The sequence below is a fragment of the Cellulomonas avistercoris genome, from assembly GCF_014836445.1.
Lineage (GTDB): Bacteria > Actinomycetota > Actinomycetes > Actinomycetales > Cellulomonadaceae > Cellulomonas > Cellulomonas avistercoris.
The window spans coordinates 1-215,921 of sequence record NZ_JACSQV010000004.1; the positions used below are offsets into that span (position 1 = coordinate 1).

The window sequence follows — 215,921 nt, forward strand, 5'->3', positions numbered from 1 at the left end:
CGCCGGGGGGGGGGGGGGCGCGCGGCCCGGGACGTCACACGACCGCTGCCGGGAACCTCTCCCACGCGCGGTGCAGCGCGAGCTGCGCGAGCAGGGTCTCGGCGATGGTCGTCGCGTCGTCGGCGACGAGCACGCCCGGCGCCTGCGGGTCCACGCCCGACGCGTCCAGGACGCCGGCGGCTGACGGCACGGCGGCGACCGACTTGGCGTGCCGGTACGCCTGCTGGACCAGCAGGACGACCCGCGGGTCGACGGCCCCGCCCGGGCCGCCGGCCTTGGCGTCGAAGGACGGCTGCGCGTCCGGCGCCGGGGCCGCGGCACCCAGCAGGACGAGCGCGTCGAACTCCGGCGACGCGGCCGTCAGCCAGGTGCGCTGCGCGACGACGTCGGGACGCGCCGGGTCGAGCGGACCACCGTGCGGCGCCACCACCAGCGGCAGCACCCCCGCGGCGTCGAGCGCGTCCCGGACCGCGGTGAGGACGCCGAGGTCGGTCGTCGGGTCCGCGACGAGCCCCACCACGCGACCGTCGACGGGCCACTGCTTGCCGACCTGCGACAGCGTCGGGCTGGGCTGGACGTCGGGGACCTGCACGGTCGGCTCGGGTGCCGGCAGGCCCAGGCCTGCGGCGACGGTCGCGCACAGCCCGGCGTCGATGTTGGCCAGCGCCAGCAGCTGCCGCTCCTTGACCGCCTGCTCGAAGCACTTGCCGAGCTCGAACGTGTACGCCCGCGCGGTGTGCGCCTGCTCGACCGGCGTCAGGCTGCGCCAGAACATGCGCACCTGGCTGTAGTGGTCGTCGTAGGAGGCGGGCTTCGCGCGCTCCTTGACGCCCTCGGCCACCTTGGCCGGCACGTCGATGAACGCGAGGTCGGCGCCCGCGTGGAACGGGCACCCGCCGTCCAGCGAGTTCGGCTTGTACGGCGCGACGCCGATGTGGTCGGCGGTCTGGTGCATGCCGTCGCGCAGCATGTCGTTGACCGGGGCGTGCGGGCGGTTGATGGGCAGCTGCTCGAAGTTGGGCCCGCCGAGCCGGCTGAGCTGGGTGTCGAGGTACGAGAACAGACGGCCCTGCAGCAGCGGGTCGTCGGTGACGTCGATGCCGCGCACGAGGTGCCCGACGTGGAACGCGACCTGCTCGGTCTCGGCGAAGTAGTTGCGCGGGTTGGCGTCGAGCGTCAGCAGCCCGATCGGCTGCACGGGCGCGAGCTCCTCGGGGACCAGCTTGGTCGGGTCGAGCAGGTCGATGCCCTCGAACACCTGCTCCTCGGTGTCGGGGAACACCTGGACGCCGAGCTCCCACTGCGGGTACGCGCCGTGCTCGATGGCCAGCGCCAGGTCGCGGCGGTGGAAGTCCGGGTCGGTGCCCGCGGTGAGCTGCGCCTCCTCCCACGTCTGGGAGTGCACGCCGAGCTTCGGCTTCCAGTGGAACTTCACCAGCGACGTCGACCCGTCGTCCGCGACGAGCCGGAACGTGTGGACCCCGAAGCCCTCCATCGTGCGGTACGAGCGCGGGATGCCGCGGTCGGACATGTTCCACATGGTGTGGTGCTGCGCCTCGGTGTGCAGCGACACGAAGTCCCAGAACGTGTCGTGCGCCGACTGCGCCTGCGGGATCTCGATGTCCGGGTGCGGCTTCACGGCGTGGATGACGTCGGGGAACTTGATCGCGTCCTGGATGAAGAACACCGGGATGTTGTTGCCGACCAGGTCGAACGTGCCCTCGGACGTGTAGAACTTCGTCGCGAACCCGCGGGTGTCGCGCACGGTGTCCGCCGAGCCGCGTGAGCCGACGACCGTCGAGAACCGGACGAACACCGGCGTCGTGACGTCGGGCTGCAGGAACTGGGCGCACGTCAGCCTCGCGGCCGTCCCGTAGGACTCGAAGCGCCCGTGGGCGGCCGCGCCGCGCGCGTGCACGACGCGCTCGGGGATCCGCTCGTGGTCGAAGTGCGTGATCTTCTCGCGCAGGTGGTGGTCCTGCAGCAGCGTGGGGCCGCGGCGGCCGGCCTTGAGCGAGTGGTCGGTGTCGCGCAGCGGGGCACCGCTGGCGGTGGTGAGGAAGGCGCCCTCCTGCGAGCGGGTCGCGGGGTCGCCGCCCCACGGCCGGCCGGTGGGCGAGACCGCGGCGGGACCGTCGCTCGCGTCCTTGGGGGGTAGGGGCTCGCGCGGTTCGGTGGGCTCCGCCAGGGGTGCGGGTGCGGAGCCCGGGGCGCCGGGCTGGACGGGGTTGTCGGTCACGAGGACGCTCCTGCTGCTCGGGTTCGTCGGCCGCCCGGTGGGACGGCTCGTGCCCGGTCCACTATCGGCGGGACCGGCCGTGTCCGCATCCGCGACCGCGTCCGCGTCCGCGACGGACGTTCGTCCCATGTCTCGTCGCAAGTTTCGAGCCTGACGGCGGCCAACGGTTGCCACGTCGGGCAGCTCGTGGACGAGTTCGCAGCAGCCGTCACCCGTCCATCTGCGAGAACGTCATCCGCGCGGGTGTCAAATCGATTCGATCTACGCTCGAAAGTTGCGATGCCCGCTTTGTCCATTGACGTCCGTCCTGGTGAGGGAGGACCTTTCCTCACCGGTGGAAACCGGACCGTCCACACGAAGGAGAGGGATCGATGACGACCCCACACCAGAGGCACCGCCGCGGGCGTCTCGCCGCCGCAGGCGGCCTCACCGCCGCCGCCGTGATCATCGCGCTCGCGGTGCCCGCCCAGGCCGCCGGCAGCACGCTGCAGGCCGCCGCCGCCGAGACCAACCGGTACTTCGGTACCGCGATGGCCGGCCACTACCTCAACAACTCCGGCACGATGACCATCGTCAACCGTGAGTTCAACATGATCACGGCCGAGAACGAGATGAAGATGGACGCGACGGAGCCGTCGCAGAACCAGTTCAACTTCTCGTCCGGCGACCAGATCGTGAACTGGGCACGTTCCAACGGCAAGCAGGTCCGTGGGCACGCCCTCGCATGGCACTCGCAGCAGCCGGGCTGGATGCAGAACATGTCCGGCACCACCCTGCGCAACGCGATGCTCAACCACGTGACCAGGGTGGCGACCTACTACAAGGGCAAGATCCACAGCTGGGACGTCGTCAACGAGGCCTACGCCGACGGCAGCTCCGGCGGACGTCGCGACTCCAACCTGCAGCGCACCGGCAACGACTGGATCGAGGCCGCGTTCCGCGCCGCCCGCGCCGCCGACCCGAACGCCAAGCTCTGCTACAACGACTACAACACCGACAACTGGTCCCACGCCAAGACGCAGGGCGTCTACAACATGGTCAAGGACTTCAAGGCCCGCGGCGTCCCGATCGACTGCGTCGGCTTCCAGGCGCACTTCAACTCGGGCAACCCGGTCCCGTCGAACTACCACACCACGCTCGGCAACTTCGCCGCCCTCGGCGTCGACGTGCAGATCACCGAGCTCGACATCGAGGGCTCCGGCTCGGGCCAGGCCCAGCAGTTCCAGGGCATCGTCCAGGCCTGCCTCTCGGTCGCCCGCTGCACCGGCATCACGGTGTGGGGCGTCAAGGACAGCGACTCGTGGCGCGCCTCGGGCACGCCGCTGCTGTTCGACGGCTCGGGCAACAAGAAGGCCGCGTACACGTCCACGCTCAACGCGCTGAACGCGGGCGGCGTCCGTGCCACCCCGGGCGGCACCACGACGCAGCCGACGCAGCAGCCGACCTCGCAGCCGACCTCGCAGCCGACGGCCAACCCGACGACGCCCCCGCCCACCAGCGGTGGCACCTGCACGGCGACGTACTCCGAGGGCGAGAAGTGGAGCGACCGCTTCAACGGGGTCGTGACGATCCGCGCCAACGGCAACATCAACAGCTGGACGGCGACGGTCACCACCCGCAGCCCCCAGCGCATCACCGCCACCTGGAGCGGCACCCCGACCTGGCCCTCGGCCAACGTCATGGTGATGCGGCCGAGCGGCAGCGGTGCGCTGGCCAACGGCCAGACCGCCGCGTTCGGCTTCACCGTCCAGCACGGTGGCACCTGGACGTGGCCGACGGTGAGCTGCTCGGCCTCCTGACCGGCTGAGCACGGCTCGACCTACGCAGCGGGCACGGTCCCCTCGGACCGTGCCCGCTGTCACGTCCGGACACCCGCTGGGCGGACTCGGGCGCGTGGCAGGAGACGTAGGCTCGTGAACGTGGCCACCTTCTCCTCCGTAGCGCGTCAGCACGTCCTCCAGGCGATCGAGGAGTACGACCGCCGCGGCGGTGACGACTTCCTCGCGGTGTACGGGTTCGTGCCGCAGGCCGAGTGGACCGTGCAGCACGAGGGCCGCGACTACGACCTGCCGGCCGTCGTCGGGGTCGCCCACCGCTTCGCGACGGGACGCCTCGCGACACCCGACGACCTCAACGGCAGCCTGTCGAGCGCCGCGGCGATCCTGCGCAAGCGCGGCTTCGACGTGACCCAGCCCGGCGGCGGCCCCGTGGCGGCGCCCGTGCGTGCGGCCCGCGCGCCGCAGCGTCGCGCGCCCGCGGCCAAGCCGCGCCGGTCGTCGGCCGAGCCCGAGCGCGTCGCCCCCGTGTGCCCCACCTGCCACATGACGCTCGCCGGCACGGGCAACTGCGACTACTGCGCCTGAGGCGCGACGCCCCGACGCGTCAGCGCGTCGTCCCCCGGACGACGAGCCGCACGGGCATGACCAGGTGCTCCGCCGAGAACTCCTCGCCGGACATGCGGCGGTCCAGCAGCCGCAGCGACTCGGCGACGACGAGGTCCATGCGCGGGTCGACGGTCGTGAGGCCCGGCACGAGGTGCTCGCTGACGTCCAGGTCGTCGAACCCGACCACCTGGACGTGCTCCGGGACGCGCAGGCCGCAGTCGTGCAGGCCCGCCATGACGCCGATCGCGACCTGGTCGGTCACGGCGAAGACGCCGTCGATGTCCAGGCCGTCGGCGAGCGCCGTCCGGATCATCTCGCGGCTCTCCGCCATGGCGAAGTGCGCGGGCGGCAGCACGAGCCGGTCGTCGGCGACGAGGCCGGCGGCGGTGTGCGCGGCGCGCCACCCGGCGGTGCGCACGCCGACCATCCCCGTGTGCGTGGGGTCGACCGTGCCGCCGACGATCGCGATGCGGCGCGCGCCCCGCTCGATGAGGTGCGCGGTGGCGAGCTGCGCGCCCTCGAAGTTGCCGAGCTGGACGTGGTCGCGCCCGGTGGGCATGGGCTCCTCGCCGAGCAGCACGAGCGGCATGTCGCCGTTGAGGCGGGCGACCTCGGAGTCCTTGAGGCCGACGACGGACAGCAGCACGCCGTCGTACATCTGCAGCCGCGCCTGCGAGAGCGCACTGAGCTCGCCCTCGCGGCTGGCGCCCGTCTGCTCGACCACGAGGTGCCGGCCGCCGGGCCGCAGCGCGTCGGTGACCGCGGCGGCGAGCTCGGCGAAGTAGGGGTGGTCGACCCGCGGGATGGACAGCGCGATCGTGCCGCTGCGTCCGGCCCGGAGGCTGCGCGCGGTGAGGTTGACCTGGTAGCCCAGCTCGTCGACCGCCGCGAGCACGCGCTGGCGCGTGGCCTCGCTGACGCGCGGCCGGCCGTTGACGACGTTCGAGACCGTCATGACCGAGACGCCCGAGGCCTTCGCGACGTCCTTGAGTGTGGGCATGTCGCTACCCTACGGACGCGGACCCCCCTGCGGCGCGGGTTCGTGCTTGACATTCGAGAATCCGTGCCCGAAGGTCAGGGTGCGCCGCATGTAACGATAAACATGCCCTCGACGACGAGGGTATGGGCCCTTCGTGACCACGGCGCCCCGCCTGCGGGAGCGTCAACGCCGACGCCCGGCACCGATCACCGAAGGGACCCCCGTGTCTTCCCTGACTGCTGTCATCGACCTCGACCTGCCCGGGCCGACGATCAGCCGCCACGTGTACGGCCACTTCGCCGAGCACCTCGGCCGCTGCATCTACGGCGGCTTCTGGGTCGGCGAGGACTCCGAGGTCCCGAACGTCCGCGGCATCCGCACCGACGTGGTGGAGGCCCTGCGGGGCCTCAGGATCCCGAACCTGCGCTGGCCCGGCGGCTGCTTCGCCGACGACTACCACTGGCGCGACGGGATCGGGCCGCGCGACCAGCGACCCCGCATGGTCAACTCGCACTGGGGCGACGTCGTCGAGGACAACTCGTTCGGCACGCACGAGTTCATGGACCTGTGCGAGATGCTCGGCGCCGAGCCGTACGTCAACGGCAACGTCGGCTCCGGCACGGTCCGGGAGATGAGCGAGTGGGTCGAGTACCTCACGCGCGCCGACGACTCGCCCATGGCCGCGCTGCGCCGTGCCAACGGCCGCGACGAGCCGTGGAAGGTCCCGTTCTTCGGCATCGGCAACGAGCCGTGGGGCTGCGGCGGCAACATGACGGCGGAGCACTACGCCGACCTGGCCCGCCAGTACGCGACGTACGTGCGCAACCACGGCGGCAACACCGTCTACAAGATCGCCGCCGGCGCCAACGCGGAGGACTACGCGTGGACCGAGGCCCTCATGAAGGTCTCGCAGAAGCTCGGCTGCGGGTGCGACCCGCGCGGCTTCTTCCAGGGCATCTCGCTGCACTACTACACGATGTCCGGCGACTGGAGCGTCAAGGGCCACGCGACGGCGTTCGACACCGACGACTGGTACGTCACGATGCGCCGCGCCCACAAGATGGAGGAGCTCGTCCGTGGGCACGCCAACGTCATGGACGCCTACGACCCCGAGCACCGCATCGGCCTCGTCGTCGACGAGTGGGGCACGTGGTGGGACGTCGAGGAGGGGACCAACCCCGGCTTCCTGTACCAGCAGAACACCCTGCGCGACGCGCTGGTCGCGAGCACGCACTTCGACACGTTCCACCGGTACGCGCACCGCATCTCGATGGCGAACATCGCGCAGACCGTCAACGTGCTGCAGGCGATGATCCTCACGGACCCCGACTCGGGTGCGCTCGTCCTGACGCCGACCTACCACGTGTTCGAGATGAACACCGGCCACCACGACGCGTCGTCGCTCGCGGTCCACGTCAAGGGCGAGGTCCCGACGCGTGAGGTCGAGGGCAAGGCCGTGCCGATGCTGTCGATGTCCGCGTCGACCAAGGACGGCACGGCGCTGGTGTCGCTGTCGAACCTCGACGCCGACGCCCCGACGTCCGTCGTGCTCGACCTGCGCGGCGCGGCCGTGACCGGGTTCGACGCCCGCGTGCTGACGGCACCGACCATCCAGACGCACAACAGCCCCGACCATCCGGACGCGGTCGCGCCGGTCGCGCACGGCGGCGTCCGCCGGCACGCGCTCGGCCTCGAGGTCGACCTGCCCGCGCGGTCGTACACCACCGTCCGTCTGGAGCTGGGTCTGTGAGCGCCGCCGACGCGACGGGCACGCTGGCCGTCCACCGCTTGGGGAACCCCGACGCCCCGACGGTCGTCCTGCTCCACGGCGTGACCGACTCCGGGACCACGTGGCCCGACCTCCTCGCGCACTGGGGCGACCGGTACGACGTCCTCGCACCCGACCTGCGGGGGCACGGCTCGTCCCCGCGCTTCACGCCCGAGCAGCTGCCGCAGGCGCCCGAGGTCATGCTGGCCGACGTCGTCGCGCTGCTCGACGCCCAGCCGGGGCCCGTCGCCCTCGTGGGGCACTCGCTCGGCGGGCTGATCGCGCTGCGCGCGGCGCTCGCGCGCCCGGAGCGCGTCCGGGCGCTGGTGGTCGAGGACCCGGCCAGGCCGACCGGCGCACGCACGCCCGACCCCGACTTCTCGGCGATGCTGCTCGGTCACACGCACGTGGTCATCGCGGACCGCGACGCCGAGATCGCGCGCATGCGCCGCGAGACGCCCTGGAGCGAGACCGAGATCCAGGCGTGGGCGGCCACCCGCGCGGACGTCGACCAGGAGTACCTGCGGCTCGGGCTCTTCCTGGGTGACGCGGCCTGGGAGGAGGCGTTCGGTGCCCTGCAGGTGCCGACGCTGCTCGTCCTGCCCGAGGACGCGCCGATGGCACCGCGGCCCGACGGGTTCGACAACCCGCTGGTGCGCACGGTCGTGGTCCCGGGGGCGGGGCACTGCGTGCGCCGCGACCAGCCCGACGCCTACCACGCGGCGGTCGACGCGTTCCTCGAGGAGCACGCGGCCGGCTGACGGCGGGGTGTCGGTGCCGTCTGGCAGCATCGCCGGATGAGCACCGACACCCTGCACCTCGGCGTGCGGGTCGCGCGCCCCGCGGCGGACGTCTACGCGTTCGCGTCCGTGCCGGCCAACCTGCCGCGCTGGGCGCCCGGCCTGGGGACGCAGGTCGAGGAGGCCGACGGGCAGTGGTTCGTCGTGACGCCGCAGGGCCGCGCCCGCGTGACGTTCGCGCCGCGCAACGACCTCGGGGTCCTGGACCACGAGGTCGTGACACCGTCGGGGCTGGTCGTGCACGTGCCGATGCGCGTCGTCGCCGACGGCCCGGACGCGTGCGACGTCGTCTTCACGCTGCGCCGCGCGCCCGGCATGACGGACGCCGAGCTCGCGCGCGACGAGGCCCTGGTGCGCGCCGACCTCGCGCGGCTGCGTGACGTCCTGGAGGACGCGCGCTGACGTCGTGACGCGCGGCGCCCGGCCCGCGGCACCGGTACCGTCGGCTGCCGTGGACGTCGAACCCCAGCAGGCCACCGCCGCCGACGCGCCCGCGATCCACGCGCTGCGCCGCTCGCTCGAGGACTGGATGGCCGCGCGCGGCATCGACCAGTGGCCCGCCGGGTCCGTGCCGGCCGGGCGCATCGCGGCGCAGGTGGCCGACGGTCAGTGGTGGGTGGTCCGCGACGACGCGGGGCTGCTCGGCAGCGTCCGCGTCATCGGCACGGACCCCGAGTACTGGGGCGACGACGACGCGCCCGCGCTGTACGTGCACGGGCTGATGGTCGACCGCCGGGCGTCGGGCACCGGGCTCGGGCGGGCGCTCGTCGAGTGGGCGGGGGAGCGGGCGCGCGCGGCGGGTGCGACGTGGCTGCGGCTCGACCACCGCGCGTCGAACCCGCACCTGGACGACGTGTACCGGGCGTGGGGCTTCGAGCCGGTCGGCGTCACCGACCGCCCGGGGTTCGAGGTGGTGCTGATGCAGCGCGCGGTGGGTCAGGAGCCGTAGCGGGCGGGGTTCGGGACATCAGGTGTCCCGTAGGCCGCCCACGAGCCGCGTCGGTCGGTGAACCTTTTCGTCCTGCCTGTCGTCTTGATGGTGAAGGGCTCCGGACGGGGCGTGGCAGGGGGTGGGAGGAGTGGGAGCGATGAGTCGGAACGCCAAGGTGTGGGCAGGGGTCGGTGCGGTCGCCGTGGTGCTCGCGGTGGTGGCGGTGGTCGTCGGACCAGGCCTGTACGCCGACTGGGGCAACAGCCGGGCCGACGCGGCACCGACGCTCGAGGCGAGCGCGGCCGCGGACCCGGTGGAGGCGACCGACGGCACGTGGACCGTCAGCGACGGGTCCTTCGCCGGCTACCGCCTCGAGGAGGTCCTGCGCGGGCAGGACGTGACGGTCACCGGACGCACCGAGCAGGTCACGGGCACCGTCACCGTCGAGGGCGGCAGCCTCACGGCCGGCGAGATCGAGGTCGACATGGCGAGCATCGCGACCGACCAGCCGCCGCGCGACACGTATTTCCGCGACCAGGCCGTCCAGGTGCGCGACTTCCCGACGGCGACGTTCACGCTCACCGAGCCCGCCGACCTGGGAGACGGTGCGAGCGACGTGCAGCTGACCGGTGACCTGACGATCCGCGACGTGACCCAGCAGGTCACCGTCGACGCGCAGGTCGCAGCCTCGGGTGACACCGTGCAGGTGGTGGGCTCGGTGCCGGTGACGTTCGCGGACTTCGGCATCGAGGCGCCCTCGCTCGGGTTCGTCACCGTCGAGGACACCGGAGCCGTCGAGTTCGACCTGCGGCTGACGGCGTCCTGAGGGCGCGAGGTCCGGGCACGGTCCGACGGCGGAGGTGGCGACGTGACGGGTGAGGTCGACGGTGGTGCCGACGCGCTGCTGCACGCCACGCACGCCGCGCACGCCGCGGCGCTGCACCGTTACGTGGCACGCCTCACCGACCCCGCCCGCGCGCCCGACGTCGTGCAGGAGACCCTGCTGCGGGCGTGGCGGCACCCCGAGGTGCTGACGCGACCCGAGCCGTCGGTGCGGGCCTGGCTGTTCACGGTCGCGCGCAACCTCGTCGTCGACGACGCGCGCAGCGCCCACCGCCGCCACGAGACGCCGTCCGACGCCCCGCCCGAGACGGACGCCGGTGACACGACGCAGGCCGTGCTCGACCGCTGGCTGGTCGCCGACGCGCTCGACGCGCTGTCGCCCGACCACCGCGCGGTCGTCGTCGGCGCCTACTACGGCGGGCGCTCGGTCGCCGAGCTCGCCGCCGAGCACGGCATCCCGCCCGGGACCGTGAAGTCGCGGCTGCACTACGCGCTGCGCGCGCTGCGCCTGGCGCTGCAGGAGAGGGGAGTGACGTCATGAGCACCGACCCGTACCGCGACTGGGACGCCGCGTACGTGCTGGGCGCGCTCGCACCGGCCGAGCGGCGCGAGTTCGAGGAGCACCTGGCCGGGTGCGACGCGTGCCGGGCGGCGGTCGGCGAGCTCGCGGGGATGCCGGCGCTGCTGAGCATGGTGCCGCAGGCGGGTGCGCCGGACGCGCCCGTGGCCGACGTCGTCCCGCTGGCGCGCGTCGCCGAGGCGGCGCGGCAGCGGCGCGGCCGGGGCCGGCTCGCGCTCGCGGGCGCCGCGGCCGCGCTCGTCGTCCTCGCCGGTGCGACGGGTGCGGCGGTGACGGCCGCCACGGCGTCACGCCCGACGGCGGCCGCCTCCAGCCCGGCGGCGGTCGCGGCCGGGGCGCGCACGGTCGCCCTCGCGCCGGTCGGCGGGTCGGGGGTCAGCGCCGACCTCACGCTCGCGCCCGCCCGGTGGGGCACGCGACTCGACTGGACGTGCGCGTACGAGGCGGCCGAGCTGCCCGAGGGCGTGTACGAGCTGGTGCTCGTCGGCCCGGACGGGCAGCGGTCGGTGGTCGCGACGTGGACGAGCACGGGCGAGCGGACCGCGGCCGGCCTGGGGGCGTCGTCGGCGCTGCCGGTGGACGGGATCGCGCGCGTCGAGCTGGGCGTGGTGGGGCTGGACAGTCCGCTGGCGGTCGGCGAGGTGACGGACGCGTAGCCCGGCGGCGTCCTGCGGTCAGTACCGCCAGTGCTGCATGTCGCCCTGGTAGGTCGTGTGGATCCGGGGTGACAGGAGGGTCGACGGCTCGGCGTCGCGCGGTGGCAGGTCGCCCGGCAGCCGCGTCGTGGCGCCCAGCGACGTCGCGTCGTGGAACCGCAGGCCGTCGGGCAGGGGCGTGCGCGTGAGCAGCGACGACCCGTCTCCCGGCAGGCTGAGCGCGAAGCCCCACTCACCGAACGACGGGACGTTGACGCTCAGCGGCACGACCGTGCGTCCCGGGCCGCCCGCCTCGAGCGTCGCGACGACCTGCCAGAACGCGTGCGGCGTGAAGAAGGTCGACGTCGCCTGGGTCGCCAGCACGCCCCCGGGCCGCAGGTGGGCGGCGACCGCCGCGTAGAACTCGACCGAGTACAACTTGGCCACGCGCTCGTTCGACGGGTCCACCAGGTCGACGAGCACGGCGTCGAAGGTCGCGTCGGTCCCGCGCATCCAGCCGAACGCGTCGGCGTTGACCACGGTGACGCGCGGGTCGTCCAGCGACCCCTCGTTGAGGTCGCGGACCAGCCGGTTGTCGCGCGCGAGGTCCGTGACCGCGGGGTCGAGGTCCACCACGACGACCTCCTGCACCGACGGGTAGCGCAGCACCTCGCGCGCGAGCAGCCCGTCACCCCCGCCGAGGACCGCCACCGACGCCGGTGCCGCGACCGACGTCAGCGTCGCGTGCGCGAGGGTCTCGTGGTACCTCGCCTCGTCGGCCGACGAGAACTGCAGCTGGTCGTCGAGGTAGAGCCGCACGTCGCCCTGGTAGTCCGTCACGACGAGCTTCTGGTACCGGGACGTGGTCGCGGCGACCACCGGGTCCTCGTAGAGCCGCGTGCTCAGCGCCGCCTCGACACCCGACGACACCGCGAACACCGCGACCAGCGCGACCAGCGCCGACGACGTCGACCACGTCCACCGCGGGTGGTGGCCCATGCGGGCGAGCATGAACAGCGCGACGCCCACGTTGAGGACCGCGACGGCGAGCGCGGTGCGGACCAGGCCGAGGGTCGGCAGCAGCACGAACGGGAACAGCAGGGACGCCAGCAGCGCCCCGAGGTAGTCCAGCGCCAGCACCTTCGACAGCAGCCCGACCGACGAGTCGCGGCCGTGCTCCTTGAGCAGGGCCACCAGCAGCGGGATCTCGACGCCGATCCCGACGCCGATCGCCAGCGCGAGCAGGACGAACACCGGCCAGTACAGCGACGTCGACCCGTAGGCCCAGAAGAGCACGAGCACCGACGACCCGCCGACCAGGCCGAGCACCAGCTCGTTGCGGACGAACGCGATGCCCGACGGCCCCGGCAGCTGCGGCGCCAGGAGCGAGCCGAGCCCCATGCCGAACAGCGTGACGCCGGTGGCCACCGAGAACGCGACGACCGAGTCGCCGACCAGGTAGGACGCCGCCGTGCCGAGGATGAGCTCGTAGACGATGCCGCCGACCGCGACGAGCAGCGCGGCGGCGAAGACCGTGGGCCGGTCCATCGTCCGCCCGCTCACCGGCGGCGGCGGGTCCGTCACCGGTGCCCGCTCCTCGAGGTCCACGCGCGTCCCGTCAGGAGCCGATGACGCCCGCGATGATGATGCCGATCGCCACCGCGACGCCCGCGATGAGGATGCCGAACGCGACGTTGTGCTCCTCGACCAGCTCGCGGTGCAGGTTCAGCCGGAAGACCTTGTTCACCACCACGATGGTCACGAGCAGCAGGACGATGCCGAGGACCGAGTAGAGGACGGTCGAGAGCAGATCGGTGATCACGCGTGGTTCTCCTTCGTCGTGGTGCGCCAGGGGTGTGCGGACGTGCTCACTTGCCCACGCCGCCGCTGCCGAACACGGACCGCCGCACGCAGTCCTGCTCGGTCGTGGTGCTGCCGTCGGCGGCGACCACGGTGCGCGGCGTGCAGGTCTCGGTCGTGGGGCCGCACGCCCCCGCGAGCCCGAGGACGGCCGTCACGAGCACGGCGGCCACCAGCGCCCCCGCGCCGCGGCGGGGTGCGACGCGGCGGCCGAAGTGGGCCTTCTGACCGGCGGCGTCCAGCACGGTGCCCAGGTAGACGTCGAGCACCCGGTCGTCGAACCGCTCGACCGAGAGCACCACGCCGTCGCCCTTCAGCTCGGCGTACGCGACCTCCTGGCCCAGCTGCAGGTCGTAGGTGAAGCCGCCCGCGAGGTGCCGGATCGTCCCAGCGCCGACCTCGCCGACGACGAGCCGGTGCTGCTGCCCGCCGAACGTCACGGCGACCTGTTGGCCCTCGCGCAGGTGCCGCGGGTCCAGGTCCTCGTGGACCTCCACGGGGCGGTACAGCGTCACCTGGTGGGTGTAGTGGTCGTACTCGACCCAGAAGTCCGTGTTCTCGTACCCGAGGAGCTCCCACTCCTCCCAGTAGTACGTCGTGCGGTCCTCGGGGTCCCACTCGCCGTACACGACGACGCCGTGCGGCAGGGAACGCCACGGCGGCCGGCCGACGAGGTGCTTGCCGAGCCGCATCCGCGCCCGGGGCCGGGTCATGCGTCGTCCATCATGCGGCCCACGACGTCGCCGCCCAGCGCGTCGGCGAGCGCGGCGCGCGTGCGCTCGACGAACCCGTCGGGCGGGCGGCGGCACGTCGTCAGGGTCACGTAGGCGGTCGCGTGCTCGGGCCACGTGTGGACCGCGACGTGGGACTCCGCGAGCAGGATCGCCAGGCTCAGGCCCTGCGGCGTGAAGCGGTGGAGGGCCTCGGCGCCCACGGGGTGGAGCCCCGCGTCGGCGACGAGGTCGAGCAGCGCGGTGCGGACGACGTCGGCGTCGTCGAGGGTCGCGGGACGTGCCGCGGCGACGTCGAACACGTACACGTGGTTGCGGTGCACGCGGCGTCGCGCCTCCCCCTCGTCGTGCGCCGTGGCGCCGTGCGGACAGGGGCGTCAAGGTACCCGAGGCCGCGGGAGCGTGGGGGCTCCCGGCGTGTCGCCGGCCAGGCTGCACACCCTGGGGTGCGGTGGTGCGTCAGGTCGCGAGGGTGCGCGTGGGCACCGGGGTCTCCTCGACGCCGTCGGCGGCCCGCCGGACGCGGAAGGCCTGCGCTCCCGGGGCCTCCGTGACGGCCTCGACCAGGACGCCGTCGCGCCACAGCAGCGCGACGCCGTCGTCGGCCGCGTAGCCGCCGGGCAGCTCGCCGGACGCCACCCACCGCAGGTACGAGTCCCGCCGCCCCGGCTCCGAACGGTAGTGCGGGCACGCCGAGCCCGGCAGCAGGCCGAGCCCGTCGCGCAGCGGTGCGTAGGGGCCGAACGAGTCGGTGCTCGACGCCTCGTACCAGCAGTTCATGCCCGCCGAGATGCCCGCCAGCACCGTGCCGCCGCGCGCGGCCTGCGCCAGCAGCTCCGGCAGGCCGTGCAGGCGCCAGACCGCCAGCAGGTTCGCGGTGGACCCGCCGCCGACGTAGACGACGTCCTGCTCGAGCACGCGCTCGAGGCCGTCCAGCGGGATCGCCTCCTGCGGGCCGTTGCCGAACAGGGCGAGCACCGACGTGCGCGCGCGGCCCTCGAACGCGTCGAGGAACCGCTCGACGTACGACGCGGCGTCCCCGCTCGCGGTCCCGACGAAGCACACGCGCGGGGTGTCCGCGCCGGTCAGCTCGAGGACGAGCTCGTCGAGCGCGCCGGCGCCGGCGACCTCCGGCATCGAGAACCCGCCGCCGCCCATCGTCACGATCGTCCCCCTGCGCGCCACCATGTCTCCGGACCGTAGGGCAGGCGGCGGGGTCGCGTCGCGCGCATTCGCCCCGGCGGTGGTGCGGGACCGGGTACCGTGGGCCGGTCGCGGGGCCCCTGTCCCGCCGCCACCGGCTCAGCCGCGCGTGATCCCGCGGCGGCCGCCCCGCGCGGGTCCACGTCCGGTGGGCGCCGCCCGCACCTCGGAGGATCGATGACGTACGAGCTCGCGCTGTTCGACCTGGACGACACCCTCGCCCCGTCGAAGAGCAAGGTCCACCCCGAGATCGTCGACATGATCGTCGCGCTCACGCGCGTCGCGCAGGTCGGCATCATCTCCGGCGGCCGGTTCGAGCAGTTCGACGCCCAGCTCCTCTCGTCGATCGACGACACCGCGGCCCTGTCGCGGCTGCACGTCCTGCCCACGTGCGGGACCCGCTACCTGGTGCACGACGGCGCCGCGTGGTCCGAGGTCTACAGCGAGCCGCTGACCGACGACGAGTCGGCGCGTGCCGCCGCCGCCGTCGAGAAGTCGGCGCGCGAGCTCGGGCTGTGGGAGGAGAGCACCTGGGGCGACCGCATCGAGCTGCGCGGCAGCCAGGTGACGTTCTCCGCGCTCGGCCAGGAGGCCCCCGTCGACGCGAAGGCCGCCTGGGACCCCGACGGCGCCAAGAAGGAGCGGCTGCGCGCGGCCGTCGCCGAGCAGCTCCCGGACCTCGAGGTCCGCTCCGGCGGCTCGACGTCGGTCGACATCACGCGCAAGGGCATCGACAAGGCGTACGGCGTCAACCGCCTGCTCGCGCGCCTGGGCCTGACGCCCGAGCAGGCCGTGTTCTTCGGCGACCGCCTCGACGAGGGCGGCAACGACTACCCGGTCATCTCGACGGGCGTGCCCTGCGTCGCGGTCGCCGGCTGGGAGGACACGCCCGCCAAGGTCCGCGCGGCCCTCCCGGAGGCATTCGCCTGATCCGTCGCACAGCGTGAGGGGTTGCCGTCGTCCTGCGGCGGCAACCCCTCACGCTCTGCCTGCTGTCAGGCGGGGCCGGTGGTCGTCGGCTCGACCCAGCGCGGGGTTCCGCGGCGGCGCACGGCGTAGCGGTCCGCGACGTGCTCGAGCAGCGCGGCGGGCAGCCGGGAGCCGGCGGCCGTGACGAGGTGCGCGACGTCCACGGGGACGTCGCGGTACTCGTACTCGGCCCAGGCCCCTGCCGAGATGGACGTGAGACGGACCGTCAGGATGCCGGACGCGGCGTCGTGGCGGGCGGTGCGGGGTCGAAGGGCGGGGGGCGTGCGGAGCATTCCTTCACCATGAGCCGTCCGACGCCCTCGTCAGTGGTCAGGAGGTCCCACCCGCGGGCCGGATCGTGTGAGCCGGGGACCCGTCACCCGGCCGAGCAGGGGACGCTGGTGCTCGCGGGGGGCGGGGTGCCGGTCGCGAGGAACCCGTAGACGGTTGTCCCACCGGCCGGCAGGGACCCGTTCCACGACGCGTTCCCGAGCGTGACGGTCGAGCCCGACGTCGTCGCGACCACCGACCACGCCTGCGTGAGCGAGCCGCCGGGCGGGAGGGTGACGACCGTGCTCCAGCGGGAGATCGCCGCCGTCCCGGCCGTGACCTCGACCGCCGCCTGGTAGCCGCCGGGCCACGTGCCCCCGATGGTCAGGACCGCACGGCAGCCGCTCGGTGCCGGCGGCGTCGTGGACGTCGGTGACGGGGTCGGCGTGGGCGAGGGTGTGGGTGTGGGGCTGACGCTCGGGGTGGGCGACGCGGTGGGCGTGGGCGATGCGGTCGGGGTGGCTGACGCGGTGGGCGTCGGCGATGCGGTGGGCGTGGGCCCCTGGCCGAGGTCGAGCGTCCCGAGGAAGTCCGTGAGCTGCGCGGCGATCACGCGGTGGTCCGCGGCCGACGGGTGCCAGTCGCAGCCGCCGTAGTCGAGGCCCTCGTTGCCGTAGTACCAGTAGCGCACCCGGTCGTCGCCCGCGGCGTTGCGCTCGGCGACGACGCGCTGCGCCAGGTCCGGCAGGTCGGTGCCCGTGTGCACGTACGTGCCCGTGACCACGAGGTACGCGTCGTCGCCGTAGCGGTCGCGGAGCGTGTCGAGGAACCCGTGGTACGCCTCGACCCACGCCTCGCGCAGGGACGCCGTGGTCCACGGCTCGCCGCTGCCCACGGCCGTCGAGAAGTCGTTGATGCCCAGGCCGATGACGACGGCGTCGGGGTCCCACCCGGGCGCCGGGTCGCCGGTGGTCGACGCGTCCATGGGCAGCGCCCGGTCGTAGTGCGTCCGGAAGCTCGTGCCCGCGTCGCTGCCGCCGTAGTTGCGCACCATGCCGCGGCCCGAGAACGCGTTGACCTGGTAGTCCGCGCCCAGCGCGCGGGCCGCCAGCGCACCGAAGCTCAGGTCGGTGTTGGTGGTGCGGGTCAGCTGCGTCGACGTGCACTCGCGGGAGGTCGACGTGTTGCCGTACCCGACCGTGTAGGAGTCGCCGATCAGCTCGAGCTGCAGGTCGCGCGGCTCCGGCGCCGACAGGATCGTGCTGCCGGCCGCGGGCACGAAGCCGCCGAACGAGCCGACGGCCCAGGGCGCCTCGGACCTCTTGACGACCCGGACGGTGTGCTCGCCCGCGGCCAGCCCGTCGACCACGTGCGTCACCCGGCCCGGTGCGACGAGCGTGCGCACCGTGCGGCCGTCGATCGCCACGTCGTAGTCGTTCGTCGCGTCGTCGAGGACGATCCCGACGGCCGTCCCGCGGAACCGGCCCTCGAAGTAGACGCCGGGCCAGGCGTGCTGCCACGTGCCACCCGACTCGACCACGCGGCCCGCGGTGTGGACCGTGCCGTCGAGGTCGGCCGCGGACGCCGAGGCGGCCGGCAGCAGGGCGACGCACGCGGCGAGCGCGGTGAGGGCGACGGTGGCACGCAGGGGGCGCACGTGGGGTCCGTTTCGACGTGTGGAGGTCGGCGCCGGCGGCGACGGAACTCCTTGCTACCTCACCCGCTCGGCGGTCGCACGGGCCGAAGCGATTCGCCCCGGTCATCGTTCCGTTCACTCTCCCGGGGGAACCTCATGGTTTTCGCACAGGTTTCTGTCAGAACCGTCATCACGCCCATATCCCACCCGCTACGTTTTGGCCACCGGGCGCTGCGGCCCGCGCGCGACCAGGGGGCACAACGTGGGTGGCAGACGTCTTCAGCATGCGTCGATGCAGGTCATCGGCCGACGGACCATCGTGGGCGTGGTGGCGACCGCGCTGCTCGTCACCCTCGGACTGGTGGCTCCGACACCGGAGGCACGGGCCGACGACGGCCGTCCGAGCGTCGAGGAGCTGCGTGACCGCGCCGAACGGCTCGCACCCGAACGTGACGACGCCACGAAGGCGCTGAAGACCCGCAACGTGCCCGCCGCGCTCAAGCCGGTGCTCGGCTCGATGCTCCTGTCGCGGGCGACGTCGCCCGCGTTCCCGCAGGCGTGGTCGGGCGTCGAGGCCGTCGCTCCCGAGGGTGCCGACACCGCCGAGCGGTCGGGCGACAGCGCCGGTTCGCCCGTCGTGCGCCTCGGCCGCGCGGACGGCCAGGACGCCGCCGCGGCTCCCGCGCAGGTCCCGGTCGAGGTGCTGAGCCGCAGCGCCGCCGAGGACGCCGGCGTCGACGGGTTGCTGCTGCGCCTGGGCGCCGCCCCGACGGCCGACGCGGCCGAGGTGACCGGTGCCTCCCTGCCGAGCGGCGAGGCCGCCACCACCCGGGGCGGGGTCGTGCGCGCGTCCTTCGCGTCGGTCACCGAGCCCCCGCCGGGTGGGAGCGCGTCCCCGTCGACGTCCGCCACGCCGTCCGCGCAGCCGACCACGACCTCGGCACCGACGATCCCGGCCGCCACGCCCGACGCGACCGCCGCGGCGACGCCCGCGCCGACGGTCACGCCGGACGCGACGCCTGCGCCGCCGACCGAGACCCCCGCGGCCCCGGCAGCCGAGGCCCCGCTCGAGGTCGAGGTCGACTACGCGGCGTTCGCGCAGGCCTACGGCGGCGCCTGGGCGTCGCGCCTGCGGCTCGTCACCCTGCCCGACTGCGCCCTGACCACCCCCGACCGTGCCGAGTGCCGTGAGCAGACGCCGCTGGAGTCTCGCAACGACACCACCGCGCGCACGGTCACCGCGGTCGTGCCGACCGCCGCCGGCGTCATGGCGCTGTCCGCGGGCGCGGGCGGCAGCGCGGGCTCGTTCGGCGCGACGCCCCTGGCGCCGTCGTCGTCCTGGCAGGTCTCGGGCCAGACGGGCACGTTCAGCTGGTCGTACCCGCTGCGCGTCCCGCCGGCCGTCGGCGGCCCGGAGCCGGACCTGTCGCTCTCGTACTCCTCCAGCGCGGTGGACGGCAAGGTCGCCTCCACCAACAACCAGTCGTCGTGGATCGGCGAGGGCTGGGACATGGCGACCGGGTTCGTCGAGCGCAAGTACGTCGCCTGCTCGCAGGACCGCGAGGGCGCCGCCAACAACGCGAACCGCGTGACGGGCGACCTGTGCTGGCAGTCGGACAACGCGACCCTCGCGCTCTCGGGTCACTCGAGCGAGCTCGTCAAGGACGCCGCGACGGGCGTGTGGCGGCTCAAGGAGGACGACGGCACGCGCGTCGAGCGCCTCACGGGCGGCTTCAACGACGACAACGACAAGGAGTACTGGAAGGTCACGACGACCGACGGCACGCAGTACTTCTTCGGGCGCGGGCAGCGCTCGGCGACCGACACCACCCCGACGAACTCGGCGTGGTCGGTCCCGGTCTACGGCAACCACCCCGGCGACCCCTGCTACGCGGCGACGTTCGCGGCGTCCGCGTGCCAGCAGACGTGGCGCTGGAACCTCGAGTACATCGTCGACACGTCGGGCAACTCCCTGACGACGACGTACGCGAAGGAGACCAACAACTACGCACGCAACCTCGGCGAGGGCGTCTCGTCGTACGTCCGCGGCGGGTACCCGACGTCGATCGAGTACGGCCAGCGGGCCGGCACCGAGGCGTCCACGCCGGCTCCCCAGCGCGTCGACTTCACGGTCGCCGAGCGGTGCCTGCCGACCTCGGGCGTCACGTGCGCCGAGTCCGTGCTCAGCGCGTCGACGGCCTCCTCGTGGCCGGACGTCCCGGCCGACCTCATCTGCACCTCCACGACGTCGTGCCCGTCGGTCACGTCGCCGTCCTTCTTCACGCGCAAGCGGCTGACGGGCGTCACCACCAAGGTGCGCACGGGCTCGACGTACCAGTCGGTCGACGTGTGGACGCTCGCGCACGCGTTCCCCGACCCCGGCGACTCGACGGACAAGGCGCTGTGGCTCGACCGGATCGGCCACCAGGGCGTCGTCGGCACCGCGATCACGCTGCCGGACGTGCGCTTCTACGGCACGCAGATGGCCAACCGCGTCGACACCCTCGGTGACGCCGGACCGCCGATGAACCGGTACCGCATCAACGCGATCGACAGCGAGACGGGTTCGCGCGTCTCGGTGAACTACACGCCGCGCGACTGCACGACCTCGAGCCTGCCGGCGTCGCCGGAGTCCAACACGCGCCGGTGCTTCCCCGTGCGCTGGCAGCCCGTCGGTACCGGTGGGCCGATCGTCGAGTACTTCCACAAGTACCTCGTCGCCTCGATCGTCGAGAACCCGAACGACGACGGCAGCCTGTCGATCCAGACGGCGTACACGTACCACGGTGACGCCGCCTGGCGGTTCGACGACAACCCGCTGGTCCCGGTCGCGGAGCGGACGTGGAACGAGTTCCGCGGGTACGCCACGGTCGACGTGGTGACCGGTGCGCCGACGGGCCAGCGCTCGATGGCCCGCACGCGCTACTTCCGCGGCATGCACGGCGACAAGCTCGCGTCGGGCGGCACGCGCAGCGTGCTGATCGACGGCATCCCCGACGACGACCGGCTCAACGGGTTCGTCCGCGAGGAGGTCACGTACGACGGCGTCGGCGGCGCGGAGATCACCGGCACGCTGAACACCCCGTGGGTGTCGGCGCCGACGGCGACCGGCGCCGACGGCCTGAAGGCGACGTTCATCGGCATCGGTGCGGTCGAGGAGCGCACGGCGGCCCCCGCGCTCCCCGGCGGCAGGCGCACGACCCGCATCGCGACCACCTACGACGGCACCTACGGGCTGCCGACGCAGGTCGACGACCAGGGCGACGTCGCCCGTGCCGACGACGACCGCTGCACGCGCATCGAGTACGTCCGCAACACGGCCGCGTACATCGTGGCGACGTCGCTGCGCACCGAGGTCGTGTCCGTGGGCTGCGGCGCGACGCCCGCGCGTCCCGCCGACGTCATCAGCGACTCGCGCGCGGCGTACGACGGCCAGGCCGTCGGGGTCGCCCCCACGCGCGGTCTGCTGACGTCGTCGCAGAGCCTGTCGGGCTGGAACGGCTCGACGCCGACCTACCAGACGACCTCCACGGTCACGCACGACGTGCACGGCCGGGCGATCACCTCGACCGACGCGCTGGGCCGCACGTCGACCACGTCGTACACGCCGGCCACGGGCGGGCCCGTCACGGGCACGTCGCAGACGACGCCCGACCCGGACGGATCGGGCCCGAAGGCGGCCATGACGACGTCGACCGTCGTCCACCCCGCCTGGGGCACGCCCACCCAGCAGACCGACCCGAACGGCAAGGTCACCACGGCGACCGTCGACGCGCTCGGCCGCACCACGGCCGTCTGGCTGCCGGGGCGTCCGCAGGCGTCGACGACCGCGAGCATGACGTTCGCGTACACGGTGTCCGCGACCGGTCCCAACACGGTGACCACCAAGTCCCTGACGGCCCGCGGCGGCTACCAGGCGACCGTCGAGCTGTACGACGGCATGCTGCGCCCGCGCCAGACGCAGTCGGTGTCGGCCGCGCGCGGCACGCCCGGGCGCATCGTCACCGACACGGCGTACGACAGCCGCGGGCTCGTGGCGTACGAGAACGGCCCCTGGTTCACCAGCGGCACGCCGAGCTCGACCCTGGTGCGCTCGACGGTCGCCGTCCCGTCACGCACCCGGTACCTGTACGACGGCGCCGGGCGCACGACGGCCGAGATCTTCGACGTCGGCGAGCAGGAGCGCTGGCGCACGACGACGACGTACGAGGGCGACCGCGTCAGCGTCGACCCGCCGGCGGGCACGGTGCCGGAGACGTCGATCACCGACGCGCGCGGACAGCTCGTCGAGCTGCGCCAGTACACCGGGTCGGGACCGGCCGGTGCATACACCGCCGCGACGTTCGAGTACGACCGGGCCGGGCGACGCACGGCGGTCCAGGACGCCGCGGGCAACCGCTGGACGTACACGTACGACGTGCGCGGCCGGCAGATCGCGACGACGGACCCCGACAAGGGTGCGTCGAGCACGACGTACGACGTGGCGGACCAGGTCGTCTCGACCACCGACGCGCGCGGCGTGACGTCCGTGGTGGTCCGTGACCTGCTGGGACGTCCGGTCGAGCAGCGGCTCGGGTCCGCGACCGGCACGGTGCAGGCATCGTGGGTGTACGACACGCTCGCGAAGGGCCAGCTGACGTCGTCGACGCGGCACGTGTCCGGTGCGGCGTACACCACGGCCGTCACCGGCTACGACGACTCCTACCAGCCGCTCGGCCAGCAGGTCGCGATCCCGTCCGTTGAGGGCGCCGTCGCCGGCACCTACACGACGTCGTACGAGTACGCGGTCGACGGGCAGGTCAAGGGCGTCACGCTGCCCGCCGCGGGCGGGCTGGCGGCCGAGAGGGTCGAGACGTTCTTCGACGCGCTGTCGGTGCCCGAGTGGATGGGCGGCAGCGGCGACCACGGCACGTACGTGTCCGGCACGCTCTACGACGTCTACGGCGAGCTGCTGCGGTACTCCGTCGGCAACACGTTCGTCGACTTCGTCAACTACTCCTACGAGACGGGCACGCGACGACTCGCCAAGACGTGGACGCAGCGTGAGGGCGTCGACGGCTACGACCAGGACATCACCTACTCGTACGACGACGCGGGCAACCCGACGTCGGTCGTCGACCGGCCCACCGGCAAGCCCGTCGACGCGCAGTGCTACGGCTACGACGGCCTGCAGCGGCTGAACCGGGCGTGGACGCCCGCGAACGCGAGCTGCACCGCCGCGCCGAGCATCGCCGGGCTGGGCGGCCCCGCGCCGTACTGGCACGAGTACGGGTTCGACACCGTCGGCAACCGCACCAGCGAGGTGCAGAACACCGCCGTCGGCACGACGACCTACGCGTACACGTACCCGGCCCCCGGCCAGCCGCGCCCGCACGGCGTCACCAAGGTGACGGCGACGGGCCCGACGGGCACGACGACCAGCAGCTACGGCTACGACGCCGCGGGCAACACCACCACCCGCAACCGTGCCGGCAAGGCGTCGCAGACGCTGACCTGGGACGCCGACGGCCGGCTGTCGACGGTCACCGAGTCGGGCGTGAACTCTGCCGGGTCGTACGTCTACACACCCGAGGGCGACCGGCTGATCCGGCGCCAGGGCGGCGTCACCACCGTGTACCTGCCCGGCGGGCAGGAGCTCAACCTCACGGTCGCGACCGGCGTGGTGAAGGCGGTCCGCTACTACGCCTTCGGCGGCAACACGGTCGCCGTGCGCACCGGGCCGGACTACAAGGACGTCACGAGCCTCGTCAACGACCCGCACCAGACCGCGGGCCTGTCGATCGCGAACGAGACGCACGTCGTCACCGCCCGGCGCATGGACCCGTACGGCAACCCGCGCGGCGGAGCGGCGCCCACGTGGCCCGGTGACCACGGCTTCCTCAACAAGCCCACCGACACCACGGCGCTCACGCAGGTCGGGGCGCGGTACTACGACGCCGCGATCGGCCGGTTCATCTCGGTCGACCCCGTGATGGACCTGGGCAAGCCGCAGCAGTGGGCCGCGTACACGTACGCGGACAACAACCCGATGACCTTCTGGGACCCCACCGGCATGCTGTCGTGGGGCTCGGCGTGGAAGGCGATCAAGAAGGGCGCCGGCAAGGTCGGCGGGTTCGTCAAGAAGTACCAGGGCGAGATCGTCGGGTTCGCGGTCGGGTCGATCGTGACTGCCGGATGCCTCGTGGCGACCGGTGGTGCCGGCAGCATCGGCTGCATGGCGCTGGGCGGCGCCGCCGGCTCCGCGGCGACCAACCTGTGGAAGTCGAAGGTCCAGAAGACCCAGAAGTTCTCGTGGGGATCGCTGGCGCGGGACACGGCGATCGGTGGTCTCACCGCTGCCGCGGGTGGGGTGGCCGGGCGCCTGGTGATGAAGATCCCGGGCGTGCAGCGGGCGGCGACGGCTGCGGGCAATGCTCTGCGGGGAGCCACCAGGCGACCTACCACCGCGGTGTCCAACCGTGCGTCGAACGTGACGCAGTCCGGGGCGAAGCCGAACGCGGCGCCGCCCGCGGCGAAGCCAAATACGAACGCCGGGTCGAAAGCCGAGCCGCAAGCAGGCAAGGCCGATGCACCGAGCTGCTCGATCAACAGCTTCACGGCCGGGACGCTCGTCCTGATGGCCGACGGCAGCAAGAAGGCGATCAAGGACGTCAAGGTCGGCGACCTCGTGGTGGCCACCGACCCGGCGACCGGCCTGACGGCTCACCGGCCGGTGCTCAACCTGATCCGGCACTCGGGCGAGCACACGATGGTGAAGCTCACGCTGGCCGACGGTACGACGCTCCACGCGACTGCCCGGCACCCGTTCTGGGACGCTGCGAAGCGCAAGTTCGTCGATGCGATCGACCTGAAGCTGGGTCGCAAGGTCCTCGCTGCCGGCGTCGCGATGTCGATCGTCTCGTCGAGCGCCTACGCCGCGGACCTGACGGCGTACAACTTCGAGGTCGACGACCTTCACACGTACTACGTCGGCGATACGCCGGTGCTGGTGCACAACTGCGGTGCTACCCCGGAAAGCGCTGCAGATGCCGCCTTGGCGTCTGGACGCACGACGGGCGCGGCTGCTGAGCTTCGCGTCGGGGACAACGTGTTCATCGACATCTCGGCTGGAACCCGGAGAGCGCTGAATGATTCCGTCCAGGAGGCCCTCGACGCGGTGCCCTTGAAGCAGCGGGCCCCCTGGCATGGTGCCTGCGCTGAGATGGGATGCCTGAGTCAGGCGCTGGACGCAGGCGTTAACCCCGCTGGCGGCGCGAGTCGTGCGGTGGCGATCGGAACGTCACGCCCGGGCCACGGATTGCCGAAGCCAGCCTGCTCGAGTTGCAGAGCCGTACTGGATCGTTTCGGGGTGACATATTGAACGCGGAGAACTATTTGAACAGCGCTGCGCAAATTTCGGCGCAGCAAGGACTGAGCTCGTGGAATGCGCTGATGCGAGTTCTCACGAATCGGCTGGAGGCGATCGAGTTGCCACGAGATCTTCAGCCCGTACTGGAATCAGCGACAGGACACTGGGAAGGGCGTCCATGCGATCTCCTGGGATTAAAGGGTGTGGTCTGGGAGTATCTCAAAGGTATCGAGGCGAAAGACCCGTCGCCTTCAGCCGACTGGGCCGGGGCGCGTGCATTGCTCTGTGTGCTTGAGCCAGACGGGGACGAAGAGACAATGTCGATGACCGCGGAGTGGTTCGCTGATATGGAATCCGTTATAAGTGCGAGGGAATAGCGCGAGCAGTGGTTCGCGTCCGCGGCTCGAATTGCTTTCTATCCCGGTGCAAGTTGGCACGGCACGGCACGGCAATCGGCAGTCGGTTGACGCCGGATGTCTCGGGTCGTCTGCCGAGGCCCGGTGAACGGCGGTAATCCAACAACTCCTGGTGCAACCGGCCACGAGCAACAAGTACAAGAACGGGCGGGTGCGGGCGTTGTGATCGGACGACGAGCAGTAATCGGGTTGCGGACGGCCGCGGTTGCGTTGGTGCTGGCGCTGATGCCCGCGGGACTGGCTCCGGCCGCCGTGGCAGTGGCTCCGGCCGGGGCGACCTCTCCTTCTTCGCTGGCGCCGACGTGCAACGGTGAGGCAGGGGACGAGTCCGCGTCCGCAGCGCTGGCCGCAGCCTGCGACCGTGAGGTCGAGGTCCTCGACGCGCGCAGCGAGTGGGCGTCGACGTTCGCGTTGCCGGACGGGTCGATGCGCCTCGACACGTCGATCGCGGCGGTGCGTACGGACGTGAGCGGGGAGTGGGAGCCGGTCGACTCCTCGGTCGTCGAGGGGGACGGTGGCCTGGTGGTCGCCTCGGCCGTGACGCCCATGACGTTCTCGGACGGGTCCGACGGTGCGCCGCTGGCGCGGATCGAGCGGGATGGGCACGAGGTCGTCTTCGACGCCCCGTTCGACCTGCCGGCCCCGAGCGTGGACGGCTCGCAGGTCACGTACGCCCAGGTCCTGCCCGGTGTCGACCTGGTGGTGACGGTCAACGAGGACGCGACGGGTTTCTCCGAGGTCCTGCGCGTCGAGTCGCCGGAGGCGGCGGCGCACCCGGCGCTGGCAGAGCTCACCTTCGACGTCGAGACGTCGGACGGGATCGAGCTACAGCCCACCGACGGAGCCTTCGTCGCGGCCGATGCGTCTGGCGAGGCCGTCTTCACCAGCCCCGTCCCCACCATGTGGGACTCCAGGGTCGCCATGCCGGGCTGGTCGGGCGTCGGTGCGGCCCCCATGTCCGACGTCGACCCGACCGTGGCGCCCGCGCCCGGGGCCGTCGTCGCACCGATGGCGACCGCCGTGGCAGCCGACACGGTGACCGTCACCCCCGATGCCGACCTCCTGGCCGACCCGGCGACGGCGTGGCCCGTCTTCCTCGACCCGGGCATGAGCGGCTCGCTGAACCAGCGCACCGCAGTGCGCACCGTCGTCGGGACCGCCTACAACTTCGCGGGCGACGAGGGCGTCGGCCTGTGCGACCGCGGCGCCACCACGACGTGCTCGCACACGTTCCGCAGCCGCGTGCTGTGGCAGTTCGCCAGCCTGCAGGGGCTGGGCAACCTCGAGCCGTCCGACGTGCAGAGCGCCGTGTTCGCCGTCACCGGCACCCACTCGTACTCGTGCACCCCGATGCCCGTGACGCTGCACGCCGTCGCCGACTTCGACGCGGGCACCGTCTACCCGGGCGGGGCGTACTGGAAGGCGCTGCAGACCCAGACCATCACGCACCGCGCCGGGTGCGGTGCGGGCAAGGAACCCCGCCGCATCGAGTTCGACGCGACCCAGCAGGCGCGTGACGTGGCCGCGGCGAACACCGGTGTCGCGTCGTTCGGCATGGCTGCCGACGAGGGCTCGATGGCGTCCTGGAAGCGCTACGGCTGGGACGCGAGCTTCTCGGTCACCTACAACCGGCCCCCGGCCGCGCCCGCCAACGCGCGCACGACCGCCCCGGACTCGGCGTGCGTCGTCGGTAACGGCCGGCCGCACGTCCGCTCGACGCAGCCCACACTGCGGGCCGTCCTGGGCGACCCGGACGGTGGCAACGTCCAGGCCCACATCGACATCGTGGACCTCGGCAACGGCGCGCACGTCTGGGACCCGGCGCTCTTCGCGGCGCAGGGCTCCGGTGCCGAGCACGCGCTGCAGGTGCCGGCCAACCTCCTCGTCGACGGGCGCAGCTACCGCTGGAACATCCAGGCGTTCGACGGCCAGGTGGGAGGACCGTGGGTCTCCTGCGAGTTCACCGTCGACCTGACGGCGCCCGTGATGCCCGTCGTCACGCCGGTGACGGGCACCGGCCTGGCCGTCTACGCCGAGGGGCCGACCCTGGCCGGGGGTGTCGGGCACGAGGGGCGGTTCACGTTCGGCAACGGCGGCTCGACGGACGTCGAGTACTACCGGTACACGTTCCTGGGGCAGCAGCAGCGAACCGTGCCCGTCGGGTCCGTCGTGCAGTTCGTGCCCACGGAGGTCGGTAGCCAGACCCTCACCGTCGAGTCGATCGACCGCGCGGGCTGGGTCAGCCCCGCACGCGTGTACCGCTTCACGGTCACGTTCCCCGCGCTGAGCGACGCCTGGCACCTCGACGAGACGAGCGGGACCACCGCCGCCAACGTCAACGGCTCGAACCGCGTCCTGACGTTGTCGTCCGGGACGAGCAACAACGTCGACGGTCTCGGTGCGACGAACTTCGGTCGCCCTGCGGACCGTGCCCTGCAGTTCGACGCCGTGTCCGACGTGGCGCGCACGACGCAGCCGGTGGTGCGGACCGACGGCTCGTACTCGGTCATGGCGACGGTCCGTCTGGACGACGTCGCCGGCACGTACGTCGCGGTCAGCCAGTCGGGCACGCAGACCAGCGGGTTCGCGCTGGGTCACCGCGCCGATCCCGCCTGCCCGGAGGGCACCGGCGGCCACTGCTGGGCGTTCTGGACCACCGGGACCGACTCCGCGTCGGCGACCCCGGTCGTCGTGCGCTCCGACGTGCCCGCGCGTGCCGGGCAGTGGGTGCAGCTGACGGGCATCCGCAACGCCGGCACCGGTCAGCTCGACCTCGCGGTCTGCGCCTACGGGGCGCCTGGAGAGCTCATGACGCCCCAGCCGGTCCTCGCCGGTGTGCTGACCGCACCGACGGGCTGGGCGGCCGGAGGCGCCTTCCAGGTCGGGCGCGGCGGCACGACCGCCGCACCGCAGCACGGGTGGAAGGGTGCGGTGAACCAGGTCCGGACCTACACCGGCCCGCTGACGATCCTCAAGCTGCGCCAGTCCTGCGGCAACGTCGGCACGGTGCTCGCCCCGACGCTCGACGCGCCGCCGGCGTCCGAGCCGGCACCGCCGCCGCCCGCTCCGCTCCCGTCGGTGCAGCCTGGGCAGCCCGGGTTCGAGGCCGCGTACGTGGCGTCGCTGTACCGCGACGTCCTCGGCCGTGAGGCCGGGTACTCGGAGCTGGTCGTGTGGACGTCCGAGTTCAAGAAGGGCGCGTCCCTGCAGGCTGTCGCCCAGGGCATCGCCACGTCGCCCGAGTGGCACCAGAGGTTCGTGGAGCAGCAGTACCAGCTGTTCCTCGGCCGCTCCGCGGACCCGACCGGGATGTCGACCTGGCTGACCGCCTTCTCGCAGGGCAAGGACACGTTCGCGGTCGAGCACGGCATCGTCGCCTCCGCCGAGTACTTCGCCCGCGCGGGGTCGAACGACACGGGCCTCGTCCGGGCGCTCTACCGCGACCTGCTGGGCCGTGAGGCGGGCGCCAGCGAGATCGCCTACTGGCTGGGTCACATCCAGACGTACGGCCGGGGAGCCCTGATCAGGGAGCTCGTGTACACCGACGAGCACGTCAACCGGGTGATCGACCAGCGCTACCGCGAGGTCCTGGGCCGGGGCGTCGACGCCGCCGGCCTCAGCACGTCGGCCGGCGCCCTGCGGAGCGGAGGCACCGTGCAGCAGCTCATCGTGCGGCTGGCCGCGAGCGGCGAGTACCAGAACGGACGGGTGAGGGCGCTGTGAACGGACGACGAGCGGTGACAGGGCTACGGACGGCGGCGGTCGCGTCGGCGATGGCCCTGGTGGCCACCGGGCTGGCACCGGCCGCGTGGTCGGCTGGGACCAGGCCGTCGGCGCCGGCGGGGCCGACTTGCTCCGACGAGGTGGCCGACGAGGGCGCGGCCGTCGCGGTGGCCGTCGAGTGCGATCGGGAGGTCGAGGTCCTCGACGCGCGCAGCGAGTGGGCCACCACGTTCGCGCTGCCGGACGGGTCGATGCGGCTGGACACGTCGATCGCGGCGGTGCGCACGGACGTGAGCGGGGAGTGGGCGCCGGTCGACGCGTCGGTGGTCGAGGGTGAGGGCGGCCTGCAGGTCGCGTCGGCCGTCACGCCGATGACGTTCTCCGACGGGTCGGACGGTGCGCCGCTGGCGCGGATCGAGCGTGACGGGCACGAGGTGGTGTTCGACGCCCCGTTCGACCTGCCCGCCCCGAGCGTGGACGGCTCGCAGGTCACCTACGCCGAGGTCCTGCCGGGCGTCGACCTGGTCGTCACGGTCAACGAGGACGCGACCGGCTTCTCCGAGGTCCTGCGCGTCGAGTCGCCCGAGGCGGCCGCGAACCCGGCTCTGGCGGAGCTGACGTTCGACGTCGAGACGTCCGACGGCATCGACCTGAAGGCGACCGACGGCGGCTTCGTCGCGGCCGACGAGACCGGCGAGCCGGTCTTCACCAGCCCGGTACCGACCATGTGGGACTCGTCCACCGCGGCGCCGGGCTGGACGGGGGCCGCTGCCGCGCCCGACGCCGACGCCGACGCGACGGTCGCGCCCGCGCCGGGAGCGGCCGTCGCGGAGATGGCGAGCACGGTCGCCCCCGAGAGCGTCACCATCACCCCGGACGCCGATCTGCTCAGGGACGCCGGCACGCAGTGGCCCGTCTTCATCGACCCGGGCATCTCGGGACGGCTCCACCACTACACGGCCGTGCGCACCGTCATCGGCAGCGCCTTCAACTACGCGGGTGACGAGGGCGTGGGTCTGTGCGACCGCGGCGCGACGACGACCTGCTCGCACACCTTCCGCTCGCGCGTGCTGTGGATGTTCGCCGATCTGCAGACCGTCGGGAACCTCGAGCCGGGTGACGTCCAGAGCGCCGTGTTCGCCGCCACGGGGACCCACTCGTACTCGTGCACCCCGATGCCCGTGACGCTGCACGCCGTCGCCGACTTCGACGCAGGCACCGTCTACCCGGGCGGTGGCTATTGGAAGGCGCTGCAGACGCAGACCATCACGCACCGCGCGGGGTGCGGTGCGGGCAAGGAGCCGCGTCGTATCGAGTTCGACGCGACCCAGCAGGCACGCGACGTGGCCGCGGCCAACACCGGTGTCGCGTCCTTCGGGATGGCCGCCGACGAGAGCTCCATGGCCTCGTGGAAGCGCTACGCCTGGGACGCGTCCTTCTCCGTCACGTACAACCGTGCGCCGAGCGCACCGGCGAACGCACGGACCACCGCACCGGACACCGGGTGCGTCGTCGGCACCGGGCGCCCCTACATCCGCTACCTCCGCCCCGCGCTGCGGGCCGTCCTCAGCGACCCGGACGGCGGCAACGTCCAGGCGCACATCGACGTCGTCGACCTCGGCACCGGGGCGAAGGTCTGGGACCCGGCCCACTTCGCCGCGCAGGGCTCGGGCGTCGAGCACGCGCTGCAGATCCCGGAGAACGTCCTCAAGGACGGGCGCAGCTACCGGTGGAGCATCCAGGCGTGGGACGGGCAGCAGTTCGGCCCGTCGGCGTCGTGCGAGTTCACGGTCGACCTGACCGCACCGGTGACGCCCGTCGTCACGCCGGTGACGGGGAACAACCTGGCCGTCTACTCGGAGGGCCCGGTCCTGGCCGGCGGGGTCGGCCACGAGGGTCGCTTCACGTTCGCCGACGGCGGCTCGACGGACGTCCAGTACTACCGGTACACGTTCCTCGGTCAGCCGCAGCGGACGGTTCCCGTCGGCTCGACGGTGCCCTTCGTCCCCACCGAGGTCGGTAGCCAGACCCTCACCGTCGAGTCCATCGACCGCGCCGGCTGGGTCAGCCCCGCACGTCTGTACCGCTTCACCGTCAACTTCCCGGCGCTGAGCGACGCCTGGCACCTCGACGAGACGGGCGGCACCACCGCCGCCAACGTGAACGGCTCGACCCGCGTCCTGACACGGTCGAGCGGCACGACCGACGTCGACGGGCTCGGTGCCACGCACTTCGGGCGCACCGCGGACCGCGCGCTGCAGTTCGACGCCGCGTCCGACGCGGCGGTCTCGTCGCAGCCGGTCGTGCGGACCGACGGCTCGTACTCGGTGATGGCAACCGTCCGGCTCGACGACGTGGCCGGCACGTACGTCGCGGTCAGCCAGTCCGGGGCGCAGACCAGCGGGTTCGCGCTGGGTCACCGCGCCGATCCCGAGTGCCCCGAGGGCACCGACGGCCACTGCTGGGCGTTCTGGGCCACCGGGACGGACTCCGCGTCGGCGACGCCCGTCGTCGTGCGCTCCGACGTGCCCGCGCGCGCCGGGCAGTGGGTCCAGCTCACGGGCATCCGCAACGCCGGCACCGGCGAGCTCGACCTCGCGGTCTGTGCGTACGGGGAGCCCGAGGAGCTCATGACGCCCCAGCCGGTCCTCGCCGGGGCGGTGGCCGCACCGACGGGCTGGGCGGCCGGCGGCGCCTTCCAGGTGGGACGCGGCGGCACGACCGCCGCACCGCAGCAGGGGTGGAAGGGTGCGGTGAACCAGGTCCGCACCTACACCGGCCCGCTGACGATCCTCAAGCTGCGCCAGTCGTGCGGCAACGTCGGCACGGTGCTCGCGCCGACCCTCGACGCGCTCCCGGCGTCCGAGCCGCCGCCGCCGGCCCCGGCGCCGCTGCCGCCCGTGAAGCCCGGTCAGCCCGGGTTCAACGCGGCGTACGTGGCGTCGCTCTACCGCGACGTCCTGGGCCGTGAGGCCGAGTACCGCGAGCTCGTGCACTGGGCGTCGAAGATCGACCGCGGCGCGACGCTGTCGGACGTCGCCAACGGCATCGTCGGCTCGGCCGAGTGGCGCCGCACGTTCGTCACGCAGCAGTACGACCTGTTCCTCAGGCGCACGCCCGACGGCGGCGGCCTGAACGCGTGGCTGACCTGGTTCGACCAGGGCAAGGACACCTTCGCGATCGAGCACGGCTTCGTTAGCTCGGCCGAGTACTTCCGGCGCGTCGGCTCGAACGACACCGACCTGACCAAGGCGTTGTACCGCGACCTGCTGGGACGTGAGGCCACGGCGTCCGAGGTCGGCTTCTGGAAGGGACGGATCGCCACGCACGGACGTGCCGCGCTGCTCCAGGAGGTCGTCTACTCCCACGAGCACGTGAACCGCGTGGTCGACCAGCGGTACCAGCAGATGCTGGGTCGGCCGGTCGACGCCGCCGGCCTCAGCATGTCCGCCGACTCCCTGTGGCACGGCGGCACGGTCCAGCAGCTCCTCGTCCGGCTGGCCCTCAGCAACGAGTACAAGAACGGACGTGTGCGAGCGCTGTGAACCGACGACGAGTGGTGACCGGGCTGCGGACGGCGGCCGTCGCGTCGGCGCTGGCGCTGGTGGCGGCCGGGCTGGCCCCGGCCGCCTGGGCCGATGCGCCGGCAGTGCCCGCGTCCCCGGCGCCTGCGACCTGCACCGACGAGGTGGCCGACGAGACCGCGGCCGCGGCGCTCGCCGCGCAGTGCGACCGTGAGGTCGAGGTGCTCGACGCACGCAGCGAGTGGGCGACGACGTACGCGCTGCCGGACGGCACGATGCGCCTCGACACGTCGATCGCGGCCGTGCGCACGGACGCGTCGGGCGAGTGGGAGCCCGTCGACGCGTCCGTCGTCGAGGGCGACGGCGGCCTGGTGGTCGCCTCGGCGGTCACGCCGATGGTGTTCTCCGACGGGTCCGCCGGCCAGCCGCTGGCCCGGATCGAGCGCGACGGCCACGAGCTGACGTTCGACGCACCGTTCGACCTGCCCGAGCCCACCGTCGACGGTGCGCAGGTGACGTACGCCGAGGTCCTGCCCGGTGTCGACCTGGTGCTCACGGTCAACGAGGACGCCACGGGCTTCTCGGAGGTGCTGCGTGTCGAGTCACCCGAGGCGGCCGCGCACCCGGCGCTGGCGGAGCTGACGTTCGACGTCGAGACGTCCGACGGGATCGCGCTGCAGCCCACCGACGGGGCGTTCGTCGCCGCCGACGGGTCGGGTGCGCCGGTGTTCACCAGCCCGGTCCCGACCATGTGGGACTCCAGCACGGTCGCGTCCGTCCCGGGCTGGGGCGGCGGGCCCGACCGGGGCGTCGGCCCGACCGCCGACGAGGTCGACCCGACGGTCGCGCCCGCGCCCGGCGCCGAGGTCGCCGCCATGGTCAGCGAGGTCGACGACGACACGGTGACCATCACCCCGGACGCCGAGCTCGTCGCCGACCCCGCCACCGAGTGGCCCGTCTTCATCGACCCCGGCATCTCCGGGTCGCTGCACCACTACACGGCCGTGCGCACCGCCTTCGGCAGCGCCTATAACTTCGCCGGCGACGAGGGTGTCGGCCTGTGCGACCGCGGCGCGACGAGCACGTGCCCGCAGACGTTCCGCAGCCGCATCCTGTGGCAGTTCGAGGGCCTGCAGGCGCTGGGCAACCTCGAGCCCGGTGACGTGCTCGGCGCCGTCTTCGCCGCGACGGGCACGCACTCGTACTCGTGCACCCCGATGCCCGTGACGTTGTACGCGGTCGCCAACTTCGACCAGAGCACCGTCTACCCCGGCGGCGGGTACTGGCAGCCGTTGCAGACCCACAACATCACGCACCGGGCGGGGTGCGGCGCCGGCAAGGAGCCGCGTCGCATCGAGTTCGACGCGACGTGGCAGGCGCAGGCCGTCGCGTCGGCGAACACCGGCAACGCCTCCTTCGGCATGGCCGCCGACGAGGGCTCGATGATGTCCTGGAAGCGGTACGCCTGGGACGCGTCGTTCTCCGTCACGTACAACCGGCCGCCCGCCGCCGCCCAGAACGCGCGCACGACCGCGCCGTACACGGCGTGCCGCACCGGCGCCGCCCGCCCCGCGCTGCGCAGCGTGACCCCGGTGCTGCGCGCCGTCCTCACGGACCCCGACGGCGGCAACCTGCACGGCCAGTTCGTCGTCGACGACATCGCGACGGGCGCGCGGGTGTGGGGCTCCGGCTGGCTGCCCGCCCAGGGCACCGGCTCGGAGCAGGCCACGGCCGTGCCGTCCGGCGTCCTCGCCGGTGGGCGCGTGTACCGGTGGAGCGTCCTCGGTGGTGACGGCATCACGACCGGCCCCGCCGTCGCGTGCGAGTTCGTGACGGACCTCGCCCCGCCCGTGATCCCGACGGTGACGCCCGTGGCCGACATGCCGGCGGTCTACGCCGAGGACGCGACGCGCGGCGGCATCGGCATCGAGGGTCGGTTCACGCTCGACCCGGGGACGTCCACGGACGTCGCGGCCTTCCGGTACGAGGTCTCCGGCCAGCAGATCCGCACCGTCCCCGCGACCTACCGGACGATCGCCGTCGTGCCCACCACCATCGGCTCGCACACGCTGAAGGTCGAGTCCATCGACAAGGCCGGGTGGGCGAGCCCCGCCCGGGTCTACCGGTTCACGGTCGCGTCCGCGGGCGTGAGCGACGCGTGGGCGTTCGACGAGGAGTCGGGCTCGACCGCCGCGAACCACACGGCCGCGAACCGCCCGCTCACGCTCACCGGTGCCGTGAGCCGCGTCGACGGCCCGCGTGCCGGTGACCGCGCCCTCCAGCTCGCCGGCGGCGCGGCGACGTCCACGACGCCGATCGTGCGCACCGACGGCAGCTACACCGTGATGGCCACGGTCCGGCTGGATCGCGTCGACCGGACCGCGACCGCGGTGAGCCAGGACGGCACGACCGTGAGCGGCTTCGAGCTCGGCCTGCGCGCGGAGGGCGACTGCCCCGAAGGCGTCGGTGACAGCTGCTGGGCTTTCAGCACGCCCGCGTCCGACACGTCGTCGGCCACGGTGGCCGTCGCGGCGTCCGACAAGCCGGCGGTGGCCGGTGAGTGGGTCATGCTCATCGCCGTCCGGGACGTCACGGCCGGCACGCTGCAGCTCGCGGTGTGCTCGCTGGGTGACCGCGAGGCGCCCTTCAGCGAGCCGCCGACGGTGAGCAGTGCCGCGTCCGTGGGGACCCCCGCCACGCTGGGTGCGTTCCGCGTCGGGCACGGCAGGGCCGGCGGCGTACCCGCGCGCCACTGGCCCGGTGCGGTCGCGCAGGTCCGCACCTACACCGGCGTGGTCTCCGTCGAGCGGCTGCGCCTCACGTGCAGCAACCCGACCGCGATCGTCCCGGAGCTCAGCCCGGTGCCCACGCCGCCACCCGCCCCGAGCCCGCTGCCCTCGCCCCCGGCGTACTACCCCGGTTACGCGGGCTCGGTCCACGTCATGCGCGGCGCCGCCTGGTACGTCAACGGGCCCGGCGACCCGTCCGACGCGACCGCCGTCTTCGGCTTCGGCATCGGCACGGACACGCCCGTCGTCGGCGACTGGAACGGTGACGGCGTCGACACCGTCGGCATCTTCCGCGGCTCCGAGTGGAGCCTCAACGACGGCAACGACGGCAGCGCCCCCGAGCGGGTGTTCAACTACGGCGTCGCCAGCGACCGACCCGTCGTCGGCGACTGGAACGGTGACGGCGTCGACACCGTCGGCATCTTCCGGGGCGGGGTCTGGAACCTCAACGACCAGAACGACGGATCGGCGCCGGAGCGGGTCTTCACGTACGGCAACACCGGCGACATCCCGGTGTTCGGCGACTGGAACGGCGACGGCGTCGACACCGTCGGCGTCTTCCGCGGCGGCTGGTGGTACCTCAACGACCAGAACGACTCGTCCGCCCCGGAGCACGTGTTCGGCTACGGCAACGCCGACGACGTGCCCGTGGCGGGGGACTGGAACCGTGACGGCATCGACACCGTGGGCGTCTTCCGGCAGGGGTCCTGGCACCTCAACGACGAGAACGACGGCTCTGCGCCCGAGTACGCCTTCCTGTTCGGCGCTCCGGGGGACATCCCGGCGCGCGGCTCCGGCCTGCGGCGATGACGCCGCGCCCACCCCACCGACCGTCCCGGACCGGGCGAACCGCACGAGGAGACGAGACGACTGTGACGAGCAACGGGGGGCGCACGCGCGCCGCATGGGCCCTGGCGACGGCGGCGGCACTGGCCCTGGCGGGTGCCGCACCCGTCGCGCAGGCGGCCGGACCTCGACCCGCGCCGCCCGCCGCCGCCCCGGCGTGTGCCGACAGCGCACCGGAGGTCGACGCGGCGGGCGCGCTCGCCGCGCGGTGCGACCGCGAGGTGGAGGTCCTGGACGAGCGCAGCGAGTGGGCCACGACCTTCGCGCTGCCGGACGGGTCGATGCGCCTGGACACGTCGATCGCGGCGGTGCGGACCGACGTGAGCGGGGAGTGGGAGCCGGTCGACGCCTCGGTCGTCGAGGGCGACGGCGGCCTGCAGGTCGCGTCGGCCGTGACGCCGATGACGTTCTCCGACGGTTCGGACGGTGCACCGCTGGCGCGCATCGAGCGCGACGGGCACGAGGTCGTCTTCGACGCGCCGTTCGACCTGCCCGCCCCGAGCGTCGACGGCTCGCAGGTCACGTACGACGAGGTCCTGCCCGGGGTCGACCTGGTCGTCACGGTCAACGAGGACGCGACCGGCTTCTCCGAGGTGCTGCGCGTCGAGTCGCCCGAGGCGGCCGCCCACCCGGCGCTGGCCGAGCTGACGTTCGACGTCGAGACCTCCGAGGGCATCGACCTGGAGCAGACGGACGGTGGCTTCGTGGCCGCCGACGAGTCCGGCGAGCCCCTGTTCACCAGCCCTCTCCCCACCATGTGGGACTCGGGCACCGGGCGTCCCGCGCCGTCGTCGTGGCTGGGGGGCCCGGCCCTCGCGGCGAGCGCGACCTCGGACGCCCCGGACCCCGCCGTCGCACCGGCCGCCGGCGCCGACGTCGTCGCGATGGACGCGCAGGTCGCGCCCGACGCCGTGACCATCACGCCGGACGCCGACCTCCTGGCCGACCCCGCCACGCAGTGGCCCGTGTTCATCGACCCGGGCATGTCCGGGTCGCTCAACCAGCGCACCGCGGTGCGCACCGTCGTCGGGACCGCCTACAACTTCGCGGGCGACGAGGGCGTCGGCCTGTGCGACCGCGGCGCCACCACGACGTGCTCGCACACGTTCCGCAGCCGCGTGCTGTGGCAGTTCGCCGGGCTGCAGGCCCTGGGCAACCTCGAGCCGTCCGACGTCCAGAGCGCCGTCTTCGCCGTCACCGGGACGCACTCGTACTCCTGCACGCCGATGCCGGTCACGCTCTACGCCGTCTCCGACTTCGACGCGGGCACCGTCTACCCGGGTGGTGGCTACTGGCAGCCGATCCAGACGCACAACATCACGCACCGCGCGGGCTGCGGTGCGGGCAAGGAGCCGCGGCGCATCGAGTTCGACGCCACGTGGCAGGCGCAGGCCGTCGCCACGGCGAACAGCGGCCTCGCGTCGTTCGGCATCGCCGCTGACGAGGGCTCGATGATGTCCTGGAAGCGTTACGCCTGGGACGCCACCTTCTCGGTCAGCTACAACCGGCCGCCGTCGGCACCCGTGAACGCGCGCACGACCGCACCGGACTCGGCCTGCGTCAGCGGCGCCTTCCGGCCGGCGATCCGCAGCTTCACCCCGGTGCTGCGCGCCGTCCTGCACGACCCCGACGGCGGCAACGTGCACCCCCGGTTCGTCATCGACGACGTCGCGTCGGGCAGCCCGGTCTGGGATACAGGGTGGATGGCCGCCCAGGGTTCGGGTGCCGAGCACGCCGTGCAGGCCGGGGGCAACCTGACCGAGGGCCGGGTCTACCGCTGGAGCGTCTCCGGCGGTGACGGCATCGCGGCGAGTCCCTGGGTCTCGTGCGAGTTCACGATCGACCGCACCCCACCGCCGATGCCCGGCGTCGACGCCGTGGCAGGTCTGCAGGCGACGTACACGAAGGACGCGACGTCCGGCGGTATCGGGCAGCCAGGGCTCTTCCGGTTCTCCGCCGCGGGTGCGACCGACGTCGACCACTACCTGTTCTCCCTGAACAGCCAGGCGCTGAACATGTCGGTGCCGGGCGACACGCCGCAAGCAGTGCTGACGCCAACAGCGGTCGGGACCCAAACGTTGTACGCGCAGGCCGTCGACCGTGCCGGCAACGTCAGCCCCACGCAGACATTCCGGTTCACGGTGGCTCCGGCCGCGATCACCGACGCGTGGCAGCTCGACGAGGCGTCGGGGAGTACTGCCGTCAACGTGGTACAGGGTCGCCCGCCGCTGGCGGTGTCGCCCGGCGTGGCGCGCGTGCCCGGGGTGATCCCCTCGCTCGGTGAGGCCGAGGGTGAGCGTGCGCTGCTCTTCGACGGACCGACGGACACCGCGGGGACCACGACCCCCGTGGTGCGGACGGACTCGTTCTCGGTGACGGCCGTGGTGCGAGCGGACCAGGCGGCACGTGCCGCGACTGCCGTCAGCCAGGACGGGTTCCAGGTCAGCGGTTTCGAGCTCGGACTGTCGGCCAGTGGGTGCCCGACCGGGATGCCGTTGTGCTGGGCGTTCTCCATGCGCTCGGCGGACTCCGACACGGCTCCTCGGGCCGTGGCGACGTCGTCGGCGCCCGTGGTCGCGGGCGAGTGGGTCCAGGTGACGGGTACGCGCAACGCGTCGAGCGGGACGCTGCAGGTGACGGTCTGCACGCTGGGGTCGCTCGAGTCGCCCGGTGACCGGTCACCCGAGGAGGGCGCCGTGGTCACGTCGGGCAGCCGGTGGATGGGCGTGCGCGGCTTCCAGCTCGGCCGCGGGCTGGCCGGGGGTGCCGCAGCGAACACGTGGCTGGGTGCTGTCGGTCAGGTCCGCGTCTACGCGGGAATTGTGTCCATCGAGCGGTTGCGCACCTCGTGCGGCCACACCGAGTCGATCCCCACTCCGTCGGGCACGACGCCGGCGGCACTGCCCGCGGCGAAGAACGCCAGCGGCATCGACCTCGACGGCAACGGCAAGGCCGACGCGTTCTGGAACAGCCCGAACGACGGCCGGTGGCGCGTCTCCTTCGACGGCAAGACGTCCTGGACCGCGATCAACGGCGCCGGCGTCCTGCCGAGCAGCTGGTACCGGTTCGGTGACGTGGACGGCGACGGCCGGGACGACGTCATGCTCGCGCCGCCCGACGGCCGGTGGCTCGTCTCCTACGGCGGGACGACGGCGTGGTCGAGCATCGGCCAGGACCCGAACGCCGCCGGCAACGTCAAGCTCGGCGACCTCAACGGCGACGGCAAGGACGACGTGTTCTGGGCCTGGGCGCACGACGGCAACTGGCGCGTGCAGTACGCCGGCACATCGGGGTGGACCATCATCAACAACGGCGGCGGCTTCGGGACGGAGTCGTACCAGCTCGCCGACGTGAACGGGGACGGCAAGGACGACGTCTTCCTCGCCCACCCCGACGGGCGCTGGCTCGTGTCCTACGGCGGGACGAGCCCCTGGGCGAGCCTCGGACAGGACACGAACGCCGCCGGGAACGTCAAGCTCGGTGACCTCAACGGCGACGGCAAGGCCGACGTGTTCTGGGCCTGGGCGCACGACGGCAACTGGCGCGTGCAGTACACCGGCACGTCGGGCTGGAACATCATCAACAACGGCGGCACCCTCGGGACCGAGCGGTTCCAGCTGGCCGACATGAACGGTGACGGCAAGGACGACGTCTTCCTGTCCAACAGCGACGGCAGGTGGCTCGTCTCGTACGGCGGGACCACCGGCTGGGACCGGATCAACAGCGCCAACGAGGCGCCCGGGCAGGTGCTCGTGCGCTGACGCCCGCCCGCGCCGGGCTGCGGCCCTGGCGCAGCCCACGCCCGCCCCCGCACGGTGACGTGCACGACGAAGAGAAGTGATGACCGTGACGATGGACGTGGGACGGGGCGCTGCCCTGTGGGCGGTGCCGCTGGGCATGGTGCTCGTGGTCGGCGGTGCGGTGCCGGTGGCGCAGGCGGTGGGCCCCGGCGCGCCCGCGGCGGCGGAGTCGTGCGCGGACGAGGCGCCGCAGGTCGACGCCGCGTCGGCGCTGGCGGTGCGGTGCGACCGTGACGTCGAGGTCCTCGACGCGCGCAGCGCGTGGACCACGACGTACGCGCTGCCGGACGGCTCGATGCGCCTGGAGACGTCGATCGCCGCGGTGCGCACGGACGTGTCGGGGCAGTGGGAGCCGGTCGACCCCACGGTCGTGCCGGGGGACGGTGGCTACGGGGTGGCCTCCGCGGTCACACCCATGACGTTCTCCGACGGGTCCGACGGCGCACCGCTCGCGCGCATCGAGCGCGACGGGCACGAGGTGGTGTTCGACGCCCCGTTCGACCTGCCCGCTCCGAGCGTGGACGGCTCGCAGCTGACCTACCCGGAGGTCCTGCCGGGCGTCGACCTGGTCGTCACGGTCGACGAGGACGCCACGGGCTTCTCCGAGGTCCTGCGCGTCGAGTCTCCCGAGGCAGCGGCGAACCCGGCGCTGGCCGAGCTGACGTTCGACGTCGAGACGTCCGACGGCATCGAGCTGGCGGCGGCCGACGGCGGTTTCGTCGTGGCGGACGCGTCCGGTGCGCGCGTCTTCACCAGCCCTCTCCCCACCATGTGGGACTCGAGCGAGGCACGGGCCGTTCCGGGCTGGGACGGTCTCCCGGACCCCGGGGTCGGGACCGGCGCGCAGGAGGTCGACCCGACGGTCGCGCCCGCGCCGGGCGCCGAGGTCGTCGTCATGCCGAGCGACGTCGCGCCCGACGCGGTGACGATCACGCCCGACGCCGAGGTCCTCGCGGAGCCGGGCACGCAGTGGCCCGTCTTCATCGACCCGGGCATCAGCGGGACGCTCCACCACCGCATCGCCGTGCGCACCGAGTTCGGCAACCTCTACAACTTCACCGGCGCGGAGGGGGTCGGCCTGTGCGACGTGCGGGTGATCGCCGACTGCGACCGCACCTACCGGGCCCGCGTCCTGTGGCAGTTCGCCGGCCTGCACGACCTGGCGTCGCTCGACGCCCGCGACGTCAAGCGGGCCACCTTCGCCGTGACCGGGACGCACTCCTACTCGTGCACGCCCATGCCGGTAACGCTGCACGCCGTCTCCGACTTCGACCACACGACGGTGTACCCCGGCGGGGCGTACTGGCAGCCCCTCCAGACGCAGACCATCACGCACCGCCCGGGCTGCGGCGCCGGCAAGGAGCCGCGCCGCATCGAGTTCGACGTCACGAGCGCTGCCGCGTCGACGGCCGGGGGCGACCGGACCACGGCCTCCTTCGGGATGGCCGCCGACGAGGGCTCGATGGCGTCCTGGAAGCGGTACGGCGCCGACGCGACCCTCTCGGTCGAGTTCAACCGGCTCCCGGCCCCGCCGGCAGACCTCTCGATGAGCGAGACGGGTGGTGCCTGCGCGACGGGCGACGGGCGGCCCTTCACGCGGACCGTGACGCCGCAGCTCAACGCGCGGGTGTCCGACCCGGACGGTTCGAACGTCCAGTCCTGGTTCGAGCTGCGCGACCTGACCGCGGGCGGCGCTGTGGTGTGGGGACCGGAGATCCTCCCCGCGCAGGGATCCGGCGCGGGGCACCACGTGCGGGTGCCGGGCGGTCGGCTGCAGGAGAATCGGACGTACCGGTGGGAGGTGCGCGGCCTGGACGACTGGTCCGAGCTCGGGCCGCCGACGGCCTGCGAGTTCACCGTGGACCTCACTCCGCCCCGGATGCCGGCCGTCGCCCCGGTGGAAGGCCGCCCCGCCATGTACCGCGAGGACGCGACGTCGGGCGGTGTCGGGCACCCCGGCCTCCTGCAGTTCTCCGACGCGGGCTCCGGCGACGTCGTCGAGTACCGCTACTCGCTGGCGTCCACGGCCCTCGGCAACCGCGCCCCGGCGAGCACCCCGACCGTGCTCGTCCGACCCCGGCAGGTCGGGACGCAGACGCTGTCGGTCGTGGCCGTCGACCGTGCCGGGTGGACGAGCCCGCGCCGCGACTACCGGTTCAGCGTGGCCTTCCCGGGGCTGAGCAACGCGTGGCGCCTGGACGAGACGGGGACGACGGCTGCCGACCTGGCCGGGTCGGCGCCCCTGACGATCACCGGGACGCCGGGGCGCGGCCCCGGCCTGCCGTCGGACCTGGGTGGTGCCGCCAATGACCGGGCGCTGGTGTTCGACTCCGACGACGACGCGGCGACGGCCGCCGGCCCGGTGGTGGCGACGGACCGGACCTTCTCGGTCTCGGCGTTCGTCCGCCTGGACGACGTCACGCGCGACGCGACCGCCGTGAGCCAGGCGGGTCAGGTGGTCCCGGGGTTCGAGCTGGGACACCGGGTCGGTGCGTCGTGCCCCGAGGAGACGGGCGGGCACTGCTGGGCGTTCTCGATGCCCGGCAGCGACACCGCGGGAGAGGCCGCCGTCGTCACGTCGTCGGTGCCCGTCCGCCAGGGCGCGTGGGCGCACCTGACGGCCACGCGCGACCCCGACGGACGGCTCGGCCTCACCGTGTGCGACATCGGCACGGCCGGAGCGCCCGGTGACCAGAACCCCCTGGCCTCGGAGCCCCAGGCCGGCAAGGGTGCCTGGTCCGCGCTCGGTCGGTTCCGCATCGGGTCGGCGCAGGCCGCCGGTGGCACGGTGCGGGCATGGCGCGGCGCCGTCAGCGAGGTGCGCACCTACGTCGGCGTGCTCACCATCGACAAGCTCCGCACGGCGTGCCGCAACCCGGCGTCCCTCTTCCCCCTGCTGGAGCCTGCTGTCGCGCCGCCCGACACGTACGACGAGGGCGACGCCGAGGTGACGACCTTCACGCTGGTGCCGTACAAGATGGCGTACGACTACCACCTGTACCGCGTGAGCTTCGGGGTGCCCCGGCGCATCACGCCCGAGGAGTGGTCGGCCGCCGGGTTGCCGGGCTACCAGATGAAGGCCGTGGACTACGTCAAGTACCCGTGGTCACCGTCCGTCTACGGCGTCACGTCGTGGCCGTCCGGCAGCAAGGTGGAGCTGCTGACGTACGAGCAGTGGACGACGGCAGGCACCCCGGGCGTGCGGGACGTGGCCTGGGTCGACGGGTCGGACATCTACAAGTCCGCGAGCGCGCCGGAGATCTACGTCAAGGACCCGGCGGGCGCCGTGCACCAGCTCACGCCCCAGGAGTGGGCCGCGACGGGGCACCGCCAACCGCGGATCGTCCCGTGACGCCGGCAGACGTGTCCCGGGTGCGCTGACTGCCGGGGGGGGGGGGGGGGCGGGGGGGGGGCCCCCCCCCCCCCCCCCCGACAGCGTCAGCGGCGCAGTCGGACGACGCCCGCGCTGCCGCCGCCGCGCCGCTCCGGCTCGGCGACGGACAGGAACGTGCCGCGGTCGAGCACCTCGATCGCGGTGGCAGCCCCGATCTCCGGGTTGTCGGCGAACACGTGCCCGAGCGCCTCGAGCCCGGTGCGCGGGAAGGCCGGCTCGGCCTGGATCGACGTCCCGTTGCGGGGTGTCGCGCGCGGCGCGGCGACGGCCTCGTCGAGCGGCATCCCGAGGTCGACGCGGTTCACCAGGGTCTGCAGCACGGTCGTGATGATCGTCGAGCCGCCGGGGGAGCCCAGCGCCAGCAGCGGGCGGCCGTCCTGCAGGACGATCGTCGGGGCCATCGAGCTGCGCGGCCGCTTGCCGGGGCCGGGCAGGTTCGGGTCGGCGCCGCCCTGCGAGTCGGTGAGGCTGAAGTCCGTCAGCTCGTTGTTGAGCAGGAACCCGCGGCCGGGGACGACGATCCCGTTGCCCCCGGTCGACTCGATGGTCAGCGTGTACGCGACCACGTTGCCCCAGCGGTCGGCCGTCGTCAGGTGCGTCGTGGACGTGCCCTCGGGGGTCTCGGCGCTCGGCTCACCCCCGGTCCCGCAGGCGTCGTACGTCCCGTCGGGCGACCCCGGCGCCACGGGCTTGGGCAGCGCCGCCGCGGGGTCGATCAGGCACGCGCGCTCGGCGGCGAAGGCGTCGGACAGCAGCTCCGCGAGCGGGACGTCGACGAACGCCGGGTCGCCGACCCACCGGTTGCGGTCCGCGAACGCGAGGGACGCGGCCTCGACGTAGCGGTGCAGCGCCTGCGTCTCGTCGAGGGCGCCGAGGTCCACGGTCTCGAGGATGTTCAGCGCCTCGCCGACCGTCGACCCGCCGGACGACGGCGGCGCCATCCCGTACACGTCGAGCCCGCGGTAGGTCACCTGCGTCGGGTCGCGGTGGACCACCTCGTACGCCGCGAGGTCGGCCGGTTCCAGCAGCCCGGGCCGCACGACGCGCGCGCTTCCGGGCGCCACGGGCGGCGCCTGCACGGTCTCGACGATCTCCTGCGCGAGCGGCCCGCGGTACAGCGCGTCGACGCCGTCGCGCGCGAGCAGCCGGTACGTGCGCGCCAGGTCGGGGTTGCGGAGCACCGACCCCACGCGCGGCGGCGCACCGCGCGGGAGGAAGAGCGCGGCGGTCGACGGGAAGTCGGCGAACCGGTCGGCGTTCTGCGCGGTCTGGTCCGCGAACGTCCGGTCGACGACGAACCCGCGCTCGGCGACCCGCGTCGCACCCGCCAGCGCCTCCCGCAGGCTCAGCGTCCCCCACGTGTCGAGGGCCGCCTGCCACGTCGCGGGCGTCCCGGGCACGCCGACCGACAGCCCGGACGTGACCGCCTCCTCGAACGCGATGGCGGCGCCGTCCTCGACGAACGCGTCCGGGCCCATCGCGGCCGGAGCGGTCTCGCGGCCGTCGACCGTCTGCACGGTCCCGCTCGCCGCGTCGTACACGACGAGGAACCCGCCGCCGCCGATGCCCGCCGAGTACGGCTCGGTCACGCCCAGCGTCGCGGCCGCGGCCACCGCCGCGTCGACCGCGTTGCCGCCCCGGCGCAGCACGTCCAGACCGACGCGGGTCGCGTCCGGGTCGACGGTCGAGACGGCGCCGCCGGTCCCGACCGCGACGGGGACCTTGGCGGGCGGACGCCCGGGGTGCGGCCCGCCCGGGCCGTGGTGCCCGCCGGGCCCGCCGCGTCCGTCGGGCTCGGCACCGTCGCCGACGTCCGGCGCGTCGGGTGGCGCCGCGCTGCCGGGCAGCGCCCCGGCGCTGAGGGCGAGCGCCGCGACGGCGACGACGAGCGGACGGGCGAGCGTGGACGTGCGCATGGCGGCCCCCTGGTGGTGCGACGTCAGGAGTCCGTCCTACCACCGCATGCGCGCGGCGGCACGGGGTCGCGTGCGCCCGTCAGGACACCTTGCCGCGCAGCAGCCGGTGCCAGTACACCTGCGGCTCCACGTACCGGTCGAACAGGTAGAGCGAGCGCCGCGGCCGCACGAGGTCGGGGAACGGGATGGTCGGCTCCTCGTGCTCGTCGCGGTTGTGCTCGGCCAGCAGCAGCTCGTGCCGTGACGTCGTCACCGGGGCGACCGTGTACCCGTCGTAGTGGCGCAGCGTGCCCCCGACGAGCGCCGCGGGGATGTTGTGGGCGACCACCGGGACCTGCTTGCGCAGCGCGCCGCCGGACGGTGACGTGTCGACCGTGGCGACGTCGCCCAGCGCCCACACCCGGGGGTACGTGCGGTGCTGCAGCGTCTGCGGGTCGACGTCGACGAAGCCGTCGGACCCGGCCGACGCGAGCCCGCTCGCGGCCACCCACGCGGGCGCGCGGTGCGGCGGCGCGACGTACAGGGCGTCGTAGGGCAGCGTGTCCGTCCCGTTCGCGGTGAGCAGGTGCAGGGTCCGCGACCCGGGCTCGACCTGCGCGACGGAGGTGCCGGTGCGGACCCGCACGCCGTAGTCGTCGGCCGCGGCGCGCAGCTCGCGGTCGGCGCGCGCGGTGCCGGCCAGGCGCGAGCCCTCGACCAGCAGGTCGATCGTGATCGTGTCGAGCACCCCGGTCGCGCACCAGTGGCCCGCCGCGAGGAACAGCGGCTTGAGCCCGACGGGCGAGCAGGGCACGTGCCGGTCGGAGATCGCGAAGACCGCACGGCCCGACGTGAGCGACGAGAGCATCTCCCACGTCCCGGGGGCGTGCTCCGGCAGGTAGCTCGTTGACGCGTGGGGTGTCGCGACGGCCTCGCGCATGCCCGGCACGGCGTCCCAGTCGACCTCCGAACCGGGGCACAGCACCAGGTCGCCGTACGCGACGCGCTCGCCGCCGGCGAGCTCCACGACCGACGCGGCGGGGTCGACGGCCGTGACCCGGTCGCGGTACCAGTGCACCCCGCGGGGGACGACGTCGGCCTGCGGCCGGGTCAGGTCGTCGAGCGTCGCGGCACCGCCCGCGACGTACGACAGCAGCGGCCGGTACTGGTGGACCTGCTTCGGTTCGACGAGGGCGACGTCCGGGCACCCCCCGCGCAGCAGCTTGGCCGCGAGCGAGATGCCGGCGTTGCCGCCCCCGACGATGACGACGCGATGGCGCGGGACGTTCATGGGCGCACGCTTCCCTGTGGCTGGAGAACCAGGTCCCGCCACGCTAGGTGACCCGCCCGCGGCGCGCGCGTCGAGGAGCGGGGCGGCCGGGCGGGACGGCGGACGCACGGCCAGCGGTCCGCCGCCGCGCGGCCCGGACGGCCTACCGTGGGGACGTGGAGCAGCACGTGACCAGGGTCGTCGCGCACCGGGGGAGCTCGTGGGTCGCGCCGCAGAACACCCTCGCAGCGTTCGAGTCCGCCGCCCGCGCGGGCGCCGACGCGATCGAGCTCGACGTGCAGCTGACCGCCGACGGGCACGTCGTGGTGATCCACGACGACACGCTCGACGCGACGACGTCCGGGTCGGGCCGGCTCGACGGCACGACGCTCGCCGACGTGCGCGCGCTCGACGCGGGCTCGTGGTTCTCGCCGGCCTACGCCGGGCAGCGCGTGCCGCTGCTCGAGGAGGTCGTCGACCTGCTCTTGCGGCACCCGTCCGTCGACCTGCTGTGCGAGGTCAAGGGCGAGTGGACGGCCGAGCAGGCCGCGCGCGTCACCGGTCCGCTGCGGGACGCGGGCCTGGCGTCGCGCGTCGTGGTGCAGAGCTTCTCGCCGGGCACGGTCGCCGCGCTGCGCGAGGCGGACCCGGACCTGCGGCGGGGGCTGCTGCTGGAGGACGTGCCCGGCGACGTGCTCGACGTGTGCGCCGCGCTCGACGTCGTCATGGCCAACCCGCACGGTCTCGCCGTCCTGCAGGACCCGAGCCTGGTGGCGCGGCTGCACGGCGCCGGCCTGCGGGTCGCGGTGTGGACGCTGAACGAGCCGGCGCACTGGGCCGCGGCCGTCGACCTGGGCGTCGACGAGATCATCACCGACCGCCCGGACCACCTGGCGGGCTGGCTCGCCGCGCGCCGATGACCTGGGTGTGAAGCCTTGCTGCCGGAATCCGGCAGCAACGCTTCACACTCCCGTGCGACTCGCCGTCACGACGCCCGGGCGCGGGCCCGGCGGGCCGTCTCGACCATGCCCGCCCCGAGCGTGAGCAACGCGAGTGCCGCCACGAGAGCCGACGGGCCGCTGCCGCCGGTCGTGGCGAGGCGAGCGGCGGTGGTCCCTGGCTCCCCGCCGTCACCGCTCGCCCCCACGCCGCCCGCCGGACCGACGTAGAGGAAGGTTCTCGACTGCGTGCCGCCGGCGTTGGTGAAGGTGATCGTGGCCTCCCCCGGCGCGCACGGTGGTGTCACGAAGGTCCAGATCCCATGGCCGATGAGCAGGCGCGGCGGACCCGTCGGGGTGAGCCGCGTGCCACACATCTCCATGGTTGCGCGCTCGGGGCTGTACCCGTCCATGAAGAAGTCGATGAAGGTGCCGCCCGCCGTCGGGCCGCTCTCCGGGCCCCATCCGATGATGCGCGGCGGTTGGGGTGCCGGTGTCCCCGGGGCGTCCGTCGGGGACGGCTCGTCGGTCGGCACGTCCTCGGTCGGTGTCGGTGCCGGGCTCGTGACGTCGGTGGGGGACGGTGCCTCGGTCGGCACGTCCTCGGCCGCGGCGGCGTCCGGTCCGGCGGCCTGCGTCGGGGATGCGACGTCGGTCGGGACGACGCCGGTCACGTCGGGCTCCGTGGCCGTGCCGTCGAGCGGGGTCGCGACCGGGCCGGCGTCCGGGCCGGGAGCGCTCGGGCTGCCGGTGGGCACTGCCGTGGCGGGCGCGCCGCCCGCGGCCACCACGACACCCGCGACGGCGAGGGTGACGAGCAACCGGAAGTGGGCGTGCGGACGTGGCGACGTCATCCTCGACATGGGACTGCCCCCAGGGCCGGCCAGTGACCTGTGACCGGCATCACGCACGCGAGGATCGTCCCGTTCTTGGCGTTCCACAAAGCCGGCACCGGCTCGCCGTCACGACGCCCGGGCGCGGGCGCGGCTGGCCGTCTCGATCAGGGCCGTGCCGAGCGTGAGCAATGCGAACGCCGCCAGGAGGGCCGACCGGCCGTCGCCGCCTGTCGTGGCGAGCCTGGTGGCGGTGGCGGCGCTCGTGGTCCCGGGCCCCCCGTCAACCCCCGCACCGCTCGCCGCGCCGACGTAGAGGAAGGTCACCGACTCCGTGCCGTCACGGTTGGTGAAGGTGATCGTGGCTTCCCCCGGCGCGCACGGCGGCGTCACGAAGTGCCAGACCCAGTGGCCGATGAGCAGACCCGGCGGGCCCACCGGGGTCAGCAGCCTTCCACACATCTCCATGGTTCCGGACTCGGGGCTGTACGAGTCCATGATGAACTCGACGACCGTGCCGCCCTCCGTCGGGCCGCTCTGCGGGCCCCACCACAAGCGGATCCGAGGCGGCCAGCGTGGTGTGTACGGGGCCTCGGTGGGAGACGGTTCCTCGCTCGGGGCAGGGGTCGGGCTGGTGGCGTCCGTGGGGGACGGTTCCTCGGTCGGCGTGACCTCGACCGCAGCGGGGGCCGGTCCCGTGGCGTCCGTGGGGGACGCGCCGTCGGTCGGAGCGTCGTCGGTCACGTCGGGCTCCGCGGTCGTGCCGGCCCCCGGGGCCTCCAGGGCGGTGCCGACAGGGGTCGTGTCCGGGACGGGCGAGCTCGGGGTGTCGTCGTCGAGCTGGATCGACGCGAGGCGGTCGGGGGGCAGTGCCGCGGCGGGTGCGCCTCCCGCGGCGACCGCGACCCCGATGACGGCGAGAGCGACGAGCAGCGGGCTGCGCGCGCGTGGACGTGACGACGTCATCCTCGACATGGGACTGCCCCCGGGACCGGCCGGTCACCTGTGACCGACATCACCAATGCGAGCATCGTCCCGTTCTGGGTGTTTCACAAGCCGGCGCCGAGCAGGATCGCACTCTCGCGCCCTTGGGGGCAGGCGTGGGTGGGCTGGATCGACCTCGTGTGAGAGGTCGATCCAGCCCGCTGCCAGAGGTCGATCCGGCTCGTCAGGTCAGGCGCAGGTGGCCGTCAGGCCCTGGCCGTTGCCGGTGCCCTGGAAGCCGAACTCGGTGGTCTGGCCCGCCGCCACGGAGCCGTTCCACGGTGCGTTGGTGAAGCGGACCGTGCCGCTCGACCCGCTGCCGACCGAGTTCCACGAGTTGCTGACGCCCGCGCCGGCCGGCAGCGCGACCGTGGTCGTCCAGCCGTTGAGCGCCGACGAGCCCGCGGTGAGCCGCACGGTCGCGACGAACCCACCGTTCCACTGGTTCAGCGACACGACCGCGGAGCAGCCGCCGGGTGCCGTCGTGGGGCCCGGGGTCGGGGTGGGCGTGACCGTCGGCGTCGGGGTGGGCGTGGGTGTGGGTGTCACCGTCACCGTCGGCGTGGGGGCCGGCGTCGGCGTGGGTGTGACGGTCGGCGTCGGCGTCGGCGTCTGGGTCGGACCAGGGCCGTCCGTGAGCGTCGGCGTCGTCCAGTCCACCCACTGCGACAGGCTGCCCGCCGCGCGGCTCGAGATCCGCATCTGGCCGTTCGGGGTGCCCGTGCCGAGCAGGAACGTCTGGATGTTCTGCGTCAGCGGTGCGCGCCACTCGGGCCGGTTGGCGCAGTGGCTGCCGTCGGCGACGTCGGACCAGTACGTGATGTTGCTGCCCGCGCCGAGCGCCTTGTAGACCTCCGCACCACCGAGCGCCGCGACGCTCGCCGAGCGGGGGCCGAGGTTGGCGATGTGGGGGTTGTCCATGATGAACAGACCGCGCGGGGCGACGAGGCCGACCATCTGGTGGGTGTCGACCGGCAGGTTGTTCGGGTTGCCGGTGGACGACCCGAACGCGTCGCCGAACCACGGCTGCTCGCCGTACGCGCTGCTCAGCGACTGCGCGCCCTCGCCCGGGACACCGCGGAAGATCGGCACACCCGCGGTGCCGGACTCGATGGGCATGGTCAGCGCGATGCGCTGGTCGAAGACGCCGGCGACGAACGCGCCCTTGCCGAAGCGCGAGCAGCCCGTCACGCCGGTCGCGTCGGCCTTGAGGACCGACCCGCCCGACGCCTCGATGACGTCGATGATGCGGCTGACGCCCCACGCCCAGGCCATGAGCAGGCCGGTCTGGCTGGTCGAGCCGTAGATGTCGTAGAACGCGCCCTGCTTGTTGGCGCGGCCGGTGCCCTCCTTGCCGACGACGTACGGGTCGAAGCTGATGACCGCGGCCCCGGCGCTGCGGATGGTCGCGGTGTCCGCGCCGAAACCTCCGTAGACGACGACGGCCGGGTGCGGCCCGTTGCCGCTGGGCAGCGACACGTTGGCCGAGAAGCTGGTGGAGCGGCCGTTGTGCGAGACGTCGACCGTGATCCGGGAGCTGGTGACGCTCCCGGTCACGCTCGACGGCTTGCCCGGCTTCTCGCCGTAGACGTACCGCTCCGCGAGCCGCCGGGTGATCTCCCGCTGGCAGCGCCAGTCGGCCTTGGAGGTGATGCGGGACCCGTCCGGGCGCTTGAAGGGGTCGGGCAGACGCGAGCTCGACTGCGTGGCCGGCAGCGACGGGAAGGTGCAGTCGGCGCCGGCGTTCTCCACCGCCTCGACGAACGGGGCGGCCTGGGCGGGTAGGGGTACGACGACCGCGGCCGCAGCGAGTGCGAGCGACGCGAGGACGACGACGGCAGGGCGGGACTTCGAGCGGCCCGTGGTTCTCACCGGGTCTCTCCCTCCGTGGGGATGGCGGGAGCGGGGCGCTCGGGTCGACGACGGCGGGTGAGCGGCACTGCTCCCAGGGTCGAGCGACACTCTGCAAACGTTTTCCATCGCGGGTCAACGGGCCTAAACCCTTATGCCTCCGCCCCGGGCCTCAGCCCTCCGGCTGACCCGCCAGCAGCCACCGCACCGTGCGCGTCGCACCGTGCCCGGCGGCGCGCGCGGCGGCGACCCGGACCCGCCCGCGGCGCGGGAGCCCCAGCGCGTCGGCCGCCCACCCCGGCAGCGACTCCACGGCGGCGGCGGCCAGGGCCGCGTACCCCGGCCGCAGCGTCCACGGCACGGGTGGCTCCCGCAGCAGGAACTGGGCCGCATCGAGCGCGGCGGGCGTCGCGCGCAGCACGGGGCGGTAGCCCTCGATCGCGTCCCGGAGGTCGGCGACCGTCTCCGGCACGTCGACGGCGCCCAGTGCGCGCCCGACGCGTGCGGTCTGCGCCACGTACTCGTCGGCCCGCGCGGGGCTCAGCGGGTGGGCGCCGTACCGCGTGTGCGCGACGAGGAAGCTCTCGATCTCCGCGACGTGGACCCAGCGCAGCAGGTCCGGGTCGTCGGCCGCGTACGCGATGCCCTCGGGCGTCACGCCGCGCACCCGCGTGTGGATCGTGCGCACGGCGTCGACCGCGGCCTGGGCGTCGTCGGCGGTCCCGAACACGGTGGTGGCCAGGAAGGTGCTCGTGCCCGCGAGGCGGCCCCACGGGTCGTCGCGGAAGTCCGAGTGGCTCGCGACGCCCGCCATCGCGGCCGGGTGCAGCGACTGCAGGAGCAGCGAGCGCAGCCCGCCGACGAACATCGACGCGTCGCCGTGGACGACCCGCACCGCGGCGTCGGGGCCGAACCACCGGGGGCCGGGGCGGCCGTGGATGCGCGTGCGGCTGCGGTGCCCGTGGGGGCCGGCGACACGCAGGAAGAGCGCCTCACCGGAGCGGGCGCGCCAGCGTCGGACGGGGTCGACGAGCGTCACGCCCCCACGGTACGTACCGGTGGACCGGGCTGCGTCCTCCGGGGTCGCCTGGGCGCCGGATCCCGCGGGCGCGCGGCCCCTCGGACCCGTCGACCTGCCCGAACCGTTCCAGCCTGCGGGACAGCCCACCCGATGCTCCCCGATGGGTTCCCCTGCCGGTCGCGGTCGGTGAGGATGGACGCGGACACGCGTCCGATCACGAGGGGGACGACAATGGAGTGCACCCGGACCGACCTGCCCGCCGTCACCATCGCCGCTGTGCGGGCGACGGTGCCGATGTCACGGCTGACGGAGTTCTACGACACCGCCTACGCGTCGGTGACGACTGCGGCCGGGCGTGAGGGGTGGACGCTCGCGGGGCCGGCCTTCGGCTGGTACCACCGGATGCCGACCGACACCGTCGACCTCACGGCCGGCTTCGTGGTCGACGGCGCGGCGCTCGGCACGTCGGAGGACGTCGAGGTGAGCGAGATGCCCGGGGGCGCCGCGCTCGTGCTCATCCACACCGGCCCCTACGACGCGCTGCCCGAGGCGTGGGAGCGGCTCGAGAAGGAGCGCGCCGAGCTCGGCGTCGAGGGCCGCGGCGACTTCTGGGAGGAGTACGTCACCGACCCCGCGCCGGACGGTGACCCCGACCTGAACATCACCCGGCTCGTGCTGCCGCTGCGCGTCGACGCCTGACGCCGGGCGGATCGACTCAGGCCGAGCCGCCGCCGGTCGCTCCCTCGAACAACCCGATCTCGTTGCCGTCGGGGTCGACGAACGACGCCCACCAGCTGGTGTCGTCGATCGGCGTCCTCGGCGCCCGGACCTCACCGCCGAGCTCCGCGACCCGTGCCAGCACCGCGTCGATCGAGTCCACCTCGACGTAGCTGCGGGGCGCGGTGAACCCCTCGCTGCGCGGTGCCAGGCCACCGCCGCTGATCCCGTTCGGGGCCGACCACATCGGGTAGCCCTCGAACCCGGGGACCTCGGCGATCTGCCAGCCGAACAGCGTCCCGTAGAACCGCGACGCCGCCTGCATGTCGCCGACCGGGATGTCGATGTGCGTGATGTCGCCGTGCGCCATGTCCGTGCCTCCGCTCCTGCCGCACCGGCACCACCGGCCCGGGCTGTCCGATCTGTCGCTTTCCAGGCTAGGACCGGGGTCCGACATCCGGCGGTCCGAGGTCCCACCCGGGTGCAGGTGTCAGGCGGCATGCTGTGCGTGCCGATGCAGGAGCGAGGGGTCGCCGGCGGTGTACGTTCGCACCCGCCCGGCACTCCTCCACGGTGTCGGCACCACCACGACCGGGGGGACGGAGGACACGATGCCCGCGCTGCTGCCGCTCCTGCTCCCGGACCCCCGCGACCTGCGCGCGGAGCGCACGCCCGTCGCGCCCGTCCCCTGCGCGGCCCGTCCCGGCACGCCCTTCCGCCATCTCGAGGGGCCGTGCGAGTGCTTCTTCGGCGGTCGCGCGCCCGAGTTCCCGCCGACGGCGGGTGCGCCGGCCTGACGGCACGACCGGTCGTCGGGCCGTCGCCCGACGTCACGACGTCACGACGTCAGGACGGCAGCGACTCCGCGAACCGCACGACCGCCGCGCCGATGCCGGTGCCGAGGGCCGCGACCAGCGCGACGGCCGCGAGCACGAGCGTCGTCACGGCACCCGCCGTGCGCCCCTGCCGCCGCGGCGTGACGTCGGTCGGTCGCGCCGGGTCGACCCAGACGGTCCCGTCGAAGACGTACGGCTGCCCGGGGGCGTGGACGCGGAACACGTGCATCCGGGCGCGCAGCGTCCGGCCGTCCGGCGCGGGGTACTCGACGTCGACGAACTCGCCGCCGGGGCTCGGCGACTCCGACAGCAGCCGCGCGGGCACCTGCACGCGGCGCACACCACGCGCGGCGGCGAGGGCACGGAACCCGAGGACGGCCAGGACGACGGCGAGCACGAGGCTCCCGGCGCAGGCGAGGACGAGGGCCGAGGACGTGGACACGGGCACACGGTAGCGGCCGGCGCCCGTCGGTCCGTGGTCGGCCGTCGGTCACCCCTGCGGCGGGTCCTCCCCGACGAGCCCGTCGATCGCCTCGCGGAACAGGTCCGCGTGACCGAGGTGGCGCGCGTACTCGGCGTTGAGGTCCACCAGGACGCGGCGCCGGTTGGGGTGGACGCCCTCGTCCCACTCGATCGCCGCGGGCTCGTCGAGGCCGCCGTCGGCGGTGACGCGCGTCCACGCCGCGCGGGCCCGCTCGACCGCCTCCTGCCACCAGCGGTACAGGTCGGCGGGGGAGTCGTCGGCGGCGCTGCGCCAGTCGTACCCGGGCCAGTCCTCGGGCGTCGTGCGCTGCCACGGCTTGCCGTAGCCCCCGGCGCCCAGCCAGCGGGCCACGAAGTCGTCCTCGACGAAGGTCATGTGCTTGACCAGGCCGGCGAGGGTCATCTCCGACGGCGGGAAGGCGCGGTGCAGCGCCTCGGCGTCGAGCCCGCCGACCTTCCAGGCGAAGGTGGCGCGCGTGCGCTCGAGCATGAAGAGCGCGAGCTCGACCTCGCCGGCGTCGGGCCCGGGCTCGTCGATGGTCGTGTCCAGCCGTGGGGTCCCCTGGGGGGTGGTGTCGGTCATGCGAGCGACCGTAGGTTGGGTTCCGGACGATCCGCTGCCGGTTCCCGCACGGACGTCCCGGCGGACCGCGCGCAGGGGGCGGCATGACGACCCGCGACACCAGCCCCACCTCGCGCGCCCTGCTGGCGCTCTCCGAGCTGCACGCGCGGCCGGGCCTCACCGCGGCCGACCTGGCCGCCCACCTGGGGGTCTCGGAGCGTGCCGCGCGCCGGTACGTCGCGGTCCTGCGGGAGGCCGGCATCCCCGTGACGTCGGTGCGCGGACCCTACGGCGGCTACCGGGTGGGGCGCGGCGTGCGGCTGCCGCCGCTGGTGTTCGGCGCCGACGAGGCGCTGGGCCTCGTCATGGCGGTGCTGGACGGGCACCACGACGTGCGCGACCGGACCGACCCCGTGGGGTCCGCGCTCGACAAGCTGCTGCGCGCCCTGCCGGAGCCCGTCGCCGCGCAGGCCGCCGTGGTGCGCCGCTCGACGGCGGCCGCGCCGGACCGTGCGGCAGCGCGTCCCGACCCTGCCGTCACCGCGGCCCTCGTGCAGGCGTGCGCGGAGCGCCGGCCCGTGCGCGTGCGGTACCGCTCGGAGTCCGGGCGCGAGTGGGACGCCGACGTCGACGCGTGGTCGGTGGTCGTGCGGCACGGGCGGTGGTACCTCGTGTGCCGGCGGCACGACGGCGACGCCGTGCGCACCTACCGGGTCGACCGGGTGCTCACGGTGCGGGCGCTGCCCGGGACGGCCGCGCCGGCCCCGGCTGTCGACCCCGTCGCCCTGCTGGAGGAGCACCTGGCGCAGGGGTGGGAGTACGACGTCGACGTGCTCGTCGATGCCGCGCACGCAGACGTCGTGCGCCGGCTGCCCGCTGGGCTGGGGCGAGTCGAGCCCGTCGGCCCGACGACGACCCGGCTGGTCGCCACGACGAGCAACCCCGCCTGGTACGCGCAGCAGCTGGCCGCCGTGCCCGTGCCGTTCCGGGTCGTCGGCGGCCCGGAGCTGCGCGCGTGCGTGCGCGAGGTCGGCGCCCGGCTCGTGGCGGCGGCGGACGGCACCGGTCCGACGTCGCCCGGCCCGACCGCCGGCGCCCGCGACGTCACCGGACCCGGAGGTATCACGGACGCGGCAGCCCGCTCCTGAGGGTTCGACGCGGGTGTCGCGTCGTGGAGGAGGTGCGCGTGTTCACACCGTTGCCGACCGACGCCGTGGCCGCGCTGCCCGGGGGGCCGGACCCCGTGCCGTCGGGGACCGTCACCCACCCGGCGCCCGTCCCGGCGCGGCTCGCCGCGCTCGCCGACGCGCTCGTGGACCTCGTTACCGTGCGGCTGACCTCCGCCGCGGACGGGACGACGGGCGCCCGGCACGCGGCGGTCGCCGTGACCCCCCGCACGCCCGACGAGGTCGTGCAGGTCGTCCTCCTCGCCCGCGAGCACGGGGTCCCGGTGGCCGTCCCCGGTGACGGGCACGGCGACGAGGCGTCGCGCGACGGTGCCGTCCTGGTCTCGCCCGTCGCGCTGCTCCACCTGGAGGTGCTGCCCGTGCTGCGACGCGCGCACGCCGGGCCGGGCGTGCGCTGGGGCACGCTCGTGGCGGCGGCCGCGAGGTACGGCCTGGTGCCCGTGGCCGCGGCGGCGCGCGTGACGGTGGTCGGGCAGCTCGTCGGTGCCGACGTCGAGGGGGTCCGGGCGGTCGACGTCGTCACGGCCGACGGCGTGCTGCGGCGCACCTCGCCGACCGACGACGCGGACCTGTTCCGCGCGGTCCACGACGGTGGCCCGCTGCGGCCCGGGCGTCGCGCAGCGGGGGTCGTCGTCGGCGTCGAGCTGGACCTCGTCGAGCGCGGGGCGCGCTGACCGCCGCGTCCACCGGGTCGTCACAGGACCTGCACGCGCACGCGGCGATCTCTCACGCGGAACGGCGCACGGCCGCGGCCGGCGGAACCTACGGTGTCGCCATGAGCGACGCCGGTGAGCCCACCGCCCCGACCGACCCGCCGCCGGCCGGGCCGACGGGGGTCGCGGCGCCGCCGCACCCGCCCTGGCAGGCACCCGCCCTCCCGCCCGCGCCGCCCACGCGGTTCGCGCTCGCTCGCGACGCGTTCTGGGCGGCGCGCACCGTGCCCGCGCCGGTCCCCGTGCTCGCCACCGCCGCGGGCGTCGGCGTGCTCGGGGGCGTGCTGCTCGTGGCCGACCTGCCGGGCCTCGGCGCGGCTCTCGTCGCGCTGGCGGTATGGGGTGCGGCGGTGCCGGCCCTGGTGCGGCGCCGCGCGTGGAACGCGCTCGTGACCGCGGCGCTCGCGGTCGCACTGGTGGCCATGGTCGCGGTGCGCGACGCCGGGTGGGTCCTCGCGCTCTGCGTCGTGGTCGCGGTCCTCGCGGGGATGGTGGCCGCGACGTCGGCGACCAGCGCGCCCGCGGTGCTCCTGAGCCCGCTGACGTGGGCGTCCGGTGCCCTGCGGGCCGTGCCGTGGGTCCGCCGCGGCGTCGGGACGCTCCTGGGCACGCGGCGCGCGCAGCTGCTCGTCGCGCTGCGCAGCGTCGCCGTCACGGTGGTGCTGCTGCTCGTGTTCGGTGCCCTGTTCGCCAGCGCGGACAGCGTCTTCGCGAGCTACCTGCCGAGCTTCGACGTCGGGATGCTGCCCGCGCGCGTGTTCGCCGGTGTGCTCGTCGCGCTCCTCACCGCGTCGCTCGCGCACCTCGCGATCGCGCCGCCCGGCTGGTCCGACCACCGGCTCCCCGAGGGACGTCCTGCGCGCCGCGGCGAGTGGCTGCTGCCGGTCGGCGCGCTGGCGGCCCTCGTCCTGGCGTTCGTGCTCGTCCAGGTGGGCGCCCTGGTCGACGGTCACCGGCACGTGCTCGACACCCTCGGCCTCAGCTACGCGCAGTACGCGCGGCAGGGGTTCGCGCAGCTCGTCGTCGTCACCGCGCTGACCCTGGTCGTCGTGGGCGTCGCCGCCCGCCGTGCGCCGCGCGCGACCCCGCAGGACCGGCTCGTGTCCCGGGTCGCGCTGGGGGTGCTGTGCGTGGGGACGCTCGGCGTCGTCGCCTCCGCGCTGCGGCGCATGGACCTGTACGTCGAGGCGTTCGGGCTGACCCGGCTGCGGCTGCTCGTCCTGGTCGCCGAGGTCGCGCTGGCGGTGATCCTCGTCCTGGTGATGGTGGCCGGGATCCGCTGGCGGGGGACGTGGCTCCCGGTCGCCGTGGTGCAGGTCGTCGCGGTCGCGATGCTGGGGCTCGCGCTGGCCGACCCCGACGCGCAGATCGTGCGGCACAACACGACCGGCGAGGCGCGCGCCCAGCTGGACCTCGGCTACCTGCGCGGGCTGTCCGCGGACGCGGTCCCCGCGCTCGACGCGCTGGACGAGCCCCTGCGGTCGTGCGCGCTCGCGTTCCGTGAGGTCGCGGTGCCGACCGGCGTCGCCGACGCGAACCTGTCACGGTGGCGTGCGGCGTGGGTCCTCGCGTTCGAGGAGCAGGAGGTCGACGTCACCGACAGCGGGACGTGCGCGCAGTGGGACGGTCGCACGCCCTGAGGAGCTCGACGGAGCGGTTCACACGGGTGGGAGCAGGTCCCCGGCGGCCGTGCGCAGCGCGTCGGCGACCGCGTCCAGCGCGTCCGTGCGCAGCGACCACTGCTGCCAGTACAGGGGCACGTCGACCGCGTCGTCGGCGAGCCGCACCAGGCGGCCGGCGCGCTCGTCGTCGTCCGCCTGCTCGCCCGGGAGCATGCCCCACCCGAACCCGAGGCGCACGGCCGCGGCGAAGTCCGCCGACGCGGGGACGCGGTGCCGGGGCGGACGTGCCGGGTCGACGCGCCGCCGGCGCAGCCACCGGTCCTGCAGGCGGTCGTCGGCGTCGAACGTGACGACGGGGGCGACGGCGAGCGCCGCGGCCCGCACGCCCCCGGACGCCGCGTCGTCCCCGAACCACCGGGCCGCGAACGCGGGCGCCGCGAGCGGCCGGTAGCGCATGACGCCCAGCGGCTCGACCCGGCACCCCTGCACCGCCACCGCCTGCGACGTCACGGCACCCATCACGGAGCCGTCGCGCAGCAGCTCGGCCGAGCGCTCCTGGTCCTCGCGGACGACGTGCAGCGCCACGTGGCTCGCGAGCGGGGCGAGCGCCGGGAGCACCCACGTGGTGAGCGAGTCGCCGTTGATCGCGAGGGTCACGTGCGGGACGGCGGCGTCACCGGTCAGGTGCCGGGTGGCGTCGGCGGTGAGCGCGTCGAGCTGGCGGGCCAGGCGGACCAGGGGTTCGCCGGCGGCCGTCGGGCGCACGGGGCGGTCACGGCGCAGCAGGACGGCGCCGGCGGTCTGCTCGAGCGCCTTGATGCGCTGGCTGACGGCCGACGGCGTGACGTGCAGCGCGCGGGCGGCGGCGTCGAACGTGCCGAGGTCGGCCGCGGCCGCCAGCGCGCGCAGCTGGCCCAGGTCCCAGTCGCTCATGCAGCCACGCTAATGCTCCATGCAGAACTTTCGCTGGGCTGACGGCGCGGACCGCCCTACCGTCGTCCCCATGTGGAGCTCTGCGTGGGCCGGCCTCGGCCTCGGGCTGGGTCTGATCGTCGCCATCGGTGCGCAGAACGCGCACGTCCTGCGGTACGGGCTGCGGCGCGAGCGCGTGGGGCTCGTCGTCGCGATCTGCGCGGTCTCCGACGTGCTGCTCATCGCCGCCGGGACCGCCGGGGTGGGGGCGGTCATCGCGTCGAGCCGCACGCTCACGGTCGTCATGACCCTGGCCGGGGCGGCCGTGCTGCTCGCGTACGGCGCGCTCGCGGCGCGGCGCGCGGTCCGCGGGGACGCGGCGCTCGTCGTCGACGCCGCGGACCGGGGTGCGGCCCGCGCGCCGGCGACGGGGGCGGCCGGGGTGGTCGGGGCGGGAGGGCTGGTGGCGGCGACCCTCGCACTGACCTGGCTCAACCCCCATGTCTACCTCGACACCGTGGTGCTGCTCGGGTCGGTCGCGGCGGGGCACGGGGACGCGCGGTGGTGGTTCGCGGCCGGCGCCGCGGTGGGGAGCGTGGTGTGGTTCAGCGCGCTCGGGTACGGCGCGGCGCTGCTGCGGCCCGTGTTCGCCCGGCCGGTGGCGTGGCGCGTGCTCGACGTCGTCATCGCGTGCGTCATGGTCGCCATCGCGGTGGGGCTGGTTGTGGATCTCGTCACATCGTGACCGGGAGCGACGAGTTGTCGACGCTGCGTCGATAAGATGTGGACATAGCGTCAACAAATTGTCCACCGAGAGGTCTCACCCGTGTTCCTCGCACTGCGCGAGCTCGCCTTCGCGCGCACCCGATTCGGCCTGATGGGTGCGGTCGTCGCCCTCATCAGCGTCCTCATGGTCCTGCTCTCCGGTCTGTCGTCCGGTCTCGTGGTCGACGGTGTCTCCGGGCTGCAGCGCAGCCCGCTGGACGCCGTGGCGTTCGAGGCCGGCACCAAGACCGACTCCGCCTTCACCCGCAGCGTCGTGACGTCCGAGCAGCGTGACGCCTGGGCCGCCCAGGACGACGTCGCCGACGCCGAGCTGCTCGGCACCGCCATCGTCAACGCCAAGAACGACGACGGGACGCCGGTCGACCTCACCCTGTTCGGCGTCGAGCCCGGTGGGTTCGTCGAGCCCGCCACGGGCGAGGGCCGTGCCCTCGCCGCCGAGGGCGAGGTCGTGCTGTCCGTCTCCGCCCAGGACGAGGGCGTCGAGCTCGGTGACGTGCTGACGATCGACCGCGTCGGCACCGAGCTCGAGGTGGTCGGCTTCACCACCGACCAGCGCACCTTCGGCCACGTCGACATCGGCTTCCTGCACCTGCGCACCTGGCAGGAGATCCACTCCTCGACCGTGCCCGGTCAGCAGGCCACCCCGGAGGCGTACGACGCCGCGAGCGTCGTCGCGCTGCGCGGGGTCGACGGCAGCCTGCCGGACCTCGCCGCCGGTGACGCCGCGGCGGGGACGACCGCCCGCACGATCACCGAGGCGTACGACTCCTCGCCCGGCTACACCGCCGAGATCACGACGATGCAGCTCATCCAGGGCTTCCTCTACGCCATCTCCGCGCTCGTCGTCGGTGCGTTCTTCACGCTCTGGACGGTGCAGCGCACCCGCGAGCTCGCCGTCATGCGGGCCATGGGCGCCTCGACCCGCTTCCTGCTCGGCGACGGGCTCGCGCAGGCCGCGATCCTGCTGGTCGTGTCCGTCGGCGTCGGTCTGGCCGTCGGCCTCGGCCTCGGCTCGCTGCTCGTCGGGACGGGCATGCCGTTCGAGCTCGAGAGCGGACCCATCACGACCGGTGCGCTGCTGCTGCTGGGCCTCGGCCTGTTCGGCGCCGCCGTCGCGACCGTCCGCATCGCCCGTGTCGACCCCGTGACCGCGCTGGGAGAGAACCGATGACCGCCACCACCACCACCCGTACCGGCCTCGCACTGAGCGACGTCACCCTCACCTTCGGCGACGGGGACAGCCAGGTCGTCGCCCTCGACCACGTCGACCTGACGGTCACCCCGGGGGAGATCGTCGCGATCGTCGGCCCGTCGGGCGCCGGCAAGTCCAGCCTGCTGGCGGTCGCCGGCGGTCTGACGCGACCGACCTCCGGGTCCGTCGACGTCAGCGGGACCGACCTGACCGGCCTGTCGGGTGCCGCCCTGGCGCGCTTCCGCCGCGACAACGTCGGGTTCGTCTTCCAGTCCGGCAACCTCGTGCCTGCGCTGACGGCGATCGACCAGCTGCGGCTGGTCGAGAAGATCACCGGGCGCCGCGCGGTGAAGCCGCCCGAGGAGCTGCTCGCCGCGGTCGGCATGGCCGACCACGCGAAGCGCCGGCCCGGCAAGCTGTCCGGCGGTGAGCGTCAGCGCGTCGGGATCGCCCGCGCGCTGGTCGCCTCCCCGTCGGTCCTGCTGGTCGACGAGCCCACCGCGGCGCTCGACCGGCGCCGCAGCCACGAGATCGTCGAGCTGCTCGCGCGTCAGACGCACGACTTCGGGGTCGCTACGGTGATGGTCACGCACGACCACGACGTGCTCGAGCACTGCGACCGCGTGCTCGAGATGGTGGACGGACGCCTCGCGGCCGTCTGACGAACAGGAGGACGCGTGCCACGCATCACGGCGCGCACGGTGCCCGAGCACCGCGAGGCCCAGCGCCGAGCGATCCTCGACGCGACCCGCGAGCTGCTCGCGGCCGCACCCGACGTCGAGCCCACCTTCGCGGACGTCGCCGCGAAGGCGGGGCTCGCACGTCCGAGCATCTACCACTACTTCGCGTCACGGGAGGAGCTGTTCCGCGCGGTCGTCGTGGACGCCCTGCCGCGCTGGCGCGAGACGATCGCGCAGGCCACGAGCGCGCACGACGACCCCGCGGCCCGCATCGGCGCCTACGCGGACGCCAACCTCTCGCTCGTCGCGGACGGCGAGCACGCCGTCATCAGCGCGCTCGTGTCGTTCGACCCGCGGGCGCTCGCCGACCCGCGGATCGCCCAGATGCACGCCGAGCTGGTCGAGCCGCTCGTCGGCACGCTGCGGGACGCGCAGGTCGAGGACCCGGAGGTCGTCGCGCAGCTCGTCAACGCCGTCGTGCAGCGCGCCGGCGCGATGATCGAGAGCGGCGCGGACGTGCCGACGGTCCGGCGTGCGGTGCGCACGCTGCTGACCTCGACGGTCGCGGCAGGCGCCCCCGACGTCGGGGACGGCCGCGAGGGGGACGGGAACAGACGGGGCTCCTGACGCCGTTGCGACCGGTATGCGAGCCATCACCTACGACCGCTTCGGCGGCAGCGACGTCCTGCAGCTCACCGACCAGCCGGAGCCCAAGGTCAGCTCCGACAGCGTCCTGGTGCGGGTGCGGGCCGCGTCCGTGAACCCGGTGGACTGGAAGATCCGCGCCGGGTACCTCGACCAGATCATCGACACCGAGTTCCCCGCGATCCCGGGGTGGGACGTCGCGGGCGTCGTCGAGCGGCCGGGCCTGGACACCCCGGAGCTGGCGGCCGGCGACGAGGTCTACGGCTACGTCCGCAAGGACTGGCTGCACGGCGGGACGTTCGCCGAGCTGGTCTCGGCGCCCGTCCGGACGCTGGCGCGCAAGCCCGCGTCGCTGAGCTTCGAGGAGGCCGCCGCGGTGCCGCTCGCGGGTCTGACGGCGTACCAGACCATCGAGCGCGTCGGGGTGCGCGACGGGCAGACGGTGCTCGTGCACGCCGCGGCCGGGGGCGTCGGGCAGTTCGCGGTGCAGATCCTGCGGGCCCGGGGGGCGCGCGTCATCGGGACGGCGTCGGCGCGCAACCACGAGCACCTGCGCGGCCTGGGTGCCGAGCCGGTCGAGTACGGCGACGGCCTGGCCGAGCGCGTGCGCGCGCTCGCGCCGCAGGGCGTCGACGTCGTCCTCGACTACGGCTCCGACGACCTGGTGCCGACGACGCGCGCGGTCCTGGCCGACGGCGGCACGGTCGCGTCGATCGTCGACACCGCCGCGCGCGACGAGCTCGGCGGGCACTACGTGTGGGTGCGGCCGAGCACGGCGGACCTCGACGCGCTGACGGCGCTGATCGACGGCGGAGCGGTGAAGGTCGACGTGGCGCAGGTCTTCGACCTCGCGGACGCGGCCGCGGCGCACGACCTCGTGGCCGAGGGGCACGTGCGCGGCAAGGTCGTCGTGCGGGTCTGACCGGCGGGACACGGCTTCTCGATCGAATGGCTTGAGGAATCGATCGTTGATCGATAGATTCCTCTCGTCACCCGATCGAGGAGCCTGTCATGCGCAACCTCACCGTCCTCGCGCTGCGCGTCGTCATCGCGCTCGCGCTCGCCGGGTCCCTGTTCGTCCAGTGCGTCATGGCGCCGCTGCTGTGGATCGACCTCGTCGAGGCGGACGCCCCGCCGGGCGTCCGGGTCCCGTTCGTCGTCATCTTCGTCCTGGGCCTCGTGACGCTGCAGGTGTGCGCGGTCTGCGTATGGCGCCTGCTGACGATGGTGCGGCGCGAGGAGGTCTTCACCCCCGGCGCGTTCCGCTGGGTCGACGTCATCATCGGCGCGATCGCCGCGGCCGCCGTCCTGGTGTTCGGGCTCGCGGTCGTGCTCGCACCGGGGGAGCAGGTCGCGCCCGGCATCGTGCTGCTGATCTGCGGTGCGGCCCTCGTGCTCGGCGGCATCGCGCTGATCGTCCTGCTGCTGCGGATGCTGCTCGCGCAGGCCGTCGACCGCGACCGCGAGGCCCGGCGCCTGCGCGACGAGCTCGACGAGGTGATCTGATGCCGATCGTCGTGGACGTGGACGTCATGCTCGCGCGCCGCAAGATGTCCGTCGGGACGCTCGCCGAGCGCGTGGGCATCACGCCCGCCAACCTCGCGGTGCTCAAGAACGGGCGCGCCAAGGCCGTGCGCTTCACGACCCTGGCCGCGCTGTGCGAGGTGCTCGAGTGCCAGCCGGGCGACCTGCTGCGGTGGGAGCCGCACGGCGAGACCGACGCGACGTAGCCCTGCGTCGGTACCCTCGCCGGGTGGCGGAGGGGCACTCATGGTCGACTACACGGCGCCGGGCGCGTACCAGCGCAGCACCGGCACCTTCTTCACCGTCCTGCAGCGACGCGCGGCGGCGCACGCGTCGGCCGCAGCACCGCGGGGCGGGCGCGTCCTCGACGTCGGCTGCGGGCCGGGCGTGCTCGTGCGGACGCTCGCGCGCCGACGCCCCGACCTGCGCGTCGACGGCGTGGACCTCACGCCGCAGATGGTCGAGCACGCCCGAGCCCTGCTTGCGCGCGCCGGGCTGGCGGACCGCACGCACGTCGTCGCCGGGGACGCCGCCGCGCTGCCTTACCCGGACGCGTCCTTCGACGCCGTGACCTCGACCATGAGCTTCCACCACTGGTCGCCGCTGGGCGTCGCGGTCGGCGAGGTGCTGCGCGTGCTGCGCCCCACGGGCACGGCCTACCTCTACGACGTGGGCGTGGCGCCCTTCGACGGTGTGCGCGCCGCCGTCGCGGGTGTCCCGGGGTGGACGTGCGAGCGGGTGCTCGTACGGGGGATCGTGCTGCCGTCCGTCCTGTACCGGGGGGTGCGGCTGCGGCGCGTCACACCGTGAACAGCACCCGCCCGTCGCCGTCCCGCACGACCGCGCGCGGCGCGTCCGTCACGTCGAGCTCGACGTGCAGCCGGTGCGCACCGTCCGCGGACGTCGAGGTGTACCGGTAGCGGGTGTTCGTCAGCTCGTCGGCGGAGGTCCGGGCGGTGTGCAGCCACGCGTGCTGCCGCCGCAGCGCGACGAGGCCCTGGTGCAGGTGGAGCACGCGCCGCTCGTCGTCGCCGAGGTCGTCGGGCGACGCGGGCAGGGCGGGCCGCACCGCGTCGTCACCGCCCTCGCGGTCCTCCTTGAGGCCCGTCCAGCCCAGCTCGTCGCCGTAGTACACCGACGGCACGCCGCCCACCGTCATGAGCACGACGTGCGCGAGCACCGCCGCCTGCGGGCCGACGCGCGTCGCGATGCGCGTGACGTCGTGGTTGCCGACGAACGTCTGCGGGACGAACGTGTCGAGCAGCGCGGCGTGCCGCGCCAGCGCGTGGTCCAGCTCCCAGAAGTTGCGGTCGAGCAGGCTGCTCCAGATCGCCTTCCACAGCTCGTACTGCGTCACCGAGTCCATGCCGGAGGCCGCGACCACGCCCGCGTAGTCGCCGTGGATGACCTCCCCGACGATCCACGTGTCCGGGTGGTGCTCGCGCACCTGCGGCAGCACGCGCGCCCAGAACTCCGGCGGCACGGTGTACGCGGCGTCGAGGCGCCAGCCGTCGGCACCGCGCGCGAGCCAGTGGGTCATGACGTCGACGACGTACGCCGCCACCGCCGGGTCGTCGTGGTTCAGCGCGACGAGCGCGCGGTGCCCCTCGAAGTCGGCCGTGCGCGGGCCGTCGGGGTGGTCCCAGTCGACGCGCAGGAAGCCCGCGCGCGGGCCGTCGCGACCCTCCGCGAGCACCTGCGCGACCAGCGGGTGCTCGGCGCCGACGTGGTTGAACACGCCGTCGAGCAGCACCCGCAGGCCGCGCTCGTGGGCCGCGGCGACGAGCGCGTCGAAGTCCTCGTCCGTGCCCAGGCGGGGGTCGATGCGCAGGTGGTCCGTGGTGTCGTAGCCGTGGGCCGACGACGCGAACACCGGGCCCAGCAGGACGCCGTTGGTGCCCAGGCGCTGGACGTGGTCGAGCCAGGGGACCAGGCGGTCCAGCCGGTGCGCCGCGGGGTCGACGTCCGGCGTGCGGATCGGCGCCCCGACCGCACCCAGCGGGTAGACGTGCCACCAGATCGCGTGCTCGGTCCAGCCCATGACGCCTCCCCGGTGATCGACTCCGACGTCCGAGGCTAGAGGACCCCGCGGCGCCCGCCCGCCGTCACGTGCGCGGGACGAACGGCAGGATCTGCTCCGCGCCCCCGTCGACCACGAGGCACGACGCCTCGGGCACCTCGAGCCACGCGCCGCGCAGCTCGCCGAGCGGCTCGGAGACGATCAGCCGGGTGTCGTCGGCCAGGCCGCGCAGCGCCGGGTGGTCCGGGTAGTGCTGGCGCAGCACGGAGACGTCGGCGTTGCGGAACAGCGTGCGGCTGCGTCCCTCGGAGGAGTACCGGACGGCCCACATCCGCTGCCCGTCGGTCACCGCGACCGTGCCCTGGAACGGGAAGCCGACGCCGTGCTCCCGGCCCGTCCTCTCGACCAGGCCGACCGCGGCGGCGAGCGCGGCGGGCGGGTCGTCGGTGAGTCCGAAGGTCAGGGCCAGGTGGAAGACCGTCTCGGAGTCGGTCGTGCCGGCGATGTCCGCGAACAGCGACGGGTCGACCTCGAGCTGCAGGTCGCGCTTGAGCTCGGGGAACCGGTCGACGGCCCCGTTGTGCATGAACAGCCAGCCGTCGTGGCGGAACGGGTGGCAGTTGGTCACCTGGACCGCGGAGCCGCTGGTGGCGCGCACGTGCGCGAAGACCGTGCCGGAGCGGACGTGACGCGCGAGCTCCCGCAGGTTCGGGTCGCTCCAGGCCGGCTCGGTGCTGCGGAAGATGCCGGGCTCCGGGGCGTGGCCGTCGTACCAGCCGACGCCGAACCCGTCGCCGTTGGTCGGCTCGGCACCCATCCTGCTGTGCAGGCTCTGCAGCACGAGCGAGTTCGCCGGCTTGTAGAGCAGGTCGTCGAGCGTCACCGGTGCCCCGGAGTACGCCAGCCATCGGCACATGTCGGCCCCCCTCGCCGCGGCCCGCACGTCGCGCGACCCCCCGACCACCTTGCGCCGCCGGGGCGACGGGCGCCAGGGGACCGCGGTCAGTCGCCCAGCCCGGTGCCCACCTGCCGCGCCGCCGCGATCCACGCGTGGTCCGGCGGGACGAGCTTGACCTTGCCCGCGACCTCGGAGAGCGGCACGGGCACAGCCTCGTCACCGCGGGCCGCCACCATGACGCCGAACTCGCCGCGGTCCACGAGGTTCGCGGCAGCCGCACCCAGGCGCGTCGCGAGCAGCCGGTCCGCGGCGCACGGCGTGCCGCCGCGCTGCACGTACCCCAGGATCGTCACGCGCGTCTCGAGGCGGGTCGCCGCCTCGAGCTCGCGCGCGAGCTTGAACGTGTGCTCGCGCTGCGCGTCCTCGACGTGGGCCAGGTGCTTCTTGGCCGCACGTCGCGACTCGGGGGTCTTCGCGGACTTCACGAGGAGCTGCGCGGCCTCGTAGTCGGCGGTGTCCTCGACGTCCCGCGCGCCCTCGGCGACCGCGACGACCGAGAACGACGAGCCGCGGGACATGCGCCGACGGATCGTCTCCGCGACGGCCTCGATCGTGTACGGGATCTCGGGGATGAGGATGATGTCGGCGCCGCCGGCGATCCCCGACGCGAGCGTGAGCCAGCCGGCCCGGTGGCCCATGATCTCCGTGAGGATGATCCGGTGGTGGCTGTGCGCGGTCGAGTGCACGCGGTCCACGGCCTCGGTGGCGATCTCGGTGGCCGTCGCGAACCCGAACGACGTGTCCGTCGCGGCGATGTCGTTGTCGATCGTCTTGGGCAGGTGGATGACGTTCAGCCCAGCGTCGACCAGCCGCATCGCGTTCTTCGCCGTCCCGCCGCCGCCCAGCATGATGAGCGCGTCCAGGCCCAGCTCGCGGTAGTTCTCGACGACCGTCGGCACCATGTCCTGCGGCTCGCCGCCGTCCACGGAGTAGCGGTGGACCTTGTCGCGGCTCGTCCCCAGGATCGTCCCGCCGACCGTGAGGATCCCGGACAGCGCCTTGCCGTCCAGCTCGACGTAGCGGTTCTCGACCAGGCCCGTCACGCCGTCGCGGAACCCGAACAGCTCCATGCCGTGGTGCCCGATCGCGGTCTTGCCGAACCCGCGGATCGCCGCGTTGAGGCCGGGGCTGTCGCCGCCCGCCGTGAGGATCCCGACCCGCTTCGCCCTGGTCCGCGTCATGCCGCCTCCGGTGCCGGGCCGGCGGGGGCCGACCGTGTGCCGACAGTGTCCTGGGCCGCGGGGGTGGCGCACAACGCGGCGTGTCGCAGCCGGGTCGCACGGCGCGCGTCACCGGTACGTCGTGGTGGTGTCGTGCCCGCGTCGCACACGGGTCCCGGCCGCGTCGCACGCGATCGTCCCGGCGTCGTCACGGCGTCACGGCGGCGTGGCGACGCCGTCACGGCCGCCGGAGATCCGGCTGTCCCGGGCACGTCGAGACCCCGCAGCGTGGGCGCGTCAGTGCGGCGCGGTGCGACGGGGTGCGGGACGGGCCGAGTACTGCCCGATGAGCGTCGTCACCCGCAGGCCCGGCGCGATGCCGAGCTCACGCTCGAGCAGCACGCGGTATCTCTCGTACTGGGCGAGGGCCTGGGCGACGTTGCCCTGGCGCAGGTGGATCTCGATCATCAGCTGCTGCGCGCTCTCGCGGAGCGGGTCCTGCTCGATGACGTGCAGCGCGAACGGCAGCGCCTCGGCCACCCGACCGGCCGCGAGCAGACGGCTGGTGACCGCCTCGTACGCCTGCGCCTGGAGCATCTGCAGGCGCGTGCGGTGCAGGTCCAGCCACGGCTCGTCCCAGCCGGGGAGGAGGTCGCGTCCGGCGCCCCGCGGCGTCACGACGCGTTCGACCAGCGAGACGGCACCGGGGGAGATCGACTCGAGCGCCCACGCGGTCACCACGTCGACGTCCACCCGCACCCGGTCGTGCAGCTCGAGGACCGAGCCGTCGACCGCGACGAAGTCCGGCGAGACGTGCTGGAGACGCCACAGGAGCGTGCGCAGGTCCGACGCCGCGCGCGTCGCCTCCTGGTCCGGCCACAGCGCGGCCGCGACCTGCTTGCGGCTCGTGGCACCGTGCAGCGCGAGGTAGGCGAGGCCGCGCTGCACGCTCGACGGGAAGACCAGCAGCGCGCGGCCCGTCCGGGCGCGGAACGCGCCGAGCAGCTGGAGGGTCGGCGGAGCGAGCGCCGGCTCCGCGTCGGCGACGCCTGTCACACGCGTCCGAGGGGGCGCAGGGCGGTCCGGGGCCACGTCGGCCGCTCGTCCTGCCCGCGCACCTGGTCCCTATGCATGGTGCCCCTGCACGCCGCCCCCTGTCAGGTCCCCCGAACCCTGCTCCGGTTGTACCGCATGGCGCCACGCCCTGGGGCGTCGGACACACCGGGCGCGCGTGGGGGAGCGGGTGAGGCTCGCGGCCGTGCCGGCACGCGCAGCAGCGCCCGGCCGACGGGGGGCGTCGACCGGGCGCTGCGGCTCAGGGTTGGTGGGAGCGGCTCAGCTGTGCGGCTTGACCTCGAGCCGGGCGGTCCGGATGTCCGGGGGGACCGCGAGCGCGTGCTTCTGGGCCCAGGACGTCACCTTCGCCTCGAGGTCGTCGAGAGCCTCGGCCTCCTCCCTCGCGGAGTAGTTGTTCCCGATCATGCCGACCTGCGCGGACTTGAACTGCTTGCCCGCCGCGCCGAAGAAGTAGTGGGCGACGAGGTACTTCTTCTTGTCCTTGTTCTTGTTCATGGTGTGCTCCTTCTCGAGGGATTGTTCTCCGGGAGCCGTGCCGACGCGCCCGTGCCTGACGCGCCGGCACGGTGGTCGATCAGGTGAGGTCGACGTGGAAGCTCTGCGTGACGCCGTGGACGCCGTACGCCCCCGTCTGGTCGTTCGACGCGAACTTCACGAACTTCTCGGCCGCGACGGTGCGGCCCAGGACCGCGTCGACGACCGGCCGGACCAGCGTGCCCTCGTCGATCTTGAGCGTGGTCAGGTCGATCGTGCGGGACTGGCCGACGGGGTAGTTGTCGGTCCAGGCCGTGCGCGTGGTCTGGCCGTCGTCGTCGATGTACTCGACCCCGACGGACATGACGAACGCGGCGAGGTTGGTGACGGTGATGCGCTGGACGGCTCGCATGGTGCTCATGGGTGGTCCTCCTGTGGTGGTGGAGCGGCCGGTCCGCGGGCGCGGCCCGGCGGTCGTGCTGGTCGGTCCGGCTCAGGAGCCGGGCTGGATGTCGGCCCACGCGAACGTGTGGCTGAACCGCTGGGCCGAGAACGTGACGAGCTCACCGGCGACCGTGAGCGTCTCGTCGGTGAAGCTCGCCGTGAGATCCAGCCGGGCGGAGAACCCGAGGGCGCCGCCCCCCAGCCGCGTCTCGGTGTGCTGCGGGTCGAGGACGGCCGAGCCCACCGGCCAGCCGGCCAGCGTCGCCGTGACCGACAGGCGCGGGACGCCCAGGTCCGCCGCGACGTCGACCCGCAACGGGCCGATGCCCCAGGACCACTGCGGCAGGGCGAGCACGGCTGCGGCCTGCGTGGCCCCGGGCAGGTGAGTCAGGTCGGCCGGGGCCGTGGGTGCCGGTGCGTCGCCCGGGGACGGTGTGTCGGGTGGCATGAGGTGCTCCTTCGCTGGCAGCTCGCGGATCCGGTCGGACCCACGGCTCGAGGCAACAGCGAGGGGCGCCGCGGACCCGTGGTCGCGGCGACGGCCCGGCGGCACGGGGCCGTCGGGGTGGAGGCTCGGTCGTGCAGGTGCGGCGTGCGCAGGGCGCCGCCGGTGCGTCGGGGTGGCGTCACCCCGCCTCGGGAGGGCGCGCGCTCAGGCGGCGCGCGGCGCGTACATGATGATCGCGACGCCGACGAGGCACACGAGCGCGCCGGTCACGTCCCACCGGTCCGGCCGGAACCCGTCGACGACCATGCCCCACAGCAGCGACCCGGCGACGAACACCCCGCCGTACGCGGCGAGGATCCGCCCGAAGCTCGCGTCGGGCTGCAGCGTCGCGACCGCGCCGTACAGGCCCAGCGCGACGACGCCGAACCCCACCCACACCCAGCCGCGGTGCTCGCGGATGCCCTGCCAGACCAGCCACGCGCCGCCGATCTCCAGCCCGGCGGCCGCGACGAACAGCAGGATCGAGCGCAGGGCGGTCATGGGGGTCCTCTCGTGACGTGGCGGTCCGGCCGGGGACCCACGACGACGCCGACCCCCTCCTGCAGGGGCCCTGCAGGTGCGGTGTTGCAGCCGAGCCCGACCGCCCACATCCTCCCCCACCCCCACCCACCCCCACCCCCACCCACCCCCACCGCCTCCCCCCGGAAGTGGTCGGTCGTGCGCCCACTCGGCGCTCCCGGGCACTCGAACATGACCACTTTCAGGGTGCCGCCGGGGAGGGCGGGGGGTCAGGGGCGGTGGGTGCGGGTGAGGTAGGTCTCGCCCCGGGGGCTCAGGGCGTAGCCGACGTCGAAGCTCTGCGTCAGGCCCAGGGCCTTGAGCTTGCGGACGTCGAGCTTGAACGGGTCGCGCTCGCGGCCCAGCTCGGCGGCCAGGTCGGGGGCGCGCACGTGCGGGCGCCGGCGGATGACGTCGAGCGTCGCGGCCGTCCACGGGCCGTGGCTCGACGCGCGGTCGAGCCGGTCGAGGCGCGCGTCGATCGCGGCGACGTCGGCGTTCGGTCAGGTCGGCGTCGTCGCGCAGCGCCTCGCGCGGGTCCGGCCCGGCCCACGTGAGCCCGACGCGGTACACCGGCCAGCCGGTGGTGTCCGCTGCGGTCGTGCCGGCCGCGGCGCCGGCCACGGGGGTGCGGCCGTACCGCGCGGTGCGGCGCCGCTGCGCGACGGCCTGCGGGTCGAGCAGCCTCAGCAGCGCCGCCGCGTCCGGGAGCCCGGCGGCGTGCGCGTCGGCGTCCGTGAGCGTCGCGGGGTCGACGACGTCGACGGACGTGACCTCGACGACGCCCGCGGGCGTGCGGAACCGGCTGCCGGGGCGCACGTCGGGGCGCTGCCAGCGGCGGAACGCGAGCGTCACCGAGCCGTCGGCGACACCCGCGGCGACCTTCGGCGACAGGAGCACCCACCCAGCGTGCCGGGTGCGGCTCGGTGGGTCGAGGGGTCGACGTGGGCGAGGGCCGTCGCCGTGTCAGTCCGTCGGCGCGCCCCGGCGCCGGTCGGCCACCGCCCACGCGAGGGCCACCGCCCCGGCGGCGAGCACCAGCCAGGGTCCGGCCGTGCGGGCCAGGCCACCGGTCTGGGCCAGGGGCCCCGCGACGTCACCCTGCGCCGCCGCGCCGGCCTGCGCCGCGACGTCGTCCCGCCCCGAGGCGTCGGTCAGGTCGGCGCGCAGCCAGAAGCTGAACGTCTCCTCGCCGACCTCGGCCGCGTTCCCGCTGGTGCTGTCCACGTCGAACGTCAGCGTGACGGGGACCGCGACGGACTCGCCCGGCGCGAGCACCTGCGTGTGGATCGCCGTGTCCTGCCCGGCGAGGCGGGAGGCGGGGATGTCGTTGACGGTGAGGTCGTCGTAGAAGGCGTCCCGGGGCTCGGTGTGCATCCGGGCCTCGACGATCGACACGACGAGCTCGGCGGGCACGGGGCCGTCGTTGCGCACGACCCACTCGCGGGTCGCGTCGAAGCCCGGGGCGATGGTCCTGGTGCCGAACAGCGACCAGGAGCTGGTCTGCTGCTGCTGGTCGGTCGTCACACCCGCCGTCGGGTCGGGCTGGGGGATCCCAGGCACGCCCCCCGAGGTGTCCTCGCCCCCAGCGGGCGTCGTCGGCGTCGCCGTCGGGGCCACTGTCGGCAGCGTCGTCGGCAGGGTCTCAGGGGGGAGGTCGTCCGGCGCGCACCCCACCGGGAGGGTGAGCACGAGCGCGGCCGCGGCCGTCGCGACAAGGACCCGTCGCCTGTTCATCCTCGCGCCTCCTGGGCTCCTGCGGGCGCGCCCGCGGACGTGTCCCCCCACGGTCGCGCGTCCGGGGTGCCCGGCCCGGCCGGCGCTAGGGAAAACCCGACCGCCGGGTCAGGGCTCCGGGCGCACGGACTGCTGCAGGAAGGCCAGCACCGCGGCGACGCGGTTGTTCGCCCCCGGCGGCAGGTCGAGGAGCCGGTAGATGTTGCTCAGGTGCGCCTCCACGGCCTTGGGCGAGATGTTGAGCTCCTCGGCGACGGCGTCGTTGCTGCGGCCCTGCGCCACGAGCTGGAGCACGCGGAACTGCGCGGCGGACAGCCGTGCCAGCGGCGTGTCCGACACCGGGACGGACCGGTCGACCAGCGCGGGGTCGATGACGACCCGCCCGCGCGCGACGGCCACGACCGCCCGCACCAGCTCGCCCGGCTGCGCGGACGAGCGCTTCGACAGGTAGCTCCACGGCGTGGGTGCGTCCGCGCTCACCGAGCGCACCAGCGCGAGCAGGTTGTAGTTGGAGATGAGGAGGATCCGCAGCCGCGGGTCCCGTTGCTGCAACGACCGGCCCAGGGCGATCCCGTTGCCGTCGCCGAGGTCGATGTCGAGGACGGCGACGTCCACCTCGCCCGGACGCACCTCCCGCAGCGCCTCCTCGTGCCCGGCCGCGGTCGCCACGACGTCGATGCCCGGCTGCCCGGCCAGGAGCGCCTGGAGGAGGCCGCGCAGCATCGCCTCGTCCTCCACGACGGCCACGCGCAGCGGGTGGCTGCCGTCGCTCATGGCGCCCTCCCGTCGTCGACCCGGACCGCGAGCGGCACGCTCGCCGTCAGCCGTGCACCGCCGCGGGGTCCGGGCCGGAGCGTGAGGTCGCCGTCGCGCGCGAGCACCCGTGCTCGCACCGCGGCCAGGCCCGAGAGGCGGGGCGGGTCCTCGGTCAGGCCGGACCCGTCGTCGTCGACACGGACCCGGGCGGCGCCGGGTCCGTGCGGGCCGGCGTCGCCGTCCGTGCCCAGCGTGACCCAGATGTTCGCGGCATCGCCGTGGCGCACGGCGTTGACGACGCCCTCCTCCACGACCAGGTACAGCAGCATGCGGTCCGCCGCCGGCAGGCGCTGCCCGACGTACAGCGGCTCGGCACCGGGCTCGTACGCCACGTGCAGGCGGACCGACGGCGGCAGGCGGTCGGCGGCGAGCAGGAGCGCGGTGGGCAGGTCGACGTCCGCCGCGAGCGGGTAGAGGTCGTGCGCGACGGCCCGCACGTCGGACTCGCGGATGTCGTCCAGGGTCGCGGACAGCGCCGTCAGGGACCGGGCGAGGTCCGCCTCGCCGGCGCGCGCGAGCTCGTCGCGGATCTCCTCGATCTCGCGGTTGACCAGGACCATGCGCTGCTGCACGCCGCCGTGCAGCCGCTGCGAGACCTCCCGGCGGACGCGCAGCTCCTCCTGCTCGAGCTGCCGGCGCGCGCGCTCGGCGCGCAGCGCCTCACGGATCCGCAGCCGCTCCTCGGCGCGGATCCGACGTCGGGTGCCGACGACGTACATCGCGGCGCCGATGACGACGGCAGCCTGGCTCGACCCCACGACGGCCTCGGTCACCCCGAACGCCTGTGGCACGCCGTCGGGCAGCGCGAGCGCCACGGCACCGATGCGGGCCAGGCCGATCATCGCGCCCAGCGCCACGGCCAGCACGACCCGCTGCCGCACCGGCCGGCGCAGCACCGGCACCCGCTGCAGGACGGCCCCGGCGACGGCACCGCCCAGCGTCATGGCACCGAAGGCCAGGCCCAGGAGAGGCAGCGAGGTCCTCTCGTCGGGACGCACCGCCTCGCCGCGTCCGGTCGACGTGATGTCGTCGATCGTCCAGGGCAGGACGTCCACGGCGGAGCTGACCGCGAGCATCGTGATGCCCAGCACGACGAGGCGGACGAGCAGGTCCTGCTCGTCCGCCTCGGTGGCACCGCGATCGACCTGCGGCGGGTGGTCGGTCACGCCTCATCGTGGCACCGGGGCCGTACGGGGGCGCGGCGTGCGCCGGGGCGGCGCTGTGCGCCTATGCCCGGACGGCGTGCAGCACCAGGTTCTCGGCGGCGTGCCCGGTCCCGTCGCTGCGCTGCAGGCACGTGATGACGACGAGCCGGTCGCCGCCGTCGGGCAGGGCTCCCCAGATGTCGTGGGACCGCGCGGCCTGCGCCTTGCCGAGCACCTCGGTGCGCTCGACGACGTACGTCACGCCGTCGACCACGAGCTCGGCCCCGGGCTGCACGAGCACGGCCGGGTCGGGGGAGCCCGGCTCGAAGAACGCGTTGCCGGGTGCCCGCCCGGAGCGCACGGCGTGCAGGGCCACGACCAGCGGACGGGTGCCCTGCGGCGTCACGCGGTCCGGGTCGCGCAGCACGAACGCGTCGGTGAACGTGGGCGGGTTGAGCGTGCTGCCCGTGACCGTCATCTCGACGAGCGGCACGTCGAGGCCGTGCGCCGGCGCGACGAAGCGGCCGCCGGTGGCGCGCAGGTCGGCGCCCTCGGCGTCCGGGGTCTCCTCGACGACGACGGGTCGACCGTCGAGGTCGGGCAGCGTCGCCGTGCTGCTGCCGCTCGTGAGCCCCATGACCGCCAGGACGGCGGCTGCCACGAGGGCGGCGCCCGCCACGGTCGTCCGCGCGACGTGCCACGCCCGCCTACGGGCGGGCGGCATCGGGTGCCTCCTCGCGGTCGCGGTGCGGGAGGGCGAACGTGACGACGCCGTATACGACGAGCCCCACGCCCACCGCGGCGGCGACGTACGGGCCCCACGTCCCGTGCGTGACGTGACCGATGAGGGGCACGGTGTACACGACCCGGCCCATGACCTGCTCGGGGACGACAGGCTCGTCGGCGTGCTCGTTGGCGTCGCCCTGGGTGACGAAGCCCGCGACCCCGTCGCTGCCGTGCGTGACGCCGACGACGCGGTGGGTGACCAGGGTGGGGTCGTCCGACACGGGCTGCACGGTCACGACGTCGCCGATGCGCAGGTCGGCCGGATCGGTGGGGCGCACCACCACGAGGTCGCCGGCGGAGATGGTCGGCTCCATCGAGCCGGAGAGCACCGTCAGCGGCACCGCGCCGATCAGGCGGGGCACCACCGCGACGACGGCCGCGAGGAGGAGGAGCGCGACCATGGCCGCGGTGAGGAGCACCGAGCCGACGCCCCGCGCACGGCGCGGGGCATCGACCGGGGCGGTGCCGGCGGAGGGGACGGCCGCCGGCACCTGGTCCGTGGTCACGGGCTCGCCTCGAGGTCCTCGTCGCGCGTGGGGGCGACGTCGTCGGTGGTGGGGCCGCTGCTCGTCGGGTGGGGGGACGGGCTGGGGGCCGCGGGGTCGGGCGCGGGCTCCGGCACGTCGGACGGCGTCGCGGGCACGCCCGCGGCAGCAGCGCTCGAGGACGGCGGCTGGGTGGCAGGCTGCTCCGCCGCGGTCCTCAGCGCATCGCCTGCCGCTGGGCCGTTCCAGTAGAGGTCGGGCAGCGTGAACGGCACCTGGAACGCCGGCTCCGCGCTGGGTGCCCCGGTGGCGTCGGGGGGGTAGAAGGACGCGGCACCGCTGCCGCCGGACAGCAGGAAGCTCGCGGTGGGGGCGTAGTCGTAGTGCACGGCGTGGACCTTGAAGCGGATGGTGATCGAGGTCGCCCCCGCCGGCACCGGCGTCTCCGCGTAGCCGGCCGGCCGGGTCGTGTCGCCCTCGCGGTAGAACAGGTGCCACGTCCGTGCCCTGCCCGTGGCCGTGAACGACTGTTCCCGGTACAGGATCGACGTCGGGGACCCGTCGACCCAGTACTCGTTGTTGCTGCCCTGGAACTGCGCGGCGCTGCCGCTCACCGCCGACCACCCGTGCTCCAGCCCGAGGAAGATCGGCAGCTCGTACTTGCTCAGGTCGAGCGTGACGTCGTAGTAGAACGCCAGAGCGTTCCCCGGCGGCAGCTCGATGGGGTCGAGCGGCGTCTCGGGCTCGATGACGATCGGTGGCTCGTCGGGCGTCGGCGCGGCGACGACGGTCACGCCGGGCAGCTGGACCTCGTCCTGCCACAGGGCGGTGGTCGCGCCGACCTGAGCAGTCGTCACGCCGACGCCCAGGACCGCGGCCAGCGCGGCGGCCGCTGCGGTCGTCGTCCTGCGCGTGAACATGTCGCCTCCCGCGAGGTCGAGGTCGATGGAGCCGCCTCAGGACCGCTGGGTCGCAGCGGTCCGGAGGCGAGGGCGGGGGCCAGGGTCAGCAGCCCTGGTCGCGCGTGGTCAGCTCTGGGACGGCGGGAGCTGCGTCAGGGTCACGGTGAAGTTGCCGGAGTCCCACGCCTGCTCGTCCGTGAGGTCCTGGGCGCCGCTCTGGTAGTCGTCCGCCAGGCGGATGCTCACGGTCAGGGTCGCGGCGTCGCCGGCGGTCGCGGGGGTGAGCACGACCGAGGGGGCGCCGGGGGCCTCGGCCGAGGTGGACTCGGTCAGGACCGTGTCACCGACCTTCCACTCCACGTCGAGCCACTCCGGGACCGCTGCGCCGCTCGTCGTGGCGAGCTCGGCCTTCAGGTAGTCACCGGCGAGCTCCGGGGTGATCGCTGTCTCGCCGACGAGCTCGACGCCTGCCACGAGCTGGATGGTGCCGTCCTCGTCGGCGATCTCGACAGCCGAGCCGTCGGAGATGTCGTTCGCCGTCCAGGTGACGGTCGTCTCGCCTGTCAGATCGAGCTTTCCGCCCGTCACGACGGCGCCGGGCACGGTCGCCTCGTCGCTCCACAGCGCGAAGGTGCCCGCCGTGCCGAGCAGGATCACGGCACCGGCGCCACCCGCGACGAGGGCCTTGGTCCTCTTGTTCATGGGTTGTTCCCTCCTCATACACCGGCGGGACCGTCCCCGCCCGGGTCGGCGGGAGGCGGTCCCGCCCGCGGCGCCCTGGTCAGGGCGTCACGCATCGAGGGTGCGACGCGGGGCGGCCGCGCGGGCGGGCGGGTTAGGGAAAACCCCAGCGGTGGTGCCGCGCGGGCCCGGGATCGGGGGCGGGGGGTGACGAGGGCTGGACTCCGCCGCCTGGGCAGGGCTATCGTATAAGTACCAACTTATGACCTCGCATCCCGCGAGGCGGACGGAGGAGCGATGGCCGGCATCGACGCACTCGAGCAGGCAGGCCTGGTCGCACGCGAGCTGCACCGCGGGGACCGCGGGGGCGCCCCCACGAAGATCGCGGTCGCCCGACGCCTCTACCGCGCCGCCCCGGACGACGTGTGGGAGGCCCTCACCGACCCGCAGCGGCTGCCGCGCTGGTTCGCGCCCGTCACCGGTGACCTGCGCGAGGGCGGCCGCTACCAGGTCCAGGGCAACGCCGGCGGCGTCGTCGAGGAGTGCCGGCAGCCCGAGCGGTTCTCGCTCACCTGGGAGATGGGGGACCAGGTCAGCTGGGTCGAGATCCTGCTCGCCCCGGCCGATGGCGGTACCGAGCTGACCCTGCGGCACGAGATGCACGTCGACCCGCAGTTCTGGGAGCAGTTCGGCCCCGGGGCGGTCGGCGTCGGGTGGGACCTCGCGCTGTGGGGGCTCGCCGCGCACCTCGCGACGGGCGAGGCGATCGCGCAGGGGGTGGGCGAGGAGTGGCCGACGACGCCCGAGGGGCGGGCGTTCGTCGAGCGCGCCGCGTCCGGGTGGGCGCAGGCCGACGCCGCCGACGGACGCGAGACCACGTCGGCGCAGGCGGCGGGGCAGCGGACGTACGGCTTCTACACCGGCACGCCCGTGCCCGAGGGATGAGCGCGGTCCGAGCGGGCGCCGCGCGGGTCGACGTCGTCCTCGCGGCGCTCGCCGAGCCGGTGCGGCGCCGGCTGCTGGAGCACCTCGGCGACGACGAGCGCGCGGCAGGCGAGCTGGTCGCCGCGGCGCACGACGAGTTCGGCATCTCCCAGCCCGCGACGTCCCAGCACCTGCGCGTCCTGCGCGAGGCCGGTGTCGTCGCGGTGCGCGCCGACGGGCCGCGGCGGCTCTACCGGGTCGAGCCGCGGACGCTGAGCGTCGTCGAGGACTGGCTCGCCGCGTTCCTCGACCCGTTCGCGCAGCCGCTCGACGCGCTGGAGACCGAGCTGGCACGCGGCCGGCGGGAGATGCGGCGCCGGGACCCGTCCGCCGGGCAGGTGCCCGAGCAGTCGGCGTCGTGAGCCCTCGTCAGGCCGGGCGCAGGCGCTGGCTGCGCAGCGTCGCCCCGGCCAGCAGCAGCCCCCACACGAGGAACCAGGGCTCCCACAGCGCGGCAGCCGCTCGCCCCACGGCTGCACCAGCGCGAGGGCCAGCACCCCGCCCAGGACCTTCAGCACGAGCGCGACCGCGTTCGCCCTGAGCAGCCCCGGGTCGCGCTCGCGTCCCAGCCGCTCGATCGACCCGCCGAGCGTGTCCAGGCCGAGCGTGCTGCCCGTCGCCCAGACCAGGCTCACCGCGGCGAACGCGAACGCGACCACGACGGCACCCCACGCCACCCAGGCCGGTGGCACCCGGGCCTGCGTCCCGCGTCGTCCGGGCACCGCGTCACCTCACCCCGCCAGGGACTCCCGCAGCGCCCGCACCACGGGCCACGCGGCGGCGGACGTCGAGCCCGCGACCGTCCACGTCAGCCCGGTCGCCGGCTCGTGCGTCGACCAGAACGACACGCCCGAGTCCTCGCCCTCCAGCGTGACGCTGCCGTTGTCGCGCAGCCACAGCCCCAGGCCGTACGTCTCCCCGTCGGCCGGGCCGCCGTCGCCGCCGGGGGCCCGGCGCATGCGCGCGACCAGGTCGTCCGGGACGATCCGCCCGCCCAGCAGCGCGCCCCAGAACCGCTCCATGTCGAGCGTCGTCGTGTACGCGCCGCCGTCGCCGCCGCCGACGACCGGCAGGTGGTGCACGTTGCTGCGCCACTGCCCGTCGACGTGCACGTACCCGACCGCCGCGTCGCCCGGCAGCGCGTCGGAGCGCGGGTAGCCGGTCGACGACATGCCGGCCGGCTCCAGCACGCGCGTGCGCACGAGCTCGTGGAACGGCACGCCGGACGCCCGCTGCGCGAGGATCGACAGCACGACGAACCCGCCGTTGCAGTACGCGAAGTCGGTCCCGGGAGCGAAGACCTGCGGGCGGCCGTCGAGGATCGGCAGGTAGTCCTCGGGGTCGACCAGCGTGTGCACGGGCACGGGCAGCAGGTAGTCGCTGACGTCGGCGTCGTCGTCGAAGTACTCGCCGATCCCCGAGCGGTGGCTCAGCAGCTGCTCGACCGTGACGTCGTCGGCGATGAGCGGCAGGTCGTCGCGCAGCAGCGAGCGGGCCGTCGTGGTCAGGTCCAGCCTGCCGTCGGCGACGAGCGCGAGCACCGCGAGCGCCGTGAAGCCCTTGCAGCCGCTCGCGGTCGCGAAGCGGTGCCGCGGCGTCATCGCGATCCCGAGACGCCGGTCGGCCAGCCCCCACGCGGCGTCCAGCAGCACCTCGGGGGCCGATTCGCCGGGGAGGTCGTCGGGGACGCCCCGCACCACGCGGGCGACGAGGCCCACGTGCTCGTCGGCGTCGCGCGCGACCTCCGCGACCGCCTCGTCCGCGACCTGCAGGAGCACACCGTCGTCACCCATGCCGGCGACAGTACCGACCGTCGCCGGGGAGGGCCCAACGCAGAGGCGCCGGCGGCGCGTGCGACGATCTGGCGTGCCCGCGATCCTCGCCGTCCTGCTCGCGGCCGTGTGCTTCGGGACGACCGGGACCGCGCAGGCGCTCGGGCCGCCGGCCGACCCGGTCGCGCTCGGTGCGGCACGCATCGCGGTCGGAGGGATCGCGCTGGCGCTGGTCGCGGCGTTCGTCGCGCGCGCCCGCCCCGACGCGACGGGGACGGGATCGCACTCTCGCGCTGGGGGGTGGGGGCGCGGGGTTGCTGGATCGCACTCTCGCGCCGGGGGGTGGGGGCGTGCCCGGGCGTGGGGCGTGGGGCTGGGGGCGCTCGGGGTGCTCGCGTACCAGCCGGCGTTCTTCCTCGGGACGGCGCGCAACGGCGTCGCGGTCGGCACGGTCGTCGCGCTCGGCTCGGCACCGGTGCTGACGGGCCTGGCGACGTGGGCGCTGGGCCGTGGACGTCCCGCGCGGTCGTGGCTGGTCGCCACCGGGCTGGCGACCACGGGCGTCGTCGTCCTGGGCCTGGCACCGGGCGACCCGGGCGCGGCGACCAGTGGTGGGCTCGACGCCGTCGGGGTGCTCGCGTCGCTGGGCGCGGGCGCCGCGTACGCGCTGTACACGCTCGCCGGTGGCGCGCTCATCGACACCGGCTGGACGTCCACGACCAGCATGGGCGCGATGTTCGGCGTCGCGGGCGTGCTCAGCCTGGGTGTGCTCGCGGTCGTCGGTACGGGCGGTCTGACGTCGCCCGCGGGGCTTGCGACCGTGCTGTGGCTGGGGCTCGTCACGACGACCGCGGCCTACGTGCTGTTCGGGTACGGGCTCGCGCGGCTCGGGGCGCCGACGGTCGCGACGCTGACCCTCGCGGAGCCGCTGACCGCGACGGTGCTCGGTCTGGCGGTGCTGGGCGAGCGGCTGTCCGGCGGTGCCGTGGCAGGGCTGCTCGTGCTGGCGGTCGGTCTGGTCGTCCTCGCGGTCGGCGCCCGGCCGCGCCCGCGCGCCGCCCGGGTCTGACGAGCGGGCGGCTCCGCCCGAATCCTCCGCCGATGTCGCACTCGTGACGGCGGTGCTACTTTCGGCGGAGCGGGATGCAGACGATGCGGTCTGAGCGGGGGCGCCCAGTGATCCGACCTGACGACGCGCGTGCGCGCACGACATCGCGCGTGCCGCGCTCCGCGCCCGCAGCCACGCCGCCGGGCACCTCACCGACCGGCTCCACCCGCAACCTCGTGCTGGGGACGGTCGGCTTCTTCGTCAACTTCTGGGCGTGGGCGCTCATCAGCCCGCTCGGCTCGGCGTACCGCGACCGGCTCGACCTGACGGGGTTCCAGCAGTCGGCGCTCGTCGCGGTGCCGGTCATCGTAGGGTCGCTCGGGCGCATCCCGGTGGGGGCGCTCACGGACCGCGTCGGGGCGCGCGTCATGTTCCCCGTGGTCAGCATCCTGACGGTGCTGCCGGTGCTGTACGTCGGGTTCGTCGCCGAGAGCTTCGTGGCGATGATCGTCGGCGGGTTCTTCCTGGGGCTGGGCGGCACGGCGTTCGCGATCGGCGTCCCGCTGGTCAACGCCTGGTACCCGCCCGCGCGGCGCGGGACGGCGCTGGGGATCTTCGGCATCGGCATGGGCGGCACCGCGGTGTCGTCGTTCACGACCGTGCGGCTGTCGAACGCCGTGGGCCCCGAGGCGCCGTTCCTCATCGTCGCGGGCGTCCTGACGGTGTACGCGGTGGTCGCGGCGCTGCTGGTGCGCGACGCCCCCGGCCGTACCGCGGCGCGCGGCTCGTTCCTCGCGCGGACGTGGGCGACCGCGAAGCTGCCCGCCACGGGCCAGCTGTCGGTGCTGTACGCCCTCGGCTTCGGGGGGTTCGTCGCGTTCAGCGTGTACCTGCCGACGTACCTGGTCAACGCGTACGGCCTCGAGCAGGAGGACGCGGCGCTGCGCACGGCCGGGTTCGTGGTCCTCGCGGTCGCGATGCGGCCCGTGGGCGGTGCGCTGACCGACCGGTACGACGCGACCAGGGTGCTCGTCGTGTGCTTCCTGGGCGTCGCCGTGCTCGCGGCGGTCGCGGCGGTCGAGCTGCCGCTGGTCCCGGTCGCCACGATCGCCTTCCTGGGTCTCGCGGCGCTGCTCGGCGCGTCCTCGGGGGCCGTCTTCGGGCTGGTGGCGCTGCTGGCGCCCGCCGAGAAGGTCGGTGCCGTGACCGGGCTCGTCGGTGCCGCCGGCGGCCTGGGCGGGTTCGTGCCGCCGCTCGTCATGGGGGCGGTCTACGACAGGACCGGCGACTACACCATCGGCCTGGGGCTGCTGGCCGTCGTCGGGCTGCTCACCGCGTGGTTCACACGCGGCCCCGTCCGCCGCTCCGCACGTGCGGGGCGCGCCCCGGCCTGACCTGCACCAGCACGTCCGCAGGACCCGACCACCCGGAAGGACCTCGCACCGTGACCCTGCAGAACGACCCGCCCCGGCTCGACGGCGACGTGACGGAGGCCCTGCTGCGGACGCGCCGGTTCCTCCACCGGACCGAGGTCTCGGCCGACCTGCGGACGCTCCACGAGATCGGCGGTCGCGACGCGGACACGTTCTACCGGGACCGGTGGAGCCACGACAAGGTCGTGCGCTCGACGCACGGCGTCAACTGCACGGGCTCGTGCTCGTGGAAGGTGTACGTGAAGGACGGCATCATCACGTGGGAGTCGCAGCAGACCGACTACCCGACGGTCGGCCCCGACTCCCCGGAGTACGAGCCGCGGGGGTGCCCGCGCGGCGCCGCGTTCAGCTGGTACACGTACTCGCCCACGCGCGTGCGCTACCCGTACGTGCGCGGCGTGCTGCTCGAGATGTACCGCGAGGCGCGGGCGCGCCTGGGTGACCCGGTGCTCGCGTGGGCGGACGTCGTCGGCGACCCCGTGCGGGCGCAGCGCTACAAGCGGGCCCGCGGCAAGGGCGGCCTGGTGCGCGCGACGTGGGACGAGGCGATCGAGATGGTCGCCGCCGCCCAGGTGCACACGATCAAGGCGTACGGGCCGGACCGCGTCGCCGGGTTCTCGCCGATCCCCGCGATGTCGATGGTGTCGCACGGCGCGGGCGCCCGGTACCACTCGCTCATCGGCGCCCCGATGCTGTCGTTCTACGACTGGTACGCGGACCTGCCGGTGGCCTCGCCGCAGGTCTTCGGGGACCAGACGGACGTCCCGGAGTCGGGTGACTGGTGGGACGCGGGCTACCTCATCATGTGGGGCTCGAACCTGCCGGTGACCCGCACGCCCGACGCGCACTGGATGGCCGAGGCGCGCTACCGCGGCCAGAAGGTGGTCGCGGTCAGCCCCGACTACGCGGACAACGTGAAGTTCGCGGACGAGTGGCTGGCGGTCGCGCCCGGCACCGACGGGGCGCTGGCGATGGCGATGGGCCACGTGACGCTCCGGGAGTTCTTCGTCGACCGGCAGGTCCCGTACTTCACGCACTACGTGCAGCGGTTCACGGACCTGCCGTTCCTCGTGCGCGTCGAGGAGCGCGACGGCCGGTACGTGCCGGGCAAGTTCCTCACCGCGGAGGACCTGCCGGGTGCCGAGGCGCGCACCGAGAACGCCGCGTTCAAGACCGTCCTGCTCGACGCGCGCACGGGCCTGCCCGTCGTGCCCGGCGGGTCGCTCGGCCACCGGTTCGGCGACGAGGGCGTCGGGCGGTGGAACCTCGACGTGGGCGACGTGGAGCCGCAGCTCAGCGCGGGCGGGCCGGTGATCGGCGAGGCCGGGCGCGGCGAGTCGGTGGTCGTCGAGCTGCCCCGCTTCGACGCGCTCGACGGCGCGGCGGCGGTCTCGCGGCGCGGCGTGCCCGTGCGGCGCGTGGGCGAGCACCTGGTGACGACGGTGCTCGACCTGCTGCTCGCGCAGTACGGCGTGGGCCGCGACGGGCTGCCGGGCCAGTGGCCCACGGGGTACGACGACGCGTCGCAGCCGGGGACGCCGGCGTGGCAGGAGCAGTTCACGGGTGTGCCGGCGGCCAAGGCCGAGCGGATCGGCCGCGAGTTCGCCGCCAACGCGGAGGAGTCCCGCGGGCGGTCCATGATCATCATGGGCGCGGGCACCAACCACTGGTTCCACTCCGACACCATCTACCGCACGTTCCTCACGCTGACGACGCTCACGGGCTGCCAGGGCGTCAACGGGGGCGGCTGGGCGCACTACGTCGGCCAGGAGAAGGTGCGCCCGTCGACCGGTCAGCAGATGTACTCGACCGCGAACGACTGGGCGCGCCCGCCGCGCACGATGATCCAGACCGCGTACTGGTACCTGCACACCGACCAGTTCCGGTACGACCCGTTCAGCGCCGACACGCTCACGGCGGCCACGCCGGGCACGGGCGGCGCGTTCACGGGCCTGACCACGGCCGACGTCATCGCCAAGTCCGCGCGCATGGGCTGGATGCCGTCCTACCCGACCTTCGACCGCAACCCCCTGGAGCTCGCGGACGACGCCGCGGCGGCGGGGGTCCCCGTGGGCGAGTACGTGCCGCGCGAGCTGATCGAGGGCCGCCTGCGGTTCGCCGCCGAGGACCCCGACGCGCCGGAGAACTTCCCGCGCGTGCTGACCGTCTGGCGGGCCAACCTGCTCGGCTCGTCCGGCAAGGGCGACGAGTACTTCCTGCACCACCTGCTCGGGACGGACTCGAACCTGCTCGCGACGCAGGCCCCCCCCGACGCCCGCCCGCGCGACGTCGTCTGGCACGACGAGGCACCCACCGGCAAGCTCGACCTGCTGCTCTCGCTCGACTTCCGCATGACGAGCACCACCGTCTACTCCGACGTCGTGCTGCCCGCGGCGACCTGGTACGAGAAGCACGACCTCAACACCACGGACATGCACCCGTTCGTGAACTCCTTCAGCCCGGCGATCGCACCGCCGTGGCAGACGCGCACGGACTTCGAGATCTTCCACACCCTGGCCCGCGAGTTCTCGCGGCAGTCGGTGACGCACCTGGGGGTCCGGCAGGACGTCGTCGCGGTGCCGCTGACGCACGACACGCCCGACGCCATGGCCAACCCGCACGGGCGCGTGCAGGACTGGAAGGCGGGGGAGTGCGACCCGGTGCCGGGGCGCACGATGCCGAAGCTCGTCGTCGTCGAGCGGGACTACCCGGCCGTCGCGGCCAAGCTCGCGACCCTCGGGCCGATCCCCGACACCGCGGGCCTGACGACCAAGGGCGTGACCTTCGACGTCGGCGAGGAGGTCGAGTACCTGCGCCGCAAGAACGGCGTCGCACGCATCCCCGCCGGCGCACCGGGCGCGGTCGCGGACGGCCGGCCGCTGCTGTCGCGCGACGTGCACGCGTGCGAGGCGATCCTCGCGCTGTCCGGGACGACGAACGGGCGGCTCGCGGTGCAGGGCTTCCACACGCTCGAGAAGCGCACGGGCACGCGGATGGCGGACCTTGCGGCCGAGCACGAGGGCAAGCAGGTCACGTTCGCGGACACGCAGGCCGCGCCGACGACCGTCATCACGTCGCCCGAGTGGTCCGGCACCGAGCACGGCGGGCGGCGGTACTCCCCGTTCACGGTCAACGTCGAGCGCCTCAAGCCGTGGCACACCCTGACGGGCCGCCAGCAGTTCTACCTCGACCACGACTGGATGACGGAGCTGGGGGAGGGGCTGCCGGTGTTCCGGCCGCCGCTGAACATGCAGGCCCTGTTCGGCGAGAACGCCGTGGGGGACGTCGGGGCGCTCGGGGTGACCGTCCGCTACCTGACGCCGCACAACAAGTGGTCCATCCACTCCGAGTACCAGGACAACCTGTTCATGCTGTCGCTCTCGCGCGGGGGCCCCGCCATCTGGATGAGCGACCGCGACGCGGCCAAGGTCGGCATCCGCGACAACGACTGGGTCGAGGCCGTCAACCGCAACGGCGTGGTGGTCGCCCGCGCGATCGTCTCGCACCGCATGCCGGAGGGGACGGTGTACATGTACCACGCGCAGGACCGGCTCATCGACGTGCCGCGCAGCGAGCGGACCGGGCGCCGGGGCGGCATCCACAACTCGCTGACCAGGCTGCTCATCAAGCCCAGCCACCTCATCGGCGGTTACGCGCAGCTCGCGTACGCCTTCAACTACCTGGGCCCCACGGGCAACCAGCGCGACGAGGTGACGGTCGTGCGCCGTCGCTCGCAGGAGGTGGAGTACTGATGCGGGGACGACGGCGTACGCAGCGGGGCACGAGCGCAGTGCGGAGGGTGACCCCGTGCGCGTGATGGCCCAGATGGCGATGGTCATGAACCTCGACAAGTGCATCGGGTGCCACACGTGCTCGGTGACCTGCAAGCAGGCGTGGACCAACCGCACGGGCACCGAGTACGTGTGGTTCAACAACGTCGAGACGCGCCCCGGCCAGGGCTACCCGCGGACCTACGAGGACCAGGAGAAGTGGGAGGGCGGCTGGGCGCTGAACAAGCGCGGGCGCCTGCAGCTCAAGGCCGGCGGCCGGCTGCGGAACCTGCTGACGATCTTCGCGAGCCCCAAGCAGCCGTCGATCGACGAGTACTACGAGCCGTGGACGTACGACTACGAGAGCCTGACGAACGCGCCGCTGCAGGAGCACACGCCCGTCGCGCGGCCGAAGTCGCTGCTCAGCGGCAAGGACATGCAGGTCGGGTGGAGCGCCAACTGGGACGACGACCTGGGCGGCGCACCCGAGCTGGCGACCGCCGACCCGATCCTGCAGCGCGTGTCGGACAAGGTGAGGCTCGAGTTCGAGCAGACGTTCATGTTCTACCTGCCGCGGATCTGCGAGCACTGCCTCAACCCGTCGTGCGCCGCGTCGTGCCCGTCCGGTGCGATCTACAAGCGCGCCGAGGACGGCATCGTGCTCGTCGACCAGGACGCGTGCCGCGGCTGGCGCAAGTGCGTGACCGGGTGCCCGTACAAGAAGGTCTACTTCAACCACAAGACCGGCAAGGCCGAGAAGTGCACGTTCTGCTTCCCGCGCATCGAGGTCGGCCTGCCGACCGTGTGCTCCGAGACGTGCGTCGGGCGGCTGCGCTACATCGGGCTCGTCCTGTACGACGCGGACAAGGTGCTCGCCGCGGCGTCCGTCACCGACGAGAAGGACCTGCTCGCCGCGCAGCGCGGGGTGTTCCTCGACCCCGACGACCCGCACGTGCAGCGCGAGGCCGAGCGTGCGGGGATCCCGCACGACTGGGTGCAGGCCGCGCAGCGCTCACCGATCTGGGCGCTCATCAGCACCTACGAGGTCGCCCTGCCGCTGCACCCCGAGTACCGGACGATGCCGATGGTCTGGTACATCCCGCCGCTGTCGCCGGTCGTCGACGTGGTCCAGGAGACCGGCGTCGACTCCGAGGACACCTCGAACCTGTTCGCGGCGATCGACACCCTGCGGATCCCGGTGGAGTACCTCGCGGAGCTGTTCACCGCGGGCGACACCGCGCCGGTCACGGCCGTGCTCAAGCGGCTCGCGGCCATGCGCTCGTACATGCGCGACCTCAACATGGGCCGCTCCGGCGACCCCGCCATCCCGGCGTCGGTCGGCATGGACGAGGCGACGATGTACGAGATGTACCGCCTGCTCGCGCTCGCGAAGTACGACGAGCGGTACGTCGTGCCCGCGGCCCACGCCGAGCAGGCGCACGGCCTCGAGGAGCTCGCCACCGAGTGCAGCCTCGACTACGACGGCGGGCCGGGCATGGGCGGGTCGGGGCCGTTCGGCGAGGGCTCGGGCGGCCAGGACCCCCTCGCCGTCGAGAACTTCCACATGCTCCAGCAGCGGCAGACGACCGACACCGTCGCCGAGCCCGAGAGCCGCAAGGCGCGCGTGAACCTGCTCAACTGGGACGGCAAGAGCGCCCCGGCGGGCATGTTCCCGCCCAAGGCCGACCCGGACGACGGGACGTCGCAGCCCGGGGCGTCCGACGGGGGCCGGCCGTGAGGCGCCTCGCGCGCCGGACCGCCGCGCGCCAGGCGGCGACCCGCGAGACGGCCCTGACGCACCGCATCGCCGCGATGGTCCTCGACTACCCGAGCCCGGAGCTGCTCGCGATGCTGCCCGAGGTGCGTGCCGCCCTCACGACGCTGCCGGAGCGCCTGCGCGAGCCGCTCGCCCAGGTCGTCGACCACCTCGGGTCGCAGCCCCTCGGCGCGCTCGCGGCCGAGTACGTCACGACGTTCGACCTCGCGCGGCGCCGCTCGCCGTACCTGAGCTACTACTCCTACGGCGACACCCGCAAGCGTGGCGTCGCGCTCGTCGAGTACAAGCAGGCCTACCGTGCCGCGGGCTTCGAGCTCGTGTCCGACGAGCTGCCGGACCACGTCGCGGTCGTCCTGGAGTTCGCGTCCACGGGGGACGCCGCGGCCCAGGAGTCCGGGCTGCGCCTGCTGCTCGCGCACCGTGCCGGGCTGGAGCTGCTGCGCCTCGCGCTGCTCGACGCGGGGTCCCCGTGGGCCGGCGCGCTCGTGGCCGTGTGCGCGACGCTCCCGCCGCTGGACGGCGACGACCGCGAGGCCGTCGCGCGCCTCGCCGCGCAGGGGCCGCCCGGCGAGGAGGTCGGTCTCGAGCCGTTCCTGCCGCCGTCGTCCGCCACCGACCCGGGAGCCCGCCGATGACCTCGACCCTGGACGTCCTGCTGTGGGTGGTCGTGCCGTACGTGTGCCTCGCGTTCTTCGTGCTCGGGCACGTCTGGCGCTACCGGTACGACAAGTTCGGGTGGACGACGCGCTCGACGCAGCTGTACGAGCGCCGGCTGCTGCGCTGGGCCAGCCCCCTGTTCCACTTCGGGATCCTCGCGGTGTTCCTCGGGCACGTCATGGGCCTGGGCATCCCCGAGTCGTGGACCGAGGCCGTCGGCATGAGCGACGAGGCGTACCACTTCGTGGCCGTGACGATCGGGGGCGTCGCGGGCTTCTGCACGGTCGTCGGCCTGGTGCTGCTCATCTACCGCCGCCGCACGGTCGGGCCGGTCTTCCGGGCGACGACCCGCATGGACAAGGTCATGTACCTCGTGCTGGCCGTCGTCATCTTCCTCGGCATGTGGAACACGGTCGCGGGCTCGGTGCTCAACCTGGGCGGCGACTACGACTACCGCGAGGGCGTGTCGGTGTGGTTCCGCGGCATCTTCCTGCTGCAGCTGCACCCCGAGCTCATGGCGGACGCGCCGATCGGCTTCCAGCTGCACGGCATGGCCGCGATGCTGCTGTTCGCGCTGTGGCCGTTCACGCGCCTCGTGCACGTGTTCTCAGCACCTGTCGGGTACCTGTGGCGGCCGTACGTCGTGTACCGCGCGCGGCCCGACCGGCTCGGCACCCGCCCGCCGCGGCGGGGGTGGGACCGGGTCGAGCCGCAGGAGCCGTCGCGGCGCTGAGCCCTCCGGTCGGGTGACGGACGGCGCGCGCGGCTCGCGCGGCGCCCGTCGCCCCTAGGGTGTGACCGCGCGCGCCCGCGCCACGCACGCCCACCGCGGAGGACACGCCCGTGACGACCGACAGCACGCCCGCTCCCGCCACCGGCGCCACGTCGCCGCAGGCCGACGCGCCGTCCGGCGCGACCCCGATCTTCGGTGCACCGGCCGCCCCCGGCGACGAGGGCACGCGCGCGCTGCAGCACGACGCACGCCGCCCCCCGCGCTGGTGGGGCAAGGGCCTGGCGATGGCGGTGGTCGCCGTCTTCGTCGGCCTGTTCGCGTGGGACGCGCTCGGGGCGCTGCAGGGGCTGCTGGTCAACCTGCTCATCGCGTTCTTCATCGCGCTCGCGCTCGAGCCGATCGTCGTGTGGCTCGTGCGGCACGGCTGGAAGCGCGGTGGTGCGGCGGCCGTGGCGCTGCTCGGCGGGCTGCTGCTCACGATCGTGGTGTTCGCGCTGTTCGGGAACCTGTTCGTCCAGCAGCTCGTGCAGCTCGTCAAGAACGTGCCGGACCTCTACACCTCCGCGCAGGAGATGGTCGAGGAGCGCTTCGCGGTCGAGGTGCCGGCCGTGGACGACCTCGTGCGCCAGGGCGCCGAGGAGTGGGGCTCGGAGGTCGCGTCGGGGGCGCTGCTCGTGGGGACGACGATCCTCGGCGGCGTGTTCGCGACCCTGACGATCCTGCTCGTCACGTACTACCTGCTGGCGGCGGGCCCGCGCTTCCGTGCGTCGATCTGCCGGTGGCTGACGCCCGGCCGGCAGCAGGAGGTGCTGCGGCTGTGGGAGGTCACGCAGGTCAAGGTCTCCGACTTCATCAACACGCGCATCGTGCTCGCGGCCATCGCGACGGCGGCGACGTTCGCGTTCCTCGCCATCCTGGGGACGCCCTACTCGCTGCCGCTCGCCCTGTTCACGGGTGTCGTCTCGCAGTTCGTCCCGACGATCGGCACGTACATCGGCGGTGCGCTGCCCATCGCGGTCGCGCTCACCTCCCAGGGTGCGCCGCAGGCACTCGGGGTGCTCGCGTTCATCCTCGGCTACCAGCAGGTCGAGAACCTGTGGCTCGCGCCCAAGGTCTCGGCGCGCGCGCTGCAGATGAACGCGGCGGTCTCGTTCGTCGTGGTGCTGGCGTTCGGGGCGGTGTTCGGTGCGCTGGGGGCGTTCCTGGCGCTGCCGATCGCGGCGACCATCCAGGCGGTGGCCAACACGTACGTCCAGCGGCACGAGCTGGTGCGGTCGCACATGCTGCACGACCCGGGCGAGGCGGACCCGGGCGGGGGCGGCGGCGACCCCGCGGGGCGCGGCGACGTGGACAAGGCGCGCGCGGCGGCGCGCGAGGTCGACCGGCGGCGGGACGCCGAGGCCTGATCTGCAGGGCGAGTCCCGCAACATCCGTTGCGCAATGACCATTGCGCAATAGATGTTGCGGGTCTAGCGTTGTGCGTGCCGACCGAGGAGGACGCCATGCACCGCACCACCCGAGGACCCGTCCGTACACCCCGCGAGCCCCGCCGGACCACCCCGTGGGACCGCACCGCCGAGCTGGAGCAGCTGCGCCGCGACCGGCTCCTGGCCGAGGCCCAGCTGCGCACCCGCGTGCTCTGACCGTCGTCGTGGAGGAGATCCGCATGACCGACCCCACGCCCACCACCGAGCTGCGGACCTCCGACCCCGCCGTGCTGCGCGCGCTCGCGCACCCGCTGCGGGTCGAGATCCTCGACCTGCTCGACGACCTGCGCGAGGCCACCGCCAGCCAGGTCGCCGAGCGCACGGGTCAGACGGTCGCCAACTGCTCGTTCCACCTGCGCAGCCTCGCCAAGGCCGGCTACGTCGAGCGGGCCGAGCCGCGCGGGCGCGAGAAGCCGTGGCGCCCGGCCCACCGGTCGCGGCGCCTGGAGCCGGACCCGGCCGACACGACGTCCGTCCGCGACGCCGCGGCGGTCGCGACCCTCGTGATCCAGCGCGAGGCGGCGCGCGCCGTCGACCACTTCGCCGACCCGCGGGCGACCGACCCCGCCCGCGTCCGGACGACCATGCTCAGCACGCAGCGCCTGTGGGCGACGCCCGACGAGCTCGAGGACCTCGCCGCGCGCCTCGCGGGCCTGGCCGACGCGTTCGTGGGCCGGGACGAGGACCCGTCGCTGCGCCCCGAGGGTGCGGTGCTCGCGCGGTTCTTCGGCGTCCTGCACCCCGAGATCGGCGCCGAGGCCGCCGAGGAGGTCGGCGGGGCCACCTCGTCCTGACCGGGCGCGCCGTGCCGCTCCGGCGTCGGTCGGCGACGTCCTCTTGTCGTCCGTGATATGTCGGCGTACCGTTCCGATATATCGCTGACGATCTTGGAGGAACACATGCGCAGCTTCGACCCCACCTCACGACCCGACCGCGAGTGGCGCCGCCCCCGGCGCGGTGCCCGGCCCGGTGACGACGGCACGGAGGGCCGCGACCCGCGCGGCGGCCCCTGGCACGACGACGACGGTGACCACGGCTCCCCGGGCCACGGCCGAGGACGACGCGGTCCGGGCCGCGGCTTCGGCGGCCCCGGCGGTCCCTTCGGCGGCCCGGACGGACCCTTCGGCCCCGCCGGGCCCTTCGGTCCGGGCGGTCCGTTCGGCGGTCCCGGCGGTCCCGGCCGCGGTGGTCCGTTCGGCGGCCCGTTCGGTGCCCGCGGCCGCGGACGGGCCCGCCGCGGCGACGTCCGCGCCGCGATCCTGCAGCTCCTGGCCGAGGCGCCGTCCAACGGCTACGGCCTCATCAAGGCCATCGGGGAGAAGACGGGCGGCCTGTGGCGACCGAGCCCCGGCTCGGTCTACCCCACGCTCCAGCAGCTCACGGACGAGGGGCTCGTCGTGCCCACCGACGCGGGCAGCGCCCGCACCGAGTACACGCTGACCGACGAGGGACGCGCGTACGTCGAGAGCCACCCCGACGAGCTGTCGGCCGCCTGGGGCCCCGCCGCCCAGCGCTGGGAGGAGCACGGCGACCTCATCGGCGCCGCCGGCAAGCTGTTCGGCGTGCTGCGGCAGGTCGGTGCCGAGGGCACGCCGGCGCAGCGCGAGCGGACCGTCGAGAAGCTCGACGAGCTCCGCCGCGAGCTCTACCGCATGCTCGGCGAGTGAGCCGAGCCGCGCGGCGGCTCAGCCGGCGTCGTGCAGCAGCGCGAGGACCTCGCGCAGCGCCGCGGCGTCCACCTGACCGGGCGCGCTCGCGGGCCCGACGCTGCCGAACGTCATCGCCGAGCCGAACACCCCGCCCGCGAGGCGCGTGACCAGCCCGAGCCCGCCCATCGCGACGGTCACGACGGGACGGTCCGCGTCACGCGCGAACGCGCGTGTCGCGGTCAGCAGCGCGAGGACGTCGTCGGGGTCCCGCGGCATCACCGCGACCTTGCAGACGTCGGCCCCGGCGTCGCGCTGACGGCGAAGGACCGCGACGATCTCGGCCGCCGACGGTGTCCCCGCGAAGTCGTGGTGGGACACCACGACGGCGAGCCCCGCGGCCTGCGCGTGCGACACGAGGTCGGCCACGCCCGGCGTCGCGAGCTCGACGTCGACCGCGTCCGCGCCGTGCGGACCGTCCGGACCGGCGGCCCCGGCCGTCACGGCGTCGAGGACCGCGCGGTACGCGGCGTCGTCGGCGGCCTGCGCACCGCCCTCCCGCGCGGAGCGGAACGTCGCGAGCAGCGGGACGTCCGTGGGCAGCGCGGCGCGGACGGCCGCCACCGCGGTGCGCACCAGCGCCGGCTCCCGGGCCGAGCCGGTGAGGTGGTCCAGGCGCAGCTCGACGACGTCCGCGGCCCCGGCGGGCAGGGCCCGCGCGGCGTCGGCCGCGGCGTCGGGCGTCCGTGCCACGATCGGGACGCACACCTGCGGCCGCCCCGCGCCCAGGGTCGTCCCGCGCAGCCGCAGCACGCCGTCGCTCGTCGTCATGCGCCGATTGTCGCCGCATCGCGCCGCGCGCGCGCCGCGCGTCCGGGTGCCGTCGCTCAGGTGGTCGGCCGGGCGGGGAAGGTCGCCCACACGTGCTTGCCCGACGCGTCCGCCCACCAGCCGACGTCGGACGACAGGCGGCGCGCGATCTGCAGGCCGAACCCGCCCTCGCCGGGCTCGCGGCCCGCCGCGACGAACGGTGCGTGCGTGGCGTCGCCGTCCGACACCACGACGAGCACCTCGTGCCCGTCGAGCAGCAGCTGGACCTGCGCCGGTGCGCGGCCGTGCGCCAGCGCGTTGGTCGCGAGCTCCGAGGTGACGAGCACGACGTTGTCCCGTGCGGTCTCGGCGTCGTCCGACGGTGCCACCGAGGCGGCGAGCTGGTCGCGCAGGTCGCCGCGCATGTCGCGCAGCTGGTGGGCCTCCTCGAGCACCCAGCGGCGCACCGGGACGTACGCGGCGGAGGGCCGGGTGGCGGGCAGCGCGCGCTCGGGAGCCACGTGCGCGAGCGCGTGGTCAGGCGGGAGCGTCGCGGGCGGCAGCGGTGCGTGACCGCCCGGCGAGCCGACCCGGTCGTGGCTGCCGGGAGACGTGAACTGGTGCTCGTCCGTCATGTCCCGGCCCCCTCTCCCCGTCCTGCTCCGATGCGCACCACGTGCGCGGCATGCGTCCCGTACCTGGCATCCCCGCCACGGTAGGCGTCCGTACGCGATCCCACCACCGAGGGAGCGCCTCCCCAGCGGACCACGCGGACGGGTGTCCAGGGGCGTCGGGGTGCACGGCGCACGACGCGCGGCGCCCCCGCGGACCGCCCGACCGGGCAGAGGGTACTCGCTGTCGGTGGGCGTCGGTACCGTCGCGACGACGCACCGGTGCGGTCCCGGCGCGCGCGTGGGAGGAGGACGGCGATGAGGCTCGGGTTCGTGGGCAGCTTCGGCACGGTGCACGAGGTGGTCGACCTGGCGGTCGACGCCGAGCAGCACGGCTGGGACGGGTTCTTCACGTGGGACGGCGTGGACCTCGAGGGCATGGACGCGTGGGACCCGTGGGCGGTGCTCGCCGCGGCCGCCGTGCGCACGCAGCGCGTCACGCTGGGCGCGCTGGTGTTCGCGCTGCCGCGCCGGCGGCCGTGGGTGTTCGCCAAGCAGGCGGTCACGGTCGACCACCTCTCCGGGGGCCGGCTCGTGGTGCCCGTGGGCCTCGGCGTGCCGATGGACCGTGCGGTCGCGGGGGTCAGCGGCGAGGCCACCACGCTCCGGGAGCGTGCCGAGCGGCTCGACGACGCGCTCGCGGTCCTCGACCGGTCCTTCGGCGGCGAGCGGTTCGACGTCGAGGGCACGCACCTGCGCGTCGACGGCCTCCAGCTGCGGCCCGTGCCGGTCGAGCGGCCCGACGGGCGCACGCGCATCCCGCTGTGGGTCGTCGGCTCGTTCCCCTCCGAGCGCTCGATGGGACGTGCGGTCCGCTACGACGGCGTCGTCCCGCAGCACCGGGGCGAGCGCGCGGAGGACCCGTTCGACCCGGACGACGTCGCCGCGGTCGTCGCCTGGGTGAAGGAGCACCGTCCCGCCGACGCCGGCCCCTTCGACGTCGTGCTGCACGGCGCCCTGCCCGCCGACCGCGGCGCGGCCCGCGAGCGGCTGGCGGCCCTGGCCGAGGCGGGGGCCACGTGGTTCGTCGACGCGCTGTGGGACCCGGCCACCGCGACGCCCGAGGCGCTGCGCGCGCGGGTGCGCCAGGGGCCTCCCACGTGACGCTCCGGGGGCCGCACCGGGCACGGCCGCCCTCAGCCGGTGGGGCGCGCCGGGCGGGACATGGGGTAGATGTGCGGTCCCGCGGGCGCCAGCGGGACCACGTCGTGCGCGTCGGTGTAGCCGCGACGCTGGTAGTAGCCGACGTTGGTCTCGTTGGTCGTCTCGAGGTACGACGGGGCGCCCAGCTCGTCGACGTCGGCGAGGAACCGGCGCAGCAGCACGCTGCCCCGTCCCTCGCGCTGCAGGTCCGGCCGCACGCCGAAGGCCTCGACGTACCAGCTGTCCGCCGGCACGCCGCGCGACGTCAGCTCGCCGAAGCGGATGATGCCGGGGCTGTGCTCGCGCGTGCAGGTCGCGATGCGGGTGACCCGGCCGGCCTGCCGCAGCCAGCGCCGCAGCGTCATCGGGTAGGTGCCCGGGGGGTACATGGCCAGGACGCCCGTGACCTCGTCGCCGAGCTTCGTGGCCAGGACCCGCCCGTGGCGCAGGCCGTCGGCGAGGGTCATCCGGTAGACCTGGGTGAGCTCGCGCTCGCGGCGCGCCGCCACGGGGAAGAGGTGCGCGTAGCCCGGGTCGTCCGCGAGGGCCGCGGCGAGCACCGCGGCGGCCTGCACGCGGTCGCGTGGGTCGAGCGGTCCCACCGTGTCGGGCGGGTCGACGCGTGGCGTCCCCGTCGGCCGTCCCCCAGCGTCCATGGGGGCATGTTCACCCGGACGTGCGTCCAGATGCAACCGGTAGCAGCGGAATCGCCCGGTCCGCGCACCGCACCACCCGCTACGGGTGAGCGCGCACGTGTGGGGAGGACGAGTGAAGATCACCACGGAAGTCCCACGCGGCAGCCCGGCAGGGTGACAGGCTCGGCTCGTCCCCACCTCGTGGCGCCACGACGTCGTGCGTGCCCGCAGCGCTGAGGTCGACGGCGACGCGGGGGACCAGGACAGGAGGCCACGACGGTGGGTACGACGCGAAGGACGGGGTGGGCGCGCGCCCGCCGGTGGACGACGACCGGCGTGCTCGCCGCCCTGGCGACCGCGGCCCTGACGGCCTGCAGCCCCGGCGCCCCGGACGCGCGCCCGGCCGCCGAGGCCCTGGCGACCGCGCTGGAGACCGGCGACTTCACGGCCGTGCCGCTCGCACCGGACGCGCCGTCCGCGCAGGAGCTGAGCACCACCCGGGCGGCCGTCGTCGAGGGCCTGGCCGAGGCGGCCGCGAGCGTCGAGGTGGGGGACGTGACGCTCGCGGACGACGAGCTGACCGCGACCGCGCCCCTGACCGTCACCTGGGACGTGCCCTGGACGGACGAGGACTGGACGTACACCGCGACCGCGCAGCTGGTGCGCGACGAGCAGGACGACGAGCAGCCGTGGCGCGCGCGCTGGGCGCTGCCGCTGCTCGCACCCGACCTCACCGCGGACGAGCGCCTGACCGTCTCCCGGCGGGCGGCCGAGCGCGGTGCCGTGCTCGGCCAGGGGGACGTCCCGCTCGTCGAGAAGCGACCCGTGTCCCGCATCGGCGTCGACAAGCAGCAGGCCGCCGCGGGCCAGGTCGACACCGACGCCGCGGCCCGGGCCCTCGCGGGCGCCCTGGGCACGGACCCGGAGGCGTACGCGCAGAAGGTCGCGGCCGCCGGCCCCCAGGCGTTCGTCGAGGCCATCGTCGTGCGGTCCGGCGACGCCGGGTACGACGTGGCGGCGCTCGACGCGCTGCCGGGCGTCGGCGTCATCCCGGACGAGCTGCCGCTGGCGCTGACCCGCACGTTCGCACGCGCGATCCTCGGGACCGTCGGTGACGCGACCGCGGAGATCGTCGAGGCCTCGCAGGGCGCCGTCGCCGTGGGGGACCGGGCCGGGCTCTCGGGCCTGCAGCGGCAGTACGACGCGCAGCTGCGCGGCACCCCGGGCGTCGTCGTGTCCGCCGAGGCGCAGGAGACGGGTGCCGAGCGCGTGCTGCTCGACGTCCCGCCGGTCGCGGGCGAGCCGCTGCGCACGACCCTCGACCCGGTGCTGCAGCAGCGCGCCGAGCAGGTGCTCGCGGGCGTCGTGCCGGCGTCCGCGGTCGTCGCGCTGCGTCCGTCGACGGGTGAGGTGCTCGCCGCCGCGAGCGGGCCGGGCAGCGAGGGCCTGTCGACCGCGACCGTCGGCCAGTACGCGCCGGGGTCGACGTTCAAGGTGGTCAGCGCGCTCGCGTACCTGCGCGGCGGGCTGACGCCGGACTCGACCGTGAGCTGCCTGCCGTCGATCACGGTCGACGGCCGCACGTTCCAGAACTTCCCCGGCTACCCGGCCGCGGCCCTCGGTGACGTGCCGTTCCGGACGGCGTTCGCGAACTCGTGCAACACGGCGTTCATCGGCGCCCGCGACCTCGCGGGCGACGGCGCGCTGCTCGCCGCGGCGCGTTCGCTCGGCCTGGAGCCGGCGGTCGACCTCGGGTTCCCGGCTTTCCTCGGGACCGTGCCGGACGACGCGACGTCGACCGCGCACGCGGCGTCGGTGATCGGGCAGGGCGAGGTGCTCGCCTCGCCGCTCGGCATGGCGACGGTCGCCGCGTCGGTGGGCGCCTCCCGCACGGTCGTCCCGTACCTGGTGACCCCCGCGGCCGAGGCGGGCACGGACGACGCGGCGGCGACGGACGACGCGACGGAGGAGACGGACGGGGCGACGGACGACGCGACGGACGGCGAGGACCTGCCGCCCGCGGCGCCGCTCACGGCCGAGGAGGCCGCGGCCCTGCAGGCGATGATGCGGGCCGTCGTCACGGAGGGCGGGGCCGGGTTCCTGTCCGACGTGCCGGGCGAGCCCGTGCTCGCCAAGACGGGCACCGCGCAGTTCGGCCAGGACGCGGACCTGCGCAACCACGCCTGGATGATCGCCGTGCAGGGGGACCTGGCGGTCGCGCTGTTCGTCGGCGAGGGGGACTACGGTTCGACGACGGCCGGTCCGCTGCTCGAGGCGTTCCTGGCCGGTTGAGCCAGGGACTGCGCCCGCAGGACGACGACGTCAGGAGCGACGCATGACCGCACGCCACGTGCCGGGAGGACCGGGCTGGATGCGCCCGTTGCCCGGGACGGGCCTGACCGTCAGCGCGCTCGCGCTCGGCGGCAGCCCGCTGGGGAGCATGCCGGAGAACTACGGGCACGACGTGTCGCCCGAGCGCGGCATCGACACCGTGCGGGCCGTGCTCGGCAGCGACATCCGGTTCGTCGACACGTCCAACGGCTACTCGGGCGGCGAGAGCGAGCGCCGCATCGGTGCGGCCCTCACCGCGGCGGGGGGCGTCCCGCCGGGCTACGTCATCGCCACCAAGGTCGACCCGGAGGGCGCCGACTACTCGGGTGAGCGCGTGCGGCGTTCGGTCCTCGAGTCGCGCGCCCGCCTGGGGCTGGACCACCTGCCGCTCGTGCACCTGCACGACCCGGAGTTCCACGAGTTCGACGACATCACCGGCCCCGACGGTGCGGTCGAGGCGCTGGTCGAGCTGCGCGAGTCCGGCGCGGTCGGTGCCATCGGGCTCGCGGGCGGGCGCGTGCAGGAGATGGCGCGCTACCTCGCGCTCGGCGTGTTCGACGTGCTCCTCGTGCACAACCGCTGGACCCTCGTCGACCGGTCCGCCGGTGCGCTCATCACCGAGGCCCGCGCGCAGGGCATGGGCGTGCTCAACGCCGCCGTGTACGGCGGCGGGATCCTGGCGCGCGGGCCGGGTGCCCCCGCGACCTACGGGTACCGTCCCGCGCCGCCGCAGCTCCTCGAGGCGGTGGGGGCGATGCGCCGCGTCTGCGCGGAGCACGGCACCGACCTGACGACCGCCGCGCTGCAGTTCTCGCTGCGCGACGAGCAGGTCGCGTCGACCGTCGTCGGCATGTCGCGTCCCGAGCGCGTCGCCCAGACGCTCGCCGCCGCGGCCGCGGACCTGCCCGACGAGCTGTTCGACGAGCTCGAGACCCTCGTGCCGCCGTCCGGCACCTGGCTCGACGCGCCGTTCGACACCTGACCTCGCGTCACCCGCGCGCCCCGTCGGCCGGTGCCGGACGCGTGTCGACTACCCTCACCGAGGACGTGGACGCGCGCACCGCGCGTCGGGGACGGAGCACGGCATGACCGACGGGGGCAGCGGGGCGACCGCCCGGCCGGGGCCCGCCGCACCCACGGGCGGGGCGTCGACGGTCGACCTCGACACGTGCGCGGACGAGCCGATCCGGGTCCCCGGGTCGGTGCAGCCGCACGGCGTGCTGCTCGCGGTCTCCGAGCCGGACCTGGTGGTGCGTCAGGTGTCGGCCAACCTCGCGGACCTGACGGGCGTTGCGGTGGCGGACGCCGTCGGCGTGCCCCTGGCGGACGTCGTCGGCACCGCCGCGGCCGACGCGCTGCGTGCGCACGTGCGCACGTTCGGCGACCTGCGGGCCCGCAACCCGGTGTCCGTCGAGCTGCCCGGGCGGGACCACCCGGTGGTCGCGGACGCGATCCTGCACCGGGTGGCCACCGGCGGACGGCCCCTGCTGGTCGTCGAGCTGGAGGCGGCGGACGGCCCTCGCCCCTTCTCGTTCCCTAACACCTACCAGGCCGTGCGCGGTGCGCTCGAGCGGCTCAACCGCGCGGGCACGCTCGAGCAGCTCTACGACGTCGCCGCGCAGGAGGTCCGCACCCTGACGGGCTTCGACCGCGTGATGGTCTACCGGTTCGACGCCGAGCACAACGGTGAGGTCGTCGCCGAGGCCCGCCGCGCGGACCTCAACGCGTTCCTCGGGCTGCACTACCCGGCCTCGGACATCCCGGCGCAGGCACGCGCGCTGTACGAGACCAACTGGGTGCGGCTCATCGCCGACGTCGCCTACACGCCGGCGCCCCTGGTCCCCGTGGTCGACGAGCTGTCCGGCCAGCCGCTGGACCTCACGCACGCGGTGCTGCGCAGCGTCTCGCCCATGCACCTGGAGTACCTCGGCAACATGGGCGTGCGGGCGTCGATGTCGATCTCGCTGCTGCGCGACGGCCGCCTGTGGGGTCTCATCGCGTGCCACCACTACTCGGGTGCGCACGCGGTGCCGTACGGCGTGCGCGCGGCGGCGGAGTTCCTCGGGTCGGCGCTGTCGCTGCGGCTCGTCGCGCGCGCGCAGGACCGCGAGCTCGAGCGCGAGCTCGCCGCGCAGGCCGAGATCGCGGACGTCCTGCGGGTCGCGCGCGACCCCGACCGCGGCCTGGCCGAGGCGCTCGCGGCGGACCACCCCGGGCTCCTGGGGGTCGTCCCGGCGCACGGCCTGGTCGTCGTGGCCGACGGCCGGACGGCCACGGCGGGCGACGTGCCCGGCGACGTCGACGCGCTGCGCGCCTGGGTGCAGGAGCAGCCCGAGCCCGTGACCGTCCGCACGGCCCTGGGCGTGAGCGACCCGGCGCTGGCGGCGGCCCTGCCCGACGTCGCGGGCCTCCTGGCAGTCCGGCTGCCCGACGACCAGCTGGTCGTCTGGCTGCGCCACGAGCACGTGCGGGACATCTACTGGGGCGGCGACCCGCACAACAAGGCGATCGCGCGTCGCGAGGGTGACGACGTCCGGCTGAGCCCGCGCAAGTCCTTCGACCGGTGGCGCGAGGAGGTGCGCGGGCGGTGCGAGCCGTGGGCGCCCGAGCACGTGCGCGCCGTCGAGGACCTGCGCAGCCGCCTGCTCGAGGTCATCATCGTGCGCAACCGCTGGCAGATGGCCGCGGCGCACGCCGTGCAGCTCTCGCTGCTGCCGCGTGACCTGCCGACGGTCCCGGGCTGGGCGCTGCAGGCGCGCTACGTGCCGGCGGCCGGCGGGCGGGTCGGCGGCGACTGGTACGACGCGCTCGAGCTCCCGGACGGGCGGTTCGCGGTCGCGGTCGGTGACGTCGCGGGGCACGGGCTGGGTGCGGCCGCCGCCATGGGGCAGCTGCGCAACGCCCTGCGCGCGTACCTCATGCGCTGCGCGGACGTGCGCGAGGCGCTGGTCGACCTCGACGAGCTCGCGCGCCGCACGATGCCGGAGGACATGGCCACGGTCGTCGTGGTCGTCGTCGACCCCCTGACGGGCGACGCGAGCGTGGGCGCCGCCGGGCACCCCCGCCCGCTGCTGCTGCGGGCCGACGGCGACGCCACGCTCCTGCCGCTGCGGGTGGACCGGCCCGTGGGCGTGGGGTCGGGCGACCCGCAGGTCGTGGACCTGCACCTGGAGCCGGGCGGTGGGATCGTGCTCTACAGCGACGGCCTGGTGGACTCGCGCACGACGGCGCTCGCGGCCGGCATCGAGCGGTTGATGCAGCACTTCGACCGCCCGGACCCCACCGTGCCGGTGGACATCGACGAGGTCGTCGCGGACTGCTCCGACCCGGACTCGAAGGACGACATGACGCTGCTGCTGCTGTGCCGGGACGTCGACCTGCCCGCGGGGGCCCGACCGTGAGCCTGCGGCGGGCCGCGGCCCGCGGGTTCTGGCGGGTCAGCCGGTGGACGCTGCGCACCGAGCGGGTCCCGCGCGACGGCACGGGCATCATCATCGGCGCCCCGCACACGTCGAACTGGGACTTCGTGATCATGTTGGCGATCGCGTGGGAGGCGGGGCTGCCGTTCCGGTGGCTCGGCAAGCACACGCTGTTCCAGGGGCCGGCGGGGCCGCTGATGCGTGCCCTGGGCGGCATCCCGGTGGACCGTCGCGACCCCGCGGGCCTCGTCGACGACCTCGTGGCGCGCATGGCCGCGGGCGAGCGCTTCTACCTCGTCGTGACCCCGGAGGGCTCGCGCTCGGGCTCGGGGTGGAAGTCGGGCTTCTACCGCATCGCGCGGGCGGCGGGCCTGACGGTCACGCTCGGCTACGTGGACCGCACGACGATGACCGCGGGTCTGGGCCCCACGCTCACGCTGACCGGCGACGTGCGCGCGGACATGGACGCGGTGCGCGCGTTCTACGCCGACAAGTCCGGCTTCGTGCCCGCGCGGCGCACCGAGCCGCGGCTGCGGGACGAGGCCGCTCCGGATGCGGACCCGGCGGACCCGGCCTAGCGTCTCTCCCTGTCACCGACGAAGGGAAATCCCATGGGTCTGGACGACAAGATCAAGAACTCCGCGCAGGAGACCAGCGGCAAGGCCAAGGAAGCCCTCGGCAAGGCCACGGGCGACGAGGAGCGCGAGGCGGAGGGCAAGGCCGACCAGTCCTCGGCCAACCTCAAGCAGGCCGGCGAGAACGTCAAGGACGCCTTCCGCTGACCTGTCCTGCCGCACGTCGCAGGAGTGCCGACGGCACCTCGGGACGCCCCCGCACCGACCACGGTGCGGGGGCGTCCTGCTGCGCGGGGGGCGTGCGCTCACCCGAACGGGCGCGCCGCAGGGCGTGGCGGCGCGCGACACGCCCGTCGGGAGGGTTCTGCGTACCCGCCGACCGGGTGAATTGGGCTCCTGTCCAGGACAGGTGACCCGGATCACTTCCGTTCCAGGTGAGAGCCGTCTAATGTCTGACTTGTCAGCGAAACGGCAAACCCTCCGCAAGGGGGGGACGCAAAGCCACGGGACCCACGAGGTCAGCCGGGCTACCGAACGAAGGGGTTCGTCATGGACCAGCGCAACTCGGCCGCAGAGCCGCACGAGGTTCGCCCTCAGGTCATCCCGCTCGGACGTTGGGCAGCGATCGCCGCCCGCCTCGAGGCCTCGGTGATGGTCCCCGCGCAGCGCGACGCGCTCGCCGCCTGAACCACCCGTCCCACCTCTCCGGCGCATCCTCGTCGGTCCGTCGCGGCGTCGCGACGGCCGGCACCGACGCACGGCACGGCCCCCGCCACCCCCCGGTGCGGGGGCCGTGGTGCGCGCGGGGTCGCCCCACGTCGCGCGGGTCGGTCAGAGCTCGCCGTCGCGCGTCAGGTAGCGCATCGCAAGCCAGCCGAGCGGGATGCGCAGCCAGAACGTCAGCAGGCGGAAGAGCAGCGCGACGGTCCCGGCGACGCCGGGGTTGACGCCGGCGATGGTCGACAGCCCGAGCGCGAGCGCGCCCTCGACGGTCCCGATGCCGCCCGGCGTCGGGATGACGGACCCGGCCGTGTTGCCCGTGAGGAACACGAGGGCCACCTGCACGAGCGACGCCTTCTGGCCGAGCGCCGCGAGCGTCGCGTCGAACGCGAGCACGTAACCCATGGTCATGAGCACGTTGCCGCCGAGGGCGAGCGCGAGGCGCCACGGCTGCCCGATGACCTCGATGAGCCGCGGCAGCGTCTGGCGGACCGTGGGGCCGATCCTGCGCTGCGCCCACGTCCGCACGCCGGGGAAGAGCAGGGCGATGCCGACGGCCGCGGCGACGACGCCGAGCACGATCAGCGCCGCCGGCGGGACCGAGAACGACGCGGGTGACTGCACGCCCGACGTCACGGTCAGCACGAGCAGCAGCAGCAGCGTCGTGACGAACTGGCTGACCTGGACGAGCGCGACGGTCGCACCCGCGAGCGACGCGCTGACGCCGCGCCGCGTCAGCATGCGCAGGTTGAGCGCGGCCGGCCCGATGCCGGCGGGCGCCGCGAGCGCGACGAACGTCGCGGCGGTCTGCACGAGCGTCGCGCGCCAGATCGGCAGGCGCACGGGCGAGAACGCGACGAAGGCCAGGGCCGCGCCGAGGAGCGTGACGAGGCCCAGCGCGAACGCGAGGGCCGAGTACCGCCAGTCGCTCGCCGCGAGCACGGGCCCGATCTGCGAGACGTTGACGGACGCCAGCACCGCGAAGACCGCGACGATCGTCAGGACGATGGTCAGCAGCGTGCGGGCGCCGAACCGCACCAGCTGCTCGGGCTGCACGTCGGCCTCGGGCAGGCGCGCGACGAGCGCGGAGCGCAGCTCGGCGAGGACCTCCTTGTGGGCGCGCATCTCCTCGCGCGTGCGCCGGGGGAGCGCGACGGTCTGCAGCAGCGGGCCGATCGCCTGGATGTCGGCCGCCGGCAGCATCTCGGCGGCGGAGCCGACCGCGCGTCCCGCGCCCACGCGCAGCGCGAGCAGCGCGATGAGCTGCATGGTGTCCATGCGCCGCGCCAGGTCGGACGACGCGACGTCGCCCTGCTCCCAGGCGGTGATCCACACGCGCGGTGCGTCGGGCCGCCGCTCGACGAGGATGGCGTCGGACGTCAGGGCGCGGTGCGCGATGCCGGCCGCGTGCGCGAGGCTCAGCTGCTCCCAGATCGCGTGCAGGACCTCGTCGTCGATGTCCTGCGTGGGGACGTCGGACAGCGGCACCGCGGCGTCCGTGCTCTCCTGCAGCAGGAGCATCGAGTCCTCGGCCTCGGCGATGCTCAGCAGCTGCGGCGTGCGGACCCCGGCGGCACGTGCGGCGTAGGACAGCAGGGCGGCGCGCTCGGTGGCCCGGCGCAGCGAGAGCGCCGAACGGCCCTCGAGCCCGCGCAGCCGCAGGCTGCGCCACAGGCGCGTGAGCATGCCGACGACCTGGCGGTCGCCGTCGAAGACGATGAGGTCGAGGTGGCGCCCGTCGTCGGTGGCGACGTCGTAGACCCGGTCGCCCGACGCCTCCACGAGCGCCCGCTGCGACGGCGTGGGGGCCGGCAGCATGGCGAGCGCGTCGACCGTGGCGGGCGTGCGGTCCGCCTCGATGACGGGGTCGGGCACGCGCACGACGGTCGCGGGCTCCACGCCCGCGCGTCGGATGCCTGCCAGCAGCGCGCTGCCGTACGCGCGCTCGGGGTCGACGCCGCCCAGGTACCGCACGCCGAGCCCGGCGACCCGACCCACGAGGAGCGCCAGGCCGAGGCCCGCGAGCGAGACGGCCGCGGTGATGACGACGACACCCGTCGTGAGCCACAGCAGGTTCCACGACCACGCGACGCTGCGTCGCCGGCTGCGCGGCCCGGCGACCGTGAGCAGGGCCGTGAGCATGGCCGTGTACTCGGGGATCGTCAGGGTCCACTGGCCGCCCAGGCGCACCGACAGCCCCTGCACGAGCTCGTCGGAGCCGAAGGTGAGGAAGACCCAGTACAGCGCCGCGACGAGCAGCATGGCGGCGACCGCGGCGGCGACGGCCTGCAGCAGCTGGCGCCCGAGGCGTCGCAGCGCGAGCTCGGTGAGCACGGCGATGGGCACGACCACCGTGGTGATGCCGACCAGCACGTTGACGGGCACGAACAGGATGCGCCGCAGCAGGGTCGCGAACCCCTGCACGTCCTCGGCGACGCCCGTGGTGGTGTTCTGGGCGTACGTCGCGAGGATGACGACGAGGACGGCGAGAACGGCCGTCAGCGTCAGGGCGAGCAGGTCGCTGGGGCGGTGCACGCGTGACGGGCGGACGTCCTGCACGTCGACGCGCGAACGCACGGCGCGGACGGTGCCGGTGGTGGTCCCGGCGGGGGTGGTCCCCGTGGCCGTGGGCGGCCCCGTGGTCGTGGGCGTCCCCGTGGCCGTGGTGGTCCCCGTGGACGTCGGGCCGGGCGCCGGTGCCGCGCCCCCCTCGGGGTCACCGCCGGCACCGTCGGGTGCCGATGGTGACGAGAAGGACATGAGGTCGAGTCTAGGCAGCGAGGTCCGCGCGGCTCGTCCTCCTCGCGGTGGGTCGTGCGCGCGGCGCCTCATCCTCGGGAGTCAACATCTGTTGACAGATCCGTGGTCCGTCGTCAACATGGGTTGACGCCAGGAAGCAGCGCGAGGAGCACCGATGACCCAGGAGGAGACCGACATGACCGCACTGGTCGCCCGTGCCGAGGACGACGACCCGCTGGGCGCGCTTCTCGCGCTGCACCGGCTGCGCACCGAGGTGGACCGCCGCGAGGCCGTCGCCGTCCGCCGCGCCCGCGCCGCCGGCGTCCCGTGGGCCGCGATCGCCACCATGCTCGGCGTCAGCAAGCAGGCCGTGCACCGCAAGTACGGCGGCCGCCGCCGCGACACCTGACCGCCCCCGCGCACCCGCCCCGCCCCGCCCCGCCCCCGTCCGCGAGAGAGCGATCCGGTCACCCCTCGGCGCGCTTGCCGCGCCGCGCGCGACGCCGCGCGCTACGTTCGCCTCAGGGATGCCGGTGCGCGACCCCGCGGCGCCGGCCCACCCCAGAGCCCACGGCTCGGCGAGGAGACCACGATGGCCGACGACGTCACCACCGCCATGGCACGGACGCTGAACAGGGCGTGGTGGCTGCCCGTGCTGCGCGGTCTGCTGCTGCTCGTCCTCGGCCTGCTGCTCATGGCGCAGCCCGCGGCCTCGGTGCAGGCGATCGTGTGGCTCTTCGGCATCTTCGCGGTGGTCGACGGCGTCGTGTCGGTCGCGCTCGGCCTGGTCGACCGGGGTGCCCCGGGGTGGACGTGGTGGGTCGTCGAGGGGCTCGCCGGGATCGCCGTCGGCGCCGCCGTCGTCCTGTGGCCCCAGCCGACGGTCCGGGTGCTGTTCTTCCTGCTCGCCGCGTGGCTGCTCGTCCTCGGCGTCGTGTCGATCCTCGGTGCCGTCGCGCAGTCGCGGTCGCGCAGCGCGGGGTGGCACTGGCCGCTCGCGTTCGGGCTCGTGTGCACGCTGTTCGCGCTGCTGCTCATCGCGCGCCCGCAGACCGCGCTCGCGGTGTTCGGCGTGCTGCTGGGGCTGTTCGCGTTCGTCGGCGGGGCCCTCAACGTGGTCAGCGGCTTCGCGGTGCGCCAGGTCGCGCGCGACCTGGCGAGCATCCCGCGCGCCTGACCCGCGTCACGTGACGCCGAGGCTCTCGAGCCACTCCTCGGGCAGGAGGGCGTAGCCGACGAAGGCCACGACGTCGAGCGCGGTGTGCGCGACGACGAGGGGCATGACGCGCCGTCGTCGGCGGTAGTACTCCGCGAACACGACGCCCATGACGACGTTGCCCACGAACGGCCCCCACCCCTGGTACAGGTGGTAGGAGCCGCGCAGCAGCGCGCTGGCGGCGATGATCGCCGGGGTGCTCCACCGCAGCTCGCGCAGCCGCTCCATGAGGTACCCGACGGCGACGACCTCCTCGAGCAGCGCGTTCTGCAGCGCCGCGAGGATCAGGACGGGCACGGTCCACCACGCCGCGTCGAGCGCCGACGCCTGCACCTCGACCGTGATCCCGAGCGCGCGCCCCGCGACGTACAGGCCGAGCCCGGGGATCCCGATGAGGGCGGCCAGGCCGACGCCGACGCCCAGGTCCCGCCACGGCCGGGTGCGGTCCAGCCCCAGGCGCCGGACGGCTGACCGCCCGTTGCCCGACAGCAGGTACAGCGCCAGCGCGACGGGCAGCAGCGCGAACCCGATGGACAGCAGCTGGTACGTCAGGTCCAGGTAGGGGCGCGGCGACTGGCTCGCGTTGAGGGTCGTCGTCTGCTCGGCGAGCGGCGGACCGGCCGTGAGCCTCGCGATCAGCGACACCACCGCGTAGACGGCGGACTTCCCGAGCGACAGGCCGAGGACGATCCAGACCTCCGCGGTGAGCCGCCGGGCGACCGCGCGCTCACCGGGCGGGGGCGCCGCCGCGGGCCGGCCGGCGGCCGGTGTGCCTGCGTCGTCGGCGCGCTCCTCCACCGTCCGTCCCATTCCCGCAGGCTACGTCGGCGCGGCCCGACCGTGCCCGAGGAGCGTGGTCGGCGTGGAGGTCTTGACGGATGGTCCGCGACAGAGCAAAGTGGTTTGCAAAGCAAAGTCGATCACCCGGAGGACACCATGGAACGGCGCGAGCCGCACGACCCCGGCGAACCGGCGTACCCCGCCGACGTCGACGACGCCCCGCCCGACCCCCGCTCCGGGCTCGCGATCGTCGCCGCCCAGCGCCGGAAGGTCCGCGACTCCGACGTCGACGACCGCCTCCTGTTCGGCGTGTGGGGCGTCGCCTGGCTCGTCGGGTACGCCGCGCAGTGGTGGACCGCGACCACGTCGCCCACCCGGACGGCCACCGGCCAGGGCGGGCTCGTGTTCGCCGCCGTCGCCGTCGCCGCGCTCGTGGTCACCCTCGTGCACGTCGCGCGGGCCACGCACGGCGTCGCCGGCACCAGCAAGCAGGTCGGCATGATGTACGGCTGGGCGTGGACCATCGGGTTCGTCGGCCAGGGTCTGCTCGTCGCCGGGGTCGTGGGCGCGGGCGGGAACCCCGAGGTCATCGCGATCGTCGCCAACGGCGCGGCGTGCCTCGTGGTGGGCCTGCTGTACATGGCCGGGGGCGCGCTCTGGCAGCAGCTGTCGCTGTACCTCATCGGCGCGTGGATGATCGCGACCGCCGCGGCTGCGAGCCTGGTCACGATGCCGACCGGGTACCTCGTCATGGCCCTCGCGGGAGGGGGCGGCATGCTCGTCGCCGCCGTGCTCGCCGCGCTGCACCGGCGGCGCGCGTGAGCGAGGTCGACCTCGACCCGGTCATCCACTCGGCGTCCCGGCTGCGGGTCGTCGCCACCCTCGCCGCCCTCGAGCGCGGCGACCGCGTCTCCTTCCCCCGGTTGCAGAAGCTGCTCGACATGACGGCCGGCAACCTGTCCACGCACCTGCGTCGCCTCGAGGAGGCCGGGTACGTCACGCAGACCAAGACGCACGTCGGGCGTACGCCCGCGACGTACGTGGAGCTCAGCACCGCCGGACGTCTCGCGTTCGAGCGCTACACCCACACGCTGACCCAGCTGCTCAAGGGAGCGCAGGAATGACCACCCCGCCCGCACCTCCCGTGCTCGTCGAGCACGTCACGCGCCGCTTCGGCGCCGTCACGGCCCTCGACGACGTCAGCCTGCGCGTCGACGCGGGCGAGATCGTCGGCCTCCTCGGCCCCAACGGGGCCGGCAAGACGACCCTCCTGTCGCTGGTCACGGGCCTGCGCACGCCCGACGCGGGCACCGTCCGCGTGTTCGGCGGCGACCCTCGCGACCCCGCGTCGCGCACGTCCCTCGGCACGACGCCGCAGGAGACGGGCCTGCCGGACACCCTCAAGGTGCGCGAGGTCGTCGACTTCGTCGCCGGGCACTACGCCGACCCCATGCCGCGGGCCGAGGTGCTCGCACGGTTCGGCCTGACCGCGATGGCCGAGCGCCAGACCGGGGCCCTGTCCGGCGGGCAGAAGCGCCGCCTCGCGGTGGCGCTGTCGCTCGTCGGACGTCCGCGGCTCGTGCTGCTCGACGAGCCGACCACCGGGCTCGACGTCGAGGCGCGGCACGTGCTGTGGCAGGCGCTGCGCGACTACCACGCCGACGGCGCCACGGTCATCGTGACCAGCCACTACCTCGAGGAGATCGAGGCGCTCGCCGAACGCGTCGTGGTGGTGGGGGAGGGTCGCGTCCTGGCAGACGACAGCCTGGCGCGCGTGCTCGACCTCGTCGCCGTGCGCCGCGTCTCGCTCACGCTCGCGTCCGGGGGCGGCGACGACCTGGTCGGTCTGCCGGGGCTCCAGGACGTCACCGACGGCACCGCCGTGCCCGGCGGGACGCGCGTCACCCTCGTCGCGTCCGACGCCGACGCGCTCGTCCGCGCGCTCGTGGAGCGGTCCGTGCCGTTCGCCGACCTGGAGGTGCGCGGGGCCTCGCTCGAGGAGGCCTTCCTGTCGCTCACGTCGCACGCCGAGGACGCGGGCGCCGAGCCCGTCGGCACCGCACCTGCCGGCACCGCACCCGCCGGCACCGCACCTGCCGGCACCGTCCCGCCCGCCGGCACCACCCAGCCCGCACCCGAGGTGACCCGATGACCACCACCGCCGCCCACCGCGCCGCGTCCGGCGCCGCCCTGCGCCCGTGGGCGTCGCTCGCCCGGCTGCACGCGCGCTACCAGTTCCTCGAGACCGTGCGCGTCCCGATCGCCGTCATCGGCAACCTGCTGTTCCCCGGTCTCGCGCTGGTGTTCTTCGTCGTCCCGCAGGACGCGATCACGTCCCACCCGCTGGCCTCGCTGGCCGCGATCGCGCAGCTCGGCACGTTCGCCATCATGTCGGCGTGCCTGTTCACGCACGGTGCGGGCGTCGCCGAGGACCGCGCCCAGCCGTTCGACGCGTTCGTCCGCACGCTCCCCGCGCGCCCCGGCCCGCGGCTCGCCGGGCGCGTGCTCAACGGGCTGCTGTGGTCGTACATCGCGCTCGTCCCGCTCGTGGTGATCGGCGCCCTCCTGACGGCCGCGACCCTGACACCGCTGCGCGCGCTCGGCGCCGCCGCCATGGTCGTCGCGGTCGCCGTGCCGTTCACGCTGCTCGGCCTGGCCATCGGCTACTCGATGTCCACCAAGGCGGCGCTCGCGGTCGTGCAGTGCGTGCTGTTCCCGCTGGCGTTCGCGGGCGGGCTGTTCATGCCCCCCGAGGTCTTCCCCGGCTGGCTCGACGCGATCTCGCAGGGCCTGCCGTCACGTGCCGCGCGGGACCTCGTCGTCCAGGTGACGACGGGCGTCGAGGGCAGCGCCTTCGCCCTGCCCGTCCTGCTCGCGTGGACCGCGATCCTCGCGGCCCTGGCGGTCGCCGCCGTCCGCCGCGACGAGGGCCGCCGCTTCCGCTGACCCCACCCCCGCCCACCACCCACCCCCCTTCGCCGAGCGCGGTACTCCAGCGCCGAGCGCGGTACCTACGTGTGCCGCGCTCGGCCGTGGAGTACCGCGCTCGGCGAGGGGTGGGGGTGGGGTGGGGTCAGGGGGTGGTGGGGGGGCGGCCGCGGCGGGGTGGGGCGGCAGCCGTCGACGGCATGCGGCCCGCGTCCTTGAGCGCGCGGCGCAGCAGCAGGTCGATCTGGGCGTTGACGCTGCGCAGGTCGTCGGCCGCCCACCGGGCGAGCGCGTCGTGCACCGCGGGGTCGAGCCGCAGCAGGACCTGCCGGCGCTCACGGCGCACGGGTGCGGCGTCACCCGACGCCGCACCCTCGCCCCCCACCGGCCCGTCCTCGTTCACGCGTACAGGCTGCCCGTGTTGATGACGGGTGTCGCGCGGGACTCCCCGCAGAGGACGACGAGCAGGTTCGACACCATCGCGGCGCGCCGCTCGTCGTCCAGCGTGACGATGCCGTCCGCCTCGAGGCGACCCAGCGCGCCCTCGACCATCGACACCGCGCCCTCGACGATCCGCTCGCGGGCCGCGATGATCGCGCCCGCCTGCTGGCGCTGCAGCATCGCCTGGGCGATCTCGGGTGCGTAGGCGAGGTTGGAGATGCGGGCCTCGACGACCTCGATGCCGGCGATGACGACGCGCGCCGCGACCTCGGCCGCGATCTCCCCCGACACGACGTCGGTGGCGCCGCGCAGCGAGTTCTCGCCGTCGTCGGCGTGGTCGTAGGGGTGCGACATCGCGACGTGCCGCAGCGCCGACTCGGACTGCACGCGCACGAAGTCGACGTAGTCCTCGACCGCGAAGGTGGCCTTGGCGGTGTCCGCGACCTGCCACACGATGATGGAGGCGATGTTGATGGGGTTGCCGTCGGCGTCGTTGACCTTGAGCTCGCTGGTCTCGAAGTTGCGCACGCGCACCGAGACGTTCTTGCGCGTGGTGAGCGGCACGGTCAGGACCAGGCCGGTGCGGCGGATGGTGCCGATGTAGCGGCCGAAGAACTGCACGACGCGCGTCTGCCCGGGGCTGATGACGGCGATCCCCGTGAACAGCACGATGCCGAGCACGATCAGTCCAACGCCGAGGAGGCCCCATGCGTCGGCGCCGGTGGCGTCGGCGTGGATGAACAGCGGGATCGAGCCGCCCAGCGCCCCGAGCGCCAGGAGCAGGACGACGAGCCCCGGCCCGGCGCCGACGGCCCAGGCGTCGCGCTCGGCGACGTCGACGCGCGCGCCGGCGTGCCCGACGGGACGTCCGCTCGGGTCGCCGCCGACGGACTCCTGCGGTGGGACGGTGTCGGGCATGGTGAGCCTCCGGGGGATCGAGCGCTCGCGCGCTATCAATGTGATAGCACATTATCACGCCCACCCCGTCCCCGCCCCGTCCCGTCCCCGCCCCCGAGCGCGCCACAGAACTGCCGAGCGCGGTACTCGTAGGTACCGCGCTCGCCAGTCGAGTACCGCGCTCGGGGGGTACGGGGGGCCTGGGTGGGTCAGGTGAAGCGGCGCAGGCGGAGGCTGTTGGTCACCACCAGGACCGACGAGAACGCCATCGCCGCACCCGCGATCATCGGGTTCAGCAGGCCCAGGGCCGCCAGCGGGATGGCCGCGACGTTGTACGCGAACGCCCAGAACAGGTTCTGCCGGATGATCCGCAGCGTGCGCCGCGACAGCCGGATCGCCTGCGGCGCCGACGCGAGGTCGCCCCGGACGAGCGTGAGGTCCGCCGCCTCGATCGCGACGTCCGTGCCCGTGCCCATCGCCAGGCCCAGGTCCGCGGTCGCGAGCGCCGCGGCGTCGTTGACGCCGTCGCCGACCATCGCGACGCGCGCGCCGCCGGCCTGCAGCCGCTCGACGACCGCGACCTTCTCGTCCGGCATGACCTGCGCGACCACGTCCTGCTCGGCGATGCCCACGGTGCGGGCCGTCGCGAGCGCGGCGCCCCGGTTGTCGCCCGTGAGCAGCACCGGCCGCAGCCCGAGCGCGCGCAGCTCGGCGATCGCCCCGGTCGACGTCGGCTTCACGGGGTCCCGCAGCACGAGGACGCCGCGCGCGCGGCCGTCCCACGCGGCGACGACGGCCGTCGCACCGTCCGCCTCCGCCGCGGCGACCGCGTCGGCGACCTCGTCGGTCCGCACGCCCTGCTCGTCGAGCCAGCCGAGCCGCCCGACGAGCACGCGGCGCGCGAGCCCGAGCCCGCTGTGCGCGGTGCGGACCACGCCGCTGACCCCGCGGCCGGCGTCGGCACGGAACTCCCGCACCTCGTCGGCCCCGATCGCGACGCCGTCGGCGCCGACAGCCACGTCGGCCGTGACCGCAGCCTGCCCGCCGTCTGAGCCGGATTGCTCTCTCGCGGGGGTGGGGGTGGGCGGGGTGGCCGCGATGGCGCGGGCGACCGGGTGCTCCGAGAGCTGCTCGACGGCCGCGGCGAGGCGGTGCACCTCGTGCGCGTCCTCGCCCGGGGCCGGCACGACGTCGACGAGCGCCATGCGCCCGGCCGTGACGGTCCCGGTCTTGTCGAGCACGACGGTGTCGACGCGCCGCGTCTGCTCCAGGATCTCGGGACCCTTGATGAGGATGCCGAGCTGGGCGCCACGGCCCGTGCCGACGAGCAGCGCGGTCGGCGTGGCCAGGCCCAGGGCGCAGGGGCACGCGATGATCAGCACCGCGACGGCCGCCGTGAACGCCGCCTGCACGCCGCCGCCCGTGGCGAGCCACACGACGAGCGTGCCGAGCGCGATCACCAGCACGACGGGCACGAAGACCGCGGAGATCCGGTCGGCGAGCCGCTGCACGGGCGCCTTGCCGGTCTGCGCGCGGGCGACGAGCCGGCCGATCTGCGCCAGGCGCGTCTCCTCGCCGACGTGCGACGCGCGCACGACGAGGTGGCCGCCCGTGTTGAGCGTCGCCCCCGTGACCTCGTCGCCGGGTCCGACGTCCACGGGGACGGGCTCGCCGGTCAGCAGCGAGGTGTCGACGGCGCTGGTGCCGGACACCACGACCCCGTCGGTGGCGATCTTCTCGCCCGGCCGCACGGCGAACTCGTCGCCGACGGCGAGCCGGCTCACCGGCACGCGTCGCTCGACGCGGCGCCCGTCGGGGCCCGTCACGAGCAGCGCGACGTCCTTGGCACCCAGGTCGAGCAGCGCGCGCAGGGCGTCACCGGCCCGGCGGCGCGAGCGGTGCTCGGCGTACCGGCCGGCCAGCAGGAACGTCGTGACGACGGCTGCGACCTCGAAGTACAGCTCGGGCACGGCCGTGCCGTGGCCGGCCCCCGCGGCGGGGAAGAGGGTCGGCGTCATGCGCATGCCGAGCTCGCCCGCACCGCCCAGGAGCAGCGCCCACAGCGACCAGGCGGTCGCGGCGACGACGCCGATCGAGACGAGCGTGTCCATGGTCGACGCGCCGTGCCGTGCCGCGCGGTAGGCGGCGCGGTGGAAGGGCCACGCGGCCCACGTCGCGACGGGCAGGGCGAGAGCCGCGACCAGCCACTGCCAGCCGCGGAACTGCGTCGCCGGGACCATGCTGAGCACGAGCACCGGCACGGTGAGCACGGCCGCGACGCGCAGGCGTCGACGCAGGTCGGTGCCGCGCGTGTCGTCGGGTGCCGACGTGTCGTCGTCGGGGTCGTGCTCCATGCCGGCGTGCTGCATGCCGGACAGCGCGTGCGCGAGGTCGTCGTGCCCCGCGTGGTCGGCGCCGTGCTCGCCGGCGTGGCCGTCGGTGCCCGGGTGGGCGTGGCCGTCGTGCGTCGCCGGCGCGCCGGCCCCGGGGCGCGTGAGCGGGCGCGCGTCGTACCCCGCGGCCTGCACGGCGGCGACCAGCGCGTCGACGTCGGGTGCGGGCGCGTCGTCCGTCGCGGTGACGTCGACGTGCGCGGTCTCGAGCGCGAGGTTCACGGTCGCACGGGCGCCCGGGACGCGGTTGAGCCGCTTCTCGACGCGCGCGACGCACGACGCGCACGTCATGCCCTCGATGGCCAGGTCGATGCCCGCGGCGGTCACGCCGTCGGGGGCTCGACGGGCGGCGTCGGCGCTCACAGGAGCGACCGTCCCGGGGTCACGGCGTACCCCGCCTCGGTGACGGCGGCCGCGACGGCCGCGGTGTCCAGCGGCGCGTCGGACGTGACCGTGACGGGCGACGAGCCACCCGTCACGAGCTCCACGGCGACGTCCGTGACGCCGGGCAGCGCCGACAGCTCCTCGGTGACCGCGTTCACGCAGTGGCCGCAGGTCATGCCGTCGACGCGGAAGGTGGTGGTGCTCATGGGGGTGCTCCTTCGGTTCTCGGTGGTCCGGCGGCGGCGGGGGCCCGCGCGAGGCGCGGCGGGCGGCCGGGGCGACCGGGAGTGGGGGCGGCTCTCCTCGTGGGGGTGGGAGCCGCCCGGGGTCAGCTCCGGACGAGTCGTGCGATGGCCGCCGACGCCTCGCGGACCTTCTCGGCCCCTGCCTCGGGGGACTGCCGGGCCGCGTCGACGACGCAGTGCCCGAGGTGGTCCTCCACGAGGCCGATGCCGACGGCCTGCAGGGCCTTCGTCACGGCCGCGATCTGGGTGAGGACGTCGATGCAGTAGACGTCCTCGTCGACCATGCGGGCGATGCCGCGGACCTGGCCCTCGACGCGACGCAGCCGGCGCAGGTACTCCTCCTTGGCGGGGGAGTAGCCGGGAGCGGCGCCGTCGGGGGCCGCGTCCGTGGCGTGCGTGCGGACGTCGGTGGCGGGGTGCGGGGCTGCGGGCATCACGCTCATGGGAACAGGGTACCCCCCCGGGGTATTCCGACCTCACCCGCCCGGTGCACCCCGCCTGCACGTGGCAGCACGCGGCGCAGGGGAGAATCGGCGCATGCGTGTCTCGGCGAAGGCGGACTATGCGGTGCGGGCGTGCGCCGAGCTGGCGAGCAGGCCGGGCGGTGAGTCCGTCCCGAGCGACGTGCTGGCCGCCGGCCAGGGCATCCCGACCAGCTTCCTCGAGCGGATCATGGGCGACCTGCGGCGCGGCGGTGTCGTGACGAGCGTGCGCGGCCGCTCCGGCGGCTACCTCCTGGCCCGCGGGGCGGACGAGATCACGCTCGCCGACGTGATCCGCGCGGTCGACGGCCCGCTGGTGACCGTGCGGGACGTGCGCCCGCCGGGCCTGACGTACGAGGGCTCCGCGACCGCGCTGCTCGAGGTGTGGGTCGCGCTGCGGACGGCGGTGCGCGACGTGCTCGACGTCGTGACGCTGGCCGACGTCGTGGCCCGGGAGCTCCCCGAGTCGGTGCACGTGCTGGCCGCACGCGAGGACGCGTGGGAGAACCCGTGACGGGGACGGGCTCCTCGCGGGCGGCGGCTCTCGGCTTACGAGACGGTGTCTCAGGATACGGGAAGCTCTTGTAACCCGAGCACTCGGATCGGAATTATCAGCGTGGTACGGATATCCGTCCGTGCGCGCTCGACTTCCGACCTCCCGGCCCCGTGCCGGGCCCTCCCGAGGTGGTCCACGTGCCCACGATCGTCCTGCTCGCCCTCGTCGGGCTCGCCGCCCAGCTCGTCGACGGAAGCCTGGGCATGGCCTACGGCGTGACGTCGTCGACGCTGCTGCTGGCGATCGGCACCAACCCGGCTGCCGCGTCCGCCACCGTCCACCTCGCGGAGATCGGCACGACGCTCGCGTCGGGCGTCTCGCACTGGAAGTTCGGCAACGTCGACTGGAAGGTCGTCCTGCGCGTGGGCGTCCCCGGCGCGGTCGGCGCGTTCGCCGGTGCGACGTTCCTGTCGAACCTGTCGACCGACGCGGCCAAGCCCGTCATGTCGCTGATCCTGCTGGCGCTCGGCCTCTACCTGCTGATCCGCTTCACGCTCAAGGGGCTGCGCACCGACCGCCAGGGTCTGCCCCTGCGCAAGCGGTTCCTCACGCCGCTGGGCCTCGTCGCCGGCTTCGTCGACGCGACCGGCGGCGGCGGCTGGGGCCCCGTGGGCACGCCCGCCCTGCTCGCGAGCGGCCGGCTCGAGCCGCGCAAGGTCGTCGGGTCGATCGACACCTCCGAGTTCCTCGTCGCGATCGCCGCGAGCCTCGGCTTCCTGTTCGCGATCGGCTCGCAGGGCGTCGACTTCACCTGGGTGCTCGCGCTGCTGATCGGCGGCCTCGTCGCCGCCCCCATCGCCGCGTGGCTCGTCCGCAAGGTCCCGGGCCGTGTGCTCGGCTCGGCCGTCGGCGGCGTCATCGTGCTCACCAACGCCCGCACGATCCTGCGCTCCGACTGGGTCGGGGTCGGCGACACGCCCACCGAGGGTCTCGTCCTGGGCGCCATCGCGCTCGTCTGGATCGCCGCGATCACGTGGTCCGTCCGCGCCTACCGCAACGACCTGGCCGCCGGCCGCGGTGACGTCGCCGCCGTGGGCCACGGCCCGGCCGACCCTGCCGGGACGTCCGACGACGCCGCGGCGCTGGCCGACGTGACCCCGGTCCCGCCGACCCGCTGACGCACCGCCATCCGTCCGTCCCCTGGACGGACGCACATCGAGACCGGGCCGGGTCGTCGTCCCACCGTGGGAGGACGACCCGGCCCGGTCTCGTGCGTCAGGCGCGCGTCACTCCGGGGGGCGGGCCTGTGCGGCCGCCTGGGCCGCCGTCGGCAGGGCCTCGATGACGCGGTCCAGCACGGTCTCGTCGTGCGCGGCGGAGACGAACCACGCCTCGAACGGCGACGGCGGCGCGAGCACGCCCGCGTCGAGCAGCGCGTGGAAGAACGGCGCGTACCGCCAGTGCTCCGAGGCCTGCACGGCCGCGTAGTCCCGCGCGCCCTGGGACGCCGCGTGCTCGCCGAACACCACGCTGAACAGGCTCCCGGCCCACTGCAGCGCGTGCGGCACGTCCGCGTCCGCGAGCGCACCGGTCACCGCACGACGCAGGTGCGCCGCCGCGGCGTCCACGCGCGCGTAGACCTCGGCGTCCGCGAGCCGCAGCGTCGCCAGGCCCGCGGCCGTGGCCACCGGGTTCCCGGACAGCGTGCCCGCCTGGTAGACCGGCCCGAGCGGTGCGAGCTGCTCCATGATGTCGGCGCGACCCGCGACCGCCGCCACGGGCAGCCCGCCGCCGATGACCTTGCCGAACGTCAGCAGGTCCGGGGCCCACTGCTCCGAGGCGCCCTCCAGGCCCCACCAGCCGGCGCGGCCGACGCGGAAGCCCGTGAGCACCTCGTCCTGGATGAGCACGGCGTCGTGGTGCTGCGTGATGCGGCGCAGCTCGCGGTTGAAGCCCGGCAGCGGCGGCACGACGCCCATGTTGGCGGGCGCGGCCTCGGTGATGACGGCGGCGATGGTCGAGCCGTGCTCGTCGAACGCGGCCTGCAGCGCCTCGACGTCGTTGTACGGCACGACGATGGTCTCGGCGGCGACGGCCGCGGTGACCCCGGCCGACCCGGGCAGCGCGAGCGTCGCGACGCCCGAGCCCGCCTGCGCCAGCAGGGAGTCGACGTGCCCGTGGTAGCAGCCGGCGAACTTCACGATCTTGTCGCGACCGGTCCACGCGCGGGCCAGCCGCAGCGCGGTCATCACGGCCTCGGTGCCGGTCGAGACCAGGCGCACGCGCTCGGCGACGGGCACGCGCTCGCGGATCTCGTCGACGAGCTCGACCTCGGTCGTCGTCGGCGCGCCGAAGCCCAGCCCGCGTGCGGCCGCCTGCTGCACCGCCTCGACCACCTGCGGGTGCGCGTGCCCCACCAGCGCGGGACCCCACGACCCGACGAGGTCGACGTAGTCACGGCCCTCGACGTCGCGGACGTACGCACCGCGCGCGGAGGCGAGGAAGCGCGGCGTGCCGCCGACCGACCCGAACGCGCGCACGGGCGAGTTGACGCCCCCGGGGATCACGGAGGTGGCGTGCACGAAGGCCTCCGAGCTGGTGGCCGTCCAGGCCGGGGCCTGCCCCAGCACGACCGTGTCGTCCTCCACCTGCGTCATCACCGCTCCTCCGCCAGCCACCCGGCCAGCTCCGTCGCCCAGTACGTCAGGATGGCATCGGCACCGGCGCGACGGATGCTGAGCACGGACTCCGTGACAGCACTCCGACGGCCGATCCACCCCCGCGCGGACGCCGCCTCGATCATGGCGTACTCGCCGGACACCTGGTACGCCCAGACGGGCACGGGTGTGGACGCGGCGACGTCCGCGAGCACGTCCAGGTACGACATCGCGGGCTTGACCATGACGACGTCGGCGCCCTCGGCCACGTCGATCGCGACCTCCCGCGCCGCCTCGCGCCGGTTCGCCGGGTCCATCTGGTAGGTGCGCCGGTCGCCGTCGAGCTGCGACTCGACCGCCTCGCGGAACGGCCCGTAGAACGCAGACGCGTACTTCGCCGCGTACGCGAGGACCGCGACCTCGTGGTGCCCCGCCGCGTCCAGCGCGTCCCGCACGACGCCCGTCTGGCCGTCCATCATGCCGCTGAGGCCCACGAGGTGGGCGCCGGCCTGCGCCTGCGCGAGCGCCATCGCGGCGTACCGCTCCAGGGTCGCGTCGTTGTCGACCGTGCCGTCCGCGGTCAGGACGCCGCAGTGGCCGTGGTCGGTGAACTCGTCGAGGCACAGGTCGGCCTGCACGACGAGCGCCTCGCCGACCTCGGCGACGACGTCCGCGATCGCGACGTTGAGGATGCCGTCGGGGTCGGTGGCCCCGGTCCCGGTCGCGTCGCGGTGCGCCGGGACGCCGAACAGCATGATCCCGCCGATCCCGGCCTCGGCCGCGCGCACCGCCTCCCGGCGCAGCGAGTCGCGCGTGTGCTGCAGCACCCCGGGCATCGACGTCAGCGCGTGCGGCTCGTCGAGGCCCTCGCGGACGAAGACCGGCAGGACGAGGTCGGCCGGGTGCAGACGGGTCTGCGCGGTCAGGCGGCGCAGCGCGGGGGTCCGGCGCAGGCGGCGCGGACGCAGCCGGCCGGGGGAGGGGGTGGTCACGGTGTGTCCTCCGTGGGGGTGGGGGGAGTGCCGGGAGTCGCGCCCGTGCGTGCGACGTGGTCGGCCAGCGCGTCGACGAGCCCGGCGAGGGTCTGGCGGCCGGCGACCGCGTCGACCCGCAGGCCGCGGCGGTCCGCTTCGGCCTGCGTGCTGGGCCCGATGACGACGACGCGGGTCGCGGGCGGGGGCGGGCCCAGGTGGTCGAGCAGGGCGCGCACGGTGCTGGCCGACGTGAGCAGCACCGCGTGCACGTCGCCGGCGGCCCACGCGCGGGCGACCTGCGGGTCCGGGGGGCCGGCGGGCACCGTGCGGTAGACGACCGGGTCGTCGACGGACCAGCCGGCGGCCGTGAGTCCGTCGGCGAGCGTGCCGGCGGCGAGGTCGCCGCGCGGGAAGAGCGCACGGGGGGCGGTCGGGTCGGCGGCGACGAGGGCGGCGACGAGGTCCACGGCCGTCGAGCGGACCGGCGGCACGACGTCCACGGGCACGCCCAGCGCCTCGAGAGCGCGCGCGGTTCCCGGGCCGACCGCCGCGACCCGCACGCCCGTCCGCGCGACGAGGGCCGCGAGCCCGTCGTCGTGCGCGGCGGCGCGCTCGGCCAGCACCGCCACGGCGGCCTGGCTGGTCACCGTGAGCCACGCGTACCAGCCGGCGCCGAGCGCGAGCAGGGCGTCGTCGAGCGGCGTGAGGTCGTCGAGCGGGACGGTCCGCACGAGCGGCACGACGAGCGGCTCGGCACCGACCGCGAGCAGCGCCATCGCCGCGGGACTCACGGCCGCCACCCCCAGGTGGTGAGAGAGCGATCCGGTTGCGGGCAGGGACCTCGGGCCGCTACTGGATTGCTCTCTCGCGGCCTCAGGGGAGGGGTGGGGTCGGCCGTCGGGTCGGTGAGAGAGCGATCCGGTTGCTGTGGGGGTGGTGCCGTCGTGACCGGATTGCTCTCTCGCGGCCAGGGGGGTGGGGGGGTGGGGGGTGGGGGTGGGGTCGAGGGGAGGGCGGGGGACCAGGACGCGCCAGCCGGTGAGGGGGCCCGTGGGGACGGCGGGGGCCTCGGGTCCGGCGGCGCTCACCGGACGTCCCCGAGCGGGGCGAGGTCGGCGGCGCCGGCCGCGAGCAGGTCCTCGGCGAGGCGACGGCCCAGGGCGTCGGCCTCGGCGTCGTCGGCGGCGGGACCGCGGGCGGCGAGGCGCAGCACGCGCGAGCCGTCGACCGCGGCGACCACGGCGTCGAGCACGAGCGTCCCGGTCGCGTCGTCGAGACGGCCCCACGCACCGATGGGTGCCGCGCAGCCGGCCTCGAGGCGGGCCAGCACGGCGCGCTCGGCGACGACGGCACGACGCGTCGGGGCGTCGTCGAGGGCGCGCAGCGCGTCCGCGAGGGGCGTGTCGCCCGACGCGTCGCCCGTGCGCACCTCGACGGCGAGCGCGCCCTGGCCCGGCGCGGGCGCGAGGACGTCGGGGTCGAACCACTCGCTCACGGCGTCGAGGCGCCCCAGGCGGGCCAGCCCCGCGGCGGCCAGGACGACCGCGTCGAGGTCGCCGCGCGGCGCGTCGGTGGCGACCCCGGGGTGCGGGGCGTCGGGGCCGACGTGCGGCCCGTCCGCGACCGTGGTGGGGTCGAGCCCGCGCACGCGGCCCAGGCGGGTGCCGACGTTGCCGCGGATGTCCACGACGTCCAGGTCCGGCCGCAGCGCCCGCAGCTGCGCGGCGCGGCGCGGCGACCCGGTCCCGACGCGGGCGCCGGCGGGCAGCGTGGCCAGCGTGAGGCCGTCGCGGGCGCACAGGGCGTCGCGCGCGTCGGCGCGGGGCGGGACGGCGGCGATCACCAGACCGTCGGCGGGGCCGGTCGGCAGGTCCTTGAGGGAGTGGACCGCGACGTCGCAGCGGCCGTCGAGCAGCGCGTCGCGCAGCGCGGTGACGAAGACCCCCGTGCCGCCGAGGGTCGCCAGGGACGCCCGGACGCGGTCGCCCTGCGTCCGCACGCGGACGGTCTCGACCGTGAGGTCGGCGAGGGCGGCGAGCGCGTCCGCGACGTGGCCGGTCTGCGTGAGGGCCAGGGCGCTCGCGCGCGTGCCGATGCGCACCTGCTGAGGCATGCGTCCAGTGTCGTCGCCGGGCGCGCGGATGTCGAAACAGCCGGCCGCCGCGGGAGTTCCCGCAGGTGAGGGAGGAATATGCCCCGGCGCATCGTTCTGACGAATTGTCAGAATGTCATCCTGCCCGCCGGGAATCGTGAGCCACGTCATTCCCGCGCCGCAATTCTGACGTGCCGTCATCTCGTTTGTCGAGAGCGTCGGACGCGATCGGCGCGGTCCGGCCGGCGGCGCGCTCAGGACGCGTCGGGACGGGCGTCGGCGAGCAGCGCACGCGCCGCCGCCCGTGCGTCGGGGACCACCGAGGCGAGCCCGTTGCCCGCCGACCAGGCCCCGCACACCGCGACCCCCGGCATCGCCTCGACGGCCTGCCGCACCGCGGCCACCGCCGCCCGGTGCCCGGCGCTCGGGCGGGGCAGCGACTGCGTCCACCGCACGACCGCCGACCCGTGCAGCGCGTCGCGACCCAGCGGCACGCCGAGCAGCGTCGCGGCGTCCCGCAGCGCGAGGTCGACGAGCGCGTCACCCGTCGGCAGGACGTCGCCGCGCGCCTCGTCGCCCGCGCGCCCGTACGACAGCCGCACGACGTGCCGGCCCGCCCCTGCCGCCCGCGCGACCCAGCCCCACTTGGCGCTCGCGTGCGTGAGGGCCTTGGCGCGCACGTCGTCGGTGCCCCGCCCCACGAGGACGCCCGTGCCGCGCGGCGCGGCGTCCAGCGCGGGCTCGTCGAGCACCAGCGTGACGAGCGTGACGGGTGCCCCGTCGTCGAGCCGCACGTCGCGCAGGTCCGCACCGTCGAGCCCGTCGAGGAGACCCGCGGCGCCCGGCGTGGCCAGGACCAGGCGCTGCGTGCGCAGGTCGCGCGACGGCCGCGGCGGGTCGTGGCGGTCCCGCGTCCCGAGCGCGAGGGTGCCGTCCGCCGCGCGGGTCACCGACTCGGCGCGGGTGCGGGTCAGCACCACGCCGCCGTGCGCGGTGACGTCGGCGACGAGCGCGTCGACCAGCCGGTGCACACCGCCCGCGACGCCCTCGACCGCGGTGCCCGCCGGGGCCGACGCCCGCAGCCGGCGCACCGCCCGCGCGAGCGACCCGCCGGACGCGGCGAGCGCCTCGCGCAGCCCCGGCGCGGCCGCCTCCACCGCGAGGTCGTCGGGGTCGGCCGCGTGCACGCCGCCGACGACGGGCTGCACCAGCCGCGTCACCACCGCGTCGCCCATGCGGGCGCGCACCAGGGCGCCGAGCGTCGGGGCGTCGGCGCCCACGCGCGCGGGCAGGACGAGGTCGAGCGCGGCCCGCGCGGCACCCGCCGTGCCGAGCGTGCGCCGCACGTCGGGCGCCAGCGGGTAGGCCGGCACGCCCAGCAGCCCGGTGCGCGGCAACGGGCCGTCGCCGCTGGTCAGGTGCGTCCAGGCACCCCGTGGCTCGGGCGCCACGACGTCGTCCCCGAGGCCCAGCTCGCCCAGCAGCGCGGCCACCGAGCCGCCGCGCGTCGCGTAGGAGTCGGCGCCCGCGTCGAGCCGCAGGCCCGCGACGTCGTGCCCGCGGACCGCGCCGCCGGGGGCCTCGCGCTCGTCGAGCACGAGCGTGCGCAGGCCCGCGCGCGCCAGCTCGCGCGCCGCGACGAGCCCCGCGACACCCGCCCCGACGACGACGGCCTCCCACCCCGACGAGCCCGTGCCCGCCGGGTCGGGGCCCTGCGCGACGTCCCGGCTCACAACGTGTGGACCAGCTGCACGAGCCGTGTCAGCACGGCCGGGTCCGTGTCCGGCGGCACGCCGTGGCCGAGGTTCACGACGTGCCCCGGCGCCGCCGCGCCGCGGCGGACGACGTCGCGCACGTGCGCCTCGAGGACGTCCCAGGGCGCAGCCAGCAGCGCGGGGTCGACGTTGCCCTGCAGCGGTGTCGCGCCACCGAGCCGCGCCGACGCCTCGTCGAGCGGCACGCGGTAGTCGACGCCCATGACGTCGGCGCCGGCGTCGCGCATCGCGACGAGCAGCTCGCCCGTCGCGACGCCGAAGTGCACGGTCCGCACGCCCAGCGCGCTCGCCTGCGCGAGCACGCGCGCCGACGCGGGCGCGCAGTGCGCCGCGTAGTCGGCCAGCGACAGCGCGCCGGCCCATGAGTCGAACAGCTGCGCCGCGCTGGCACCCGCCGTGACCTGCGCGGCGAGGAACGCGCCCGTCACCTCGGCCGTCCAGTCCATGAGCGCGGACCACGCGGCCGGGTCGGCGTGCATGAGGCGGCGCGCGGCGAGGTGGTCGCGCGACGGCCCGCCCTCGACCAGGTACGCGGCGAGCGTGAAGGGCGCGCCCGCGAACCCGACGAGCGGCGTGCGGTCGAGCTGCGCGACGGTCCGCTCGACGCCCGCGGTGACCGGTGCGAGGCGCGCGGCGTCCAGCGGGCCGAGGTCGCGCAGGCGCGCGACGTCGTCGAGCGTGCGCACGGGCGAGGCGATCACGGGGCCCGTGCCGGGCACGATCTCGACGTCGACGCCGACCAGCTTGAGCGGCACGACGATGTCGGAGAAGAAGACCGCGGCGTCGACGCCGTGGCGGCGCACGGGCTGCAGCGTGATCTCGGAGGCCAGGTCCGGGTCGAGGCACGCGTCGAGCATCGCGGTGCCGGCGCGCGACGCGCGGTACTCGGGGAGCGACCGTCCGGCCTGGCGCATGAACCAGACCGGAAGACGCTCGGGACGGGTCCCGGAATACGCCGTCACCAGCGCGGAATCACCGGTGCGGCCGTCGAGGAGCGGATGGTGTGGGGTAAGACTCACACCTCGGATTGTGCCGGACATTTCCCGGGATGATTCAATCGGTTCCCGTGGTGCTCCTGTCTCTCGTCGCGAGCCACCACTCCCTCGACCTGACCGTGCTGGAGCGTCTGCAGTCGGACGTCCACGCCGTGGGCAGGGAGCTCGTCGCCGCGACCAACGCCGTGACCGGTGCCGTCGTCCTCGCGACGTGCAACCGGTTCGAGCTGTACCTGGACGTCGACGACACCGCCCACACCCCCCGCGCCCGCCACGCCGTCGCGCAGGCCGTCGCCTCCCGCTCGGGCTACAGCGTCGACGACGTGGCCGAGCAGCTGCACCCGCTCGTCGGCGCCGACGCGAGCGAGCACCTGTTCGCGGTCGCCGCGGGGCTCGACTCGATGGTCGTGGGGGAGCGTGAGATCGCCGGCCAGGTGCGCCGGGCCCTGACCACCGCGCGCCGCGACGGCACGACGACGTCCACGCTCGAGGCGCTCTTCCAGGCCGCCTCGCGGGCCTCGCGCGCGGTCGAGAAGTCGACGGGCCTGGGCTCCACGGGCCGGTCGGTCGTCGGGGTCGCGCTCGACCTCGCCGCACGCACCCTCCCGCAGGCCGACGGCGAGGTCGACTGGTCGGCCGTGCGCTGCGTGCTGGTCGGCACCGGCTCCTACGCCGGGGCCAGCCTCGCCGCCCTCAAGGCCCGGGGTGTGCGCGACGTGCGCGTGTTCTCGCCCAGCGGGCGGGCTGCGCCGTTCGCGTCCGCGCGCGGGGTCCGGGCGCTGCCGGCCGGGGCCGACCTCCTCGCCGAGGTCGCACGGACCGACCTCGTCGTCGCGTGCTCCGGTGCGGCGGGTGCCGTGCTCGGCGTCGAGGCGCTCGCCGCCGTGCGCCGCGGGTCGCCGCAGCCGCTCACGGTCGTCGACCTCGCGCTGCGCCACGACGTCGACCCCGACGTCCGCACCCTGCCCGGCGTCGCCCTCGTGACGCTGCAGTCCGTCGCCGACCACGCCCCGGCGGAGCACGCCGCGCTGGGCCACGCGCGGGAGGTCGTGCTCCGGGCGGCCGAGGACTTCGAGGCGGACCGGCGCGTGCGGGAGTGGGACCCCGCCGTCCTCGCGGAGCGCACCCGCGTCCTGGGCGGGCTCGAGGCCGCGCTGGACGCCCTGCCGCCGTCCGATCGCGACGAGACGCGCGCCCGCTCGCTGCGGCGGCGCACGCGCTCGCTGCTGCACGGTCCCACCGTCGCCGCCCGGGCCGCGGCGCGGGTCGGGGACGCCGCCGGCTACGCCCACGCGCTCGCGGACCTCGCCGCGATCGACGTCCCGGACGTCGCTCCGGCACCTGCCTGACGTCCCCCGGACCGCGGCGCTCTCGCCGCGCGGGCCGGGCAGGGTCGACGTAGCGTCGTCCGGGCACCATCCGGCACGCAACGGAGGAGACCTCATGGCCACGATCGACGAGACCATCGACGTCGACGTCCCTGTCCGTACCGCGTACGACCAGTGGACGCAGTTCGAGGAGTTCCCGCACTTCATGAACGGCGTCGAGGAGATCAAGCAGATCAGCGACACGCTGACGCGCTGGACGACCAGCATCGCGGGCGTCGACCGCGAGTTCGACGCCGCGATCCTCGAGCAGCAGCCCGACGTCGTCGTCGCGTGGGCGAGCGTCGACGGCACGACGCACGCCGGCCGCGTGACGTTCGAGCCGCTCGGGCCCGGCTCGACGCGGGTCACGACGCACATCGAGTGGGAGCCCGAGGGCTTCCGCGAGAAGGTCGGAGCCGCGATCGGCGCCGACGACCGGCAGGTGAAGAAGGACCTGCACCGCTTCAAGGAGTTCATCGAGGGGCGCCGCACCGAGACGGGCGCCTGGCGCGGGGCCGTGCACGGCGGCCACCCCACCGACTGAGCGCGTAACGGATCGCTCTCTCGCCGCAGGGGTGGGGGTGGGTGGACCCACCCCCCAGGTGGTGAGAGAGCGATCCGGTCGGCCGGTCAGGTGCGCAGCTGCCGGGCCAGCGCGTCGGGGTCGGTGGTCGGGCGCTCGCACACGAAGCCCCGGCACGCGTAGGCCGCGGCCCGCCCGTCGACGAGCGGGCGGTCGCGCAGGAGCGTCGGGGCCTCGTCGCCGAGGTCGGCAGGGTCGCCGACGGCCACGACCAGACCCGGAGCGGGCGACGCGAGCGCCGCCCGGTGCAGCGCCGCAGCCGCCGGGTCGCCGGACGGGCCGACGACGGCCACCTCGCGCGGGCCGTCGAGCAGCGCCTCCGCGGTCGCCAGCGCCCAGCCCGTCGCGCGCGGGTAGCGCGCGGCCAGCCGCAGCGGGTCCCGCAGGGCTGCGAGGGCGGCCTCGCGCAGCGCGAGGTCACCGGTCAGGGCGCCGAGCGTGACGAGCGCTGCCGCGGCGGCCGGCGGTCCCGCGGGTGTGGGCCCGTCGGTGGGGTCCTGCGGGCGGCGCAGCGCACCCAGGACGGGGTCCGTCTCGTCGTCGGCGGTGTCGAAGAGGCTGCCGTCGTCGTCGCGGAAGTGCGCGAGGACGGTCGTGAGCAGCCGCTGCGCCCGTGCGGTCCACGCGTGCTCCCCCGTCGCGGCCGCGAGCGCGAGGTACCCCTCGGCGACGTCGGCGTAGTCCTCCAGCACTCCCGGCGCGTTGCCGGCGACGCCGTCGCGCGACGTCCGCACGAGCCGGTCGCCGCCGCCGGCGTCGGTGCGCGTGTGCAGGTCGGCGAGCAGGGTCGCGCACCGGCGGGCGGCGTCGAGCCAGTCGGGGCGGTCGAGCAGCGCGCCGGCCTCGGCCAGGGCGGCGACCGCCAGCCCGTTCCACGCCGAGACGACCTTGTCGTCGCGGGCCGGACGGACGCGCGCCTCGCGGGCGTCGCGCAGGCGGTCGCGCACCGCGGCGAACCGCGCGTCGTCGTCCGGGTCGCGCCGCCGCTGCAGGACGGACGCCCCGTGCTCGAAGGTCCCCTCGCCGGTGACCGCGAGGACGTCGGCCGCCCACGTGCCGTCGTCGTCGCCCAGCACGTCCCGGAGCTGCCCGGGGGTCCACGCGTAGAACGCGCCCTCGCGGCCCTCGCTGTCGGCGTCGAGGGCCGAGGCGAACCCACGCTCGGGCGTGCGCAGGTCGGCCAGCAGCCAGTCGGCGGTCTCCTCGACGACGCGACGGGCCAGCGGGTCGCCCGTCAGCCGCCACGCGTGCAGGTACACGCGCAGCAGCAGCGCGTTGTCGTAGAGCATCTTCTCGAAGTGGGGGACGGTCCACGTCGCGTCGACGGAGTACCGCGCGAATCCGCCGGCGAGCTGGTCGTACATGCCGCCGCGGGCCATCGCGTCGAGCGTGGCGCGCGTCATCGCCAGGGCGTCGGCGTCGCCCGTGCGCGCGTGGTGGCGCAGCAGCCACTCGAGCACCATCGACGGCGGGAACTTGGGTGCGCCGCCGAAGCCGCCGTCGCGCTCGTCGAACGTCGCGCTCAGGGCCCCTAGTGCGCGCGCGACGACCCGCTCGTCCACCAGGTCGCCGCCCGTGGGCCCGTCGCCGCCGGGGACCGGTCGCTGCCCCAGGGCGTCGGCGATGGTGCCGGCGCTGCTCAGGACCTCCTCGCGGCGCGTGGTCCACGCCGCGGCGACGGCGGCCAGCACCTCGGGGAACGACGCCATGTGCTGCACGCGCCGCGGGGGGAAGTAGGTGCCGCAGAAGAACGGGCGCCCGTCGGGCGTGGTGACGACCGTCATGGGCCACCCGCCGCTGCCCGTCATCGCCTGCGTGGCGGCCATGTACACGGCGTCGACGTCGGGCCGCTCCTCGCGGTCGACCTTGACGCAGACGAAGTGCTCGTTCATGAAGGCGGCCGTCGCGGCGTCCTCGAACGACTCGTGCGCCATGACGTGGCACCAGTGGCAGGCCGCGTAGCCGACCGACAGCAGGACGGGCACGTCGCGGCGGCGGGCCTCGGCGAACGCGTCGTCGCCCCACTCCCACCAGTCGACGGGGTTGTCGGCGTGCTGCAGCAGGTACGGGCTCGTGACGCTCGCGAGTCGGTTCGGCACAGGTCCAGCCTGGGTCAGGAGGGCCGGAGCAGCGAACCGGGGAGCCCGACGGCCGCGGGCGCGCGCCGAGCACGACACGTTTCGCCCGGTCAGACGCAAGAAAAAGCGCACCGGGCCTGGTCGGGGGGGAGGACCAGGCCCGGTGCGGTCTGTGGGCCGACCCTTGCGGGCCGACCGGGGGACCGGGGCTCTCCGGGGAGTGCCGCTCGGGTTCGTGCCGGTATGTCTGGAGATGCTACGCGAACGTGACGCTCTGCGGGTGAAAATTCACCGACCAGATCTACGAATGTGCCCAGTGCCGCTGCTGCGCCGCCGGACCGGGTGCCCACGTGTGCGGGACGACCTGGTTGGTCTCGATGTCGGTGAGCTCGGCGGCGTAGACGATCGCCTCGTACACGCCGGCCTCGACGCGCTCCAGGTGCAGGCGCTCGGCACGCTCGATGTCGTCGCCCAGGTGCGAGATGCGGGCCACGACGTAGCGTTGGGCGTCCTGCCACTGGTCGACCACGCGGACCGACAGGCCGTTCCAGCGGGCCGTCAGGTCGAGCTCGAACAGCTCGGTGACGTCCTCGCGGGCCACCCGCCGGTACCAGCGGCCCGACGGCGACTGGTGGAAGCCGGTCTCCGCGAGCGGCGGGTTGGCGAGCGCGAGCACGACCGTGTGCCCGCCGTCCACCACGTCCGCCTCCAGGTAGGCGCCGTGCCACTTCGCGACCGGCCCGACGCACCGCGACAGCGACGCGAGCGCCGGACGAGGCGCACCGAGCTGCGTGACGGTCCACCCCGTGCCCACGTCGCCGTAGCGCGCGAGGAGCGTCGATGTGCCGTCGTCGTGCACCCGGATCAGCTCGGCGCCCGGGGGGATGCGGGAGTGCCGCAGCCACCAGAGCGGGACGATGTACCCCGGGACGTCGCGGTACTGCAGCTGCGGCGAGGACTCGAACCGCAGGATGTCGATGGAGCGGTCGTACGGGCTGAACGGCGAGCCGGGGTAGCCCAGGCCGTGCACCTCGAAGAGCTGGGCGGGGGTGGTCGCGAACGCGACGTCCTCTGCGCGGACCACGTAACCGGCGATGCGGTCGTGACCCTGCGTGAGATGGGCGTGCGCCAGCGACGGTGTGATCGCCTTCTGCATCAGTGTCACGTTGGGCTTCCTTGCCGGATCGGACTGAAGGGGAGGATTCCGACGACGCCGACGATTCTGACCCGATCCAGGGCACATGTCCAGGTATCGAAACGTATCGACAGGAACCGCTCCCACCGCAGGGCGGGCAATTAGGCCGAACGAGTGACGCGTTCGGGGGACGTTGCCGCCCCGATCCGGACGAACCGGACAGCAGGCTACTCCAGGTGGGCGACCAGCGCGGACGCCATTCCGGTGTACGTTGCGGGCGAGAGGTTGCGCAGCCGCTCCGTCACGTCGGCCGGCAGGCCCAGCGAGTCGACGAAGGACCGCATGTCCTCGGCCGTCAGCCGGCGCCCGCGCGTCAGCTCCTTGAGCCGCTCGTACGGGTTGTCCATGCCGGCGACGCCCGCGACCGACGCCGCGCGCATGGCCGACTGCACGGCCTCGCCCAGCACCTCCCAGTTGGCGTCGAGCTCGCGCGCCAGCATCGCGACGTCCACCGACAGGGCCCGCAGACCCCGGCGCACGTTGTCGATCGCGAGCAGCGAGTGCCCGAACGCGGGGCCGATGTTGCGCTGCGTCGTGGAGTCCGTCAGGTCGCGCTGCAGGCGGCTGGTGACCAGCGTCGCGGCCAGCGTGTCGAGCAGCGCGGACGAGATCTCGAGGTTCGCCTCGGCGTTCTCGAAGCGGATCGGGTTGACCTTGTGCGGCATGGTCGACGAGCCCGTCGCCCCCGCGACCGGGATCTGCGTGAAGACGCCGCGGCTGATGTACGTCCACACGTCGGTGGCCAGGTTGTGCAGCACCCGGTTGAAGCGCGCGACGTCCGCGTACAGCTCGGCCTGCCAGTCGTGCGACTCGATCTGCGTGGTCAGCGGGTTCCACGTCAGGCCCAGGTGCTCGACGAACGTGCGCGACACCATCTGCCAGTCCGCGTCCGGGACGGCCGCGAGGTGCGCGCCGTACGTGCCCGTCGCGCCGTTGAGCTTGCCCAGGTACTCGTCCGACGCGATGCGGCGCAGCTGACGGCGCAGGCGGTGCGCGAGGACCGCGAGCTCCTTGCCCAGGGTCGTCGGCGTCGCCGGCTGCCCGTGGGTCAGCGCGAGCATGGGGACGTCCGCGTGCTCCGCGGCCAGCGCTGCGACCTCGTCCGTCAGCGCGACGGCTGCGGGGAACCACACCTCGTGCACCGCGCCGCGCACCATCAGCGCGTACGACAGGTTGTTGACGTCCTCGCTCGTGAGCGCGAAGTGCACGAGCTCGCCCACCTGCGGCAGCACGGTGTCGGCACGCAGCGCGTCCGGTGCGGCGGCGATGCGGCGCTTGAGGAAGTACTCGACGGCCTTCACGTCGTGCACCGTCGTCCGCTCGATCTCCGCGAGCTCGGCGATCTCGCCCGCGCCGAACGTCGCGACGACGTCGCGCAGGTACTGCTGCTCGTCGGGTGCCAGCTCCGGGGCGCCCGGCACGACCGCGTGCGACGTCAGGTGGATGACCCACTCGACCTCGACCTCGACGCGCGCGCGGTTGAGCGCCGCCTCCGACAGGTGGTCGACGAGCGGCGCGACCGCCGGGCGGTAGCGCCCGTCGAGCGGGCCCAGCGCGATGGCGGGGGTGACGTCGGCGAGGGGGACGCGGGCGGGGGAGGCGTCGTCGAGCGGCATGGGGTCAGTGTTTCAGAGGGCGGCGGCGAGGTGCGCGGGGCGTCCGGAAGGGTGGTGAGCGCGTCGTTCGCGGGGGCGCGCTGGGCCGGAAGGGTGGCGACACTGCTCCGATCTGCCCGGATCGCGCCCGTAAGAGTGGATTATTCGTGAACGTCGGCGACTCGAGTTGCGACGGCGACCGGCGAGTGGGGCGAGGAGTGCCCCGGGGAGGCCGGCGCGGCCACGACGACCTCGACGTACGACTCGGCGAACCGCCTGGTCTCGACGTCCGGCGGCAACGGCGACGCATGGCGGTACGACGCGTTCGGGCGCACGACCGCGATGCCGACGGCCGACGGGTCGGCCGTGGCGAGCACGGGGTACTTCGTGAACGACCTGGTCGCCTCGCAGGAGGTGCCGGGTGTCGAGAAGGCCGCATGGACCCTGGACCCGCTGCAGCGGTTCTCGACGCAGTCGACGTCCGCGTGGGTGAACGAGGCGTGGGCGAGCTCGACCGAGCAGGTCATCCACTACGACGGCGACGGTGATGAGCCGGGCTGGATCGTGGAGGACGCGACCCAGCCGGACAAGGTCACGCGGTGGGTCGAGGGTGCTGACGGGCAAGTGGCCGTGCAGACCTCTGCCACCGGGGACCAGGTGCTGCAGCTGGTCAACCTGCACGGGGACGTGGTCGGGACGATCCCGATCGACGAGGATGCACCGCACCCGGCGTGGCAGGACCTGAGGTACACGTCGTACGACGAGTTCGGGAACCCCGAGGCGTTGACCGGCGGGTCCGCGTCGCAGACGCCGCCGGCCAGGTATGGGTGGCTGGGTGCTGCCCAGCGCTCGGCGGACACCCCGGCCGGGGTCCTGCTGATGGGCGTGCGTCTGTACCACCCCGGGATCGGACGGTTCCTGCAGGTCGATCCCGTGGCCGGCGGGTCGGCGAACGCGTACGACTACTGCAACGCCGACCCGGTGAACTGCACGGACCTGGGCGGGACGATCGCCTGGGGCAGGGTGCTGGGTGCGGTGGCAGTCTTTGGGGAAGTGGCCTCCATGATCCCTGGGCCTGTAGGCGTCGCGGCCGGGGGGATCGCAGCAACCGCGTACCTGTTGAAGGGTGACCACAAGGCTGCGGCGTGGGCTGCGGCCGGTGCTGCTGCCGCTCTCGTGGGAGCGGGTGCCGCCGTGAGGGTGGCAAGGGGCATCAAGCGAGCCAATACGCTCGTTGAAGGTGGTCAGCGGGTCAAGAACACGCTCCAGAAGGGAAAGTTCCTCGGATACCGGCCAAGTGGAAAATTCACCCGAGCGGCTGATCGCCAGGCACGCGCGGCAGCCGTCGGTAGGCCATGCTCCGTGTGCGGGGTCAAGATGGAGCGGAGTGCGCGATCAGTCAAGGGAAAGCCCAAGAACATGAGGCAGGTAGAGCAGGACCACATTCAGGCGAGGTCCCGTGGCGGTAACAATTCGCCATGGAATCGACGTGAGATATGCGCCAGATGCAACAACGGCAAGGGGGCAAAATAGGATGTTCGGCATCGGTTCGGCACGCACGCCGCGCTCGAAGGAGGTGGTGACGACTTCCGCCGAGGTCCTCGAGGTTGGACGTACCGTGACGTTCGTGGCGCGGCGGAGTGGCAGCTGGGTGTACCTTTCCGGCCACGAGACCGACGACTCGGAACCTCTGGCGGTGCACTTCAGCCATCTGGCAGGTGTCGATCCCGGCCTGGTCACGTTGCGTCTGCGAAGGTGCCACTACGCCTTGAGGTACGACGCGGGAGCCCCGTGGCACGCCTTCGGGCCCGTCGAGGACGACGAGATGGACCGGCTCCTGGAGACGGGCGTTGTCGACGCACAACGAGCAGACATCGTCGCTGGGTCGGGGGACGGCGCCTGATGAGGTGTCGCGGCTGACGAGGTCGGTGACGGGCGAGTCGACGGCCGTCCGATGCCCGGTGGCACCGTCGCGTCACGCGAAGTTGAATGATGTAGCAAAGCCACGAGGATGCTGCTGGGGGGAGTGCCGGGAGGCAAACTTGAATCCAGGGCGAATCAAGTGGAGACGTTCTGATGAGGCACGCGCCCCGTCGTCATGTTCTGGTGCGGGCGCCCCGTCACGCCTGCGACGTCCTGGAGCGCCTGTTTCCATCGCCAGCAGACGCGGGGCGGAGAGAGATTTTGGCGGACCGGCCGCTATCACCGAATCAGGCGAGCGGGTGCCGATCACGCAGGGCGGGCCCCGTCCCCATCGGGCGCAGCAGGCGGGCGGCGGCGGCGGCGGCGAACAGCCTTCTTCTCATCCTCGCGTCGACACCGTCACCGTGAACTTCGGGTCCCGCCCGACCTGCCGCGTCGGGCCCACGAGCTGCTCGAGCGTCGGCCGGTAGTGCAGGTGGGAGTTCCACACCGCCCACAGCTCGCCGCCCGGGCGCAGGACGCGTGCCGCGTCCGCGAACAGCGTGCGCGCCACCGCGGGCGCCACCGCGGCGCCGACGTGGAACGGCGGGTTGAGCAGCACGAGGTCGACGCTCGCGTCGGGGAGCCCCGCGGTCCCGAGGGCGCGCGTCACGGTCACCCGGTCGGCGACGCCGTTCGCCTCGACGGTCGCGCGCGCGGACGCGACCGCGGCGGCGGACTCGTCGGTCGCGACCACCGTCAGGCCGGGTCGCGACCGGGCGAGCGCGACCGCCAGGACGCCCGTGCCGCACCCGAGGTCGACGGCGGTGCCCGTCGTCCGCGGGACCTCGTCGAGGTGGGCGAGCAGCGCGCGCGTCCCGATGTCGATGCCCGTGCCCGCGAACGCGCCGCCGTGCGCGCACACCACCAGGCCGTCGTGCTCGGCCCGCTCGGGCCACCGCCGCACCGGACGCTCGTCAGCCGGGCGCGGCGTCGAGGCGACGAGCAGCCGCGACTTCTGCCGCGCGAGCCGCGCCTCGACCACGGCGAGGTACCGCCGCAGGACGTCGTTCATCGCGGTCGTCATGTGCTTGACCCGCCCGCCGGCCACGACGACGACCGACGGGTCCGCGTGCTCCGCGACGAGCGCCGCGATCTCGTCGAGCGCGTCCAGGGAGCGCGGCAGCTGCAGCAGGACGACCCGCGCGCCGGCGACGAGGTCGCGCGTCAGCCCGTGCGACGTGAACCCCGCGAGGCCGAGCCGCTCGGCGTTGGCGTGCAGCGCCCGCTCGCCCGTCAGCCGGTCCTGGTGGACGCGGACGCCCGTGACGCCGTGCCGGGCGATCGCCCCGAGGGTCAGCGCGCCGTACCGGTCGCCGATCACGACGACGGTCCCGTCGGCGGCACCGGCGAGCAGGGGAGCCGCCTCGTCGAGGACCAGCCGGTCGCTCGCGTCGACCGCGAAGAGGTTCGGTGCCTCGAGGTCGGGATACCGGCGCAGGTCGTCGAGCACGTCGTTCACGGCAGCCACCTGGTCACGCCTCGAGGCTAACAACGCCCCGAGCCCCCACCCCCACCCCGCCGACGCCACCCCCCAACCCCCTCCCCGGTGGGAAGTGGTCACGAATCCGGCCGGGTGGCCCTCCTGTGGTCACTTACGTGCCCACTTCCCGGGGGGCGGGGTGCTCGCGTGGGCGCGGGGTGCTCGCCCGGCGCGGTGGCCTGTGCGGAGCACCGGCACCCCGGTAGCCTGGCGCCCCGTCGATCCCCCACGACGCGTCCCCGCGCCGGGGACCGCACCGAGGAGCCCTGTGCCGGCACGTCGTACCAGCGTGGCCACCGTCCTCGCCGCGCTGCTGGTCGTCGTCGGGGTGCTGGGCGCGGCGCTGAGCGGTCCGCTGTCGCTCGAGGCGCGGTCGGGGCCCGACCCGACGTGGTCCCCGCCGCCCGGTCCCACGATCACCTCGTCGGTGACGCCCCCGCCCTCGGACGACTACCTGGACGACCCCACGCCGCCCGCGGGGCTCGTCTGGCTGGTCCGCGCCGTGCAGACCCTCGTGGTCCTGGCCATCCTGACCGGCATCGCGCTGCTGCTGCGGCGCGCGTTGCGCGGCTGGCGGCTCGACCACGCCGAGGACCCGGGGGACGACGTCGAGCCCGGTGACGAGGCCGGGGACGAGCTGAGCGACACGGCCGTCGAGGTGCTGCGCGAGGGCGTGCGGGCGGCGACGCGCGCGCTCGAGGACGACGTCCCGCCGGGTGATGCCGTGATCGGCGCGTGGGTCGCGGTCGAGACCGCGGCGGCGCGCACCGGCGTCGTCCGCGACCGTGCCGAGACGGCCAGCGAGTTCGCGGTGCGCGTGCTCGGCGCGACGCGCGCGGACCCGGCCGCGACGCGTGAGCTGCTGGCCCTGTACCTCGCGGCACGGTTCGGTGCGCAGGGCGTCGACGCCGACGACGTGGGCCTCGCGCGGGACCTGCTGGCGGTCGTCGCGCGGGGCCTCGTGCCGCGTGCCGACGACGCCGCCGACCCCGAGCCGGGACCCGACCCCGACCGGCACGACGACGGGCCCACGCCGTGACCCGCGTGCGCGCCGCGGCCCGGGCCGTGCGGGCGGTCGTGTGGCGTCCCCTCGCGGGTGGCGCCGCGGTCGGCGTCGTCGTGTGGGCGCTCGGCATGAGGGCGTCGTCGGCGGTCGTGGTCGCCCTCGCGGCCGCGACGCTCGTCGCCGTCCTGCAGCGCGTCGACGGCGCCACCGAACCACGTCCCACGCGCCGGCGTCACGAGGCGCTCGACGGGGCCCGCGGCGAGGTGCTCGACCTCGCGTGGACCATGGTCGGGCGTGACGGCCGCGCCGGTGAGCGCGCGCTGCGCCGGTTGCGGGAGGCCGGCGCACGACGCGTCGCCCGGCACGGCCTCGACCTGCACGACCCCGACCAGGCCGACGCCGTCACGGCGCTGATCGGCGCCCGGGCGCGCGCGACGCTCACCCGCCGGACGCACCCCCTGCCGACCGTCCGCGACCTCGTCCACACCCTCGACGTCCTGGAGCACCTGGGCGCCACCCGCTCACGCCCCGCGACGCCGCGACCCGACCCCGAGCCCGCGCCCGCCCCCGACCCGAGGAGCCCCCGATGACGTCGACCCCCGAGCCGCTGCCCGTCGCCGAGGTCGCGCGCAGCGGCAGCGCCGTCCTCGACGAGGTCGCCACGGCGGTCGTCGGCATGCGTCAGCCGCTGCGCGTCGCGCTCGCGGCGCTGCTGGCCGGCGGGCACGTGCTGTTCGAGGACGTCCCCGGGCTCGGCAAGACGCTCGCGGCGCGCAGCCTCGCCACGGCCCTCGGCCTGGACTTCCGCCGCATCCAGTGCACCCCGGACCTGCTGCCGTCCGACGTCACGGGCTCCAGCGTCTTCGACCCCGCGACGTCCGAGTTCGAGTTCCGCCCCGGTCCGATCTTCACGGGTCTGCTGCTCGCCGACGAGATCAACCGCACCGCCCCCAAGACGCAGTCGGCGCTGCTCGAGGCGATGGCCGAGCGGCAGGTCAGCGTGGACGGGACGACGCACCTGCTGCCCGCACCGTTCCACGTCGTCGCCACGTCGAACCCCGTGGAGTACGAGGGGACGTACCCGCTGCCCGAGGCGCAGCTCGACCGGTTCATGGTGCGCCTGGCCGTCGGGTACCCCGAGCGGGCGTCCGAGGTCGACGTGCTGGCGCGGCGCCTCGCGCGCCGCCAGGAGGGCGCGTCGGTGCGGCAGGTCGTCGACGTGCCGACGCTGCTGGCCATGCAGGCGGGCGTCGAGGCCGTCGCGGTGGACGGCGACGTGCTCGCGTACTGCGTGGACCTCGCCGGCGCGACGCGCACGCACCGGGCCGTCGAGGTCGGGGCGTCGCCGCGCGGGTCGCAGGCGCTCGTCCTCGTCGCACGCGCGCTCGCGGTGCTCGACGGGCGGGACTTCGTCGCGCCCGAGGACGTCAAGGCCGTCGCCGCCCCCGCGCTCGCGCACCGCCTGTCCCTGACGCCGCAGGCGTGGGCGGCGGGGCTGGCACCCGAGGCGGTCGTGCAGGAGGTGCTCGCGCAGGTCGCCGGGCCGACGACGGCACGCCGCGCGTGAGCGTGCCCGAGCCGCCGCCCGCGCGGCCGCCGACGTGGGGGTCGCACGTCCCCGCCCCCGCCGACCCGGGTGCCGGGCCGTGGTCGCCCGCGCTGGCCGTCACGTGCGCGTCCGCCGCGTGCCTCGTGCTGCTCGTCGTCGGCGTCCTCGCGGCCCGGCCCGACGTGGCCGTGCTCGGTGCCGCGCCCCTGGTCCTCGCGGTGCGGGCGCTGCGGGGGCGGCCGTCGACGGCGACGACGGCACGGTTCGAGGCGGGCGACGACGACGACCCCGACGCCCTCGGACGGGCCGGTCGGCTGCGCGCGACCCTGGTCGTCGAGGGCCCCGGCCCGTGGGCGGCGGTCACCACGACGCGGCAGGGCCGCACGGGCGCCGACGTGCTCGTGCGCGTCGACGGCACGCGGCGCCTGCCCGTCGTCGCGCGCACGGTGCGCACCGGGCCGCAGGAGGTCGCGTCGGCCGACGTGCAGGGCGTGGGCCCCGACGGCGCGTCCGTCGCCGAGCCGACGCCGACCGTGACCCGCTCGACGGTGGTGCTGCCCGTGACCACGCCGCTGCTGGACCTGCCGCTGCCCCCGCGGCTGCGCGGCCTGACCGGCCCGCACGAGTCGCGCCGGCCCGGCGAGGGCGGCGGGCTGCGCGACGTGCACCCGTGGGTCCCCGGCGACCGGCTGCGCCGTATCGACTGGCGCGTCACGGCGCGGCGCTCGCCGGACCTGCGCGAGCTGTACGTGCGGCGCGAGCACGCGCAGGCCGAGGCCGTCGTGATGCTCGTCGTCGACTCCCGCGACGACCTGGGCCCCGACCCGCGGACCTGGCGCGGGTCAGTGGCCCCGCGCGCGCAGGACGCCACGTCCCTGGACCGCGCCCGGCAGGCCGCGGCGTCCCTGGCCCGCGCCTACCTCGAGCGCGGCGACCGCGTCGGGCTCGACGACCTCGGCGTGCGCCGCCGGCCCGTCGCGCCCGGTGGCGGACGCCGCCAGCTCGACCGCATCCGGCACGCGCTCGCGCTGACGGCCCCCGAGGGCGAGCCGACCGCCCGGCTGCGGCCGCCGCGGCTGCCGTCGGGCGCGCTCGTCGTGGTGTTCTCGACGTTCCTCGACGACGAGTCGGCGGCCGTCGCCGCACGCTGGCGCACCGCGGGCCACCGCGTGGTCGCCGTCGACGTGCTGCCCCGCCTGCGCGCGTCCGGGCTGTACGACCGTGAGCGGCTCGCGCTGCGCATGATGACCCTGACGCGCGAGGACCGCATGGCCGAGCTGGCCGACCAGGACGTCGAGCTCGTGACGTGGCGCGACCAGCCGGCCGTGGCGCTGCGCGTGCTCGCGCGGCGTGCCCGGCGGCACGCGGGGGCGGGGGTGCCGCGATGAGCGCGAGGTTCGGCACCGAGGGGTTCGGGGCGTGGGTGCTGGACCGGCTCGGACCGGCCGCGCGGGCGCCACGACGGGGCGGTGAGCCGCCGGAGGTCGACGTGGTCACGTGGCCGGCCGTGTCCGCCGTGACCGTCCGGGCGGCGCTCGCGCTCGTCGGTGTCGCGGCCGTGGTCGTCGCGGCGACGATGCCGGGGCGGGTCGTGCCCCTCGAGGTCCTGGTCGCGATGGTGGCCGTGGGGGTGCTGCCCGCGGTGCTGCCGCGCTGGCCGGTGGCCGCCGTGGTCGTGCTGGTCGTGGGCGTGCGGGTGCTCGTCGCCGACCCCGCGCCGCCGCTGGTCCTGGCGGCGCTCGTGCTGCTGGTCCACGCGCTGCTGCGGCTCGCGGCGGTCGCGGCGCGCACGACGTGGCGCACGCGCGTCGAGCTCGCGGTGCTGGGGGACGACCTGCGCGCGGCGCTCGTCGTGCAGGGGGCCGCGCAGGTGCTCGCGCTGCTGGCCGGGGCGGTGGCGGCGGGCGCCGACGGCGGCGCGTGGCGGTTCGCCGGGCTGGCGGCGGTCGTCGGGCTGTCGGTCCTGGCGCTCGCGCGCCCCGCGCGGCCGTGGTGGCGCGCGCGGCCCGACCGGCTGGGGTGACGGGGCGGCGCGCGAGCCGACCACAGCCGCTCCCGTCCGCGGGCTCGTCCCCAGATCCGACCGCGCTGCGCCCGTCGCTGACGCTCCGTCCCTAGCGTCGGGGCCATGTCGACCACTGCCATCGCCGCCGCGCTCGCGGACGTGCGCGCCCAGGTCGGGGCAGCGCAGGTCGCGGTGGTGCGCGCGGGCACGGCGACGTGGGCGGGCGACGCGGCCGACGCGGCCGAGGCACGCCGCCACGACCTGCTGACGGACCTGCGGCGGTGCCTCGACGCGCTGGACGCGGCGGACCGCCTGGTGGACGCCGCCCGGCAGGCCGAGCAGCGGTGCGTCCCGGGGAGGGTGGCGCCGCTCGGGGTCCGGAGCGTGGCGTGGGTGTGAGGGACGGGCGCTCGCTCACGCTCGGCGGCGGGCGGCCCGTGGTCGTCGACGCGGCCGAGCTGGTCGTCGCCGCGCAGCGGCTGCGGGCCGCGCGCGACGGGCTCGACGTCGCGGACGCCCGGCTGCGGGCCGCGGCGTGGCAGGCCGTGACGCTCGCGGGCGACGTGCCGGAGGCGGGTGCGCTGCTCGACGCGCTCGAGGCCCTCCGGGACGCGCGGTGGGGGCCGCGCGCCCTCGCGCAGGGCACGGGGGACCTGGCCGCGCGGACGCGTGACGCCGCCGCGGCCTACGACCTCGCGGAGAGCGACGCGCAGGCCCGGTGGGCGGGCGTCGTCGGGCTGCTCGGGCTCGTCGTGGGCACCGGACCGTTCGGGGCGGCGCTGCTCGGCAGCGCGGCGGTGGCGGTGGCGGTCGGGGACCTGCTGCTGGACGAGGCGCGGCAGCTCGCGGTCGACCCGTTCGGCGCGTTGTCGCCGGGGGAGGTGCGCGACGACCTCGACCGGCTGGCGTCGGTGCCGCAGCGCGTCGTCACCGACGGGCGCGGTGCCGTCGTGCTGCAGCTGCTCGCGGCCGCGCTGGGCTCGATGACGGGCGCGTACGGGCCGCACCTCGACCCGGTACGGCGGTTCTCGGCGCACGTCGCGGGCGTGCTCCCGGCGCGCGACGTGCGGCTGGTGCCACGCACCGACCCGCCGGACCTCCCCGCACCGCGCGGCGTCGAGGGCCTGGTCGACCTCGTCGCGCGCACGTACGACGACGGCACCCCGACGGGGGAGCCGGGGACGCCGCTCGCGACGCTCACCGTGCAGCGCCTCGACCACGCCGACGGCACGCGCTCGTGGGTCGTGGCCGTGCCCGGCACCCGGGCGGCGGGCCTGACGGGCGCCGTGCCGACGGACAACGGCACCAACCTCGCGCTCGAGGGCGGCGTGCCCGACGTCATGACCCGTGCCGTCGTCGCGGCGATGGGCGAGGCGGGGATCGGCGCCGACGAGCCCGTCGCGCTGGTCGGGCACAGCCAGGGCGGGATGGTCGCGACCAGCGTCGCGGCGGCGACCGCGGGGACGTACGCGGTGCGGCTCGTCGTCACCGCCGGGTCGCCCGACGTCCCGGCGGTCCCGCCCCCCGGCGTCGCGACCGTCACGCTGCGCCACCGTGAGGACGCCGTCACGGTCCTCGACGGGAAGGTCGGCGAGCGCGGGGGACCGCGCACGCTGTCGGTGGTGCGGGACCTCGCCGCCACGGGCGGCCCACCGCGGCCGTCGTTCACCGAGGCGCACGCGGTCGCGGGCTACGTGCGGACGGGTGCTCTCGTCGACGACGCGCTCGGCGACGTGCCCGCCGACGACCCGGTGCGTCGCGCGCTCACCGACGTCCTGGGCGAGCGGCGTGCCAGCGCGACGACGACGCAGGTCACCGTCGCGGTGGGGCCGCCGCCGGACCTCGTCGCGCCCGCGACGCCGACGGTCGCGCGACCGCTCGCCGCGGCGCCCGCCGCACCGCTCGCCGCACCCCTCGCGGCGCAGCCGGCGGGGGGGGGGGGCCGGGCCCGGTCGATCAGCCGTTCTTCTCGGCGAAGCGCTTCTGCGCGGCGTTCACGACGTCGAGGTACTGCTGCATGTTCTTGCCCTCGAGCTCCGTGACGTACGCGTCCCACTCGGACAGCGGGCGCTGACCGAGGATGAACGCGGCCGTGTTCTGGAAGACGTGGTCCTTGAGGGCCGTCTGCCACAGCGAGACCTGCTCGCGCTCGAGCTCGTCCAGCGGCGCGGGCGGTGCGACGACCGCCGGCTCCTTGTCGCTCATCGACTCGACGAACTCCACGACCTCGGGGCGGAGCATCGAGCGGTCGAGCTCGTCGGACGAGCCGTGCTCGAGCATCCAGACGCCGTTGTGGTAGCCGAAGTCGACGTTGAGCGCCTTGGGCGCCCCCGGGTTCAGGCCGTTCTGGTCGATGTCCGCCGCGAGGACGCGCTTGTCGCCCTCCCGCGTGAACGTCTCGCCCTCGACGCCCCACTTGGCGAACTCGAGGCCCTCGTCGGAGTAGAACAGCCAGTCGAGGAACTGGAGCATCGCGAGGAAGTCGTCCTCCTCGGCGGCCGAGGCCGCGAGCATCACGCCGCTGATCAGGCGCTGGCCGGCCAGCACGTCACCGGCGGGGCCCGCGGGCACCCGGATCATGACGACCTCGCCGGCGGTGCCGACCTCGGTCATGGCCGTGCGGACCTTGAGGATCTCCTGGTCGTTCGTCAGCTGGGCGAACGTCTGGCCCGACGCCAGCTTCTGGATCGCCTGGTCGTCCTCCTGCGTGAGGCTCTCCGGGTCCATCAGGCCGTCGGCGATGAGCCCGTTGTAGTACTCGAGCAGGTCGCGGTACTCGTCCATGGCGCCCGTGTACACGAACTCCTCGGCGTCCTCGTCCCACCAGGTGCCCTCGCCGAAGCCCCAGCCCGCAGCCGTGCCGAAGTTCGACGCGGCCACGTTGAGCGTCGCCTCGAGCGGGCCGTTGGCCGACCAGCGGTCGGACAGCGGGTAGCGGTCGGGGTAGGCCGCCTTGACCTTGGCCAGGTCGGCCGCGAACTCGTCGAACGTCTCCGGCTGCAGGCTCAGGCCCAGCTGCTCCCAGACGTCCTTGCGCACGGCGTAGGAGTAGGACGGGCGGACCGACTCACGCAGGCCCGGCAGGACGTAGTACTTGCCGTCCTCCTGGCGCATGCGGTCGATGTCGGTCTGCAGGTCCCACTTCTCGACCTTGTCGAGGAAGTGCGGCATGTTCTCGACGTAGTCGCTGACGGGCAGGATCGCGCCGCCGGCGACGAAGGCCGACTCCTGGCCCGGGTACGTCACCGAGATGATGTCCTTGGCGTTGCCCGCACCGATCGCGATCGACTGCGCCTGCTGCCAGTCGGACAGCGGGGCGGTCTGGATGTCGAACGTGACGTTCTGGTTCTCCTTGAACTTCGTGAGGATGTCCCAGTCGTCCTTGATCGGGTAGTTCGGGTGGTCGCGGTACATCAGACCGAACTCGACCGGCTCGGTGGCCTTGAAGGTCGTCCCGACCTCGAAGTCCTCCATGGCACCGACCTGGCCCAGCTCGCTGGCCTCGGGGGTCTCGGCCGCGTCGTCGTCCGTGCCGCCCGAGCAGGCCGCCAGGGCCAGCGCGAGGGTCGCGGCGGTCGCGGCGAGCGCGAGGGGCCGCTTCTTCGTCGTCCTCATCATTCTCCTTCGGTGGAACGTCGTCGTCCTGCATCCGTGGAAGTGCACCGCTGTCCGGCGAGGACCGCGGGGGCTGGGGAGGTGCTGGTCACTGCTTGACGGAGCCGAGCATCACGCCCGACACGAAGTACCTCTGCACGAAGGGGTAGAGGCACACGATCGGCAGGACGGTGAGCAGCATCGTCACCGCCTTGACGTTCGCCGCGATCTGCGTCGCCTCGGCCGAGCCGGCGGCGCCGTCCACGCTCGTGGCACCCGCGATGAGGTTCCGCAGGTACACCGTGACGGGGTACAGCTCGCGGTGGTCCATGTAGAGGAACGCGGCGAACCACGAGTTCCAGAAGGAGACCGAGTAGAAGAGCACCATGGTCGCGATGACCGCCTTGCTCAGCGGCAGCACGATGCGCCAGAGCTTGCCGTAGGTGCTCAGGCCGTCGATCTCCGCGGCCTCCTCCAGCTCGGTGGAGAAGTTCTCGAAGAACGACTTCATGACGAGCAGGTTGAAGACGCTGATCGCGTTGGGCAGCGCGATCGCCCACACCGTGTTGCGCAGCCCGAGCTCGTTGATGAGCACGTAGTTCGGGATGAGGCCGCCGTTGAAGAACATGGTGAACACGGCGATGCCGATGAAGACCTTGCGGCCCTTGAGGTGGTACTTGGAGATCGCGTAGGCGAACGTCGTGGTGAACACCATGGCGACGAGCGTCGCGACGACCGTGTAGTACACGGTGTTCTGGTAGTTGCGCCAGAACATCGAGTCGCTCATGACGAGGTTGAACGTCGTGACGTTGAACCCCTTGGGCCACAGGTTCACCTCGCCGGCGTTGATGTACGACTCGGAGCTGAACGCCTGGGCCAGCAGGTTGATGAACGGGTACAGCGTGACGCCCGCGATGACGACCAGCAGGGTCGCGTTGACGGCCCGGAAGACGCGGTAGCCGCGCGTGTCCTTGACGGTGCGGGTGGCGTAGACGGTCGGCTTCGACAGCTGCTCGTCCAGGTGCGTGACGTTCTCGGCGGTCACCACAGGGAGGCTCCGACCACTCGGCGCGAGATCGCGTTGGCGGACAGGACGAGGGTCAGCCCGATGATCGCCTCGAACAGGCCGATCGCCGTCGCGTAGGAGAACTGGCTGGACCCGATGCCGACGCGGTACAGGTACGTCGCGATGACGTCCGCGGTCGGGTACAGCAAGGGGTTGTACAGGAGCAGGATCTTCTCGAACCCGACCGCCATGAACGACCCGATGTTGAGGATGAGCAGCACGACCATCGTGGGCCGGATGCCGGGCAGCGTGACGTGCCACGTCTGGCGCCAGCGGTTGGCCCCGTCGATGCGCGCCGCCTCGTAGAGCTGCGGGTCGATGGTCGACAGCGCCGCGAGGTAGAGGATCGTGCCCCAGCCGACCGTCTGCCAGATCTCCGAGGAGATGTAGATGGTCCGGAACCACTCCGGCAGCTGCATGAACCCGATCGCGTCACCGCCGACGGCGGTGATGATCTGGTTGATCGTGCCCCGCATGGCCGTGAGCTGGAAGACCAGGCCCGCGACGATGACGATCGACATGAAGTGCGGCAGGTAGGAGATCGTCTGGATGACCCGCTTGAACCGCTGCGACCTGAGCTCGTTGAGCATGAGCGCCAGCACGATCGGCAGCGGGAAGATGATGACGAGGCTCAGGACGCCCAGGACCAGCGTGTTCTGGAAGACGTTCCAGAAGGTGGGGTCCTGGATGAACATCCGCACGTAGTGCAGACCCACCCACTCCTCGCCGAAGATCGAGCCGCCGGGGCGGAACCGGCGGAACGCGATGACGTTCCCGAACATCGGGACGTAGCGGAAGATCGCGAAGAACAGGAGCGGCAGGACGAGCAGCGAGTAGAGCTGCCAGTCGCGGCGGAGCGCGCGCCGCCAGGTCCGGTGCCCGCCGCGCCGCTTGCGCGCCGCGCGGTCCGGGGGCGTGTGCGACCCGTCCGCGCCGCGTGCGGCGACCGCCGGGGCCGGGTCGTGGGCGAGGGCTGCCTGTGCGGCGCCCCCGCCGACGGTCACACCGTCCGTGGACATGCGTTCACCACCCTTCGGAGGTGAGGAGCACCGCACGGGTGCTCGGGTGGTGGTGGCCGTGGCCGTGCGGCGACGGACCGGGCTGCGCCGGGTGCACGTGCTGCTGCTGCGCCTGCATCGATCTCCACGCCCTCGTGGCCGAAACGTCTCGACGGGCCATCCCGTCGGGGTGATGGCCGACACGTTAGGCAAACGTTTGCGGTGGCGTCAACCCGCGTGACCGAAACGAGACCCGTGGCGACCGGGGGGGACCATCCGGACGTATGCCCGCGGGGGCGCGGCGCCGCCCGGACGGGTGCTACGGTCAGTCCCGAAACTTGCGAGCCCGTCCCGGGCGCGTCGTCGGTCCCGGCCGGCTGCGTCGCGGGCCCCTGGTCAGAGGAGACCATCGTGGCCACGTCCAGCGGCACCACCCGAACGGTCACGATCGCGGAGATCGCCGCGCTCGCCGGTGTCTCCGTCCCCACCGTGTCGAAGGTCCTCAACGGCCGCGCCGACGTGGCCGCGGGCACCCGCGCACGCGTCGAGGCGATCCTCGAGGAGCACAGCTACCGACGCCGCCGCGGGCGCGGCTCGGGCGACCCGAACCTCATCGACCTGGTCTTCCACCACATCGACAACGCGTGGGCGCAGGAGGTCATCAAGGGCGTCGAGGACGCCGCGGCCGCGCACCGCGTGGGCGTCGTGCTCTCGGAGCTCGGCGGCTCCCACCGGCCGCAGCAGGAGCTCATCGACGACATCCTCGCGCGGCGCCCCCTGGGCGTGCTGCTCGTGCTGTCGAGCCTCGACGCGACGCAGCGCCACCAGCTCGAGTCCCGCTCCATCCCGTTCGTCGTCGTCGACACCTGGGGCGAGCCGCCCGCCGGCGTGCCGACCGTCGGCTCGAACAACTGGAACGGCGGCCTGATCGCCACGCGGCACCTGCTCTCGCTCGGTCACCGGCGCATCGCCGTGATCGCGGGCCCGTCCGACGTGCTGTGCTCGCGCGCACGCGTCGACGGCTACCGCAGCGCGCTCGACGAGGCGGGCATCCGCGCCGACCCGTCGTTCGTCCGCTGGGGCGACTTCCACGTCGACGGCGGGTACAAGCACGGGCTCGAGCTGCTGTCCCGCCCCGACCGCCCGACCGCGATCTTCGCCGGGTCGGACTACCAGAGCCTCGGCGTCATGCGCGCCGTGCGCGAGCTCGGCCTGTCGATCCCCGAGGACGTCTCGGTCGTCGGGTACGACGACATCCCGCTCGCGCAGTGGCTCGGCCCGTCGCTCACGACCGTGCGCCAGCCGCTGCGCGAGATGGCCGGCACGGCGACCGAGATGGTGCTCAGCCTGGCCGCCGGGCAGCAGCCCGCGAACCTGCGGATCGACCTCGCGACCGAGCTCGTCGTGCGCGAGTCGACGGCACCCGCACCGGCGGGGACCGTCTAGGTCTCCCCCACGACGGCGGCACGTCCCGGCTGCAGCACGACCTGACGGCGCTCGGCGGAGCCGTGCGCCCGCACGTCGACGACGAGCGCCCGGTCCGCCTCGAGCACCGCGCGCACGACGCGCCCGTCGCGCCACGTCAGGTCCGCCAGGCGCAGCCCGCCGCGCAGCCGCGGGCCCCGCACGCGCCCCGCGGGCCAGCCTGCGGGCAGCGCCGGCAGCAGGTGGACCTCGCGCACCCCGTCGGGACCGCGCCGGTGGGCCTGCACGAGCGCCTCGGCGACGCCCGCCGTGAACCCCAGGTTGCCGTCGATCTGGAACGGCGGGTGCGCGCACAGCAGCGAGCGGTAGACGCCCCCGCGGGCGGGCCCGTCACCGGCGGACGGGTCCGCGTCGACGGGGTGCAGGAAGGCCGTGACCAGCGCCGCGACGCCGTCGGCGTCCCGCAGCCGCGCCCGCAGCGCGAGCCGCCACGCGAGCGACCAGCCCGTCGAGTCGGGCCCGCGCGCGTCGAGCGTGCGACGCGCGGCGGCCGCGAGCGCCGGTGCGGAGTCCGGGTCGATCGACGTCCCGGGGAACACGCGGTACAGGTGCGACTGGTGGCGGTGCTCGGGCTCGGCGTCGGGCACGTCGGTGCGCCACTCGGCGAGCCGGCCGTCGGGTGCGGCGCGCTCGGTCGGCAGCCGCTCGAGCGCACCGTCGACGGCCGCGCGCAGGCCCTCGTCGTGGTCGCCGGCCACGTGCGCGAGCCGGCGGACCTGCTCCAGCAGGTCGCGGACGATCGCGAGGTCCGACGTCGTCGACACCGACACGGCGGCGGCACGGCCGTCGGGCAGCAGGTAGTGGTTCTCCGGGCTCGTGGCGGGCGACGTGCCCAGCGTGCCGTCGGGCAGCTCGACGAGCAGGTCGAGCTGCGCGAGCGCGGCACCCCGCACCACCGGCCAGTGCCGGCGCAGGGCGTCGTCGTCGCCCGTCCAGTCGTGGTGGTCGACGACGTGCCGGGCCAGCCACGCGCCGCCGAGCGCCCAGCTCGACCAGCTCGCGGAGTCGTGGCCACGGCCCGTCGGGCCCGTGAAGCACCACGGGTCGCTGTTGTGGTGGGCGACCCAGCCGCGCACGCCGTAGAGCGTCCGTGCGGTGGCCCGGCCCGCCACGGCCAGCCGGTCGAGCCAGGCCAGCAGCGGCTCGTGGCACTCGGCGAGGTCACCGACGAGGGTGGGCCAGTAGTTCATCTCGGTGTTGATGTTGATCGTGTAGTTCGAGCTCCACGGCGGTCGCACGCTCGCGTTCCAGATGCCCTGGAGGTTGAGCGGCAGGGTGCCCGGGCGCGACCCCGCCACCGTCAGGTAGCGCCCGTGCTGGAACGCGAGCACCGCGAGGTGCGGGTCCGGCTCGCCGCGCGCGTGCCAGGCCAGGCGCGCGTCGAGCGGCAGGTCCGGGACCGCGGCGTCCAGGTCGAGGGACACGCGTCCCATCAGTGCCGCGTGGTCGGCGACGTGACGCGCGGCGATGCCGTCGACGTCCGCGAGCGCGTGCCGGAGCCCGGCGAGCGCGTCCGCCGCGACGCGGGCGCGGTCGCCGTGCAGCGTGCCCGTCGCGACGTCGTGGTCGGTGGCGGTCGTCAGGACGACGCGCAGACGACCCGCACCGCGGACGCGGACCGCACCGTCGACGACCTCGACGGACGCGGCGTCGTCGGCCAGCACCGCGAGCGCGACGGCCGCGTGCACGGACCGCCCGCCGTACCGCACCGGGTCGGGGCCGGGGACCCAGTCGGGCAGCACGTGCGACGGCATGTCGAGCGTCGCGAGCACGGTGGCGGTGCCCGGACCGCCGTCCGGCGCGTCGACGCGCGCCGGCGCGTCCGCCCACGGGTGCCGCGACGCGAGCCGCACCCACGCCTCGGCCCCGTCGGACGCCGTGCGGGTGGCGGAGCGCTCGAGCAGCAGCGCCCGGTCCGGGTGGCTCACGAGGACGTCCTGGCGCCACGGCACGTCGGTCGCGGAGGTCCAGGTCGTCGTCACCACGCCGCGCGCCAGGTCCAGGGTGCGGCGGTAGCCGGCGTCGCCCGCGGCGGCGGGGTGCGTCAGGACCACGTCGACCAGCGGCTGGTACGCCTGGACCCAGCCGCTCTGCAGGCGCGCGAGCTCGGCCTCGGCCCCCAGGGGGTCACCCTCCGCGAGCAGCCGCCGCGCACGGCGCACGACACCCGGCGCACCATCCGGGCCCAGCGGCCCCACGGGCTCGACGGGGCCGTCGAGCGGCGCACCCGACCAGCACGTGTCGTCGTTGACCTGCAGCAGCTCGTCGCCCGTGCCGCCGTGCACCATCGCGCCGATCCGCCCGTTGCCGACGGGGAACGCGTCGGTCCACGTGCGCGCCGGCTCGTCGAGCCGCAGCAGCAGCGGGACCTCGACGGCCTCGTCGCCCCTGTCGGCACCCACCCGGTCCACGTCGTCCGTCACGACCACACCCAACCACGGTGGCAGGATCGTCCGGTGCACGTCGCCTTCTTCGAGCCCCGCATCCCCGGCAACACCGGCAGCGCCATCCGCCTGTGCGCGGGCACGGGGGCGACCCTGCACCTCGTCGAGCCTCTGGGGTTCGAGCTGACGGAGGCCCGCCTGCGGCGCGCCGGCCTGGACTACCACGACCTCGCGCACGTCGTCGTGCACCCCGGGCTCGACGACCTGCTGGCCGCCGTGCCGACGTCGCGCGTGTGGGCGTTCACGACGCACGCCACGCGCCGCTACACCGACGTCGACTGGCGCGACGACGACGTCCTGCTGTTCGGCCCCGAGCCGACAGGCCTGCCGCCGCACGTCCTGGCCCACCCGCGCGTCGAGGACCAGCTGCGCATCCCGATGCTGCCGGGACGCCGCTCGATGAACCTGTCGAACGCGGCCGCCGTCGCGGCGTACGAGGCGTGGCGCGTGCTGGGGTTCCCCGGCGGCGTGTGACGCGCCGGGGTGCGGCCCTGGGCGACGCACGGGCCGCGCGCTGGGAGCATCGAGGCATGTTCACCACCCGCCCGGTGCTGACCGGGACGTTCGGCATGGTCGCCTCGACGCACTGGCTGGCCAGCGCGGTCGGCATGCGCACGCTCGAGGCCGGCGGCAACGCGTTCGACGCGGCCGCTGCGGCGGGGTTCACGCTGTCGGTCGTCGAGCCGCACCTCAACGGCCCGGGCGGTGACGCACCGCTGCTGGGGCACCGCGCCGCGGACGGGCACACGTTCGTCGTGTGCGGGCAGGGCGTGGTGCCCGCGCTGGCGACGACCGACGCGTACCGCGCGCTGGGCGTCGAGGAGGTGCCGGGGACCGGGCACCTGGCGGCCGTCGTGCCCGGGGCGTTCGGTGCGTGGCTCGACCTGCTGGCGCGCTACGGCACGCTGCCGCTGGCCGACGTGCTCGGCCCCGCGATCGGCTACGCGCGCGACGGGTACCCGCTGGTCGCGGCCGGCGCCCGCACGGTCGCGACCGTCGCGGACATGTTCCGTGCGCACTGGCCGACGAGCGCGCAGGTGTACCTGCCCGGCGGCGTGGCCCCCACGGCCGGCGGCCGGTTCCGCAACCCGGACCTCGCGCGCACGTTCGAGCGGCTGCTGGCGGAGGCGGCCGCGGCGGGGCCGGGCCGCGAGGCGCAGATCGAGGGCGCGCGCCGGGCCTTCTACGAGGGCTTCGTCGCCGAGGCGGTCGACGCGTTCGTCGCGGGCACGCCCGTGCTCGACGCGACGGGCCGCGCGCACACGGGGTTCCTGCGCGGCGCCGATCTCGCCGCGTGGCACGCGGCCGAGGAGCCGACGGTGGCCGTGCCGTTCGCGGGCATCGAGGTGCACAAGACCGGACCGTGGGGACAGGGGCCGGTGCTGCTGCAGCAGCTGCGGATGCTCGAGGCGCTCGGCGTCGAGGACCTGGTCCGCGACGTCGTGGCACGTCCGGGACGCGAGGCCGAGGACGACGGCCCCCTGGCCGAGCTCGTGCACGTCGTCGTCGAGGTCGCCAAGCTCGCGTTCGCGGACCGTGACGCCTGGTACGGCGACAGCGGGGACGTGCCGCTGGACGCGCTGCTGTCGAGCGCCTACGCCGCGCGGCGGGCGCGCCTGGTCGGGGCGGGCGCCGACGACGGCTACCGGCCCGGCGACCCGGACGGGCGCGCGCCGCGCCTGCCACGCGCGCTCGTGGCGGCGCGCGCCGCGGCCGACGCGGGCGGCCCCGGGCCGCGCGGGCCTGCGCCGGCCGGTCTCGGCGAGCCGACCGTGTCGCGCACGGGGCTGAGCCCGGGCGACACGTGCCACGTCGACGTGGTCGACCGCTGGGGCAACCAGGTGTCCGCGACGCCGTCGGGCGGGTGGCTGCAGTCGAGCCCCGTGGTGCCGGGCCTGGGCTTCGCGCTGCCGACGCGCGCGCAGATGTGCTGGGTGGAGGACGGGCTGCCGGCGAGCCTGGTGCCGGGGCGTCGCCCACGGACGACCCTGAGCCCGGCCATGGTGCTCGGGGCCGGCCACGGGTTCGCGTTCGGCACCCCGGGCGGCGACCAGCAGGACCAGTGGCCGGTGCCCTTCCTGCTGCGGCACCTGCTCGGCGGCATGGACCTGCAGGCGGCCATCGACGCCCCGACCTGGCACTCGTCGCACGTGCACGGCTCGTTCCAGCCGCGCACGCACACGCCGCGCGGGGTGGCCGTCGAGTCGCGGCTCGGGACAGGTGTGCTCGGGGCCCTGGCCGCGCGCGGTCACGCGGTCGAGGACGCGGGACCGTGGACGCTGGGCCGGCTGAGCGCGGCGGGCGTTGCGCCGGACGGGTGGTTGCGGGCGGCCGCGAACGCCCGCGGGCAGCAGGGGTACGCCGCGGGACGCTGACGCGCGACGGCGGCCGATCCGGCCGTGACCTGCTCGTGACCTGCGAGGTCACAGGCGGGCCGCCGCGGCGATGACTTTCATGTGAACGCTCAACATCCGGACGAAACAGACATCCGATGTCTCGGCCTGTCACAGCCCTCATCATGAGGGTTCTATGAGGAATTGACCGCCAGGACGATTCAGACATCGGAGCACAGCTACCTTCGGAACATGCCCTACGACGTCGTGGATGCGCATCTGCAGGTCTGGGACCCCGAGTCGGTCCACTACCCGTGGATGGCGCAGGACCCCAACCTCCTGCACCGCACCTACCGAGTCCGCGACCTCGACGGAGCACTGGACGAGCACCACGTGGACGGCGTGGTGCTCGTCCAGTCCGCCGACAACCGCGCGGACAGCGAGCACCTGCTCTTCCAGGCGCTGTGCTCGCCCCACGTGCTCGGCGTCGTCGCGTGGGTGCCGCTGGACGCCCCCGACGAGGCGGCCGCACAGCTCGACCAGTGGCGCGTCGAGCCCATCGTCGGCATCAGCCACCACGTCGACCGCGAGGACGACACGCGCTGGCTCCTGGGCGACCGCGTCGACGAGGGCCTCACGCTGCTGACCGAGCGCCGGCTCGTCCTCGACCTGCCGGCCACGACGCCCGAGCTGCTGAGGCACGTCGCGACCGTCGCGGACCGGCACCCCAAGCTCACGGTGGTCGTCGACCACCTGGGGTCGCCGCCGCTCGCCGCGCTGCGGGCCGGCGACACCGCGACGTGGCAGCGCTGGACGGCCGCGCTGGAGATCGCCGCCGAGGCGCCCAACGTCGTCGCCAAGCTCGCCGGGCTCGGTCGCGCCGCCGGCCCCGGCTGGACGGTCGACGACGTGCGCCCGGCCGTCGACCACGCCCTGGCCACGTTCGGGCCCGAGCGCCTCATGGCCGGCAGCGACTGGCCCACCGCGCTCGACGCGCACGGCTCCTGGGACGAGGTGTGGGGCGGTCTGCGCGCGACGCTGACCGGCCTCGACGAGGCCGCCGTCGCCCGCGTCATGGGCCGCACCGCGGTCGAGACCTACGGCATCCCCCCGCTCGTCCCCGAGCGCTGACACCCCGCACCACCCCGACCGCCGCGGCGGACGACGACGGAGACGAGCTCGTGTCACGCACCCAGGACGTCGTCGAGGACGTCCAGCGCCTCATCCTCGACGGCGGTCTGCGCCCGGGAGACCGGCTGCCCGCCGAGAAGGAGCTCGCGTCCGAGCTGGGCGTCTCCCGCGGGTCGCTGCGCGAGGGGGTGCGCGCGCTCGTCGTCCTCGGGATCCTCGAGGCGCGGCACGGCGACGGCACCTACGTCACCGCGCTCGACCCCGCGACGCTGCTCGCGCCCGTCGGCTTCCTCGCGGACCTGCCGGGCGACCACGCGCCCCTGCACGCCGTGCGCGCGATGCTCGAGACCGAGGCCGCGGGCCTCGCCGCCCTGCACGTGACGGCCGCGCACGTCGCCCGGGCCCGCGCCGCGCTCGACGACATGGCCCGCGCCCTGGTCGAACCGCGCCCCGAGCCCGCGCGGCTCGCCGCCGCCGACCTCGCGTTCCACCGCACCGTCGCGGAGGCGTCCGGCAACCCGGTGCTCGCGGCCCTGCTCGACGCGCTCGCCGGCGAGGGCCCGCGGCGGCAGGTCTGGGACGAGATGCACGAGCTCGCCGGCGACCGGACCCTGGAGGAGCACGACGCGATCCTCGCCGCCGTCACGGCACGCGACCCGGACCGCGCGCGGCTGCGCATGGCCATGCACATGGTCGCCGTCGAGGACCTGCTGGCGACCACGAGCACCGACGGTCCCGCACCGCGCCGCCGCAACCTCGCCGAGGCGGCACCCGCGCGCTGAGCCGCGCCGCCGGTCAGCCCGTGCGCGCGTCGGTCGCCAGGCCGCAGGCGGTGCGCACGTAGTCGTACAGCGCACCGCGCAGCGCGTCCGACGCCGCGACGTAGAACAGGGGCTGCTCGACGTCGTCGACGACCGTCCGCACGCCGAGCACGGTGCCCCGCTTGTCCTCGGCGATCGCGTGCAGGTCGCAGCGGGCCGGCACGGTGGAGAGCACCAGCCGTCCGTCGACCGGCGGTGCCGCCGAGTCGACGTCCACCACCCACTGCCCCGTCGAGCCCAGCGGCCGCAGCAGCGTCGTGGACTGCACCGACACGATCCGCACGCGGGGACCGCCCGGCACGGGCTCGACGAGCAGCGTCACGTCCGCCACCGGGGCGCCGTCGACGTCCCGCACGGCGAGCCCGTCCGCGACCGTCACACGTAGACCGGCCGCGGCGGCCACGGCCGCGCAGTCCTCGCCGTGGATGCGCCGCAGGTCGTCGGTCTCGTCCGTGGGGGTCACGGTGACGGTGCCGGTGCGACCGTCGGCGGTCGTCACGTCGAGCTCGACGCGCGCCTCCGGGTCGTCACCGGCCGCGGGACCGCACGCGGTCGCACCGAGCGGCACCCGCACGCGCCGCATGCTGCCCGCGTCGACGTCGCGGCCGGCCGCGGTCTCCCCCGACACGAACGCGCTGGTCAGGCGAGCGCGCGTGATGCTGACGTCGACGGGACCCGTGTTGCGGACCTGCAGCTCCACGAGCCGTGCCACGCGGTCGCTCCGGGCCTGCGCGACCTCGACGTCGAACGTGACGGACGCCGGCAGCGGACCGCGCGAGGGCGCCGACGGGTTCTCGACGCCCGACTCGGCTGTCGGCCCGACGGTCGCCGGCGAGGCGTCCCCGACGCCGCACGCCGCGAGCGCCAGCACCCCGACGACGACCAGCCCGACCACGGGGCCGCCGACCCCGGACGCGCGCCTGTCACCGGCCATGCCCGAGCGTCGCACGTCAGGCGTGCCTGCGGGACCCCCCTGCGCGAGAGAGCAGTCCCGTCACCCGTGGGCGCGCGAGAGAGCAGTCCCGTCACCGCACCCCGACGGATCCGGTCAGCTCGCCGCGCGCGCGGCCGACCCCGTCACCCGGACGGGTGCGCGCGGGCACGTCGCCCCACGGGCTCCGGGCCCGGATGTGCGAGCATCGGCGACCATGTCGATCCACCCGCTGCTCGCCGACCTGCTGCGCACCGTGACGGACTGGGACTCCTGGGCCGCAGGCACCGCGACGCTGTCCGCCGGGTACGAGCTGCCCGACGTCCACGTCGAGGACCTCGCGGTCGACGGGCCGCACGGGCCCGTCGCGGTGCGGCTGTACCGGCCGGCCGCCCGCCCGGCGTCGGGGGCCGGGCTGGTGTGGGCGCACGGCGGCGGCTTCGCGTACGGCGACCTGGACATGTGCGAGGCGCACGTGGTGTCCGCGGAGCTCGCGGCACGGCACGGCATCGTCGTCGCGTCGGTCGGCTACCGGCTCGCGACGCCCGGCGCGGGCTACCCGATCCCGCTCGACGACGTCCACGCGGCGTGGACCTGGTTCGTCCGCGAGGCGCCGGCGCTCGGCGTGACGCGGCTGGGGCTCGGCGGTGCGTCGGCGGGCGCGGCCCTCACCGGAGGCGTCGCCGTGCGCGTGCGCGACCGCGGCACGCGCGCACCGGACGCGCTGCTCCTGGCCTACCCCGGCATGCACTTCCCGTCCCCCGCGCTGCCCGACGAGCAGGTCGACGACCTGCGCCGGCTGCCGCGCGGCATCCGGTTCCTGCCCTCGCCGATGCTCGACATGACGCGCACGTACCTGGGCCGCCTGTCCGGGTTCCCGGCGGAGGCGATGGCGGGCAACGGGGACGTCGCAGGACTGCCGCCGACGTCGGTGGTGGTGAGCGAGGTCGACGACCTGCGGCCGTCGGGCGAGATGTTCCTGCTCCAGCTGCAGGATGCGGGCGTCCCCACGCGCGCGATGGTCGCCGCGGGCATGCTGCACGGGCACCTCGACATCCCGCCCGTGCCGGACCTGCCGGCGATCGGCGAGTCGATCGACTTCCTCGCCCACGCCCTCGTCACGGACTGACCGCCCGCGCCCACAGGGGTGACGGGATTGCTCTCTCGCGGGGAGGGGGGCGGTCAGGCCCGGGGGGCGGCGACGGGCTGGGGGGCGGGGGCGGGGGCCGCCTCGCGGCGGGCGTACGCGCTGCGCGGCAGGCCGTAGGCGAGGTCGACGGCGGTCTCGAGCGCCTCGTCGAGGTCGAGGCGGTGCTCGACGACGAGCCGTGCGAGGAAGCCCGCGTCGATGCGACGCGACAGGTCGTGCCGGGCGGGGATGGACAGGAACGCCCGGGTGTCGTCGACGAAGCCGGTGGTGTTGGCGAACCCGGCCGTGTCGGTGACCGCCTCCCGGAACCGGCGCATGCCGTCGGGCGTGTCGAGGAACCACCAGGGCGCCCCCAGGCGCAGCGCCGGGTACACGCCCGCCAGCGGCGCGAGCTCGCGGCTGAACGTGTCCTCGTCGAGGGTGAACACCACGAGGCGCAGGCCCGGGTGGTGCCCGAAGGCCGTCAGGAGCGGGCGCAGCGCGTGGACGTACTCGGTCGCGACGGGGATGTCGTAGCCGACGTCGTGCCCGCGGGACGCCATGACGTGCGGGTCGTGGTCGCGCAGCGCACCGGGGTGCAGCTGCATGACCAGACCGTCCTGGGTCGACATGCGCGCCATCTCGAACAGCATGTGGGCGGAGAAGGCCCGCGCCGCCGCCGGGTCCACGTCGCCGCGCAGCGCCGAGGCGAAGACGGCCGACGCGTCGGTCTCGGACATCGGCGTGGTGTCGGCCAGGACGTGGCCGTGGTCGGTCGCGCGCGCGCCCGCCTCGACGAACGCCCAGCGGCGCGCCTCGAGGGCCCGCAGGAAGTCCCGGTACGACCCGACGGGGATCCCGGCCCGCTCCCCCAGCAGCGCCACGTCGTCGGCCCAGCCCGCGCGGTCGACGTGCAGCACCGCGTCGGGCCGGAAGGTCGGCACGATGCGCTCGCCCCAGCCGCGGGCGGCGAGGTCGGCGTGGTCGGCCAGGTCCGCCGACGCCGGGTCGGTGGTCGCGATGATCTCGATGCCGAACCGGTCGAGCAGGGCCAGCGGGCGGAACCCCGGCTCGCGCAGGCGCTCGGCGATCGTGTCGTAGGCGGCGTCCGCGGTGGCCGCCGAGAGCCGCTCGGTCACGCCGAGCACGTCGACCAGCACGTGCTCCATCCAGAAGCGCGTCGGCGTCCCGCGGAAGAGGTGCCAGTGGGCGGCGAACGTCCGCCAGATCTCGCGCGGGTCGGTCTCGACCGGCCCGCCGTCGCGTCGCGGCAGGCCCAGCGCGTCGTGCGGGACGCCCTGCGAGACGAGCATGCGCACGAGGTAGTGGTCGGGCACGACGAGCAGCGAGGCGGGGTCGCCGAAGGCCTCGTCGCGCGCCAGGACGCCCGCGTCGACGTGGCCGTGCATCGAGACGATCGGCAGGTGCGCCGTCGCCTCGAGGATCTGCCGGGCGACCGGTCGGGTCACGGGATCGGCCGGCAGGGCGCGGTCGGGGTGCAGCGCCCAGCCGGGAGCAGCGGCTGCGGGGTCGGGCATGGGGATCCTCCAGCGCCGGGCCGCGGCAGCGCGGCGGGGCGCTGCGGCGGTGCGGACGACGGGGGTCGCCCACCTCGGTGAATACGTTTGCAGGGCGACCCTGCCACCCGTCCGGCACAGACGCAAGGACGATCAGTCCCTGTTGCCCGCGCCCCGCCAAGCGTGATGAAATCGCTTTCATCTCATGTCCGCCCGCGCCCTCCGGCGTGCGGCACCCGACGCGACAGGAGCACCCATGGCCGTCACGCTGCGCGACGTCGCACGTGCCGCCGGCGTCTCCGCCGCGACCGCCTCGCGCGCGCTGTCCGCGCCCGACCTCGTCGCCCCCGAGCGCCGTGAGCTCGTGCGCCGCGTGGCCCGCGAGCTCGGCTACCGGCCCAACCGCGCGGCACGCGAGCTCATCACCGGCCGCAGCGGCTACCTCTGCCTGCTCGTCCCGGACCTGGAGAACCCTTTCTTCGCGGCCGTGGCCAAGGCCGTGCAGTCGCGCGCCCGCGCGTCCGGCCACGCGGTCGTCATCGCGGACGCGGAGGAGGACCCGCGGCTCGAGGCCGAGCTCGTCGCGCAGCTCGGCGCGCAGGCCGACGGCGTCCTGCTGTGCTCACCCCGCATGTCGGACGACGACCTCATGACGGTGGCCGCCGGCGCCCGGCCCGTGCTGCTGGTCAACCGCGAGGGCGCCGGGCTGCCCTCGGTCGTCGTCGACAACCGCGACGGCGTGCGGCAGGCCGTGCGGCACCTGCACGCGCTCGGCCACCGCCGGGTCGCGTACGCCGGCGGTCCCGCCGGGTCGTGGTCCGACGCCCGCCGTCGCGACGGGCTCCAGGCGCTCGGGCCCGACGTCGAGGTGGTCGACCTCGGGGCGCACCCGCCGGCGTTCGCGGGCGGAGTCGCCGCCGCCGACCTCGTGCTCGCGAGCGGTGCCACGGCCGTGCTGGCGCACAACGACCTCATGGCGCTCGGCCTCGTCGACCGGCTGCGCGCCCGGGGTGTGCGGGTCCCCGACGACGTGTCGGTGGTCGGGTTCGACGACGTCCCCGTCGCGACCCTCGTCACCCCCGCGCTCACGACGGTCGCGATGCCCCTGGCACGCCTGGGCCGCACCGCCGTCGACCTGCTCCTCGGCCCGCGCGAGCCCGCGGCCCCGACCACCGTCCTGCCCGTCGAGCTCGTGGTGCGCGGCACCACCGCACCACCCCCCGACACCTCGGAGCCCTGATGACCCTGCCCCGCCTGTCCGCCGCCACCTGGGCGGACCGCGTCGCCCGCGGCCTGCCCGACGAGGTCCGGGGGCCCGCCGTCGACCCCGCCGCGATGACGATCGGCCAGGTGCACCTCGGCATCGGCGCCTTCCACCGCGCCCACCAGGCCGTGTGCGCCGAGGACGCGGCCGCCGCGACCGGCGAGACCGGGTGGGGGCTGCTCGGCGTCACGCAGCGCAGCGCGCGCGTCGCCGACCAGCTGGGCCCGCAGGACGGCCTGTACGGCGTGCTGACGACCGGTGCGGACGCCACGTCGCTGCGGGTGGTCGGCGCCGTGCGCGGCGTCGCCTTCCCGGGCCGTGACACACCCCTCGTGCTGGACACCGTCGCGGCGCCGACGACGCACGTCGTGACCCTGACGGTCACCGAGAAGGGCTACCGGCGCGCGGCCGACGGCCGGCTCGACACCGCGGCGCACGACGTGGCCGCCGACCTGGCCTCCGCGGCGGTCGAGCTCCGTCGCGACGACGAGGCGGCGACGCTGACCCCCATCGGGTTGCTCGTGCGCGGGCTCGTCCGGCGGCACCGCACGTCGCGCGCGCCCCTGACCGTCGTGAGCTGCGACAACCTCGCCGACAACGGTGCCGTGCTCGCGGGCCTGGTCACCGAGGCCCTGTCCGCCGTGCCCGGGTCGGACGACGTCGCCGGGTGGGTCGCCTCCTCGGTGCGGTTCCCCTCCAGCATGGTCGACCGGATCGTGCCCGCGACGAGCGCTGCCCACCGCGCCGAGGCCGAGGCGCTGCTGGGGCTGCACGACGAGGGCCTCGTCGCGGGCGAGCCGTACTTCCAGTGGGTCGTCGAGGACACCTTCGCCGGCCCGCGGCCCGCCTGGGAGCGCGCCGGTGCGACGTTCACCCACGACGTCGCGCCCTTCGAGCGGGCCAAGCTGCGCATCCTCAACGCGGCGCACTCGACGCTGGCGTACCACGGGGCGCTGCGCGGGTACGCGACCATCGCCGAGGCCGTCGCGGACCCGGACCTGGAGGCGCTCGTCCGTGCGCTCGTCGACGAGGACGTGCTGCCGACGCTGGTCGCACCCGACGGCCTGGACCTGGCGGCCTACCGCGACGAGGTGCTGCACCGCTTCGCCAACCCCCGCACCGGGCACACGACCCTGCAGGTCGCGATGGACGGGTCCCAGAAGCTGCCCGTGCGGCTGCTGGGGACCGTCGCCGACCGGCTCGCGGCCGGTGCCGTGCCGCACGCGGCGGCGCGCGCGGTGGCGGGCTGGGTGGCCTACCTGCGCGCGACGGCGACCGGCGAGCTGGTCGTGGCCGGCCGCCGCGTGACGCTCGACGACCCGCTGGCCGCCCTCCTGGCCGACGCGGTGACCGGCCCCGACCCCGCCGACCGGGTCCTCGCGCTGCGCGAGGTCTTCCCCGAGCAGGTCGCGGCGTCGACCACGTTCCGCGACGCGGTGCGCGCGGAGCTGCGCGACCTGACCCCGGCAGCGGCCGTGCGCTGACGAGCCGCGGCGGCTCCGCGCGTCCGCGACACAGCCCGCATCCAGGAACCTCGCTGAAAAGGGGCCGAAAACGGGGCACACCGGACCCCCGGTTGCTGGTTCACTACTCGCCGTGACCACGCGAACCCTCCGCTTCCTGACCGCCCCCGTCCTCGCCGTCGCGCTCGCGGCCGCCCTGACGGGCTGCGGCGTCCTCGACTCCGTCCTCGGTGACGACCCCGCACCCGCGCAGCGTGACGAGCCGGGCGGCGAGATCACCGCGTCGGCCGAGGCCGACGTCTTCTCGCTGCAGCTCGGCGACTGCTTCGACTACGCCGCCGTCGCCGAGGCGACCGAGGTCTCCTCGGTGTCGACCCTGCCCTGCGGCGACCCGCACGACGCGGAGATCTACGCCGAGACCACCCTCACCGAGGAGCAGTTCCAGGCCGACCTGGCCCTGACGAACGCCGGGGACACCGAGACCCCGACGGTCGCCGACCAGTTCTGCTACGACGCCTTCGCGGGCTTCGTCGGCAAGGCCTACGAGGAGTCCGCGCTCGACTACACCCTCTTCTCGCCGTCCGAGGCGGGCTGGGAGCAGGGCGACGACGTCGTCCAGTGCATCGTCCTGCACCCGGACGGCGGGTTCACGGGGTCGATGCGCGACTCCACGCTCTGACCTCGGCGGCCGCCGCCGCCGACCACCCGCGTCACCCTGCCCGACGGCGTCGCGCGTCCGCGCGCCGGTCACCTCCGGGCAGGGTGACGCACCGCACAGCCGGTTCCCAGGTCTTCATCCCGTCCCGCACCCCCGATCGGTCGGGGACGCGTGCGCGGCGCTGGTTCACTACTCGCCGTGAACACGCGATCCTCCCGCTTCCTGACCGCCCCCGTCCTGGCCGTCACCCTCGCCGCCGCCCTCACGGGCTGCGGCGCGCTCGACTCCGTCCTGGGCGACGGCGCCGCGCCCGCGCAGCGCGACGAGCCGGGCGGCGAGATCACCGCGTCGGCCGAGGCCGACGTCTTCTCGCTGCAGCTCGGCGACTGCTTCGACTACGCCGCCCTGTCCGAGGCGACGTCGATCTCGTCGGTGTCGACCATCCCGTGCGGCGACCCGCACGACGCGGAGATCTACGCCGAGACCACCCTCACCGAGGAGCAGTTCCGGTCCGACCTGGCCCTGACGGAGGCCGGCGACACCACGAGCCCGACCGTCGCCGAGCAGTTCTGCTACGACGCCTTCGCGGGCTTCGTCGGCACGTCCTACGAGGAGTCGCTGCTCGACTACACGCTCTTCTCCCCCTCCGAGGAGGGCTGGGAGCAGGGTGACGACGTCGTCCAGTGCATCCTCCTGCACCCCGACGCCGACTTCACGGGGTCGATGCGCGACTCCGTCCTCTGACGCCGGACGTCCCCCGGCCGCTTTCCGGCGCGCCGGGGGTGTCCTGGCCGTCGAGCACACCCAGACCCGCCAGCACCTCGTGCTCGACGCGCCGGGCCCCGGCGCCGAGGGCCGCCGGGTGCCGCGGGTGCGGGTCGTCCACGACGTGACGGACGGCGACGTGCGCGGGCCGGTCCGACAGCCGCACGACCTCGTCCGCGAGCGTCACGGCCTCGCGCACGTCGTGCGTCACCATGACGACGGTCCAGCGGTGCGCTGCCCACGTCGCGGCGAGCCACCGCTGCAGGTGCAGCCGGGTGAGGGCGTCGAGCGCACCGAACGGCTCGTCCAGCAGCAGGAGATCACGGCCCTGCACGACCGTGCGGGCCAGCGCGGCCCGCTGACGCAGCCCTCCGGACAGCTCCGAGGGGCGCGCGTCGGCGTGGTCGGCGAGGCCGAACCCGCTCAACAGGTCCCGCACGCGCGCCCGGGCCTCGCGGCGGCGCAGCCCCTGCACCTGGAGCCCGAGGGCGACGTTGTCGACGACCGTGCGCCACTCCAGCAGCAGGTCGTCCTGGGCCATCCACGCGGCGTGGCCCGTCGTGCCCGTGACGTCGCGCCCGTCGAGCAGCACCCGCCCGCGGTCGGGGCGCCGCAGCCCCGCGACGACGCCCAGCAGCGTGCTCTTGCCACACCCGGACGGGCCGACGACGCACGTGAAGGAGCCGCGCGGGACGTGCAGGTCGACGCCCGCCAGGACGGGCCGCGGCCCGCCGGGCGCGGGCAGCGCGAGGTGCACGTCGCGGACCTGCAGCAGCGCGTCACGCACGACGCACCCGCCGCGGCCGCGCCCACGGCACGACGAGGCGCTCGACGCCGCACGTCAGCGCGTACAGCGCGAGCGTGAGCGCGGCGCACACCCCGACCGCGGCGAGCACGAGGTCCGTCCGGAACGCCGCGCGCTGCATCGTCATGTACGTCCCCAGGCCCTGCACGGCGCCCGCGTACTCCGCGACGACGGCGCCGACCACCGCGTACGTCACGGCGATGCGCAGGGCCGTGAAGAAGCGCGGCATCGCGGCGGGCAGGCGCACGTGCACGAACTCCTGCCGGCGGCTCGCACCCATCGTCGCCAGCAGCGCCGAGGCGCCGGGGCCCGCCGCGGCGAACCCCTCGACGAGGCCCAGCGCGACGGGGAAGAAGGTCACGAGCGTCACGACGAGGACCTTGGGGGCCAAGCCGAACCCGAACCACAGCACGAGCAGCGGCGCGACGACGAGCACGGGGACGGTCTGCGACGCGACGAGCAGCGGCACGACCCCCGCGCGCAGGCGCGGGAGCCGGTCGAGCGTCACGGCGAGCGCTCCCGCGACCGCCACCGAGACCGCGAACCCCACGAGCGTCACCGTGAGCGTCGCGCCCGCGTGCCCCGCCAGGGCCTCGCGGTGGGTCCACGCCTGCTGCGCGACCCGCGCCGGCGACGGCAGCAGCCGGGGTGCCACGCCGCCCGTCGCGACGACGACCTGCCACGCGGCCAGCAGCGCGAGGACGCCCAGGCCCACCGGGACCAGCCGCCCGGGCGTGCCTGTCACGACGCACCGCCGAGGTCCACGTGGTACGTCGCCCAGTCCGGGCGGCGCGTCAGCGGCTCACCGTCCGGGCCGCTGAGCAGCCCCTGGTCGAACAGGAAGTCGCCGTACCCGGCGAGCTGCGCGGTGTCGATGCCGCCGACCGTGCCGTCGTCGGCCCGCATGTAGTCGCGCGCGAGCAGGCGCTGGCTCACCACGACCATGCCCGGATCGGTGAACGCGTCGGGGTGCGCGGCGACGAGGATCTCCGCGGCCTCGTCGGGGTGGTCCGCCGCGTAGGCGTAGCCCCGGCGCAGCGCGTCGACGAACGCGGCCGCGGCCTGCGGCTCCTCGGCCACCCAGGACCGCCGGGCGTCGACCAGCACGGCGTACGCGTCGGGGAACCCGTAGTCGGTGTACCGGAAGTACCGCAGCGGCGTGCCGAGCCGCTGCGCCTCGAGCCCCTCCCACGCGACGAACGGGATCGCGACGTCGGCCTCACCCGCATACAGCGCGGCGTACGCGCTGGTCCCCAGCGTGACCGACGTGAGGTCGCCGCGGCCGCCGTCGGCGCGGATCACCGCCTGCAGCAGCGGCACCTCCGCCGGGCCGCCGAACCCGGCGTAGACGCGCCCGTCGAGGTCGCGCGGTCGGGTGATCGTCGCGTCGTCGGCGCGCACGCCGATCGCCGACGCCCAGTGCTGCAGCGGCGCGAGCACCGCGACCACGTCGGCACCGGCCGCCTGCGCGAGGACCGAGTCGCCGTGGAAGCTGATGCCCGCCTCGGCGGCGCCGGCGTCGATCAGCGCGTCGGGCTGGACGTCGGTGTACGGCAGCACCTGGACGTCGAGGCCCGCGTCGTCGAACCAGCCCTTCGCGAGGGCCACCTCGAGGCCCGTGTGGTTGGTGTTGGGGGTCCAGTCGAGCGCGAACCGCACGACCGTGCGGTCGGCCGCGGCGGCCGTGCCGGGGCCGTCGGTGCAGGCGGCCGACGCGAGTGCGACGGCGAGGAGGGTGGCGAGGAGGGCGGCGAGGCGGGCGACGGTCGGAGCGGGACGGGAACGGGGCACGGGGGTCTCCGGGAGGGCCGAGGTGGGGTGTGCGGGCACGGCGCAGCGACGCACGGCGCTGCGACGCCCACGGGTGTGGGGACGTGCGGGTGCCGGTGCGACCGGGTGCGGGGCAGGGACGCGGCGGCGTCAGGTGGCGGCGGGCCCCCGGCGTCGGTGCGGGTGGGCGTGCAGCGGCGGACGCATGGGAGACATGCGCGACATCCCTTCGCTAGTGCGACCTAGATCAGGTTCGACGGGTGTGATCTCAGCCGCTGGTGCGGCACCCCGTGTCACGACGCGTCGACCCTAGCCACGCCCGTCGCGCACGTCGCGGGCCCGTCCGCACTGTGGTCCGCCGGCCGCCACGCCGCCACGGGCCGGCGGGCTCCGGACGCACGACGACCCCCGACCGGGTGCCCGGTCGGGGGGGGGTCGTGCCCGTGGTGCCGCGGGCGTCCCGCGGCGGCGTGCTCAGCCGAGCGGGCCGTACAGCGCGGGCGACGTGCGCGCCCGCGTGGTCTGCTCGAAGTCGTACGCGAGACCCAGGAGCGTGGCCTCGTCGAACGCGCGGCCGACGAGCTCGAGGTTGACCCCCGCGCCCGTGATCGTGGCGTCGGCCTCGGTCGCCTGCCCCATCGGCACCGTCACGGCGGGCAGGCCCGAGTTGGGGCTCAGCCGCATGTTGGTGCTGTGGGTGCCGTACGGCGTGCCGCTCGGGTACGCCATGGCGTCGAGGTCGAGGTCGTCGAGCAGCTGGGTGACGAACGCGCGCCCGTTGGCGAGCGCCCGGGTGTGCGAGCCCTGCGGACCCGCCCACGCCTCGTACCGCTCGTCCGTGACGGCGGCCCGCTGCAGATACGTGCTCCGGCGGGACGTCACGTAGTGGCCGCCCGCGAGGATGTCCTCGATCGTGCGGGCCTGCACCGCGGGCGACAGGTGCCGCTCGACGTACTCGGCGAGGTCCCGACGGAACTCGTCGGTGCTGCCGCTCGGCTCGGCGAGCACCGCGTTGAGCTCCGCGGACGACGGCACCTCGACGAGCGTGGCGCCGCGCGCCTCGAGCGCCGCACGGGCCTGCGCCCACAGCCGCACCGTCGTGCGGTTGGTGCCGATCATCGACGGCAGGTACCCGATGCGGGCCCCGTCGAGCGCGTCGGCGTCCAGCGCCGTGGTGTACGACTCCGGGACGAGCCCCGCCTGCGAGGCCGTCACCGGGTCCGCGTCGTCGACGCCCACGACGGCGTCGAGCGCGACCGCCGCGTCGAGCACCGAGCGCGTCATCGGCCCGCCGGTGTCCTGGCTGAGCGCGAGCGGGATGATCCCGTCGCGGCTCGCGAGGCCGACCGTCGGCCGCACGCCCACGAGCTGGTTGTACGACGACGGCACGCGGATCGACCCACCGGTGTCCGTGCCGAAACCGATGCCGGCGAGGTTCGCCGCGATCGCGGCCCCGGTGCCGCCGCTCGAGCCGCCCGCGCTGCGCGACGTGGCGTACGGGCTGGCGATGCGCACGGTGCCACCCACCGGCAGCCCGGCGGAGTACTCGGAGACGAACCCGTACGCGAACTCGTCGAGACCCGCCTTGGCCAGGACCACCGCGCCGGCCTCGCGCAGGCCCGCGACCATCGTCGCGTCCGTCGTCGTCCGGTTGTCCTGCCAGCAGCCGCAGCCGCCGGTGGTGGGCATGTCGAGCGTGTCGTAGTTGTCCTTCACGGCCACCGGCACGCCGAGCAGGGGACTGGTCATGCCGTGCGCGGCCCGCTCGGCGTCCGCGGCGGCGGCCGCGGCGAGCGCGACGTCGCTGACGGCGATGATCGAGCTCAGCGGGCGCCCCCCCGCCGCGGGGTCGACGAGCGTGTCGTCGTACGCCGTGATCCGGTCGAGGTAGGCCTGCGTGATCTCCACGGACGTCGTGACGCCCGCGTTCATCGCGGCCTGCATGTCCAGGACGCTCGCCTCGACGAGCTCGAACGGGCCGTCGTCGTACACCATGCGCTGGGAGACCTGGACGAGGTCGGTGAGCGTGAGCGTGCCGTCGCCGTCCACGTCGGCGACCGCGACCTGCGCCCAGCCGGCCGAGCCGGCGGTCGCACCGAGGTGCGCGGCGACGACGTCGAGGTCGGCCGTGGTGACCTGACGGTCGCCGGTGAGGTCGAGCTCGGTGAGGTACGGGACGAGGAAGGCACCGCCGGCGGCGGGTGACGGGGCGGTCGGGGCGGCGGTCGCGGGTGCCGCGACGACACCCGCCAGGGCGAGGGCGCCCGTCACCGTGACGGCGGTGACGCTGCGGCGCAGCTGCGGTCGGTCCACGGGTCGGCTCCTGCGGTTCGGGTCGGTCGGGGCGGTGCCGCGGCGGCTCATCGGGCGGCCGCCGTCCGGCGGCGCACGAGGAACGCACCGAGCGCGACCGCACCGAGCGCGACTGCCAGCAGCCCGCCGACCTGGGCACCGGTCGCGCTCAGGGCACCGGTCCGCGGGGCGGACGCCGCGGCGGCCGGCGTCGCGGACGGCGACGGCACGGGAGCGGTGGCCTCGGGCGTGGCCGCGGGCGGCGTCGGGGTCGTCGTGGGGTCGGGCGTCGTCGTGGGCGTCGGCGCGGGCGTCGGTGCGGCATCGACCACGACGGCGACGGACGTCACGTCCGCGGTGGCGACCGTGGCCCCGTCGGAGCCGACGAGCGTCAGGCCCGACAGCGTGACCGTCGCGGTGCCGCCGGCGAGCGTGCGCAGGCGCACCGTCGTGGCGACCGTGCCCGCCAGGCCCGGGGACGCGCCGAGGCGGCTGTGCCGCACCGTCACCGAGCCGGTGCCGCTCGCGACGTCGTCGAAGCCGCCGTCGGGCGCGTCGGTCACGGAGTCGAACGCGAGGAGCGCGGGGTCGAAGGTGAGCGTCGCCTCGTACGCGTACAGGTCCGCGACGTCGAGCAGGTCCAGCCGGACGTCGACCGTCGCCCCGGCCGTCAGGGACCCCGCGGGGACGCTCAGCGTGGCCTCGTCGACGGTGGGTGCGGCGGCGGCGGGGACGGCCGTCAGGAGCGTGAGACCGAGGACGGCGAGGGCGGCGTGCAGGGCACGTCGCCTCGGCCTCGACCCGGGGGTGCGGTCGCGCATGGGGCGGTGTTCCTTCCGAGCAGACGGCACGCACCGGTGGAACGGTGCGTGCCGTGAGAAGCGCCCCCTGCGCTCCCGCAGGCTCGCAGCGCGATGTTTCGCGTCCGTTGCCATCGCGTTGCCACCCGGGCGCCCGGGCGGCGCGCAGGTCACGATCACGTGGCGCGTCCGGACAACCCGGACGGACCGCCCGGCGGGACCGCCCCGCGGACGTCCCGCGGTGGCCCCGTGCGAGGATCGCGCCGTGACACCGCGCGCCCCGTCGGTCCCGGTGCGGCGGACGCGCTGATGTCCGCCGTCCTCGCCGCGCTGGGCACGATGGGCGCCGTCGTCGGGCTCGGCTGGGCGCTGGGCCGCTGGCGCGTGCTCGGCGAGCGTGCGGCGCCGGTGCTGGCGCGCGTCGTCTTCGCCGTCGCGACGCCCGCGCTCCTCGTCTCGACCGTCGCGCACGCCGACCTGCACCTGCTCGCGTCACGCACGGCCCTCGTCACGTGGGTGAGCACGACGGCGGTGGCCGTGCTGGCCGTCGTCGTCCTGCGCCTGGTGTGGCACCGGCCCGCCGCCGACGTCACGGTCGGCACGCTCGCGTCCTCGTACGTCAACGCGGGCAACATCGGCCTGCCGCTGGCCGTCTACCTGCTCGACGACCCCGTCGCGGTCGTCCCCACGCTGCTCTTCCAGCTCCTGGTCCTGGCACCCGTCGCGTTCGCCGTCCTCGACGCCCGGCCCACCCCGCCCCTGGAGCCCCGCCCCGGTGGCGCCCCGGCCCCCGCGCCGGGCGGGCGCGTCCCGCTCGCGATGCGCGTCGAGACGGTCGTGCGGCGCACGCTGAGCAACCCGATCATCCTGGCCACGCTCACCGGGCTCGTGCTCGCGGCGCTCCCGTGGTCGCTGCCCGAGGTCGCCCTGCAGCCGTTCGCACTGGTCGGCGCCGCGGCCGCACCGCTCGCGCTCATCACGTTCGGCATGTCGCTCGCGGTGCCGCGCACGACCGGCGGGGCGGCGCCGCGGCGCGACCTCGCCCTGGCCGTCGGGCTGCGGTCGGTCGTCCACCCGGTCCTGACGTGGGGCGTCGGGAACGCGCTCGGGCTGCCGGCCCCCGCGCTGCTGGCGGTCGTCGCGATGGCCGCGCTGCCGACCGCGCAGAACGTGCTGGTCTACGCGATGCGGTACCGCCACGGCGAGGCCCTCGCTCGCGACACGGGCCTGGCAACCACCATCCTGTGCGTCCCGGTGCTGCTGGTGGTCGCGGCGACGCTCGGCTGACCCCTCGAGACCGGCCTGGGTCGTCGACCCGGCGCGGGAGGACGACCCAGCGCGGTCTCGCCGTCCGGCCGTCCCACGTCGAGGTCAGGCGCTGCGGCGGGGGCGCGCGCGGACGTGCATGCGCTCGCCCTGCGGCCCGTAGAGGGCGAGCACCTCGACCGGGCTGTCGGACACGTTGCCCAGCCAGTGCGGGACGCGCGTGTCGAACTCGGCGGCCTCGCCCGCGACGAGGTCGAGCGACCTGCCCCCGAGCACCAGGCGCAGCGTGCCGCTCAGGACGTAGAGCCACTCGTAGCCCTCGTGGACCCGCGGCTCGCCGACCTCGGCCGGTGTGCGCGGCGGGTACTCGAGCCGGTACGCGTGGGGGCCCTCGCCGCGGCGGCTGAGCGGGACGTACGTGACGCCGTGGCGCACCGTCGGGTGCGGCGCGACCCGGGGGTCGTCGCCTGCCGGCACGTCGACCAGCTCGTCGATCGTCACCTCGTGGAACCGTGCGAGGGGCAGCAGCAGCTCGAGCGTCGGACGGCGCAGCGCGGACTCCAGGCGCGACAGCGTGCTGACGGAGATGCCGGTGACGCCCGCGACGTCGGCGAGCGTGGCCCCCCGGTGCTCGCGCAGCGCGCGCAGCCGCGGTCCGACCGTTCCCAGCACCTCGTCGAGGTCGTCCATGCGCCCATTTGCCACCTCGGCAACAGCACTTGTCAACTCGGAGCGGTTCCCGCACGCTCGGAGCATGCCGATCGAGACCGCCTCCCCCGTCGACGTCCTCGTGCTCGGCGGCGGTGCCGCCGGGCTCTCCGCCGCCCTGTGCCTCGGCCGCTCGCGTCGCAGCGTGCGCGTCCTGGACGCCGGCGAGCCCCGCAACGCGTCGTCGCCGCACGCCCACAACCTGCTCACCCACGACGGCACGCCGCCGGCCGAGCTCCTCGCGGCGGGCCGCGCCGAGGTCGAGCGCTACGGCGTCGAGGTCGTCACCGCGCGGGCCGTGGACGCCCGCCGCCTGCCGGGCGACGCGCCCGCGTTCGAGGTCCGCACGGCCGACGGCACGACGCACCGGTCGCGGCGCGTCGTCCTCGCCTCGGGCCTGCGCGACGAGCTGCCCGACGTCCCCGGGCTGCGCGAGCGGTGGGGCCGCGACGTCCTGCACTGCCCGTACTGCCACGGCTGGGAGGTGCGGGACCGCCGCCTCGCGGTGCTCGCCTCCGGGTCGTCGGTCGTCCACCGTGCGCTGCTGACGCGGCAGCTCAGCGACGACGTCACGGTCGTGCTGCACGACGCCGTCGACCTCGACCCCGCCGCCCGCGCCGACCTCGCGGCCCGCGGCGTGCGGGTCGTCGCCGGACGCGCCACCGGCGTGCGGGTCGAGGACGACGCCCTGACGGGCCTGACGCTCGCGGACGGCACGACGGTCGCGTGCGACGCCGTGTTCGTCGCACCGCGCGCCGCCCTCGACGACGCGCTCGTCGACGGCCTCGGCCTCGAGACGCATGCCGTCGGCTCTCCCGACGAGGACCTCGGCCGCGGCGTGGTCGTCGACGGCGCGGGCGCCGCGTCGGTCGCGGGCGTGTGGGCCGCCGGCAACGTCGCGGGGCCGCACCACGCGCTCGCGTCGAGCATCGCGGGGGGCGCGGCCGTCGGCGCGCAGGTCAACCTGTCGCTCGTCACGGCCGACCTCGCCGCCGCGCGCGCCTGACGCACCGCCCGCACCGCACCCCCGACCCGCACCCGCACCCCGCACCCGAGGAGACCCCCGTGACCGACGACATCGCGTCCGCCGACGAACTCGACCCGACCTGGTGGGAGGAGCGCTACCGGACGTCCGACCGCATGTGGAGCGGCCACGTCAACCCCTCCCTCGCGCAGGTCGCCGCGGACCTGGCACCCGGCACCGCGCTCGACGCGGGCGCCGGCGAGGGCGCCGACGCCGTCTGGCTCGCCGAGCACGGGTGGCGCGTGACGGCCGTCGACGCGTCGCAGACGGCGCTGGACCGCGGCGCCGCGCAGGCCGCCGCGCGCGGGCTCGAGGTCACGTGGGTCCAGGCCGACCTGCGGACGTGGGCGCCCGCCGAGCGGTACGACCTGGTGACGTCGCACTACCTGCACGCCGAGGGCGGACGCGGCTGGGCGTGGCTCGCCGACGCCGTCGCGCCGGGCGGCACGCTGCTCGTCGTCGGGCACGACCCGTCGGACCTCGACGGGCCGGTGCCCCGCCCGCACCTGGCACGCCTCGGCCACACGGCCGCCCAGGTGGCCGCCGACCTCGACCCGGAGCAGTGGGCGTCGCTCGACGCGCAGGTCGTCGAGCGCCCCCACCGGCACGACGGCGCCGAGATCACCGTCCGCGACGCCGTCCTCGTCGCCCGCCGCCGCTGACCGACGGAGTGTGAGGCGTTGTTGCCGGATTCCAGCGACGACGCTTCACACTCCCGCGGCCACCGGGGTGTCAGGCCGGGTCGGCGGGCAGCACGCGGGCGTCGTGCGCGGTCAGCTCGACCCGGACCCCGGCGACGTCGAGCGTCACGGGCTCGGCCCGGTGGTTCACCACGACGAGGCGGTCGCCGCGGCGCACGGCCTCGACGCCCTCGACGGGCGCGGCGAACAGCGACGCCACGTCGGCCTCGCCCAGCACGCGGTCGACCAGCGCGTCGAGCACGTCGGGCGCCGGCTGCGTCGCGACGTACCAGGCGACCCCGTCACCGTGCTCGCGCCGCGTCACGGCCGCACCGCCCGCCGCGTACCCGTCGGCGAACGTCGCGACGACCTCGGCGTCGTCCACGACCAGCACGTCCTGCCACAGGGACGCCGCACCCTCGAGCCCGCCGGTGAGCCGCAGGGCGGGTCCGGGCGTGCCGCCCGGCCCGGCCGTCGGGGCGAGCTCCTCGACCCGCACGCCGAGCGTCCCCTGCAGCGGCCCGAGGTACCCGCCCAGGTAGACCCGCAGGTCCTCGTCGACCACGGCCGACGCGTACGTGACGACCAGGTGCCCGCCCCCGCGCACGTACGCGTCCAGCGCCTCGAGGTGCGCGCGGCGCGCGACGTGCAGGACGGGCGCGACGACGAGGTCGTAGCCCACGACGTCGGCACCGGCCGGCACGACGTCGACCGTGACCCCGCGCCGCAGGAACGGCGCGTACCAGTCCAGGAACCGCTCGACGTACCCGACCCGCGTCGGCACCGCGTCCTGCTCGAGCGCCCACCACGAGTCCCAGTCCAGGACGATCGCGACGTGCGCCGTGACGCTCGTGCCGACCAGGTCCGCCAGGCCCGTCAGCTCCTCCCCCAGCGCGACGACGTCCCGGAACGCCCGCGACCCCGGCCCGGCGTGCGGCACCATCGCCGAGTGGAACCGCTCGGCGCCGGACGCCGACTGCCGCCACTGGAAGTGCAGGACGCCGTCCGCGCCGCGCGCGACCGCCTGCAGGGACTGCACCCGGTGCTGGCCGCGGGGGCGCGGCGCGTTGCGGGCACGCCAGTTCACGGCGCCGGTCGCCTGCTCCATGAGCAGCCACGGCCGGCCGCCCCCGAGCCCGCGCACGAGGTCGCGCTGCGCGGCGAGCCGCACGTACGCGGCGGGGTCGACGGGGTCCGGGTACGCGTCGTCGCTGACGACGTCGACGTACGGCGCCCAGGCCCAGTAGTCGGCCCCCTCGAAGAACCCCATGAAGTTGGTCGTGACCGGCACGTCGGGGCTGTACCGGCGGATCACGTCGACCTCCGCCCGGTGCAGCGCGAGCATGGCGTCGGAGCTGAAGCGCCGGAAGTCGAGCACCTGCGTCGGGTTGCGCGTCGCCGGCGCGGCGGACGGCACGCCGACCTCGTCGAACGACCCGTACCGCTGGGACCAGAACTCCGTGCCCCAGGCTCGGTTGAGCTCCTCGACGTCGCCGTAGCGGCGCGCGAGCCACGTGCGGAAGGCGGCGGCGCTGTGCGCGTCGTACGAGCGCGACACCTGGCAGCCGTACTCGTTGTTGACGTGCCACATCTCCAGGGCCGGGTGGTCGGCGTAGCGCGCGGCGACCTGCTCGACCAGCGCGAGGGCGTGCCGCAGGTAGTCCGGGGACGACGGCGAGTACTGCTGCCGCGACCCGAAGGCCAGACGCACACCGTCCTGCGTGACCGGCAGGGAGTCGGGGTACCGCGCGGCGAACCACGCGGGCGGTGAGGCGGTCGCGGTCGCGAGCACCACGCGGACGCCGCCGGCGTGCAGACGCCCGAGCACGTCGTCGAGCCACGCGAAGTCGTACTCCCCGGGACGCGGCTCGAGGCGCGACCACGAGAAGACGCCCACCGTGGCGGTCGTGACGTGGGCGTCGCGCATGAGGCGCACGTCCTCGTCCCAGACGTCCTGCGGCCACTGCTCCGGGTTGTAGTCGGCGCCGTAGCGGATGCGGGCGTCAGCGGGCACGGGGTCCTCCAGGGGCGCGCGACGACGCGCGGCGAGGACGGGGCCGCAGCGGCGTCGTCGCCGGGGACCCGGGGCGCCGCCTGCGGCGTCTCGGACGGTTGCCCGAGCACGCTAGCACCGGGGGGCACCGTGGATCGGACGGCGGATCGTGGGATCCGACCGGCCTGGTCGTACGTTGGGACCAGCAAGCGGCGTCGGACCGGCGCCCACGACGAGACGAGACGAGCACCACGCATGAGCAGCGCCCCCGCAGTCCTCGAGGCCACCGACGTCTGGGCGGGGTACGGCGGCCCGCCCGTGCTCGCGGGGGTCGGCCTCACGCTGCGCCCCGGCGACGCGATCGGCCTGCTCGGCCGCTCGGGCGTCGGCAAGTCGACCCTCGTGGAGATCCTCGGCGGCGGCATGCGGCCCTCCCAGGGGCACGTGACGCTCGGCGGCGTCCCCGTCGCCAAGACGCCCCGGCGCAAGCGCAAGGACGTCAAGGCGCGCCTGCGCACCGTGCACCAGAACGGCATCGCGGGCGTCGACATCCAGCGGACCGTCGAGGAGACGATCCTCGACGCGTTCAAGGAGGCCCGCAAGGCCGGCCGGACGACGAACAACGACGTCGAGGCCGCGCTCGCCGTCGTCGGCCTGCCCATCCGGTTCGTCACGCGCCGCGTCGGGACGCTGTCCGGCGGCGAGCGGCAGCGCATCGCCATCGCGCGCGCGCTCGCGACCCGGCCGGACCTCCTGCTCCTCGACGAGCCCCTGACGGCCGTCGACCAGTCGATGCGTGAGGAGATCGCCGACGACATCCGTGCGCTCGTGCGCGCCGACGGCATCGGGCTGCTCGTCGCGTCGCACGACGTGCGTCTGCTGGACCGGCTCACCGACCACGTGCTCGTGCTGGCCGAGGGGCGCATCGTCGAGTCGGGGCCGCTGCGCGAGGTCCTGCGGGCGCCGCAGCACCCCGACACCCAGGCCCTCGTCGAGGCGCTGCCGGACGTGGTCGGCGGGCAGCCGCCGCGCTGACCGGACGCCGATGGGCACCGTCACGGTCCGTGACGGTGCCCACGGCACACCCCCGGGGCGTCGGGAGGGGGTCGCCGACCCCCCGGGGAGCTCGCGGCCCGCGCTCCTCGTGCGGGCAGGGGGTGGCCGGGCGGCCCCCCGCGCCGCCCGGCCCGCCCGGGTCCGAGTTCCCGGGCCGGGCCCGGCCGTCGCCGCCCCTGGGGCGAGGGCCGGGCCCGTCGTGCGTCGGTCGGGTGTCCGGCCCGCCGACGGTCGTGGGCTACCGCTGCATCGTGAGCAGGCCCGGGCGGTACGGCAGGCGACCGTAGTCGCCGCCCGAGCTCGGGCTGCGGCCCTGGTAGAGCAGACGCAGGTTGCACGGGTCGACCGTCATGGTCTGGTCCGCGTTCGTGCGCAGCAGCTCACCGTGGCTGATGTCGTTGGTCCACGTCGCACCCGAGTTGGCCTTGCCCGCGAACGGGTTCGACTCGCTCGCGGCCTGCGGGGTCCACTGCCCGTCGAGGCTCGTGGCCGTGAAGGACCGGAAGTAGCGGCCCTGCGAGCCCATGGCCTCGACGATCATGAGGTAGCGCTGCTGGCCCTGGAGCCTGTAGACCTGCACCGCCTCGAACAGGTTGGCCTGCGTGTCGGTCATGATCGTCTGGTAGCTCGACCCGAAGCTGCCCGGGAAGTTCCCGATCGGCATCGACGCCCGGTAGATGTTGCCGTTGTCACCGGCGAAGAACAGGTACATGTTGCGGTCGTCGCCGATGAGCGCCTGGTCGATCGGACCGGTGCCGGAGTTCGAGATCGACCCGGTGAACAGGTTCTGGTGCGCCGACCAGCTGTTCACGTCGGTGGGGTTGGTCGACGTCCGGTAGGAGAACGCGGGACCGCCCCACTGGTACGCCAGGACCCACACGTTCTTCGGGGCGAAGTAGAACAGCGACGGTGCGACCGCGCTGAACGGCATCGCGTTCTGGCTCGCCGAGCCCATCTGCGAGTAGCTCGTGAACAGGCCGAAGTTCATCGACCCCCACGACGTGCCGTTGTCGTGCGTCGTGGCGTAGACGAGCTGCTGCCCGTTGTACGGCGCGACCGTGAAGTCCTTCAGCGACACCCAGCCGGACCGCGGCTGCGCGAGCACCCCGGAGTCCGACCAGCGGTAGGACGAGGGCAGGTTGCAGGTCGGCTGCGGCGTCGGGGTGGGCGACACGGTCGGCGTGGGCGAGACCGTCGGCGTGGGCGTCACGGTCGGCGTGGGCGAGACCGTCGGCGTCGGCGTCGGTGTCGGGGTGGGCGAGACGGACGGCGTCGGTGACTGCGTCGGGACCACGGCGCCGTTGCAGCCGGCGCCGTTGAGCGTGAACGCCGTGGGCACCGGGTTGTCGCTGCCGGAGAACACGCCGTTGAAGCCGAGCTGCACCGTGCCGCCGGACGGCACGGACCCGTTGTAGTCGGCGTTGCGGATGCTCACCTGGTTGCCGGTCTGGGTGGTGACGCCGCTCCACGACTGCTGGACGCTCTGGTTGCCCGGGAAGGCGAACGCGAGGGTCCAGCCGTTGAGCGCGGCGCCGTGGTTCGTGATCCGGATGTCACCCGTGAAGCCGCCCGGCCACTGCGCCGTGACCTTGTACTCGACCGTGCACGCACCGGTGCCCGGGTTCTGTGTCGGCGTGGCCGACGACGTGGGTGACGGCGTGGGGGTCACGGACGGCGTGGGTGTCACGGACGGCGTGGGTGTCGCCGACCGCGTCGGCGTCGGCGACTGCGTCGGCGGCGCCGCGTTGAGGGCGTCGAGGACCGCGGTGTAGGCGGCCTTCTTGTTGCCCGAGCTGTCGAAGAGCAGCGGGTTGGCGCCCGTGCGCCACGAGTCGTTGTCGCGGACGCCCCAGACCGTGATGCCGGTGCAGCGCGCGACGGCCAGGCACGCCTGCGTGACCTGGCGGTAGGCGTTGGCCTGGTTGCCGCCCTGCTCGATGTCGAGCTCGGTGATCTGCACGTCGACCCCGAGGTCGGCGAACCGCTGGAGGTTGGCCTGGTAGTCGCTCGGGACGCCCGTGCCCAGGTGGGACTGGAAGCCGACGCAGTCGATCGGCACGCCGCGCGACCTGAAGTCGCGGACCATGTTGTACACGCCGGTCGACTTCGCGTTGATGCCGTCGGTGTTGTAGTCGTTGTAGCAGAGCTTGGCGCCCGGGTCGGCGGCGCGGGCGGCGCGGAACGCGGCCTCGATCCAGTCGTTGCCCGTGCGCTGCAGGTTGGAGTCGCGCCGGCTGCCGCGGCCGTCGTCGGCGAAGGCCTCGTTGACGACGTCCCAGGCGTAGATCTTGCCCCGGAAGTGGGTCGCGACCTGCGTGACGTGGTTGATGAGGGCGTTGCGCAGGGTGCCGCCGGACATGTTCTGCATCCAGCCGGGCTGCTGCTGGTGCCACGCGAGCGTGTGCCCGCGGACCTGCTTGCCCTTGCCGAGCGCGTAGCTGACGATCCGGTCGCCGTTGGTGTAGCTGAACTGGTTCTGGTTCGGCTCCGTGGCGTCCATCTTCATCTCGTTCTCGGCCACGATGGAGCTGAACTCACGGTCGACGATGCCCATGTAGGTGCCGTCGTTCATCTTGCCCGCGGCGATCGCCACGCCGAGGTAGCGCCCGCTCTGCTGGGCGGCCGCACCGAGGGTGGCGGCCGCGGCATGTGCCGGCAGCGTGGTGAGCACACCCGTGAGGGTCAGTGCGGCGACCGAGGTCGCGGCGACGAGCGCCCTGCGGGCCCGTCGCGATGTGTTCTGCATGCGTCGCCCTCTCTGCTCGCACCCGCCGACGTTGGCGGGTGCCCCGGACCGCCGACGGGCACTCCCGCCGTGCCGTCAGCCGTTGTGTACGTTCACAATCGCATGATCATGCGGAACACCGCAGGGCTCGGTTCACGGCGAATCGTTTCGCGATCCACGGACGGGCGGGTCGTGGGCGGGCGCGGGCGCGCACCCCGCGCCGCCGTTAGCATCGGCACGGCCCTCCGACGAGGCCGAACGGCCGGCGACGCACGAGGAACGGGTGGGCGTCGATGACGAGCAGCGGTCACGGCACGGCACGGCGCCCGTCGATCACCGACGTCGCGCGCCGCGCGGGCGTCTCGGTCGGCACCGTGTCGAACGTCCTCAACCGGCCGGACCAGGTCGCGCCGTCCACCCGGGGTCGCGTGCAGGCGACCATCGAGGAGCTCGGGTTCGTCCGCAACGCCTCGGCGCGGCAGCTGCGCGTGGGGGCCATCCACACCGTCGGCGTCATCGTCCTGGACATGGCCAACCCGTTCTTCACGGAGATCGCGCGCGGCATCGAGGACCGGATCTCCCCCGACCAGTACACGCTCCTGCTGTCGTCGTCCGACGACGACCCCGTGCGCGAGGCCCGCTACCTGCGGCTGCACGAGGAGCACGGCGTGCACGGCCTCATCGTCAGCCCCGCCCACACGTCGCTCGACGCGATCCTCGCGATGCGCGAGCGCGGCGTGCGCATCGTGCTGCTCGACGTCCCGCGCCGCCCGGTGCCGATCTCGTGCGTCGGCGTGGACGACGTGCGCGGGGAGCGGCTCGCGGTCGAGCACCTCCTGGCGCTGGGCCACCGTCGCATCGGCTTCGTCAACGGCCCCGACACCATCAGCCAGTGCGCCGCACGGCGCGAGGGCGCCGTCGCCGCTCTGGCGGCCGCGGGGCTCGACCCGCAGGAGGCGCTCGTCGAGGTGACCGTGCCGACGCTCGACCTCGACGCCGGTGCGACCGGCATGGGCCGGCTGCTGGCCCTGCCACCGGCGCGTCGACCGACCGCGACGCTGTGCGCCAACGACCTCGCGGCCGTGGGCGCCCTGCGCACGCTGCGCCGCGCCGGGGTCGCCGTCCCCGAGGAGATGGCGGTCGTCGGCTACGACGACATCCCGGTCGCGAGCATGCTCGCGGTCCCCCTGACCACGGTGCGCCAGCCCACGCACACCCTCGGCTGGACCGCCGCCGACCTGCTGCTGCGTGAGGCCGCCGGCGACGGCACGACCCCCGAGCGGGTCGTCTTCCAGCCCGAGCTCGTCGTGCGCGAGAGCACCGGCGGCGGGGCCTGACGCCCGCGCGTCAGCCCGTGACCGTGAACCCCGCGCGCAGCAGGTCCCGGTCGCGCGACGAGCGGCCGACGAGCAGCTCGAACTCGCCCGGCTCGACGACGCGCCGGCCCTCGGCGTCGACGATCGTGCAGTCGGCGACGGGCAGCTCGACGTCGACGACGACGGACTCCCCCGGTGCGACGTCGACGTGCCGGTACGCCTTGAGCTCCTTGTCCGCCCACGTCAGCGACGTGACGAGGTCGCTGACGTAGACCTGGACGACCTCGTGGGACGGCCGCGTGCCCGTGTTGGTCACCGTGACCTGCGCCCGCACGACGTCGTCGCGGCCCAGGACGGGCTGGGCGACGGTGAGGTCCGTGTACTCGACCGTCGAGTACGACAACCCCTCGCCGAACGCGAACGCCGGGTCCTGCGTGAGGTCCGCGTACCGGCTGCCGTGCTGACCGCGCAGGCCGTTGTAGTAGACGGGCTGCTGCCCGACGTGCCGCGCGAACGTCAGCGGCAGGCGTCCCGCGGGGTCGATCGTGCCGAGCAGCAGCTCGGCGATCGCGCGCCCGCCGCGCATGCCCGGGTTCGCGGCCCACACGATCGCGTCGGCGCCCAGCGCCGAGTCCGGCAGGACCAGCGGCTTCGACGCGACGAGGACGACGGTCATGGGCGTGCCGGTCGCGGCGAGCGCGTCGAGCAGGGCGACCTGCCCGCCGACCAGCTCGAGCGTGGCGGTCGAGCGCGTCTCGCCCATGAGCCCGATGGTGTCGCCGACGACCGCGACGACGTGGTCGGCCGCCTCCGCCGCTGCCACGGCCTCCGCGATGAGCGCGGCGTCCGGCTCGGCCGCGTGCAGGATCGGCATGCGCGGCTGGCCGTCCGGGTAGAGCTCGCCCTCGGGGTCGGGCCCGAGCCGGCCGATCTCGGCGCCCCGCGCGTACGTCAGCTCCCAGCTCTCGGGCAGCAGACCGGTCAGGCCGTCGAGGACCGTCTCGGTCATGTCGCGCGGGTGGCCCTCCTCGCGCATCCAGTCGACCTGCCCCGAGCGGCCGGCCCAGTCGCCGAGCTGGGCGTCGACGTCGTCGGCGTTGGGGCCGACCAGCGCGAGGCGCAGGGGCGGCGGCACCGAGCCGTCGGGCGCGGTCGCGCGCCCGTCGAGCCCGGACTCCAGGCCCCCGCCCAGCGGCAGGACGCCCGAGTTGCGCAGCAGCACGAGCGAGCGCCGCGTGACGTGCAGGTTGATGTCCTGGTGGTCGTCGGAGCCGATGACCTCGGCCTGCCGGACCGGGTCGGGGCGACGCGGGTCCTCGAAGAGGCCGAGCTCGAACTTGATCGTGAGGATGCGCGCGACGGCCGCGTCGAGCTGGGCCTCGTCGAGCAGGCCGTTGGCGACGGCCTTCTGCGCGCCCTCGAAGAACCCGGGCGTCGTCATGACCATGTCGTTGCCCGCGTTCACCGCGTTCGCGGCCGCGTGCTCGTGGTCGGGGGCGATCTTCTGCTCCCAGACCATGCGGCCGACGTTGTCCCAGTCGGTGATGAGCGTGCCGGTCCAGCCCCACTCGCCGCGCAGCACGTCCTGCAGGAGCCACTTGTTGACGACGATCGGCACGCCGTCGGTCGACTGGTAGCCGATCATGAACGTCCGCGCGCCCTCACGGGCCACCCGCTCGAACGGCGGCAGGAACCACGAGCGCAGCTTGCGCCGCGACAGGTCCGCCTCCGAGGCGTCGCGCCCGCCCTGGGTCTCGGAGTACCCGGCGAAGTGCTTGGCGCACGCCAGGATCGCCGTCGGGTCGTCCAGGCCGTCGCCCTGGTATCCGCGCACCATCGCCGCCGCGAGCTCGCCGATGAGGAACGGGTCCTCGCCGAACGTCTCGGTCACGCGCCCCCAGCGCAGGTCGCGCGTGATGCAGACCACGGGCGAGAACGTCCAGTGCAGGCCCGTGGCGGACACCTCGACGGCCGTCACGCGCGCCATGGCCTCGGCCGCGGCGGGGTCCCACGACGCGGCGACGCCGAGCTGCGTGGGGAAGATCGTCGCGCCGCGCCAGAACGAGTACCCGTGGATCGCGTCGTCCGCGACCAGCAGCGGGATGCGCAGCCGCGAGCGCTCGACGGCGTCGAGCGCCTCGAGCACGCGCTGCGGCGAGGCGTGCAGGATCGAGCCCACGTGCTGCTCGAGGACGAGGTCCTCGACCCCCGGCTGGGCGTCGAGCTGCAGCATCTGGCCCACCTTCTCGGGCAGCGTCATGCGGCTCAGCAGGTCCGCGACTCGCTCCGGGATGGGGAGCGACGGGTCCTGGTACGGGGGGGTGTCCACCAAGGGGTCCTCTACGACGTTCGGATCGTGCGACCGGCCGCACGACGCTAACGCAGGAGACGCGGCGCGCGGTAACCGTCCGACGATAGCCACCGCAGGGCGTCCCGGGTGGCCGGGTGGTGCGGGGCGGCACCGGACCGGTGGGACGCCCCGGGCCGGGCGCGGGCTCCCGCCCGGGACGCAAGCGCTCGCCCTGCCGCGCGCTGGGCCGCCCGTGGGACGCGTCGTCGCACGTCACCCGATCGCACGGGTATCTCACCCCGCACAGCACCCCCCTGTGTGGGTGGACGCCGATAGCGTCCGGACCGACCCGGCCGGCCCGCGGTCGCCGGGCGCCCGACCCGGGCGTCGGGGGCGAGAGCAGCGGAGGTCGACATGGGTGAGACGGGTGCCACACCGGTACTGACGTCGGCGGACTGCGTGCTGGTGCGCACGTCGGCGACGGTCGCGACGACGGTGCACCGTCAGGGCGCCCACCTCGTCGTGCACTTCCTGCAGCCGTCCGGCGTCACCCGCTGGATGTGGCCGTGCGAGATCCTCGACGACGCCCTGCGCGCACCGGGCGTCGTGCACGGCGACGACGCGGTCGAGGTCGTCGTCGACCCCGACACCGCCGACCTCGTCGTGACGCTGGACGGCGAGGACGGCAGCGCGCTGCTGGCCGTGCCGGGCGACGCCGTGCGGACGGCCCTCGCGCGCTGACGCGCGGGTGTCGGTGGCCGGTCGTAGCGTGACGGGCACCCGACCGAGGAGTCACGATGCCGCTGCGCTGGTACACCACCGTCGTCGAGTCCCGCGACCCCCACGCGCTCGCGCGCTGGTGGGCGGCCGCGCTCGGGTGGGACTACGTGCCGCTCGCCGACGACGAGGCCGACGTCCTGCCGCCGTGGGCGCGCGAGGCCGCCGCCTCGACGCCGTTCCACCGCCTCCCGCCCGGGCTCTGCTTCGTCCAGGTCGACCACGACAAGACCGTGAAGAACCGGCTGCACCTCGACCTGGCGCCGCACACCTCGGACGACCGGGACGCCGAGATCGCCCGGCTCCTGGACCTGGGGGCCACGCGCGTCGACGTCGGGCAGGGGCCCGACGTCTCGTGGGACGTGCTGGCGGACCCCGACGGGAACGAGTTCTGCGTGCTGTCCAGCCGCGACGAGTGACGCCGGTGTCGGCGGGCCGCGCGAGGATGGGGCGTGCCCGCCTCCGTCCTGCTCACGCGTGACACGCGCGCACGCACCGTCACGCTGACGTCGCTCGACGCCGACGCCGCGCCGCAGGACGTGGCGGTGGTCGACGACGACGCGGTCCCGGACGCGGTCGCGCGGCTCGAGGCCGCCGACCACCCGCGCTGGGTCTGGGACGACACGCGCCGCTGGTACCCGGCCCTGCTCGCGGCGGGTGTGCGCGTCGAGCGCTGCCACGACCTGCGGCTGTGCCAGACGATCCTGCGGCACGCGGCGTCCGCCACCGGTGCGCGGCTGCAGTCCGCGCCGCCGGGCCCCCTGGACGCGCCGCCGCCGGACGCCCCGGCGGAGCACGAGCCCGACCTGTTCGACGCGCTGCGCGACACCACGACGCCGTCCGACCGCCCGGACCCCGGCGACGCGACGCCCGACGACCTGCTCGCCGCGCTGCGCGACCAGCTCGACGCCGTCGCCGGCTCGACGCGGCCCGGCCGCCTGCGGCTGCTGCTCGCGGCCGAGTCCGGCGGCGCGCTGCTCGCCGCCGAGATGCAGCACGACGGCCTGCCCTGGGACCCCGTGCGGCACGACGAGCTGCTCACGGCGCTCCTCGGGCCGCGGCCGGTGGGCGGCGGGCGCCCGCGACGCCTCGAGGAGCTCGTCGCCACGATCCGCGAGCTGCTGAGCGACCCCCGCCTCAACCCCGACTCCCAGCCGCACCTGCTCGCCGCGCTGCGGCGCCAGGGCTTCTCGCTCGGGTCCACGAGCAAGTGGGAGGTCCGCGAGCTCGACCACCCCGTCGTCGAGCCGCTGCTGGAGTACAAGCGGCTGTCGCGCCTGCTGAGCGCCAACGGCTGGGCGTGGCTCGACGCGTGGGTGCACGACGGGCGGTTCCGCCCCGCGTACGTGGTCGGCGGCGTCGTGACGGGACGCTGGGCGACCGACGGCGGCGGCGCGCTGCAGCTGCCCGCGTCCCTGCGGGGCGCCGCACGCGCCGACCCGGGCTGGCGGCTCGTCGTGGCCGACGCCTCCCAGCTCGAGCCGCGCGTGCTGGCCGCGATGTCCGGTGACCGCGCGATGGCCGAGGCCGCGCGCGGGTCGGACCTGTACCAGCGGATCGCGGACGCCGGCACGGTCCCCACCCGCAAGGACGCCAAGTACGCGCTGCTGGGCGCGATCTACGGCGCGACCACGGGCACCGCGGGCATGCTCATGCCGCGGCTGACCCGCGCGTACCCGCAGGCGGTCGCGCTCGTGGAGGCGGCGGCGCGCGCGGGCGAGCGCGGCGAGCCGGTCTCGACGTGGCTGGGCCGGACGTCACCGCCCGGGAGCGCCGCGTTCCTCGACCGCCTGGGCGCCGCGGGCGCGGAGGGCGCCGACCCCGACGACGTGCGCGACGCCCGACGCCGCGCGCGCGACCGGGGCAGGTTCACCCGCAACTTCGTCGTGCAGGGCACGGCGGCCGAGTGGGCGCTGTGCTGGCTCGCGTCCCTGCGGCGCCGGCTGCGCGGCATCGGCGACGGCCGCGCGCACCTGGTGTTCTTCCTGCACGACGAGGTCGTGGTGCACTCCCCCGCGGCCGACGCGGACGAGGTCGCGCAGGCCGTGCGGGACGCCGCCGACGAGGCGGGCCGGCTGCTGTTCGGGTCGGCGCCCGTGGAGTTCGCGCTCGACCTGGCGGTCGTGGAGTCGTACGCCGACGCGTGAGGCACGCAGCCCGCTCACCGGGTGCGCCGGCGGGGACCCACCTACGATGCGCGCAGGCCCCTCGACCCCCGCGGAGGCACCGTGCTGCTCGTCGCCGCCGCCGTCCTGGCGGTGCTCGGCGCGGTCGCGTGCCGACGGCTCGACCCGGCCACCGCACGGCTCGCGGTCGCCACGACGACCCTGGTCGCGCTCGGCGGCGCGGCCGTCGCGTGGACGGCGACCGCCGGGCTCGTCCCGCGCGGCGCGCCGTCCTGGCTCGCGCTCGTCGCGGTGGCCGTCGCGGCACCCGCCGCCGTGCTCGGCTCGGCGCGCGCGGTGCCCCGCGTCCGCGCCCGCCTGCCGGAGCGGACCGGGACGACGCTCCTCGACCGTGCCGACGCGTGGGCGGCACGGCACCCCGCGCGCATCGGCTCGCGCGACTGGCTGCCGTTCGTGCTGCGGTGCGTGCGCCGCGCGATCGACGTGCGCGTCACGGGCCTCGCGGCCGAGATGACCTACTACGCGCTCATCTCCGTGGTCCCGCTGACGTCCGCCCTGGGCGCGAGCCTCGGCTACCTCGAGCGCTTCACCGACCCCGAGCGGGTGTCCCAGATCGAGGACGGCGTCATCGGCGGCGTCTCGGGCGTGCTGGCCGACGACGTCGCGCAGGACGCGCTGGTCCCGCTGGTGCGCAGCCTGCTGCGCGAGGAGCGGACCGGGTTCGCCGTCGGCTCGGTGCTGCTCACGCTCTTCCTGGCCAGCCGCATGTTCCGGGCCGCGATCCGCGCGCTCGACGACGCGTACCGGGTGCCCGAGCGGCGCGGGCTGCTCGCCCAGGGCGTGCTGGGCCTGGCGCTGGCGCTCGGTGCGGTCGTGACCCTCCTGGTGATCCTCGTGCTCGTCGTCGTCGGGCCGCTGCTGGGCGGGGGCGAGGAGATCGCGGGGCGGCTGGGGCTGGGCGCGGCGTTCAGCACGACGTGGGCCCTCGCGCGCTGGCCCGTCGCCGTGGCCGTCGCGATCGCGTACCTCACGCTGCTGTACCGCTACGGGCCGCACCAGCCCGCGGGCACGACGTGGCGCCGGGCCGTGCCGGGCGCACTCGTGGGCACGCTGGGCCTGCTGCTGGTGGCGGGGGGCTTCGCCGTCTACCTGCGGGTCGCGGGGCCGGCCGGGCTGGACGTCGACGGGCAGGGCACCGTGCAGGTCGCGGCGCAGGTGCTGGGTGTCGTCCTGGCCGCCGTGCTGTGGCTGTGGGTCTCCGCGATCGTCACCCTCACCGGTGGCGTCGTCAACGCCGTGCTCCAGGAGCTGCCGCCCGACGACGACGCGGCACCGGCGCCCGGCCGGCCCCCCGGTCAGGCCAGCGTGCCGGGCGGGCGGTAGGCGAACTCGCGGTCCGCGTCGGTGATGGGGCGCAGCACGCGCGCCGGCACGCCGCCGACGACGACACCGGGCGGCACGTCCTTCGTCACGACGCTGCCCGCCCCGACGATCGAGCCGGCGCCGACCCGCACGCCGGGCAGGAGCACGACGTGCGCACCGAGCCACACGTCGTCCTCGACGACCACGGGTGCCGAGAACTGCGACATGCCGGAGCGCAGCTCGGGGTGCACGGGGTGACCCGTGACGCTGATGGTGACGTTGGGCGCGATCATCACGCGCGACCCGATGGTGACCTCGATGTCGTCGACCAGCGTGAAGCCGACGTTGACGAACACGTCGTCACCGAACGAGACGTTGTAGCCGTACGACACCTGCAGCGGCGCCTCGATCCACACCCGCTCGCCCATGCGGCCGAACAGCTCGCGCAGCAGGGCCTGGCGCGCCGGGACGTCCGTCGGGTTCATCATGTTGAAGCGCCAGGTGAGCTCCTTGGCGCGCTGGCGCTCCGCGACGAGCGCCTCCAGCCCGGGGCCCTCGTCGTCGTACAGCTCCTGCGCCCGCATCCTGCGGCGGACCTCGCGCTCGTCCATGCGTCCCCTCGTCTCGTCCGGCTCCTGCGGCCGGTCGGGGCCACCCTACGTTCGGCCGCGGCACCGCACCGGGACGTGCGTCCCGCCCGCGGCCCTAGGGTGGCGCCGTGAGCAGCCACGAGCCCGCCCCGCCCGCCACGGCCGCGGACGTCGTCCCCGCGCAGTGGGTCCCCGACCGGCGCCGGACCCCCGCACGCGACGTCCTGGTGATCGTGGCCGGCGCGCTGATCGCCGTGGCGGCGCTCGCTGCGGTCGCGCTCGTGCTCGTGCAGGTCGGTGTCGGAGCGGGTGTCATCGGCACCCTGCTGGCCGTCGTGCCGCTGACGGCCGTGCTGCTGGGCGTCCGCTGGCTCGACCGCTGGGAGCCCGAGCCGCGCGGCGCCCTGCTGTTCGGGCTCCTGTGGGGCGCGGGCGTCGCGGTCCTGGTCTCGCTCGTCGCCAACGAGCTGACGATGTACGCGGTGGCGCAGGTGACCGGGGACCTCGACGCGGGGCGTCTGGCCGCCGCGCTCGTGTCGGCACCCGTCGTCGAGGAGCTCGCCAAGGGCGCGGGCGTGCTCGTGCTGTTCCTGGCCCGGCGCCGCTACTTCGACGGCGTCGTCGACGGGATCGTCTACGCGGGCGTCGTGGCCGCGGGCTTCGCGTTCACCGAGAACATCCTGTACTTCGGCCAGGCCGGAGGCACGCTGGCCGAGACGTTCGTGCTGCGCGGGCTCGCGACGCCCTTCGCGCACCTGCTGTTCACGGCGTGCACCGGCGCGGCCCTGGGCCTGGCCGCCCGGTCCCGCCACCGCTCCGCCGCCTGGTGGCTGCTGCCGCTCGGGCTGCTCGCCGCGATGGCGGGGCACGCGGCGTGGAACGCGACCAGCGTGTTCGCGGGTGACGCGTACCTCGCGGTGTTCGCGGTCGTGCAGGTGCCGCTCTTCGCGGGCGTCGTCGGGCTGGCGTTCTGGCTGCGCCGCCAGGAGCGCGCCGTGATCCGCCACCGCCTGTCCGAGTACGCGCGCGCGGGCTGGTTCGCGCCGCACGAGATCGACATGCTGACGTCGTTGCGGCGCCGCCGGACGGCCGTCGGCTGGGCGACGCGCGCCGGCGGCAAGGACGCGGGCGCGGCGATGCTCCGGTTCCAGCGCGACGCGACGACCCTCGCGTTCCGCCGGCAGCTCGCCGCGACAGGCCGCACGGACCTGCGGCAGCACGCCGCGTCCGAGCGCGACCTCCTCGTCGCCGTCACGGCGGACCGTCACACGGTCCTGGCGGCGGCCGCCGGACGCTGACGACGGGTCAGCCCAGGTCCCACGTCTCCAGGCGGCCGCACAGGCCGTACCGGCGGGGGGCGGGGGCCGACTCGAGGCGCTCGGCCCGTCCCGCCTGCAGGTGGGGGGCGGACCCGCGCATGAGGCCCTCGAGCACACCGGCGGTGGCGTCGGTCTCGGCGAACGCCGTGCGCCCCCACAGGTCCTGCCAGCGCGGCACCGACGGCCGCACGAGCCGCACGGCGGCCTCGTAGAACGGCTGCAGCGCGGCGCGGGCACCGACACGGGCGGCGGCCTCGCGCAGCTGGCCGTAGCCCGTGAGCGCGAGGTCGCGGCGCGCGCGGGCGGCCGCCGCGACCTGCTCGTCGGTGACGTCGGCGTGCGCCCCGCCGACGGGCAGCGAGGCCGCGTCCCGGTACGTCGCGGTGTCCGTCAGCGCCACCGGGGGGAACGTGATGACGGCGTCGCCGGCCTCGGGCAGGCCCGCGTTCGCCATGACGACGAGGACCTCGAGGTCGCCGTCGTTCACGGCGCGGTGGATGACGCCGGGCTGGACCGTGACGACCACGCCGGGGCGCAGCGGGTGCTCGGCGAAGCCGTCGGGGCCGAGCGTGTGGACGGCGCCCGTGCCGGACAGCACGACGTACGCCTCGCTCGAGGCGATGTGGACGTGCGGCGTCCCGCTCCCGGCCCGCCCGACACCGTCGGGGGCGGGCCAGTCGTAGACGCGCAGCCGGTTGACGGACACTCCACCGGGAAGTCTGGTCATGCGTCCAGCATGCCTGAGGTCGTCTGGGACCACGCGCGCACCCCCGCCGGGGAGCCGCTCAGAGGGGGATCGTGAGCCGGTCGGCGACCGTGGGCAGCCACGTCGCCGCCTCCGCGCGGGCGCGGGCGGCGGGCTGCGGGTCGCCCGAGAGGTCCGCGGCGTTCAGGTCAGCCAGGTAGCCCGCGGCGAGCACGCGCAGCACCTGCCGCGCCGGCAGGACGAGCCGGCGACCGAGGGTCGGCATGAGGCGCTCGATCTCGTCCGCGACCTCGTCGGTCATCTGCCGGTCCAGGTCGTGGTGGTGGCGCGCGATCTCGGGCTGGCGCATGGCGAGCAGCGTCAGCTCGGCGCTGATGACGCGCCAGCGGCGGTCGTCGGAGATGCGCTCGAGCAGGATCTCGAGGAACCGCGCCATCGCGTCCACGTCGATGCCGGCGCCCTGCTCGCACTCGGCCTGCGCGACCGCCAGGGCGCTGCGCAGCTCGTGCAGGCGGCGCTGGTGCTCGCGTGCGGCCAGCGCGAGCAGCAGCGCGTACTTGTTGTCGAAGTTGGAGTAGAACGCGCCGCGCGTGAAGCCGGCGCGCTCGCAGACGGCCTCGATCGACGTCGCGTCGACGCCCTCGTCGGCGAACAGGTCGAACGCGGCGTCGAGCAGGCGCTCGCGGGTGTGCCGGCGGCGGCGCGAGACGGTGGCGTCGGCGGTGCCGTCCACCGCGGTGCTGGTCTCGCTCATGCCGCCGTCCTCCGTTCGTCGTCCAGCAGGAGCGTACCGCTTCCGATACAGTCATGTATCGCATACAGTCCTGTATCGAGGCTGCGCTCGCGCGCGGCCGTCGGACGTCGCCGTCCTCCCCCTCCACCGCCCTCGGGAGCACCTGTGTCCTCTGCGCTCTACCGCCTCGGCCGGGCCGCGTTCGCGCGCCGGCGCGCCGTCATCGGCGCCTGGTTGGCGCTCCTGGTGCTGGTCGGCGCCGGCGCCCTGCTGCTGGGCGGCAAGCTCGACAACTCCGTCACGATCCCGGGCACCGAGTCGCAGGCCGCGCTCGACCGGCTCGCGGCGACGTTCCCGCAGGCCGCGGGCACGACCGCGCAGGTGCTGGTCGTCGGTGAGGACGGCGCGCAGGTCGACGACCCGGCCGTCGTCGCGGCCGTCCAGGACTCGATCGCGTCGTTCGCCGACGTCGAGGGCGTCACGTCCGCCGTCTCCCCCTTCGACACCGACACCCCCGGGGCGTCGGCCGTCAGCGAGGACGGCGAGGCCGCGCTCGTGACCATCTCGCTCGAGGGCGAGGGCGTGTCGATCGGCACCGACGTCAAGGACGAGCTGCGCTCGCTCGCCGACGACCTCGACACGGCCCTGCCCGACGGGTACGACGCGACGATCGGCGGGCAGCTCTTCTCCCAGGAGTTCCCCGGCCTGACGATCACCGAGGCGCTCGGCGTCGTCGTCGCCTTCGTCGTGCTGCTGCTCACGCTCGGCTCCTTCGCCGCCGCGGGCATGCCGCTGCTCAACGCGCTGCTGGGCGTCGGGCTGTCCACGCTCCTCGTGCTCGTCGCGGCCGCCTTCACGTCCGTCACCAGCACGACCCCGCTGCTGTCGCTCATGCTCGGGCTCGCCGTCGGCATCGACTACGCCCTGTTCATCGTGTCCCGGCACCGTGAGCTGCTGGCCACCGGCCTGCCGGCGCAGGAGGCCGCCGCGCGCGCCAACGCCACCGCGGGCTCCGCCGTGATCTTCGCGGGCCTGACCGTCATGATCGCGCTGGTCGGCCTCGGGGTCGCGGGCATCCCGTTCCTCACGGTCATGGGCGTCGCGGGCGCGGTCGCGGTCGGCGTCGCCGTCCTGGTGTCCATCACGCTGGTGCCCGCGATGCTGGGGGTCGCCGGCGAGCGCCTGCGCCCGCGCCCGTCGCGCCGCGCACGCCGCGCCGCCGGGGCCGCGGCTGCCGCGGAGGAGAGCAGCACGGAGCCGACCACGGAGCCCACGGGCGACTCCTGGGACCTCCCGGCGCACCACAACCGCTTCTTCGCCGGCTGGGTCCGGCTCGCCACCGCCCGGCCCTGGATCACGGTCGTCGTGACGGTCGGCGCGCTGCTCGCGCTCGCCTTCCCGGCCCTCGACCTGCGGCTCGCGCTGCCCGACGCGGGCGTCTCGCCCACCGACTCCTCGCAGCGCATCACGTACGACCGCATCACCGAGCACTTCGGCCCCGGCGCCAACGGCCCGCTCGTCGTCACCGGCAGCATCGTGACCAGCGAGGACCCGCTGCAGCTCATGCAGGACGTCGCGGACGAGCTGCGCGACCTGCCCGGCGTCGAGGACGTCCCGCTGGCCACGCCGAACGAGTCCATCGACACCGGCATCGTCCAGGTCGTGCCGACGACCGGTCCGACGGACCCCGAGACGGCCGAGCTGGTCAACGCGATCCGCGAGCTGCGCCCGTACATCCTCGACGAGTACGGCTTCGACCTGTCCGTCACGGGCTTCACCGCGGTCGGCATCGACGTGTCCGCCAAGCTCGGCGCGGCCCTGCTGCCCTTCGCGGTGTTCGTCGTCGGGCTCTCGCTCGTGCTGCTGACGATGGTGTTCCGTTCCGTCGCGGTGCCGCTCAAGGCGACCATCGGCTACCTGCTGTCCGTGGCCGCCGCGTTCGGTGTCGTGACCAGCGTCTTCGAGCACGGCATCGGCGCCGACCTGCTGCACGTCGCCAAGCTCGGGCCGATCATCTCGTTCATGCCCATCGTGCTGATGGGCGTGCTGTTCGGGCTCGCGATGGACTACGAGGTCTTCCTCGTGTCCCGCATCCGCGAGGACTACGTGCACAGCGGCGACGCCCGCGCGTCCATCCGCACGGGCTTCGTCGGCTCGGCCAAGGTCGTCACCGCGGCGGCGATCATCATGGTCGCGGTGTTCTTCGCGTTCGTCCCCGAGGGCGACATCAACATCAAACCCATCGCGCTCGGCCTGGCCGTGGGTGTCGCGGTCGACGCGTTCGTCGTGCGCATGACGCTCGTGCCCGCCGTGATGCAGATCCTCGGCGACCGCGCCTGGTGGATGCCGCGCCGCCTCGACCGCGTGCTCCCGTCGTTCGACGTCGAGGGCGAGGCGCTGCACCGCGAGCTCGGCCTGGCCTCGTGGCCGGGCGACCCGGACGTCGTCGTCGCCGCCCGCGACCTGCGCCTCGCGGTGGCCGACGGCAGCGACGTCGTGAACCTGGCCGTGCGGCGCGGTGACGCGCTCGTCGTGCACACCGACGAGCCGGCCCGCGTGGCGGCGCTGCTCCTGACCGTCGCCGGACGCCTGACGCCCGCGGGCGGCGACCTCAAGGTCGCGGGCCACCTGCTGCCGGTGCGCGCCGCCGCCGTGCGGCGCGCGGTCGGCTACGTGGACCTGCGGACCGAGGGCGTCGACGCGCTCGACGCCGCGGTCGCCGAGCGCCCGACCGTCCTCGCGGTCGACCGCACCGACCTCGTCACCGACCCCCACGAACGCGCCCACGCCGCCGCCGCCCTCGCGCGGGCCGTCGAGCAGGGCGCGACCCTGCTCCTCGGCGTCGTCGGCACCACCCCCGCCGACGACCTGCTCCCCGCCGGCAGCCCCGTCACCACCCTCGCGCCGTCCACCGGCGTCCTCGCGTGAGCGCGCAGGAAGGAACCCCGATGTCCCGCACCTCGGTGACCCCCCGACCCGTGCGGCGGTGGCCCGCCGTCGTCGTCGCGCTGGCCGCTCCGCTCGCCCTCGTCGTCATCCTGCTCGCGGCGTCCTGGGCGCCGGCGGACGGCCTGGCGCACGTCAAGGCCGCCGTGGTCAACCACGACGAGCCCGTGACGCTCGAGGGGCAGTACACGCCGCTCGGCCGCCAGCTCGCCGGTGCCCTCGTCGACGGCTCCGAGGTCGACGCCAACTACGAGTGGGTCGTCACGGACGACGCCGACGCGGCCGCGGGGCTCGACGACGGCACGTACGCGGCCGTCGTCACGATCCCCGAGAACTTCTCCGCGGCCGCGACGTCGTTCGCGTCCGGCGACGACGTGCAGCAGGCGACGATCGAGATCACCTCGCCGCCGGGGGCCACCGCGGTCGACCAGGCCGTCGCCGCGACCGTCACCACCACCGCGACGCGCGTGCTCGGCTCACAGCTGACCACCACGTACGTCGAGAACGTGCTCGTCGGCTTCACGACGCTGAGCGAGCAGCTCGGCGAGGCGGCCGACGGCGCGACACAGCTGGCCGACGGCGTCGGGCAGCTCGCGCAGGGCACGGGGCAGCTCGCGACCGGCGCCGACGGCCTCGCGGACGGCGCCGGGCAGCTCGCCGGCGGCACGCGCGAGCTGCGGAGCGGGTCGTACGACCTCGCGACGGGGACCGCACAGCTCGCGGGCGGTGCCCGCACCCTCGCCGACGGTGCCGGCGCGCTCGCCGACGGCGCCGGGCAGTCCGCCGCCGGGGCCCGCGACCTCGCGGACGGCCTGCGCCGGACCGCTGACGGCTCGACCGGTCTCGGCACGCTCGCCACGGGCGCCGCCGGGCTGGCCGACGGGATCGACGCGTCGCTCGCCGAGCTGCGTGCGACGCTGCCGCTCGTCGAGGGCGGGCTCGCGCAGGCGGACGCCGCGGTGCGGGACCTGGGCTGCGAGGCCGACCCGACGACCGACGGGTGCGTCGACGCACTCGTGCAGCGGGCCGTCCTGACGAGCCAGCGGACGACGCTGCAGGAGCAGATCGCCGGCCTGACCGAGCAGCTGGGCTACGTGCAGCAGATCGCGGGCGGGCTCGACCTCGCGGTCAACGGCGTCCCGGGTGACGCGACGCAGCCCGGCCTCGTCGCCGGTCTGCAGCAGCTCGCCGGGGGTGCCGAGCAGCTCGCGGGCGGCATCGACCAGCTCGCGGCCGGCACGTCCGACCTCGCGGGCGGTGCGTCGACCCTGGCGGGCGGTGCCTCGCAGCTCGCGGGCGGGTCGTCGCAGCTCGCGGCGGGCGTCGCGCAGCTCGACGGCGGCGCGGCGCAGCTCGCCGACGGCAGCGCACAGCTCGCCGACGGCGTCCGGCAGACGAGCGACGGTGCGACGCAGCTCGCGGACGGCACCGCGGAGCTCGGGACCGGGCTCGGCCAGGCGGTCGACCAGCTGCCGACGACGCCCGAGGACCAGCGCGCGGACCTGGCGCAGGTCGTCACGGCACCCGTCGCGGCGCCCGCAGCCGCGCTGTCCGCACCCCTGGGCCTCGTCTCGACGCTCGTCGCCGTGGCCCTGTGGATCGGTGCGCTCGTGCTCTTCCTCGTGTTCCGGCCCCTGCCGGTGCGCGTCGCGGGGTCGACGCGGTCGGCGTTCGCGCTGGTCGCCGGGTCGCTGGCCCTGCCCGCGGCGGTGTCGGCGGTCGCCGGTGCGGCCGTCGGGGCGGTCGCCGGTGCGATCACCGACCAGGGCGCCGGGCGCACGCTCGGGCTCGCGCTGGTCGGTGCGGTCGCGGCCGTCGCGCTCGCCGCGTTCCACCAGGCGGTCGCGGCGTGGTTCGGCACCGCCGGTCGCGTCGTCGCCGTGGTCGCGGGCTTCGCGTACCTCGTCGCCGGGCTCGCCGCCACGGTCCCCGCGTGGGTGGGCGGCACGGTCGGGTGGCTGCCGCTGGCGGCCACGTCGGACGCGCTCGGCACGGTCGTCGGCGAGTCGCCGGCGTCGCTGCTCGGGGCCGTCGTGGCCCTCGTGCTGTGGGCCGTCGCGAGCGCCCTGGCGACGGTCGGCGCCGCCGCCCGCGCCCGCCAGGCCGTCGGCCCCCGCACGGTCGCCGCCTACGCCTGACCGGATCGCTCTCTCACCCCGGTGGTGAGAGAGCGATCCAGCCCTCAAGTGGGTGGTGAAAGAGCAATCCAGCCCCCCAAGTGGGTGGTGAAAGAGCAATCCAGCCCCCCAAGTGGGCGACGAGAGAGCAATCCAACCCCCAAGTGGGCGACGAGAGAGCAATCCAACCCCCAAGTGGGTGGTGAAAGAGCAATCCAACCCCCAAGTGGGTGGCGAGGAAGCAATCCAACCCCCAAGTGGGTGGTGAGAGAGCAATCCAGCACGCCCGGAGGGCTTGGTGTGGGTCGCACCCGAGCTGGATTGCTCTCTCGGCCACGAAGAACTGCTCTCGCGGCCACGAAGGATTGCTCTGTCGGCCCCGACTGGATTGCTCTCTCGCCCCCACAAGAGGGGGTCAGCGGCGGCGGACCGCCAGGACGCGCTGGAGGATGACGAACGCGAGCAGGACGACGCCGATGAAGACGCGGGTCCACCAGGAGTCCAGGCCCTCGCGGGCGATGAGCACCTGGATGAGGCCGTAGACCAGCACGCCCGCGCCGGTGCCGAGCACGAAGCCCACGCCGCCGGACAGCAGCGTGCCGCCGATGACGACCGCCGCGATCGCGTCGAGCTCCATGCCGATGCCCGTGAGGTTGAACCCGGACTTCGTGTAGAGCGCGAACAGGACGCCCGCGATGCCGGCGCACGTGCCCGAGATGACGTACACCCAGACGCGCGTGCGCGCGGGGCGCAGGCCCATGAGGTTGACCGCCGCTCCCCCGTCGCCCGCGCCGAGCCCGTACACGGACCGGCCGAACCGCGTGTAGTGCAGCACCAGGAACGCGATGAGCAGCACCGCCAGCGCGATGACCATGCTGGCGTTGATGCGCCACAGCTGGCGCCCCTCGCCGAACTTCAGGCCCCATGCCGCGAGCGCCGAGAAGCCCTCGTCGTCGATCTTCAGCGAGTTGACGCTGATGACGTTGGCCAGGCCGCGCGCGAGGAACATCACGGCGAGCGACGCGATGAAAGGTTGGATGTCGAACATCTGCACCATCACGCCGATGAGGAGCCCGCACGACGTGCCGATGAGCACGCCGACGACGAGCACGACGGGCAGCGGCAGGCCGGCGGTGAACATCTCGGCGATCGACAGCCCGACCAGCGCGACGACCGCGCCCACGGACAGGTCGATCCCGCCGGTGAGGATGACGAACGTCATGCCCACGGCCAGCACCAGCAGGTAGGAGTTGTCGACCAGCAGGTTCGACAGCAGCTTCATGCTGACGAAGTCGACGCGGTCGGTGGAGTACCGCTGCTGGCCGACGCCCAGCATGAGCGCGAGCGTCAGCAGCGTGCCGAGCACGGGCAGGAACCGCCGGTCCAGGCCGCTCAGCGCGCGCCGCGCGCGGTGCACGACGCCGTCGCCCGTCCGCTCGGTGCGGACCATCTCGTCGGTGCTCATGCCGTCACCTCCGCGGCGCTCACGGGCTCGACCGGGGCGGCGGGGGTGTCGACGCGGTCGGCGCGCCGCCGGCCGCGCAGCATGGCCCGCAGCGTCGGGGACGCCGCGACGCACACCGCGATGAGCACGATGGCCTTGAACAGCGGCGTCGTCTGCGAGGGCAGCTGGAAGATGATGACGGCCCGCTCGAGCGAGCTCAGCAGCATCGCGCCGACGAGCAGACCACCGAGGTAGAACCGCCCGCCGTCGAGCTTGGTGCCCCCGAGCACGACGACCATGATCGCGTCGAGCTCCTTCATCAGGCCGATGTTGTTGGCGTCGGCCGCCATGGTCGGGGCGCCGTAGACGAGACCCGCGAGTGCCGCGAGGACGCCCGCGATGACGTAGACGGTCCACGTGGTGCGGCGCGACCGCACACCCGCGAGGCGGCTGGCCTCGCGGTTGATGCCGATGGACTCGAGGAACATCCCGAGCGCGGTGCGTCGCACCACGAGGGCGACGACGACGAACGCGGCCACGGCGATGACGACGGGGGTCGGGACGCCGAGCACGAAGCCGGAGCCGATCGTCTTGAACGGCGGGCTCGTGACCGTCGTGATCTGCCCCTGCGTGATGAGCATCGCGATGCCGCGCCCGGCGACCATGAGGATCATGGTCGCGATGAACGGCTGGATGCCCAGGCCCGCGACCATGGCACCGTTGAACGCCCCGCCGATGGCCCCGACGACCAGGCCCAGCAGGACGGCCGTGAGCACCGTCCCGATGTTCGACGGGTCCGCCGCGGTGTCGAGGTAGGTGAGCGAGACGGCCAGGCCGATCGCCATGACGGCACCCACCGACAGGTCGATGCCGCCGGTCGCGATGACCAGGCACATGCCGAGGGCCAGCAGCAGCGGCGTCGCGCTGTTGCGCAGCAGGTCGACGAGCTGACCGAACAGGTGCCCGTCGCGGACGGTCACGTCGAGGAAGCCGGGGCTCGCGACACCGCACGCGAGCAGCAGCAGGACGAGCGCGAGGACGGGCCAGAACAGCCCGTGCCGGGTGACCTCGTGCCAGACGGCGGTGGCGCGGGACGGCCCGGGCGACGGCGTCGCCGCGGGGGTGGTCGGGGTCATGCGTGGGCTCCGCTCTGGGGGACCGTCGCGGGGACGGTCGCGGCGATCGTCTCGAGGATCGTGGACGTCGTGACGTCGTCGGCGTTGACGAGGTCGTCGACCTTCCGGCGGTCCCGCATGACGACGAGCCGCTGGCTCAGGCGCAGGACCTCCTCGAGCTCCGAGGAGATGAAGACGACGGACATGCCGTCCTGGGCGAGCTCGGTGACGAGCTTCTGGATCTCGGCCTTGGCGCCGACGTCGATGCCGCGCGTCGGCTCGTCCAGGATGAGCAGGCGCGGCGCCGTGGCGAGCCACCGCGCGAGCAGCACCTTCTGCTGGTTGCCGCCCGACAGGTTGCGGATGAGGGCGTGCGGGTTGGGGGGCGTGATCTGCAGCGCCGTGATGTAGCGCGCGACGATGTCGTCGAGCTGGCGGCGCGGGATGCGGCGCCACGTGCCGCGCCGGGCCTGGATCGCCAGCGCGATGTTCTCGCGAACCGTCAGGTCCCCGACGATCCCCTCCTTCTTGCGGTCCTCGGTCGAGTAGGCGATGCCGTGCGCGAGCGCGGCGAGCGGGGACGTGAGCCGCGTGAGCGTGCTCTGGACGTGGACGTCGCCCGTGTCGGGGCGGTCCGCGCCGGCGAGCAGCCGCGCCATCTCGGTCCGCCCCGAGCCGAGCAGGCCCGCGACGCCGAGGATCTCGCCCGCGTACAGGTTGACGTCGAACGGCTGGACGGACCCGTTCTTGCCCAGGCCGACGGCGGTGAGGAAGGGCGTCTCGCGCTCGGAGTGGATCGTGATGGTCGAGCGCGCCTTCTCCTCGATCCCGGCCAGCGCCTCGCCGGACCGGCCGATCATCGCGGCGATGAGCTCGCGGCGCGGCAGGTCCTCGATGCGGTGCTCGCCGACGAACCGGCCGTTGCGCAGCACGGTGACGCGGTCGGAGATCTCGTAGATCTGGTCGAGGAAGTGCGAGACGAACAGCACGGCGACGCCGTCGTCCTTGAGCCGGCGCACGACGCGGAACAGCTCGGCGACCTCGGCGTTGTCCAGGCTCGACGTCGGCTCGTCGAGGATGAGCACCTTGGCGTCGACGACCAGCGCACGGGCGATCGCACACAGCTGCTGCACCGCGATGGTGTGCGACGACAGCATCGAGCGCGGGTCGATGTCGAGGTTGAGACGCGCGAGGAACTCGGCGGCGCGCCGGCGCGTGGTGCGCCAGTCGATGAACGGTCCGCGACGCGACTCGTGGCCGAGCATGACGTTCTCGGCCACCGTGAGGTTCGCGCAGAGGTTGACCTCCTGGTAGACGGTCGAGATGCCGGCGGCCTGCGCCTGGCTGGGCCCGTCGAACCGCAGGTCCTGACCGTCGACCGCGATGCGGCCGGAGTCGATGGAGTAGACGCCGGTGAGCGCCTTGATGAGGGTCGACTTGCCGGCGCCGTTCTCGCCCATGAGGGCGTGGACCTCACCCGGGAACAGCCGGAAGTCGACGTCGTCGAGGGCCTTGACGCCGGGGAAGGCGATCGAGATACCCGTCATCTGCACGACGGGCGCGGTCGGCGCGGGGGCGGGACCGGCGGGGGGTGCTGCGGACATCGGTGTCCTCTCCTGCTCGACGGGCGTCCCTGGCGCACCGGCCGTGGGCCGGCGCGCCCGGGACGTCGCTCGCACGTCAGTACGCGCGCGCGTCCACGTCGGCCTGCGTGATCGTCTGGTCGAACGCCTTGTCGATCACGATGGTCTCCTTGGGCACGTCCTCGCCGTCCGCGACCTTCGTGATGAGCTCGGCGAGCTGGTCGCCGAACACGGGGTTGCACTCGACGACGTAGTTGAACTTCTTGTCGACGAGCGCCTGCAGCCCGTCGCGCACGCCGTCGACGGACACGATCTGGATGTCCTTGCCGGGCACCTTGCCGGCGGCCTCGATGGCCTCGATGGCACCCAGGCCCATGTCGTCGTTGTGCGTGAAGATCATCGTCATGTCGGGGTACGCCTGCAGCGCGGCCTCGACGGCCGTCTTGCCCTCGGCACGCGTGAAGTTGCCCGACGCCTTGCCGATGATCTGCTCGCCGACGACCTCGCCGAAGCCCTCCTCGCGGTCGACCTGGGCACCGGAGCCGAGCGTGCCCTGCAGCTCGAAGATCTTGGCGTCGGGCGCGTTCTCGGCCACCCACTCGCCGGCGGTGGTGCCCTCGGCCTTGAAGTCGGCACCGATCCAGGTGACGAACGGGTCGTCGACCGTGGTGTCGACGGTGCGGTCGACGAGCACGACGGGGATGCCCGAGTCCTTGATCTCCTGGAGCACCTCGTCCCAGCCCGTCTCGATGACCGGCGAGAACGCGATGACGTCGACGTCCTGGGCGACGAAGTCGCGCAGCGCCTTGATCTGGTTCTCCTGCTTCTGCTGCGCGTCGACGAACGTCAGGTCGAACCCGGCGTCCTCCGACAGGCTCTCCTTGACGGACTCGGTGTTGGCGGTGCGCCAGCCGGACTCGGCACCGAGCTGCGAGAAGCCGACCCGGATGAGGTCGCTGCCGCCCTCGTCCCCGCCGTCCCCGCCGTCGCCCGACGTGTCCGAACCGCCGCCACAGGCCGCCAGGGCCAGGACCGTGAACGTCGCCACGACACCGGCGAGACCGGTGCGTGCGCGGTTGATGCCCTTCATGCAACTCCTCCTCGAGCAGCTCGGCCGACCTCTTCGTCGACCCTTCCAGGGATGCGTGACGGGATGAGTGTGAACGTTCTCAAGGGGGACGTCAACGCACAGAGGTTGCGTTTCGGTCACGAGCGTCGCCGCAGGCCAGGGGCCAGAAACAGCGAGAACCACCCGTCCGTGTGAGCGATCACATCGGAACGACGTCCTCACCTGCGCCGATGCTGCGCGCCCTCCTGCCGACGTACCTCCTCTCCCCGAGCCTCAGAGCAGCACCCGCGACGGGTGGCGCGGCGGCGCCGTGCTCTCGCGGACCAGCAGCCGCGGCGAGACCGACACCGACGACGAGGTGGCCACACCGTCGCGCGCGTCCAGCAGCAGCTCGACGCAGCGGTAGCCCAGCTCCTCGAGCTCCTGCGCGACCGTCGTCAGCGGGGGGACGAAGTGCGCCGAGCCGTCGCCGTCGTCGTACCCGACCACCGACACGTCGTCCGGCACCTTGAGGCGCGCGTCCGCGAGCGCGTGCATCATCCCCAGCGCCAGCAGGTCGTTGGCCGCGAAGATCGCGGTCGGCAGGGACGAGCGCCGGCGTCGCACGCGCGCCACGAGCTCCTGCCCCGCGAGGTAGCCGACCTCGGCGCTCCAGTCGTCGGCCCACAGCGTCCGCGGCGCGAGCCCGGCGGCAGCCATCGTCTCGCGGAAGCCGACCGCGCGGGCGCGCGCGTCGACCCACGGCGCCGGGCCCGCGAGGTGCAGCACGTCGCGGTGCCCCAGGTCCAGCAGGTGCCGCGTCGCGACCTTCGCACCCGCCTCCTGGTCGATCGCGACCGCCAGGCCGTGCTCACCGCCCGTACGGCCCGCGACGACGACCGGCACCTGCGTCGTGGACTCGAGCACCGCGGCGGCCGCCTCGTCGTGCGACGCGATGACCACGATCCCGTCGACGCCCTGGTCCAGCAGGTGCTCGATGGCCGACGTGACCTCGTCCTTGTGCTGCAGGTCGACCGTCGCGAGGGACACGAACAGCCCCTTGGCGCGCGCGGCCTGCTCGATGGACACGAGCGTGCGCGTCGGGCCGAAGAGGTGCGAGCCGGACGAGACGACCCCGAAGACGCCCGTGCGCCGCGTCTTGAGCGCGCGCGCCGCGATGTTGCGGCGGTAGCCGAGCTGCTGCATGGCATCGAGCACGCGCTCGCGCGTGTCCGTGGCGACGTTGGGGTGGTTGTTGATGACCCGGGAGACCGTCTGGTACGACACGCCCGCCACCGTGGCCACGTCCGTGATGGCAGGGGGCCGCGGACGGGCGTTCGCGGGCGACAGGGGCGGCGTGCTCACCGGCCCAGCCTCGCACGTCCGGCCTACCGTGGGAGCGGGTCCCGCCGACGCGTCTCGTCGCGAGCGCGCACGAGCACCCCCGAGAGGAGCCCCCGTGACCGACCGCCGGCTGCCGAGATGGTCCGAGCTCGCGCCCCTGATGCGGCCCCAGCCGCTGCGACTGGACCCCGTGCAGCGCCGCCTCGAGGACGCCCTGACCATCGCCGACCTGCGCCGCGTCGCCCGGCGTCGCACGCCCCGCGCGGTCTTCGACTACACCGACGGTGCCGCCGAGGGCGAGCTCACGCTGCGGCGCGCGCGGCGTCTGTTCCGCGACCTCGAGCTGCGCCCGTCGATCCTGCAGGACGTCTCGCACGTCGACACCACGACGTCCTACCTCGGGCGCCCGTCGGCGCTGCCGTTCGCGTTCGCCCCGACGGGGTTCACGCGGCTCATGCACCACGAGGGTGAGCGGGCCGTCGTGCGCGTCGCGCAGCGCCGCGACGTCCCGTACGCGCTGTCGACCATGGGCACGACGTCGATCGAGGACGTCGCCGCGGCCGCCCCCGACGCGCGCCGGTGGTTCCAGCTCTACGTCTGGAAGGACCGCGCGGCGGGCGAGGACCTCATGGCCCGCGCCAAGGCGTCCGGGTACGAGGCGCTCATGCTGACCGTCGACGTGCCCGTGGCGGGAGCGCGGCTGCGCGACGTGCGCAACGGGTTCTCCATCCCGCCGTCCCTGACGGCGCGGACGGTGCTCGACGCCGCCACGCACCCGGCCTGGTGGGTGAACCTGCTGACCACGGACCCGCTGACCTTCGCGTCGCTCAGCTCGTGGAGCGGGACCGTGGCCGACCTGCTCGACAAGCTCTTCGACCCGACCATGACCATCGCCGACCTCGAGTGGCTGCGTGCGTCGTGGGACGGCCCGCTGATCATCAAGGGCGTCCAGACCGTCGAGGACGCGCGCCGCGTGACCGACGCCGGGGCCGACGCGGTCGTGCTGTCCAACCACGGCGGCCGGCAGCTCGACAAGGCGCCCGTGCCGCTGCGCCTGCTGCCCGACGTGCTCGACGCGGTCGGCGACCGCACCGAGGTGTGGGTCGACACCGGCATCACGCACGGGTCGGACGTCGTGGCCGCGCTCGCGCTCGGGGCCCGCGCGACGCTCGTCGGGCGCGCGTACCTCTACGGCCTCATGGCCGGCGGCGAGCGCGGCGTCGACCGCGCGGTCGAGATCCTCGAGCGCGAGGTGCGCCGCACGATGGCGCTGCTCGGCGTGGGCGACGTCGCGTCGCTCACGCCGCAGCACGTGCGCCTGCCCTGATCACGTCGAAGCGTTTCACGACCCTGTCGCCGGTGGGCGGCCCCCCTAGCGTCGTCGACGCCCGGCAGGGCTGCCTCCTCCCGGGGCCGGCACCGGACCGGGTCAGATCCTCCGCGACGCGGAAGCGGAGGACACGACGAAGGGTCAGGACCGATGCAACGACGAAGGACAGCAGCGTTCGCCGCGGTGGCGGCAGCCGCCGTCGCGGGGCTGGGGACCGCACCGGCGGCCTCCGCCGCCGTGGCCTGCAAGGTCACCTACACGGTGACCAACCAGTGGCAAGGAGGGTTCGGGGCGGACGTGCGCGTCGACAACCTCGGCGACCCGCTCACCGGGTGGACGCTGACCTGGGCGTTCACCGGCGGCCAGAGCGTGCAGCAGGCCTGGAACGGCACGGCGACACAGTCCGGCGCGCAGGTGGCCGTGACGAACGCCGCCTGGAACGGCGCCGTCGGGTCCGGCGGGCAGATCGCCTTCGGCTTCAACGGTGCGTCCGACGGCACCACCAACCCCGTGCCGACGTCGTTCGTGCTCAACGGCACGACGTGCACGGGGTCGGTCACGCCGACGACGGCCCCCACCACGGCCACGCCGACCGCCTCCCCCACGCAGCAGCCGACGCCCACGTCGTCGCCCACGCCCACGCAGCAGCCGACGCCCACGCCACCGCCGACCGGCACGCCGAACCCCGTCCCGACGACGCCCGTGGCCGGTGCGCGCCAGCTCGAGGACCTCGACCGCGGCCTCATCTCCGTGCGGTCCGGCGACGGCAACCTCGTGCAGTGGCGCCTGCTCGGCTACGAGGACCGCGGCACCGGGTTCCACGTCTACCGCGACGGCACGCGCATCACGTCGTCGCCGGTCACGGGCTCGACCAACCACCTCGACGCCGGCGCGTCGGCGACGGCCCGGTACACGGTCCGCGCGGTCGAGAACGGCGCGGAGCGTGCGGTCTCCGCACCGTCGCTCAACCTGGGCAGCGGCTACCTCGACGTCCCCGTCCAGCGCCCGTCGTCCAGCCACGTCATCAACGACGGGTCCGTCGGGGACCTCGACGGCGACGGCGACCTCGACGTCGTCCTGAAGTGGGACCCGTCGAACGCCAAGGACAACAGCCAGGCGGGCGTCACCGGCAACGTCTACCTCGACGGCGTGACGCTGCAGGGCCAGCGCCTGTGGCGCATCGACCTGGGCCGCAACATCCGCGCCGGTGCGCACTACACGCAGTTCCAGGTCTACGACTACGACGGCGACGGCAAGGCCGAGGTGGCCGTCAAGACGGCCGACGGCACACGCTCGGGCACGGGCCAGGTCATCGGCAACGCCAATGCCGACCACCGCAACGGCGAGGGCTACGTGCTGGCCGGGCCGGAGTACTTCACGGTCTTCCGCGGTGACACCGGCGCGGTCGGCGCAACCACGGACTACGTGCCGCCCCGCGGGACGGTGTCGAGCTGGGGCGACTCGTACGGCAACCGCGTCGACCGCTTCCTCGCCGGCACCGCGTACCTCGACGGGCAACGGCCGTCGATCATCATGGCGCGCGGCTACTACACGCGTGCCGTCGTCGTCGCGTGGGACTACCGCGACGGGCAGCTGACCCGCCGGTGGACCTTCGACTCGTCCAGCTCGACGCCCGGCAACTCGGCCTACGCCGGGCAGGGCAACCACTCCCTGTCCGTCGCGGACGCCGACGGCGACGGGCGTGACGAGATCCTCTACGGTGCCGCCGCGATCGACGACGACGGGCGCGGCCTGTGGAGCAACGGCACGGGCCACGGTGACGCCGGGCACGTCGGCGACCTCGTGCCGTCACGCCCCGGGCTCGAGTACTTCAAGGTCACGGAGTCCAGCAACCAGCCGAACATGTGGGTGGCCGACGCCCGCACCGGCACCACGTTGTGGCGCAGCCCGTCCGGCTCGGACAACGGACGCGGCGTCGCCGCCGACGTCTGGGCCGGCAGCCCCGGCGCGGAGGCCTGGTCGTCGGCCGAGGCGGACCTGCGCAACGCCGCCACCGGCGCGGCCGTGGGCCGCAAGCCGTCGTCGGCCAACTTCCTGGCCTGGTGGGACGGCGACCCCGTCCGTGAGCTGCTCGACGGCACGAAGGTCGACAAGTACGGCACCGGCGGTGAGACCCGCCTGCTGACGGGGTCCGACGTGCGGTCGAACAACGGCACCAAGTCGACGCCCGTGCTGTCGGGCGACATCCTGGGCGACTGGCGCGAAGAGGTGATCTGGGCGCGGTCCGACGAGGGCGCGCTGCGCATCTACGCGACGCCGGTCACCACGTCGCACCGCGTGCACACGCTGCTGCACGACTCGATGTACCGGGTCGCGCTCGCCTGGCAGAACACCGCGTACAACCAGCCGCCGCACCCGTCGTTCTTCCTGGGCGACCCGTTCACGGCTCCCCCGCAGCCCCGGCTGTACGTCCGCTGACGCAACTGGATTGCTCTCTCACGCCCGGGGGTGGGGGTGGGGGCCCAAGACTCCGCCCCCACCCTCTGGCGCACCCGCCCCCCAGGGGCGTGAGAGAGCAATCCAGTCACGGGTCCGTCCACCCGTCGTCCGCCGCAGCGCCGCGGGGTACGTCACCGACCGCGGCACGCTCTGATGTGTGAGGGTGTGCGACGGGAGGACGACGTGACCGACAGCATCGACCCGGCGCGCGCGGCGTACGCGTTCGCCAACAGGTTCGTCAACGTGCTCGTCACGCTGCCGAACGGCACGGCCGTCCGGACCGCCGGCCGGTGCGGCGGCATGTCGTACTCGGTGCTCGACCACGTCACGTCGGGACGCGACGTGCCGACGTGGCCCGCCGGTCTGTTCGCGCCCGGACGCGTGCCGCCCGACGGGCACCTCGTGGCCGACCACCTGCGGGCCCGGCAGCTCGACTCCTTCCGGTCGGTCTCGGCGCTGCGGTTCGTCACGTGGTCGGCGCTGCCGGACCGCGATCTCGGGCCACTGGCGGGCGTCCGCCCGCGGCCGCGGCGCGCGCGGCCGGGGCGCCTGCTCACCCGCGCCCCGGGCCGGCCCCGGGTGCTCGGGATGGTCGTCGCCCGCCACCCGCTGCGCTCGGGCGACAACCACCAGGTCGTCGCGACGGGCTTCTCGCGCGGCGCCACGGGGCCGGTCCTCACGCTGATCGACCCCAACAGCCCGGGGCGCGAGGTGAGCCTGGTCGAGACGCCCGAGGGCTGGCGCGCGAGCAACGGGCGGCTGTGGCGCGGGTTCTTCCGGCACGCCTACGCCCCGCGCACGCCCCCTGCCCTGCCCAGCGCGTCACGCCGGCCGACGGTCCGCGTCCGGTCGGGTGCGCCGCTCGCGCTCGCGCACGTCGCGACGGGCCGGCTGCTCGTCGTCGCCGAGGGCGGGCCCGCGCTGCGCGCCACGGGCACGACGACGTGGACGCCCACGGGCGGTCCCGCGCTGCTCACCGACGGGGCCACGGTCCGGCTCGTCACCGACGACCGCGCACTCACCGTGGTGGGCACGAGGCCCGTGCTGGGCCCGGCGCACGAGGCCGTGGCGGGCGGTCCTGCCGACCAGGCCGCGGCGGACGGCGCTGCTGCGGACGGCACGGCGGACGGCTGGCGCGTGGTCGTCGACGGCGGCGGCCCGTGGCGCCAGGGCTCACGGGTACGGCTCCTGCACACCGCGACAGGCGTGCTCCTCGCGGGCACGGCCGACGCCCTGACGACGTCCTGGACCCCCGACACCTGCACGTGGTGGACGATCGCCACCCCACCACCTGACCACCCACCCGCCCACCGCGGCACCCACCGCCGAGCGCGGTAGACACGCGCCGAGCGCACGGGAAACAACAGCCGCGCTCGAGCGGTACGTACCGCGCTCGGCGGGGGTGGTGGGGTGCGGGGTGCGTCAGGGGGTGGTGGGGTGCGGGGTGCGTCAGGGGGTGGGGGGCAGGAGGCGCAGGACGTCGGCGAACCACGGGGTCGCGCGGCCCGCTGCCACCAGCTCGTGCGCCTGCTCCAGCGTGACCCACTCGGTCTGGGAGACCTCGGCGGGGTCGGGGCGCAGCTCTCCGCTGCAGCGGCCCACGATGACGTGGTCGTGCTCGCACTCGACGTGGCCCGACGTCGCGTCGGCCGCGCGGTACCGGAAGGCGCCGACCTCGCGCGCGTCGACGAGCTCGACACCGAGCTCCTCGCGCACGCGCAGCGCCGCGCGCTCGTGCAGGTCCGCGCCCGGCAGCGGGTGGCCGCAGCACGAGTTGGTCCACAGGCCCGGGAAGCGCAGCTTGGCGTCGGCGCGGCGCTGCAGCAGGATCCGCCCGTCGGGCCGGGTGAGCACCACGGAGAAGGCCCGGTGCAGATGCCCCGGCGCGGCGTGCGCCTCCCCCACCGTCGCGGTGCCCGTGCCGTTCCCGTCCTCGTCGACCAGCTCGACCAGGTCCGTCTCCGCCATCGCGTCCAGCCCTCCCGCTCGCGTCCGCCGGGCCTGCGTCGGACGCGGCAGGCGGGGCCGGGGGCCGCAGACGCCTACGGTGACCGGTCCCGGCGGCGGGGGCAAGTCGGCCCGTCCCGCGCGGACGCGGTCAGGGCAGCGAGACGGTCGTCCGACCGGTCTCCCGCAGACCGGCCAGGGCCTCGCGGGCGCCGTCGAGCAGGAACCCGCACGCGTCGGTGGGCCACCGCACGTGCACGGCGCGGTCGTCCGCGTCGAGCAGGTAGAGCACCGGAACGACCTCGAACATCGCCATGCACGCCTGGTCGGGGCGCGCGGGGACGTCCCGGCGCGCGAGCTGCGCGAGCAGCGGACCGAGGTCGCCCCCCAGCCGCACGACGTCCACGGACGTGCCCGCGGGCGGCGGTGTCCCCAGGTCCTCGCCACCGGGGACCGGCAGGTCGCCCGGCTCCAGAACCTGCGGCGGCTCCGGCGCCGGGAGCACGCGCACCTCGGGCATCCGGCACTCGACGGCGGCGACCGGCGCGAACCCCTCGGGCACCCTCCCCGCGCGCGGTGCGGCGGGCAGCCCCTCACCGTCGCCGGTCCCGAGAGCCGCGAGCGTCTCGCGCACGGCGCAGTCGGCCGCGTCCGCGATCTCGGCGGGCGGCGTGCTCGTAGACGGTCCCGCGCACGCCGTCAGCAGCACGCCGACCCCCAGCACGCCGATCCCCAGCACGGCGACCCACCGCGCCGCTCCGACGTCCCGCACCCACGTCCGCGCTCGCACGCCGCCAGCCTGCCCGACGCCGCCCCGCCGCGGCAGGTGCCACCCGGGGGTCACCCGCACGGACGCCCTGTCTCAGGATGCGATCACCGGGTTATTCCCGACCATTCCTGTATGTCATTGTCATCCTCATGACCACCGCCCCGCACCCCGCCGCAGCGCCCGTGCTGCTCGCGCGTGCGTGTCGGTCGTGTCCGGCCACGAGCTGTCGCTGACCAGCGACCCTCCGCCCTCGACCTCGCCGCGCCAGGACGCGACGCCGTCGAGCCCGGCCGTCCCCCGGCCCCCCACGGCGCCCGGCCCCGCCCCGCACGCTCCACCCCCGTCGCCCGCCACCCCTGGGTCGACACCGGGGACCCCGCGCGCCCGCGCCCCGCCCGACCACCGCCGCGTCCCGACGCCGGCGGCCCACCCCTGCCCGGAAGGCTCCGCCATGCCGTTCGCCCACCCCGCCCGGACCAGGTCCGGCCGCACCGCGCGCCACCGCCTCGCCGCGGTCGCCGCCGCGACCCTCCTGCCCGCGCTGCTCGCCGCGTGCGCCGGTGACGCCTCGGCCGACGCCCCGTCGACCACGGCCGCCACCGCCGCGCTGCCCACCGAGGTCCCCGCCGGCACGACGCTCGTCGTCGGGGACCCCACGACGCAGAAGGCCGTCGAGATCGCCGGCGACGACCTCGACTCCGACCTCGGGTTCACCATCGAGTGGGCCAACCTGTCGGGCGGGCCGCAGACCACCGAGGCGTTCCGCGCCGGGGCGCTCGACGTGGGCGCCGTCGCCGACATCCCGCCCATCCACGCCGAGTGGACCGGCCTCGACGTCAAGATCGTCTCCGCCGTGTACCGCGAGGACTGGCAGGAGAACCCGATCTACGAGTTCGGCGTCGCGCCCGGGGTCGACGGGGTCGAGTCCCTCGAGGACTTCGCCGGGCACCGCATCGCGTACTCGCCGGGGCAGGCGCAGGGCGTCATCGTGCTGCGCGCCCTGCAGGAGGCGGGGCTCGCGCAGGACGACGTGACCCTCGTCGAGCTGCCCAGCAACGGTGACGTCTACACGACCGCGCTCGCCGCGGGCGAGGTCGACATCGCGCCCATCGGGGGCGTCCAGATCGCCCGCTACCTCGAGAAGTACGAGGCCGACGGTGCGCACACGGTGCGCCACGGCCTGCGCGACGACCCGAGCCACCTGTACGCGCCGACCGCGGTGATCGACGACCCCGCCAAGGCCGCCGCGCTGCGCGCCTACGTGCGGCTGTGGGCCCAGGCCAAGCTCTGGGTGCACGACCACCCCGAGGAGTGGAAGGCGGGCTACTACGTCGCCGACCAGGGGCTGAGCCCCGCCGACGCCGACTATCTGGTCGAGCGCGCCGGCACCCCCGACGTCCCCGCGGACTGGTCCGAGGCGATCGCGCGGCACCAGGAGACGATCGAGCTGCTCGCGCAGGCCACGGGCAACGACGTGCTCGACGCCGCGGACCTGTGGGACCAGCGGTTCGCACCCGTCGTCGCCGAGGCCGTGGCCGCGTACCGCGAGAAGGGGACGAGCTGATGTCGACCCTGTCCCTGCCCCAGGGCCTCGCGCGGCGGCCGGTCGCCCGTCCCGCCGCGCGCACCACGGCCGGCCGACGCACGCACCGCACGGTGCGGCGCCTCGGCCCCGGCCGCCCGCTGCGCGGCGGCACCCTCATCGGGCTCGGCGTGCTGCTGGCCGTGTGGTCGCTCGGCTCGGCCGTCGGGCTCATCGACCAGCGCACGCTGTCGGCCCCCTGGACCGTCGTGACGACCGGGGCCGACCTCGTCGCCGACGGCCGCCTGCAGGAGCACCTCGCGGTGTCCGCCGGGCGCGCGCTGTCCGGCCTCGCGCTCGGGATCGTCGCGGGGACCGTCCTGGCGGTGGTCGCCGGGCTCAGCCGCTGGGGCGAGGCGATCGTCGACGGTCCCGTGCAGCTCAAGCGCGCCATCCCGAGCCTCGCGCTGCTGCCGCTGCTCATCCTGTGGCTCGGCATCGGCGAGACGATGAAGGTCGTCACGATCCTGCTGGGCGTCCTCATCCCCGTGTACATCCACACGCACAACGGGCTGCGGACCATCGACGCGCGGTACGTCGAGCTGGCGGAGACGGTCGGGCTCACGCGGTGGGAGTTCCTCACCAAGGTGGTGCTGCCCGGTGCGCTGCCCGGCTTCCTGCTCGGGCTGCGGTTCGCGGTCACCGGCTGCTGGCTCGCGCTGGTCGTCGTCGAGCAGATCAACGGCACCGCCGGCATCGGCTACATGATGGAGCTGGCCCGCACGTACGGGCAGACCGACGTCATCGTCGTCGGCCTGGTCCTGTACGGGATCCTCGGCTACGGCTCCGACCTGCTCGTCCGCGTCGTGCAGAGGAGGGCCCTGTCATGGCGGCGCACGCTCGCGGGCTGACCGCACCGGGCCCGACCGAGGACGCCCGCGTCCCGGCACGGTCCGACGTCCCCGCGCCGGCACAGGGGGTCCTGGCCGACGAGCGCGTCACGACGGGCGACGGGTCGGTGGTCGTGCGCGACCTCGTCCGCGCCTACGGGCTGGGCGAGGGGGACGGCCGTGTGCTGCGCGGCCTGGACCTCGACATCGCGGCCGGCGAGTTCGTCGCGATCCTCGGGCGCAGCGGGTCCGGCAAGAGCACGCTGCTGCGCGCGCTCGCCGGCCTCGACCACGACGTGCACGGCACGGGGACGATCGCCGTCCCCGACCGCGTGTCCGTCGTGTTCCAGGACTCGCGGCTGCTGCCCTGGGCGCGCGTGCTCGACAACGTGACGCTCGGCCTGCGGGGCCCGGGCGCCCGGGACCTGGGCACCGAGCGGCTCGCCGAGGTCGGCCTGGCCGGCCGCGAGCGCGCGTGGCCCACCGAGCTGTCCGGAGGCGAGCAGCAGCGCGTTTCCCTGGCCCGCTCGCTCGTCCGCGAGCCGCAGCTGCTCCTGGCCGACGAGCCGTTCGGGGCGCTCGACGCCCTCACCCGGACCCGCATGCACGCCCTGCTGCGGGACCTGTGCGCCCGTCACCGGCCCGCGGTGCTGCTGGTGACGCACGACGTCGACGAGGCCATCGTGCTCGCCGACCGTGTCGTCGTGCTCGACGCCGGGCAGATCGCGCTCGACGTCGACGTCCTTCACCGCGACCCCGCCGACGCGGCCTACGTGGCGCTGCGCCGTCAGCTGCTCGACGCGCTCGGCGTCCCGCCCGTCGTCGGCCCCGCCACCCCGTCCGCACCCGACAGGAGCACACCGTGAACGCACGAGCCCGGACCACGCGACCCACGCGCGAGGGGCAGCTGCACCTCAACGCGTTCCTCATGAGCACGGGCCACCACGAGGCGTCGTGGCGGCTGCCGGAGTCCGACCCGTCGTACCGGAGCACCGACATCGCCTACCTGCAGCGTCTCGCGCAGACGGCGGAGCGCGGGCACCTGGACTCGATCTTCTTCGCCGACGGCCCGGCGCTGTTCCGCGACGTCGGCCGGCGCCCGTCGGGCACGCTCGAGCCGACGGTCGTGCTGGCCGCCATCGCGGCGGTGACCAGCCGCATCGGGCTCATCGCCACGGCGTCGACCACCTACAACGACCCGTACAACCTGGCGCGGCGGTTCGCGTCGGTCGACCACATCAGCGGCGGGCGCGCGGGCTGGAACATCGTCACGACCGCGCACCTCGAGGCGGCCCGCAACTTCGGCCGCGACGACCTGCCGTCGCACCGGTCCCGCTACGAGCGCGCGGCCGAGTTCATCGACGTCGCGCTGAAGCTGTGGGACTCGTGGGAGGACGACGTCGAGATCGGCGACAAGGAGGCCGGCGTGTGGGGCGACCCGGCGCGGATCCACCCGCCCGAGCACGTCGGCGAGCACTTCCGCGTCGCGGGGGCGCTGACGACGCCGCGCTCGCCGCAGGCCTACCCGCTGCTGGTGCAGGCCGGGTCGTCGGACGACGGCAAGGACCTGGCCGCGCGGTACGCCGAGGCGGTGTTCACCGCCCAGCAGACGCTCGACGACGCGCTCGCGTTCGCCACCGACCTCAAGCGGCGGGCCGTCGAGTGGGGCCGGGACCCCGCGGGCCTGCTCGTGCTGCCGGGCATCGTGCCCGTCATCGGCGCCACCGAGGCGGAGGCCCGGGCCAAGGAGGAGGAGCTCGACCGGCTCATCCGGCCCGAGTACGCGCGCGCCCAGCTCGCCAAGACGCTGCGCGTCGACCCCGACGACCTGCCGCTGGACCGCGAGCTGCCCGCCGACCTGCCGAGCGAGGACGAGATCGAGGGCGCCAAGTCGCGGTACACGTTGATCGTCGAGCTCGCGCGGCGCGAGCGGCTCACGGTGCGCCAGCTCATCGGCCGGCTCGGCGGCGGGCGCGGGCACCGCACGTTCTCCGGCACGGCCGAGCAGGTCGCCGACGCCATCCAGGAGTGGTGGGACGCGGGCGCGGCCGACGGGTTCAACATCATGCCCGCGGTGCTGCCGTCGGGCCTGGAGGACTTCGTCGACCAGGTCGTCCCCGTGCTCGTCGACCGCGGCCTGTTCCGCAGGGAGTACACCGGCACGACGCTGCGCGACCACTACGGGCTCGCGCGCCCCGCGCACCCCCACGACCGCACGGGCGGGCGCGACATCGGGCGCGTCGCCACGACCACCAGCACCACCCACCAAGGAGCACACGCATGACGACGTACCGCCCGCTCGGCCGCACCGGGGTCCAGGTGTCCCCGCTGACGCTCGGCACCATGAACTTCGGCGCCTGGGGCAACCCCGACCACGACGACTCCGCGGCGATCCTGCACCGCGCGCTCGACGCCGGCATCAACGTCGTCGACACCGCCGACGTGTACTCGCGCGGCGAGTCCGAGACGATCGTCGGCAAGGCGCTCGCCGGGCGTCGCGACGACGTCGTGCTGGCGACCAAGGTCCACGGCCGGCTGTCCGACGAGGTCAACCACGCGGGCAATTCGCGGCGGTGGATCGTGCGGGCCGTCGAGGACTCGCTGCGCCGCCTGCAGACCGACCGCATCGACGTCTACCAGGTGCACCGCCCCGAGCCCGGCACGGCCCTCGACGAGACGCTCGGCGCGCTCGACGACCTCGTGCGCGCCGGCAAGGTGCTGTACGTCGGGACCTCGACGTTCCTGCCGTCGCAGATCGTGCAGGCGCAGTGGGTCGCGGCCGACCGCCGGTTCGCGCGGCCCGCGACCGAGCAGCCGCCGTACTCGATCCTCGCGCGGGGCGTCGAGCGCGAGGTGCTGCCCCTCGCGCTCGAGTACGGGCTGGGCGTGCTGCCGTGGAGCCCGCTGGCCGGCGGCTGGCTCTCGGGGCGTCCGCTCGACGGGACGCGCGGCACCTCGCCGCGTCACCAGCGCCAGCCGGGGCGGCACGACCCGTCCCTGCCCGAGAACCTCAGCAAGGCCGAGGCCGTGCAGCAGCTGACGAAGGTCGCCGAGGCGGCCGGGCTCACCCTGCTGCAGCTCGCGCTCGGGTTCGTCCTCGAGCACCCGGCCGTGTCGAGCGCGATCATCGGGCCGCGCACGCACGAGCACCTCGACGCGGCCCTCACGGCGCTGGAGGTCCGGCTGCCCGCGGACGTCCTCGACGAGATCGACCGCATCGTCCCGCCGGGCGTCACGCTCAACCCGGCCGACGCGGGCTACCACCCGCCGTCCATCACGGACCCGACCACCCGCCGCCGCTGAGAGCCGACCGGATCGCTCTCTCACCACCAGGGGGACATGCCCACCCCACCCCCGGTGAGAGAGCGATCCAGCACCCCCACCCCCGGTGAGGGAGCGATCCAGCCCGCGTTCTGCGGAGCTGGATCGCTCTCTCACCACCATGACGGGGGCTGGATTGCTCTCTCACCACATGGGGTTCGGGTCAGGCGGTGGGGACGTACTCCACGCGCTCGACGTGGGCGACGGTGCTCGTCGGGGCGCCGTTGCTCGTGCCGTAGACACCCAGCCACAGGCCGAGGAACCCGCCCGTGGCGACCGTGTCGAGGTCGGTGGCCGCGGCCGTGGCCACGACGACCGGCTCGGCGTCGCCCGCGGCGACGACGAGGTCGAGGTCGACCCCGCGCGCACGCACCGACAGGGTCAGCGGGCCGCCGGCGGTCAGCGCCGCCTCGCCCAGCACCCGGTCCTCGTCGCGCTGCCGGTGCACGACCTGCGCCCGCAGGCCGTCGCCGTCCGGCGTGACCGCGAGGCGCACGTGGTCCTTCTCGGACTGCCGCACGACCACACCGACCTCCTCGCCGTCGGCGAGGTCCACGGCGACGCGCGCCACGAGGTCGGCGTCCTGGTGCTGCAGCCGCAGGCCCAGGAACGCGGGGACGTCGACGTCCGCGAGCGTCGCGGGACGCAGCGCCAGGTCCCAGCCCTCGCCGGCAGGCGTCGCGACCTCGGTGGGCAGCGCGCGCACGGCGGTCCAGCGCGGGTCGTCCGCCGGCACCGTCCCGGACGCGAGCCCCTGGACGAGCCCACGTGCGGGACCCGTCGCGAACGGCACCTCGACCTCGTCCGGGACCTTGCCGACGCCCGGTGCGAAGACCGGCCAGCCGTCCTCCCACACCACGGGGACGAGGAACGTCTCACGGCCCAGCGGGTAGTGGTAGCCGCCGTAGGTGCGCATGGCGAGCAGCACGGCCCACCAGCTGCCGTCGGCCGCCTCGACGAGGTCGGCGTGCCCGGCCCCGACGACCGGGTGCTGCCGGCCCAGGTGCCGGTGCGTGAGGATCGGGTTGCCGCGCGTCCCGGTGTACGGCCCGGTCACGACCTCGGCCTGCGCGATGCTCTCGGCGTGGTGGAACTCGGTGCCGGCCTCGGCCGCCATCAGGTAGTACGTGCCGTCGACCTTGTAGAGGTGCGGCGCCTCGGCCCAGACGGCGCCCTTGACGGCACCCGACCACACCACGTGCTCGGGCCCCGTGAGCTTCTTGGTCTCGGGGTCGAGCTCGCGGATCCACACCTCGGTCTGGTGGTACCACTCGGGCTCGAGCGCCAGACGCGTGCCGTGCACCCAGATGCGGCCGTCGTCGTCGAAGAAGATCGACGGGTCGATGCCGTCGGCGTCGAGCCACATCGGGTCGGACCACGGGCCGGCCGGGTCGGTGGCCGTCATGAGGAAGTTGCCGCCCGGGTTGCCGTGCGGCTGGCCGACGAGCGTGCAGATGACCCAGAACAGGCCGTCGTGGTGGCGGATCGTCGGCGCGTACAGCCCGCCGGACGACGCGATGCCGGTGTAGTCCAGCTGGCCGGGACGGTCGACGACGTGCCCGATCTGCTCCCACGTCACCAGGTCGCGGCTGTGCAGGACCGGCAGGCCCGGGAGGTACTCGAACGTCGACGCGACGAGGTAGTAGTCGTCACCCACCCGGCAGATCGACGGGTCGGGGTAGCACCCCGGCAGGATGGGGTTCTTCACGGTGCTCATGCGTCGCTGACCTCCACGTCGACGATCCGCCGGTCCTCGGCGGTGATCTCGTGCACGGTGCCCGTGACCTGCAGGACCGCGTGCGGCGTACTCTGCCCCGGCACCGTGTGCCGCGTCATCTCGCGGGCGCTGGAGATGGCACCGCCGGTGGCGTCCACCACGGTGGCCGGGTCGGTGACCGCGGCGTGCGACGCGACCCAGACCTGCACGTCACCGGGCTCGACGACCCGCACGAGGCGGCGGTCGGCCAGCGCCAGGCGCGTCGTCGGGACCCGGAACGTCACGCGGCGCGACTGACCGGGCGCGAGCTCGACCCGGGCGTACCCGAGCAGCTGCGCCACGGGCCGCACGACGGAGGCGACGACGTCGCGCCCGTAGAGCTGCACGACGTCCGCGCCGGCGACGTCACCCGTGTTGGTCACGGTCACGGCCGCCGTGAAGACGCCCGCGGAGTCCACGGTCGGGTCCACCTGCAGGTCGTCGTAGGCGAACGTGGTGTACGCCAGGCCGAAGCCGAAGGGCCGCACGGGCGTGGGGTCCGTCGACGTGACGTCGGACGGGCCGCCCAGCACGGGGTGCAGGTAGCGGAACGGCTGGGCGCCCGCGGCGCGCGGCAGCGAGACGGGCAGCCGGCCCGACGGGTTCGCGGCGCCGGTCAGCAGCTCCGCGATCGCGTCGCCGCCCCGCTCGCCGGGGAAGAACGCCTGCAGGACCGCGGCAGGGCGCGGGCCCTCGCCGTCCAGCGCCCACCCGATCGCGTAGGGGCGGCCGGTGAGCATGACCATGACGACCGGCGTCCCCGTGGCGACGAGCGCCTCGACGAGCCGGCGCTGCACGCCCGGCAGCTCGAGGGACTGGACGTCGTTGCCCTCGCCGACCGTGCCACGGCCGAACAGCCCGGCCTGGTCACCGACGACGACGACCGCCACGTCGGCGTCCGTCGCGGCAGCCACGGCGGCGTCGAAGCCGCTCGTGTCGTCGCCCTCGACCGCGCAGCCCTCGACGAACGTGACGTCGGGCAGCGCCGCCGCGAGCGCCTCGTGGACGCTGCTGATCTCGAAGCCGAGCGGCAGGTCCGGGTGGTGCGCGAGCACGTGGTTGGCGAACGAGTAGCAGCCCATGAGCGCCTCGGGGCGCGCCGCGTTGGGGCCGACGACGGCGACGCGGCGCGGCTGGGCCAGCGGCAGCACGCCGTCGTTCGACAGCAGCACGACGGACTCGCGCGCGAGCCGCAGCGCGAGGTCGCGGTGCCGCGGGGAGTCGAGGTCGATCTCGGTGGGCGGCTCGTCCTCGAAGGCCTCGGGCTCGAGCAGGCCGAGCTCCTCCTTCTGCGCGAGCGCACGCAGCACGGCGCGGTCGACGAGGGCCTCGTCGGCCAGGCCCGCGCGGATCCGCGCGGCCAGGGGCTCGAGGAACGCGTCGCCCGTGGGCAGCTCGATGTCGAGGCCCGCCGCGAGCGCCAGCGCGGCCGCCTCGCCGCGGTCGGCGGCCACGCCGTGCATGACCTGGAGGAACGCGACGGCGAAGTAGTCGGCCACGACGACGCCGTCGAAGCCCCACTCGGTGCGCAGGACGTCGGTGAGGTAGTGCGGGTCCGCCGCGACCGGGACGCCGTCGACGTCCGCGTAGGAGTTCATCACCGAGCGGACGCCGCCGTCGCGCACGGCCATCTCGAACGGCGGGAGGTAGATCTCGGCCAGCTCGCGCGGGCCGGCGTGCACGGGCGCGTGGTTGCGGCCCGCGGCCGACGCGGAGTACCCGACGAAGTGCTTGAGCGTCGCGTGCACGCCCGCCTCCTGCAGGCCCCGCACGTACGCCGTGCCGACGGTCCCGACGAGGTACGGGTCCTCGCCGATGCACTCGTCGACGCGGCCCCAGCGCGGGTCGCCGACGACGTCGAGCACGGGTGCGAGGCCCTGGTGGATGCCGAGCTCGCGCATCGAGTCGCCAATGGCGCGGGCGGCCTCGTGCACCAGCTCGGGGTCGAACGACGCGCCCCACGCCAGGGGCGTCGGGTAGCTCGCCGCCTGCCACGCCGCCAGGCCCGTCAGGCACTCCTCGTGCACGAGGGCCGGGATGCCCAGGCGCGTCTCGCGCTTGAGCCGGCGCTGCTCGGCCCACAGCCACGCCGCACGCTCCGCGGGCTCCACGGGACGCGTGCCGTAGACGCGCGTGTAGTGGCCGAGCCCGTGGCGCGTGATCTCCGCGAGCTGGCCGGAGTCCTTCTGCCCCGAGGCCATCTCCGACTGCATCGGCGCGACCGTGCCGTTCTGGTCGAGCCAGTAGCCGACCAGCTGGGCCAGCTTCTCCTCGAGCGTCATCCGCGCGTGCAGGTCGCGCACGCGCTCCGAGACGACGGGGACGGCGGGCAGGACGGGTGCCGCCGGCACGACGTGCTGGGTGGCGGTGCCGGGTGTGTCGGACACGAGGGTGATGCTCCTTCGGATCATGGCGAGGGGGTACAGGTCCGGGGGGGGGGGGGGGGCGGGGGGG

General features: G+C 74.7%; 182 protein-coding genes and 2 riboswitches. Of the genes, 98 read left to right on the forward strand and 84 right to left on the reverse strand.

Going from position 1 to position 215,921, the window contains the following annotated elements; genetic code table 11:
• Positions 1–34: 34 nt before the first annotated feature.
• Complete coding sequence (locus tag H9657_RS05855; RefSeq protein WP_191781359.1) at positions 35–2,239, reverse strand: catalase; 2,205 nt, start codon at positions 2,237–2,239, stop codon at positions 35–37.
• A gap of 371 nt (positions 2,240–2,610) precedes the next feature.
• On the opposite strand from H9657_RS05855, the gene H9657_RS05860 reads away from it, so the two are divergent.
• Both H9657_RS05860 and H9657_RS05865 read left to right on the forward strand, forming a co-directional pair.
• Positions 2,611–4,038 carry an endo-1,4-beta-xylanase gene (locus tag H9657_RS05860; RefSeq protein WP_191781361.1) on the forward strand — a complete coding sequence of 476 codons (1,428 nt, stop codon included), beginning with the start codon at positions 2,611–2,613 and terminating at the stop codon, positions 4,036–4,038.
• Between the two features lie 120 nt (positions 4,039–4,158).
• Entirely contained in the window at positions 4,159–4,602 is a 444-nt protein-coding gene (locus tag H9657_RS05865) for a hypothetical protein (RefSeq protein WP_191781363.1), read from the forward strand.
• 19 nt (positions 4,603–4,621) lie between these two features.
• Here the strand turns inward: H9657_RS05865 and H9657_RS05870 are convergent, their stop codons facing one another.
• The gene (locus tag H9657_RS05870; RefSeq protein WP_191781365.1) at positions 4,622–5,623 is read right to left on the reverse strand and encodes a LacI family DNA-binding transcriptional regulator; all 1,002 of its coding nucleotides are present in this window, start codon (positions 5,621–5,623) and stop codon (positions 4,622–4,624) included.
• Positions 5,624–5,825: 202 nt separating this feature from the next.
• On the opposite strand from H9657_RS05870, the gene H9657_RS05875 reads away from it, so the two are divergent.
• The 7 genes from H9657_RS05875 (at position 5,826) to H9657_RS05905 (ending at position 11,180) form a co-directional block, all read left to right on the forward strand.
• Positions 5,826–7,352: an alpha-N-arabinofuranosidase gene (locus tag H9657_RS05875; protein WP_191781368.1), complete on the forward strand. Its 1,527-nt coding sequence runs from the start codon at positions 5,826–5,828 to the stop codon at positions 7,350–7,352.
• Complete coding sequence (locus H9657_RS05880) at positions 7,349–8,131, forward strand: alpha/beta fold hydrolase (protein WP_191781370.1); 783 nt, start codon at positions 7,349–7,351, stop codon at positions 8,129–8,131. The genes H9657_RS05875 and H9657_RS05880 overlap by 4 nt, the downstream gene beginning before the upstream one ends.
• Positions 8,132–8,167: 36 nt before the next feature.
• Positions 8,168–8,572: an SRPBCC family protein gene (locus tag H9657_RS05885; protein ID WP_191781372.1), complete on the forward strand. Its 405-nt coding sequence runs from the start codon at positions 8,168–8,170 to the stop codon at positions 8,570–8,572.
• Between the two features lie 49 nt (positions 8,573–8,621).
• Entirely contained in the window at positions 8,622–9,119 is a 498-nt protein-coding gene (locus H9657_RS05890) for a GNAT family N-acetyltransferase (protein WP_191781374.1), read from the forward strand.
• Positions 9,120–9,258: 139 nt separating this feature from the next.
• Positions 9,259–9,927: a YceI family protein gene (locus H9657_RS05895; protein WP_191781376.1), complete on the forward strand. Its 669-nt coding sequence runs from the start codon at positions 9,259–9,261 to the stop codon at positions 9,925–9,927.
• Between the two features lie 42 nt (positions 9,928–9,969).
• On the forward strand, positions 9,970–10,485 hold the full coding sequence (locus H9657_RS05900) for a sigma-70 family RNA polymerase sigma factor (protein ID WP_191781378.1): 516 nt from the start codon (positions 9,970–9,972) through the stop codon (positions 10,483–10,485).
• The gene (locus H9657_RS05905) at positions 10,482–11,180 is read left to right on the forward strand and encodes an anti-sigma factor family protein (RefSeq protein ID WP_191781380.1); all 699 of its coding nucleotides are present in this window, start codon (positions 10,482–10,484) and stop codon (positions 11,178–11,180) included. The genes H9657_RS05900 and H9657_RS05905 overlap by 4 nt, the downstream gene beginning before the upstream one ends.
• Positions 11,181–11,198: 18 nt before the next feature.
• Here H9657_RS05905 and H9657_RS05910 read toward each other — a convergent pair whose 3' ends face one another.
• The 5 genes from H9657_RS05910 to H9657_RS05930 all read right to left on the reverse strand — a co-directional run bounded on the left by H9657_RS05910 (position 11,199) and on the right by H9657_RS05930 (position 14,938).
• Positions 11,199–12,767: a polyamine aminopropyltransferase gene (locus H9657_RS05910; RefSeq protein WP_318241326.1), complete on the reverse strand. Its 1,569-nt coding sequence runs from the start codon at positions 12,765–12,767 to the stop codon at positions 11,199–11,201.
• Positions 12,768–12,777: 10 nt separating this feature from the next.
• Entirely contained in the window at positions 12,778–12,981 is a 204-nt protein-coding gene (locus H9657_RS05915) for a DUF350 domain-containing protein (RefSeq protein WP_191781382.1), read from the reverse strand.
• 46 nt (positions 12,982–13,027) lie between these two features.
• Positions 13,028–13,732: a hypothetical protein gene (locus tag H9657_RS05920; protein WP_191781384.1), complete on the reverse strand. Its 705-nt coding sequence runs from the start codon at positions 13,730–13,732 to the stop codon at positions 13,028–13,030.
• Complete coding sequence (locus tag H9657_RS05925; RefSeq protein ID WP_191781387.1) at positions 13,729–14,073, reverse strand: S-adenosylmethionine decarboxylase family protein; 345 nt, start codon at positions 14,071–14,073, stop codon at positions 13,729–13,731. The genes H9657_RS05920 and H9657_RS05925 overlap by 4 nt, the downstream gene beginning before the upstream one ends.
• A gap of 136 nt (positions 14,074–14,209) precedes the next feature.
• Positions 14,210–14,938 (reverse strand): Type 1 glutamine amidotransferase-like domain-containing protein, encoded by a 729-nt coding sequence (locus H9657_RS05930; RefSeq protein ID WP_191781389.1) that lies wholly within the window; start codon positions 14,936–14,938, stop codon positions 14,210–14,212.
• Positions 14,939–15,130: 192 nt separating this feature from the next.
• On the opposite strand from H9657_RS05930, the gene H9657_RS05935 reads away from it, so the two are divergent.
• Entirely contained in the window at positions 15,131–15,883 is a 753-nt protein-coding gene (locus tag H9657_RS05935) for an HAD-IIB family hydrolase (protein WP_191781390.1), read from the forward strand.
• A 65-nt stretch (positions 15,884–15,948) separates the two neighbouring features.
• Here H9657_RS05935 and H9657_RS05940 read toward each other — a convergent pair whose 3' ends face one another.
• Both H9657_RS05940 and H9657_RS05945 read right to left on the reverse strand, forming a co-directional pair.
• Positions 15,949–16,215 (reverse strand): hypothetical protein, encoded by a 267-nt coding sequence (locus H9657_RS05940; RefSeq protein WP_191781392.1) that lies wholly within the window; start codon positions 16,213–16,215, stop codon positions 15,949–15,951.
• Positions 16,216–16,298: 83 nt separating this feature from the next.
• Complete coding sequence (locus tag H9657_RS05945) at positions 16,299–17,849, reverse strand: cellulose binding domain-containing protein (protein ID WP_191781395.1); 1,551 nt, start codon at positions 17,847–17,849, stop codon at positions 16,299–16,301.
• 271 nt (positions 17,850–18,120) lie between these two features.
• Here H9657_RS05945 and H9657_RS05950 point away from each other — a divergent pair, with 271 nt between their 5' ends.
• From H9657_RS05950 to H9657_RS05975, 6 genes are all read left to right on the forward strand, one after another.
• Positions 18,121–25,188 carry a polymorphic toxin-type HINT domain-containing protein gene (locus tag H9657_RS05950; protein ID WP_191781397.1) on the forward strand — a complete coding sequence of 2,356 codons (7,068 nt, stop codon included), beginning with the start codon at positions 18,121–18,123 and terminating at the stop codon, positions 25,186–25,188.
• A 629-nt stretch (positions 25,189–25,817) separates the two neighbouring features.
• Complete coding sequence (locus H9657_RS05955; RefSeq protein ID WP_225214769.1) at positions 25,818–29,315, forward strand: DUF4214 domain-containing protein; 3,498 nt, start codon at positions 25,818–25,820, stop codon at positions 29,313–29,315.
• A gap of 140 nt (positions 29,316–29,455) precedes the next feature.
• Positions 29,456–32,860 carry a DUF4214 domain-containing protein gene (locus H9657_RS19570; protein WP_191781401.1) on the forward strand — a complete coding sequence of 1,135 codons (3,405 nt, stop codon included), beginning with the start codon at positions 29,456–29,458 and terminating at the stop codon, positions 32,858–32,860.
• Between the two features lie 14 nt (positions 32,861–32,874).
• Positions 32,875–36,438: a LamG domain-containing protein gene (locus H9657_RS05965; protein ID WP_191781403.1), complete on the forward strand. Its 3,564-nt coding sequence runs from the start codon at positions 32,875–32,877 to the stop codon at positions 36,436–36,438.
• 62 nt (positions 36,439–36,500) lie between these two features.
• Positions 36,501–40,235 carry an FG-GAP repeat domain-containing protein gene (locus H9657_RS19575; RefSeq protein ID WP_191781405.1) on the forward strand — a complete coding sequence of 1,245 codons (3,735 nt, stop codon included), beginning with the start codon at positions 36,501–36,503 and terminating at the stop codon, positions 40,233–40,235.
• Between the two features lie 79 nt (positions 40,236–40,314).
• The gene (locus H9657_RS05975; protein ID WP_191781407.1) at positions 40,315–43,626 is read left to right on the forward strand and encodes a LamG-like jellyroll fold domain-containing protein; all 3,312 of its coding nucleotides are present in this window, start codon (positions 40,315–40,317) and stop codon (positions 43,624–43,626) included.
• Positions 43,627–43,712: 86 nt separating this feature from the next.
• Here the strand turns inward: H9657_RS05975 and ggt are convergent, their stop codons facing one another.
• Both ggt and H9657_RS05985 read right to left on the reverse strand, forming a co-directional pair.
• Positions 43,713–45,584, reverse strand: coding sequence for a gamma-glutamyltransferase (gene ggt, locus H9657_RS05980; protein WP_191781409.1), 1,872 nt, complete (start codon positions 45,582–45,584; stop codon positions 43,713–43,715).
• Between the two features lie 79 nt (positions 45,585–45,663).
• A complete protein-coding gene (locus tag H9657_RS05985) occupies positions 45,664–46,854 on the reverse strand; it encodes an NAD(P)/FAD-dependent oxidoreductase (RefSeq protein WP_191781416.1) in 1,191 nt (396 codons plus the stop codon).
• Positions 46,855–47,009: 155 nt separating this feature from the next.
• Between H9657_RS05985 and H9657_RS05990 the strand changes: the two genes are divergently transcribed.
• Positions 47,010–47,753 carry a glycerophosphodiester phosphodiesterase gene (locus tag H9657_RS05990; protein WP_318241327.1) on the forward strand — a complete coding sequence of 248 codons (744 nt, stop codon included), beginning with the start codon at positions 47,010–47,012 and terminating at the stop codon, positions 47,751–47,753.
• 65 nt (positions 47,754–47,818) lie between these two features.
• On the opposite strand, the gene H9657_RS05995 is transcribed toward H9657_RS05990, so the two are convergent.
• The 4 genes from H9657_RS05995 to H9657_RS06010 form a co-directional block, all read right to left on the reverse strand.
• Positions 47,819–48,625 (reverse strand): hypothetical protein, encoded by an 807-nt coding sequence (locus H9657_RS05995; protein ID WP_191781418.1) that lies wholly within the window; start codon positions 48,623–48,625, stop codon positions 47,819–47,821.
• A 108-nt stretch (positions 48,626–48,733) separates the two neighbouring features.
• Positions 48,734–49,570: a hypothetical protein gene (locus tag H9657_RS06000; protein WP_191781420.1), complete on the reverse strand. Its 837-nt coding sequence runs from the start codon at positions 49,568–49,570 to the stop codon at positions 48,734–48,736.
• 207 nt (positions 49,571–49,777) lie between these two features.
• A complete protein-coding gene (locus H9657_RS19580) occupies positions 49,778–51,460 on the reverse strand; it encodes a glucuronyl esterase domain-containing protein (protein WP_318241328.1) in 1,683 nt (560 codons plus the stop codon).
• 151 nt (positions 51,461–51,611) lie between these two features.
• A complete protein-coding gene (locus H9657_RS06010) occupies positions 51,612–52,478 on the reverse strand; it encodes an oxygenase MpaB family protein (RefSeq protein ID WP_191781424.1) in 867 nt (288 codons plus the stop codon).
• Between the two features lie 213 nt (positions 52,479–52,691).
• Here H9657_RS06010 and H9657_RS06015 point away from each other — a divergent pair, with 213 nt between their 5' ends.
• Complete coding sequence (locus tag H9657_RS06015; protein WP_191781426.1) at positions 52,692–53,159, forward strand: GyrI-like domain-containing protein; 468 nt, start codon at positions 52,692–52,694, stop codon at positions 53,157–53,159.
• Positions 53,160–53,175: 16 nt separating this feature from the next.
• Here the strand turns inward: H9657_RS06015 and H9657_RS06020 are convergent, their stop codons facing one another.
• Entirely contained in the window at positions 53,176–53,547 is a 372-nt protein-coding gene (locus H9657_RS06020) for a VOC family protein (RefSeq protein ID WP_191781428.1), read from the reverse strand.
• A gap of 241 nt (positions 53,548–53,788) precedes the next feature.
• On the opposite strand from H9657_RS06020, the gene H9657_RS06025 reads away from it, so the two are divergent.
• Positions 53,789–53,974: a hypothetical protein gene (locus tag H9657_RS06025; RefSeq protein ID WP_191781430.1), complete on the forward strand. Its 186-nt coding sequence runs from the start codon at positions 53,789–53,791 to the stop codon at positions 53,972–53,974.
• A gap of 49 nt (positions 53,975–54,023) precedes the next feature.
• Here H9657_RS06025 and H9657_RS06030 read toward each other — a convergent pair whose 3' ends face one another.
• Complete coding sequence (locus tag H9657_RS06030; protein WP_191781432.1) at positions 54,024–54,455, reverse strand: hypothetical protein; 432 nt, start codon at positions 54,453–54,455, stop codon at positions 54,024–54,026.
• Between the two features lie 48 nt (positions 54,456–54,503).
• Positions 54,504–55,079 carry a mycothiol transferase gene (locus H9657_RS06035; RefSeq protein ID WP_191781434.1) on the reverse strand — a complete coding sequence of 192 codons (576 nt, stop codon included), beginning with the start codon at positions 55,077–55,079 and terminating at the stop codon, positions 54,504–54,506.
• An 83-nt stretch (positions 55,080–55,162) separates the two neighbouring features.
• On the opposite strand from H9657_RS06035, the gene H9657_RS06040 reads away from it, so the two are divergent.
• From H9657_RS06040 to H9657_RS06050, 3 genes are all read left to right on the forward strand, one after another.
• Complete coding sequence (locus H9657_RS06040) at positions 55,163–56,206, forward strand: helix-turn-helix transcriptional regulator (RefSeq protein ID WP_191781436.1); 1,044 nt, start codon at positions 55,163–55,165, stop codon at positions 56,204–56,206.
• 38 nt (positions 56,207–56,244) lie between these two features.
• Entirely contained in the window at positions 56,245–56,919 is a 675-nt protein-coding gene (locus tag H9657_RS06045; protein WP_191781438.1) for an FAD-binding protein, read from the forward strand.
• Between the two features lie 101 nt (positions 56,920–57,020).
• On the forward strand, positions 57,021–58,598 hold the full coding sequence (locus H9657_RS06050) for a DUF4153 domain-containing protein (protein ID WP_191781440.1): 1,578 nt from the start codon (positions 57,021–57,023) through the stop codon (positions 58,596–58,598).
• A gap of 18 nt (positions 58,599–58,616) precedes the next feature.
• Here the strand turns inward: H9657_RS06050 and H9657_RS06055 are convergent, their stop codons facing one another.
• The gene (locus H9657_RS06055) at positions 58,617–59,513 is read right to left on the reverse strand and encodes an ArgP/LysG family DNA-binding transcriptional regulator (RefSeq protein WP_191781442.1); all 897 of its coding nucleotides are present in this window, start codon (positions 59,511–59,513) and stop codon (positions 58,617–58,619) included.
• A 70-nt stretch (positions 59,514–59,583) separates the two neighbouring features.
• On the opposite strand from H9657_RS06055, the gene H9657_RS06060 reads away from it, so the two are divergent.
• From H9657_RS06060 to H9657_RS06095, 8 genes are all read left to right on the forward strand, one after another.
• Complete coding sequence (locus tag H9657_RS06060) at positions 59,584–60,237, forward strand: LysE/ArgO family amino acid transporter (RefSeq protein ID WP_191781444.1); 654 nt, start codon at positions 59,584–59,586, stop codon at positions 60,235–60,237.
• An 81-nt stretch (positions 60,238–60,318) separates the two neighbouring features.
• Positions 60,319–61,449, forward strand: coding sequence for an FtsX-like permease family protein (locus tag H9657_RS06065; RefSeq protein WP_191781446.1), 1,131 nt, complete (start codon positions 60,319–60,321; stop codon positions 61,447–61,449).
• Positions 61,446–62,132 carry an ABC transporter ATP-binding protein gene (locus H9657_RS06070; protein ID WP_191781448.1) on the forward strand — a complete coding sequence of 229 codons (687 nt, stop codon included), beginning with the start codon at positions 61,446–61,448 and terminating at the stop codon, positions 62,130–62,132. Before H9657_RS06065 ends, H9657_RS06070 begins: the two co-directional genes overlap by 4 nt.
• 15 nt (positions 62,133–62,147) lie before the next feature.
• Complete coding sequence (locus tag H9657_RS06075; RefSeq protein ID WP_191781450.1) at positions 62,148–62,777, forward strand: TetR/AcrR family transcriptional regulator; 630 nt, start codon at positions 62,148–62,150, stop codon at positions 62,775–62,777.
• 16 nt (positions 62,778–62,793) lie between these two features.
• Positions 62,794–63,717 carry an NADP-dependent oxidoreductase gene (locus H9657_RS06080; RefSeq protein ID WP_191781452.1) on the forward strand — a complete coding sequence of 308 codons (924 nt, stop codon included), beginning with the start codon at positions 62,794–62,796 and terminating at the stop codon, positions 63,715–63,717.
• An 89-nt stretch (positions 63,718–63,806) separates the two neighbouring features.
• A complete protein-coding gene (locus H9657_RS06085; protein ID WP_191781455.1) occupies positions 63,807–64,301 on the forward strand; it encodes a DUF2975 domain-containing protein in 495 nt (164 codons plus the stop codon).
• Positions 64,301–64,525 carry a helix-turn-helix domain-containing protein gene (locus H9657_RS06090; RefSeq protein WP_191781457.1) on the forward strand — a complete coding sequence of 75 codons (225 nt, stop codon included), beginning with the start codon at positions 64,301–64,303 and terminating at the stop codon, positions 64,523–64,525. The genes H9657_RS06085 and H9657_RS06090 overlap by 1 nt, the downstream gene beginning before the upstream one ends.
• 40 nt (positions 64,526–64,565) lie before the next feature.
• On the forward strand, positions 64,566–65,129 hold the full coding sequence (locus tag H9657_RS06095) for a class I SAM-dependent methyltransferase (protein WP_191781459.1): 564 nt from the start codon (positions 64,566–64,568) through the stop codon (positions 65,127–65,129).
• Here H9657_RS06095 and H9657_RS06100 read toward each other — a convergent pair.
• The 16 genes from H9657_RS06100 to H9657_RS06175 all read right to left on the reverse strand — a co-directional run bounded on the left by H9657_RS06100 (position 65,119) and on the right by H9657_RS06175 (position 78,031).
• Complete coding sequence (locus H9657_RS06100) at positions 65,119–66,360, reverse strand: alpha-amylase family protein (RefSeq protein WP_191781461.1); 1,242 nt, start codon at positions 66,358–66,360, stop codon at positions 65,119–65,121. The genes H9657_RS06095 and H9657_RS06100 overlap by 11 nt on opposite strands.
• Positions 66,361–66,424: 64 nt before the next feature.
• Complete coding sequence (locus H9657_RS06105) at positions 66,425–67,255, reverse strand: class II glutamine amidotransferase (RefSeq protein WP_191781463.1); 831 nt, start codon at positions 67,253–67,255, stop codon at positions 66,425–66,427.
• Positions 67,256–67,341: 86 nt separating this feature from the next.
• The gene (locus H9657_RS06110) at positions 67,342–68,478 is read right to left on the reverse strand and encodes a 6-phosphofructokinase (protein ID WP_191781465.1); all 1,137 of its coding nucleotides are present in this window, start codon (positions 68,476–68,478) and stop codon (positions 67,342–67,344) included.
• Between the two features lie 276 nt (positions 68,479–68,754).
• Positions 68,755–69,513: an AfsR/SARP family transcriptional regulator gene (locus H9657_RS19585; RefSeq protein ID WP_191781467.1), complete on the reverse strand. Its 759-nt coding sequence runs from the start codon at positions 69,511–69,513 to the stop codon at positions 68,755–68,757.
• Between the two features lie 279 nt (positions 69,514–69,792).
• The gene (locus H9657_RS06120; RefSeq protein ID WP_191781469.1) at positions 69,793–70,029 is read right to left on the reverse strand and encodes a hypothetical protein; all 237 of its coding nucleotides are present in this window, start codon (positions 70,027–70,029) and stop codon (positions 69,793–69,795) included.
• Between the two features lie 79 nt (positions 70,030–70,108).
• Entirely contained in the window at positions 70,109–70,429 is a 321-nt protein-coding gene (locus H9657_RS06125) for a hypothetical protein (protein WP_191781471.1), read from the reverse strand.
• Positions 70,430–70,501: 72 nt separating this feature from the next.
• Complete coding sequence (locus H9657_RS06130; protein ID WP_191781473.1) at positions 70,502–70,900, reverse strand: hypothetical protein; 399 nt, start codon at positions 70,898–70,900, stop codon at positions 70,502–70,504.
• 204 nt (positions 70,901–71,104) lie between these two features.
• A complete protein-coding gene (locus H9657_RS06135; protein ID WP_191781475.1) occupies positions 71,105–71,440 on the reverse strand; it encodes a YnfA family protein in 336 nt (111 codons plus the stop codon).
• Positions 71,441–71,688: 248 nt separating this feature from the next.
• On the reverse strand, positions 71,689–71,850 hold the full coding sequence (locus H9657_RS18965; protein ID WP_225214770.1) for a hypothetical protein: 162 nt from the start codon (positions 71,848–71,850) through the stop codon (positions 71,689–71,691).
• A gap of 574 nt (positions 71,851–72,424) precedes the next feature.
• On the reverse strand, positions 72,425–73,021 hold the full coding sequence (locus H9657_RS06145) for a hypothetical protein (protein ID WP_191781477.1): 597 nt from the start codon (positions 73,019–73,021) through the stop codon (positions 72,425–72,427).
• Between the two features lie 282 nt (positions 73,022–73,303).
• Positions 73,304–73,969, reverse strand: a complete 666-nt coding sequence (locus H9657_RS06150; protein ID WP_191781479.1) for a response regulator transcription factor — start codon at positions 73,967–73,969, stop codon at positions 73,304–73,306.
• Positions 73,966–75,177: a sensor histidine kinase gene (locus tag H9657_RS06155; RefSeq protein WP_191781481.1), complete on the reverse strand. Its 1,212-nt coding sequence runs from the start codon at positions 75,175–75,177 to the stop codon at positions 73,966–73,968. The genes H9657_RS06150 and H9657_RS06155 overlap by 4 nt, the downstream gene beginning before the upstream one ends.
• Before the next feature lie 61 nt (positions 75,178–75,238).
• Positions 75,239–75,880, reverse strand: a complete 642-nt coding sequence (locus tag H9657_RS06160; RefSeq protein WP_191781483.1) for a sortase family protein — start codon at positions 75,878–75,880, stop codon at positions 75,239–75,241.
• Positions 75,864–76,448 carry a signal peptidase I gene (locus H9657_RS06165; RefSeq protein ID WP_191781485.1) on the reverse strand — a complete coding sequence of 195 codons (585 nt, stop codon included), beginning with the start codon at positions 76,446–76,448 and terminating at the stop codon, positions 75,864–75,866. Before H9657_RS06165 ends, H9657_RS06160 begins: the two co-directional genes overlap by 17 nt.
• Complete coding sequence (locus H9657_RS06170; RefSeq protein ID WP_191781487.1) at positions 76,445–77,347, reverse strand: hypothetical protein; 903 nt, start codon at positions 77,345–77,347, stop codon at positions 76,445–76,447. The genes H9657_RS06165 and H9657_RS06170 overlap by 4 nt, the downstream gene beginning before the upstream one ends.
• A 108-nt stretch (positions 77,348–77,455) precedes the next feature.
• On the reverse strand, positions 77,456–78,031 hold the full coding sequence (locus H9657_RS06175) for an alternate-type signal peptide domain-containing protein (RefSeq protein WP_191781489.1): 576 nt from the start codon (positions 78,029–78,031) through the stop codon (positions 77,456–77,458).
• A 276-nt stretch (positions 78,032–78,307) separates the two neighbouring features.
• On the opposite strand from H9657_RS06175, the gene H9657_RS06180 reads away from it, so the two are divergent.
• Both H9657_RS06180 and H9657_RS06185 read left to right on the forward strand, forming a co-directional pair.
• Positions 78,308–78,955, forward strand: coding sequence for an SRPBCC family protein (locus H9657_RS06180; RefSeq protein WP_191781491.1), 648 nt, complete (start codon positions 78,308–78,310; stop codon positions 78,953–78,955).
• The gene (locus H9657_RS06185; protein WP_191781493.1) at positions 78,952–79,356 is read left to right on the forward strand and encodes an ArsR/SmtB family transcription factor; all 405 of its coding nucleotides are present in this window, start codon (positions 78,952–78,954) and stop codon (positions 79,354–79,356) included. Before H9657_RS06180 ends, H9657_RS06185 begins: the two co-directional genes overlap by 4 nt.
• A gap of 369 nt (positions 79,357–79,725) precedes the next feature.
• Here H9657_RS06185 and H9657_RS06195 read toward each other — a convergent pair whose 3' ends face one another.
• Entirely contained in the window at positions 79,726–80,787 is a 1,062-nt protein-coding gene (locus tag H9657_RS06195) for a serine hydrolase domain-containing protein (protein WP_191781495.1), read from the reverse strand.
• A gap of 73 nt (positions 80,788–80,860) precedes the next feature.
• On the opposite strand from H9657_RS06195, the gene H9657_RS06200 reads away from it, so the two are divergent.
• From H9657_RS06200 to H9657_RS06245, 10 genes are all read left to right on the forward strand, one after another.
• Complete coding sequence (locus tag H9657_RS06200; RefSeq protein ID WP_191781497.1) at positions 80,861–81,835, forward strand: EamA family transporter; 975 nt, start codon at positions 80,861–80,863, stop codon at positions 81,833–81,835.
• 149 nt (positions 81,836–81,984) lie between these two features.
• Complete coding sequence (locus tag H9657_RS06205) at positions 81,985–83,208, forward strand: MFS transporter (RefSeq protein ID WP_318241330.1); 1,224 nt, start codon at positions 81,985–81,987, stop codon at positions 83,206–83,208.
• Between the two features lie 50 nt (positions 83,209–83,258).
• Positions 83,259–86,999: a nitrate reductase subunit alpha gene (locus tag H9657_RS06210; RefSeq protein WP_191781501.1), complete on the forward strand. Its 3,741-nt coding sequence runs from the start codon at positions 83,259–83,261 to the stop codon at positions 86,997–86,999.
• A gap of 55 nt (positions 87,000–87,054) precedes the next feature.
• On the forward strand, positions 87,055–88,755 hold the full coding sequence (gene narH / locus H9657_RS06215) for a nitrate reductase subunit beta (RefSeq protein ID WP_191781503.1): 1,701 nt from the start codon (positions 87,055–87,057) through the stop codon (positions 88,753–88,755).
• Positions 88,752–89,429 carry a nitrate reductase molybdenum cofactor assembly chaperone gene (gene narJ / locus H9657_RS06220; protein WP_318241331.1) on the forward strand — a complete coding sequence of 226 codons (678 nt, stop codon included), beginning with the start codon at positions 88,752–88,754 and terminating at the stop codon, positions 89,427–89,429. Before narH ends, narJ begins: the two co-directional genes overlap by 4 nt.
• Positions 89,426–90,184 carry a respiratory nitrate reductase subunit gamma gene (narI, locus tag H9657_RS06225; RefSeq protein WP_191781505.1) on the forward strand — a complete coding sequence of 253 codons (759 nt, stop codon included), beginning with the start codon at positions 89,426–89,428 and terminating at the stop codon, positions 90,182–90,184. The genes narJ and narI overlap by 4 nt, the downstream gene beginning before the upstream one ends.
• A 110-nt stretch (positions 90,185–90,294) precedes the next feature.
• Positions 90,295–91,590 carry an AI-2E family transporter gene (locus H9657_RS06230; protein ID WP_318241332.1) on the forward strand — a complete coding sequence of 432 codons (1,296 nt, stop codon included), beginning with the start codon at positions 90,295–90,297 and terminating at the stop codon, positions 91,588–91,590.
• A 96-nt stretch (positions 91,591–91,686) separates the two neighbouring features.
• Positions 91,687–91,827, forward strand: coding sequence for a hypothetical protein (locus H9657_RS06235; RefSeq protein ID WP_191781507.1), 141 nt, complete (start codon positions 91,687–91,689; stop codon positions 91,825–91,827).
• A 23-nt stretch (positions 91,828–91,850) separates the two neighbouring features.
• Complete coding sequence (locus tag H9657_RS06240) at positions 91,851–92,465, forward strand: winged helix-turn-helix domain-containing protein (RefSeq protein ID WP_191781508.1); 615 nt, start codon at positions 91,851–91,853, stop codon at positions 92,463–92,465.
• Positions 92,466–92,570: 105 nt separating this feature from the next.
• Positions 92,571–93,338 (forward strand): PadR family transcriptional regulator, encoded by a 768-nt coding sequence (locus H9657_RS06245; RefSeq protein WP_191781510.1) that lies wholly within the window; start codon positions 92,571–92,573, stop codon positions 93,336–93,338.
• 18 nt (positions 93,339–93,356) lie between these two features.
• Here H9657_RS06245 and aroD read toward each other — a convergent pair whose 3' ends face one another.
• Together aroD and H9657_RS06255 are read right to left on the reverse strand one after the other, a co-directional pair.
• Complete coding sequence (aroD, locus tag H9657_RS06250; RefSeq protein ID WP_191781512.1) at positions 93,357–94,148, reverse strand: type I 3-dehydroquinate dehydratase; 792 nt, start codon at positions 94,146–94,148, stop codon at positions 93,357–93,359.
• 56 nt (positions 94,149–94,204) lie between these two features.
• A complete protein-coding gene (locus tag H9657_RS06255) occupies positions 94,205–94,762 on the reverse strand; it encodes an ATP-binding protein (RefSeq protein ID WP_191781514.1) in 558 nt (185 codons plus the stop codon).
• Positions 94,763–95,056: 294 nt separating this feature from the next.
• On the opposite strand from H9657_RS06255, the gene H9657_RS06260 reads away from it, so the two are divergent.
• A complete protein-coding gene (locus tag H9657_RS06260) occupies positions 95,057–95,902 on the forward strand; it encodes an LLM class flavin-dependent oxidoreductase (protein WP_191781516.1) in 846 nt (281 codons plus the stop codon).
• 32 nt (positions 95,903–95,934) lie between these two features.
• Here H9657_RS06260 and H9657_RS06265 read toward each other — a convergent pair whose 3' ends face one another.
• On the reverse strand, positions 95,935–96,597 hold the full coding sequence (locus tag H9657_RS06265) for a GNAT family N-acetyltransferase (RefSeq protein ID WP_191781518.1): 663 nt from the start codon (positions 96,595–96,597) through the stop codon (positions 95,935–95,937).
• Between the two features lie 315 nt (positions 96,598–96,912).
• Between H9657_RS06265 and H9657_RS06270 the strand changes: the two genes are divergently transcribed.
• From H9657_RS06270 to H9657_RS06295, 6 genes are all read left to right on the forward strand, one after another.
• On the forward strand, positions 96,913–98,868 hold the full coding sequence (locus tag H9657_RS06270) for a penicillin-binding transpeptidase domain-containing protein (RefSeq protein ID WP_318241333.1): 1,956 nt from the start codon (positions 96,913–96,915) through the stop codon (positions 98,866–98,868).
• A gap of 43 nt (positions 98,869–98,911) precedes the next feature.
• The gene (locus tag H9657_RS06275) at positions 98,912–99,889 is read left to right on the forward strand and encodes an aldo/keto reductase (protein ID WP_191781522.1); all 978 of its coding nucleotides are present in this window, start codon (positions 98,912–98,914) and stop codon (positions 99,887–99,889) included.
• A 103-nt stretch (positions 99,890–99,992) separates the two neighbouring features.
• Positions 99,993–102,308, forward strand: coding sequence for a SpoIIE family protein phosphatase (locus tag H9657_RS06280; RefSeq protein WP_191781524.1), 2,316 nt, complete (start codon positions 99,993–99,995; stop codon positions 102,306–102,308).
• Positions 102,305–102,904: a 1-acyl-sn-glycerol-3-phosphate acyltransferase gene (locus H9657_RS06285; RefSeq protein ID WP_191781525.1), complete on the forward strand. Its 600-nt coding sequence runs from the start codon at positions 102,305–102,307 to the stop codon at positions 102,902–102,904. The genes H9657_RS06280 and H9657_RS06285 overlap by 4 nt, the downstream gene beginning before the upstream one ends.
• Before the next feature lie 33 nt (positions 102,905–102,937).
• A complete protein-coding gene (locus H9657_RS06290) occupies positions 102,938–103,108 on the forward strand; it encodes a CsbD family protein (protein ID WP_191781527.1) in 171 nt (56 codons plus the stop codon).
• Positions 103,109–103,361: 253 nt separating this feature from the next.
• A riboswitch (cyclic di-GMP riboswitch) is annotated at positions 103,362–103,436 on the forward strand.
• Between the two features lie 14 nt (positions 103,437–103,450).
• On the forward strand, positions 103,451–103,588 hold the full coding sequence (locus H9657_RS06295; protein ID WP_191781529.1) for a hypothetical protein: 138 nt from the start codon (positions 103,451–103,453) through the stop codon (positions 103,586–103,588).
• 144 nt (positions 103,589–103,732) lie between these two features.
• Here the strand turns inward: H9657_RS06295 and H9657_RS06300 are convergent, their stop codons facing one another.
• A complete protein-coding gene (locus H9657_RS06300) occupies positions 103,733–106,198 on the reverse strand; it encodes a flippase-like domain-containing protein (protein ID WP_318241334.1) in 2,466 nt (821 codons plus the stop codon).
• 337 nt (positions 106,199–106,535) lie between these two features.
• On the opposite strand from H9657_RS06300, the gene H9657_RS06305 reads away from it, so the two are divergent.
• On the forward strand, positions 106,536–106,769 hold the full coding sequence (locus H9657_RS06305) for a hypothetical protein (RefSeq protein WP_191781533.1): 234 nt from the start codon (positions 106,536–106,538) through the stop codon (positions 106,767–106,769).
• Between the two features lie 183 nt (positions 106,770–106,952).
• Positions 106,953–107,537, forward strand: coding sequence for an HdeD family acid-resistance protein (locus H9657_RS06310; protein ID WP_225214771.1), 585 nt, complete (start codon positions 106,953–106,955; stop codon positions 107,535–107,537).
• A gap of 6 nt (positions 107,538–107,543) precedes the next feature.
• Here H9657_RS06310 and H9657_RS06315 read toward each other — a convergent pair whose 3' ends face one another.
• Positions 107,544–108,386, reverse strand: a complete 843-nt coding sequence (locus tag H9657_RS06315; RefSeq protein WP_191781535.1) for a CPBP family intramembrane glutamic endopeptidase — start codon at positions 108,384–108,386, stop codon at positions 107,544–107,546.
• Between the two features lie 126 nt (positions 108,387–108,512).
• On the opposite strand from H9657_RS06315, the gene H9657_RS06320 reads away from it, so the two are divergent.
• Genes H9657_RS06320 through H9657_RS06335 form a run of 4 tightly spaced genes read left to right on the forward strand, consistent with a single transcriptional unit; the run spans position 108,513 to position 111,302 of the window.
• Positions 108,513–109,178, forward strand: coding sequence for a hypothetical protein (locus H9657_RS06320; protein WP_191781537.1), 666 nt, complete (start codon positions 108,513–108,515; stop codon positions 109,176–109,178).
• Entirely contained in the window at positions 109,175–109,480 is a 306-nt protein-coding gene (locus H9657_RS06325) for a transcriptional regulator (protein ID WP_191781539.1), read from the forward strand. The genes H9657_RS06320 and H9657_RS06325 overlap by 4 nt, the downstream gene beginning before the upstream one ends.
• On the forward strand, positions 109,477–110,508 hold the full coding sequence (locus H9657_RS06330; RefSeq protein ID WP_191781541.1) for an ABC transporter ATP-binding protein: 1,032 nt from the start codon (positions 109,477–109,479) through the stop codon (positions 110,506–110,508). Before H9657_RS06325 ends, H9657_RS06330 begins: the two co-directional genes overlap by 4 nt.
• Complete coding sequence (locus H9657_RS06335; RefSeq protein WP_191781543.1) at positions 110,505–111,302, forward strand: ABC transporter permease; 798 nt, start codon at positions 110,505–110,507, stop codon at positions 111,300–111,302. Before H9657_RS06330 ends, H9657_RS06335 begins: the two co-directional genes overlap by 4 nt.
• Positions 111,303–111,429: 127 nt before the next feature.
• Here the strand turns inward: H9657_RS06335 and H9657_RS06340 are convergent, their stop codons facing one another.
• The 5 genes from H9657_RS06340 to H9657_RS06360 all read right to left on the reverse strand — a co-directional run bounded on the left by H9657_RS06340 (position 111,430) and on the right by H9657_RS06360 (position 116,078).
• Positions 111,430–111,687 carry a hypothetical protein gene (locus H9657_RS06340; RefSeq protein WP_225214849.1) on the reverse strand — a complete coding sequence of 86 codons (258 nt, stop codon included), beginning with the start codon at positions 111,685–111,687 and terminating at the stop codon, positions 111,430–111,432.
• The gene (locus H9657_RS06345; RefSeq protein ID WP_191781544.1) at positions 111,684–112,643 is read right to left on the reverse strand and encodes an SPFH domain-containing protein; all 960 of its coding nucleotides are present in this window, start codon (positions 112,641–112,643) and stop codon (positions 111,684–111,686) included. The genes H9657_RS06340 and H9657_RS06345 overlap by 4 nt, the downstream gene beginning before the upstream one ends.
• Before the next feature lie 188 nt (positions 112,644–112,831).
• A complete protein-coding gene (locus tag H9657_RS06350; RefSeq protein ID WP_191781768.1) occupies positions 112,832–115,306 on the reverse strand; it encodes a heavy metal translocating P-type ATPase in 2,475 nt (824 codons plus the stop codon).
• 68 nt (positions 115,307–115,374) lie between these two features.
• Positions 115,375–115,605 carry a heavy-metal-associated domain-containing protein gene (locus H9657_RS06355; RefSeq protein WP_191781546.1) on the reverse strand — a complete coding sequence of 77 codons (231 nt, stop codon included), beginning with the start codon at positions 115,603–115,605 and terminating at the stop codon, positions 115,375–115,377.
• 122 nt (positions 115,606–115,727) lie between these two features.
• Positions 115,728–116,078 (reverse strand): metal-sensitive transcriptional regulator, encoded by a 351-nt coding sequence (locus H9657_RS06360; protein WP_225214807.1) that lies wholly within the window; start codon positions 116,076–116,078, stop codon positions 115,728–115,730.
• A 103-nt stretch (positions 116,079–116,181) separates the two neighbouring features.
• On the opposite strand from H9657_RS06360, the gene H9657_RS06365 reads away from it, so the two are divergent.
• Together H9657_RS06365 and H9657_RS06370 are read left to right on the forward strand one after the other, a co-directional pair.
• On the forward strand, positions 116,182–116,640 hold the full coding sequence (locus H9657_RS06365) for an RrF2 family transcriptional regulator (protein WP_191781548.1): 459 nt from the start codon (positions 116,182–116,184) through the stop codon (positions 116,638–116,640).
• A gap of 179 nt (positions 116,641–116,819) precedes the next feature.
• Positions 116,820–117,800, forward strand: a complete 981-nt coding sequence (locus H9657_RS06370) for a sulfite exporter TauE/SafE family protein (protein ID WP_191781550.1) — start codon at positions 116,820–116,822, stop codon at positions 117,798–117,800.
• A 108-nt stretch (positions 117,801–117,908) separates the two neighbouring features.
• Here the strand turns inward: H9657_RS06370 and hemL are convergent, their stop codons facing one another.
• From hemL to hemE, 6 genes are all read right to left on the reverse strand, one after another.
• Positions 117,909–119,279: a glutamate-1-semialdehyde 2,1-aminomutase gene (hemL, locus tag H9657_RS06375; RefSeq protein ID WP_191781552.1), complete on the reverse strand. Its 1,371-nt coding sequence runs from the start codon at positions 119,277–119,279 to the stop codon at positions 117,909–117,911.
• The gene (gene hemB, locus H9657_RS06380) at positions 119,279–120,271 is read right to left on the reverse strand and encodes a porphobilinogen synthase (RefSeq protein WP_191781553.1); all 993 of its coding nucleotides are present in this window, start codon (positions 120,269–120,271) and stop codon (positions 119,279–119,281) included. The genes hemL and hemB overlap by 1 nt, the downstream gene beginning before the upstream one ends.
• Complete coding sequence (locus H9657_RS06385; RefSeq protein ID WP_191781555.1) at positions 120,268–121,044, reverse strand: uroporphyrinogen-III synthase; 777 nt, start codon at positions 121,042–121,044, stop codon at positions 120,268–120,270. Before H9657_RS06385 ends, hemB begins: the two co-directional genes overlap by 4 nt.
• 293 nt (positions 121,045–121,337) lie before the next feature.
• Positions 121,338–122,366: a hydroxymethylbilane synthase gene (gene hemC / locus H9657_RS06390; protein WP_191781557.1), complete on the reverse strand. Its 1,029-nt coding sequence runs from the start codon at positions 122,364–122,366 to the stop codon at positions 121,338–121,340.
• A gap of 233 nt (positions 122,367–122,599) precedes the next feature.
• A complete protein-coding gene (gene hemG, locus H9657_RS06395; RefSeq protein ID WP_191781559.1) occupies positions 122,600–124,078 on the reverse strand; it encodes a protoporphyrinogen oxidase in 1,479 nt (492 codons plus the stop codon).
• Positions 124,075–125,160 carry a uroporphyrinogen decarboxylase gene (hemE, locus tag H9657_RS06400; RefSeq protein ID WP_191781561.1) on the reverse strand — a complete coding sequence of 362 codons (1,086 nt, stop codon included), beginning with the start codon at positions 125,158–125,160 and terminating at the stop codon, positions 124,075–124,077. The genes hemG and hemE overlap by 4 nt, the downstream gene beginning before the upstream one ends.
• Positions 125,161–125,186: 26 nt before the next feature.
• Between hemE and H9657_RS06405 the strand changes: the two genes are divergently transcribed.
• Both H9657_RS06405 and H9657_RS06410 read left to right on the forward strand, forming a co-directional pair.
• A complete protein-coding gene (locus tag H9657_RS06405; RefSeq protein ID WP_191781563.1) occupies positions 125,187–126,464 on the forward strand; it encodes a glutamyl-tRNA reductase in 1,278 nt (425 codons plus the stop codon).
• A gap of 94 nt (positions 126,465–126,558) precedes the next feature.
• A complete protein-coding gene (locus H9657_RS06410) occupies positions 126,559–127,026 on the forward strand; it encodes an SRPBCC family protein (protein WP_191781565.1) in 468 nt (155 codons plus the stop codon).
• A gap of 86 nt (positions 127,027–127,112) precedes the next feature.
• Here H9657_RS06410 and H9657_RS06415 read toward each other — a convergent pair whose 3' ends face one another.
• The 4 genes from H9657_RS06415 to H9657_RS18970 form a co-directional block, all read right to left on the reverse strand.
• Complete coding sequence (locus tag H9657_RS06415; RefSeq protein WP_191781567.1) at positions 127,113–129,164, reverse strand: thioredoxin domain-containing protein; 2,052 nt, start codon at positions 129,162–129,164, stop codon at positions 127,113–127,115.
• Positions 129,165–129,444: 280 nt separating this feature from the next.
• A complete protein-coding gene (locus H9657_RS06420; RefSeq protein ID WP_225214773.1) occupies positions 129,445–130,299 on the reverse strand; it encodes a hypothetical protein in 855 nt (284 codons plus the stop codon).
• Between the two features lie 206 nt (positions 130,300–130,505).
• The gene (gene purB / locus H9657_RS06425; RefSeq protein ID WP_191781571.1) at positions 130,506–131,954 is read right to left on the reverse strand and encodes an adenylosuccinate lyase; all 1,449 of its coding nucleotides are present in this window, start codon (positions 131,952–131,954) and stop codon (positions 130,506–130,508) included.
• 140 nt (positions 131,955–132,094) lie between these two features.
• Positions 132,095–132,310: a hypothetical protein gene (locus tag H9657_RS18970; protein WP_225214774.1), complete on the reverse strand. Its 216-nt coding sequence runs from the start codon at positions 132,308–132,310 to the stop codon at positions 132,095–132,097.
• 10 nt (positions 132,311–132,320) lie between these two features.
• Between H9657_RS18970 and H9657_RS06430 the strand changes: the two genes are divergently transcribed.
• Positions 132,321–133,466, forward strand: coding sequence for an RHS repeat-associated core domain-containing protein (locus H9657_RS06430; RefSeq protein WP_318241336.1), 1,146 nt, complete (start codon positions 132,321–132,323; stop codon positions 133,464–133,466).
• 1 nt (position 133,467) lies between these two features.
• Positions 133,468–133,836, forward strand: coding sequence for a hypothetical protein (locus H9657_RS06435; protein ID WP_143082697.1), 369 nt, complete (start codon positions 133,468–133,470; stop codon positions 133,834–133,836).
• Positions 133,837–134,235: 399 nt separating this feature from the next.
• On the opposite strand, the gene H9657_RS06440 is transcribed toward H9657_RS06435, so the two are convergent.
• Positions 134,236–135,357 carry a class I SAM-dependent methyltransferase gene (locus tag H9657_RS06440; protein ID WP_191781575.1) on the reverse strand — a complete coding sequence of 374 codons (1,122 nt, stop codon included), beginning with the start codon at positions 135,355–135,357 and terminating at the stop codon, positions 134,236–134,238.
• 310 nt (positions 135,358–135,667) lie between these two features.
• Here H9657_RS06440 and H9657_RS19590 point away from each other — a divergent pair, with 310 nt between their 5' ends.
• The 7 genes from H9657_RS19590 (at position 135,668) to H9657_RS06475 (ending at position 141,980) form a co-directional block, all read left to right on the forward strand.
• The gene (locus H9657_RS19590; RefSeq protein WP_318241337.1) at positions 135,668–136,417 is read left to right on the forward strand and encodes a DUF4129 domain-containing protein; all 750 of its coding nucleotides are present in this window, start codon (positions 135,668–135,670) and stop codon (positions 136,415–136,417) included.
• Positions 136,414–136,974, forward strand: coding sequence for a hypothetical protein (locus H9657_RS06450; RefSeq protein ID WP_191781579.1), 561 nt, complete (start codon positions 136,414–136,416; stop codon positions 136,972–136,974). Before H9657_RS19590 ends, H9657_RS06450 begins: the two co-directional genes overlap by 4 nt.
• Positions 136,971–137,951, forward strand: coding sequence for an AAA family ATPase (locus tag H9657_RS06455; protein WP_191781581.1), 981 nt, complete (start codon positions 136,971–136,973; stop codon positions 137,949–137,951). The genes H9657_RS06450 and H9657_RS06455 overlap by 4 nt, the downstream gene beginning before the upstream one ends.
• Positions 137,948–139,321 carry a DUF58 domain-containing protein gene (locus H9657_RS06460; RefSeq protein WP_191781583.1) on the forward strand — a complete coding sequence of 458 codons (1,374 nt, stop codon included), beginning with the start codon at positions 137,948–137,950 and terminating at the stop codon, positions 139,319–139,321. Before H9657_RS06455 ends, H9657_RS06460 begins: the two co-directional genes overlap by 4 nt.
• On the forward strand, positions 139,318–139,956 hold the full coding sequence (locus tag H9657_RS06465) for a hypothetical protein (RefSeq protein ID WP_191781585.1): 639 nt from the start codon (positions 139,318–139,320) through the stop codon (positions 139,954–139,956). Before H9657_RS06460 ends, H9657_RS06465 begins: the two co-directional genes overlap by 4 nt.
• A gap of 105 nt (positions 139,957–140,061) precedes the next feature.
• Complete coding sequence (locus H9657_RS06470) at positions 140,062–140,337, forward strand: hypothetical protein (protein WP_191781587.1); 276 nt, start codon at positions 140,062–140,064, stop codon at positions 140,335–140,337.
• Positions 140,328–141,980, forward strand: coding sequence for a hypothetical protein (locus H9657_RS06475; protein ID WP_191781589.1), 1,653 nt, complete (start codon positions 140,328–140,330; stop codon positions 141,978–141,980). Before H9657_RS06470 ends, H9657_RS06475 begins: the two co-directional genes overlap by 10 nt.
• Here the strand turns inward: H9657_RS06475 and H9657_RS06480 are convergent.
• The 3 genes from H9657_RS06480 to H9657_RS06490 all read right to left on the reverse strand — a co-directional run bounded on the left by H9657_RS06480 (position 141,895) and on the right by H9657_RS06490 (position 145,617).
• Positions 141,895–143,553, reverse strand: coding sequence for an ABC transporter substrate-binding protein (locus tag H9657_RS06480; protein ID WP_191781590.1), 1,659 nt, complete (start codon positions 143,551–143,553; stop codon positions 141,895–141,897). The genes H9657_RS06475 and H9657_RS06480 overlap by 86 nt on opposite strands.
• A gap of 88 nt (positions 143,554–143,641) precedes the next feature.
• Positions 143,642–144,541 (reverse strand): carbohydrate ABC transporter permease, encoded by a 900-nt coding sequence (locus tag H9657_RS06485; RefSeq protein ID WP_191781771.1) that lies wholly within the window; start codon positions 144,539–144,541, stop codon positions 143,642–143,644.
• Between the two features lie 32 nt (positions 144,542–144,573).
• Positions 144,574–145,617, reverse strand: a complete 1,044-nt coding sequence (locus H9657_RS06490; RefSeq protein WP_225214776.1) for an ABC transporter permease — start codon at positions 145,615–145,617, stop codon at positions 144,574–144,576.
• A 390-nt stretch (positions 145,618–146,007) separates the two neighbouring features.
• Between H9657_RS06490 and H9657_RS06495 the strand changes: the two genes are divergently transcribed.
• Entirely contained in the window at positions 146,008–147,042 is a 1,035-nt protein-coding gene (locus tag H9657_RS06495) for a LacI family DNA-binding transcriptional regulator (RefSeq protein ID WP_191781592.1), read from the forward strand.
• Here the strand turns inward: H9657_RS06495 and H9657_RS06500 are convergent.
• Positions 147,039–149,543: a glycosyl hydrolase family 95 catalytic domain-containing protein gene (locus H9657_RS06500; RefSeq protein ID WP_318241339.1), complete on the reverse strand. Its 2,505-nt coding sequence runs from the start codon at positions 149,541–149,543 to the stop codon at positions 147,039–147,041. The genes H9657_RS06495 and H9657_RS06500 overlap by 4 nt on opposite strands.
• Here H9657_RS06500 and H9657_RS06505 point away from each other — a divergent pair.
• The 4 genes from H9657_RS06505 (at position 149,538) to H9657_RS06520 (ending at position 153,771) form a co-directional block, all read left to right on the forward strand.
• Positions 149,538–149,999, forward strand: coding sequence for a tRNA (cytidine(34)-2'-O)-methyltransferase (locus H9657_RS06505; RefSeq protein ID WP_191781596.1), 462 nt, complete (start codon positions 149,538–149,540; stop codon positions 149,997–149,999). The two genes, H9657_RS06500 and H9657_RS06505, sit on opposite strands and share 6 nt — an antisense overlap.
• Positions 150,000–150,055: 56 nt before the next feature.
• Positions 150,056–151,900, forward strand: coding sequence for a gamma-glutamyltransferase family protein (locus H9657_RS06510; RefSeq protein ID WP_191781598.1), 1,845 nt, complete (start codon positions 150,056–150,058; stop codon positions 151,898–151,900).
• A 210-nt stretch (positions 151,901–152,110) separates the two neighbouring features.
• Positions 152,111–152,989: an amidohydrolase family protein gene (locus tag H9657_RS06515; RefSeq protein WP_191781601.1), complete on the forward strand. Its 879-nt coding sequence runs from the start codon at positions 152,111–152,113 to the stop codon at positions 152,987–152,989.
• Positions 152,990–153,039: 50 nt separating this feature from the next.
• Entirely contained in the window at positions 153,040–153,771 is a 732-nt protein-coding gene (locus H9657_RS06520; RefSeq protein WP_191781603.1) for a FadR/GntR family transcriptional regulator, read from the forward strand.
• Between the two features lie 13 nt (positions 153,772–153,784).
• On the opposite strand, the gene H9657_RS06525 is transcribed toward H9657_RS06520, so the two are convergent.
• Complete coding sequence (locus H9657_RS06525; RefSeq protein ID WP_191781605.1) at positions 153,785–154,744, reverse strand: hypothetical protein; 960 nt, start codon at positions 154,742–154,744, stop codon at positions 153,785–153,787.
• 214 nt (positions 154,745–154,958) lie between these two features.
• Between H9657_RS06525 and H9657_RS06530 the strand changes: the two genes are divergently transcribed.
• On the forward strand, positions 154,959–155,870 hold the full coding sequence (locus tag H9657_RS06530; RefSeq protein ID WP_191781607.1) for an alpha/beta hydrolase: 912 nt from the start codon (positions 154,959–154,961) through the stop codon (positions 155,868–155,870).
• Between the two features lie 53 nt (positions 155,871–155,923).
• Here H9657_RS06530 and uxaC read toward each other — a convergent pair whose 3' ends face one another.
• A complete protein-coding gene (gene uxaC / locus H9657_RS06535) occupies positions 155,924–157,408 on the reverse strand; it encodes a glucuronate isomerase (protein WP_191781609.1) in 1,485 nt (494 codons plus the stop codon).
• A gap of 235 nt (positions 157,409–157,643) precedes the next feature.
• Here uxaC and H9657_RS06540 point away from each other — a divergent pair, with 235 nt between their 5' ends.
• The 4 genes from H9657_RS06540 (at position 157,644) to H9657_RS06555 (ending at position 161,516) form a co-directional block, all read left to right on the forward strand.
• Positions 157,644–158,627: a LacI family DNA-binding transcriptional regulator gene (locus tag H9657_RS06540; RefSeq protein WP_191781611.1), complete on the forward strand. Its 984-nt coding sequence runs from the start codon at positions 157,644–157,646 to the stop codon at positions 158,625–158,627.
• Positions 158,627–160,135: a mannitol dehydrogenase family protein gene (locus H9657_RS06545; RefSeq protein ID WP_191781613.1), complete on the forward strand. Its 1,509-nt coding sequence runs from the start codon at positions 158,627–158,629 to the stop codon at positions 160,133–160,135. The genes H9657_RS06540 and H9657_RS06545 overlap by 1 nt, the downstream gene beginning before the upstream one ends.
• A gap of 112 nt (positions 160,136–160,247) precedes the next feature.
• The gene (locus H9657_RS06550; RefSeq protein WP_191781615.1) at positions 160,248–160,793 is read left to right on the forward strand and encodes a septum formation family protein; all 546 of its coding nucleotides are present in this window, start codon (positions 160,248–160,250) and stop codon (positions 160,791–160,793) included.
• Between the two features lie 177 nt (positions 160,794–160,970).
• Positions 160,971–161,516, forward strand: coding sequence for a septum formation family protein (locus H9657_RS06555; protein ID WP_191781617.1), 546 nt, complete (start codon positions 160,971–160,973; stop codon positions 161,514–161,516).
• Here H9657_RS06555 and H9657_RS06560 read toward each other — a convergent pair.
• From H9657_RS06560 to H9657_RS06580, 5 genes are all read right to left on the reverse strand, one after another.
• Entirely contained in the window at positions 161,485–162,324 is an 840-nt protein-coding gene (locus tag H9657_RS06560) for an ABC transporter ATP-binding protein (RefSeq protein WP_191781620.1), read from the reverse strand. The two genes, H9657_RS06555 and H9657_RS06560, sit on opposite strands and share 32 nt — an antisense overlap.
• A complete protein-coding gene (locus H9657_RS06565) occupies positions 162,317–163,087 on the reverse strand; it encodes an ABC transporter permease (RefSeq protein WP_318241340.1) in 771 nt (256 codons plus the stop codon). Before H9657_RS06565 ends, H9657_RS06560 begins: the two co-directional genes overlap by 8 nt.
• Entirely contained in the window at positions 163,084–164,133 is a 1,050-nt protein-coding gene (locus H9657_RS06570) for an ABC transporter substrate-binding protein (RefSeq protein ID WP_191781622.1), read from the reverse strand. The genes H9657_RS06565 and H9657_RS06570 overlap by 4 nt, the downstream gene beginning before the upstream one ends.
• A 186-nt stretch (positions 164,134–164,319) precedes the next feature.
• Positions 164,320–164,413: riboswitch (TPP riboswitch) on the reverse strand.
• A gap of 173 nt (positions 164,414–164,586) precedes the next feature.
• Complete coding sequence (locus H9657_RS06575) at positions 164,587–166,425, reverse strand: amidase family protein (RefSeq protein WP_318241342.1); 1,839 nt, start codon at positions 166,423–166,425, stop codon at positions 164,587–164,589.
• 47 nt (positions 166,426–166,472) lie between these two features.
• Positions 166,473–167,225, reverse strand: coding sequence for a cohesin domain-containing protein (locus tag H9657_RS06580; protein WP_191781626.1), 753 nt, complete (start codon positions 167,223–167,225; stop codon positions 166,473–166,475).
• A gap of 228 nt (positions 167,226–167,453) precedes the next feature.
• On the opposite strand from H9657_RS06580, the gene H9657_RS06585 reads away from it, so the two are divergent.
• Positions 167,454–168,491 (forward strand): AEC family transporter, encoded by a 1,038-nt coding sequence (locus tag H9657_RS06585; RefSeq protein WP_318241343.1) that lies wholly within the window; start codon positions 167,454–167,456, stop codon positions 168,489–168,491.
• 84 nt (positions 168,492–168,575) lie between these two features.
• Here H9657_RS06585 and H9657_RS06590 read toward each other — a convergent pair whose 3' ends face one another.
• Positions 168,576–169,160: a helix-turn-helix domain-containing protein gene (locus H9657_RS06590; protein ID WP_191781630.1), complete on the reverse strand. Its 585-nt coding sequence runs from the start codon at positions 169,158–169,160 to the stop codon at positions 168,576–168,578.
• Between the two features lie 64 nt (positions 169,161–169,224).
• Between H9657_RS06590 and H9657_RS06595 the strand changes: the two genes are divergently transcribed.
• Together H9657_RS06595 and H9657_RS06600 are read left to right on the forward strand one after the other, a co-directional pair.
• A complete protein-coding gene (locus tag H9657_RS06595) occupies positions 169,225–170,184 on the forward strand; it encodes an NAD(P)/FAD-dependent oxidoreductase (RefSeq protein WP_225214777.1) in 960 nt (319 codons plus the stop codon).
• Between the two features lie 59 nt (positions 170,185–170,243).
• A complete protein-coding gene (locus H9657_RS06600) occupies positions 170,244–170,864 on the forward strand; it encodes a class I SAM-dependent methyltransferase (RefSeq protein WP_318241344.1) in 621 nt (206 codons plus the stop codon).
• A 70-nt stretch (positions 170,865–170,934) separates the two neighbouring features.
• Here H9657_RS06600 and H9657_RS06605 read toward each other — a convergent pair whose 3' ends face one another.
• A complete protein-coding gene (locus H9657_RS06605) occupies positions 170,935–172,896 on the reverse strand; it encodes a beta-galactosidase (protein WP_191781632.1) in 1,962 nt (653 codons plus the stop codon).
• 234 nt (positions 172,897–173,130) lie between these two features.
• On the opposite strand from H9657_RS06605, the gene H9657_RS06610 reads away from it, so the two are divergent.
• Positions 173,131–173,910 (forward strand): ATP-binding cassette domain-containing protein, encoded by a 780-nt coding sequence (locus H9657_RS06610; protein ID WP_191781634.1) that lies wholly within the window; start codon positions 173,131–173,133, stop codon positions 173,908–173,910.
• A 259-nt stretch (positions 173,911–174,169) separates the two neighbouring features.
• Here H9657_RS06610 and H9657_RS06615 read toward each other — a convergent pair whose 3' ends face one another.
• Positions 174,170–176,677 (reverse strand): non-reducing end alpha-L-arabinofuranosidase family hydrolase, encoded by a 2,508-nt coding sequence (locus H9657_RS06615; RefSeq protein WP_191781636.1) that lies wholly within the window; start codon positions 176,675–176,677, stop codon positions 174,170–174,172.
• A 272-nt stretch (positions 176,678–176,949) separates the two neighbouring features.
• Here H9657_RS06615 and H9657_RS06620 point away from each other — a divergent pair, with 272 nt between their 5' ends.
• A complete protein-coding gene (locus tag H9657_RS06620) occupies positions 176,950–177,993 on the forward strand; it encodes a LacI family DNA-binding transcriptional regulator (protein WP_191781637.1) in 1,044 nt (347 codons plus the stop codon).
• A 10-nt stretch (positions 177,994–178,003) separates the two neighbouring features.
• Here the strand turns inward: H9657_RS06620 and H9657_RS06625 are convergent, their stop codons facing one another.
• The gene (locus tag H9657_RS06625) at positions 178,004–180,304 is read right to left on the reverse strand and encodes an exo-beta-d-1,3/1,6-glucosidase (RefSeq protein ID WP_191781639.1); all 2,301 of its coding nucleotides are present in this window, start codon (positions 180,302–180,304) and stop codon (positions 178,004–178,006) included.
• Positions 180,305–180,676: 372 nt separating this feature from the next.
• Between H9657_RS06625 and H9657_RS06630 the strand changes: the two genes are divergently transcribed.
• From H9657_RS06630 to H9657_RS06645, 4 genes are all read left to right on the forward strand, one after another.
• Positions 180,677–181,003, forward strand: a complete 327-nt coding sequence (locus H9657_RS06630; RefSeq protein ID WP_191781641.1) for a hypothetical protein — start codon at positions 180,677–180,679, stop codon at positions 181,001–181,003.
• 56 nt (positions 181,004–181,059) lie between these two features.
• On the forward strand, positions 181,060–181,458 hold the full coding sequence (locus H9657_RS06635; protein ID WP_191781643.1) for a VOC family protein: 399 nt from the start codon (positions 181,060–181,062) through the stop codon (positions 181,456–181,458).
• A gap of 33 nt (positions 181,459–181,491) precedes the next feature.
• Positions 181,492–183,186: a bifunctional 3'-5' exonuclease/DNA polymerase gene (locus H9657_RS06640; protein WP_191781645.1), complete on the forward strand. Its 1,695-nt coding sequence runs from the start codon at positions 181,492–181,494 to the stop codon at positions 183,184–183,186.
• A gap of 81 nt (positions 183,187–183,267) precedes the next feature.
• Positions 183,268–184,548 carry a YihY/virulence factor BrkB family protein gene (locus H9657_RS06645; protein ID WP_191781647.1) on the forward strand — a complete coding sequence of 427 codons (1,281 nt, stop codon included), beginning with the start codon at positions 183,268–183,270 and terminating at the stop codon, positions 184,546–184,548.
• Here the strand turns inward: H9657_RS06645 and H9657_RS06650 are convergent.
• Positions 184,521–185,138 carry a sugar O-acetyltransferase gene (locus H9657_RS06650; RefSeq protein ID WP_191781649.1) on the reverse strand — a complete coding sequence of 206 codons (618 nt, stop codon included), beginning with the start codon at positions 185,136–185,138 and terminating at the stop codon, positions 184,521–184,523. The genes H9657_RS06645 and H9657_RS06650 overlap by 28 nt on opposite strands.
• 107 nt (positions 185,139–185,245) lie before the next feature.
• Between H9657_RS06650 and H9657_RS06655 the strand changes: the two genes are divergently transcribed.
• Complete coding sequence (locus H9657_RS06655) at positions 185,246–186,415, forward strand: PrsW family intramembrane metalloprotease (protein WP_191781651.1); 1,170 nt, start codon at positions 185,246–185,248, stop codon at positions 186,413–186,415.
• A 7-nt stretch (positions 186,416–186,422) separates the two neighbouring features.
• On the opposite strand, the gene H9657_RS06660 is transcribed toward H9657_RS06655, so the two are convergent.
• Together H9657_RS06660 and H9657_RS06665 are read right to left on the reverse strand one after the other, a co-directional pair.
• The gene (locus H9657_RS06660; protein ID WP_191781653.1) at positions 186,423–187,163 is read right to left on the reverse strand and encodes a cupin domain-containing protein; all 741 of its coding nucleotides are present in this window, start codon (positions 187,161–187,163) and stop codon (positions 186,423–186,425) included.
• A 58-nt stretch (positions 187,164–187,221) separates the two neighbouring features.
• Positions 187,222–187,896, reverse strand: coding sequence for a TetR/AcrR family transcriptional regulator (locus H9657_RS06665; RefSeq protein ID WP_191781654.1), 675 nt, complete (start codon positions 187,894–187,896; stop codon positions 187,222–187,224).
• A gap of 144 nt (positions 187,897–188,040) precedes the next feature.
• On the opposite strand from H9657_RS06665, the gene H9657_RS06670 reads away from it, so the two are divergent.
• Positions 188,041–190,803 (forward strand): MMPL family transporter, encoded by a 2,763-nt coding sequence (locus H9657_RS06670; RefSeq protein ID WP_191781656.1) that lies wholly within the window; start codon positions 188,041–188,043, stop codon positions 190,801–190,803.
• 20 nt (positions 190,804–190,823) lie between these two features.
• Positions 190,824–192,959 carry a YhgE/Pip family protein gene (locus H9657_RS06675; protein WP_191781658.1) on the forward strand — a complete coding sequence of 712 codons (2,136 nt, stop codon included), beginning with the start codon at positions 190,824–190,826 and terminating at the stop codon, positions 192,957–192,959.
• A 394-nt stretch (positions 192,960–193,353) separates the two neighbouring features.
• Here the strand turns inward: H9657_RS06675 and H9657_RS06680 are convergent, their stop codons facing one another.
• The 5 genes from H9657_RS06680 to H9657_RS06700 all read right to left on the reverse strand — a co-directional run bounded on the left by H9657_RS06680 (position 193,354) and on the right by H9657_RS06700 (position 199,493).
• Positions 193,354–194,403, reverse strand: coding sequence for an ABC transporter permease subunit (locus tag H9657_RS06680; protein WP_191781660.1), 1,050 nt, complete (start codon positions 194,401–194,403; stop codon positions 193,354–193,356).
• Entirely contained in the window at positions 194,400–195,518 is a 1,119-nt protein-coding gene (locus tag H9657_RS06685) for an ABC transporter permease (RefSeq protein WP_191781662.1), read from the reverse strand. The genes H9657_RS06680 and H9657_RS06685 overlap by 4 nt, the downstream gene beginning before the upstream one ends.
• Positions 195,515–197,101, reverse strand: coding sequence for a sugar ABC transporter ATP-binding protein (locus H9657_RS06690; protein WP_191781664.1), 1,587 nt, complete (start codon positions 197,099–197,101; stop codon positions 195,515–195,517). Before H9657_RS06690 ends, H9657_RS06685 begins: the two co-directional genes overlap by 4 nt.
• A gap of 76 nt (positions 197,102–197,177) precedes the next feature.
• Positions 197,178–198,170 (reverse strand): ABC transporter substrate-binding protein, encoded by a 993-nt coding sequence (locus H9657_RS06695; RefSeq protein ID WP_191781666.1) that lies wholly within the window; start codon positions 198,168–198,170, stop codon positions 197,178–197,180.
• 252 nt (positions 198,171–198,422) lie between these two features.
• Positions 198,423–199,493, reverse strand: a complete 1,071-nt coding sequence (locus tag H9657_RS06700) for a LacI family DNA-binding transcriptional regulator (protein WP_318241346.1) — start codon at positions 199,491–199,493, stop codon at positions 198,423–198,425.
• 94 nt (positions 199,494–199,587) lie between these two features.
• Here H9657_RS06700 and H9657_RS06705 point away from each other — a divergent pair, with 94 nt between their 5' ends.
• The 3 genes from H9657_RS06705 to H9657_RS06715 all read left to right on the forward strand — a co-directional run bounded on the left by H9657_RS06705 (position 199,588) and on the right by H9657_RS06715 (position 204,600).
• Complete coding sequence (locus tag H9657_RS06705; RefSeq protein WP_318241347.1) at positions 199,588–200,799, forward strand: alpha-hydroxy acid oxidase; 1,212 nt, start codon at positions 199,588–199,590, stop codon at positions 200,797–200,799.
• Positions 200,800–200,952: 153 nt separating this feature from the next.
• Complete coding sequence (locus H9657_RS06710; protein ID WP_191781668.1) at positions 200,953–203,241, forward strand: rhamnogalacturonan lyase family protein; 2,289 nt, start codon at positions 200,953–200,955, stop codon at positions 203,239–203,241.
• 204 nt (positions 203,242–203,445) lie between these two features.
• Complete coding sequence (locus H9657_RS06715) at positions 203,446–204,600, forward strand: hypothetical protein (RefSeq protein WP_191781670.1); 1,155 nt, start codon at positions 203,446–203,448, stop codon at positions 204,598–204,600.
• 111 nt (positions 204,601–204,711) lie between these two features.
• Here H9657_RS06715 and idi read toward each other — a convergent pair whose 3' ends face one another.
• A complete protein-coding gene (gene idi / locus H9657_RS06720; RefSeq protein WP_191781672.1) occupies positions 204,712–205,230 on the reverse strand; it encodes an isopentenyl-diphosphate Delta-isomerase in 519 nt (172 codons plus the stop codon).
• Between the two features lie 130 nt (positions 205,231–205,360).
• Positions 205,361–205,999, reverse strand: coding sequence for a hypothetical protein (locus H9657_RS06725; RefSeq protein WP_191781674.1), 639 nt, complete (start codon positions 205,997–205,999; stop codon positions 205,361–205,363).
• Positions 206,000–206,429: 430 nt separating this feature from the next.
• On the opposite strand from H9657_RS06725, the gene H9657_RS06730 reads away from it, so the two are divergent.
• From H9657_RS06730 to H9657_RS06750, 5 genes are read left to right on the forward strand one after another with little or no spacing between them, the layout of a single operon-like run.
• Complete coding sequence (locus tag H9657_RS06730) at positions 206,430–207,542, forward strand: ABC transporter substrate-binding protein (protein WP_191781676.1); 1,113 nt, start codon at positions 206,430–206,432, stop codon at positions 207,540–207,542.
• Positions 207,542–208,411 (forward strand): ABC transporter permease, encoded by an 870-nt coding sequence (locus H9657_RS06735; RefSeq protein WP_191781679.1) that lies wholly within the window; start codon positions 207,542–207,544, stop codon positions 208,409–208,411. Before H9657_RS06730 ends, H9657_RS06735 begins: the two co-directional genes overlap by 1 nt.
• On the forward strand, positions 208,387–209,256 hold the full coding sequence (locus H9657_RS06740; RefSeq protein WP_191781680.1) for an ABC transporter ATP-binding protein: 870 nt from the start codon (positions 208,387–208,389) through the stop codon (positions 209,254–209,256). The genes H9657_RS06735 and H9657_RS06740 overlap by 25 nt, the downstream gene beginning before the upstream one ends.
• Positions 209,253–210,674 carry an LLM class flavin-dependent oxidoreductase gene (locus H9657_RS06745; protein WP_318241348.1) on the forward strand — a complete coding sequence of 474 codons (1,422 nt, stop codon included), beginning with the start codon at positions 209,253–209,255 and terminating at the stop codon, positions 210,672–210,674. Before H9657_RS06740 ends, H9657_RS06745 begins: the two co-directional genes overlap by 4 nt.
• The gene (locus H9657_RS06750) at positions 210,671–211,693 is read left to right on the forward strand and encodes an aldo/keto reductase (protein ID WP_191781683.1); all 1,023 of its coding nucleotides are present in this window, start codon (positions 210,671–210,673) and stop codon (positions 211,691–211,693) included. The genes H9657_RS06745 and H9657_RS06750 overlap by 4 nt, the downstream gene beginning before the upstream one ends.
• A gap of 181 nt (positions 211,694–211,874) precedes the next feature.
• On the opposite strand, the gene H9657_RS06755 is transcribed toward H9657_RS06750, so the two are convergent.
• Both H9657_RS06755 and H9657_RS06760 read right to left on the reverse strand, forming a co-directional pair.
• Positions 211,875–213,428, reverse strand: a complete 1,554-nt coding sequence (locus H9657_RS06755; protein WP_191781685.1) for a glycoside hydrolase family 43 protein — start codon at positions 213,426–213,428, stop codon at positions 211,875–211,877.
• Positions 213,425–215,854, reverse strand: a complete 2,430-nt coding sequence (locus H9657_RS06760; RefSeq protein ID WP_404813142.1) for a beta-xylosidase/alpha-l-arabinosidase — start codon at positions 215,852–215,854, stop codon at positions 213,425–213,427. Before H9657_RS06760 ends, H9657_RS06755 begins: the two co-directional genes overlap by 4 nt.
• Positions 215,855–215,921: the final 67 nt, after the last annotated feature.

What these genes read in the sequence shown, in the direction of transcription:
- H9657_RS06515 (WP_191781601.1), top strand. Translation starts at nt 152,111, where the DNA reads ATGCCCTACGACGTCGTGGATGCGCATCTGCAGGTCTGGGACCCCGAG.
- H9657_RS06255 (WP_191781514.1), bottom strand. Translation starts at nt 94,762, where the DNA reads ATGACGGACGAGCACCAGTTCACGTCTCCCGGCAGCCACGACCGGGTC.
- H9657_RS06750 (WP_191781683.1), top strand. Translation starts at nt 210,671, where the DNA reads ATGACGACGTACCGCCCGCTCGGCCGCACCGGGGTCCAGGTGTCCCCG.
- H9657_RS06160 (WP_191781483.1), bottom strand. Translation starts at nt 75,880, where the DNA reads ATGCCGCCCGCCCGTAGGCGGGCGTGGCACGTCGCGCGGACGACCGTG.
- H9657_RS06235 (WP_191781507.1), top strand. Translation starts at nt 91,687, where the DNA reads ATGCACCGCACCACCCGAGGACCCGTCCGTACACCCCGCGAGCCCCGC.
- H9657_RS06110 (WP_191781465.1), bottom strand. Translation starts at nt 68,478, where the DNA reads ATGACGCGGACCAGGGCGAAGCGGGTCGGGATCCTCACGGCGGGCGGC.
- H9657_RS06650 (WP_191781649.1), bottom strand. Translation starts at nt 185,138, where the DNA reads ATGGACGAGCGCGAGGTCCGCCGCAGGATGCGGGCGCAGGAGCTGTAC.
- H9657_RS06185 (WP_191781493.1), top strand. Translation starts at nt 78,952, where the DNA reads ATGAGCGCGGTCCGAGCGGGCGCCGCGCGGGTCGACGTCGTCCTCGCG.
- H9657_RS06365 (WP_191781548.1), top strand. Translation starts at nt 116,182, where the DNA reads ATGCGTGTCTCGGCGAAGGCGGACTATGCGGTGCGGGCGTGCGCCGAG.
- H9657_RS06685 (WP_191781662.1), bottom strand. Translation starts at nt 195,518, where the DNA reads ATGACCCCGACCACCCCCGCGGCGACGCCGTCGCCCGGGCCGTCCCGC.
- H9657_RS06305 (WP_191781533.1), top strand. Translation starts at nt 106,536, where the DNA reads ATGACCCAGGAGGAGACCGACATGACCGCACTGGTCGCCCGTGCCGAG.
- H9657_RS06465 (WP_191781585.1), top strand. Translation starts at nt 139,318, where the DNA reads ATGAGCGCGAGGTTCGGCACCGAGGGGTTCGGGGCGTGGGTGCTGGAC.
- H9657_RS06290 (WP_191781527.1), top strand. Translation starts at nt 102,938, where the DNA reads ATGGGTCTGGACGACAAGATCAAGAACTCCGCGCAGGAGACCAGCGGC.
- H9657_RS06610 (WP_191781634.1), top strand. Translation starts at nt 173,131, where the DNA reads ATGAGCAGCGCCCCCGCAGTCCTCGAGGCCACCGACGTCTGGGCGGGG.
- H9657_RS06320 (WP_191781537.1), top strand. Translation starts at nt 108,513, where the DNA reads ATGGAACGGCGCGAGCCGCACGACCCCGGCGAACCGGCGTACCCCGCC.
- purB (WP_191781571.1), bottom strand. Translation starts at nt 131,954, where the DNA reads ATGCCGCTCGACGACGCCTCCCCCGCCCGCGTCCCCCTCGCCGACGTC.
- H9657_RS05860 (WP_191781361.1), top strand. Translation starts at nt 2,611, where the DNA reads ATGACGACCCCACACCAGAGGCACCGCCGCGGGCGTCTCGCCGCCGCA.
- H9657_RS06470 (WP_191781587.1), top strand. Translation starts at nt 140,062, where the DNA reads ATGTCGACCACTGCCATCGCCGCCGCGCTCGCGGACGTGCGCGCCCAG.
- idi (WP_191781672.1), bottom strand. Translation starts at nt 205,230, where the DNA reads ATGGCGGAGACGGACCTGGTCGAGCTGGTCGACGAGGACGGGAACGGC.
- H9657_RS06350 (WP_191781768.1), bottom strand. Translation starts at nt 115,306, where the DNA reads ATGACGTGCGCGTCGTGCGTCGCGCGCGTCGAGAAGCGGCTCAACCGC.
- H9657_RS06410 (WP_191781565.1), top strand. Translation starts at nt 126,559, where the DNA reads ATGGCCACGATCGACGAGACCATCGACGTCGACGTCCCTGTCCGTACC.
- H9657_RS05870 (WP_191781365.1), bottom strand. Translation starts at nt 5,623, where the DNA reads ATGCCCACACTCAAGGACGTCGCGAAGGCCTCGGGCGTCTCGGTCATG.
- H9657_RS06690 (WP_191781664.1), bottom strand. Translation starts at nt 197,101, where the DNA reads ATGTCCGCAGCACCCCCCGCCGGTCCCGCCCCCGCGCCGACCGCGCCC.
- H9657_RS06510 (WP_191781598.1), top strand. Translation starts at nt 150,056, where the DNA reads ATGTTCACCACCCGCCCGGTGCTGACCGGGACGTTCGGCATGGTCGCC.
- H9657_RS06080 (WP_191781452.1), top strand. Translation starts at nt 62,794, where the DNA reads ATGCGAGCCATCACCTACGACCGCTTCGGCGGCAGCGACGTCCTGCAG.
- H9657_RS06675 (WP_191781658.1), top strand. Translation starts at nt 190,824, where the DNA reads ATGTCCCGCACCTCGGTGACCCCCCGACCCGTGCGGCGGTGGCCCGCC.
- H9657_RS05995 (WP_191781418.1), bottom strand. Translation starts at nt 48,625, where the DNA reads ATGACGTCGCCACGTCCGCACGCCCACTTCCGGTTGCTCGTCACCCTC.
- H9657_RS06180 (WP_191781491.1), top strand. Translation starts at nt 78,308, where the DNA reads ATGGCCGGCATCGACGCACTCGAGCAGGCAGGCCTGGTCGCACGCGAG.
- H9657_RS05955 (WP_225214769.1), top strand. Translation starts at nt 25,818, where the DNA reads ATGCCCGCGGGACTGGCTCCGGCCGCCGTGGCAGTGGCTCCGGCCGGG.
- H9657_RS06245 (WP_191781510.1), top strand. Translation starts at nt 92,571, where the DNA reads ATGCGCAGCTTCGACCCCACCTCACGACCCGACCGCGAGTGGCGCCGC.
- H9657_RS06090 (WP_191781457.1), top strand. Translation starts at nt 64,301, where the DNA reads ATGCCGATCGTCGTGGACGTGGACGTCATGCTCGCGCGCCGCAAGATG.
- H9657_RS06660 (WP_191781653.1), bottom strand. Translation starts at nt 187,163, where the DNA reads ATGACCAGACTTCCCGGTGGAGTGTCCGTCAACCGGCTGCGCGTCTAC.
- H9657_RS06050 (WP_191781440.1), top strand. Translation starts at nt 57,021, where the DNA reads ATGAGCGACGCCGGTGAGCCCACCGCCCCGACCGACCCGCCGCCGGCC.
- H9657_RS06310 (WP_225214771.1), top strand. Translation starts at nt 106,953, where the DNA reads ATGGCCGACGACGTCACCACCGCCATGGCACGGACGCTGAACAGGGCG.
- H9657_RS06580 (WP_191781626.1), bottom strand. Translation starts at nt 167,225, where the DNA reads ATGCGCGACCGCACCCCCGGGTCGAGGCCGAGGCGACGTGCCCTGCAC.
- H9657_RS06085 (WP_191781455.1), top strand. Translation starts at nt 63,807, where the DNA reads ATGCGCAACCTCACCGTCCTCGCGCTGCGCGTCGTCATCGCGCTCGCG.
- H9657_RS06105 (WP_191781463.1), bottom strand. Translation starts at nt 67,255, where the DNA reads ATGTGCCGATGGCTGGCGTACTCCGGGGCACCGGTGACGCTCGACGAC.
- H9657_RS06260 (WP_191781516.1), top strand. Translation starts at nt 95,057, where the DNA reads ATGAGGCTCGGGTTCGTGGGCAGCTTCGGCACGGTGCACGAGGTGGTC.
- H9657_RS06240 (WP_191781508.1), top strand. Translation starts at nt 91,851, where the DNA reads ATGACCGACCCCACGCCCACCACCGAGCTGCGGACCTCCGACCCCGCC.
- H9657_RS06015 (WP_191781426.1), top strand. Translation starts at nt 52,692, where the DNA reads ATGGAGTGCACCCGGACCGACCTGCCCGCCGTCACCATCGCCGCTGTG.
- H9657_RS05885 (WP_191781372.1), top strand. Translation starts at nt 8,168, where the DNA reads ATGAGCACCGACACCCTGCACCTCGGCGTGCGGGTCGCGCGCCCCGCG.
- H9657_RS06615 (WP_191781636.1), bottom strand. Translation starts at nt 176,677, where the DNA reads ATGCAGAACACATCGCGACGGGCCCGCAGGGCGCTCGTCGCCGCGACC.
- H9657_RS06035 (WP_191781434.1), bottom strand. Translation starts at nt 55,079, where the DNA reads ATGACCGACACCACCCCCCAGGGGACCCCACGGCTGGACACGACCATC.
- H9657_RS06150 (WP_191781479.1), bottom strand. Translation starts at nt 73,969, where the DNA reads ATGAGCGACGGCAGCCACCCGCTGCGCGTGGCCGTCGTGGAGGACGAG.
- H9657_RS06620 (WP_191781637.1), top strand. Translation starts at nt 176,950, where the DNA reads ATGACGAGCAGCGGTCACGGCACGGCACGGCGCCCGTCGATCACCGAC.
- H9657_RS06025 (WP_191781430.1), top strand. Translation starts at nt 53,789, where the DNA reads ATGCCCGCGCTGCTGCCGCTCCTGCTCCCGGACCCCCGCGACCTGCGC.
- H9657_RS06130 (WP_191781473.1), bottom strand. Translation starts at nt 70,900, where the DNA reads ATGCCACCCGACACACCGTCCCCGGGCGACGCACCGGCACCCACGGCC.
- H9657_RS06175 (WP_191781489.1), bottom strand. Translation starts at nt 78,031, where the DNA reads ATGAACAAGAGGACCAAGGCCCTCGTCGCGGGTGGCGCCGGTGCCGTG.
- H9657_RS06135 (WP_191781475.1), bottom strand. Translation starts at nt 71,440, where the DNA reads ATGACCGCCCTGCGCTCGATCCTGCTGTTCGTCGCGGCCGCCGGGCTG.
- H9657_RS06360 (WP_225214807.1), bottom strand. Translation starts at nt 116,078, where the DNA reads ATGCCCGCAGCCCCGCACCCCGCCACCGACGTCCGCACGCACGCCACG.
- H9657_RS06295 (WP_191781529.1), top strand. Translation starts at nt 103,451, where the DNA reads ATGGACCAGCGCAACTCGGCCGCAGAGCCGCACGAGGTTCGCCCTCAG.
- H9657_RS06435 (WP_143082697.1), top strand. Translation starts at nt 133,468, where the DNA reads ATGTTCGGCATCGGTTCGGCACGCACGCCGCGCTCGAAGGAGGTGGTG.
- H9657_RS06330 (WP_191781541.1), top strand. Translation starts at nt 109,477, where the DNA reads ATGACCACCCCGCCCGCACCTCCCGTGCTCGTCGAGCACGTCACGCGC.
- H9657_RS06680 (WP_191781660.1), bottom strand. Translation starts at nt 194,403, where the DNA reads ATGAGCACCGACGAGATGGTCCGCACCGAGCGGACGGGCGACGGCGTC.
- H9657_RS06545 (WP_191781613.1), top strand. Translation starts at nt 158,627, where the DNA reads ATGACCCTGCCCCGCCTGTCCGCCGCCACCTGGGCGGACCGCGTCGCC.
- H9657_RS06735 (WP_191781679.1), top strand. Translation starts at nt 207,542, where the DNA reads ATGTCGACCCTGTCCCTGCCCCAGGGCCTCGCGCGGCGGCCGGTCGCC.
- H9657_RS06630 (WP_191781641.1), top strand. Translation starts at nt 180,677, where the DNA reads ATGGGTGAGACGGGTGCCACACCGGTACTGACGTCGGCGGACTGCGTG.
- H9657_RS06525 (WP_191781605.1), bottom strand. Translation starts at nt 154,744, where the DNA reads ATGGCCGGTGACAGGCGCGCGTCCGGGGTCGGCGGCCCCGTGGTCGGG.
- H9657_RS05950 (WP_191781397.1), top strand. Translation starts at nt 18,121, where the DNA reads ATGCAGGTCATCGGCCGACGGACCATCGTGGGCGTGGTGGCGACCGCG.
- H9657_RS06280 (WP_191781524.1), top strand. Translation starts at nt 99,993, where the DNA reads ATGACCGACGGGGGCAGCGGGGCGACCGCCCGGCCGGGGCCCGCCGCA.
- H9657_RS06590 (WP_191781630.1), bottom strand. Translation starts at nt 169,160, where the DNA reads ATGGACGACCTCGACGAGGTGCTGGGAACGGTCGGACCGCGGCTGCGC.
- H9657_RS06595 (WP_225214777.1), top strand. Translation starts at nt 169,225, where the DNA reads ATGCCGATCGAGACCGCCTCCCCCGTCGACGTCCTCGTGCTCGGCGGC.
- narI (WP_191781505.1), top strand. Translation starts at nt 89,426, where the DNA reads ATGACCTCGACCCTGGACGTCCTGCTGTGGGTGGTCGTGCCGTACGTG.
- H9657_RS06275 (WP_191781522.1), top strand. Translation starts at nt 98,912, where the DNA reads ATGACCGCACGCCACGTGCCGGGAGGACCGGGCTGGATGCGCCCGTTG.
- hemE (WP_191781561.1), bottom strand. Translation starts at nt 125,160, where the DNA reads ATGTCCGGCACAATCCGAGGTGTGAGTCTTACCCCACACCATCCGCTC.
- H9657_RS06710 (WP_191781668.1), top strand. Translation starts at nt 200,953, where the DNA reads ATGCAACGACGAAGGACAGCAGCGTTCGCCGCGGTGGCGGCAGCCGCC.
- H9657_RS06345 (WP_191781544.1), bottom strand. Translation starts at nt 112,643, where the DNA reads ATGCCCGACACCGTCCCACCGCAGGAGTCCGTCGGCGGCGACCCGAGC.
- H9657_RS05935 (WP_191781390.1), top strand. Translation starts at nt 15,131, where the DNA reads ATGACGTACGAGCTCGCGCTGTTCGACCTGGACGACACCCTCGCCCCG.
- H9657_RS06490 (WP_225214776.1), bottom strand. Translation starts at nt 145,617, where the DNA reads ATGTCCACGGACGGTGTGACCGTCGGCGGGGGCGCCGCACAGGCAGCC.
- H9657_RS06095 (WP_191781459.1), top strand. Translation starts at nt 64,566, where the DNA reads ATGGTCGACTACACGGCGCCGGGCGCGTACCAGCGCAGCACCGGCACC.
- hemL (WP_191781552.1), bottom strand. Translation starts at nt 119,279, where the DNA reads ATGACGCAGGTGGAGGACGACACGGTCGTGCTGGGGCAGGCCCCGGCC.
- uxaC (WP_191781609.1), bottom strand. Translation starts at nt 157,408, where the DNA reads ATGCCCGACCCCGCAGCCGCTGCTCCCGGCTGGGCGCTGCACCCCGAC.
- H9657_RS06480 (WP_191781590.1), bottom strand. Translation starts at nt 143,553, where the DNA reads ATGAGGACGACGAAGAAGCGGCCCCTCGCGCTCGCCGCGACCGCCGCG.
- H9657_RS05975 (WP_191781407.1), top strand. Translation starts at nt 40,315, where the DNA reads ATGACCGTGACGATGGACGTGGGACGGGGCGCTGCCCTGTGGGCGGTG.
- H9657_RS05895 (WP_191781376.1), top strand. Translation starts at nt 9,259, where the DNA reads ATGAGTCGGAACGCCAAGGTGTGGGCAGGGGTCGGTGCGGTCGCCGTG.
- H9657_RS06740 (WP_191781680.1), top strand. Translation starts at nt 208,387, where the DNA reads ATGGCGGCGCACGCTCGCGGGCTGACCGCACCGGGCCCGACCGAGGAC.
- H9657_RS06040 (WP_191781436.1), top strand. Translation starts at nt 55,163, where the DNA reads ATGACGACCCGCGACACCAGCCCCACCTCGCGCGCCCTGCTGGCGCTC.
- ggt (WP_191781409.1), bottom strand. Translation starts at nt 45,584, where the DNA reads ATGCGCACGTCCACGCTCGCCCGTCCGCTCGTCGTCGCCGTCGCGGCG.
- H9657_RS05985 (WP_191781416.1), bottom strand. Translation starts at nt 46,854, where the DNA reads ATGAACGTCCCGCGCCATCGCGTCGTCATCGTCGGGGGCGGCAACGCC.
- H9657_RS06020 (WP_191781428.1), bottom strand. Translation starts at nt 53,547, where the DNA reads ATGGCGCACGGCGACATCACGCACATCGACATCCCGGTCGGCGACATG.
- H9657_RS05940 (WP_191781392.1), bottom strand. Translation starts at nt 16,215, where the DNA reads ATGCTCCGCACGCCCCCCGCCCTTCGACCCCGCACCGCCCGCCACGAC.
- H9657_RS06000 (WP_191781420.1), bottom strand. Translation starts at nt 49,570, where the DNA reads ATGACGTCGTCACGTCCACGCGCGCGCAGCCCGCTGCTCGTCGCTCTC.
- aroD (WP_191781512.1), bottom strand. Translation starts at nt 94,148, where the DNA reads ATGACGACGAGCGACGGCGTGCTGCGGCTGCGCGGGACGACCCTGGGC.
- H9657_RS06120 (WP_191781469.1), bottom strand. Translation starts at nt 70,029, where the DNA reads ATGAACAAGAACAAGGACAAGAAGAAGTACCTCGTCGCCCACTACTTC.
- H9657_RS06530 (WP_191781607.1), top strand. Translation starts at nt 154,959, where the DNA reads ATGTCGATCCACCCGCTGCTCGCCGACCTGCTGCGCACCGTGACGGAC.
- H9657_RS06455 (WP_191781581.1), top strand. Translation starts at nt 136,971, where the DNA reads ATGACGTCGACCCCCGAGCCGCTGCCCGTCGCCGAGGTCGCGCGCAGC.
- H9657_RS06730 (WP_191781676.1), top strand. Translation starts at nt 206,430, where the DNA reads ATGCCGTTCGCCCACCCCGCCCGGACCAGGTCCGGCCGCACCGCGCGC.
- H9657_RS06755 (WP_191781685.1), bottom strand. Translation starts at nt 213,428, where the DNA reads ATGAGCACCGTGAAGAACCCCATCCTGCCGGGGTGCTACCCCGACCCG.
- H9657_RS06420 (WP_225214773.1), bottom strand. Translation starts at nt 130,299, where the DNA reads ATGCAGAAGGCGATCACACCGTCGCTGGCGCACGCCCATCTCACGCAG.
- H9657_RS06060 (WP_191781444.1), top strand. Translation starts at nt 59,584, where the DNA reads ATGTGGAGCTCTGCGTGGGCCGGCCTCGGCCTCGGGCTGGGTCTGATC.
- H9657_RS06635 (WP_191781643.1), top strand. Translation starts at nt 181,060, where the DNA reads ATGCCGCTGCGCTGGTACACCACCGTCGTCGAGTCCCGCGACCCCCAC.
- H9657_RS06265 (WP_191781518.1), bottom strand. Translation starts at nt 96,597, where the DNA reads ATGGACGCTGGGGGACGGCCGACGGGGACGCCACGCGTCGACCCGCCC.
- H9657_RS06695 (WP_191781666.1), bottom strand. Translation starts at nt 198,170, where the DNA reads ATGAAGGGCATCAACCGCGCACGCACCGGTCTCGCCGGTGTCGTGGCG.
- H9657_RS06100 (WP_191781461.1), bottom strand. Translation starts at nt 66,360, where the DNA reads ATGGGCTGGACCGAGCACGCGATCTGGTGGCACGTCTACCCGCTGGGT.
- H9657_RS06335 (WP_191781543.1), top strand. Translation starts at nt 110,505, where the DNA reads ATGACCACCACCGCCGCCCACCGCGCCGCGTCCGGCGCCGCCCTGCGC.
- H9657_RS06125 (WP_191781471.1), bottom strand. Translation starts at nt 70,429, where the DNA reads ATGAGCACCATGCGAGCCGTCCAGCGCATCACCGTCACCAACCTCGCC.
- H9657_RS06055 (WP_191781442.1), bottom strand. Translation starts at nt 59,513, where the DNA reads ATGAGCGACTGGGACCTGGGCCAGCTGCGCGCGCTGGCGGCCGCGGCC.
- H9657_RS06070 (WP_191781448.1), top strand. Translation starts at nt 61,446, where the DNA reads ATGACCGCCACCACCACCACCCGTACCGGCCTCGCACTGAGCGACGTC.
- H9657_RS05905 (WP_191781380.1), top strand. Translation starts at nt 10,482, where the DNA reads ATGAGCACCGACCCGTACCGCGACTGGGACGCCGCGTACGTGCTGGGC.
- H9657_RS06170 (WP_191781487.1), bottom strand. Translation starts at nt 77,347, where the DNA reads ATGTTCACGCGCAGGACGACGACCGCAGCGGCCGCCGCGCTGGCCGCG.
- H9657_RS06195 (WP_191781495.1), bottom strand. Translation starts at nt 80,787, where the DNA reads ATGGGTGACGACGGTGTGCTCCTGCAGGTCGCGGACGAGGCGGTCGCG.
- H9657_RS06315 (WP_191781535.1), bottom strand. Translation starts at nt 108,386, where the DNA reads ATGGGACGGACGGTGGAGGAGCGCGCCGACGACGCAGGCACACCGGCC.
- H9657_RS05930 (WP_191781389.1), bottom strand. Translation starts at nt 14,938, where the DNA reads ATGGTGGCGCGCAGGGGGACGATCGTGACGATGGGCGGCGGCGGGTTC.
- H9657_RS06665 (WP_191781654.1), bottom strand. Translation starts at nt 187,896, where the DNA reads ATGAGCGAGACCAGCACCGCGGTGGACGGCACCGCCGACGCCACCGTC.
- H9657_RS06540 (WP_191781611.1), top strand. Translation starts at nt 157,644, where the DNA reads ATGGCCGTCACGCTGCGCGACGTCGCACGTGCCGCCGGCGTCTCCGCC.
- H9657_RS06355 (WP_191781546.1), bottom strand. Translation starts at nt 115,605, where the DNA reads ATGAGCACCACCACCTTCCGCGTCGACGGCATGACCTGCGGCCACTGC.
- H9657_RS05920 (WP_191781384.1), bottom strand. Translation starts at nt 13,732, where the DNA reads ATGACCCGGCCCCGGGCGCGGATGCGGCTCGGCAAGCACCTCGTCGGC.
- hemC (WP_191781557.1), bottom strand. Translation starts at nt 122,366, where the DNA reads ATGCCTCAGCAGGTGCGCATCGGCACGCGCGCGAGCGCCCTGGCCCTC.